The organism is Pedobacter hiemivivus, assembly GCF_005144565.1.
Taxonomy (GTDB): Bacteria; Bacteroidota; Bacteroidia; order Sphingobacteriales; family Sphingobacteriaceae; genus Pedobacter; species Pedobacter hiemivivus.
In genome coordinates, this window is the sequence record NZ_SWDX01000002.1 from 403,699 (window position 1) to 634,384 (window position 230,686).

Genomic DNA, 230,686 nt, shown 5'->3' on the forward strand with positions numbered 1-230,686 from the left:
GGTACATCAACCGATGCAAACGGTGCTTTTAGATTGAACCTGCCCAGTGGAGCTGAGACGCTAGTCATTAGTATGATGGGTTACAAAACTCAGGAAATACCAGCTGCTGGTAAAACAACTATTTCAGTCACACTTGCAGATGAAACTTCAGATTTGGATGAAGTGATTGTAGTTGGTTATGGTACAGTGAAAAAACGTGATCTTACCGGTGCTGTATCCTCCGTAAAAGCAGATGATATTGTCCTTACACCAACTGCTAATGCGATGAATGCCCTGCAAGGAAAAGTATCGGGTATGGATATCACGACACTTTCGGGTAAATCTGGATCGAGCCCAAAAATCAGACTCAGAGGTAACCGTTCAGCTTTTGGTAGCAATGACCCTTTGTACATCATTGATGGTATTCAAGGTAGTTATGCTGAGCTTAATCCGAATGACATTGAGTCGATTGATGTGTTGAAAGATGCTTCGTCTACTGCGATATATGGTTCCGCTGGAGCAAACGGGGTGGTAATGATCACCACTAAAAAAGGAAAAGCAGGAAGTAGCACCATCAGCTTTGATTCTTTCTTTGGATATAATGGGTTTCCTAAATATCCGCACGGGCTTACCGGAGACAATTATATCAAGTTGAAGCGTGAAGCTTATCGTGGAGCTAATGATGTTTATCCCGAGTTTATGAGTAACATTTTTACCATACCGGGTCAGCTTGCCGCATACGAAGCCGGTAAATGGGTAGACTGGGTAGATTTGGCCCTGAGAGATGGAACACAGCAGAATTATAGCGTGGCCGTTACCGGAGGAACAGAAAAAACAAAAGCTTACCTGTCTTTAAACTATAACAATGAACAAGGCTTGATCAAAAATGATCAGAATAAAAAGTATGCGGTACGTGCGAATATAGATCATACCTTATCTAAGATTTTTAAGGTAGGAACCAATTTGCAGTTAACCTATACTGACAATGATGCGGCTGCCCAGAATATTTTCGGAAACAGTCTTACCTTCGCTCCGCTGGGAGATGCCTTTGATGCTAATGGAAAGATCAACAATAAACCTGTGGAAGGCGTTACCAACCCATTGTCTGATCAGATCGAAAACCAATATGAAAACAATACCTTAAATACCTATTTTGCGGGTAATGCTTATCTGGAAGTTAAACCCATCAACGGTTTATCTTTCCGTTCAGTGATTGGAACTACTTTAGTGTCTTCCAGGAATGGGAAATACTTTGGAACTCAATCTATTGCTAATCCCGTGGCGGGTTATAAAATCCCTGCTGCAGTAATTGAGAACCAGAGAACGGTCAATTATCGTTGGGAAAATATCCTGACTTATGATTTTGACATCAAAGATAACCACCATTTTAGCGTTACTGGCGTAACCTCTCTTGCTAAAAACCGGACTGAAAGTAATTCTGCAGGTGCTTCTGGATTTGATATGGATTCCTATTCTTACCATAACCTCAGTGCCGGAACATCAGCAATTATCAATTCGGCCTATATGCAGGATCAATCCACGTCATTCGTAGGTAGAATGAACTATAACTATAAAGGTAAATACCTATTGTCATTGTCTAACCGTTGGGATGGTGTATCCAGATTATCTGTAGGGCACAAATGGGACTCGTTTCCTGCAGGTGCTGTTGCCTGGAGAATTAGCGATGAAGATTTCTTTAAAGAAGTTAAAAGTCTATCCAGTCTTAAACTTCGCATAGGATATGGTGTAACAGGAAACTCAGGAGGTGTACTTGCTTATGGGACACAGGCAGGAGGCTATAATGCACCACGGCCAGTTGGCTTTGGAGATGTTGCTGCCCCTACATTTATTCTGAACCAGTTGCTGGCAAACAGGGAACTGGGTTGGGAAAAATCTTACAATACCAATATAGGTTTGGATGCTGAATTTTTTAAAGGCATTGTAAATCTGACGGTGGATTGGTATAATACTGATACGAAAGACATGTTGTACCAGCGGGATCTTCCAGCTTCTCTTGGTGGGTCATGGGGGGCGCCATTTAAGATTTGGCAAAATATCGGTGAAATGAACAATAAGGGATTAGAGATCCTGGTCAGCACACGCAATATCGAACGCGACAATTTTTCATGGGGCAGTACATTTACTTTTGCAACCAATAAAGAAAAAATTACCTCACTTCCTGGAGGTAAAGACCTGATATCAAGTAAGTTTTTTTACGGTCAACCGCTAACGGCACACTACGACTATAAATACTTAGGCATCTGGCAAGAAAATGAAGCGGTAGAGGCGGCAAAGTATAATTCTGAACCTGGCGACATTAAGGTGGCTACTGATGGTACATTTAATGCTGATGGAAAGCATCCCTATAGTGCCACTGACAAGGTTGTATTAGGTTCTGAGGTTCCTGACTGGACAGCTGGTTTACAGAATAATTTTAGATATAAGAATTTTGATGCCAGCGTAATGCTTACTGCGCGTTGGGGGCAAATGATTGCGAGTAACCTGATTACACGCTACAATCCGATTAGTGCAACTACAGGAAATAGCCCTGATGATATTGATTATTGGACACCTGAAAATCCAGGTGCATATTTACCAAGACCTGGAATTCATTCCAGCACATCTGGTTATATAGGTTTTGATGCCTTAAAATATGTAAACGGATCTTTCTTTAAAATCAGAAACCTCACTCTGGGTTATACTTTGCCAAAAGGTATATCGAAGAAAGTAGCATTGCAAAAACTTCGTTTTTATGCTACAGCAAACAATCCATTCATCTTTACCAAAAGTGATTTGTTAAAGTATCAGGATCCGGAAACAAATGGTTCTGATAATTTTCCCTTAACTAAACAGTTTGTACTCGGACTAAACGTTACATTTTAATTTTTTACAGACATGAAGATCAAAAATATATACATTGCCATGCTAGGACTGGGACTATTTACCGGTTCTTGTTCACTGGAAGAGATAAATCCTTCGGGGGTAACGGTAGATAAAGTTGCGGCTAACAAAGCTGGATTCAATAAGCTGGTAGCCAGTTGTTATTTTGACTTGTCAAGATATTTCTATGGACGTAACTTACTACTGGTGACGGAAGGTGGAACGGATATCTGGACCGCTGATCTTAATACCAACAACAATCAAAATTACATGAAGTATGCTTCTGGTGGTGCAATGTCGATTGATATGGCAAAAGACTACTGGAATGGCGCGTACGATGCCATCAACTATTGCAATGTCGTTATCCTAAGGGCAAACGAGGTACAGGATTTTAGCAGTGAGCAGGAAAAGAATGCACTTGTTGCCGAAGCTCACTTTTTAAGAGCATTGTATTATTTCCACCTGGTGGAGCAATTTGGTGCAATTCCACTAAGTACTACAGAAACCGATGCACCTGTTTTAGAGTCATTCCGTACTTCACAGCTGGAAGTTTATGAAAAAGTCATTCTACCTGATCTACGTTTTGCCGTTGACAATCTGCCTACTACCGTAACAGTTGCTCAAGCAGGACGCCCGTCAAAAAAATCGGCTCTTGGTCTTCTAGCAAAAGCTTGCCTTCAGACTAAGGAATATGGAACGGATAAATACCTGGAAGAAGCAATTACTGCTGCTAAAAAGCTAATAGATGCACCAGCCACTTATAACACACGTCTGTACAATAACTTTGTTGACAATTTTAATGCAGCAAATAATAAAAATAACCTTGAAGCACTTTACCAGCTTCCTTATTCACAAAATTATGGTTCTACAAACCTTTATGATCATAATAACGACTTTAAGCGTTTTTATTGTACGCCAACGGCATTTGGGGCGATTGTATCAGGAGGATTTGAAACTGTGGTGGGTCGCTGGTCAGGTGGTAACTTTATGCCAACAAAATACCTGATGGATGTATTTAAGAATCCTGACGGAAGCCTGGATCCAAGATATGCGTTGTCGTTTCAAACCAGCTGGACCGCTAATACAAATTACAGCTGGAATGCAGATGCCATCAGGCAGTTTGATCGGGTAGGTGCTGCGGTACCTGCAGGCACTACAGTTGCAACTGCTGAGCTGTCGATTAAAATTATACGCCCTGAGGAAGCTGGTTACACTGCGGAACAGGCTACAAGATTAGCTCAGAAATATATCGTTGTTGATTACAAAGATTTATATGGTGACGACCAAAAAGTTAAAATGAAATATACAAGGGTAAACCAGGCTCCAGGAGAAGTAGAAAATCCTTTTATCCGTTTTTATCCTTCTTTAACAAAGTTTAACTCAGGCTCATTCATCAGTCCGAAAGCTAATAATTATACTAGTGATGCTTTTGCAACGGTAATGCGCCTAGGTGAAGTGTACCTGATTGCTGCAGAAGCTGAGTTTTACCTGCGTGGAGCAAACGGAACTGCAGCAGGATATGTAAATGCTTTAAGAACAAGGGTAGTGGGCCAACAGGTTAGTGCTGCTGATATATCTTTACAGTTTTTACTCGACGAACGTGCAAGGGAGCTTTGCGGTGAGTACGGTAGATGGTACGACTTGAAACGTGTCGGAAAGCTAAATAAAACTTATCTGATGGAAAAGAATCCGGATGTAGGACAATATTTTGTTGACGGAAGACATGGGGTAAGACCGATTCCGCAAGGGCAGATCGATGCAATCAGTAATCCTGCCGGATTCCAGAACCCGGGTTATTAGAAATAAATTCGATTTTAGATCGTACGCAAAAGGCTGTTATCGAAAGGTAACAGCTTTTTTTATCTACAGCCTACTCCTGATGTAGCTATGTTGTTAGTTTTTAAGAGAGTAGTTTACATATAGTGAAATGTTTTTTATTGATTTATTGGTATAAGTTTATATATTCGAAGCGTCTTAATTAACGAAATAAAATATATGAGAAAATTATTTACAGTTTTGCTATTGGCAGGAAGCTGTTTTACTGCATTTGCACAAGAAAAGGGCAGTTTTGAATTTGGATTTAACGTAGGTTATAATGCTGCGACTGTAACAAGCGGTTCTATGACGAATACTAGTTATAGGAGTGGATTTAACGTTGGTGCCGTTGGTGACTACTTTTTTTCGGATAGATGGAGTATTAAAGCAAAACTAACTTACGATCAAAAAGGTTGGGATAATGGTTATATCACTAATCTAGATAATGGACAGAGTTTTGCAACTAATTATCGCATGGATTATTTAACAATACCAGTTATGGCAAACTGGCATTTTGGTAAAAAAAGAAATTGGTATCTGAATTTCGGTCCTTATGCAGGAATTTTATTGAGTGCTAAAGAAACAGCATTTAATACAGATTTAAAAGAACTTTCAGCCAGTGCTGATCTAGGGTTAGTACTTGGAATAGGTGTTAAAATACCTATTGCAAAAAATGTGAAAATTATATTTGAAGCTGATGGACAAAGTGGGATTACTGATGTTTTTAAAGAAAACCAAGGCACAACCATCAGAAATTCCAGAAGTAGTCTTAACACTGGATTAGTATTCGACTTTTAAAATAGGGTTCGGGAAATTTTTATCGAGGGTGTATCATAAATCATGATCACCCTTTTTTCATTGGAGTTTTAATCTGTTTTAGCGCTCCGCTTGTAACATCTCCGCGACATAAAACGTTATTCTGACGCATATAAAATCAATCTGATAAGATTGTACAATAGCTAGAAAAAATGCTATAGTAAAAGCCATTTTATAGATCGCATTTTTGAATTAATATAGCATCTAACCAAATTTATAAACCGAACATGTCAGACTGATTTCGTATTTATAGTTGAATATATTTTTTATATATAAATTAATTGCGTACTTTTTGTTGTTCAATTATTCGAGACATTGATGAAAAAGAGATTTTTGCACTTCGTATTTTCTGCGGCACTTGTTGTTGCGGCACCCTCAGCTTTCGCACAATATCCTAACATACCGTCTGATATTAAAAAAGAATCAGAAGATATGATGAAAGAAGCTTACCGCCAATCAGACCTTGCGTGGCAAAAAGCACTTCCTATTATAGAAAAAGAAGCTAAAGAGGGGAAACCTTATGTTCCATGGGCAGGCCGCCCGGTAGATCTTCCACAATCAGAACTTTTGGCTTTTCCGGGGGCTGAAGGTGGTGGTGCTCATAGTTTTGGTGGTCGTGGTGGTCGTGTAATTGTCGTTTCCAATCTAAACGATAGCGGTCCCGGTTCTTTGCGCGATGCCTGCGAGCAGGGGGGAGCAAGGATTGTCGTATTTAATGTATCAGGAATTATCCGCATTAAAACACCTTTAATTATAAGAGCACCTTACATTACCATTTCAGGTCAGACTGCTCCTGGTGACGGAGTTTGTGTGGCTGGTGAGTCGGTTTGGTTAAACACTCATGATGTGATTGTTCGTTTTATGCGTTTCAGAAGGGGTGAAACCTTTGTGGGGCGTAGGGATGATGCTATTGGAGGAAACCCGGTAGGTAACATCATGATTGACCACGTATCGGCAAGCTGGGGACTAGATGAAAATATGTCTATGTACCGCCACATGTACAACGATAGCACAGGTAAAACCGACGTTAAGTTGGCGACTGTAAATATTACTATTCAGAACTCTATCTTCTCTGAAGCTTTAGATACCTGGAATCATGCCTTTGGTAGTACTCTGGGGGGCGAGAACTGTAACTTTATGCGTAACCTTTGGGCAGATAATGGTGCCCGTAACCCATCAATCGGATGGAATGGCATCTTTAATTTTGCTAATAATGTGATCTTTAACTGGAACAATCGTTCAACAGATGGTGGCGATTATACAGCTATGTATAATATTATCAACAATTATTATAAACCAGGTCCGGTAACTTCATTAAAGGATCCAATCAGTTATAGAATATTAAAACCTGAATCCGGCAGGAGCAAATTGCCTTATGTAGTATTTGGAAGAGCTTATGTAGAAGGAAACATCATTGAAGGCAATGAAAAAGTAACTAAAGACAACTGGGACGGTGGTGTGCAGTTAGAAGATAAGAAAGGTAACCTGATGACTTACGAGCAGGCTAAATCATATTTTGCTGCGATGCGGGTTAAAAAACCTTTCCCAATGGCAGAAATGACCATTTTACCAACAATGGACGCCCATAAATACGTACTAGCCAATGTTGGTGCTACTTTACCTAAACGTGATGCTGTGGATACACGTGTAATTGAGCAGGTGAGAACGGGTAAAATTACTTACGCTGCTAATGTTAAACTATCAGATAAGCCAGATTTTGAGCACCGCAGATTGCCAAAAGATTCTTATAAAATGGGAATCATTACTGATATCAGTCAAGTAGGTGGGTACCCAGAATATAAAGGAAAACCATATAAAGATTCGGATAATGATGGTATGCCAGATAGCTATGAGACAAAAAACGGATTAAATCCTAAAGATGCTTCAGATGCAGCTAAAATCACAAAAAGTGGTTACTCAAATATCGAAGTTTATTTAAATAGTGTTGTTCCAGTAAAAACCGTTAAGCCATAATAACATGAAAGTATTTTCTTTGATATTGGCGGTTGCCGCTGTTGGAATTGGAAATAATGTCTTTGCACAATATCCGGTAATTCCGCCGGCAATGGAAGCTAAAGCCGATTCTATTTTAGCGGTTATTGAGCACAATTCAGATCGTCAGTTCGAAAAAGTTAAATCTATTCTAGATCGTGACACAAAAAATGGTAAGCCGTTTATTCCATGGGCAGCTAAACCATCTGATCTTCCACAAGCAAAAATACCTGCATTTCCTGGAGCAGAAGGTGGTGGTGCATTATCATTCGGTGGTCGTGGTGGTAAAGTCTATGTAGTGACTACATTGGCGGATTCAGGTCCTGGCTCTCTGCGAGAAGCTTGTGAGCAAGGTGGTGCCCGCATCGTTGTATTCAATGTAGCAGGTATCATTAAACTGAAAACGCCCCTAATTATTCGCACGCCTTATATCACTATTGCAGGGCAAACAGCTCCCGGAGATGGTGTATGCGTGGCTGGAGAGTCTGTATGGATGAATACACATGATGTGGTGATCCGCTACATGCGTTTCCGTCGTGGAGCAACTGATGTGACTCGTAGAGATGATGCCATTGGTGGTAACCCTGTAGGAAATATCATTATGGATCATGTGTCAGCAAGCTGGGGATTAGACGAAAATATGTCTATCTACAGGCATGTATATGATCCAAAAGATGGTTCAAAACCCATCAAGCTACCCACAGTAAATGTAACCATACAAAACTCTATATTTTCCGAAGCACTAGATACATATAATCATGCTTTTGGGAGTACGATCGGTGGTTTAAACAGTACGTTTATGCGTAACCTTTGGGCATCCAATATTAGTCGTAATCCTTCAGTGGGGATGTACGGTGATTTTGGTTTTGTAAACAACGTCGTATTTAATTGGTGGAACCGCAGTGCGGATGGTGGAGACAATAATTCTTTTTATAATTTCATCAATAATTATTACAAGCCAGGGCCAATTACACCCTTAGACCAGCCTATTGCCTACCGGATTTTAAAACCTGAAAGTGGAAGAGATAAACGGTATGCCCATGTGTTTGGAAAGGCTTATATCAATGGGAATATTATTGAAGGCAATGAAAAGGTAACTAAGAATAACTGGGATGGTGGTGTACAGGTTGAAGGTGTAGCCAATAAACAAAGTTTATTAGACTCTATGCGTGTAGACAAACCTATGCCCATGGCTAAAGTAACTATATTGGATACTCGTAAGGCTTATGATTATACCCTTATGAATGTTGGTGCAAATTTGCCTGTTCGAGATGCGGTAGATAAAAGAATTATTGAGCAGGTGAAGACAGGTAAGATTTCTTATATAGATGGTGGCAAAACAGGATTGGGTAAATCGTATGTGAAACGTCGTTTACCTGAAGATTCTTATAAGAAAGGTATCATATCTGATATCAGTCAGGTGGGTGGATATCCAGAGTACAAAGGCACGCCTTACAAAGATTCTGACAATGATGGTATGCCTGATGCATGGGAAGTTAAAAATGGCTTAAACCCTAAAGATGCGTCTGATGCAACAAAGATCACTAAAAATGGTTATTCAAATATTGAAAATTACCTCAATAGTGTGGTACCTTTAAAAGAGGTGAAACCATAAAATCATTCCTTAATTCAACATCTTTAACCAAATATGATACTGACAAATCAACATTCTTTAAAAAAGCAATGCATGGAAAAAGTAAGGCCCGCTTTGCTTTATGCATTTTTGGTTTGTTTAAATGTAAGTCCTGTACTTGCACAAAAAGTAAAAGTAGTTGAGCTACCCAAGCCCATATTTAAAGGTAAAGATGGCAAACTGAACTATACACCTGATGAAAAAGGTAACCGTATCCCCGATTTTTCTTATGTAGGTTTCATGGCTGGTGAAAAGGCCATTCCTGATGCCTTGGTGAAGGTTGTTGTGCCTGTTAAGGAAGGCGATGCAACGCTAAGAATCCAGTCGGCCATAAACTACGTGGCTTCTTTGCCTGTAGGAAAAGATGGTTTGAGAGGAGCTGTTTTACTGCAAAAAGGGAAGTATGAGGTGGCGGGTACGCTGAAAATCGGGGCTTCCGGGGTGGTTTTGCGTGGTAGCGGTATGGAGACAGACGGAACGATTTTATATGCCACAGGACTGGATCGGCTAGGTGTGTTGCGTGTTTTAGGGAAGGATGACCGTGTGAAAGAAAAGCCAGTTATCATTACAGATAAGTATGTTCCTGTGAATGCCTTGAAAGTTATACTAGCTAATGCTTCAGCATTTAAAAAGGGCGATCAGGTGATCGTACGACGGGCATCGACAAAAACCTGGATTGATGTGCTGGGAACAGATCATTTTGGAGGAGGCATTACTTCACTGGGATGGAAACCTGGACAGCGAGATATCAATTGGGATAGGAAAGTAGTTGCCATAAATGGTAGTGAATTAACTTTAGATGCACCTTTAACGACTGCACTGGATGCAGATTATGGTGAAGCCACTGTATCAAAATATACATGGAATGGCAGAATTTCGAATTCCGGAGTAGAAAATTTAAGATTTGTATCTGCTTATGATGAGCATAATCCTAAAGATGAATACCATCGCTGGACAGGTATTTCATTAGAAAATGTTAAAGACGCATGGGTAAGACAAGTGGTATTTGAACATTTTGCAGGTTCGGTTGTAACTGTTCAGGAAACGGCAAACAGAATTACCGTAGAAGATTGTAAATCATTAGCTCCCGTCTCGGAGATTGGCGGTGAACGCAGGTATACTTTTTTAACTACCGGTGGCCAAACCTTGTTTCAAAGACTTTATTCAGAATATGGTTATCATGACTTTGCAACAGGTTTTTGTGCGCCAGGCCCTAATGCTTTTGTTCAATGCCAAGCCTATTTGCCATTTAGCTTTAGTGGGGCAATCGACAGTTGGGCATCAGGAGTATTGTTTGATGTGGTAAACATTGATGGACAAGCGCTGAGTTTTATGAACCGTGGACAAGATGGACAGGGGGCTGGATGGGCTGCAGCAAATAGTGTTTTTTGGCAGTGTACAGCGGCAAGAGTAGATTGCTATCAACCACCAACAGCACAAAACTGGGCTTTTGGTACCTGGGCACAGTTTGCCGGGGATGGGTATTGGGATATGTCGAACGAACAGATTCAGCCACGTAGTTTATATTATGCGCAATTAAAAGACAGAATAGGAGTAGAAGCAGATTCGCGCGCATTTATTATGCCTGTGGAAACCGAGGCTTCTAGTAGTCCACCTGTAGATGTTGCTATGAAATTAACGAAGTTATCTGTTAAGCCTGCAATGATGCTTATAGAATATATAGATCAGGCATCCCAAAGACAAAAGATAAATACAGCTGTTGGTTCAGCTAAAAGTATAGATAAGATTGGGATAGAAAAACCAGTACAATCTCGATTGGCAGCGGCAATGTTGTTAAGTAATGGCTGGTTGGTACGTGGCAATGCGGTAGTAACCGGAGATAGGCAGGATGTACAATGGTGGAATGGAAGCGCAAGACCATATGGCTTGAAAAGCACTAAGCCGCACATTACCCGTTTTGTTCCCGGACGTTCGGGGAAAGGTTTAACGGACGACCTTGATCAAGCCACCGATTCTATGAAAAATGGAACAGTAAAGATTTTAGATCACAATTATGGGTTGTGGTATGATCGCCGTCGTGACGATCATGAACGCATCAGGAGGATGGACGGAGAGGTGTGGACACCTTTTTATGAATTGCCATTTGCCAGAAGTGGGCAAGATAAAGCCTGGGATGGTTTAAGTAAATACGACTTGACGAAATATAACTTATGGTATTGGGACAGGCTTAAACAGTTTGCTGATCTAGCCGATCAAAAAAGTTTGGTACTGATTCACCAGAACTATTTTCAGCACAACATTATAGAAGCTGGAGCGCATTATGCGGATTATCCATGGCGTACCGCCAATAACATCAATAGTACTGGTTTTCCAGAACCGGTTCCTTATGCGGGAGATAAGCGCATATTTATGGCCGAACAGTATTACGACATTACCAATCCAACTCGTAGAGAATTACACCGTGCCTATATCCGCAAGTGTTTGGATAATTTTAGGGACAACACTGGGGTAATCCAATTGATAGGAGCAGAATTTACTGGCCCTTTGCATTTTGTGCAGTTTTGGATTGATACTATAAAGGAATGGGAAAAAGAAACAGGTAAACATCCAGTAATTGGTTTAAGCACGACTAAGGATGTACAAGATGCGATCCTTGCTGATAAAGACAGAGCAGCTGTGGTTGATCTGATCGACATTCGTTATTGGCATTATCAGGCCGACGGAACAGCATATGCGCCGCAAGGTGGACAGAATCTGGCTCCACGTCAACATGCACGATTACTAAAACCTAAAAAGACATCATTTGAACAGGTATACCATGCAGTTTCAGAATACCGTTTACAATATCCTGAAAAAGCAGTTATCTATTCGGGAGATAGTTATGATGCTTTTGGTTGGGCTATTTTTATGGCTGGTGGATCGCTGTCAGATATTCCTGGTTTTAACAGTACCTTGCTTTCGGCAGCTGCAGGAATGAAGTCTGCTGCAATGACAGGGGCGCCTGCCGGACAGTATGCTTTGGCAAACCCTGGTAAAGCATATATATACTATAACAATTCAGCAGCTTCATTAAAGATCGATCTAAGCGCTGCTGCCGGTAATTATACTGTAAAACGTATCGATCCACGTAGCGGTGCTATGGTTAATGAGGAAAAGATCAAAGGTGGATCTGTCATCGAATTAAAGAAGCTTTCATCAGGAGACGAAGTAGTTTTCATCAACAAAATTTAAAAATATTATTACAATGAATAAAAGGGGACTCTTATTTGCCATGATCTCGTTAGCGCTGTTTGGTTGCGCTTCTAACAAGAAACCTGTGGACTCTAAAGGTTTACAGGTTTCAGAGAATGGCAGGTTTTTAACAGAAGATGGCAAACCATTCTTTTGGTTAGGTGATACAGGATGGCTTTTGTTTAATAAAACCACACGTGAACAGGCTGATCAATATCTGGAAGACCGCAAACAAAAGGGATTTAATGTGGTGCAAGTGATGGTATTACATAGTGTGCCATCCGTAAACATTTATGGTGATTCCTCATTGGTAAATGGTGACATCTCTAAGCCAAAGATTACCGAAGGCAGTTCTTTTGCAGATTCTACACAGTATGATTTCTGGGATCATATTGATTATGTGGTTGATAAAGCTAAAGAAAAAGGTATTTATATGGCGATGGTACCGGTTTGGGGTACCAATGTGAAGAACAAGAAAGTATCTCTTGAGCAGGCAAAGATATATGCAGAATTTTTAGCCAAAAGGTATAAAGATAAAAGCAACATCATTTGGTTAAATGGTGGCGACATCAAAGGCTCCGAAGGCGCTAAAGTTTGGGAAATGATTGGAAGCACGCTTCAGGCTAATGACCCAAATCACTTGGTTACCTTTCATCCAAGAGGCCGAACTGGCTCCTCAGAGTGGTTTCATGATGCCAAATGGTTAGATTTTAATATGGCACAATCGGGTCATCGTCGCTACGATCAGGATACCTCAGCTAAAGAGAAATGGCATTATGGCGAAGACAACTGGAAGTATATTGAAAAAGATTATAACCTAAAAGTGGTTAAGCCGACAATTGATGCTGAGCCTTCATATGAGGGGATACCACAAGGTTTACATGATGTAAAACAGCCAAGATGGAAGGATGCTGATGTAAGAAGATATGGTTATTGGTCGGTTTTTGCAGGTGCATTTGGTTATACTTATGGTGATAACTCTGTAATGCAATTTTATAATCCAGCAAGTAAAGAGGCGGCAGCCTATGGTGCAACAAAACCATGGCAGGAAGCTTTAAATGATCCAGGAGCAGGACAAATGCTGTATTTGAAAAATCTGATGTTATCTCGAAATGCTTATCTAGGTAGAGTGCCAGATCAATCCTTAATTGTAGGTGCAGTGGGTGGTGATGGCGAAAAATACAATAGATTAATGGCTACCAGGGGCGAGGATTACATTTTCGTATACACCTATACTGGTAGAAATATTCCATTGAAAATGGGTGTGCTCCCTGGTGATCAGGTTAAAGCCTCATGGTTTAGCCCACGTGATGGGAAAACGACCCCTATTGGGGATGTTGAAAATAAAGGAACACATCAATTCGATCCACCGGGAGAAGAAAAGAACGGTAACGATTGGGTATTGATTGTAGATAAAATATAATGATGAATGGCATGAAACGTACCTATCGTTTGTTTTTGTTATTTGGTTTGGTGGTAACATTTAGCTCTTGTGCTAAAAAGGGCTATTTGTTTACCTCTTTTCATGAGCCTGCAAATGAAGGATTGCGTATGTTATACAGCTATGATGGTTATAAGTGGGTGGACCTGAATAAGATTTATCTGAAACCTGAGATTGGAAAGCAAAAGATTATGCGAGATCCTTCGATGGTGCAAGGGCCTGATGGTGTTTTTCATTTGGTATGGACTTGTGGTTGGAAAGGCGAGAGGGGCTTTGGTTATGCCAGCTCTAAAGATTTAATTCATTGGTCTGAGCAACAATTTATTCCTGTATTGCAAAATGAGCCGACAACAGTAAATGTTTGGGCACCCGAATTGTTTTATGATGAGGTTAAGAAAGAGTTTATTATAATTTGGGCATCGACTATCCCTTATCGTTTTGCAAAAGGGGTAGAAGAGGAAGAGAACAACCACAGGATGTATACAATTACCACTAAGGATTTTAAAACGTTTAGTGAGGCAAAGTTATTCCTTGATCCGGGATTTAGTGTAATTGATGCGGTTATTGTAAAGAAAGCCACTGAAGATTATGTGTTGGTATTGAAAGACAATACCAGGCCAAACAGGAATTTAAAGGTCGCCTTTAGTAAAGATGACATAGGGCCATATACAGGAGTTTCGGAAGCATTTAGTGGTAAGCTTACTGAAGGCCCAACTGTGGTTAAGCTGGGGAAAGACTGGTTGATTTACTATGATGCCTATGGCGAGAAAAGGTATGCGGCCATAAAAACCAGTGATTTTAAAAGTTTTAAGGATGTTTCTGCCGAAACGATAATTCCGGAGGGGCATAAGCATGGGACAATAGTGCCCGTAAGTAGGAAAGTAATTAAGCGCCTTCGTCATCCTGAATTTATTTCAGGATCTCGAAAGAGAAAGGTGGAATAGCGAGTGCGAGGTCCTGAAATAAATTCAGGATGACGGCTCAAATAAATTGAAATAATAACAATGAAGATATATAACAAAATTTGGTTAGCCTCAGTACTTTTTATATCAGTACAAGCGGCACAAGCACAAGATACCTTGCGGTATACCGGTACAACAATCGTTAATGCCGATTACCACCATGGTCAGCTTGTGCCTGCCGTAGGGGTACATAATATCCAGACATTTCGTGCAAATAGGGAACATCCTGAGCTTGCAGATGGACTAAACTGGACTTATAACCATGCACCAATGTTGGCTTACTGGAACAATACATTTTATCTGGAATACCTAAGTGATCCAGTCGGAGAGCACATTCCACCAAGCAGAACTTTGTTGCAAACTTCTAAAGATGGCTACAATTGGTCTAAGCCCGACATTATTTTTCCACCCTACAAAATTCCTGATGGATGGAAAAAAGAAGGTGTTCCTGGGATGGCAAAAGATTTATATGCCACGATGCACCAGCGTGTGGGTTTTTATGTTTCGAAAGCAGATCGCTTGTATGCTTTAGCTTATTATGGCATTGCTATGGATAAAACAGATGATCCTAACGATGGAAAAGGAATAGGCAGGGTAATCAGGGAGATTAAAAAAGATGGAACTTATGGTCCAATTTATTTGTTGAGACCGAATTCTACCTGGGATATGAAGCATACGCTTTATCCGATGTATACCAGTAGTAAAGATAAAAGCTTAGTAATTGCCTGTAAAGAAATTTTGGCCAGTCCGCTGATGATGCAGCAAATGGTAGAGGAAGCAGATAGAAATGATCCTTTAATACCGCTAAACAGACCTGTAAAGGCTTTTAGTTATTATCACATGGCTAATGGCAAAGTAGTAGGCTTATGGAAACACGCCTTAACTTCTGTAAGTAATGATCATGGTAAAACATGGCAGTATACTCCTTTAAGGGCACCTGGGGTGGTAAATAGCAATGCTAAAATATGGGGGCAACGGACATCAGATGGTCGTTATGCCATTGTGTACAACCCTTCAGAATTCCGCTGGCCATTAGCGGTTTCAACCAGTGATGATGGTTTGAATTATAAAGATCTTTTGCTCGTAAATGGTGAAATATCGCAAATGCGTTATGGTGGCAATTATAAATCTTATGGGCCACAGTATATCCGTGGAATTCCGGAGACCGATGGTAAACCAACAGATGGAAAGATGTGGCTTACCTATAGCATGAATAAGGAGGACATCTGGGTAGCAAAAGTTCCAGTGCCGGTAACGGCTAAAGTGTCTGGCCCTGTAAATGAAGCATTCAATTCTCTTCCTGATGGACAAGAACTGAAACTATGGAATACTTTTAGTCCACTTTGGGCCTCTGTGAAAATTGAAAAAGCACCTGATGGCACAAAGGCACTTACCTTAAGAGATAAAGATCCTTATGATTATGCGAAAGCAGATCGGGTAATTCCTGCAGCAAGAAGAGTAAACGTAGAATTTTCGGTAACGCCAGTACAAAACAATACGGGATCATTGCAGATAGAGTTTCAGGATGCAAAAGGTACTGCGGCGGCTAGATTGATATTTGGCGCCGATGGCGAGTTTACAGCCAAAGTGGGCTACCGCAATTCTGGAATCATGAAGTACGAAGCTGGAAAAACATATAACGTTCGTGTAGAATTGGATATGAACAAGCGGATGTACAACATTTTTGTAAACGGTGAAAGCAAAGGAACACGTTTAATGTTTGTTCCGGTAGCTTCATTTGAACGGGTAGTGTTCAGAACAGGTGATGTACGTCGTTATCCCGATGTAGATACCCCTACAGATCAAGATTATGATCTGAAAGATCCTGGTACTCCGGTAAAAGAAGCCATTTACTATATCAAATCATTAAAAACAGCAGCATTTTAATATAAAGGATGATGGGCTTAAAAAGATATTTTCTGTTGATTGCGTTACTGGGAATGATGGTTGAGGCCAATGCGAAGATACTTTTGCCGCAAATTCTTTCCAATAATATGGTTTTGCAGCGCGATAAGCCTTTAAATGTCTGGGGTTTTGGCACAGCAGGTGAAGCTGTAACCGTAAGCTTTGCTGGTCAGGTTAAGCAGACACAAACCGATGCAAATGGTAAATGGAAGGTGGTTTTAGCACCTTTACAAACTTCTGCGGTTCCAGCTAGTATGACCATTAAAGGTACAAACACGATCATTCTTGATAATATCTTAGTTGGAGAAGTTTGGCTTTGTTCGGGACAATCGAACATGGAGTATGGCATGCGCAAGCTAAGCAAATTGAAAAAGCCTCTGAAAGAAAAGCTGGGTTACCCAGTTGATGAACTCGAAAGGGCCAATAACTCCCAAATCCGTATCTTTTTAGTCAATAGAAAGGAGCTAAGCAAACCAGATTCTATCCATAAAAGCTGGAGTATCGCTCAGGATTCTGCTTTAAAGAATTTCTCAGCAGCAGGCTATTTCTTTGCCAAAGAGCTGTACGATAAACTACATATACCGATAGGGATCATCTCTTCGGCGGTAAGTGGTAGTCCGATTGAACCCTGGATACCTAAAGAAAGTTTGGAAACAGGGTATTTTGAAGGACAGAAGGTAGGGAATGATCCCGGTAAGTTTTATACGCCAATGATTGAACCATTAACGCTTTTCGCTTTGCGAGGGTTTTTGTGGTATCAAGGCGAAACCAATTGCTTTTTAAAGGAGAAGATCAGCTATAGTTATAAAATGAAAGCCCTAATCAATAGTTGGAGAACGGCTTGGAGCAATGCTTCCGGTGTATCTGGCAAAGGAGCCGAACTGCCATTTTATTATGTACAAATTGCGCCATTTAATTATTCAACAACCAAGGGTAAGGTGGTATTAGATGCTGAAACGGAACCTGAATTCTGGGAGGCACAGGCACAATTGCTAAGGTTGCCTAATACAGGAATTGTGGTTACTACCGATTTAAATGATTATCCCGAGGATTTGCACCCTACTTATAAATGGGAGATAGGTCGCAGGTTAGCCCTTTGGGCCCTGGCCAATAACTATGGTAAAAAGATAAATTATTCAGGCCCCATTTATCAGTCGGTAACCCTTAAAGGGAAAACTGCTGAATTGGAATTTGATCACATTGGCAAAGGACTGCTAAGTGCAGATGGCAAAGCATTAGATTGTTTTACCATAGCTGCTGCCGATGGGAAGTTTATACCTGCCGACGCCCAGATCAAGGGCAATAAAATTATAGTATCCGCAAAAGGCTTGAAGAAACCAATTGCAGTACGTTTTGGATGGAATGAGGCCATGCGACCTAACCTGTATAATAAGGACGGTTTACCCGCTTTGCCATTCAGGACAGATAACCCATTAACAAAACAATTTAAACCTATATAAATCAGATCCTCTATTCATGAAGCTTACGCCGATCCTTTCTTTTATTTTGCTGATGCTATTCAGCTCTGTCCGCGCCCAGCAGACGGAGCAACTCTATTTGTCTGGAACCGGGAATGACCATACTGTAAAATGGGATTTTTTCTGTACTGGAGGAATGAACTCAGGAAAATGGTCAACTATATCGGTGCCCTCAAATTGGGAGCTGCAGGGTTTCGGTAAATACGATTATGGTTTCTCGAAAGACAGCGTAAGAGGTAAGGAACAAGGTTTATATAAGTATAATTTTAAAGTCCCTGCCGGTTGGAAGGGCAAAAATATCAACATCGTATTTGAAGGATCGATGACCGATACTGAAGTAAAGATCAATGGTAAATCGGCCGGAGCAGTTCATCAGGGAGCCTTTTATGCATTTCGTTATGATATAACTGGGCTTTTAAAATACGGAGCAGATAACTTGCTCGAAGCAAAAGTGTCAAAACACTCGGCCAATAAATCCGTGAATGAAGCGGAGCGAAAGGCTGATTTCTGGTTGTTTGGTGGAATCTTCAGACCCGTATATCTGGAAGCCTTGCCTTTACCACATATAGAAAATGTAGCTATAGATGCGAAAGCAGATGGACAATTTAAAGCAGAGGTTCAGGTAGCTGGGAACGCAGATGAGGTAGCCGTACAGTTGTATACTGCCGATGGTGAAAAGTATGGTTTGCCGTTTGAAGGAAGCTTGAAAAAAGGATCAGCAGTGATTAATGGAGTATTCAATTCCCCTAAATTATGGTCTTCCGAGTTTCCTAATTTATATAAAGCAACCTTTACTTTATATAAAAAGAATAAAGCTATTCATACCTTATCTAAAAAGATCGGTTTCAGGACTGTGGAGGTCAAAGAACGAGACGGGATATATGTGAATGGTGTTAAAATGAAATTTAAAGGGGTAAATCGTCATTCTTTCCGCCCTGAATCCGGCAGGACTTTAAGCAAAAAGAACAGTATTGAGGATGTTGAATTGATGAAGGAGATGAATATGAATGCGGTACGCATGTCGCATTACCCACCCGATGGTCATTTTCTGGATGTATGTGATTCTCTAGGTTTATATGTAATGGATGAGCTTGCCGGTTGGCATGGACATTATGATACCCCAACAGGTACAAAGCTGGTCAAAGAGATGATGAGACACGACCTAAATCATGCCTCTATTGTAATTTGGGCAAATGGAAATGAAGGTGGTCACAATCGCGAGCTTGATCCCTTGTTTGCACAGGAGGATATTCAAAAACGTCCTGTTGTTCATCCATGGGAAGATTTTAATGGTTTTGATACACAGCATTATCGTGAGTACAATTATGGCATAGGTAACTACAGACATGGCCATAGTATTGTGATGCCTACTGAATTTTTACACGGTATGTATGATGGTGGGCATGGTGCCGGATTAGAAGATTACTGGAATGATATGCTTCTTAATCCATTATCAGCAGGTGGTTTCCTTTGGGATTTTGCTGATCAGGGGGTAGTTCGTACCGATAAAAACAACACGATAGATACTGATGGAAATCGTGGTGCAGATGGTATTGTGGGGCCTTACCACGAAAAAGAAGGTAGCTTTTTTGCCATTAAAGAGATTTGGAGCCCAGTATTTTTTGAGCACCGTGAAATGACAGCTGGATTTGATGGGGTATTTAATATAGAGAACCGTTATCATTTTGCTAACCTCAATACCTGCCAGTTTGATTGGAAATTATTGAACCTTAAAACTAAGGAAGAGCTAAAAGGAAAATCCACGGCACCGGCTGTTAAACCACTTGAAAAGGGTCGATTAACAGTAGGACTTCCTGTAAACTGGACTTCTTTCGATGTCTTGTATATTACAACTACAGATATGCATGGAAAAGAGCTGTACACTTGGAGTTTCCCGATTACCCTTCCGAAAAAAGAAGCTTCAATGTTGGTTAAAAAAGAAGGGACATCTGTTGTAACGATTGCAGAAAGAGATTCGTTATTTACGACTACTGCCAATGGTGTTTCCTTAAGTTTTAGCAAGAAAACAGGTGTTCTTCGTGAAGTGAGAAATAAAAAAGGCATTATTCCTTTTACGAACGGACCTACAATCCAGGAAGGGGCAACTAATTTCAGAAACATCAGCCACCGCATGGAAGGGCAGAACCTGATCATTGAATCCTCATTCGATAGAAAAGAAGCTTATAATATTTTGCAATGGACAGTTTATCCTTCAGGTATGTTAAAGCTGAATGTAAAATACTTCCCTGCAGAATACCTGACGAACTTCATTGGATTGAACTTCTCTTTCCCGGAAGACCAGATTAAAGGGGTAGAATATATGGGAAGGGGGCCATCCCGTGTTTGGAAGAACCGTTTAAAAGGAAATCAGTTTGGTATTTGGAAAAAGGATTATAACAATACAGAAACTGGTGAAGCTTGGGTATATCCGGAGTTTAAAGGTTATCATTCCAACGTGTATTGGTGTAAATTCATTACGAAGGATCAGCCATTTACAGTGATTACCGAGAATGAGGATATCTTTTTAAGATTGTTTAGTGCGGCTTGGAAAACAGATCAATGGCATAATTATGAACCGTTGCTCCCTTCGGGCGATATTTCGTTCATGCATGGGATTCCGGGAATAGGTACAAAAACGCAAAGAGCAGATAGAAGTGGTCCGATGGCCATGAAGAATATTTTTTACGATTATGAGAAGGACCCTGCCAGGGCGCTGAACATGACGCTATATTTTGATTTTTCAACCAATAATTAATTGCTTAAATTCAATAGAAAAAGCCTGAACCAAATGATACTTAAACGATATACGATACTTGCAGCTATTTTAATGCTAAGCTTTACTGGGGCGTTTGCCCAGGTATCGTTGCAAAACTTGCGCTGTGAGCTGCTACAAGATCCTTTAGGTATTGACGTGGTTCAACCGAGATTAAGCTGGGAAATTACCTCAGTGCAACGCGATGTTAAGCAAACAGCTTATCACATTCTGGTGGCTTCGTCGCTAGATAAGCTTACAGAGAAAGATGCAGACATATGGAATTCAGGTAAGGTAAATTCATCTGAATCGATTTACAACCAATACACAGGGGCGACATTAAAGAGTAAAAACAAATATTATTGGAAGGTTAAAGTTTCCACAAATAAAGGCGATGCCAATTGGAGTACTGTGGCTTCATGGTCAATGGGATTACTACAGTATAAAGACTGGGAAGGCCGATGGATAGGGTTTGATCGCTACTTTCCATGGGATAATCAAACTGAGGGGCGTTTATCTGCTCGTTATTTCAGAAAAGAGTTTTCAACGAATAAAACTGTGGCATCCGCTACCGCGTACATTATGGGTATGGGCTTATATGAGCTGTATATTGACGGTAAAAAAATCGGTAATCAGGTTTTGGCTCCTGCGCCTACGGATTATACAAAGAACATAAAGTACAATGCCTTAGATATTACAGCGCAACTTAAGCAGGGTAAACATGCTATTGGCGTTATCCTCGGAAACGGTCGTTTCTTTGCCATGCGTCAGGCCAAAGCCTACAAGGTGAAAACATTTGGCTTCCCTAAATTATTGGTACAAGTGGTCATTAAATATACAGATGGCTCCACTGCATCAATTAAAACTGATGATACCTGGAAAGGTACTGCTGATGGGCCAATTCTTGCCAATAATGAATACGATGGCGAGGTATATGATGCCCGTAAGGAGTTTAAAGGCTGGAGCGAGCCCGGATTTGACGAAAGTAAATGGCTTAAAAGCGAGTATGTGCAGGAACCTGGTGGGACCTATGAAGCGCAGCTGAATGAAGGGATGAAGGTGATGAAAAATATTGCAGCTGTATCCATTACCAAGCGCCCGAACGGTAAATACATCATAGACTTTGGGCAAAACTTTGCTGGTTGGGTGAAATTTAATGTTAAAGGAACTAAAAGTGCTGTTGTTTCTTTGCGTTTTGCTGAGTCGTTGGAACCAAATGGTGAGCTATTCAGAACAAACTTACGCGATGCAAAAGCGACCGATACGTATACGCTTAAAGGAGAGGGGACAGAGACCTGGTCGCCAAGATTTACTTATCAGGGCTTCCGTTATGTAGAATTGAGCGGCTATCCTGGAATTCCTCAAAAAAGTGATTTTATCGGATGTCTGGTTTCTGATGACATGAGGACGGGAGGGACTTTTGAATCCTCAAATAGCCTGCTCAACCAGATTTTTAAAAACTCATGGTGGGGCATTGCATCTAACTATAAAGGGATGCCCGTTGATTGTCCACAGCGCAATGAGCGCCAGCCTTGGTTAGGCGATAGGACTGTTGGTGCCTATGGAGAAAGCTTTTTATTCGACAATACCGCTTTATATAAAAAATGGTTGGACGATATTCGTTATGCTCAAAAAGAAGATGGTGCAATACCTGATGTTGCCCCGGCATTTTGGAGGTATTATAGTGATAATGTGACCTGGCCTGCAACCTTGCTTTTTGTGTCTGATATGTTGTATAAGCAAACAGGTGATATTACTGTGCTTCAGAAAAACTATCCGGCAGTGAAAAAATGGATGGGATATATGAAGGACAGGTATATGAACACTGAGGGGATCATGACGAAAGATAGTTATGGCGACTGGTGTGCGCCACCTGTAACTGCTGAAGATGGAAAAGGTGTAAATGCCGATCAGAAACATCCTAGTGCGTTAATTGCTACCGCTTATTATTATCAGCTGGCTACAATGATGGCCGACTACAGTACGATTACGGGCAACGGAGGTGATAGCGCCGGTTATGTTGCATTGGCTTCTGAATTGAAAAAGGCCTTTAACGGTAAATTTTATAATGCACAAGGGTATTATGGCGAAAATAAGCTAACAGATAATCTGTTGCCTGTTTATTTTGGAATGGTTGAAGAGCGGCATAAGGAGAAAGTAGTAAAGCAGATCTGTTACATTATTGAAGAAAAGAATAAAGGACACTTGAGCACCGGAGTACAGGGAACAAATTTTCTGATGCGTACGTTGACTGCAATTGGAAGAAGTGACCTTGCTTACCGGATAGCTTCGCAGAAAACTTATCCTTCCTGGGGATATATGATCGAAAATGGTGCTACAGCGATCTGGGAGTTGTGGAATGGAAATACTGCCGCTCCAAAAATGAACTCTCAGAACCATGTGATGATGCTTGGTGATTTATTGATCTGGTATTATGAGAACTTGGCCGGTATTAAAGCTGGGGCACCGGGATTTAAGGAGATTGTAATGAAACCAGAGCTGATCGAAGGGCTGGATAAAGTAAACGGGGAGTATAATTCTGTTTATGGCTTAATTAAAAGTAGCTGGACTAAATCTGCAACTGATTTTAAATGGAATATAAGTATTCCTGTTAATACAACTGCAAGGATCAATATTCCAGCAAAATCTGTTGGACAAGTAAAAGAAGGTAAAGATAAAGCAACCGATGTTAAAGGATTGAAATTTATTAAAATGGATGACAATAGAGCTGTATTTGAATTGGGCTCAGGTGATTATTCATTTGTATCTGAACTATAAATTATAGAAATGATGAACAAAACCACTAAGTTTTTGATGATCTGCGGGATGATGGCAGGTATTTCTTTTTCTTCATTGAATAGGGCGCATGCTCAGAATGATATTGTTATTCCAGGTGATGTGTTGGCGAAGGCAACAGAGTATGCCACTGCATTGAAACTGGAAGACGCTGCCAAAAGCAAGCGAATAGAAACTGTAGTGGCTATTCATATGACCAAAGTAAAAGACTGGCACAATGATCATCTGGCAACAACAGTGCCTTCGGGTATCAATCCGGTAACCGGGAACAAGCTGAGTGATCTGGATAAACAAATTATAGCAGATTCGGCAATGCCTGTATCTGTACATCAGGAATTGATGGAAGGACTGCGTAACGACTTAAGCCCGGAGCAGGTAGAAACAATATTGGATAAGTATACGATAGGCAAAGTAGCTTTTACAATGGCCGGTTATAAAGCCATTGTGCCCGATTTGACTGCCGCAGAAGAAGCTAAAATTTTGGGATTTTTGAAAGAAGCAAGGGAGATGGCGGTAGATTATAAGAGCATGAAACAGATCTCTGCCATTTTTGAGATCTATAAAACAAAGGCGGAGCAATTTCTTAACAACAACGGCCGTAGTTGGAGGGCCTTATATAGTGATTATACAAAAAAGATTAAGGCTGAAAAGGCCGCTAAGAAACAATAATATTCAATCATTAAGCAATACAAAAATGTTAAAAAGAAGAGCAGGGGTAATAGTTTTACTGATTTGTCTGGCAAGTTTGGGCGTAAATGCACAATCGCAAAAATGGCGGTCAGGTATTATCACAGATGATTTTTTATATGAAAGGGCAGCGTTCCCGTCATGCCATTCGGCAACCATTGCCGAAACTCCAACAGGTTTGGTGGCAGCTTATTTTGGCGGGACTAAGGAGCGTCACCCAGATGTAGAAATTTATATTAGCCGTAAAGTAAACGGGACATGGATAGCGCCTGTTTCAGTAGCCAATGGCATACAAAATGATAAATTAAGATTACCAACATGGAACCCTGTATTGTACCAGGTGCCTGGCGGCGATCTATTACTTTTTTATAAAATAGGCCCTAAACCATCTGAATGGTGGGGAATGATGCGTACCTCTAAAGATGGCGGGATTACCTGGTCTGACGCTAAAAAGTTACCTGATGGATACATAGGCCCCGTTAAAAACAAACCTGTTTTGCTAAGCAATGGCAATTTGTTCAATCCTTCGAGTAAAGAAGGAGATGGCTGGAAAGTACATTTTGAGGTAACGAAAGACAATGGTCAAAGCTGGCGTACAGTTGGTCCAATAGCCGGGAACGGATTGGATGCCATACAACCAAGCATCTTAGATCACGGAAAAGGTAAGTTGCAGATTTTAGCTAGAAGTAAAAACAGGGCGCTGGTAGAATCATGGTCGACCGATAACGGGGAAACCTGGTCGCCCTTGGCTAAAACCAGTTTGCCAAATAATAATTCCGGGACTGATGCGGTCACTATGAAAGATGGTCGTCATGTATTGGTTTATAATCATGTATTGCCTCCTGGTGATTTGGCTAAAGGGCCAAGAACACCATTAAATGTGGCTATTTCTAAGGATGGCAAAGAATGGTATGCAGCCTTGATTTTGGAAGATTCTCCGATCAGTCAGTACTCTTATCCGGCCGTGATTCAGACCGCCGATGGTATGTTGCATTTCATTTATACCTGGAGAAGAGAGAAGATCAAACACGTCGTAGTCGATCCGTCCAAGCTGAAACTTAAAAAGATTGTAAATGGCGTTTGGCCAAAACTAAAAGGATATACCGCACCTGTGATTACAGAAGTTAAAAACGAGGAGTAAGCTGATGAAACGAATAGCCCTATTTCTAACCCTTGGATTTTCGCTGATTATAAGCGGCGCTATTGGACAAACGCAAAATTCAGACCTGTTATACCGGCAGTCGCTTAAAACGGTGCTGGCGGAGATAGAAAGTCGTTTTAAAGTGAAGATAAAATACAATGATGATCAAGTAAAGGATCGTTGGGTGAATTATGCACTTTGGCGTTTCAGACCAGAACTAGACGAAACATTGTCTAATGTGTTGGCCCCATTGGATTTAAAGGTAAATAAGGAGAAAGAAGGCGTTTATAAGTTAAAGGAATACGAATATTACCGCTGGAATGTACAAGATGGGCAGGATAAGCTGGACCAATTGGCTAAGCTATATCATGATAAAGCCAGTTGGGAAAAACGTAAGGCTTTAATCAAACCAGGTTTATATGAAGCGCAGGGCTTGTCGCCTTTGCCGGCCAAACCTTCATCAGAACCCATCATTACTCCTAAGAGAGTAATGGATGGGTATACTGTAGAAAACATTGCTATCGAAATATTACCCGGACTGTACGTGAATGGTTCATTGTACAAGCCTTTAAAAATTAAAGGAAAGATCCCGGTAATGCTAAGTCCAGATGGACATTGGGCGCAGCAACGTTATCGGGCCGACTGTCAGATTCGCTGTGCAATGATGGCGCGTATGGGCGTAATGGCTGTGAGTTACGATCTGTTTGCCTGGGGCGAATCTTTGCTTCAGTTTAAGTCGGAAGACCATAGGCGAAGTCTGGCGCATACCATACAAACACTTGGTGGTATCAGGATACTGGATTACGTTTTATCCCTGAAAGAAACCGATAAGGGTAGGGTGGGGATAAGTGGTGGATCGGGTGGTGGAAGTCATACTGTTTTAATGGCTGCTATGGACGATCGTATTAAACTAAGTGTTCCGGTAGTTTCTTTATCGTCTTCATTTTATGGTGGTTGTCCATGTGAAAGTGGAATGCCGATTCATCTGTGTGCAGGTGGTACGAACAACGTAGAGATCGCTGCAATGACCGCGCCTAACCCACAGTTAGTAGTGTCGGATGGGAAGGATTGGACGGTTACTGTACCAGATCATGATATGCCTTTTCTTAAAAAAATATACGGTTACTATGGTCGGCCTGATCTTGTAGAGAATGTTCACCTGCCTGATGAAGGTCATGATTTTGGGCCTTCAAAACGGAAGGCTGTTTATGATTTTGTCATTAAAAATTTTAAGCTTGATGCAGCCTTGGTAAGGGATAAAACTGGTCAATATGATGAAAGCAAATGCACGATTGAAAAAGAACCGGCGATGTATGTGTTTGGTGATAAAGGCGAGCGTTTACCTGCAAATGCTATAAAAGGATTTGAACAATTAGAACAGGTGTTTAAAGCCAGTACTTCAAAATAAAACTATGGAAAATCGTCGTCAGTTTATCGGGAAGTTGACTCTGCTTACGGGTGGGTTAATGCTCAGTAATCAGTTTACATGGGCTTTAAGGTTGAAAGAGCAGCGGTATAAAGTTGCGGTTGTCGATCTTATGATCTTGAAGCGGCAAAAGCTAGGCGCTTTTCAGTTGACTATGGATATCGGTGCTGATGGTGTGGAACTGGACATGGGTGGATTGGGCAACAGGGATACTTTTGACAATAAACTGGCTGATCCGCTAACCCGAAAGGAGTTTATGGATACGGCTAAAGCACTGAATTTGGAGATCTGTTCGCTAGCTATGACAGGTTTTTATGCGCAATCGCTGGCTACAAGGCCCACTTACCAGCAAATGGTTGGTGATTGTATTGCGACCATGAAAGCGATGAATGTGAAGGTGGCCTTTTTGCCGTTGGGCATACAGGGTGATTTGGTAAAGAATCCTGAGTTGAGACCTGCTTTAGTGGAACGCTTAAAGGTGGTTGGAAGCATGGCAATGAAGGCAGGAGTGGTGATTGGTATTGAAACGGCTTTAGATGCTACTGCTGAGTTACAATTCTTAAAAGACATAGGTTCGAGTGCCGTAAAAAGCTATTTCAACTTTTCTAATGCCATAAAAAACGGTCGCGATTTGAATAAGGAGTTGCGGATTTTGGGTAAAAAGAATATCATTCAGATTCATTGCACCAACGACGATGGCGTATGGTTACAGAACGATCCTAAGATTGATATGAAAGCCGTACGCAAAACATTAGATGATATGGGTTGGAAAGGCTGGTTGGTTGTTGAGCGCTCCAGAGACCAAAAAGATCCAAGAAATGTGAAGTGGAATTTTACTGCAAATACAGCTTATGTGAAGTCTGTATTTCAATCAGATATATAACCCGTAATGATAAACTTTAAACCTTCTTGGTTGGTCTTGCTTGTGGGTTTGCTATTGGGTAATCTCAGTAGTAAAGCCGCCGATATCTACGTTTCCCTGAAAGGGTCCGACAGGAATGAAGGCACGAAAATAGCCCCCGTAGCGAGCTTATTAAACGCCTTGCGTAAGGCTCGTGAATTGAGACGTTTAAAAGACCCTTCGATAAAAAACGGGATCAATATTTTTATAGAAAAAGGAGTTTACTATTTAACCGAAAGCGTGATTCTGCGGCCTGAAGATTCAGGGACTGCGGAGAGTCCAACAGTCATCACTTCACTGGATGAGGATCAAGCTGTTTTAAGTGGCGGTTTACTAGTCTCTGGATGGAAAAAGGTAGTTAATAACGTATCTGGGTTGCCAAATGCAGCTAAAGGTAAAATTTGGGTATCGGATGTATCTAGTCTGGGAAATAGTGTTTTAGAATTTAGACAGCTGTGGATTGATGGAAAAAAGGCTGTCAGAGCCAGAGATTGGAATGGCGAGCAAATGGGCAGGATTTTAAGCTGGGATTTTCCCGCAAAAACCTGCAAGATTCCTTTTTTACCGGGTAAAGATGCTGCTGGATTAGCACAGATAAAAGGTATAGAAATGGTGATCCAGCAATGGTGGGCCATTGCCAATTTGAGGGTGAAATCGATTCAGGTAAATGGAGCGGAAGCGGAGTTGAGCTTTATGGAACCTGAGCGTCGTGTGCAATCTGAACACCCTTGGCCTGCCCCATGGATATCTACTAAGACAGGCAACTCTCCATACTATTTAACCAACGCTATTCAGTTTCTGGATGAGCCAGGAGAATGGTATGAAGATTTAAAAAATGGCAAGGTTTATTACTGGCCTAGAGCTGGTGAAAACATGAACACCGCTAAGGTTGTTGTACCAAATTTGGAGACTTTAGTGCGGATAGAGGGCACGATTGATAATCCGGTAGCGTATGTGTCGTTCAAAGGTGTTTCCTTTCAACACGCGGGCTGGTTAAGGCCTTCTCGCTTTGGTCATGTGCCGCATCAAGCCGGGATGTACATGCTGGATGCTTATAAATTGAAAATTCCGGGTACTCCCGACAAAAAAGGATTGGAGAATCAGGCTTGGGTAGGTCGCCCAGCAGCAGCCGTTGAAGTCAGTTATGCGCAGCACACCGGTTTTGAAGGTTGTAGGTTTGAACATCATGCTTCAACCGGACTGGATTATAAGCGGGGAACCCATGATAACAAAATTAAAGGTAATCTTTTTAAAGATATAGGTGGTAGTGCTATATTGGTGGGTGTTTTTTCTGATGAAGCCACTGAGGTGCATTTGCCATATAACCCAACAGATCAGCGCGAAATATGTACGAATGAAAGTATTACCAATAACCTGATTACCGATGCAACCAATGAAGATTGGGGCTGTGTGGGCATTGGTGCTGGTTATGTAAGGGGGATCAATATCGCACATAACGAGATTAGTGATGTAGCTTATTCAGGCATCAGTATGGGCTGGGGCTGGACTAAGTCCAGTAATGCTATGCGTGACAATACCATTCATGCCAACAAGATTCATCACTACGGGAAGTATCTGTATGATGTTGCTGGCATTTATACTTTGTCGGCCCAACCAGGTTCTGTGATCACGAATAACTATATCGATAGCATTTATAAAGCGCCTTATCCGCATGATCCTGAACATTGGTTTTACCTGTATACCGATGAAGGTTCTTCCTATTTTACAGTGAAGAATAACTGGACCCCTGCAGAGAAATATTTGCAGAATGCCAATGGCCCCGACAATGTCTGGCTGGGTAATGGCCCTAAGGTGAATGATAGTGTTAAAGTTAAAGCTGGGCTTGAATTTGATTATCGTTATTTGTTGAATAGTAGATCAGTAAATAATAATAATCAATCCTTGAATAGTATCGAGTCAGGAAATGGAAACGAGATAGTGATAGAGGTTGTCCCACCCTCATCTGCAGAATTGAGTAAGCCATTGATGGTAGAGATATGTAGAGAAAAGGGCATCTCTGCTTCTGCGATTTATCAATGGAATAATCGCTTATTGGTGTATGCGACAACGAATGAAGCCGAGGCTTTGATGCGACAATTTCAGCAACGGATTAAAGGGGCAGAGGTTAGATTGTACAAGGATGTGTTTTATAAGTTTGACAGGAAAAAGCATTGTGGACAGGAGCCGGTTAAGGAATGGGATAACATCATTTTGAGCACTAATCTGGTAAAGGATGAGGCGATGCAAAAGGAGTATCTGAACTATCATGCTACACAATTTGAAAAATGGCCAGAAGTAGCCAAAGGTTTTTGTAATGCTGATTTTCAGCAGTTGCGAATCTTTAAAAACGGAAGGCAGTTGATGTTGGTGATCAGTATTCCGAAAGGCGCAAGCTTAGATGAGTTAAACCCGAAAACTACGCTGAACAACCCAAGGGTTGATCAATGGAATGCTTTAATGAAGAAGTATCAGGAAGGTATATCAGGCACTAGGCCGGACGAGGTTTGGGTGTTTTTTGCGCAGAATAAATAGTTTAAAGCGATTCGTTTTAAAGCGCTTCGTCATCCTGAATTTATTTCAGGATATCGAAAGAGAAATTGGCTTTGCTAGTGCGAGGTCCTGAAATAAATTCAGGATGACGTGGAGTATAAAGATTGGGAGTTAAAACAAAAGGAATAAAAGAAATTAAGGAATATGTTAAAATTAGGAATATTAGGCTTAGGAGAGGGAAGAAGCACGATGTCTGCTGCCCTTGCAAGTGATAAATACGAGTTGGTGAAAATCTGTGATGCAAATGAGGAGGTGTGTAAACAACGGGCTAAGGAGTTCGACTTCCCTCACTATACCACCAGCTATCAGGAAATGCTAGATGATGCGGCTATTGATGTCATTGCTATATACACCCCAGATCATTTGCACGCAGATCACGTAAAACAAGCGCTGTTGCACGATAAGCATGTCGTTTGCACCAAACCCTTCATTGATGATTTGGGACGCGCTAAGGAGCTCTTAGCCGTTTCAAAGCAAAGTGGTAAGAAAGTGTTTGTTGGTCAGAGTTCTCGTTTCTTCGAGCCTTACAAGCGACAAAGGACAGACTATACTGCGGGTATCATTGGCGACCTGATCACTATAGAGTGCCATTACAATGCGGATCACCGCTGGTTCCTGGAAAAGAAATGGGCCTTGGAAGCTTCTTTTAAGTGGCTTTACGGTGGCTTAAGTCATCCTGTTGACTTCATTAGATGGTATCTGCCTGAAATTGAAGAGGTAATGGGATATGGGATGATCAGCGCCAATGGTAAAAAAGCTGGCTTAAAAAATGAGGATACCATGCATTTTATCTTCAAATCAACTGACGGCAGGATCGCCCGTGTAAGTGGTTCTTATACTGGTCCGATACAGCCGGCATATCGCGAAAGCGAGATGAGTTGTGTGTTAAGGGGGACAGAAGGCGCTAGTCAGGCCGATTACCACGAACTCCGCTATGCGGTAACCACCAATACCGGAGAAGAGCAATTGATTACCTGGGGAGATGCAAAATTGAAGCATTTCTTCCGTTTCGAAGGACAAAGTCACCATGCCGGAGAATACCAGAATTACCTGGAGTACTTTGCCGACAGCATAGAAAACAATACGGTTGCCTATCCGGATTTAAAAGAAGGAATAGGTACGATTGCTTTGTTACAGGCTATGGATAGGTCTTTGCAAACCGGTATTCCTGTAAAAATCAATGATATTCTGAATGAATACCAGTTGCTAAGAGCTGATCTCGGACTGTAAATAAAACATAAACCAATCAAACCAAAATAAACTTAATGGGAAATATCGTAGAACGCTTAACTAGCTTGGATTACATCATTGTAGTCGCTTATCTGGTTATTCTAATCCTTATCGGCTATAGGGCCAGCTTCTCCAAGAAGAATGAAGATGAAACCCTATTTCTAGCCAATAAATCGCTAGGCTGGTCTAGTATTGGGTTTAACATGTGGGGAACCAATGTTGGTCCTTCTATGTTGTTGGCTTTTGCCAGTATAGGCTATAGCACAGGTATTGTGGCGGTTAATTTCGATTGGTACGCCTTTGTATTCCTATTTTTACTCGCCATTGTTTTTGCGCCTAAATACTTGGCAGCAAAAGTAAGCACCATGCCTGAGTTTATGGGTAAAAGGTATGGCGACTCTACACAGAATATTTTAGCCTGGTATGCACTAATCAAGATATTAATTTCCTGGTTATCGCTAGGCTTGTTTGCCGGGGGCTTTTTAGTACGACAAATTCTGGGCATTCCAATGTGGCAATCCGTAACTGTATTGGTTGCTTTTGCCGGTTTGTTTACTTTTTTTGGTGGTTTAAAAGCTATTGCTAAGGTAAACGTCTTTCAAATGATCCTGCTCATTTTTGTATCCCTTGCGCTTACGATATTGGGTTTGCACAAAGTAGGTGGTATTGAGGCTTTGTATAGTAAAACACCATCGCATTACTGGAATTTGATTCAACCAGCTAGTGATCCTAAATATCCGTGGTATGCCATTTTGTTGGGGTATCCGGTAGCTGCAGTCGCTTTCTTTTGTACAGATCAGGCTATGGTGCAATCTGTGTTGGGGGCTAAGAATCTGGAACAAGGTCAACTGGGCGTTAGCTTTATTGGCTGGTTAAAAATCTTGTCACTGCCTTTGTTTATCATCACTGGCGTGCTGTGTTTTGTGTTGTTTCCAGACTTGAAAGATCCTAACGAAGCCTATATGACGATGGTTACTAATTTATTCCCCCCGGGGATGAATGGATTGGTGATTGTGGTGCTGATTGCGGTGTTGGTAGGAACTATTGGTTCTTCTCTAAACTCTTTGAGTACCGTGTTTACCATGGATGTGTATGTGAAAAATATCAACCCACAAGCTACCAATAAGCAGATCATTAGGATGGGTAGGATATCTGTCATTGCCGGGTGTATACTTGCAGTAATTGTTGTGCTGGCGATAGATAACATAAAGGGATTGAATTTGTTCGATGTTTTTCAGTCGGTGTTGGGCTTTATTGCTCCGCCTTTATCAGTGGTTTTCTTGCTGACCGTTTTCTGGAAAAGGACCACTCGAAAAGCTGTAAATTTTACGCTATCCGTAGGTTCTGTTTTAAGCTTAGGTACCGGGGTGACCTACCTATGGATTCTTCCACCAGATAAATATCCTTTCTGGCCGCATTACCTGATTCTTTCCTTTTTGATTTTTTTGGGTTTACTGATCATCGCTATAGTGATTTCTTTGGCTGATCGGAATCCAACGGTTTACGAGATCAACGAACTAGACAAAAGTGCAATCGAAAAACCAACGAAGCGGGTCTGGGTATCCTGGATTGCGCTGGCAATTGTAATGGTTGCTTTATATATTCTTTTTTAACGGACATTAATTTTAATAGACGCATATGAAATTTTTAAAAACTGGTCTACAAAAGTTTGGAGCGCTTGTGCTCTTGTTAACAGTGCTGTGTGCAGACGCTAGCCAAGCGCAGAGTGCCAAAAAAGCTTCCTGGATCTGGTACCCCGGTGATCTGGATATTTGGGTATCCAATAAAATGCAGAACCGCAGAACAGAAAGGGGAGCTTTTCTTCCACCATTCTGGAAAATGGACAGTCATTATGTACTGGTTGAGTTTCATAAGGAATTTAATCTGGCCAATGCTGAGGAAGTAAAACTTTATGTGGAAGGACAGTACAATGTGAAGATTGATGGACAAGCTTTTTCTGGTTATCCGAAAAAGATTACCATTCCTGCAGGCAAGCATAAGTTGAGCTTAAAAGTGTATGGGCAGGATAAGGTTCCAGCGATATTGGTTCAAGGTAAAACAGTGGTTTCAGATGAAAGCTGGTTAACTACCTTTGAAGATAAGGAATGGATTGATGAGAGTGGAAAGGCCTCTGATAAGTCGGGAACGACCTTTGTTTCGGTAGGCTCCTGGAATTTAACCGATCCGCTATCGCCCCCCTCAAAGTTCAAGTTAGCTACTAAGCAAATGGAGGCTGTAAAAACCGATAAGGTGGATAAAGGCTTTGTGGCTGATTTTGGCAAAGAAACCTTTGGCTTTCTTAAGCTTCATGGCTTAAAGGGAAAGGGGAAGCTGCATATTTATTACGGTGAATCAAGAGAAGAGGCTTTATCTGCTGATAAATGTGAAACCCTTGATTTATTAGAAATCGACTTAAAGGGTAAAACGGATTCGGTGATTGAGCTGTCTAAAGCCTTTCGCTATGTGAACTGTCAGCCTGAAGGTGATGTTACCCTTGATCAGGTAAGCATGCTGTATGAGTATGCACCAGTAACAGAAAAGGGGAATTTTCGCTGTTCCGATGAACAAGTCAACAAGATTTATGAGGTATCCAAATACACGTTTCATTTAAACACCCGTGAGTTTTTCATCGACGGAATTAAGCGCGATAGATGGGTATGGTCGGGTGATGCTTACCAAAGCTACCTGATGAATTACTACTCCTTCAATGAATCGCCAATTGTGAAAAGGACTTTGTTGGCGCAAAGGGGGAAAGATCCGGTAACGGCTCACATCAATACCATTATGGATTACTCCTTTTATTGGTTTCTGGGGATTTATGATTACTACCAGTATTCTGGAGATCAGAAGTTTGTACAGGATATTTATCCAAGGATGAAAAGTTTGATGGATTATGTGTTAAACCGTAGGAATAAAGATGGTTTGTTGGAATGGATGCCGGGAGACTGGATTTTTATTGACTGGGCGGATAAGCTAAGTAAAGACGGGGAAGTGAGTTTTGAGCAATTGTTGTTTTGTCGGAGTTTGGAAACCATGGCACTTTGTGCGGATATGGCAAAGGATACTGAAGCGGCTGCCAACTACAAAAAGCTTGCTGCAGATTTAAAGGCAAAGATATTTAAACTGTATTGGGACGAGAGCAAACATGCGCTAGTACACAGCAGAGTTGGTGGTAAGCCTACTGACAATGTAACGCGTTACGCTAATATGTTCGGTATTTTCTTCGATTACTTTACACCTGCTCAAAAGCTAGATGTGAAACAACATGTGTTGATGAATGATCAAATCAAGAAGATTACTACACCATACATGCGTTTTTATGAGTTGGAAGCACTTTGTGCGATGGGCGAGCAGTCGTATGTGCTGAAACAAATGAAAGATTACTGGGGCGGTATGTTGGATTTGGGCGCCACTTCTTTTTGGGAAGAGTACAATCCAGATAAGAAAGGTACGGAGCATTTAGCGATGTATGGGCGCCCGTTTGGTAAAAGCCTTTGTCATGCCTGGGGTGCAAGTCCGATTTATCTATTGGGTAAGTATTATTTAGGTGTTAAGCCGCTTTCGGCTGGATATGAAACTTATGTTGTGGAACCTGCTTTGGGCGGGTTGGACTGGATGGAGGGTAAGGTACCGACACCTTCAGGAGAGATTTCGTTGTATTGCAGCAAAAAAGAGATTAAAGTGAAGTCTGACGGGGGATCGGGTGTGTTGAGGTTCAAAAGTGTTTCTAAACCGGTTGTGAAAGGTGGAGAGGCTGTTGAAGTAGGGAAAAGGACTTATGAACTTAAGCTGAAAAAGGGTGTAGCTTACGTTGTTTCTTATAAGAAGTAATCACAAAAAAGTCACCGTCTCACAAAGAGCGTCTGAGGCCTCCTTGGTAGACGGTGACTTTTTTAATTGATCATTTTTCCATTGGTTACTGGACTACAGTAAAAGGACTGGTTCGTCGTTGCCAAGTTCCTTTTGCTTTGTCTTCTACTAAAAATGATATACTACCATAAGTGGCACCTAAAGGGAAATCTTGAGGAATGGTGAGGGTGATTTCTGTATCTGTAATCTGCATAGGAACACTACGTGTTATTCTGCTGGTAATGGCAACTGTAGCATATCTGCCTGTTTGTGCATAATATTTTAAGGTACCCGGTGTGGCACTGTGTTTAAAAACGATAGATTGCCCGCGTTTAACTGTGAGTACATCGGCAGGAAGCGTAACGGTTCCGAGTGCCAGTAGAGGTCTATCTATGTAGTATGGACCTTTGGTCAGGTTGCGTTTTCCAGTGATCACTTTAATGTGATAATGACTGGTATCCTGGCTAAGCACCAGGGGTATGTTTACGTTTACTGCGTTGTTAGAAATAGAATTAATGGTCAGTAGTGTTTCTTTTTTATTCTTATCCACCAGATATACAGAGGTCTGTGTTGCGTCAGGAATGAGATAATCACCAAAGAGACTCATTGACCTGTTTAAATTTATCACCAGCTCATTGACCTCAAAATAAGGAAGAGGTTGGTTATTAGCAATCTTTAAAGTGTAAGTATTGATGGAGCCATTCTGCGCTTTTACTTCATAGCTGAAACCTTCTTTGAAGGGGATTTTTGAGCCACTTTTCGGAGTAATTATCGCACGGTCGGAAACTGCAATCTGTGGCTGTATGGAATCCGGCTGATCCTGAAACGGAGGCCAGTAAATGATGATGTTTTTCTCTTGTATAGCGGCATTTAGTTCTGTGCCAGAAACATCTTTGATACTGAATTTTTCGATTTCATTGTACGGGAAATCAGGATACTTCTTTTTACAGGAATAAGTTAGCATCAGCAGGAGTGCTGCCAGCGCATAGTTAAAGACTAAAAGCTTGTGTTTAAAAATCTCTTTTTGCATTTTATATTATTTCAGATCAGTGCATCATCTCATTGCGGGATATGCAATTATAATAGAGGCAACATAACCCACGCTGTTGCCTCTGTTTATTTTATTGGCCGTTGGTTTTACAGCTTGCGGTAACGGATTACTGTATTTGCTTTATTTTGCAAGTTCACACCAGAACCCCAGCTAATCGCATCGGTAAAGGCTACCAATTGAATAGCATAAGTATTTACTCCATCGTTAATAAATACGTAAAAGTTTGGAATTGGTGTTGGTCCGTTTGGTGCAACATAGTTATACCATCCGTTTGGTGTACCACCACCTGTATTCATGCCAACTATACTTGCGGTTGTTGCTGCGGAATAATCAGACAAAGTAAGATCACAAATTGCTTTACCTGGTGCAAGTAAGTATTTTAATGTACCTGGAGTCGATATGAAAGAATTAGAGCTACTGGTAAACCATGCATTTACATCGGTAAAAGTTGAGAGTGAATCCTGATCGGGCGTGTTCAGGTCAACATAAACCGTATCAAATCCAACACGTGTCCTGGAATAACCTCCTCTGCCTAATACTTTGTAAGAAGAAGTATCACAGGTACTTGATAAGGCAGAGATATTGCTGCTTCTTTTCCCGTTAGCGGTTAAGAGCTCTTCAGTTCCTGCTTGTTCTTTTTTACAAGATACTGCGATCAGACCAACTGCGGCTATGATTGCGACAGTTTTAAACATTGTTTTAATTTTAAGCGTCATAAATTTAATTTTAAATGTTAAAATATAATATAGGAATGTGGATTCGAGGTTAATTGGTTACTGTAATTGAGGCTGTTTTATTTAGGGTAGCCCAGTTGTTGAATAAAATTTTCATAGGAATATAAAGGTGTTCGCCTAATGGGAAGTCATTAGGGATAATTAGTGTGATAGCGGTATTGTTATAGCTTTTTATAGGTAAATCATAAGTAATACCAGCGATAGTAACATTGACCGATTTTAATCCGATAATTACAGTTTCCGGCGCGGCTGAATAAACAATTTCATCACCTCTTTTCACCTCTTTCGATCCGATGAGCACATCCGGTTGTTTATATATAATGTGTATTTGTGGAAGTTCTTTCACATGCCCCAGAAAGCTAATCCGCCCTTTATAGTAGCCTGTATCAATGTCAGTAGGGATTTCTAGTGCGTTCAAATAATATTCGTAAAGACCACTACCAGTTACCAATATACCTCCGTTTAGAAGGGTTTCTTTACTTGTTTTTACTGATATGAGGTGTACTTTTGCTAAACCAGTGCCAGTTGCCATAAAGTTTCCAGTTACACTCAGTGTTGTTCTTGGGTAAAATACACCGGTATTGCTCCATCTTACCGTTAAATCAGGTGTGTTTTGCTGGACAATTTTAAGCTTGTATACCTGTGTACTACCGTCTTTCGCTTTTACGGTATAACTTGTACCAGTTTCATTTAGATCGATAGGTAAAACTTCTTCCGTAAGCCTGGCGCCTTCAGATACTTTAATTTCCGGATCGATCACAGCTAATCCATAATAGTATGGAATATACACTGTAATGGATTTATCAATCTGATCAATAGATCCGAAGATCACCGTATCTGGTAGATTGACAATTTTGAACTCTGTAATCTTGTTTTGAGGAAGAGGAGCAAGCTCCATGGTCTTTGTACAGGAGTAAGTAAGTAACAGTATTAATAAGCTGGAAGCGTAAGAAATGTGTAGTAGTAACCGTGACATTTTAGTTTGGTAAGCGTAAATCATATGTTTTTATTTTTAATCAATCTAAATAAGATTACAAATATGTACATATTAAACTATAGGATGCTAACGCTAAAGGGATTATGTTTTTACTATTTCGGGATTTAATTTTGGATTCGGGATCGGTAAACAATCGCATAAAGTTTGGTGCCTGATTATTAACTGCTAGTTGTCGATTGATTAACTACTAATTAATGGATATTGGACGGCTTAGCCCGTTCAGTGTCCGTTCAATGTCCGTTCAACGGCCGTTCAAATGCTGTTCAATAGACTTTAACTTTAAGGAAACTTTTCTGGCCAAATTGGAAGCCGAGAGTTGCGATTTCCAATTTAGTTGTCCATGAACATTGAACATATGTACCGGGATAAATAACTTAGCATTCTGCCAATATACTTGAACCGATATCGACTAAGAATATTGAATTTAGTCGAATGAAGTTTTCTACGATGCTATTGGTTGGTTTTTTAATGGTTGGGTACAGCCATGCAAAAGACATTTATATTTCTCCAAAAGGGAGTGATAAAAATAAAGGAACGATGGATAGCCCCTTCGCAACCTTGTACAGAGCGCAAATGGAAGCAAGAAAATATAAAGCCGAGCAGGTGAATATACTATTGCGAAAAGGAGCTTATGATTTAAGCCGACCTATAGTTTTTACAGTCGAAGATAGTCGTGCTCAAGGCAAGGGACTTAACATTCAGGCATATCAGCAGGAGACAGTCTTTGTTAAAGGTTCGGCTAAATTAAACTTGAGCTGGGAGGAGAAGGATGGTGTTTATTCCGCTAAAGTCCCCCAATCAGGACTGATCTTTGATCAGCTTTATGTAAATGGTGTATTGATGCAGATGGCAAGGTATCCTAATTATCAACAAGGAAAGGTGCCTTTTAATGGCACTGCATCGGATGTATTAAATGCAGCGCATATTCAGAAATGGAAAGCCCCTGAAGGAGCTTTCTTACATGCCATGCAGACGGCCATGTGGGGAGGTTTTGCCTATCAGATTAAGGGAAAGAACGGAACGAAGTTGGAAATGGAGGGTGGATGGCAAAATAATCGTCCCACTACTATGCACAAAGATTACCGTTTTATTGAAAATATAGCGGAAGAGCTGGATACCTTAAATGAATGGTATTTTGATAAGCAGCAACAAGAACTTTATTTAAAGACCAATGTGAATTTGTCAACTGCCCTGATTGAGACGCCTCAAATGGAAAGTTTATTGGAAATAAAAGGTTCGGCTGCCAGGCCAGTGAAAAACATCACAATAAAGGGGATCACTTTTACTCATGCCCTGCGTACTTTTATGAAAAACAAAGAACCTTTATTGCGAAGTGACTGGACCATATACCGTAAGGGGGCCATTACCATTGAAGGCGGCGAGTACATCAACATAGAAAAATGCGTATTCACTGAGTTGGGTGGTAATGTGATGGTGTATAGTAATTATAACAAGCAGCATATGTTTTCTGGTAACCATATCTATAATTCGGGAAGTAGTGCCGTGGTGTTTGTTGGCGATCCTAAGGCTGTTCGTTCTCCTTCTTTTCAATATAGTCAATTTGTGGACTTAAAGAATATGGATACGAAATTAGGTCCTATTGGAAACAATTTCCCTTCTGAATGTACGGTGTACGATAATCTGATCCATAACATTGGCCAGGTAGAAAAACAAACAGCTGGTGTACATATCTCTATGGCACAAAATATTAAAGTAAGTCACAATACCATTTATGATGTGCCAAGAGCTGGTATTAATATAAACGAAGGTACTTGGGGTGGCCATAACATCGAGTATAACGACGTTTTTAATACAGTACTGGAAACTGGAGACCATGGTGCATTTAATTCTTGGGGCCGTGATAGGTTCTGGCATCCTAAACGGGCTGTCATGGATAGTATTGCGGCTAATCGGCGAGAATTGATATTTCTTGATGCAATGAGACCTACTTTGATTTTTAACAATAGATTCAGGTGTGATCATGGATGGGATATCGATTTGGATGATGGTTCTTCTAATTACATCATCAAAAATAATGTGTGTCTAAATGGGGGCTTAAAGCTAAGAGAAGGATTTAAAAGAGTAGTGGAAAATAATATAATGATCAACAATTCATTTCATCCACATGTGTGGTTTAGGGACAGTCAAGATGTATTTAAACATAATATTGTTGCTGCGATGTATTTCCCAATTCAAATTAAAGATTGGGGAAAACAAGTAGATGATAATCTTTTTCCAGATGAGGCTTCGCTAAAAAAAGCACAGGAATTGAAGATCGATCCCAACTCATTGGCTGGTGATCCACAATTTATGAATGCAGAAAAAGGAGATTATCGGGTAAGGGCAGGTTCAAAAGCCTTTGTTGTCGGATTTAAGAATTTTGAGATGAACTTTGGGGTAGTATCAGCAGGTCTGATCAAAAAGGCTAAAAAAGTAGCTATTCCTTTAATTGTGCCGAAGGTATGGAAAGAAGATGCTGTATATGATTTTGCAGGTGTTAAAGTGAAAAATCTGACTACACTTGCTGAAAGATCAGCGACTGGAATGCCTACTGAGACGGGGGTATTGGTGCTTAATGTAAATAATGCAAGTTTAATGAACAATACAATTAAGCCTAATGATGTGATTCTGCAAATGGGCAATCATCCTGTTCTTACAGTTAAAGATCTGATGGAAGCAAGGCAGTCTTCTCAAAGTAAGACCACTGTTGTACTTAAGGTGTTCAGGAACCAGAAGGAGCAGGAGGTTACGGTAAAATTGAAATAGCTAAGTTCATTTTTTGTCTTCTGGAACTTTGTTTTCGGCGATGCTTTCAATTTCTTTATTTAGAAAAAAGGATAATCCTGTTCTGATGACAACGGTTCCTGCCAATATGCCTAAATCATCGAATGATGGATTAAGGATGGTGTCGATGATATCCGATGCGATCAGGAACTCCAGACCTAGTAATAAATAATAACCCACTTCTATTTTGATTTGAACGGTTTTTGCTAATGAAAAGGAATTCTTGAAACGGCTTAACTCGTTGCTGATAAATTTAAGGAGACCAAGTGCGGCACCGTAGCAGATGATCGCGATGCTGGCATAGCTGATGATCTCGGATAAGGATTGGAGCACGTAATTCATTTGCAGATGGGATTTATATAAAAATAACAAATTATTTTATATCTCCCCTGTATTCCAATTTATTAGATTTAAATCTTATAATTGTAGTGTTATAACATGGTTTAACGGCGCTCTATACTTTTGTTTATTATTAATGACACAGAAAAAAGGTATGATAATTACCGCCGGCCAGTTCGAAATCTTTGTTCGTGATAACTATCGTTTTTTATGTTTGGTCGCATTCAGACATCTGGGGGATATGGATATCGCCAAGGATATGGTACAAGATTTTTTTGTTGATTTTTGGAACAGAAGAGATAAGCTAAATATCCAAACATCTTTAGATGCCTATGCTACCCGCGCGCTCAAGTATCTCTGTATTGCCTATAAGAACAAACACAAGTCGACAATTAGTCTGGACGAGCATCCTGTAGAAATAGAAGCGCTTGATGTGGAGGACGAACTGAACTATGCACTCAAAAATGAAACGATGCACGATCGTCTTGCCATTGCTATAGACAAATTACCGGTAGAGCGAAAGAAGATTTTTATTTTAAGCAATAAGGACGGGTTAACCTATCAGCAAATAGCCGATCAGCTTGGAATTTCCATTAATACTGTAAAAACACAAATCAAAAAAGCTTACGCTTTTATTCGTGAAGATATGAATGACCTTACCATTCTAGTTATTTTGCTGTCTTCTATAAAAAACTTTTAATTTTTTTTCATTTCCGATCACCCTTTTTTATTTTTTTATCACATACCTATAGATATGGACAATTACGATCAGTATAATTCTTCTGAATGGCAGGTGTTTATTGCTGAATTACAGCAAAAAGAAACTGCTTTGCTTCGTAAAAAAGCGGAATTGACGTTGCATGTTGACGAGGAAGTACAATTAGAAGAAATTCAGAGCGTACTATTGGATGCTAACTTAAAGGCAGCTTTTCCTTTGATTGATATCGAGGATGGTTGGCAGGGAATAAACAGCAAAATGAATGTTCAGGTAAAATCTGTTCGCTTAAACCCAATGCGCCGTTATCTTGCTTATGCAGCTTCAGTATTACTGGTTGTTGGCTTAGGTTGGTTTGCTTTAAGCCAAAATGACAAATTGGACAAGAGTCGGCCAACTGCGATTATAAATGATGTAGATAAACATAAAGCTACGTTGATCTTGGAAAATGGAACTGCTATTGCCTTAGACAATAAAACTAAGCAAAAGATAGCAGGTGGAACAGCTGTATTATCAGATTCTGCTAGAGCAATCAGCTATCAATCGGCCAATGCAGTAGCCAATGTTTACCACACCTTGGTAGTGCCTCGGGGTGGAGAATATAAACTGGTGATGAGCGATGGAACAGAAGTTTGGCTGAACTCGGAAACCAGGTTACGCTACCCAGCAGTATTAAACGAAACAGGTGATAGGATGGTTTACCTGGAAAGTGGGGAGGCGTATTTTAAAGTAACTAAAAATAAGCATGCACCGTTCTTAGTAAACCTGAATGGAATGCAGGTTGAAGTGTTGGGGACATCGTTCAACATCAATACCTTCAATCAAAAAATTAGTACCACGCTTGTTGAGGGAAGCATAAAGGTGAACCGTAAAGGAAAAGCAGCACTTTTCCAGGTACCGGGCGAGCAATCTAATTTTGATCCGATAACAAAGGATATCAGCAAATCAGAAGTTGATGTATACCCTTATACATCCTGGAAGGATGGCTGGTTGGTGTTTAACGACAATTCTCTTGATGAAGTGTTGGAACAGGTCGGTCGCTGGTACGACTATAACGTTTCTTTTGAATCGCCAGAGCTTAAGGTACTTAGGTTTGGAGGTAAATTGCGCAAATCGAAAAGGATTACCGATGTGCTTAATGTTATAGAACGTTCTAATGAACTTAAATACAGGATTTCAGGTCAAACAATTTATATATATAATAAAAAATAATCCACCACAAATCAACTAACAACTAAACCGTATTCAATGAGAGAAAAATTTACTAAACCGATTATCGGAGGGGGCGCTCTTTGCCTAAAAAAACTCTTTTTTCTGTTCGCATTTTTACTGATGACCAGTCAAGTCAGCTTTGCACAGAACAGGAACATTACGTTAAACATGAAAAATGCCAAGCGTACTACAATACTTAATGAGATTAAAAAACAGGTGGATATGGAGTTCTTTTACAATGTTAAAGAACTCGATAAGTATGGCCCAATCTCCATAAATGTTAAAAATGAATCCATAACTGAAGTGATTAAACTTTTGATTAAGGACACCAATCTTAAGTATACCATTGATAACAATGTCGTAAACATCCTGCTGGTAGGTGAGACCACCAAGGCAGGCGAATATTTGGGGCTTATGCTGAATGTTTCAGGAAAGATTACTGATGAAGATGGTAGGCCACTACCTGGTGCTAGTATTAAGGATTCAAAGAGTGGGAATGCGACTAGCAGCAATAGTAATGGAGAATATAGCATCAACGTAAGAAGGGGATCTACGCTGACTTTCAGTTATGTGGGTGCCGAAGCGTTTAAAACTTCTATTAATGCTATTGGGGTTACAGAAGTTAAACAAAATGTACAGCTAAATACTTCAGGAAGTGTTTTGAATGAAGTAACCATATCGACAGGTTATCAGGATATTACCAAACGTAATCTGGTAGGTTCTATTGCTACGGTAAAGGCTGAGGATATTAAGGCTGCGGGTATCAGAAGTATTGACCAGCTTTTGCAGGGACAACTTGCCGGTGTTTTGGTAGCCAATCAGACTGGTATAATTGGTTCCTCGCCAAAAGTTAGGGTTAGGGGAACCTCTACTTTGCTAGGTAATCAGGAGCCTGTTTGGGTCGTGGATGGCATTATCCAGCAAGATCGTTTGCCTTTTGATTATTCGTTGATCAATACCACTAGTAGTAGTGGTATTAGAGACCTAATTGGTAGCTCGGTTTCTTTTTTAAATATTGAAGATATTCAGGATATTTCTGTTTTGAAAGATGCGTCGGCAACAGCCATTTATGGAACTAAAGCTGCCAATGGGGTAATTGTGATTACTACTAAAAAAGGCAAAGCTGGGCCTGCCAGATTTAATTATGTAACTAATTTATCTATTTCAGCAGCGCCATCTTACGATGATTTCAACCTGATGAACTCTAAGGAGCGTATTGATGTTTCTAAAGAGATTTATGCCAGGGGGCTTACCTTTCAATATGTACCGGATAACCTCTCGTATGAAGGATATTTAAGCAAACTACTTAATAAAACCATTACCCAGGAACAGTTTAATACCGAAGTGGGGAAACTGGAAACCATGAACACAGACTGGTTTGGTTTACTATACCAAAACCCGTTTAGCCAGAATCACTCTTTAAGCGTATCTGGAGGAACTGATAAGATCAGGTATTATGCCTCTATGGGCTATGCCAGCAATCGTGGAAACACCATTGGTAATGGTCAGGATACTTATAACGGAAACCTGAGCATTAATGTCGACGTATCTAAAAAGCTAAAACTGGGTTTTAGGTTAGGTGGTAACATGGGTAATACAACTGGCTTTTACCAGATAAACCCGTTTAATTATGCTTTTAATACCAGTCGTGCTATTCCGGCTTTTAATGAGGATGGTAGCTATTATGCCTATAAAAAGAGCAGTGATTTTGACAGTTTTAACATTCTTCGTGAAAGAGATTATACAGGAAATAAAAATAAGTCGACTAATTTTTCTGCCACAACAAATCTGGAGTATCGGTTCTTAAGTGATTTTACCTTTCAATCGCTTCTTGGTATAAATTATACCCAAACGAATGGGGAAAGCTATGCGGCTGCACAATCTTATTATATCGCACAGAATTTCCGTTACAATGCTTATAACTCTGCTGTTCCCGGTACACCAGCTTATCTGGCATCTTATTTACCTCAGGGTGGTGTGCTGAACACTACAGGGATAAACAACCAATCCTATACGTTTAGGAACTCAATTACATACAATAAGAATTTCAGGAAGGATAGGGATAATCTGACCATCCTTGCAGGATCTGAGCTGAGAAGTTCGAAGTATGATGGTATGAGCCAAACCAATTTCGGTTACATGCCAGAGCGTGGGCGTACTTTTGCGGAGACTCCAGCAACTTATCTTCCTGTTGGTGTGGGCGCAACACTTCTGCAAAGTCCTTTACTCTATAGAGATATACCTGTCATAACGGATCAGAAATCTAACTTCGTGTCTTACTTTGGTACAGCTACCTACAACTGGGACAATAGATATGTGGTTAATGCCACCATCAGAACTGATGCTTCCAATAGGTTCGGCCAGTCTACAAATAACCGTTTCCTGCCTATTTGGTCGGCGGGTATAAAGTGGAATGTAATGGAGGAGGCGTTTTTTAGTGACAAGCTGAAATGGCTGAGCCAGTTCTCTATCAGGGGAACTTATGGCTTTCAGGGGAATGTGGCTGAAAACTTCGGACCTGAATTGATACTACAGTATCCTACGAGATCTATTAGTACTGTAACAGGAGAGGGGCTTCTCAATATAAAGAGTCTGGGCTATCCTGACCTGCGTTGGGAGAAAACAGTAACGGTAAACTTTGGGCTTGACTTTGCTCTATTCAGTAATCGTATTTCGGGAAGTGTAGACTATTATAATAAAAAGACCACTGATGCCCTGACAGAAGTTGTGATCCCAGTTGAATATGGTGTTGCGACCATGCCGGTCAATGCAGGGAATATCAACAATCATGGTTATGAACTTTACCTGAATTTTGTACCCGTAAGTTCTAAAGATCTTACCTGGGGGATAAATTTCAATACAGCAAGGAATTTTAACCAAGTTACCAAATCAGGAAATAACCAACTGGAGGGCTGGAATGCCCTGGCTAATGGAACAAGCTACCTAGAGGGGTATGCAGCCAGCAGTTTCTTCGCTTTTAATTATAAGGGGCTGGATCCTGTTACAGGTTATCCAACCTTTAACATCCCGGCATTAACTGACGAGAGTAAAAAGAATGTGTCGTTGTTAATGGATTATGCCGGACAGCTGGATCCCAAGTTTACAGGTGGGTTTGGTACGAACATCCGCTATAAGAATTTTACGCTGAACTCGAGCTTCACAGTTAGCCTGGGTGCCAAAAAGTTTTTGGCACCATTGTACAACAACAGTGACCGCTCTGCCCCATACCCGACGCAAAACCTATCTTCTGCATTAAATGATCGCTGGAGGAAGCCTGGTGATGAAACATTTACCAATATCCCTTCATTGCCAACAGCAAATATTCCTTCTACATACATCGGTAACACAAGTTATCCAATATATAATCTGTATGATTATTCAACTGCAAGGGTCGTTAACGCCGATTACCTGCGTTGCCGAAACATTGGCTTGTCTTATGCCATTCCACCAAAAATGTTGGCTAAGGCACATATCCAACAGCTTAGTTTACAGGCTTCGGTGACCAATCTTTTTTACATCGCTTCAGGCAAACTTGATGGGATAGATCCTGAGGTATCAGGGAACAACCTGCCAATTCCCAGGACGTATTCGTTAACCTTAAACGTTGGCTTTTAATTAGACAGCTATGAAAAAATATATAACCTTAGGTTTGCTCTCATTTACTTTAATATTGGGCTCTTGTAAAAAGTTTCTGGAAGAAAGTAATCAGAATTTATTGCGGCCAACTACGGCATCCGACCTGGCACAAACCTTGTTGGGTGAAGGATTTCCATTGACAGACCGATTCCATACCTATATGGATGTGATCACAGATGATGTGGAAGCTAACTTTCTGAATGATCCGTTTCAGATTGCCGCATTATCCAGATGGGCTCCTGCATTTTTGTGGAAGAATACCATGTTTGAAGATATGCCTGTTTCAGGTATACCCGGAACCGATAGTTACACTACCTATTATTCAAGAATAAAAGGATGCAATGTGGTGCTGGATTATCTGGGTAAGGTTTCGGGATCGGAAGCTGAAAAGGCTAAAATAAAAGGCGAAGCTTTATTTCTTCGGGGCTTCTATTACTTTAACCTGGTCAATTTATATGGAAAAGCATACGGAGCAAATGGAAGCAATCCGGATAGTGATTTAGGGGTGCCTTTGGTACTGAGTTCGGATGTGACCAGGGATTTGATTAAAAGAGCAACTGTTACCCAGGTTTATGCTCAGGTAGAAAAAGATCTGCTAGAGGCTAATACCTTGTTAAGTTCTACATCAGGATCTAATATTTATCATCCGGGTGTCGCTGCGACCTGCCTGTTGCTTTCCAGAGTTTATTTGTATTCAAGGCAATGGGACAAGAGTATAGATTATGCTACTAAAGCTTTGGCTATTAAATCTACCCTGAAGAATCTGAATGAGGTAACTGCTAATCCCGCATCAGGATTTGATGAGGCAAGCCCTCCTTACCAGATGGCTAATGCCTTGGTCAGTCCGGAGGTGTACTGGGGATATGGATTTGACAAGGATTATGCTGATGCAGCTTTAGGTGCTGGAGTTTCGGGGATTATATTTGAAAAAGCGGCTTTTACCGTATCTGCATCGCTTTCGGATGCTTATGAAGTAGATGACAGACGAAATGTGCTGTACTTTAATTACGGTGGACAGTACAATCCGAATACAGGAGTTTTGATTTGGTCCAAATTTTATGGTTTTAAATATGGATCATTAACCTCCATTATACAGAATAGTAAGGCGTTTCGAGTTTCAGAAGCTTATTTGAATAGGGCCGAAGCGAATATACAGAAAGCGTTGGCTGGTAATGGGCAGGGAATCAACGGGGCGCTTGCTGATCTCAATTTATTACGTTCAAAACGTATAACCACATCTAAATTCCAGAACATTAACATTACAGATCCTACTGCGTTATTTGAGTTTTACAAGGCCGAACGCCGCAGGGAATTGTGCTTTGAAGACCAAAGGTGGTTTGATTTGAGAAGATGGAATTTATCGGTTAGCCATTCTATACAGCTATCAGCAACCGCTACGGATTCAAAAACCATTTTACCGGGCGATCCTGAGTTTACTTTGCCGATTCCGCAAACAGCCTTACGCGCTAATCCTGAACTTGTACAAAACCCTTAATCTTTTAGATGATGAAATACATAGCTTTAATTATAGTTTTCCTGGGATTTGTTTTACCGGGATGCAAAAAAAAGGAAGTGCTTGAGCCGAGTGTATCCAAAATTGAATATAAACTTCCGCAGGGGACAAATGCTTTTGATACAGAGCTGGTTAACATCTACCAGAACTACGGCAGTTATTTTCTTTATAAATTTAATCCTGCTGTAGATTTTGCCTGGGTGCCGGCTGCCGTAGGTACAGATAATTTATTTAGCACTAAATTTTCCTGTGAGCAGGCTGATGAGGCTGCTGTAGCAAAAGTTTTGCCTTTTGTACAGAAGAACTGGTTGAGCCTTTATCCGGATACATTTTTGAAACGGACGCTACCTTTTAAAGTACTTTTTGCTAAAAATCTGAAAAGACTGGTAAATCCAAATAGCGCTGATAATACTTTAAGCAATACGGGAATTAGTTCGGGAACGTTTCCTAATACCATTTTGGGCTATTATCACATTACGATAAGCAACTTTGCACCATCATTTGATGGGATGACGGTAACACAGAAAACATTTTTTAAGGGCGACATGCACATTGAGTATTGGAATTATATGTTTGCTACTGGGAAAGTCGCCATGGCAACTAATTTTGCCTCGGTTAGTAATTATACCCTGACCGTTTCCGCGTCGACGATGTATGCAAATGGTTTTTTAGATACCAGGGCCAAATCGCAGAATAATCCACAGATGTACGATATCAGGACTTATGTTAAGGCGATAACTAACAATTCAAAAGCTACACTTGACAATACTATACTTAAGCCTACTAACGATACCAAAGGTTTGGTAAAACAGAAGTATAACCTGGTGATCAACTATTACAAAACCGTTCACAATGTTGATCTGCAGGCCATAGGCGACGCAGTGCTGGTACCATAATTAAACACAAAACGCAAATGAAATCATTAATAATAGCAGCATCATTTACACTTCTTTTTTCGGGAATGGTCTTTGGTCATGGTTTAAGGCCTGGTATTCCGGTTCCTGAGCAAAAGGAAAGCCTGGCAGTTGATACCCTGAAAAGAAGAATTTTAAAAGCCTGGAACAGTGAACTTTTTTGGAAAGGTGACATCAGTCTGGAAAACTTTGAAAAGGAAGTACTCAATTGCAGGGAAAAGGCTGCGGTATTGATCAAAGAACAGCCTTCAAAGGCTAATGAAAATAAAGTGTTTGCTGATTTTGCAGAATTGTCTGCACGCAGGAATTTTTTGAGGAACCAAAAAGGCAGATCGGTTGTGCCGAAAAGTTTTTACGACTTGCTGGATATATTGAGTATCGATGATCCATTATTTCAAAACAAGGAAACAAGTGAGTTCTCTAATTTTTTCAATGCTTATGTGGCTATGCTGCATTATCGTTTAGGAAAACCTGAACCTACAATGTATGACCAGTCAAAATACGCTTTAAACCATTTGAAAAATGAGGAATTGAAAACAGATTTTGTTGGAAGGAACATTTTTTCGAGTAACAATTACCACATGATGGGTACTGAAATGGTAGAGCTGATCAGAGATGTAAATAAGTTGTCTAAGGATGAAACCTTTAAGAAAAAGGTGAATGAGCAATTGGCTTTATACTCGCCGATAATGGCAGGTAAACCGGCACCTGATTTTGAATTGCCAGACCAGCATGGAAAAATGGTGAAGTTATCCCATTTCAAGGGTAAAGCGGTGATCATTGATATGTGGGCTACCTGGTGCAGCGTTTGTATCAAAGAGATGCCTTATTTCGATGCTTTTAAAAAGGAAATGAAAGACCGTAAGGATGTGGTATTCATGACTATCGGCTGGGAACAACCTGATGCCATACCAAAATGGCGAAAGTTTGTAGAAGAAAAGAACCTTGAGGGGATTCAGTTAATTTCGGAGCGTAAAAAGAATGAAACAGATAACAGGGATAACCTAGAGCAGAAGCTTATGCTCAATGTAATGCCTCGTTATATTTTTATTGACAAGCAAGGCAAGTTTGTAGATTCCTATGGTCCATACCCAAGCAAACCTGGCTTTAAAGAAATGCTGTTGAAAACCATCGCTAAAAATTAAAAACCATTATAAAAGAATTAAGATCAAAATGAAATTTTCAAAACTATATATCGCTTTATTATTTGCTGCTGGTTATGTTGCAAATGTAGAAGCACAGGTCGTAGTGCCAACCCCGGGAATAGCGAACAATCCTACCCAAAAGGCAAAAAAGCCAGCTGCCCCTCAAAATTGGGAACACCTTTCAATCGGTAAAGATGGAGTGTATGGTATAGAGTCAGATAAAGCCTACAAGGAATTCCCTAAAAGCAAAACAAAGAAAAAGCTTATTGTAGCCATTATAGATTCTGGTGTAGATACTGCACATGCCGATCTGAAAAATATCCTTTGGATAAACGGAAAGGAAATTAAAGGAAACGGTAAAGATGACGACAATAACGGTTATATAGATGATATTCATGGTTGGAACTTCCTGGGGAGCGCAGATGGAAAAAACAACGTGGTTAAAACAAATTTGGAAGCAGACAGGGAATACCTGCGTTTAAGAGATCAGTACTTAAACGTTTCTTTTGACGACTATCGAAAAAATCCTAAGTATGCCTACTTCCGTTCAGTAGTGAGCAAATCGGTATTGGGTAGCAAGGAGTTTGCTGTTGTTATCGTGAAACGACTGGCGGAAGAGAATAAAAAGCTGATACAAGAAATTCAAGAGAAAAACCCGGGAAAAGTGCTGCATATGATAGATTATGCCGGTTATCAGCCAACAGATAGTATGTTCATATATGCGCAATCGGCCGTAATGATGGGGGTAATGTATAAGAAGGTGCCTGATACTACTTTATTGGCTCCTTTTATCCAGAAATTTTCTAATGATATGATTGCTTCGAATCAAAAAGAGTACCTGAGTGCTAAAGAATCGGTAACCGATAACAGGGTTTTAATGAACGATGATTTTAGAGCAAATGCTTCCAGGTATTATGGTAACAATATACTCTCATTACCACATATTGAACATGGTACACATGTAGCCGGTATAGTTGCTGCAGAGCGGAACAATGGTATTGGCCTGGATGGGATTGCTGATAATGTTTTGATTATGGCCATACGTGCTGTTCCGGATGGCGACGAGTACGATAAAGATATCGCCAACGGCATTCGTTATGCGGTTGACAATGGTGCCAAAATTATCAGCATGAGCTTTGGTAAACCTTTTTCGCCCCAGAAACAATGGGTAGATGATGCATTCAAATATGCTGAACAAAAAGGGGTGCTGATTGTAAAAGCTGCTGGTAATGATTCAAAAAACCTTGATGTAGACAAGACTTTCCCAGACGCAGTATTTTTAGATGGTAAAAAGGCTGGCAATGTGATCACTGTAGGAGCATCAACCCCTGATGCAAAAACCGCTTCATTTAGCAATTATGGAAAAACTACCGTGGATCTGTTCGCGCCCGGAACGGAAATCTATTCTACTATACCAGGTAGTGAATATAAGAACATGCAGGGAACCAGTATGGCATGTCCTGTTGTGAGCGGGGTTGCAGCATTGGTTTGGTCTCGCTTTCCAAACCTAACTTACCTTCAACTGAAGGAGATTTTGCTTAAATCAGTTACCAAAGTATCAGGTACTACTTTATTACCTGGCGCACAAAACCCAACTGAAGTACCTTTTTCTACCCTTTCGGTTACTGGCGGAATTGTAAATGCCTATGAAGCCTTAAAACTGGCTAAAACCTATAAATAATTTATGAAGAACAAAATTTACCTGGCGGCATTTCTTGTGCTGCTGGGTTTTTCATGCGCTTATGCACAGGGTGCGACAGTTAAGCCAGATACTATCCCTTTTCAATATCAGAACAATATGATCATTGTTAAAGTAGAAGTTAATGGTAAGCCCCGAAATTTTTTCTTTGATACAGGAGCTCCCACCTTGATCTCTAAAGAATTACAGCAGGAACTGAATGTTGAGCTTGGGGCAGGCAGAATAGTTACAGATGCCAGTAGTAAAAACATTGAAATGAGTGGGGCAGTGCTACAGTCTTTAAAAATGGGCGGTTTAAAGCTGAATGATGTACCTGTTACTGTCTTTGATATGCGGAGCAGCATCCCACAATTGGCTTGCATGGACATAGAAGGCTTTTTAGGAGTGGATGTGTTTAAGCAAAAGGTTTTACAAATAGATCTCCAAAATAAAAGGTTGATTGTCTCGACCAGTTCAGCTGAACTAAAACCGAATGAGCTATTCGTAAGTAAAATGACTTTACTCAAAGTGCAGAACTCGCCATTAGTAGAAGTGAGGTTTGGGAAAGTTTTTGTTGAAAATGCATTGTTTGATACTGGTATGACGGGAGACTTATACAGTATTGCGAATCAAACCTATAAATATGTAAATCAGTCTAGCTCTTTAAATGAGTACATTGTGGCCAGGGGTTATGGCGGAGTTTCGAAAGTTGCTTCGGGTACCGAGACTGAAAGCGAAAAAATCAAACTGAAGTTTGATGAACTCAGCATTGGAAAGGCAATAATTAAAAATCCTGTCACCAATACAGGAAATCATCCTTATTCCTTATTGGGCGTACAACTTTTGAAATATGGTAAAGTGACCATGGATTTTATCCATGAAAGATTTTATTTTGAACCTCTTGTTCAAAATACAGTGGCTTTAGTTGAAAAAATAACGGGTTTCGACCTTAAAATAGAAGGTAATGCCTTTTTTATAGGTATTGTCTGGAAAAACTCTCCTGCGGAAAAAGCGGGGCTCAAAACAGGCTATAAAATTATTGAATATGGCAGCAAAAACGTCGAAAATTTAAGTCAGGAAGATATGTGTAAGGTTTTGCTGGGCGATGCTAAGGATGAGCCTGTCAAGGAGAAGAAGGCATTAAAGCTAAAATTTATAGATGATAAGGGCGAGGTAAGGTCTCTTATTTTACCAATGGTTGATATTACCAGTTTAAAGTTGTAATGTCTTATTTGCATCAAAGTTGCAATTAGTGTTTGTATTGTCTTTGTAAATACGCAACTTCGTTGCAAAACAATATTGCAATGGAAAAGAATCAAAATTATGATGTAGTTATCATCGGTGGAAGTTATGCCGGGCTGTCGGCAGCTTTAGCGCTCGGGAGAGCAATAAGAAATGTACTGGTTATTGATAATGGAAATCCTTGTAACCGTCAGACACCGCATTCCCATAACTTTCTTACCCAGGATGGTAACACTCCGGCAAGTATAACCGCATTAGGGAAGGCCGAAATTATGCGGTATCCGACAATAGAATTTTTAACGGATCTGGTGACTGCCGTAAAAGGCGAGAACAATAACTTTGATGTTATTACGAACTCCGGTAAAGCTATAAAAGCACGCAAGTTGCTATTCAGCACAGGTGTAAAAGATCTGATGCCAGATATTCCTGGTTTTGCGGATTGCTGGGGGATATCTGTGATTCACTGTCCTTATTGCCATGGTTATGAGTTTAAAGATCAGGCTACAGGTATTCTAGCCAATGGAGATACGGCCTATGAAATGGCATTAATGATTAATAATTGGACAAAGAAATTAACTGTTTTTACCAATGGGAAAGCAGAATTAACTGAAGCGCAGCAGCAACAGTTAACCAGTTTGAAAATAGATGTGATTGAAAAAAACTTGGAGGAGATTGAGCATCAAGCTGGTTCAATGAATCGAATCATGTTCACTGATGGCAGCAACCAGATCCTAAACGCACTATATGCTAGGCCACCATTTGAACAACATTGTCTCGTCCCAAAAGAAATTGGCTGCGAAATCAATAAAATGGGTTACATACAAATAGACGATCTTCAGAAAACAACTGTTGCCGGCGTATTTGCTGCAGGCGATAACACCAGCAAATTTCGAGCAGTTTCGGCTGCAGTCGCAGCGGGTGGCAAGGCAGGAGCTTTTATTAATCACGAATTGATTGCCCATGGGTAATCAATTCGATTTCTTCGATTGAAAGTTCAATTTATTTTGTTTTTCATAATTTGATGCACAAGATTTGTGCGTATGGATACTGTGATATTTTTTCGGATATTGCTGCGGGAAATATAGTTAGCAAAGAATGCTTTTGACGGAAACCTTTGATGAACAATACTGGATAATCGCTTTTCGAAAGGGTAATGATCATGCGCTATCGCATTTCTTTGAATTGCATTATAGATCACTTTGTTATTTTGCCGGAAGGTTATTGCAGGATGATATGGAGGCCGAAGAGGTAGTTTCTGATTGTTTTTACAAGTTATGGGAGCGCCATCAAGATTTTGAAACTGCCCAAAATATCAAAGCATTTTTGTACATCAGCTGCCGCAATGCTTGTTTGAACCATCTTAAAAAGACGAAACGTAAAACGGCTATACAGCAGGAGTATATTAAGCACCTAGAAGAAGGTGAAGAAACCATCTTCTATGAGGTGATTGAAACGGAAATCTTGACCATACTGAGTCAGGAGATTGAAGGATTACCAGATAAATGTCGTGAGGTTTTTAAATTGATCTATCTGGAGAACCGTAAAACAGATGAAATAGCTGCAATGCTAGGCCTCTCGGTACAAACCGTAAGAAATCATAAAACAAGAGCTATAGAACTCCTTAAAACATCATTTTTGAAGAAAGGCGTGTCCGCCGCAATGACATTAGCATTCCTGTTATTTATAGATCGATAAAAAAAACAAAATTCTTTTGGTTGTTTTTTTAATATTGTTGTTTCTATAACAAAATAGGAATATAGATGATCCCTCAGCAAAAATTTGAAGTAGCATATGAAATCTCCATCCTTGTTGCGGGATATCTTAGAGGAGATTTAACCAAGGAGCAAGAAACTAAACTAAAGGAATGGCAACAGGCTTCAAATGACCATTTAAACTGGTTTAATGATTTTTGCCAGCAGGAAAAGATAGATCAGCAGTTAAAAATGTACCATGCCACAAATAAAGCCTCGGTATGGAATAAAACTCAGGATAAAATATTGGCTGCTGCCAAGGTTCGGACTAAGGGAAGAATGGGTTTATGGCAGAGAATAGCCGTAGCAGCTTCAATATTGCTTTGCTTAAGTATTGGTCTTCATTTTTATCTAACTAAGTATACCAGTTTCTTTTTGGAACAACAGGCATCCCGAAGTGGAATTACTGCAGGTGGAAATAAAGCATTTTTGACCTTAAGCGACGGAAAAAAGATCGTGCTGAGTGAGACTAAAAATGGAGTAACTATAGATGCAACCAAATTAGCCTACAGTGATGGTACTGAAATCCAGGCCATTTCTGCATCAGGAGATACTTCGCACTACGCTAAAGTAAGTACCCCACGAGGAGGAACTTATGAGGTTGTATTGCCTGATGGGACTAGAGTTTGGCTAAATGCCGCTTCGGGACTGAGCTTCCCTACTAAATTTATCGGGACATCGCGCAAGGTGGAGTTGAGTGGCGAGGCTTACTTTGAGGTAGCAAAGGATAAAATGCACCCATTTATTGTGGAGAGTAAGGGACAGCAGGTAGAAGTATTAGGTACACACTTTAACATAAATGCCTATCAGGAAGAAGTAAATGTGAAAACTACTTTGCTGGAGGGTGCTGTAAAAATAACAACAAGTGGTGGAGCAAAATTACTGAAACCTGGGCAGCAGTCTGATTTGATCAACGGAGAAATAAGCATAAGGGAAGTAAATGTTGAAAATACTGTCGCTTGGAAAAATGGAGAATTTTCATTTAAGAACGAAGAGTTGGGAAGCATTATGAGAAAAATTGCAAGATGGTATAATGTTGAGGTTGTCTTTAATAATAAAGAACTCAGCAAAAAGACACTCAGTGGCAATATTTCCAGATTTGAGCAAGTTTCTAAAGTACTTCGGATTTTGGAACTGACAGGAGATATAAAATTTAAAATTCAAGGAAAAACTGTAACTGTATACTAGCGCAATAGAACCTAAACCAATATAACAAAAACATGAAGAACCTTCAAATAGACCATTAGCCAAATCTAGAAAAGTTTTACGGAGAAAAAAGGACCCCGATCTTGCCATCGAAGCCCTTAAAATATCTGATAAGACCTAAAATCGTTGTAGAACACAAAATTTATCAACTTAACCAGACAAACAAATGTATAAAATTTATACTATAATATTGTGTTGGCCGGAACGCCATATGCCTAAAATTATGCGAACTATTGATTCGGTTTTTGACCAAATCGATGAGGACAGTAAAAATAAATGGATCATGCGAATTAACCTTATTACTGTTTTAATGATTGCAACTTTTTTACAAGTTAGTGCTGCGGGTTTTGCACAGCAGCTTACTTTAGCTAAAAAGAATGTTTCATTAGAGCAGGTATTCCAGGAAATTAAAAAACAAACGGGGTACAATGTCATTTACTTTGATAGCCAGTTGAATGATCAAAAAAAACTGGATGTTAACTTCAAGAGAACGGCGCTTAAAGATGTGCTGGAATATTGTCTTAAAAATCAATCCCTGGTTTTTGCAATTGATGAAAAAACGATAGTGATCAAAAAAGAAGACAAATCACTTTTTGATAGAGTGATTGATAAATTCAAATCTTTTGATGTGTACGGAACTGTCTTTGATGATGAAGGGAATGTCCTGCCTGGCGCAACGGTGCGCATAAAAGGTTCTTCCAAATCTATAGTTACACCTTCGGATGGTGTATTTGCCTTTTCGGAGGTAGATGAAAGCACTGTTTTAGTTTTTTCTTACGTTGGGTATAGGACTCAGGAAATTGCGGTAAAGGGGAAAAGGATGCCTTTAAAAGTAGTGCTTGTTTCGACAAAGAGTGATCTGGAAGAGGTGAATGTGACCTTTAGTACAGGTTATCAAAGTATTCCAAAAGATAGGGCAACAGGGGCTTATACTGTTATTTCTGGAGAGGAGATCGGGAAAAAGGTTGCACCAAATATGTTGGAGCGTCTGGAAGGAGCTGGTTCCGGTTTATTGGTTAATGTGGGCACGCCAGATCGTAGCCTTACTCAAGGCCGTGATAATTTTACGATACGGGGTACATCTACCATCAATTCTGAAAAGAAACCACTAATTGTTTTGGATGGTTTTCCTACAGAATTGGATCTGGTAAATATAAATCCTGATAATGTCGAAAACATCACGATCTTAAAGGATGCAGCTGCGGCGAGTATTTGGGGGGTAAGAGCCGCAAATGGTGTTATTGTTATTGAATCGAAAAAGGGGACTTATTCCAATAAACCACAGGTGAGTTTTTCTAGTGTTTTTTCGCTAACAGGCAGACCTCGATTAGATTACAGGAAAGTACTCAATTCTGCTCAATATTTAGATCTTGAAAAGGAGTTGGTAGACAAAGGGATTCTTCCTGGTCAAAAATTAGCGTTCTCTATTTATCCACTACCAGTAACCACCGGGGCAAACCTATACATGCAATTTAAGCGAGGAACTATTACTCAGCAACAGTATAATGATGAGGTGGGGCGGCTTAGCAAAATTGATGTGAACGATCAGTATCAGCAATATCTTTTGCAGTCTCCATTTTCTCAGCAATATAATGTAAGCGTTAGTGGCGGATCGTCCATCACACGTAATTATCTCTCTGCTTCCTATACCGATGAACAGACCAATAATAAAGGTGATTATGGCAGCAGGATGGTTGTTAACTTTAGTAATGAGACCAAAATAACGCCAAAGCTTACTTTTTCTGCCGAAACCTTTGTTACACTAATGAAACAGGAAAATAACGGTATTGGATTGAGTGCCAATCAACCAGGAACAAATGCATTGTTGCCTTATGATCAGATTGTTGATGCAAATGGGAATGCAACCAATTTCTCTTATAAAGCAAAGGCACAAACACTGGATTCCTTGGAGAAACGTTATTATTTACCCTGGAAATATAATTATATAGATGAGCTAGCTAATGCTGATAATACCTTTAGATCTTTAGCTTATAGGCTAACTGCGGGGTTAAATTATAAAATTATGCCTTGGATGAGTGCGGATTTGAAGTATATGACCGAGCGGGAATTTGATAAGACAAGGAATTATTACAGTCCCGACACTTATATGGCAAGAAATACCATTAACACCTATACGGTTGCAACTACGCATGTAAGAGGAGTTCCGATTGGTGGGATTCTTGACCTTAATGATGTAGAACAAAATAATTACAACATCAGGGGGCAATTGAATTTTAATCCTGATCTGGGAGCGGCAGGCCGTCTTGATGCCATCATAGGAGCCGAGTTTAGAGAAACCTTGCGCTCCGGCTATGGAAATCGTGCTTATGGTTATGATAACCGCTTGCTTAGCTCAATTCCTGTGAATTATACACAGGTTTATAAAACTGTTGATGGTGATGCGAAAGTTCCATACGGCCTTAACGTTATTAATCGAAAAGATAGATATGCTTCGATCTTTGGGAACTTTACCTATACCTATAAATCTAAATATTCGTTGTCTGGAAGTTTCCGTAAAGACGATTCTAATTTATTTGGTGCTTCAAAGGAGTTTCGTACAGTTCCTTTATGGTCGATTGGTGGAATGTGGCGGGCAAAAGATGAGGGTTTTATGGCTCCGGTAGAATGGCTTTCTAAATTGAATTTAAGGGCCACTGCGGGATACAATGGGAATCTAAATAAGGACACTTCCCCTTACCTGGTGATGCAGCAATCGGGCAATAACCTGATTAACAATGATCCTTATGGAAGTATTTATAACCCTGCAAACCCTCAACTACGATGGGAAAGGGTTCAAACCTATAATATTGGAACAGAATTTTCCTTATTTAATTCCAGAATTAGCGGAAGTGTGGATGCTTACTGGCGCAAAAGTCTGGATTTGCTTGGAAATGTAGACATCAATCCTACGTATGGTTTTACCTCACTATTGGCTAATAGGCTGGAAATGAAAAGCCGTGGAGTAGATGTTGAGCTGAGTGCCAGGGCAATCAATAATACAGGATTCAGTTGGACTCCATCTGTAAATGTTTCATTCAATACGAATAAGGTAACGAAGGCTTATTTTCAACAAGAAACCACTAGTTACTACACCAACACGAATAGCCCTAAACAGGGCCAAGAGCTAGGGAGTTTGTATACCTATAAGTATGCTGGACTTAATGAAAAGGGGAATGCAATGATTTACAATGGTAAGGGTGAAAAGGTTCTTGCCGATCTGGTGACTTTTGATGAGAAGGATCTAGGTGCTTTGCAATTTCAAGGAAATGTTACACCTCATTATTTTGGTGGAATATCAAACACATTTACTTATAAAGATTTTGAACTGTTTACGTTATTTACTTTTAAAGCAGGGCACAAATTTATGCGCCCAACTGCAAATGAGGTTTTTAAACTACCTTATACTAGGCTTGCGCAGGCTGATCTGGCAAATAGATGGAGGGTGCCTGGAGATGAGTCGAAGACGAATATCCCCGCTATAGATCCTCAACATACTGGAACTTTCCGCTACATTGATAGCGACTGTTTCGTGGAAGATGCCAGCTATATCAGGTGGCGTGATGTTACTTTAACCTACCATATTCCAGTAAAGAAAATGAAGTGGAATGCCTTTCAAATGTTAAGCATTAGTGCAACTGGTAGAAATCTGGCACTTTGGACAGCTAACAAAGAACGAATAGACCCTGATTATCTTGATAATTTGAGTTTGACAACTTTACCACCGTCTAAATCCATTGTCTTTAGTGTAAAAGCGACTTTTTAAACTTTAATCCTGAAACTATGTACACTCAAAAATATTACTATATATTATTAATTGTCTTCTCAATTTCTGCCAGTTCGTGTAGGAAGTATGTGGAGCTTGAACCTCAAGGCAAAATTATACCCAGTACGGTAAATGATTATCAGTTGTTGTTAAACAACAGTGGGGTATTCAATTTGTCTTATGGAAGTGTGGATTATCCAACAGATGATATCGCTTTATTAAATGATGATTTCATCAATAGTTTTGATGTGCGATCTTTACAGATTTATAAATGGGCTGACTTGTTTTATCAGGCCAATGAAGGTGATCCGGAATGGAACTTGTTTTACAAGCAAGTATACAATGCCAATGTGGCCATTCAGGGATTGCCGGAAGCAAAATCTGGCGATGCAAATTTAAAAACACAGCTAATTGCAGAAGCTAAAGTGCATCGCGCATATGCTTATTTGTGTCTGGTTAATCTATATGCAAAGGAATATCATGCAAGTAGTGCAGCAACCGATCTGGGCGTGCCTTTACTTACTGAGCCTGGTTATACACAGAGTCTGAAACGCGCTACTGTCAAAGCTGTTTATGATTTGATCTTAAGTGACCTAAATGCTGGAGTGGAAACACTTCCATCATTGTCTACAAGTAAAACTGCACCATCAAAATCTGCAGCATATGCATTATTGGCTCGTACTTATCTGTATATGGGTGAGTATCAGAAAGCTTTAGATAATGCCAATTTATCACTCGGTATACAGTCGGCTCTTTTTAATCTTAATCCTTATGTGAATATGGGAGCTGGGTCTGGTTATCCAGACGGTTTCTTTCTTCCAACTAGTCAGGATAATCCGGAAGTGATATGGATGAAAGCAAGTAGTGATGGTGGGGGTAATTTTCCGCTGAGTGATGAATTGATAACCTTGCTGGGCACAAAAGACCTGAGGACTCATTTCTTTACCTATTATGTTGGGCCAGATGGAGATCCTATTGGGATTTTTAACTATCCGGGTACCTATCACACCTACTTCGCTCCATTTGAAACGGTTCCTGGGAGTACTCAAATTGGCCCAACTGTGCCTGAAATGATGCTGATTAAGGCCGAATGTCTAGCAAGGACGCAGAAAGGGCAGGCAGGGTTAACTGTGGTGAATGAACTACGCAAATTCAGATTTAAGCCAGCCGAGTATACCAGTTTAACTGCAGCTAATGATGATGCAGCTTTGCTATTAATTTTACAGGAAAGAAGAAGAGAGCTTTTTTGCAAAGGGTTTCGTCTTTTCGATCTGAAAAGATTTAATACTGATCCAAAGTTGGCAAAGACAATCACACATCCGCTTAAAACACAACAGCTGACATTGGTACCAGGGAGTAACCGTTATGTATACCCGATTCCAACTAAAGTGATCAATGCTAATCAGGAAATAGATCAGAATCCAAGGTAATCCGGGCATTAAATAATTAGAGAAACATGAAAAAGTATATCACAATGTTGTTCCTGTTGACAGGAACAACACTTTCAGTTTGTGCACAAGGAATTGAGTTTAACCATGGGAATTGGACTGAAATTAAAGCACAAGCTAAAAAAGAAAATAAAATGGTTTTTTTAGACTTCTATACCGTTTGGTGTGCCCCCTGCAAAAAGATGGCTATGGAGGTTTTTCCATTACCCGAAGCGGGGGAGTTCTTTAACAAGCATTTTATCAATGTAAAGGTTGATGCAGAGAAAGGCGAGGGCGTAGATCTTGCGAAAACATATCGTCCGTCTGGTTATCCAACGTTGGTTTTTACGGATGCGGAAGGAAAGCAGCTTTATCGTACTGGCGGGGCCGAAAATGTATCGGAACTGATTAAGTATGCGAAAATTGCACTTAATCCACAGGGAAATTATGAGCGTTTAAAGGAAAAGTATGTTAAAAATGAATTGAGTAAGGAGGAGCTGTACAATTACATGATCATCGTTAAAGCAAAAGGAAAGGACGCTGAAGTAAACGGAGTTTTTGATAGATATTTCGGATTGTTTAACCAGACCAGCAAGCAGGCTTTTGAAATGATAGAAGAATATGTGAGCTCGAGCGATTCCAAATCCTTTAAATACCTACAAGCACATCGGAATGATTTTTATCGTGCAGCAGGAAAAAAACAGGTCGATGATTTTATGAAAAAAGTACTGATCAGGGAATTGGGTGCACAGTTTTTTTATTACAACAAAAATGAGCCTTTAGCTCGCTATCTCGCAGCCAAGGAAGTACTAAAATTGAAGGTCAGTCTGACTGAAAAGGAGGAGCTACAGCTCGATAAATCCTATTATCAGCAGGTAAAGGATGAAGATAACTTTATTAAGACAGCTGCTGTTTTGGTGAAAAAGTATATCTATAAAAATGATGAAGAGATCAGCATGATCCTCGGTGGAGCCTATATGGTGAAAAAAGAAGAGAATTTGCTATTGCTTAAAAAATGGGCAGAAATGGCTGTGGCTATTAAAGATAATTCCTTAAACTATTTGTCGCTGGCCATGATTTGCGACAGCTTAAATGATAAAACCAATGCATTGAAATACATTGATCTCTGTATCGCTGTTTCTAAGCGGGATGACGATGGGAAAGCTGAGATGATCGGACAGTTTAAACAGCGGATCATACAACACAATTAATTCAAAAATATTCAAACCATAAATTATGAAAAAGCACTTATTTATTGCTCTAACTATAGTATTGACCGGAGTTGCGTCAATATCAGCCTTTGCACAAGGAATGACTTTTAACCATGGTACTTGGGCTGAGGTCAAAGCACTGGCAAAAGCACAAAACAAGCTGATATTTGTTGATTTTTATACGGTATGGTGTGCACCCTGTAAACAAATGACGATGAATGTATTTCCTCAAAAGGAAGCTGGAGATTTTTACAACAAGAACTTTATAGCTTATAAAGTTGATGCAGAGAAAGGTGAGGGGCCTGCGTTGGCCAAAGAATACAAAGTATCCGGTTATCCGACTTTGGCATACATCAATTACAACGGAGAAGTAATTCACAGATTAACAAGTTCTACTGATGTTAGGGAACTGATTGAGCACGGTAAACTGGCGCTGACACCTCGCAATGATTATGAGCAGTTGAAAGGAAAGTTTGCTAAAAATGAGCTTAACAAAGAAGAATTGTATCATTACTTTGTTATTGTTAAAACTAAGGGCGATGACAAAGAAACCAATATGGTTTTCGATCGTTACTTTGATGCAGTTGCAAATGTTAGTGCCGAAACATTCAGTTTAATAACGGACAATGTAAGTTCAACAGATAGTAAACATTTTAAATATCTAGAAGCCCATACCAAAGAATTTGCCGCCCAGGTTGGAAAAGAAAAAGTGGAGAACTTTATCAGGAAGGAGTATCTACAGGAATTTCAAGCAAAGGTTTGGTATAAGTCTTTTCCAACATTTGCAGCATACCAGGATGCAAAAGCGATATTACAAAAACAGATCAATTTAACGGAGAAAGAAGCATTGGCTTTTGATACCGATTATTACTTGCGTGCAGAGGATGAAGAAAACTATATGGTTAATGCAAATAAGTTGGTTGAAAAGTTTTATTATAATGACGATCTGCAGATCAGTAATGTTCTTGGTGGAGGATCCAGGTTGGTTAAAAAGGAAAAGAATCTGCTGATTACAAAGGCCTGGGCGGAACGGGCATTGGCCATAAAAGATAATTTTATCAATAATGCAACATTGGCGATGATTTATAAAATCCTAAAAAATAAACTTATGGCCATAAAATATATTGATATATCTATTGAACAGTGCAAGAAAGAAAAAAATGGTTATGAGGATAGAGCGGGTATGCTTAAAAAAGAAATAGAAGACGCTACCTATTAATCGCCCCCCTGTTCCATACTACGGCAGTAAGTAGTAAAATTGGTTACTCCGAAAAGACCTTCTGAGCTTTGCTCCCTTTTTCAGGGAGCCTAAGATCAGGGAGTCTTAGGGGAGTATACCTATTTTACCTTTTACAGTGTTAATACCCCAATCCGCTCTTCAATCTTCTTCGCGCATTTAATCGCCTCAGCCAAAATATCTTCATTGTCCATATCCTTATTCACATTTAAAGCGGTAAGACTGGAAACGGTCAAACAAGCAATAATTCCGGTGCTTCCTCGACCAATAGGAACCGATACATCTACTACCCCTGCGGCCAGATCACTGGTTCTGATGTAAGCCCCCTTGTTTTGGATCCCTTGCAAAGAGTTTAAGAACTTTTTTTTATCCTTATCAGCATAGGTCTGGTATATCTCATTACCACTTAAGATAATTTCCTGCTCAGTTTCCGGCATGTAAGCGAGTAATACTTTTCCGGAAGCAGTTAAAGGCAAAGGGAAAAGGTTTCCTTCTTCAATAGACAGTGCTATTGGCCCTGGACTTTTAGCATGAATGATGACCATCACCTGGTTCATATATAATATACTAAGGTGACAGGATTGCATCACCGCATTGGCTAGTTCTTCTAGTGGATATTGTGCAGCCTTACGCAATTCATCAACAGGTGAGTGGCGATGCGAAAGATAAAATAGCTTTAAAGAAAGTCTGTATTTTCCAGAAACCTCGTCCCTCAAAATATAACCTCTACTTTCCAAACTCATCAACATTCTGTAAATTTCATTTGGGCTTTTGTCTATACCAGTAGCAATCTCGGTCTGAGAAAGCGGTATAGATTGTGCAGAGAGATATTCAAGAATATCTAAACCTTTATCTAATGCTGGTGCCTGATATTTAATTTCCTTTTCCTTCATAGAAACAAGCGTGTAACTTTTTAATTGACAAACATACTAAATGCTTTTTAATCATTCTTCTATAGTGGGATGAGTAAAAAGATACCTAAATATATACTTTCATATTTGAAATAAATATTTATATTTGAATTAACAACCATTTGTAAACCCAATACCTTGTTAATCTTTAAACTAAAGAACTAATTTAGTTATAGCAGGTGTTAATCTTATCAACTGAATGAGCAAGCTACTATATTTCCTTGGTTTATTTCTTTTCACATTGCCTGTATTTTCGCAAGGTTTAACTGCGAATGATTTGCGGTGTGAGTATAGAGTGAATCCAATGGGGGTTGAAGCAGCTTCGCCTTCATTGAGCTGGAAAATAGGAGCTTCTGAAAGGAATGTTCAACAGTCAGCCTATCATATAATTGTAGCCGATGATGCTACTTTGTTAACTAAAAATATCGGAAACATATGGGACTCTAAAAAAGTCGGTTCAGGTAAATCTTTGCAAGTAAGTTATAAGGGGAAGCCTTTAGCTTCCGGGAAAACCTACTATTGGAAAGTAAAGGTTTGGGACAATAAAGGCAATGCTTCAAGCTGGACTAATACAGCAAAATGGCAAATGGGACTTTTATCTGTCGCTGAGTGGAAGAATGCCTCTTGGATTGCTTACGAGAAACTGGCAGATTCTAATGTAACCGTGCTGCCGAAGGACAATAAAAAGGATACCTATTTTGGAAGTAATGTATTGCCGCTTTTAAGAAAGGATTTTGTCGTTAAAAAGCCGATAGCGAAAGCCAGCTTGTTTATCAGTGGTCTGGGGCATTTCGATATGAGTTTGAACGGTAAAAAGCAGGGCGATCACTTTTTGGATGCCGGTTGGGTAAAATATGATAAGGAAGCTTTATATGTAACTTTTGATGTGACTAGCGACTTGCGTAAAGGAGCAAACACAATTGGTGTGATGCTGGGCAATGGTTTTTATTACGTACCACCTGTAAAAGGAAGGTTCAGGAAATCAAAACCAGCATTTGGCTATCCAAAAATGATATGCAGGTTGTTGCTTGAATATAAAGATGGTACTACAGAAAACATCATCAGCGATAAAAGCTGGAAAACAGCTTCGGGACCAATTACTTTTTCAAGTATATACGGCGGAGAGGATTATGATGCACGCTTAGAACAGCAAGGCTGGGATTCTTCATCTTTTAAAGATAGAGACTGGAAAAACGTGTTAATTGTAGATGGACCGCCCGCGATTAGATCGCAACAGGCAGAGCCACTTAAAATATTTGAAAACTTTACTGCACAAAAAATTACTAAAATCTCAGCAGGAGAATGGATCTACGATCTGGGACAAAATGCTGCTGGTATCATAAGTTTAAAAGTAAAGGGGAATAAGGGCGATACCATCAGAGTTTATCCTGCTGAATTACTTAAAGATGGAAGGGCTAACCAGAAGCCTACCGGAAGTCCGTTTTATTTCGAGTACGTATTAAAAGGTATTGGGGAAGAAATCTGGCAGCCACGTTTTACCTATTATGGTTTCAGGTATTTGGAAGTAAGAGGAGCTACGCCCACAGGAAATAAAAAAGAAAATAACTTGCCAGAAATATTGGAATTAAAAGGCTTGCATACCCGTAATGCAGCAGGCCGGGTGGGCGAGTTTGCCTCTTCAAATCAACTGTTCAATCAAACAGATAAACTGATCGATTGGGCTATAAAAAGCAATATGGCTAGCGTATTTACAGACTGCCCACATCGCGAGAAGCTGGGTTGGTTGGAAGAATCACATTTGATGGCTTCATCGGTTATGTATAATTATGATGTGACGACGTTGGCTACTAAAGTCGTAAATGACGTGATTACCTCACAATTGGGTAATGGCCTGATTCCAGAAATTGCGCCTGAATATATCCAGTTCACCTGGGGTGGTGAGATGTTCCGAGATTCTCCGGAGTGGGGCAGTACAGGAATTATCCTTCCTTGGTATTTGTACGAATGGTATGGTAATACTGAAGTGATGAAAAATGCTTATCCAACCATGCAACGTTACTTGGCTTACTTACAAACTAAAGCAGAAAATAACATTTTAAAACAAGGCCTGGGGGATTGGTATGATATCGGTCCTAAACGTCCTGGCGTTTCACAGCAAACTCCAATGGGCGTAACCGGAACAGCTATTTACTATTATGATTTATGCTTGATGCAAAAAATGGCGACGCTAATGGGCAAACCTACAGATGCAGCAAAGTATGCTGCTTTGGCGACTGCGGTTAAACAAGCTTTCAATACTACCTTCTTTAATAAGGAAACCAAGCAATATGCTACCGGCAGTCAAACTGCTAATGCTATGGCGATCTATATGCAATTGGTTGAGCCGCACTATAAGGATGCCGTTTTGGCTAACCTGATCAAAGATATCCGAGATAGGAACAATGCTTTAACCGCTGGTGATATTGGCTATCGCTATGTTTTGAGGGTTTTAGAACAGGAAAATCGTTCGGATGTGATCTTTGACATGAACAGCAGGAGCGATGTGCCGGGCTATGGTTATCAGTTGGCACATGGTGCAACAGCGCTAACAGAGTCTTGGGCAGCATTGCCCGAGGTTTCCAATAACCACTTTATGCTTGGACATATTATGGAGTGGTTTTATAGTGGGGTAGCGGGGATAAGGCAGGAAGCCGGATCGGTAGCCTTTAATCATATCCGTATTTATCCGGAACCTGTGGGAGATCTGACCTCAGCAAAAGGCAGTTATTTGTCGCCTTATGGACTGATTGCTACAGATTGGAAGAAATCTCCGAATGTATTTGAGCTTTCTGTTGTGGTTCCTGCAAACTCAAAAGCAACGGTATATCTTCCTGCAAAGGCAAATCAATTGATCAGCGAAAGTGGTATTGCGGTAAAAAAAGATAATACAGTGGTTAAGTTGGCTGGTTTTGAAAAGGACAGAGCTATTATTCATATCGGTTCCGGCATTTACAAATTTAAAGTACAATAGATTTTAATCATGAAGCTTATACAGTTATCTATCCTTACTTTTTTTATTTCATCAACAGCTTTAGCGCAGTCGGGAAAACATTCGATCTCTGCGGCTAAAATGCAGCAGATTTATGAGGAGGTTAAAACACCTTATAAATATGGATTGGTGATGGTGCCGGAGGATGAGCAGCATAAGATGGATTGTCCTACTATTTTTCGTGAAGGAAAGTTTTGGTACATGACCTACCTGATTTACAGCGGTCGTGGTTATGAGACCTGGTTGTCTAAAAGCAGCGATCTTTTGCACTGGGAAAATATGGGCCGTTTAATGTCTTTTGGTGATGCCGGTAAATGGGATGATAATCAGAAAGCAGGCTACAATGCTTTAACAAGCACCAAATGGGGTGGCGACTACAAGCTCGGCAAGTTTAATGGCAAATACTGGATGTCATATTTTGGAGGCAAAGAGAAAGGTTACGAAGTAGAACCATTGAGTATTGGAATGGCATATACCGATAAAAGTCCGGCTGTAGTTCAGGAATGGCAGCGCTTAGAAAACCCTGTTTTAAGTGCTACTGATGCAGAAGTAAGGTGGTGGGAAAACCGTCATAAGCTTTTTAAAAGTACGGTAATTGAAGATAAAAAGAGGTTGACCGGACATCCATTTGTGATGTATTACAACGCTGTTGGTGATTCATTGGAAAACAATAAAAAAACGAGGTGGTACGAGCGGATTGGAATGGCGGTGTCCGAAGATATGTTGCATTGGAAGAGGTTTGGTAAAGACCCTGTAGTGCATCAGCCTGTCGGGATTACCGGTGATGGCGTAATTCAGAAGATTAAAAATACTTGGGTGATGTTTTATTTCGGTGCGTTTTGGCAAGATAGAAAAGGAGCCTTTAATCGCTTTGCAGCTTCAGATGATTTGGTAAACTGGACGGATTGGACGGGAGATAATTTGATCCAATCCTCGGAACCTTATGATGCGTTGTATGCTCATAAATCATTCGTTTTAAAACATAAAGGGGTGGTTTATCATTTCTATTGTGCTGTAAATAAAAAAGATCAGCGTGGTATCGCTGTGGCAACTTCTAAAGATTTAGGAAAAAGTAAGCTTGACTTTGTTTCGGGTAATAATAAATAAAGAATATTAAAGTATGATGTTAAGAAAGAACCTGGTATTGCTTTTATTGATGCTGATTGTTGGTGTTAGAGCCAATAGCCAGTCTCGTATACACCAAAGTTTTAATCAGGACTGGAAGTTTTTTTTAGGTGATGTTACTGCGGCTAAATCGTCGGATTTTAGCGATTTAAGTTGGAGGAAGCTAAGCTTACCTCACGATTGGAGCATTGAAGGGAAGTTTGATCTAAAGAACCCAGCAAAGCCAGAAGGTGGAGGTTTGCCTACCGGAGTTGCCTGGTATAGAAAAACGTTTACATTACCTGCTAATTTGCAACAGAAAAACATATTCATCGAGTTTGATGGCGTATATAAGAATAGTGAGATATGGATAAATGGTCATTTATTGGGTAAACGTCCTTATGGCTATTCTTCATTTAACTACGAACTAACTAAGTATTTAAAGCCAGGTGAAAATGTGATTGCTGTACGGGTAGATAATTCTGCTCAGCCAGATTCCCGCTGGTATTCAGGATCGGGTATTTATCGTAACGTTTGGTTAACCGCAACAGAGAATATAGCTATTGATCATTGGGGGACATTTGTAAGCACATCTGCTGTAAGTAAAACTACTGCAAAGCTGAATTTTAAAACAGAGATCAGGAATAAAGCCGGATTAAAAGGGGAGATCGATGTGCAATCGCAGGTTTACGATGCAAAGGGCAAATTGGTAGCTGCGGTTAGAACTGACCATATCACATTGAACGATACATTGGTAACAGTAGCGCAATCTAGTACTGTCGATCAACCGGAACTGTGGTCTGTAAATAATCCTCATCTCTATAAAGTAGTAACGAAGGTTTTTTCGGGTAAGAGATTGGTAGACAACTATGAAACACCGCTTGGGATCCGCTATTTTAACTTTGATGCGGCAAAAGGCTTTACGCTTAATGGCGAATACCTAAAAATATTGGGTGTTTGTATGCACCATGATTTGGGAGCTTTAGGTGCCGCTGTTAATGTTAGGGCAATGGAACGCCAGCTGGAGATCATGAAAGATATGGGGGCGAACGCCATCCGTACTGCACATAATCCGCCTGCGCCTGAATTGCTTGATCTATGCGATAAAATGGGTTTCCTTGTAATGGATGAGGCTTTTGATATGTGGGCCAAAAAGAAGAACAAACAAGATTATCACCTGAGCTGGAACGAATGGCATGTGAGGGATTTGCAGGATATGGTAAAACGCGATAGAAACCATCCCTCGATTATTGTATGGAGCATTGGAAACGAAATCCGTGAGCAGTTTGACAGTACTGGTGTTGCTATGACTAAAGAATTGGTGAAGTTGGTTAAGGATTTAGATACGACTCGTTTGCTTACCTCTGCATTGACAGAAACTGATGCTAAAAAGAATTTTATATACCAGTCGGGTGCATTAGATATCTATGGATTAAATTACAACCATAAGTTGTATAAGGATTTTCCTAAAAATTACCCCGGACAAAAGTTTATTGCTACAGAAACTACCTCTTCATTAGATACCCGAGGTTTTTATGAAATGCCATCTGATAGTATTCGTCGCTGGCCAAAAGATGGCAAAACGAAGTTTACAGAAGGTAATGCTGAGTTTGCCGCTTCGTCCTATGATAATGTTTCTGCTTACTGGGGTTCTACACACGAAGAAACCTGGAGAGAAGCTAAAAAATATGATCATGTTTCTGGCTTATTTGTATGGACAGGATTTGATTATTTAGGTGAGCCATTGCCTTACCCATGGCCTGCGAGAAGCTCTTATTTCGGTATCGTGGATCTGGCCGGATTCCCTAAGGATGCTTATTATATGTACCAAAGTGAGTGGACAAACAAGCCGGTATTACACCTCTTTCCACACTGGAATTGGACAGTAGGTAAAATGGTTGATGTTTGGGCTTATTACAACAATGCAGATGAGGTAGAGCTATTCTTGAATGGGAAATCATTAGGGAAAAGAACCAAACAAGGGGAGGACTTGCATGTGGTATGGTCGGTAAAATACGAACCAGGTACCTTAAAGGCTATTTCTAAAAAGAATGGGCAGGTGGTATTGGTTAAGGAGATTAACACTGCCGGTAAGCCGGCCAAAATAGAATTGCTTGCAGATAGAACTCAAATTGGAGCAGATGGAAAGGATCTTTCCTTTGTAACGGTAAGGATTTTGGATGCTCAGGGGAATTTAGTGCCCGATGCAGATAATCTGGTTCAGTTTAAACTGGAAGGTGAAGCTACAATTGCAGGTGTGGATAATGGTTTTCAGGCAAGTCTGGAACCTTTTAAAGCAGATTACCGCAAGGCGTATCGCGGCTTATGTCTGGCTATTGTACAGGCAAAAAACAAAGCAGGTAAATTAAAATTAACAGCAACATCTGCAGGACTAAAGTCCGCATTAGTATCGATTAGTGTAAAAGGAATAAAGTAAAAAGAGGTCATGAGTGACAAGATTAATTTAAAAGGAATAACGTGGAATCACAGTCGGGGCTTTGTACCCATGGTGGCTACGGCACAGCGGTTTTCGGAATTAAACCCATCAGTAGAAATTACCTGGGAAAAGAGAAGTTTGCAACAATTTGCTGATTTTTCAATACAAGAGTTGGCACAGCGTTTTGATCTGTTGGTAATCGATCACCCATGGGCAGGTTTTGCAGCTAAAACTGAATCTATCTTGCCGTTGGATACCTATCTGACGAAAGCTTACTTAGATGATCAGCGTGTAAATACAGTTGGACATTCGTTTGAGAGCTATTCGTATGACGGTCACCAATGGGCTTTGCCTATAGATGCGGCTACACCAGTGGCTTCGAGCAGACCTGATCTGTTGGAGAAACATGGCTTTGAATTGCCTGAGTCTTTTGCCGATTTGCTGAAATTGGCCGATAAAGGTCTAGTCGCTTTTGCGGGGATCCCTATTGATGTGTTGATGAATTTTTATACTTTCTGCTGTTCTCTGGGTGAAGACCCTTGTCAGCTAGAAGATTTGATTGTCTCCCGTTATATCGGTGTAAAAGCATTGCAAATGTACCGTGAACTGGCTTCAAAAATTCATCCGGATAACTTTAAAAGAAACCCGATACAAGTATATGAAGCGATGACCTTGGGCGATGACCTAGCTTACTGTCCATTTGCTTATGGTTACTCTAACTATTCAAGAAATGGTTATGCGCGTAAGCCGCTGCATTTTCATGATATGATTAGCTTGGATGGAGAGACTAATTTACGCAGCACACTAGGCGGTACAGGGTTAGCGGTATCATCTGGTTCGAAAAATATAGAAATGGCAGTGAAATATGCAGCTTATGTAGCTTCGCCAGCCTGTCAGCAAAGCGTTTTCTTTGAGAACGGTGGTCAACCCGGACATTTGAGTGCCTGGACAGCTCCTGATGTGAATGCCAAATCAAACAATTTCTTTGCGAATACATTACCTGCTTTGCAGCGTGCGTTTCTTCGTCCACGGTATCACGGACACATGTTTTTTCAGGATCATGCGGGAGATATCGTAAGAGATTACCTCATGAATGGAGGATCGGAATTACTGGTGTTGGAGCAGATGAATAAATTGTATGTGGAATCAAGAAGCTTAATATTATCATGAGAAGGCCACTTGAAGGAATACTAGTCTTAGAGTTTTGCCAGTTTTTAGCAGGACCTTCCGCTGGATTAAAACTGGCCGATTTAGGGGCTCGTGTGATTAAGATTGAGCGCCCGGTAAAAGGGGATGCTTGTAGACAACTGGCTATCAAAAACCTATTTGTTGATGAGGATAGCTTGCTTTTTCATACCATCAATAGAAATAAAGAATCATACGCGGCAGATTTGAAGAATCCTGAAGATCTGGATGTCATCAGGAAACTGATTGCCAGAGCTGATGTGATGACGCATAATTTCAGGCCCGGGGTAATGGAGAAAATCGGATTGGATTATCAGTCAGTACAAGCCCTTAACCCTAAAATTATATATGCTGCGGTAACAGGATATGGCAATGAGGGCCCTTGGGCAAATAAACCAGGACAGGATCTACTCGTGCAATCCGTTTCGGGATTAACCCATTTATCGGGTAGTAGTGAAGAAGGACCTGTGCCTTTCGGCTTATCGGTAACGGACATTATGTGCGGTAACCACCTTACGCAGGGGATTATTGCTGCTTTAATTAAGCGAGCCAAAACAAATAAAAGTGTGCTGGTAGAAGTGAGTTTGCTGGAATCGGCATTGGATGTGCAGTTTGAAGTACTGACGACCTACTTGAGCGATGGTGGTCAATTACCAAAAAGAAGTAAGGTGAAAGGAAGCGGACATGCTTATCTAAGTGCACCTTATGGAACTTATGAGACCAGTGATGGTTACATCGCATTAGCGATGGGCGATTTAGGTAAAATTAGTGAGCTGATTGGTTGTGATATTTCAGCTGTTTATATGAACGCTGGTGATTCTTTTGAAAATAGAGATGCATTGTTAGCGTTGCTAGGACAGACTTTTAAAACCAATACCAACCAACATTGGTTGAGTATATTGGAACCTCAGGATATCTGGTGTGCAAGTGTACTAAACTATAAAGAAGCGACAGAGTTGGAAGTGTTTAAAAAGATGGAAATCAGACAACTGCTAGATCTTGGGAATGGCAGAACACTGGATACCACAAGAGCACCGATGCAGATTGATGGGCGTAAATTATTTGCCAGTAAAGCGGCGCCTAAAATTGGTGCCGATAACGAAAAGATTAACAAAGAATTTGATTTGAAATAGTATATGAAACCCCTTGAAGAATATTTAGTAGTTGATTTTAGCCAGTTTCTGTCGGGCCCTTCTGCAAGTCTGCGATTGGCCGATATGGGTGCAAGGGTAATTAAAATAGAGCGGTTAGGTGTTGGCGATATTTGTCGTACTTTATATACGTCTAATGTGATCATGAACGGAGAATCTTCCGTATTTCATGCCATCAACCGCAATAAAGAAAGTTTTGAAGTAAACTTAAAGGACGAACAAGATTGCCAAATGGTACGTGAACTGTTGGCAAAGGCTGATGTGATGATCCATAACTTTCGTCCGGGTGTGATGGAAAGATTGGGCTTTGATTACGGATCTGTACAAGAAATTAACCCCGAAATTATTTATGCAGAACTTTCTGGCTATGGGGCAGAAGTTGACGGTAAAGGGAAACCTGGGCAAGACTTGTTGTTGCAATCTGTTACCGGCTTAACCTGGTTAAGTGGTAATGCAGATAGTGGGCCTGTCGCAATGGGCTTATCTATTGTAGATATGCTCGCCGGTTCGCACTTGGCACAGGGTATTTTAGCCTGTTTGTTCCGCAAAATAACGAGTAAAGTAGGGGCCTTGGTACAGGTGAGTATGATCGAGTCGGCTTATGATTTTCAGTTTGAAACCATTACCACTTTTATGAATGAAGGAGAGATCCTTCCAGAACGGACAGCGAAGAACAATGCAAATGCCTATTTGGGTGCTCCGTACGGTATTTATAAAACTGAGGGTGGATACATCGCACTGGCGATGGGCTCGATACCGGTTTTAGCTGATTTATTGGGTTGTGACGAATTAAAGAAATATACAGATCCAGCAGAAGCTTTTGATAAACGTGATGAGATTAAACCTATTCTCGCAGATCACTTGCTAACTGGGACTACGGAAAAATGGTTGGCGATTTTAGAGCCTGCAGACATATGGTGTGCAGATGTACTGAACTGGAAGCAACTGATAGATCATGAGGGTTTTAAAGCCTTAAATATGATTCAGGAGGTGAAAATGAACGATGGTTATCAGTATCAAACTACAAGATGTCCGATTAGGATTGATGGAGAATTGCTAACTTCCGCCAAAGGTTCACCTAAATTGGGACAGGATAATGAACAGATCATCCGCCAGTTTATTAATGTAAAATCAAGTATCCATGAGTAAAAATGAAGTATTCAGAATAGCCGTACGCAAGTTTGGCCCCTTTGAATCTGCCATGCAAAAAGTATGGGATCAATATTGTCTTAATTCCGGTTGTGAATTGAAGGCTGAACTGGTACCCCTGGATTTGCATGAACTTCATGAAACTACACTAGTGCAAAATGGCCTTAAAAATGGAGATTGGGATGTTGCACACATCAATACGGATTGGCTTTATGAAGGATATACCAGTGGTGCTTTTGAGGATTTGAAACCTTTTATAGCCGCAAAATCTCCTTCAGCATTTCCACAAGGATGGAGCAATTCCTTATTGGCTTCACAGCAATTTGAAGAGGCTATTGTTGGATTGCCATTTCATGATGGGCCAGAATGTCTGATCTATAGAAAGGACCTGTTTGATGATCCAGATGCACAAAAAAACTATTTAGAACAATATGGGAGGGCGTTAGTCGTGCCCCAAACATGGGCTGATTTCCAACAGGTAGCCCAGTTCTTTAACCGTCCGGAGCAAAACTTATATGGAAGCGTATTTGCCTGTTATCCTGACGGACACAATACTGTATTTGATTTTTGTCTGCAATTGTGGAGCCGAGGCGGAACGCTTGTGGACGAGCAAGACAGGGTTAACGTAAATACTCCGCAAGCTATCGAAGGACTTGAATTTTACCGAGAAATCATTAAAGATAAAAACGCAGTACATCCTGGCTCAGTAAGTTTTGACTCTGTGCAAGCAGGTGCGGCATTTGCAAGGGGTGAGGTGGCGATGATGATCAACTGGTTTGGCTTTGCCTCTGTTTGTGAGGTAGATTCGGCCTCTGCGGTAAAAGGGAAGGTAGAAGTTGGCTTGTTACCAGTTTCTTCGGGTAGCAAATCAGCATCTTTAAATGTTTACTGGTTGTATACTGTAGGGGCTGGTAGTAAGCATAAACAAACAGCTTACGATTTTATCCGGTTTGCTGTAAATGAAGAAAATGATAAACTGCTAACCCTTGAGGGCGGGATTGGTTGTCGGATTTCGACCTGGAAAGACGAAGAAGTAAACCAGATTGTTCCTTATTACCATAAACTGGAACAATTGCACGAATCTGCTAAAACACTACCGCAGAAGCACAATTGGGCAGACATCGCATCTTTAATTGATGAAATGGTACTGAGCACTGTAAATTCAGAACTACCTGTTGCTGAAATTGTAAAAAAGGCTCAGGATAAAATTAATTTAATAGACAAGTAGACCTATATGGACATCATATATCAACCTCAGCTACCTGAAACCAACCAACCCATTATTATTATTGGTGCTGGTGGTATTGTGGCTGATGCCCATCTTCCTGCTTATAGGAAGGCAGGTTTTACAGTTCATGGAATTGTAAACCGGACGAGAGCAAAAGCGGAGAAATTGGCTGAGGATTTTCAAATTCCTCATGTTTATGATTCGGTGGCAGAAGCAGTAGCAAATGCACCTGAAAATACGGTGTACGACCTGACCATTATGCCTGAACAGTATCTGGAGGTTTTAGCACAATTACCAGATGGAGTGGCAGTGCTGATCCAGAAGCCGATGGGCGACAATTTTGATCAGGCTAAAGAGATACTGGAGTTATGTAGGAAGAAAAAATTGATAGCAGCCATTAACTTCCAGCTTCGTTTTGCACCTTTTGTAAGTGCAGCGAGATATATGATAGAGCAGGGCATGATTGGCGAGCTTTATGATATGGAAGTTCGTGTGACCATTAAAACACCTTGGGAGATTTTTCCGCATGTGATGGTCCATCCTCGCCTGGAAATTCTTTACCATAGTATCCATTATGTTGACATGCTCCGTTCTTTTTTAGGGGATCCGGAAACAGTAATGGCGAAGACTTTAAAGCATCCTGCTAAAGCACTTTCATCTTCACGTTCTACCATTTTAATGGATTACGGAGATACCATGCACGCAGTGATTAATACCAATCATGACCATGATTTTGGTCCCCATAATCAGGAGTGTTTCATCAAATGGGAGGGGACAAAGGGTGCGATTAAGGCAAACGTAGGTTTACTCATGGATTATCCGCACGGCATTCCTGATGTGTTTGAATATTGCCTGATTGAAGCGGGTAAAGCCCCAGAATGGAAGCAGGTAGAACTGGAAGGTTCCTGGTTTCCAGAGGCATTTATAGGGACGATGGCAAGTTTAATGCGATATAAGGAAGGCTCATCTGATATTCTCCATACCAGTGTGGAAGATGTGATCAATACGATGGCAGTAGTAGAAAGTGCTTACCTATCCAGCGACAAAGGTGGGGTAAAGGTAAGCGAGCAGTTGAAAAATTAATAAAAGAGCAATGTATTTTAAATCAATATTTTTTGAAGATTACCAGTTAGGAGAGAAAAGGGTAACATTGGGACGTACCATTACAGAAACAGATTTTGTAGTTCATGCAGGCCATACAGGAGACTTTTTTCCGCACCATATGGACGAAGAATGGTGTAAAACTCAACCTTTTAAACATAGAATTGCCCATGGAACAATGATATTTAGCATCGGCATTGGGTTAACGGCATCGGAGATTAACCCTGAAGCTTTTTCTAAAGGTTACGACCGCCTTCGCTTTGTAAAACCGGTATTTATTGGAGATACCATTCATTCAGAGATTACTATCTCGGAGAAAGCCGAAGCTAAAAAACCGGAATACGGAACAATAACAGAGCATGTAGAAATTAAAAACCAGCATGGAGAAGTGGTACTAGTCTGTGATCACCTACTGCTCGTGAAAAAGAAATAACCCTATCAAGAACCAACCTAAAATTAACATATGAACCACATTACAGAAGCGGAAGCAATTGTCTTAATAGATCCGGCAGCGGGTAACAAAGGAGATACAGCCACAGGTAAAAAGTATCTAGTGCCATTTATTCTTGTTGTAAGCTTATTCTTCTTGTGGGGAATGGCACATAACCTCGATTCGATACTCATCCCGCATTTAAAAAAAGCCTGTAATCTCAACAATAGAGAATCCACCTTAATTGATACGTCAGTTTTCCTGGCTTACTTCTTAATGGCCATTCCGGCAGGCATGATCCTTAAAAAATGGGGGTATAAATCCACTATGATTACAGGTTTATTAGCCTTTGCTTTTGGTGCATTTCTATTTGTTCCGGCAGCAAACAACCTATCATACCTCACTTTTCTAACTGCACTTTTTATTATTGGCTGTGGCTTAACCCTACTGGAAACGTCAGCGAACCCTTATGCCGCTATATTGGGAAGTCCAGATAAGGCGGCCTGGAGGCTTAATCTTGCTGCTACATTCAATGGTTTGGCGGCACCATTAGCTACCATTGTTGGGCGATTTATCCTTTCAGGAAAATCCCATACACAAGATGAACTGGCAGCAATGACAGATACTGTTAGAAACAATTACTTCCTGACGGAAGCTGCAACTGTAAAGACTCCATACATTATCTTAGGAACTGTTTTGGTTTCTGTAGCCTTACTATTTTATTTTATGAAGCTGCCTGAAGTGAAAACCATAAGTAAAGATGGTATTTCAAAAGGTAGTTTCTTAGGCGCCTTAAAACACAAGCATTTAAGATGGGCAGTGATTGCTCAGTTTTTTTATGTAGGCGCTCAAGTATGTGTAACAAGTTTTTTTATTCGGGCTGCACAACAAGCAGGTGGATTTGACGAATATACTGCACTCTATTATTTAGGCCTTTATGGTACATTATTTCTAGTTGGACGTTTTGTTGGAACGTTATTACTTCGCTATATCTCATCAAACAAACTATTGGCAATTTATGCCGTAATCTCAGCTCTACTTAGCATTGTTGCCATTTTTGGAGACGGAGCATATGTAGTATATGCATTGGGTGGTCTTGGTTTCTTTATGTCTATTATGTTCCCGACTATATTCGCCCTAGGGATTGATGGTATTGGTGACGATACCAAACCTGGTTCTTCCTGGCTGATCATGTCGATAGTGGGGGGCGCAATCCTTCCTTATGCTATGGGGACGCTGATTGATTTTAACGGAGATAATATTCAGATCGGTTACAGTATTCCATTGGTTTGCTATCTGATCATCTTATATTTTGGATTAAAGGGGTACAAAATTGCCCATAAATAGAAATTAAGATATGAGTTTTAAAAGAAAAGGGATCTTGTTTGTTTTTATAATCTGGTGTATCCTGGCAGTAATGCCTGTTTATGCCCAGCAAAAAGAAACAACTAAACCCTGGGTGTTCTGGTACTGGATGCAGGCAGGTGTTTCTAAACCTGGTATTACCGCAGATTTGGAGGCTATGAAAGCCGCTGGAATAGGTGGTGCATACCTGATGCCAATTAAAGGTGCAGCTAATCCACCAATATTTACGCCTCCAGCAGAACAACTGAGTCCGCAATGGTGGACCATGGTAAAGTTTGCTATGGATGAAGCTAAACGCCTAGATCTAAAGCTGGGGATGCATGTGAGTGACGGTTTTGCCCTGGCAGGTGGACCATGGATTACACCTGAGTTATCTATGCAGAAAGTTGTGTCTACTCAATTGAATATCAAGGGAGCAACTTCTGGTCAGATTAAGTTAGCACAGCCCGAAACTATTGCGGGTTATTATAAAGACATTGCGGTGTATGCTTATCGTTCACCAGAAGGCGCAGGTATATCTACACAAACTATTGTTCCAATTGTTACGACAAGTAATGGTATTGATGCGAGTGGATTGGTAGTGCCTGGTAATAAAAAGAGCTTTGGCAGTAATGAACCTTGTTGGATTCAGTATGCCTTTGCGCAACCCTTTACCACACGTACTATTACAGTTCGAACTAGTGGGAATAACTATCAGGCAGAGCGACTGGAAGTTCAGGTGAGTGATGATGGAAAGGTGTTTAGGTCTGTAGGGCGATTAGAGCCGCCACGTCATGGCTGGCAAGATACAGATGCCGACGTAACGCATACCCTAGTTCCGGTTACGGCAAAGTATTATCGCTTTGTATATGATAAAAAAGGATCTGAGCCGGGGGCAGAAGACCTTGATGCAGCGAAATGGAAACCATCTTTAAAACTGGTTAATTTGGAACTTTCTGCCGAACCAAGAATCAATCAATACGAGGGAAAGGCTGCTGAGGTATGGAGAATCAGTAAACGTAGTACTGCAGCTCAGCTCCCAGATCGGCTTTGTGTGCCTTTAAATAAGATCATAGATCTGACCAGTAAATTAAATGCGGATGGTAGTTTAAACTGGAAAGCGCCTAAAGGAAATTGGACGATACTGAGAATCGGGCATACCTCTACTGGGCATAAAAATGCCACAGGTGGCGGAGGAATAGGTTTGGAGAGTGATAAGTTTAACCCAGTAGCGGTGAAATTACAGTTTGACAGCTGGTATGGAGAAGCTTTAAAGCATGGTGGTCCTGAGATTGCCTCGAAAGTTTTGAGCGTATTTCATGTAGATAGCTGGGAATGCGGCAGCCAAAACTGGTCGCCTTTATTTGCCGCAGAATTTAAGAAACGGAGAGGGTACGATATGATGCCTTATCTACCCGTAATGGCTGGCATTCCAGTGCAAAATGCAGCTGTTTCTGAAGGTTTTCTTTACGATTTACGTAGAACAATTGCTGAACTGGTAGTAGATCAGTTCTATAAAACACTGGCTGCGCTGGCTAAGGAAAAGAAAGTAGCCTTTACAGCAGAGAGTGTTGCACCAACCATGGTTAGCGATGGCCTAATGCATTATAAAACTGTGGATGTGCCAATGGGTGAGTTCTGGTTAAATAGCCCGACTCATGATAAGCCCAATGACATGATGGATGCGATTTCTGGTGCTCATATTTATGGTAAAAATATTATTCAGGCAGAAGCATTTACTACGGTACGTATGGACTGGAGTGAGCATCCCGGTAATATGAAAACTTTACAAGACAGGAATTATGCGCTGGGCATCAATAAGATGGTTTACCACGTGTTTACCCATAATCCATGGATGGATCGGAAACCGGGGATGACACTGGATGGTGTGGGTTTATACTTTCAACGTGATCAGACTTGGTGGAAGCCAGGCAAAGCATGGGTAGATTATGCAGAACGTGCTCAGACATTATTACAACAGGGAAATCCGGTAATAGATATCGCAGTTTTTACTGGCGATGAGATTCCTCGTAGATCAGTATTACCTGATCGATTGGTGTCCGTTTTACCAGGTGTTTTTGGAAAAGACGTAGTAGATAATGAGCAAAAACGGTTGATGAATGTTGGTGAGCCTTTGAGGATAAAACCGATGGGAGTAAGCCATTCCGCAAATATGGCTGATCCTGAAAACTGGGTTAACCCTTTACGGGGATATGCTTACGATTCTTTTAATCCTGATGTGCTAAGTACCGCAGTAGTTAAAAATAATAAAGTAGTTTTTGCATCTGGGGCAAGTTATGCCATATTGGTTATCCCTGGTAAAACGGCTATGAATCCAAACTACCAGTACATGAATTTTGAAACTGTAAAGCAATTGCTGGTTTTGGTAAAAGCAGGTGCAACGGTTCTGTTGAATGAAAAGCCACTTTATCAGTCGGGCTTAAGACAGGTTGCAGAAATTGAATTTAAAAAGGTAGTTGATGAATTATGGAAGCCAGGAAAAAATGGCGATGGTCAGGTGATTATCGGCCCTTATCAGGGAGAGACATTTAAACAATTAGGACTTGATCGTGATTTGCATATTGTAGAGGCAGGACAAAATGTTTATGCAAAATACATAGCATATGCCCACAGAAATACTGTTGATAAAGATATTTATTTTATTGCAAATCAGTTGGATAAAGAACGTTTGCTAGATCTTTCATTTCGTATTGCTGATCTGAAAACTGCACCCGAGTTTTATGATGCGGTTTCGGGTGAAACCTGGAAAGTGAAGAACTGGTCTGTTGTGGATGGAAGATTGGAATTACAGGTTAAACTGGAGCCTAATGCATCGGTATTTGTAATTTTTGATCGCAATGCTAACCCGGCTCATTCTGTTGAAGGGACAAACAATTGGTCGGAATTTACGACCACTCAGGTATTGGATAAGGATTGGCAAGTGACCTTTGATCCTCAATATGGTGGCCCTTCGAAACCCGTGCTTTTTAAGGATTTAACCGATTGGAGTTTGAATCAAGATTCCTTAATCCGTTATTATTCGGGTACAGCAACCTATAACAAAAACATAAATATCAAGTCAAAGAAAACTGATCAAGTATGGCTTGATTTAGGCGCAGTTGCTAATATTGCTGATGTGAAAGTCAACAATATTTCTTGTGGGATAGTTTGGACGCCGCCATATCGTGTGGAGATCAGTAAAGCGCTTCGTAACGGCAACAACCAGATCAGTATCGAACTGAGTAATACCTGGGCAAACCGTTTAATTGGCGATCAACGCTTGCCTGAAAATAAACGGATTACAAAAACTACGGCGCCTTACCGCCTGGAAGGTAAACCTTTGCTAAAAGCTGGATTACTGGGGCCGGTAACGATCCAGACTATTAAGTAGATACTATTAACCGAATCATAAAAACCAAAATATAAACCATGAAAAGGATATTTATCATCTCTGCGTTGCTTTTTTCGGTACAGATGAGTTATGCACAGGACAAAAGCCTGGTTAACACAAAACAAAGTAGTCACGCTAAACTGCACAGTCCGAATATGAAGGATGTGAATTGGACAAAAGGTTTCTGGGCTGACCGATTTAAGGTAGCCAGGGAAACTATGGTGCCAAATATGTGGGACATCTATAACGATGAGCACATCAGTCATGCTTTTAAGAATTTTGAAATTGCTGCCGGACTGGATACCGGGTCACATAAAGGTCCTTCTTTTCATGATGGTGATTACTATAAAACACTAGAAGCCATGGCTAGTATGTATGCTTCAACTCATGATAAGAAATTGGAAGCTAAGATGGATAAGGCCATTGCCGTAATTGCAAAATCACAGCGGGAAGATGGCTATATCTACACAAAGGCAATGATTGAACAGCGTAAAACGGGCTCAAACAATCAGTTTCAGGATAGGTTGAGTTTTGAAGCTTACAATATTGGCCATTTAATGACTGCTGCTTGCGTGCATTATCGAGCCACGGGGAAAACCAATTTATTGGAAGTCGCTAAAAAAGCAACAGAATATCTGTACAATTTTTACCAAAAGGCATCCCCAGCATTGGCCAGAAATGCCATCTGTCCCTCTCATTACATGGGGGTAATTGAAATGTACCGAACTACTAAAGAACCACGATATCTGGAATTGGCTAAACACCTGATTGCCATTAAAGGTAAAATTGAAGATGGTACAGATGACAATCAAGATCGGATACCTTTTTTACAACAAACTAAAGCAATGGGACATGCGGTAAGAGCAAATTATCTCTACGCCGGTGTAGCTGATTTATATGCGGAAACTGGTAACGATTCCCTGATGCATACCTTGAATTTGATGTGGGATGATGTAAACCAGCACAAGATGTACATCACAGGAGGCTGTGGCTCTTTATATGATGGTACTTCTCCAGATGGGACATCCTACAACCCCGCCGAGGTTCAAAAGATCCACCAGGCTTTCGGTAGGGATTATCAGTTGCCAAACTTCACGGCTCATAATGAAACTTGTGCCAATATTGGTAATGTATTATGGAACTGGAGAATGCTGCAAATCAGTGGTGATGCAAAATATGCTGATGTAATGGAGCTGGCTTTACACAATAGTGTACTTTCAGGTATTAGTCTGGACGGTAAGAAATTTTTATACACCAATCCTTTAAGCTACTCTGATGATCTGCCTTTTAAACAACGTTGGTCAAAAGAGCGAGTGCCTTACATTGGTTTGTCAAATTGTTGCCCGCCAAATGTAGTCCGTACCATTGCAGAGGTTAGTGATTATGCCTATAGTATTTCTGATAAAGGTTTGTGGTTCAATCTTTATGGTGGTAATACCATTCAGACCAGCTTAAGTGATGGATCGAAAGTTAGCCTTGTTCAGGAAACTAATTACCCATGGGATGGCAACATCAAGATTAGTGTTAAAGCAACTGGTAATAAGCCTTATTCCATGTTTTTCCGTATTCCGGGCTGGACATCTAATGCGACTTTAAAGGTAAATGGACAAACTGAAAACCTGGTATTAACACCAGGGACTTATGCGGAATTGAACCGTAGATGGAAAGCCGGTGATCAGGTAGAACTGGTATTGCCTATGGAAGCGCAATTGGTAGAGTCAAATCCGCTTGTGGAAGAAACAAGGAACCAGGTAGCAGTTAAAAGGGGACCTGTAGTTTATTGCCTGGAATCTCAGGATTTGCCTGGTAAAAGAATCTTTAATGTCTTTATACCAGCTAAAATTGATTTAAAGGCCAGCCCTATTCAAATTGATGGAGCAAACATGATGAGTCTGGAAGGTAATGCGCAGCTTATTGAGAATAAAGACTGGAAAAATGTGTTATATCGTCCACTCAATGAATCAAATACCACTACGCCGATTAGGTTGGTGCCTTACTTCGCCTGGGGCAACCGTGGGCGTTCGGAAATGTCAGTTTGGTTACCCGTAAGTAGATAAGAACAAGAGAAATGGAAAGAGTAACTGCAAAATATTATATAGAAACACCACTTGATCTTGAAAAATCAGCTCAGGTATTGGCCGGAGAGCAGTCGTCGGGAACTTTTATTGCCGTTCCTGGTGAGACCGAGGAATTGAAACAACGTTTCGCCGCTAGAGTAGAAAATATCACTCTTATGGATGTGGCAGATAGCCCTGCTATTCCGGGTGTGCTTTCCTCGGGAGGAAAATACCAGCGAGCCATGATAGAGGTATCCTGGTCCGTAGAGAATTTTGGTTATAACCTGCCTGTTTTGGTATCAACTTTACAGGGGAATCTTTACGAACTAACCCAGTTTACCGGTCTAAAACTTATGGATCTAGAACTGCCGGCCTCTTATGCCAATGCTTATAAAGGACCAAAGTTTGGCATTGAGGGGTGTAGGAAGCTGACAGGAGTTTATGGTAGACCATTGATTGGTACGATCATTAAGCCGAGTATCGGTATGACACCCGAACAAACAGCTGAGCTGGTTAACACATTGGCAAAGGCTGGTATTGACTTTGTGAAGGATGATGAATTATTAGGCTCTTCTGCCAATTCTCCATTCGATATGCGTGTGGATGCGGTAATGGATGTGATCAATAGACATGCGGATCAAACTGGTAAAAAGGTGATGTATGCCTTTAATATCAGTGATGATATCGACCGGATGCAGCGCAATTATGAAAAGGTACTCCAATCTGGAGGAACTTCTGTAATGATTAGCCTGAATAGTGTGGGGCTGTCTGGCGTAAAGAAAATAGGAGATATGGGAGAACTAGCGATACATGGTCACCGCAATGGCTGGGGCATGCTCAATCGTCATCCTTTACTGGGGATCGAATTTCCGGCTTACCAGAAATTATGGAGATTGGCAGGTGTAGATCAGATTCATGTCAATGGGATTCAGAATAAGTTCTGGGAATCAGATGATTCAGTAGTTAAATCTATTGAAGCTTGTCTGACGCCCTTGTTAGGTGGCTATTCGGTATTGCCGGTGGTGTCTTCCGGACAATGGGGAGGCCAGGCACCTGAAACTTATCGACGCACTAAAACTGTCGATTTGCTGTATATGGCTGGCGGCGGTATTATGGCTCATCCTGATGGACCAGCTGGTGGAGTCGTTGCCTTGCAACAAGCCTGGCAGGCAGCAGTTGATGGTTTGTCTGTAGCCGAAGCTGCGTCAAAATACCTGGAGTTTGGTCATTCCGTATCTGTATTTGGTAAAAAATAACCGTAAGGGAAACATGGAAAATAACCGCTTACTTATTGCTTTTTACGGGGATGATTTTACCGGATCAACGGATGCACTGGAATTTTTAAGTAGAGCTGGTATCAAAACAGTCTTGTTTATTGAAGCCCCCTCCACAGCGCAACTATCGCGTTACCCAGGATTGCAAGCTATTGGTGTAGCAGGTAAGAGTCGTACACTTTCGCCAGTTGAAATGGAAGTAGTGCTAAGGCCTGCTTTTACCGCATTGCAGAAACTCAACCCGCGTCACGTGCACTATAAAGTTTGCTCAACCTTCGATTCATCGCCAGCTATTGGTAGCATTGGTAAGGCAATTGATATTGGTGCATCTGTATTTAAAACGGCGGTTGTTCCATTGCTGGCAGCAGCACCACATCTGGGACGGTATGGCTTATTTGGCAACCTTTTCGCCCGCATGGGCATAGGAACTGAAGGGGAAATTTATCGTCTGGATAGGCATCCCTCTATGCGAAATCATCCAACAACGCCGGCCGATGAAAGCGATATTCGTTTACATCTTGGCAAACAAACAGATAAAAATATAGGGTTGTTTAACATTCTTGAGCTCCATAAATACCAGGAACAGGCTTTCAATCCGGATTTTTCGACATATGAAATCGTATTATTTGATGCGCTCATAGAAGAAGATCTTAAAAGTGTCGGACAGCTGATAGACGGACAAGCGGGCGATGAACAAATTGTTTTCTCTGCAGGATCGTCAGCTATAGAAATGGCTCTGGGAAATCACTGGCAGGAGAGGGGGGTATTACAGGAACAGAAAGAATGGAAACTTATTAAAGCCGATGGGCCTATATTGGTTGTCTCAGGAAGTTGTTCTTCGGTAACTTCCGAACAGATCCGTTACGCCTTGAATCATGGTTTTACAGAATTGCCGATTGATACAGTAACGTTAGCAAGCCAGGCGACTGAGGCTGATCTTTTTATGGAAACAGGCTTTATCAAGGCTGCAGCTGAAAAGTATGCGCAGAAAGCTATCGGATTAATCAATGAAGGGAAAAAACCTTTGGTTCATACTAGTCTGGGTAATGATGATCCCCGTGTGGGCGATACTGATAAAATATTTAAAGAGAAAGGCTTTGGTAAGACTGCCACAGCACAATTGTATGGTCAGCTGCTTGGTCAGATTGCAAGGTTAACGGCAGAAAAAACTGAGCTTAAAAGAATCATTATTGCCGGTGGGGATACTTCAAGTTATGCGGCCAGGGCAATGGGGATAGAAGCCGTTGAGATGATTGCCCCACTCTCGCCCGGAGCGCCTTTGTGCCTTGCTTATGCCCCCGGATCTGCTGTTGACCACTTACAGCTAGTCTTTAAAGGGGGACAGGTCGGAAAAGAAGATTTTTTAACATTAACCTAATATAACCTAAAATATGAAAACTAAAACACTCGGACTTGTTCATACCTCAGCTACGTTGGTTCCTGTTTTTCAGAAACTTTGCAGTGATTATCTACCTGGCGTAAATGTATTTAATATAGTAGATGATAGTCTGATTAAAGATGTCATTAGTCGCAATGAACTGACAAAATTAACTTCCAGAAGGGTAGTAGATCATGTCGCCTCAGCAGAAGCTGCCGGGGCAGATTTTATTCTGGTTACTTGCTCTTCTATAGGTGCAGCCATCGAAGCCGCTGCTGGTTTAACTAGTGTTCCAGTTTTAAGAGTAGATCAACCTATGGCCGATCTTGCCGTGAAAACAGGTAAAAGAATTGGAGTGATCGCAACATTGCCTACTACACTTGGCCCAACAAGTGACCTTGTTAAACGCCGTGCAGCAATTGCAGGTAAAGAAATAGAGTTAACGTCTATATTATGTGAAGGCGCATTTGAAGCTTTAATGGGCGGACAGCCTGAAAAGCATGATGAAATGGTGGCTAAAGCATTGATCGAACTTTCTGCAAAAGTTGATGTAATTGTACTTGCACAAGCTTCTATGTCGCGCGTGGTTGATGGATTGCCTGATGCGGAAAAACGTATTCCAATACTTGCAAGTCCGGCTCTTGCCATTCAACACATTGCAGGTTTATTTAAATAGGACATCATGTATAATTTTCGCAGATTATGCCTGCTGTTTGCGCTGATTGCATTCGTAGTGCTGTTGGTTGGTCTTTTTAGATCAGATCCTGCACTATGGCAACCCGCTGCAGTCGTGATGGCAGTAACAGTCGCTATAGGAATTGGCGCGCTGGAAACCTTAAAAAATTACCAGTATACCGCCTGGATCATTACTGCTGTAGTTGCAGGAATGATTTATCCTGCTGCTTTTCTGAAATGGGGCGAGTTTGACCTCCGTAACAAATGGCTCATCCTCGTGGTGGTACAAATGGTGATGTTTGGTATGGGAATACACATGAGCCTTCGCGATTTTACTGGCTTGGGTAGCACAGGAAAAGGGGTGGTAATTGGCTTGTTGTGTCATTTTACCATTATGCCATTAATGGGGTATATGTTGACACGTGTGTTTCATTTTGAAACTGAAATTGCAGCGGGAATCATCTTAATCGGTTCCTGTTCTAGTGGCTTAGCCTCTAATGTGATGGTTTATATTGCTCGTGCAAATCTCGTATTATCGGTTGCTGTTACCGCAATGGCCACGCTGATCGCGCCATTTCTGACGCCGTTGCTGATGAAATTACTGGCGGGTACGCTGATTGAGATTAAATTCTTCAATATGATGATGGAGATCATTAAGATTGTGATCGTTCCTATCGGTGCGGCACTGGTTCATGATTATTTGAAACGGGCAACGCCAAAAGGTTGGAAGCGGATTAAACTGATTGCTGCGGTATGTGTGCTTTGGTTGCTGACTTTACCTTTGGGAATGTGGAGCGGGCTTGAACGTGTCTTTTCTACTGAGTGTATGGAATCTGTTGAGATCCTGAGCTTTTTTGCAGGCGCATTTCTTGTAGGATTGATTTATCACTTATTTACATTGAAATTTAATAATCTGGATCAGCTGATGCCTTATATTTCTATGTTCGGTATCGTTTATTTTACAACAGTTACAACTGCAGCCGGTAGAGATAACCTGTTAAAAGTCGGTTTTATTTTGTTTCTTGCATCTGTGATCCATAATGGAGCTGGTTACCTTTTTGGTTATTTGTTAAGCCGGATATTTGGTCTGGATAAGAGATCATCAAGGACCGTCGCCTTCGAAGTAGGTTTGCAGAATGGAGGTATGGCTTCAGGTTTAGCAGGTTCCATGGGTAAATTGGGAACCGTTGGACTTGCGGCAGCCGTATTTAGTCCATGGATGAACATTTCCGGGTCAATCCTAGCTAATTACTGGAGAAGACAGGCGCTAAAAGAAGAAGAACTAGAAAAATCAATTCAAAAAATATATGAAGAAGCTTAAAACCATTATTTCAAGATCAGGAACAACGGTTTTGTTCCTTGCCTTTTTTGTAGGTTCATCTTTTGCAGCCATAAAACCGGCCTCTATTTTTACGGACCACATGGTACTTCAGCAGAAAGCTGATGTTGCGATATGGGGTTGGGCTAATGCAGGTAGTGGTGTTACTTTAATTCCATCATGGGATAAAAAGAAATATACAATAAAAGCGGATGCCAACGGCAAATGGAAGCTGAAAATAGCGACTCCAAAAGCAGGTGGCCCTTATGAAATAAGTATAAGTGATGGTATTGCGCTTACCTTAAAAGATATTTTGATTGGTGAGGTTTGGTTTTGCGGCGGACAATCGAATATGGAGATGCCGATGAAAGGGTTTAAAAGTCAGCCTATTTTAGGATCAAATGAAGCCATTTTAAAATCTTCCAATTCTCAGATTCGATTGTATACTGTGCCAAGATCATCTATAACGGAAAGGCAAGACAATAGTAAACCGTCCGACTGGAAGCTTGCTGGACCAGAAGCTGTGTCTAACTTTAGTGCTACCGCTTATTATTTTGGTAAATTATTGAGTGAAATGCTTAACGTTCCAGTTGGACTGATTAACGATAGTTATGGCGGTTCAACAATAGAAGCATGGATGTCACCCGAATTGTTAAAGTCTTTTCCTGAAGTTAAAATTCCATCAAAAGGAGATGCGATTAAAGAGGTAAGTCGCACACCAACTACGCTATACAATGGAATGTTGTATCCTGCTATTGGTTACGGTATCCGTGGGGCGATTTGGTACCAGGGAGAATCTAATCAGACCCGACCGGATAGATATGGAGATTTATTTCCTGCAATGGTTAAGGAATGGCGAAATGTATGGGGAATGGGCGAGTTTCCATTTTACTATGCACAAATTGCACCTTTTAAATATGTAAAAGACCCGGCAACTCAGATGGGTAAGGAATTTAACTCAGCATTTATCAGAGATGTACAACGGAAATCCATTTCCAAAATATCCAATTCGGGGATGGCAGTGCTAATGGACATTGGTGAAGAACGTAATATTCATCCGGCAGATAAAGAAAAGGGAGGAGTACGATTAGCTTACCTGGCATTGGGCAATACTTATGGCGTTAAAGGTTTTAGTTATGCCAGTCCTGATTATGAATCTATGACTGTTATAGATGGTTCGGCAATCCTAAAATTTCAGAATGCATCAAATGGACTTACCTCATTTGGAAAGCCTTTGTCGGAGTTTGAAATTGCTGGGGAGGATAAGGTGTTTTATCCGGCAAAGGCAGTGCTTTCGGGAAGCAGCGTAACGGTTTCATCTGACGCTGTTAAAGCTCCGGTAGCGGTGCGTTATGCTTTTAAAGATTTTGTAATTGGCGATTTGTATGGAAATGAAGGTTTACCAGTTTCCTCATTTAGAACGGATGACTGGGAAAAGTAAACTTCTTTTTATTTGGATAATATTATCCAGCTGTTTATGGACTGCGCAAGCACAAAATAAGCAAGTTGAGGCTAATCTGGTATGGAACAGTCAGAGTGAAAACGCTGCTGGTTCTATGCCTTGCGGCGGCGGTGATATTGGGATGAATATCTGGGTGGAAAAAGGAGAACTACTTTTTTACATCTCCAGAAGCGGAACCTTCGACGAAAACAATACTTTGTTAAAAATGGGACGAGTAAGATTGAAGTTAAGCCCAAATCCTTTCGACGCAGGCAGTACTTTTAAGCAAGAGTTGGTTTTAAAAGAAGGCTATGTAAAAGTGACTGGTACAAAAGCAGGATTGCAGACGGAAGTGAAAATTTGGGTTGATGTTTTTAAACCCATCGTTCATCTTGAATTGAAAAGTAACCAGAAGACTTTTGCTGAGGCGGCTTTTGAAAGCTGGAGAAATGAAGATCGCTTAACCAAAGGAAAAGAAAACAACCAAAACTCCTATAAATGGGCACCGCAGGGCGAGGTAAAAACCTTTAAAGACAGCATAGCATTTAAGAATAATGGATTGCTGTTTTTCCATCAGAACAAAGACTTTTCTGTTTTTGATGTTACGGTAACGCAGCAAGGAATGGACAGCGTTAAAGATAAGTTGTTTAATCCGCTAAAGCACCTGGTATTTGGAGGCTCAATGCAAGGAGATGGCTTGATCCCGGGAGGAACATATACCGGGAGCTATTCAGGCACCCCATTTAAAGGTTGGAAACTTAAAAATACCAAGGCCTCAAATACCATAAATATTGCAATTACTTTACATACTGCTCAAACCCCATATATCAACACTTGGGAAAGCGAACTAAGAAAAATAGCAGCTACTGCAATTAAAACTAAACCTGCTTTTGAAAGCAGTAAAAACTGGTGGAAGAACTATTGGGAACGTAGCTTTATTGAAATGAGTAGCCAACAGCAGCCCTTAGTTGCACAAGCAGGAAAGAACTATCAGTTATTTCGTTATATGTTGGGCTGTAATGCTTTTGGAGCTTATCCCACTAAATTTAACGGTGGTCTGTTCACCTACGACCCAAGATTGGTAGATTCAACGTTAAAATATACACCTGATTTTAGAAACTGGGGTGGAGGAACACATACCGCACAAAACCAACGATTGGTATACTGGCCAATGCTGAAAAGTGGGGATGCCGAAATGATGAAGCCGCAATTTGATTTCTATACTAATCTATTGCGCAATGCAGAGCTGCGAAGCGAATTTTATTGGGGTCATAAAGGGGCTGGTTTTACGGAGCAATTAGAGAACTTTGGCTTGCCAAATCCAGCTGAGTATGGCTGGAAGAGACCTGCAGGGTATGATAAAGGTATGGAATACAATGCCTGGCTGGAATACGAATGGGATACTGTACTTGAGTTTTGTATGATGATGCTGGAGACGGAAAGCTATGCGGGAAAAGATGTAAAACCATACCTTCCATTTATAGAAAGTTGTCTTAATTTTTTTGATACCCATTACAGCTATTTGGCTAGACAAAGGGGTAGCAAAGCACTGGATGGCAATGGCCATTTGGTTTTGTACCCCGGATCTGCAGCAGAGACCTATAAGATGGCTTACAATGCCACATCAACCATTGCCGCATTGAAAACCGTATTGGGGCGTTTACTGGAGCTCAAAGGTGGCTCTGAAGCACAAAGGGAAACATGGGCCGCAATGTTAAAACGTATTCCACCAATTAGCTTTAGGGAGTTTGATGGACATCCGACGATTGCTCCGGCGAAAGTATGGGAACGAGTAAATAATACGGAAAGTCCTCAATTATACCCTGTTTATCCATGGGGGATTTATGGAGTTGGCAAACCCGGATTGGATACCGCTATCAACACTTTTAAATACGATACCGATGTGCTGAAATTTAAGAGCCATGTGGGTTGGAAGCAGGATAATATTTTTGCAGCAAGGCTAGGGCTCGTAAAAGAAGCCGCGGAATTCACCCTGTTAAAATTAAAAGATTCGGGCAGAAGGTTTCCTGCATTTTGGGGACCTGGATTTGATTGGGTGCCCGACCATAACTGGGGCGGATCAGGAATGATTGGTTTACAGGAAATGCTATTGCAAACCCATAAGGAAAAGATTTTCTTATTCCCGGCATGGCCTAAAGAATGGGATGTCCATTTTAAATTGCATGCCCCTCATCAAACCACAGTAGAGGCCGTATGGAAGAATGGAAAGGTAGAATTGTTAAAAGTAATCCCCGAATCGAGAAGGAAAGATATCGTGATTTTAGTAAAATAAGGTTTTGGCAACGATTGCGTATTTATTTTGCAGACTTTACTAAAATCACTGTTTAAAACTATGTAGACTTGTATTGAAACCATTTATAACACACATGTATGAAAATGAGACCTCTTATATTTAGCTTAATAGCCTTTGTCATGTTGGCACCACAGGCTAATGCACAAAATGCCAATACAAAGGCTAAGCCTTTATCTGATCAGATGGCAGCTACGGTAATGGAAGTATGGAAGGAAAGATCCAAAAAATGGTCGTATGATGATGGAGTTGTTCAAGATGGAATGAACGAGATCTGGAGAAGAACCGGTAATGCGGTATACTTCAAATACGTTCAAGATAAAATGGATCAGTTTATTTCTGCAGAAGGAGTTATAGATACTTATAGCCAGGATCATTTTAACATTGATAACGTAAAAAACGGTACGGTTTTACTCGATCTTTATAAAGTAACCGGACAACAGAAATATTTTAAGGCAGCAACTACACTATGGGAGCAATTGCAAAAACACCCGAGAACAAAAGAAGGCGGTTTCTGGCACAAAAAAATATATCCTAACCAGATGTGGCTGGATGGCTTGTACATGGGACAGCCTTTTTATGCGGAGTATGCAGCATTAATTAATAATAAAGCGGCCTTTGATGACATTGCGAACCAATTCATCTTTATGGAGAAAAATGCCAGGGATACAAAGACTGGATTGTTGTACCATGGCTGGGATGAATCAAAAGTAGAGCGTTGGGCTGATCCAAAAACAGGTTTATCGCCACATATTTGGGCCAGAGCAATGGGCTGGTATGCGATGGCACTGGTAGATGCATTGGATAATTTCCCTAAGGATCATCCGCAAAGAAAGGAATTGATTAATATTTTGAACCGATTGGCCGTTGCTATCAAAAGTGTACAAAACAATAAAACGGGTGTATGGTACGATATTTTAGACCGTCCAAATGATAAAGGTAATTACTTTGAGTCCTCAGCTTCCGCTATGTTTGTGTATGCTATTGCTAAAGGTGTAAGAATGCAATACTTACCACAATCGTACTTTGCAGTCGCTGATAAAGGTTACAAAGGGATGCAACAGGAATTTGTTGAACAACGTGCGGAGAACATGGTGAACCTTAAAGGTACAGTTACTGTATCTGGTTTGGGTGGTAAACCTTATCGTGATGGTAGTTATGCTTATTATTTAAGCGAAAAAGTAATCACCAATGATCCAAAAGGTGTTGGCGCTTTTTTAAAGGCGATCAACGAAATGGAGATTGCAGCTATGCCTAAATCAGGTTTAGGGAAAACAGTCATGTTGGATTCGTATTTTAATCATGAAACGAAGAAAGATCAAAGCGGTAATGTGGTTTCATGGCATTACAAATGGGAAGAAATGTCCAACGGAGGTTTTTCTATGTGGGGAGAGCAATTTAACAATGCAGGTTTTAAAACTTCAGCCTTGTACAATGCGCCTACAGCTACAAATCTTAAAAAGGCTTCAGTATACATCATCGTAGATCCCGATACGGAAAAAGAAACCGCTAAGCCGAATTTTATTGCTGCCAATGACATTAAGAATATTACGGACTGGGTTAAAGCAGGTGGTATCTTGATATTGATGGGGAACGATACCGGAAATGTAGAATTTGATCATTTTAACCAGCTGGCTAAGAACTTCGGTGTTCAATTCAACAAAGACAGCAAGGGCAGAGTAGTTGGCAATAAGTTCGAAATGGGCAAGGCAATTGTTCCTGTTGGCAATGAGCTTTTTAAAACTTCGCAACAATTGTACATAAAGGAGTATAGTACGTTAAAACTAGTGGCGCCGGCTAAACCCGTGCTTAAAGATAAGGATGGAAATAATATGATGGCTGTGGCCAAACTAGGTAAAGGTGCTGTATTTGTTATTGGCGATCCATGGTTGTACAATGAGTATGTAGATGGAAGAAAATTGCCTGCTGAATACGATAATTTTAAAGCTGGACAAGATTTAGTGAACTGGGTTGGTAAACAGCTCATGAAGAAATAATTTTAGAGATATAAATGAAGACACTCGTTTGCAGTACACCAGGTACATTTGAATACACTACAAGTGAAAAACCTGTATTAACAGCCGGCAACGCAATTATAAAAATTAAACGCATCGGTATCTGCGGTACGGATTTACATGCTTTTGAAGGTACACAACCTTTTTTTAATTACCCAAGAATCTTGGGTCACGAACTTTCTGGTGAATTACAAGAGTTTGATGGGGCTGAGGGCTTTGAAAAAGGAGAAACCGTTACATTTATTCCTTATTTTAACTGTGGCGTATGTATTGCCTGTAGATCAGGCAAGCCAAACTGCTGTACGGATATTAAAGTTTGCGGGGTGCATGTAGATGGTGGAATGGCTGAATACCTTTCGGTTCCTTCACATACGCTGATCCATGGTGAAGGCTTAAGTTTTGATGAACTGGCATTGGTAGAGCCACTGGCTATTGGAGCCCATGGTGTGCGTAGAGCTGCTATTGAAAAGGATGAATTTGTGTTGGTAATAGGAGCGGGACCGATAGGTTTAGGAACTATGGAGTTTTCCAGAATTGCCGGAGCTAAAGTGATTGCGCTGGATATTAACGATGCACGTTTACAGTTTTGCAAGGATAAGTTGAATATACCTTATGTAGTGAATGCCCTTGCTTCTGATGTTTTAGAGCAATTGCAGGCAATTACAGACGGTGATATGCCAACAGTAGTCATAGATGCTACAGGAAGTTTAAAAGCGATTAATAATGCCTTTCAGTATATGGCACACGGTGCGCGTTTTGTATTGATTGGCTTGCAGAAAGAAAACATTTCCTTTAGTCACCCTGAGTTTCATAAACGCGAAGCCACTTTGATGAGCAGTCGAAATGCAACAAGAACCGATTTTGAGCATGTAATTGCTTCCATGAAAGCGGGTTTGGTAAAGCCAACCACTTACATCACACATAAAGTTCAGTTTGCTGAAGTAAAAGACGAGTTTCAAAGTTGGCTTGATCCTGCAAATGGGGTGATCAAGGCGATGGTAGAAGTATAATCATTATAGGCTCCAATTTAGCGGATTGAACTAATTGGAGCCTATAAAATTTAGTCTCTGTTCCAAAATGCAGGTGGCTCTATGCCTAAGCTGCGTAAATAAACAGTACCCTGTGCACGATGATGAATCTCGTTGTCGATGAAATATAAAATGGTGGAATAAACAGGCCCTTCATATTGACCAAAAGCTAAAACCACTTCCTGAAACCGGGCTTCAGAAATCTCTGGCCAAAATGCAATGATCACTTCGGTGGATTGATCCCATAATTTAAGTAAGCCTTCCTTAGTGCGGTCTTCCTTGTTTAAAGAATGTTGATCAAAGCCACTTGCGTTTTCCCAATTGTCGGTTGCAATGCCTCTTATACCAGGACCTGCGATGTCTATAATTTCCTTCATCATCTCAGCAAATGGACGCATACCGCCAATGCTGTAATCAAATAATTTATCTTCAGGAAAGGCTTCAATTACACGTCTGGTAAGGCGACGGTGGCCTAGCCATTCATTTAAAAAATTTTCTGTAGAAACGAATGGCATAGTTTCGGTGGTGGTTGTCGTTGTCATAATCTTATTTTTTTATGGGTGTATGTATTTTCTAATACAAAGAAAACACAGCCCACTGACAACCCTATGGCAGCGCGTTTTTTAAATTTTAATTGTTACCGGTTCATCTTTTCCGTTATGACAAGTTACACAAGAAATATTCATTAATTTTCCTTCTTTGTCTTTTTCGTGGAAATATTTCTTGTTGATCTTGTTAGTCATTCGCATCATATCCCTTGCAATTTCCTTTTTAGGATTTTCATCACTTGCAAAGTCAAGCTTTTTAGGGTTGTCTTTGCGTGGAGAGTGGCAGTAATTACATTTTACACCTAATGCAAGTTTAAAGCCATCCATAACTTTATCAAGGTCATCATGACTGATGTTCTTTGGAAGTACTTTAAGGTTTGTCGCTTTAGGTTCTTGTTTAGGTTCTTGTTGCGGCATAAAAGCACTTAGCATCACAACTGTACCTAATATTAGAGAAAAAGTAATCGTCTTTTTATAGCGCATAAATAATGATTTAATGTATGAACCAATATAGATAGATTAGATTACTATGACAAAACTATTGTTTATTGGGAATTAATCTTAATAATCTACTGTCCATTAGCATGGAATGGGGGCATTTCTAAAGTATAGGCCAGTTCTCTTTTAGCTTCATTAATCACAAACTGGCTACGCACAGTCCCTACATCTGGCAGGTTGGCTAATCTATTTACTACAAACTCCTTGTAAGCCTGCATGTTGCTAACCACGATTTTTAAGATAAAATCGAAATCTCCTGTCATGTGATAGCATTCCATTACTTCGGTAAATTTAACTACTTCCTGCTCAAAGTTTTTTAAGGACTGGGTACTATGGTCTTTCAGTTGAATCGAGGTGAAGGAGGTCAACATTTCACCCAGTTTTTCTCGGTTAATGATGGTGAGTGTACCAATAATATAGCCGATCTCTTTGAGTCGCTCCACTCGATTGAAAATGGTATTTCCGGCTTTATGTAGCTTTAAACCAAGTTGTTTGTTGGTCAACGAGGCATCTTTTTGAATGAGGCGTAAAAGTTGTAGATCAGTCTGATCCAAAGTTGTAGTAGTCATATAACCATAGTTTTTTACGCTTGTTTTTTGCAAATTAAATCTATTCTGTTCAGATTGTCAAGTAGTTAGCTTTAATTCTGTCAGATAGATACTTTGTTACACTTTAAAGAATTTAATTCTGTTTGAAAGGTGTTTAATGGAAGATTTTTCCAAATTAGCTACTGTGTATGGATTTATCAATCATGCTGATCAAATTTGTGTACATTCTATACCGCGACTACTTTGCTAGTAGTCAACTAATTTCTGAAAAATGAGTTTAAATTTTTTAAGTATCAATCGCCTGGATGAGTATAAGCGCGACGCAAAGTTGCAAAGTACCATTAGTTTCCGCTTAATGTGGTTAGATGAAGGCGAAAGTATGGTTTTTGTACCATCTGGTGTTTCTTTTGATCTGGATATTTATCCTTCAACAGGATGGATTTTTTCGTTCAATGAGCTTTTTTATAGGGACTTTTTGGATCGGTACCCTCAGGATTACAACTGTGCTTTGATGGCGAAAAGGTCGTCTGATTATGTGTTTATTCCATTAGCTGTGAAGTTACGAATGGAAATGTCTGAATTGGCAGATTTGTTGGTAAGGGCACTAAAGGAAGGGCAATCAGAATTGTTCTTGCAGGCCTATGCAGATTTGATTCTGCTAAATGCCAATCAGGCATATGTGGGGATACATAGTAAATAAAGCAGGTATTTATATAACAAAGGGGTATTTGTTTTTACAAATACCCCTTTGTTATTTCCATTCGAGATCGCGAATTATTCTTAATAATTGCTTTCGTTTGCCATTGAAATAAAATTGCTTTTTTGTTATCCTTATGAATAATAGGATATTATTTTTTAGTAATTTTACAAAAGGGGAAATCTTCATGGCCATTTATAGTTCATATACTGATTTGGAACTTATTGCTTTGTTAAAAAAAGGTGAGAAGGTTGCGCTTGCCGAGATTTACAGAAGGTATCAGGGCGTTTTGTATAGCCATGCCTACCGTCGCTTGCCGGACAGAGAGGAAGTAAGAGATATCATACAGGAATTGTTTGTTTACCTCTGGACTAGCAGGGAGCAACTTCATATGACCAGTCTTTCTTCCTATCTTTATGCTGCAGTTCGAAATCGCGTATTAAACCAGTATAGAAATAAAAAGGTAAGGGATAATTTTGCTGCTTCATTACAGGAATTTATAGATCAGGGCGAAAATGTGATTGAAGATCAGCTGAGGGAAAAGGAGCTTGCCTTACTTGTTGAAAAGGAAATTGCCGCCTTACCCGATCAAATGCGCCTTGTTTTTGAAATGAGCCGTAAGCTGGAGATGAGCCATAATGAAATTGCCGAGGCACTTAATTTATCGCCGCATACCGTTCGTAATCAGGTGCATAATGCCTTGAAAATTTTACGTGTTAAACTAGGCGCCAACATCCTGTTTATATTATTTTAACTTTTTTTAAATACTGTCTAGTCTATAGCCTGCTTAGCCGTGTCTTATCATTATAGCGTGAAATTTCGCTTAACGTGAACATGGAATTTAAGCAAGCTGAAAAAATAATTGAAGTATACAATAACGGAACTGCAAGTGCTGAGGAAAGGGATTTGGTGGAAAGTTGGTATTTGAAACATAAAACGGGGAATACATTAAGTGCTGTAGAGATACAGGAGGAGCATGATTTGGGTTTCCAAGCATTGAATGCTTATTTAAATGAACCCCGTAAAATCAGTTTATGGCCTCGTATCGCAAGTGTGGCCGCTATTTTATTGGTGATGGGATCAGGATTTTATTTTTATAGAATTCAGAACAGAGGTATAAAGGATAAAATTTCTTTGGCGCAGGATATCCCACCTGGTAGAAACACTGCGATACTAACATTGGCAGGTGGTAAAACCATCAATTTAAGTGATGCAAAGAATGGAGTAGTTATAGCGGCCGGAAAAGTGGCTTATAGTGACGGTACCCGTGTTGCTGTACCTGAAGCAGTCGAATCCTATGTGCCTCTGGAAATGACCGCTAGTACACCACGCGGTGGCATTTATAATGTGACTTTACCGGATGGGACTACTGTTATGCTCAATGCGGAAAGTAGTTTGAAATTCCCTTCCGTTTTCAAAGGGAAAAATCGGAAAGTGGAATTACGTGGAGAAGCCTACTTTGAAGTCGCTAAAGATAAGTCGCATCCTTTTGTCGTACAATCAGAGGGACAGACTGTTGAAGTATTGGGTACACATTTCAATATCAATAGTTATGTTTCTAACCGTTACATAAAAACAACCCTACTGGAAGGGAGTGTAAAGGTAACTGGAAAGGATAATGAACTGGTACTGCTGCCAGGAGAGCAGTCTAAATTAACCGCCGGACAGTTGAATGTACAGATAGTTGACATTGAAGAAGCTGTTTCCTGGAAGAATGGGTATTTCCGGTTCAACGATGAAAATATTGTTGATGTGATGCAGAAAATTGCGCGCTGGTATGATATAGAAGTGGTTTATAAAGATAAACCAACGTTAGAAGGATTTACAGGAACTATTTCACGAAAATCAAATATCAGTGATGTACTGGATATGCTGGAAAGGACAAAAATCGTTCACTTTGAGATCGAAGGAAGGAGGGTTATGGTAATGAATTAAACTTTTACTACCTGAACCCTTAAAAAAGGTTACCCTGGCTTCAGAACCAGGATAACCCAATAAGCGGTTTACATCAATAATCTAAACTATCAACTAAGCGACATGCCAGTCCATCTTCGAAAATGTAGGCCTGTCGTTTCTAAACCATGCTAAGCAAATGTACAATTTTTACACAAAAAGGTTGATACAGCTTTTGGGCTGTATTTCCAAAATCCAGTTGATGATGTGCCGGGCCATGGGGCCAGTAAGTGAAACGGGAAAAAGAAAATGGATTATGCGAGTTAACCTAACCACTTTACTCTTAATCACAGTTATCCTGCAGGTAAGTGCGGGAAGCTATGCGCAAAAAATCACGCTATCTGAAAATAATGCGCCCATTAAATATGTTCTTGATAAAATCAGAACTCAAAGCGGGTACGACTTTCTGTTTACTACTACCAATTTAAAAAATGCAAAACCTGTTACTATACAGGTGAAGAACGCAGATCTGAAAGTGGTATTGGAACAGGTTTTTGAAGGACAGCCCTTTGATTATTCCGTAGCTAAAAACTCTGTTGTAGTGTCCAAAAAAGAATCTTCCTTTCTGGATAAACTCAAGAATGTTTTTTCTGCTATTGATGTTCGCGGTCGTGTTGTGGATGAAAACGGGAAGCCCATGGCGGGAGTGAGCATCAAATTAAAAAACAACTCCGGAAGACCCGTTGTTAGTAATGAACAAGGTTTTTTTACCACTACAGTTCCAGATAATTCTGTGCTTGTTTTTTCTTACGTTGGCTATGTAACACTAGAGTTGCCTGTTCGCCCTAGTATGCTTATTGTTATGCAATTCGGCCAGAACAAGCTGGAGGAAACCGTTGTGGTAGGTTATGGAACAACCAAAAGAAAGGATTTAACAGGTTCTGTTGCATCAGTAAATATCTCTGAAGTAAGGGATGTACCTTTTGCCACCTTTGATCAGGCACTGAGCGGTAAGGCTGCCGGGGTACAAGTGGTGCAGGCTGATGGCTCCCCTGGTGGTGTGGCTAAGATCAGGATCAGGGGCGGGACCTCCCTGATGGGGGGGAATGACCCATTATACATTATCGACGGAGTGCAGATACAAGTTCAGAATCGTTACCAGCAAGGTGCGTCTGATATTGTGAGCCCGGTGGAAAGAGGTGGGAATGACGACCCGAATTTTTCGGTGGCAGGTTCTTTTGCCCGCGGATTGAATAGTTTGGGTGGACTGAATATCAATGATATTGAAACAATAGACATCCTTAAAGATGCTTCCGCTACAGCTATATATGGTTCAAGAGCGGCAAATGGGGTAGTGATCATTACCACCAAGAAAGGTAAAATGAACCAGAAGCCAGTCTTTGAAGCAAATTATTACACAGGAGTAAGCCTGGCGGAGAACGAAAAGGTATTGAACAGAGACCAATATATCATGATTGTCAAAGAGGCTGCTAAAAACCTGAATGATGCACGTGCAGCCAAAATTCCGGTGCTTGCACCAAATGCGCTGGCTACACAGATACTTACTGATCCAGGTTATTTTGGAACAGCAAATACGGACTGGCTTGACCTGGTGACCCGTACTGGGATCACTCAAAATGCAGACCTTTCTGTGAGGGGTGGTGGTGCTGGTTCGCGTTATTATACCTCACTTAGCTACAACAGTTCAGAAGGAACGGTACTAGGAACAGATTTCAAGCGTATTGCAGGAAAGGTAAGTCTGGATAATGACATCACCAGCAAACTACGTTTCAATACCAATCTGGATTATGGCTTCAGTACCAATAACATCACCAACGGACTATATACACAGGCTATATTTGCACCTCCTACTGTAGATCCATACAATGCAGACGGCAGTATTAAAATTATTGATCCTGCATCACTCGGTGCCTATGCGTATGAAGGATTTCAAAACCCGCTTTTACTTACAAAAGGAATTAATAAGTCTAACAACTTTTTCCTAATTGGTAGTCTGACAGGTGAATATGATATCATAAAAGACCTCACCTTTAGAAGCTCAGTTTCCGTAAATTACAATAATTACCGTCAGAACAACTATATTCCGAGTACTGTGGCAATAGCCACACCAAATGGAACAGGAAGCTCGGGTAATGGTACCGCTACACAGGCACAGGCTGAACAGGTAAATACCTTCATCCAGAATACAATAACCTGGAATAAAGAATTCAATGAAAATCACCGTTTGAATGTCGTTGCCGGTACAGATTGGCAGATTACCAAAGGAAATGCTTTTTCTGCAAGCGGACAGGGCTTTCCCGATGATGAATATTTAAATAACCTGTCTTCAGCGGCTGTAACTTTACCTTCAACGGGTACATCAGATCAGAATTCATTATTGAGTTTTTACATGAGAGCGAATTATAGCCTGATGGATAAATATGTGTTTACATTTACGGGGAGATCGGATGCTTCTTCAAAATTTCCCATAGCTAACCGTGTAGGTTATTTCCCTTCGGGAGGTGTGGCCTGGAGGATTTCGCAGGAGAATTTTTTAAAGAATGTGAAATGGATAAGTGAGATCAAACTTAGAGCGAGTGCCGGGTATACAGGTACTCAGAACATCGGTAATAATCTGTTCTATACACTTTATTCACCTGTGTCATATGCCGGATTAAACGGGCTTTCTCCCTCGCAGCTTGGTAATGAACGGCTTAAGTGGGAGTCTACCTTGCAAAAAGATGGAGGTATAGATTTTTCTTTTTTTAATTCCCGTCTTCGCGGAGGTGTAGGTTATTATGAAAAAAACACCAGTGGCGTTTTGTTCCCCACCACAGTAGCGGGAAGTTCCGGTTTTAATCAGGTGACTTCAAATATTGCCAACATTCGTAACCGCGGACTGGAAATTGAATTAAGTGGAGATATTATCAGAGGAAAAAATTTCCAATGGTCGGGTAGTATTAATGTGTCCGGCAACCGTTCCAAAGTACTTGCAATTTCTAACCAAGTTGACGATCCAAACAATCCGGGCATCTATCAATTTGGAAATACAGTGCTGAAAGTGGGAGAACCGGTAGGTCTGCTGTACGGAAGGGTGTTCGATAAAATCCTTAAAACACAGGCCGAAGTGGATGCTTATAAAGTAGGAAATGTACTTGCCGGCAGTTATCCATACCTCGGCATCGGTGATCCTAGTTATATATTGGACCCTGATGCTTTTGGTCCTGGACTCCGTTATTTTGCGGACGATATCATTGGAAAGGCAGAACCTAAATTTTACGGGGGTTATACCAACAGGATGAGCTATAAAGATTTCAGTTTGACCACACTGGCAACTTTCTCTTATGGTGGCGACATTTATTACCTGGCAGATGTACAGAACCAGGATATGGCAAAAAGGACAAACAAAGGTGTTAGAATTCTTGACCGCTGGACTCCGGAAAATACTGATGCTACAAGGCCACGCCTGATTCAGGGCCAGGGCTCTTACGCTTACGCTGCCAGTAACAATGTATATGACGCTTCGTTCATCAAGCTAAAATCGGTAACCATTGCCTATCAGTTTCCAAAAAGCCTGACGAGCAAATGGAAACTGAATGGAATATCTGCATACGTTTCCGCAACTAACCTGTTCACCATCACGAACTATCCGGGTGTAGATCCTGAGACAAGTAATGATCCGTACAGTCTGATTGGCGGATATAGTGATTCAGGAGGTTATCCATACGTTAGACAGTTCAGCCTGGGAATCCGGGTAGGTTTATAGTATAGGGGAATAGAATTTAATTATAACAAAGGACATGAAAACATTATATAAATTTCTGACAGTTGGTATCATGCTCATTGGGGCCTACGGCTGTAAAAAAGAACTTAGTGCACCACCTAAAAATGCCAAAGTTGAAGGAAATACCATTTTAGACCAGGCCACATCACAGATTGCTTTGAATGGTGCTTATTACAATTTTGCTAATGCAACGAATATCAAAACCGGCTGGCAGCAACACCAGATTCTTCCAGCACAATTTGCAGGCTATTTAGGCTACGGTTTTGGTGCGAGCGCTTCTGAGGAAAATATGACTGAAGGTGCGGCTGGTAGTTATTGGGATGAATCTTACAAAGCACTGAATAGTACTAATGGTGTGATCAAAGGAGTTAATGAGCTTGCAGATAATAAGTTCACAGGCAACAGAAAAAAAGAAATAATTGCAGAAGCGAAATTCATTCGTGCTTATTCACACTTCAAACTGTTGAGTTACTATGGAGAATGGTACAAGATTGGCAGTGCGCAGGGAGTTTTATTGAGGGATGAGCTCTCAACATTGACTAATATCACTAAAAAGCGCAGCACCGTTAAGGAAAGCTATGATTTCATCATTGCTGATTTAAATGAAGTGATCGCTAATGGTCCGGTAAGCAATCCAAACCATTATGCAACCAAATGGGCGGCAATGTTGTTGAAAATGCGTGTATTGATGAGCCGGGCAGGAACCGGAAATTATACTGAGGTAATAGCTCTTGCAGATAACATCATGCAGAACAGCCCTTATGTATTGGAAGCCAGTCAGCAAAACCTGTTTCATACCATTGGTTTGTCAAGTAAGGAAGTGATTTTAGGAATTAAGCCCCAGGCGCTTCAGTCTAGCGATCCGTATTCCAAAACCAGGCAATACTATCCCGGTGCTTCATCTCTTTATGTGGCCAAATCGGCTTTAAAAGATCTTTATGCCAATGATCCTAGGGGAAGCTGGGTGATTGGTACGGCAAGTGCTTATTCACAATATTCGCCAAATACCTTCTATTTCAATAAATATAATGCACAAGGTTCTACTCCTTCGGCATTGACTGAAACAGATTATGCCATGCGGCTGACGGAAGTTTACTTACTGAAAGCGGAAGCTATAATAAGATCGGGAGGAAGCCTGGGCACAGCAAAAACACTGATCCATCAGATACAGGAAAAGGCGGGAATCACTGCAGTTTCCAATAATTTCCATTATTTAGCTGTCGAGGCTGCAAATACTCCTGATGCACTATTATTGGAGCTATATAAAGAAACCTCAAAAAGTATGGTGGGAGAGGATGGCAGCGAATGGATGGCATTATTGCGTTTCCCGTTAGTCACTGTGATGCAGTTAAAACCCACAATTACCAGCCAGATTCAGTATATCATTCCTGTTCCAAAGAGCGAATTTATTTACAATCCGCAATTTGGAGATCAAAATACCGGATACAGCGCAAACTAATATACCATTGCATAGTGCGGTGCCCCGATAGGGTGCCGCACTGATTTGACCAGGATATATACGATTGAAAACAAATTTATACAGATGAAAAATTATTTATTGACATTGTTATTGCTTGCCGGTATTCATCAGGTAATGGCGCAGGATGGCTCATTTACGTTGCAGGGCAAAATTAAAGGACAAAGTACTGGAATTTTAAAATTGTCATACCCTACTGCAGATGGAGGATATGTCCAGGACAGCACCGCGATTCAGAATGGGAAATTTGAATTCAAAGGTAAAGTGGCCGATCCGGTTATGGCTTATATTATGGGAGCTGTAAAAAGCCAAGGTTTCGACGATCCCAATATGGCTACCTTTTTTATCGAGCCCGGAAAACTGAGCATGTCGTTAACTGCTGGTGATTTCAAAAACCTAAAATTAACTGGTTCTAAAACCCATGATGAATTGGTTGTACTGAACCTTCGTAAAAAATCACAGCTAGAGCAAATGCGTGTTTTGTCGGCTGCCTATGACAAAGCCAACATGGCATATATAGCTGCAAGGAAAGCCGGAAAGCCTGAAGGTGAACTGGAAGTGCTGAAGGAAGCTGCGAATGTAGAAAAGGATAAGATGGATCCTTTAAGGGAGGAAATGGATAAAATCGACATGGAATATATCAGGACTCATCCTGATTCAGATTATTCAGCCTATGCCTTAAGTTGGAAGGTATCTTCGCTACCACTTGCTGAATCAAAGCTGCTTTATGCAAAACTATCAGACCGTATAAAGCAAAGCAGCTATGGAAAAAAAATTGCAGATGAGGTCAAGAGCCTGGAAGGTGGATCGCCCGGAAGTTCGGCCTCGGTATTTAGTTCAACGGACATCAACGGACAGCCATTAAGTCTGGCAGATTTTAAAGGTGAAAAATATGTATTGCTCGATTTCTGGGCCAGCTGGTGTGTACCTTGTCGTAAAGGAAACCCACATTTGTTGTCGTTGTACAGTAAATATAAAGACAAAGGTTTGGAAATTATTGGTGTATCTGATGACGACAGTAACAATGAAGCCTGGAAAAAGGCCGTTGCACAGGACAAGATCGGTGTGTGGAAACACGTTCTGAGAGGATTGAAAAGAACTGCCACGGGATATGATAAAACGAACGACATTACTGAACCTTATGCCATTCATTCGCTACCAACCAAAATCCTCGTAGATAAAAATGGAATGATCATCGGCCGCTATGGTGGAGGTGGCGAAAATGACGAAGCTATGGATAAGAAACTGGCTGAAATTTTTAACTAGTAAATCAATAAAAAACTATGAAATCACTTAAAATTTTAACTGCTGCCGCGATGTTCTGCATGGCTGGTACAGCTTTAGGTCAGCAGGTCCGGGTCAATGGAAACATTAAAGGACTGGGCGATGCTGAACTGAATTTTCATTATTACGATGGTAATGAACCTAAAACTAGTAATGTGAAAGTAACAGGTGATAAATTTACCTGGACTGCCCCTATGCCCAACCCACAAAAAATCACCATCATGTTCCCCAAAAGAGCGGTATGGGTCTTTGTTGAGCCTGGAAATATCGAAATGAACGGGAGTGCCGATTCGCTCGACAAGATTAGATTAAGCGGCTCAAAAATACAAACGGAGGCAGACACTTATGACAAGTTGCTGGAGCCATTTTCATCTCAGGAAATGCCCTTATACCAGAAATATGGTAAGGTTAGTAAAGAAGAGCAGTTGCAACTGGAGCAAAAGCTTGCCGATATCAGGAAACAAAAACGTGTTGTAGCCAATAACTATATTGCATCACATCCTGAAAGTCCGTTTAGCTTAAGTTTAGTTACAGACCGTGCAGGAATGGGTGAATACAAAGATATACAGGCTATATATGATCAGCTGGGTAAAAACATAAAAGCAACCCCGGAAGGAAAACGTTTGAATGAACGTCTTGTGATACTAAAACGGAGCGCAATTGGAACCCCGATGTTAAATTTTACACAAAATGATACAGAAGGAAAACCAGTTAACTTTGCAGCATTTAAAGGGAAGTACGTACTGATCGATTTCTGGGCAAGCTGGTGTGGGCCATGTCGGGCAGAGAACCCGAATGTATTGAAAGCGTACAATAAATACAAAGATCAGAACTTCACCGTTGTCGGCGTTTCTCTTGATGACAAGGGCGATAATTGGAAAAAAGCAATAAAAGATGACGGAATGCCATGGACACAGCTTTCAGATCTGAAAGGTTGGAAAAATGAAGTGTCTACTTATTACGGAATTATGGGCATCCCAAGTACATTACTGGTTGATCCGCAGGGAAAAATTATTGCAAAAGATTTAAGAGGTGAAATCCTGAACAAGAAACTCGAAGAAATATTTAATAACTAACCTAATGAACATAAGATATTTAACTCTTGTTGCGCTGTTGTTTGCACAAACAGTTAGTGGGATTGCGCAAACTAAATCGGCTGGCTATAAGCTAACAGGCACTGTAAAAGGAATTGCCGATGGTGAGGTGGAACTTACAAGCTATGATTTCCGGACCAGGACAAACAAAAAACTCAATACCGCAAAAGTTAAGAACGGTAAGTTCACAATGACCGGAAAATTGAATACTCCGGAACTTATGGGGCTTTCTTTTACCCCTGGCAACTGGGGAACGCGGGTTTTTCTGGAAAATGTCCCTGTTAACATTAGCATTGATACCGCAGGCTCAACGCATTATGATTATACCAAATATGGGGATAAAAAAGGTGCCACGCTCCAGCAGGTTAAAGTAGGCGGATCTGTAAGTCATGCTGATTACGAAGATTACGAAAACAAGACGAAGGGCAGCAAAAAAAGAGATGAGGTATTTTCACGGCAATTGGATTACATCCGACCCTTTATTGCTAAAAAACCTTCATCTGTTGCAGGCGTCTATATGCTCAGCACGCATTATATGTTTAATTCGGATATGCCACTTAACGATCTGGAACAATTGATGGCGAAATTTACTGGTGAGGCAAAAAAAACGCTCTATTTCAATAATCTTCAAAAAGAAATTGCTGAAAGAAGGGCTGTATTGCCCGGTAATTTTGCGGAAGATTTTACTTTGCTGCAAAGGGACAGTACAAAATTCACGCTTTCATCCACCAGAGGTAAATATGTGATGATCGATTTCTGGGCGAGCTGGTGCAAACCCTGCAGGGAGGCCATCCCGCATTGGAAAGAGGTATACGCAAAATATAAAGGTAAAGGTTTTGAGATTGTGAGTGTAACGAACGACAGCAGATGGAATGACTGGGTCAAAGCTATGGATGTAGAAAAAATGCCATGGATACAGACCATTGATGAATTTCCAGTAAAAAACATGCCGGCAAGGGTAGTAAGTAAGTATAAACATGGTACGATACCGCTTTATGTATTGCTGGATAAAGAAGGTAAGATATTAGTGAAATCTGGCAATGAAGAAGATATTGATCATAAATTGGCTGAGCTATTGGGCAATTAAAATTAATGTATTCTCTTGTAAATGGGTAATTACTATGTAATTAGAACGGGGATTTGTGATAAACAAATCCCCGTTCTAATTGATGTATAATCTGCTTACCAGAACTTCACATACAGCGCTGCAATGATCAACAGCGTAACCACTATTAATGCCATCGTAGATGGAGCAACTTTGAACATCGCTTTATCCAGTTCGAAAGCTTTAGGATTAACTTTAGGTCCTGCCAAACTCATGACAATCATGATCGCCATGGTAAAGAAGAAGGAGAGTCCCATACAGATGTGGAAAGGAATCTCAAAGCCACCCTTGCCATTAGGATAGGCAGTATATAATAGCGTATCGTTTCCTAATAAACCCGGCGCCATCTCGTTAAAGAAAACAGACAAAAGGAAACCAGATAAAACACCTGCGATAGCTGCTGCACCTGTAGTTCTTTTCCAGAACATACCTAGGATGAACATCGCAAAAACACCCGGACTGATAAAGCCTGTATATTTTTGAATAAAGGTGAAACCACCTTCTCCGCCGATGCCTAAAAGGTCGTTCCAAGTAAACAACACCGCTAGGATCATTCCTACAAATACGGTTGTCCTACCTACAAAAACCAGGTTCTTTTGTTCTGTACCTTTCTTAAAGTACTTCGAATAGATGTCTAGTGTAAAGATTGTAGAGATACTATTTACTTTGCCAGCCAGTGAAGCTACAATCGCCGCGGTAAGTGCTGCTACAGATAAACCTTTAAGGCCCGTCGGTAAAAAGGTCAGTACCGCTGAGTAAGCACCATCTTTACCGCCAATCAGTTGTGGTAAATGTCCACCTTTATACAAAACATAGGCTGCGATACCGGGTAGCATTACAATTAAAGGCATCAGGAGCTTTAAAAAGCCCGCAAATAAAATACCTGTTCTGGCAGTTTGCAGGTCGGCGCCTAAAGCACGTTGTGTGATGTACTGGTTACAGCCCCAATAGTTCAGATTGATGATCCAGATACCGGCAACATAGGAGGCCAGCCCGGGGAAAGTAAGGTATTTGCTGATTTCATTTTGTGTAGATTCAGCTGTTGGCTTCGGAATGATCATCTTAAAATGCTCCGGAGCCTGCTCCATTAAAACATTAAAACCCGCGATGGCATTGGCACCTACACCAAATTTTTGTCCCACTACAGTTAAGGCAATATAGGTGGTCACCAGTCCGCCGAAAATTAAAACACCTACTTGAATTACGTCTGTATAGGCAACTACCTTCATTCCACCCAGCGAAATAATCAGGGCAAAAACGGCAAGTCCAATCATAATGACGTGCAGATAATCGCCACCGGTTAATCCGTTAATGGCAACAGCACCTAAATAAAGTATGGAGGTCAGGTTTACGAATACATATAAAAACAACCAGAATATGGCCATAATCAAAGCGACAGATTCATTATACCTGGTTTTGAGGAACTGTGGCATGGTGTAGATCTTATTTTTAAGATATACGGGGATGAACCATACAGCAACAATGATCAATGCGATCGCAGCGATCCATTCATAAGCGGCTACTGCAATACCAAGGAAAAATCCTTCACCACTCATGCCGATAAATTGTTCGGCAGAGATATTAGAAGCGATGAGTGAGGCCCCAATGGCCCACCAGGTTAAAGTACCTTCGGCTAGAAAGAAGGCCTTGGCGTCATGCTCGTCCTTTTTGCGCTGGCGGTAAATGTAATACCCATAGCCGGATACGACTAAAAAGTAGATGATGAAAACTACATAATCTGTAGTTACTAGACTATTGTTCATAGTAGGTCATTTGGTTATTTACTTATAAAAGACTTCGTTCCATTGTAGCTCATTTCTGAACTGATTGATTTTAGTATCAGCACCGATATTTACATATTCGATACCTGCAATATTGGCGAAATCCAAAAGATGCGCTGTCGTTAGGTTCTGACTGTACGCCGTATGGTGCGCACCACCTGCGTAAATCCAGGCTGCACATCCGGTTTTCATATCAGGAAGTGGTTTCCATAATACCTGTGCTACAGGTAGATTTGGAAGTTGATGTTCAGGCTCAACGGCTTTAACTTCATTAACCAGTAAACGGAAGCGGTTACCCATATCAATAATAGAGGCATTGAGTGCGTCGCCACCGGCTACGTTAAATATAAGCCTGGCGGGATCTGCCTTACCACCAATTCCAAGTGGATGTACTTCAAGGCGCGCTTTGCCATTGGCAAGTGAAGCATCTACTTCAAGCATGTGCGAACCCAACACCATTGAATTAGCAGGATCGAAATGATAAGTATAATCTTCCATGAAAGCGTTAGCACCTGGAAGTCCGGCACCCATTACTTTACAGGCTCTTACTAAGGCTGTGGTTTTCCAGTCACCCTCTCCAGCAAAGCCATAGCCTGCAGCCATCAAACGTTGTGCTGCGATGCCCGGTAACTGTACCATACCATGCAGATCTTCAAAAGTATCACTGAAGCCTTTGAATCCTCCATCTTCCAGGAATTTCTTTAAACCAAGCTCTATTTTTGCAGCTTCATACACTGAAGCATGTCTGTCTCCACCACGAAGAAGGTCTGCTGTCATCGTATAGGTAGCTTCATATTCTGTCAGCAATTCCTGAATAGCTGTTTCTGGGATACTGTTGATTATCGCAACCAGATCTCCTATACCATAGGTATTTACTTCAAAACCGAATTTAAGTTCAGCTTCAACTTTATCGCCGTCCGTAACTGCTACATAACGCATGTTATCTCCAAAACGAGCGAATTTGGCACCCTGCCAGTCATGCCATCCGGCAGCGGCACGTGTCCATGTGTCAATTTCTTGTACTACCTCTTCATCCTGCCAATGCCCAACAACTACCTTACGGTCTTTACGCATTCTGGTCACCATAAATCCAAATTCACGGTCTCCATGCGCACTTTGGTTCAGGTTCATGAAATCCATATCAATGGTATCCCATGGAATATCGCGGTTAAACTGTGTATGTAGGTGCAATAGTGGTTTCTGAAGGATATTTAATCCCCTGATCCACATCTTGGCCGGAGAAAAAGTATGCATCCAGGTAATTACACCGATACAATTGGCACTAATGTTGGCCTGCTGAAGTGTTTCGAAGATTTCGTCCGCTGTTTTTACAATTGGCTTATACACAATGCGGACATGGATAGCCTGCGCCGCATCTAATGATGCCGCCACCTGTTGTGCATGTGATGCTACTTGTTTTAAGGTTTCTTCACCATAAAGGTGCTGAGTTCCGGTGATGAACCATACCTCTAAATTTTTTAAATTGATCATATTAAATGTAATTATCTAATTATTCTGTTATTGTCCGTAATAAGAATCAGCACCATGTTTTCTTTCATAATGCTTTTTAATTAATGAATCTTTTAATTTGGGTACGTCTTTGCGTATTTGTTCAGTAAGAAAGGCCATTCTTGCCAGTTCTTCTACTACCGCACTATTGTATACCGCTTTTTCAGCTGTTTTTGCCCAGGTAAAAGGCGCATGGTTGCCAACGAGGATCATTTCTACCTCTTTGTAGCTTAGTCCAGCCGCTTTTAAATGGTTCATGATCTGGAATCCGGTTTCGTATTCATAGTTTCCAGTGATCATGTCATCCTGCATAGGAGGGGCGCAGGGAATGTCGACCGTTAGGTGATCCGCATGCGTGGTTCCATAAATCGGAATTGCCCTTTGCGATTGCGCCCATGCCGTTCCATAAGTAGAATGCGTGTGTACAATCCCGCCAATCTCTTCCCAATGCTTATACAATACTGCATGTGTTTTTGTATCAGATGAGGGGCGAAGTGTTCCTTCAACGGTATTCCCATCAAAGTCTACAATCACCATTTTCTCTGGCGAGAGTTCTTCATAAGGTACACCGCTCGGTTTTATGGCAAATACACCCGCAGCTCTATCTGCCGCGCTGGCATTACCAAAGGTGAAAAGTACCAGCCCTAGTTTAGGGAGTTGCATATTTGCCAGGTACGCTTTTTCTTTAATTTCCTGATAGTTGTTCATGGTGATTATTTTATAGTACTAGCTTCGATAAATCCGCCAAGCGTTTTATATTGTAAAAAGCGGGCTTCATAATAAGCGATGGTTTCTGCTTCTGGGGTATATTCTTTGTCGAAACCACTACCCATACCCAGCATCGCGGCTTCAACGTTCGGATAAATGCCTGCTACAACGGCCGCAAACATGGCTGCACCTAAAGCACAAGTATGTTCAAACTGATGGATACGGATCGGCATATTCAATACATTCGCCATAGTTTGCATTACGAAAGGTGATTTTTTAGCTACACCGCCAATACCGATGATACCTTTTACCGGAATACCTTCGGCTATAAAACGGTCGACAATATTTTTAGCGCCAAAGCAAGTCGCCTCTACCAATGCTCTAAATACGCGAGGGGCATCAGAAGCTAAATCAAGGTTGCTGAGCGCACCCTTCAATTCCTGATTGGCATCAGGGGTTCTTCTTCCATTTAACCAGTCAATCGCCAGTTCATCCTCCTCTGTTCTTGGCAGCAAAGCAGCTTGCTTACTCAGTTCCGGAATAAGCTGATCTAAAAGTTCTTTTTCCAATGCAGCAGCCGTATGGCTATCTAGCAGTGCCGAATTCCTTAATAAGTTTTTTATTGGCCAGGCCAGCACTTCTTTAAACCAGGCATATACATCGCCAAAGGCCGATTGTCCGGCTTCAAGACCAGGCATTCCCGGGATCACAGAACCATTCACTTGTCCACAAATCCCCTTGATGAGTTTACCCTCCATATCGGCTTGTGGCACCACTAAAATATCGCAGGTAGAAGTACCCATCACTTTGCTTAAATGATAAGGTTCAATTTGGCCACCAACAGCACCCATATGTGCATCAAAGGCGCCAACACCTACCACGACATCTGTATTTAAGCCTAAACGTTCGGCCCATTCTGTACTGAGGTTTCCGGCGGATACATCAGAAGTGAACGTATCTTTAAACAAACGGTCTGTAAAACCATCCAAGATTGGATCTAATGCCGTAAAGAATTCATTTGGGGGCAAACCGCCAAACTCTTCAGCCCAAAGGGCTTTGTGTCCGGCTGCACAACGACTTCTTTTCATTTCCGAAATGTCGTTTCCTCCAGTAAGTAGGAACGGTACCCAGTCGCAATGCTCTACCCAGGAATAACAAGCCTCCTTTACGGCTACATCAGCACGTAAAATGTGCAATAACTTAGCCCAGAACCATTCTGACGAATAGATGCCACCACAATATTTAAGATAGTTGATGTCATATTTTGCCGCATGGTTGTTGATTTGCATGGCTTCCTTTACAGAAGTATGGTCTTTCCATAGCACAAACATCGCATTAGGATTTTGCTCAAATTCAGGTAAAAGGGCAAGCGGTGTACCTGCTTGATTTACCGCCACTGGTGAAGAACCGGTGGTATCCACTGCAATTGCTTTTATAGCAGCAGCGATGCTATCGCCACCGGCTTTAAGGATACAGTCTTTTATGCTTTGTTCTAGACCTTCAATATAGTCTAAGGGATGTTGTCTGAACTGATTTTTTGCAGGATTGCAGAATAACCCTTTCTGCCAGCGGGGGTAATAGAAAACGGATGAAGCCAGTTCTGCTCCATTGTTTGCGTTGATAATTACTGAACGCACAGAATCCGATCCATAATCAACCCCTATAACGTATTGATCTTTGCTCATATTTAGTTAAATAAATGTCTAATTAACGTTTATTTAATTTAATAAAAGAATTTATTTTAAGAATCCTGCTTTATGAGCTAAAGGGTTCTTATACAGATATTAGTTTGTCCGGGTTTGGAATGAAGTTTAGGAATGCCTGGAAGTTTGCTTTATACTTTTTCTTATCCAACTTAAAATAAAACGCACCTTTTTTAGAACCAGATTTATCTTTTTCAGCAAGTTTGATCAGCAACTTAGTTGCCGTTAATTTTCGGATAAAGTTGCGGTTGTCTATTTGTGTATTGTATACATCTTCATACAAGTTTTGAAGTTGCGGAATGGTGAATTTTTTAGGTAAAAGTTCGAAAAGAATAGGGTGTAAGGCCGCTTTATATCTTATTTTCTTTTTTGCCGCTTCCACCATTTCACCATGGTCAAAGATCAATTCAGGTGCATCTTTCAAGAGGAACCATTCGGCATGATACTGATCGCTAATCTGTGTTTCGTATTTATGAATGTCGATTAATGCAAAATAAGTAACCGATAAGGTTCTTTCAATGGGATCCCTTAACGGGTCACCATATGCCTGGATTTGCTCCAGGTAAACACCCTCAAGTCCGGTAAGCTGAGTAAGTACCCGGTTGGCTGCACCATCCAGACTCTCCTCGGGCCTAACAAAACCTCCCATCAAACTCCATTTATCCTTTTCCGGTTCAAAGCCTCGTTTAATTAGGAGAATCTTTAAATGCTCTCCATCAAATCCAAAAACAATGCAATCAACGGCAATTAAAAAACGAGTCTGATCAGTATATTTTTTCATTAGTTCTTTGGGCTAAATATCTATAGTTGTAAATGTATCATATTTTGAATATTAATAGTTGTTTTGACATTTAATATTCTTTTTATACATTAGTAATAAGATCAAATATATAAAAACGCATTATGAACAAAAATTTCAAATCCATTTGTTTAATTTTTATTTCGGTATGGACATTAAGCGGTTGTAGCAATGGAAACAATCATCAATCTACCGGAAATGACGCTTTGGCTGTTTCGACTGCCCATATACCAGATGCAAACGGATTTAAGGCCAGCATAGCGGGGAAGAATGTTGAACTTTTTGTATTAAAAAATAAAAACGGAGTAGAAGCTGCAATTACCAATTATGGTGGACGAGTGGTATCCTTGTTGGTGCCGGATAAACATATGGCACTTCAAGATGTAGTATTAGGTTACGATAGCCTGAAAGCTTATCAGAAAAAAGGAGAACCATTCTTTGGGGCATTAATTGGTCGTTATGGAAATCGTATCGGGCAAGGAAAGTTTACATTAGAAGGCAAAACTTATCAATTGGAACTGAATGATGGCGTGAATACGCTTCATGGTGGATTTGACGGTTTTTTTGGTAAGGTTTGGGATGCTAAGAAAGTGAACGATCAAACTCTCGAATTGAGTTATTTCTCTAAAGATGGAGAAGCTGGGTATCCGGGAAATTTAACGGTTAAGGTAACCTATGAATTAACCGATGAGAATGCTTTGAAAATAAGCTACAACGCAACTACAGATAAGCATACTGTATTGAACCTAACCAACCATGCCTATTTTAATTTGAATGGGGCAGGAGATTCAACAATTACAGATCATTTGCTGTCAATTGATGCAGATACTTATACTCCAGTTGATTCTACTTTAATTCCTACAGGAAAATTGGAACAAGTTGCAGGAACACCATTTGATTTTAACAAACCAACCTTAATTGGTGCAAGGATCAATGATCAAAACGAGCAGTTGAAATTTGGAAAGGGCTACGATCATAATTTTGTATTGAGAAAAGGTAATGGGCTTCAGAAGGTGGCTACAGTTGTCAGTTCTAAAACTGGTATTGTGATGGATATTTTAACGGAAGAACCAGGATTACAGTTTTATAGTGGTAATTTCTTAATTGGGGCTGACCATGATGGTAAAGGTCAGGTGAGTTATCCGCACCGTTCAGCTTTTTGTTTGGAAACCCAACATTTCCCTGATTCACCGAATCAATCTACGTTTCCTACAACGGAATTAAAACCAGGACAAGCGTATAAAACGGTAACCGTTTATAAGTTTAGCGTTCAGAAATAACGAATAGACATTATTCATACAGGCTCTTTTTGTTTAGCTGCCGTAACAAATATGAAAGTAAAATCATATTTTTACGCTAAACCAAATGAGCCTGTCCAATGTCACCATCATTTTTTTGGATTAAACTGTCCCTGTTATTCATGCTATTGTGTGGATATAGGTCAGCCATTGCCCAAAAAGACAAGATTACTTTTAAACACCTTACTGTTGAAGATGGGCTTTCTCAAAGCAGTGTGCTTTCTATTGCGCAAGACAGCATGGGCTTCATGTGGTTTGGAACAAAGGATGGCTTAAATAAGTATAATACCAGAAATTTTGAGGTCTATAAACGCGAAAGAGGAAACAGTTCCTCATTAAGTAGTGGGCAGAATATTAATGCTTTATTGACCGATACCAAAGGTAATTTATGGGTAGCTACACAAAAAGGATTGAGTAGGTATTTGCCTGAAACCAACTCTTTTCAACGCTACCAATATGATCCCAAACGGAAAAATAGCCTTAGCAATAATATTGTAAGAAGTATTTTTGAAGACAATAAGGGGCATATTTGGGTAGGAACGGATAGCGGATTAAATAAGTTAATTGGTGGTAACAGTTTTGTTCGATTTATGCCTGGTAAAGGGAGCAGCCCTGGCTTAGCAAATCAGCTGGTTAAATCTGTTCATCAGGATCATAAAGGTGTGATGTGGATCGGAACTATCCAGGGGCTAACAAGATTAGAATTCAAAAATGGGAAATATAACTATCAATCTTATTTCCATAAGCCCGGAGATCCGGAAAGTCTTATTGATGATGACATCAGTGTGGTTTTTGAAGATCCACAGCATAACCTGTGGGTAGGAACACATAATGATGGCCTGGACTTAATGGATCGCGAGAAGGGAACTTTTAGGCATTTCGTGACTAAAAAAGGAGATCCCAATAGCATTAGTAGCAATGTAATTCGTAAGATTAAAACAGATCAGAATGGTCGATTGTGGATTTCTACCCTTCATGGTATAAACATATTAGATCTGAATACTTTTAAATTCAAAGTGTTAAACCATAATCCCGAAGATCCTACAAGTTTAAATCACAATTCTATCTATGATATGGTGAAGGATGCGACTGAATCGATGTGGGTGGGTACCTATTTCGGCGGCGTAAACTTTTATCATCCCAATGCAACACCATTTAGAGAATACAAGACCAGCTTAGGCAAAAATGGGATCAGTAGTAATGTCGTAAGTTCTATTGTTGAAGATAAATACCACAACTTATGGATCGGAACTGAGGCCGAAGGACTCAATTATTTCGATCGTAAAACAGGTAAGTTTACCAGCTTTAAGCACGATTCAGAAAATATCAATTCACTTAGCTCAAATTTGGTTAAAGCAGTTTCAATTGATCAAAATGGGGAGGTTTGGATAGGTACCTATGAGGGAGGGCTTGATGTTTATTTGCCTGAGACAAAAACCTTTAGGCATTATAAGCCAAATTATACTGACCCTAAAGCTTTAAATTCTAATCGGATTGTCTGTTTGTTACACGATAGTAAAAACAGACTCTGGATAGGCACACGGGCACAAGGTATTTTTATATATAACGAAAAGGAAAATAACTTCGCGCCCTATAGCAGTCCCGGAAATCATCATGATTTAAAGTTTCTTAGGTATTTATTTGAAGATTCTAAGAAAAACATCTGGATCGCCACTAATTCAGGAACCTATATTCTTGATCCCGTAACCAACAAAATAAAAACGTTTAAGATTGATGACAACAGCACAAAATTTGATGACATCAACCTTATTCAGGAAGATTCACGTGGGATAATTTGGCTGGGAAGTTATGATGCAGGACTAATTCGTTATCAGCCAGCAACTCATAAAATTCGTTTTTACACCATGAAAAATGGATTGCCGAGCAATGTTATTCTGGGGATTTTAGAAGATGAGGTTGGAAATCTGTGGATCAGTACTGACAACGGATTGGCTAAATTTGATCGAAAATCTTTCAAAACCTATACTGTCGAAGATGGATTGCCGGGTAACGTATTTAATTACAATTCGTTTTATAAAGATACCCAAGGGCAGCTTTATTTTGGGGGATACAATGGCCTAGTGAGTTTCTATCCTAACCAAATCAAAGAAAATAAAAAAATCCCAAAAGTTATTTTTACCCGATTGAGGCTTTTTAACAAGACAGTTGCTATAGGTGATGAAAGTAACTTGTTGAGTCGCAACATTAGCTTGACCAAAGAACTTACTTTTTCACATGCTCAGAATATTTTTAGTGTAGAGTTTGCTGTCCTTAATTACATCAAATCGGAGAAAAACAAATATGCTTATAAACTTGAGGGGCTTGATAAAGAGTGGAACTATGTAACTACTCCAACGGCTACATTTTACAATCTTCCATCTGGTACGTATAAATTATTGATCAAGGGATCAAATAATGATGGGGTTTGGAGCGATCAGCCAGAAGAAATGATCATCCATATTGCTCCCCCGTTTTGGAAAACCTGGTGGGCTTATCTGATTTATATAATTTTATTTTCTGCGATCTTATTTCTTGTATTTAGGTTTCTATGGATCAGGGCTTTATTGAGGAAGGAACATGAAGTTTACCAAATGAAAATGGACTTCTTTACCAATGTTTCTCATGAGATCAGAACGCCTTTGACGCTGATTATAGGCCCTTTAGAGAATTTAATTAATGATACAAAAGAATATCCTGGGATAAATCGTCGATTGCTTACCGTAAGAAAGAATGCCGGAAGGTTAACCCGTTTAGTTAACGAGTTGATGGATTTCAGAAAGCAGGAGGCAGGTAAATTGACTTTAAATGTGTCTCCAGAAGATATAGTGGAATTTGCAAAAGAGATCTTTTTATCATTCCAGTACCTGGCGATAAAACATCATATTGATTATCAGTTTATCAGCAACGACGATCATATAGAGGTGTATTTTGATTCGGAACAACTGGAAAAGGTGTTTTTTAATTTATTATCAAATGCATTTAAGTTTACCCCCGAATATGGTATCATAAATCTATCGGTAAATCGGACAGAAAATGGATTTGTAGAAATAACTGTATGTGACAATGGTAAGGGGATTCCTGAAGAAAGTAGAGCTAAATTGTTTACCAATTTTTACCAGGTAAAAGATCCGCTTTCAAGAAACAATGGAACAGGGATTGGACTGGCCTTATCAAAAAAAATAGCCCGATTACATCATGGTGATCTAATTCTTTTGCCAAGTCCTGCGCTTAGTGAAGCAAATGTTCAAACTTGTTTTAGCTTAAAACTACGAACTGGCTGCAGTCATTTTAAAAAGAGCGAACTTAGTCCACAGTTTGTAAACGTGGAGAGTCCTGTGTTGTACCAGTTGCCACAAGAGTTTGAGGAGATGCCGGATCTGGAGTTGACGAAAGAGCTGCCTGCTGAAGATAGGATTACAATATTGATTGTGGAAGATAACCGTGAAATACGCGATTTTATTAAGCAGTCGTTAAAACACGCCTATCACATCATTGAAGCCGAGGATGGCCAACAGGGCACGCAGATCGCATTTGAAAAAATACCCGACATTATCGTTAGTGATGTGATGATGCCTGTTATGGATGGATTGGAGTTGTGTCGTGTACTTAAAACAGATCCACGAACCAGCCATATTCCTATCATTCTGTTAACTGCACGCTCAGGAAATATACACGAGGTGAGCGGACTAAAAACGGGTGCAGAGGCTTATATCACCAAGCCTTTCAGTATTGATGTGTTACTGCTTAACATTAACAACCTGCTCACACTGCAAAATAATATGCGCAGAAAGTTTAGTCAGCAAATTACCTTGCAGCCTTCCAATGTACTCATTGAATCTACAGACGAAGAGTTCTTAAATAAAATCATGACCATCATCGAGCATAATTTTAGTATTGATGAGTTTAATGTAAATGTGCTGGCTGCTGATGTAGGAATGAGCACGCCAATTCTGTATAAAAAGATTAAAGCGCTGACGGGCTTAACTGTTAATAATTTCATTAAATCAGTGCGCTTAAAAAGGGCAGCCCAGTTGTTGCAACAACAAACTTATACTGTATATGAAGTGGCTTATATGGTAGGTTTTAGCGATAGTAAATATTTCAGTAAGGAATTCGCTAAGCAATTTGGACGCACGCCAAGTGATTATGCCGAAGAGGTCTAGGTATAACCAAATCCATCTGATCGTATGAGGTTGTAATCATAGATATTTTGCCTAGGTGTTGGCAGGGCACCAGTTGGGATAACCGTCCTATCTGATGTCAAAAAAGTTTAATAGAATGCCAATTATTTCGCAGATGGGAGGCCTTGTAATCTCCTATATTTGATGGAGATGCTAACCAGATATTACATCCCAATATACATATTTATCGCCGTGTTCTTTTGGCTCCAGAGCACTAGTGCCCAAATAAAGGGGACAATTTGGGATACAAAAGAAATTTATAAGGTGCCCAACTATGAAACCATAAGTACGGATTCGGCAATTGGAATAGTGTATCAGGGTTTGACTTATAAAGGTCAGTCAAAAAACGTATTTGCTTATTACGCCAGTCCCGGAACATTAAGTGGCGACCGATCAAAAGATAAAAATTTACCGGCAGTAGTATTGGTTCATGGTGGTGGTGGGACAGCATTTAAAGCCTGGGCAATTTTATGGGCTAAAAAAGGATATGCAGCCATAGCTATGGATTTGCGAGGTAACGACGCTAAGAAACAACATCTAGCTGGTGGCTTTGATGAGCCGGGTTCGTTAACTCCATACTTTACCATTACCCCCAATTTGAATGAGCAATGGATGTATCAGGCGGTAGGAGATGTGATATTGGCACATAACCTAATCAGGAGTTTTGCAGCGGTAGATAGTAATAGAACGGCCCTTACAGGCATTAGTTGGGGTGGGATCATTAGCTGTTCATTGGCTGGTATTGATAATCGCTTTAAAGCCGTTGTGCCTGTATATGGCTGCGGTTATCTATTTCACAACAGTGCAATGCTTAAAGAATTGGACAAATTGAGCGCATCAGATAAGGCTACATGGGTTAAGCAATACGACCCTTCTCAATATGTAGGAAAAGCGAAGATGCCTGTGTTGTTTATAAATGGAACAAACGATGGACATTTTTATTTGGATAGTTATGCCAAGACCTACAACATGGTGAAAGATAAAAACCTTTCTATAAAAATTGGCCTTAAACATAACCATAGTTATGGCTGGGGGAATGACGAAATTTATCATTTTATCAATAGTTATCTAAATGGTACTGCCTCTTTGCCAAAGTTAGGTGCCATTGAAATGAAAAAGGGTTCAATAACCTCAAAAATTAAAACCGTTGTTCCTATTGATCAAGCTTATCTTAATTATACAATGGATACGACATCGGTATTAAAAGATAGAAAATGGGAACGCAAGGTGGTAACAATAAAAGATCATAAGGTGTGGTTATCGGGACTTCCTGATGGAATTACGATTTGGTATTTTTCGGTAATTGATAAAAGAGGATTACAGGTTTCTGGTGAATTGCAGTGGATGGTTGTCAATTAAAATGCTTAATTTTAGTTACAACTTGAGCTATGCCATACAACCAGTTAAGCGACGAAGAATTGGCCGATCTTTTAAAAGAGGGAGATCGGGATGCTTATACTGTGATTTTTGATCGTTTTTATGGTTTGTTGTTCATCCATGCCTGCAAGTTATTGCGTAATGAGGATGAGGCGAAAGATGTAGTTCAGGAACTGTTTGAAGTGCTGTGGACACGTCGGGAAGGCCTTTCATTTGAACATAGCTTGTCAGCTTATCTGTATGCATCAATAAGAAACCGTATCATCAACCGAATTTCACATCATGAAGTTGAACATAAGTACATCAATTCCTTACGCGGATTTATAGATCGTGATACTTATTTTGCAGATTATAGGGTAAGGGAGCATGAAATGAAGAAGATGATTGAGGAAGAAATCTCTGCCTTGCCCTCAAAAATGAGAGAGATTTTTGAATTGAGTAGGAGGGATTACCTTTCCCATAAAGAGATTGCTGAAAAATTGCAGATATCTGAGCACACCGTACGTACCCACGTTAAAAAAGCTTTACGAATACTCAAACCAAAACTAGGGATCATCGCGTATTTATTTCTGTATTCTAACAGCCTTTAAGTACTATTAAAAGCTTTTTTTATTTTTATTTTCAAAAGGAGTACCCTATACCCCCTACGTTTCCTGTTATAATAGCATAAAGTTAAAATACCAAATATACTGTATGCGTAGAGACCCAAAAAGATTGTTGGAGAAGTACAAAGCCGGCAACTGTTCAGATCAAGAAAAGGCAATTGTAGAAAGCTGGTACCTGGAATTAAAATCCGAGGAGGGGACGCCAACGCATACCATTATAGAAAATACTAAGGATAAAGTTTGGGCAGCCTTGTCTGCTGCTGAAGACACTACGACAAAAAGGCCAAACATAAAAACAATTTATCTGCGTAAAGCTGCAGCCTGGGCTGCTGTTATTTTTATAATTGGGGCGGTCGGATTGTTTTTTCTAAACAAATCAAAGGTGCAGCAAGTCGCTAATCATACCGTAAAAAAGAACGATGTACTTCCTGGTGGTAATAAAGCATTTTTGACCTTGGCTGATGGTAGGAAAATATCATTAACAGATGCCGCGAATGGGGAACTTGCCAAACAAGAGGGACTAGTGATCAAGAAAACTGCTGATGGGCAATTGGTATATACCGTAGCTGGTTCTGATAAAGAAGGGGGAAATGGAGCCCCACTATTTAATACCATTGAGACTCCTAACGGCGGGAAATATCAGATTAATTTGCCTGACGGCACTAAAGTATGGCTAAATGCAGCCTCATCTTTGCGGTATCCAACAAAGTTTACAGGCAGTACAAGGACTGTGGAGTTGAAAGGTGAAGGGTATTTTGAAGTAGCGAAAGTAACGGTCAAAAGCAGTTCTGCTGGTATTAAGGCAGGTTCTAGGGTGCCTTTTATTGTTAAAACGGCCTACCAGGAAGTGGAAGTATTGGGAACACATTTTAACATCAATGGTTATAAAGATGAAGCCGATATTAAAACAACCTTATTAGAAGGTTCTGTGCGTGTCTCTTTAAAAGGAGATTGGAATAATCCATCCAAAATTAACGATTCAAAATTGTTAAGTCCTGGTGAGCAAAGCCAGTTAAATGAAAAAAACATTAATGTAAAAGCTGTGGATATCGAAAGTGTGATGGCCTGGAAAGCAGGTGATTTTATTTTTGATGGTGATGATTTGAAAAGTATCATGCGAAAAATAGCTAGATGGTATGATGTAGAGGTGATTTACAAAGGAGAATTCGAGAATTTGAAGTTCGGTGGATTAATGTCTCGCTCTAAAAATATTTCCTCGGTATTGGGGATTATGGAGTCGACCGGAAGGATTCATTTTGCTATTGAAGGCAATCGGATTACTGTGTTACACAGTGAAAAGTAAATGAGTAAATAATATACTAACCAAATATAATTAAAAACGTAACGCCTATGAAAAGAGAAAAAGACCCAGAATAAGCATCTTATTTGAGGTACTAAAGCCAAAGATTTCCGCCTGTTGCGAATTCTAATAAAAACCGGAAGTGACTGGAATCACTCCCGGTAAAAATGGCTGGGATACCCTCCAACAGTTAATTTTTCGTTTAACCCAACTAACCAAATGTATGAACTTTTACAAACAATCTGTATGTAAGCCACGGGGCTTTGTGCATAAATTTCTGGTAATCATGAAATTTACTACAATTCTACTGGTCACCGCCTTTTTGCAACTTGCTCAGGCCAGTAACGCGCAGCGCATCACAATTTCCAAAAAGAATGCTACGCTGCAACAGTTATTTAAAGAAATCCGTAAACAAAGTGGTTACGATTTCTTTTACAATCAAGAAGACATTAAAAAAGCTAAAAGAATTGATATTTCAGTTCAGAATCAAACGCTGGAAGATGTTTTAAGGCTTTGTTTTGAAGACCAACCTTTTACTTTTATGTTTAAGGACCGAACGGTGGTTGTCAAAGAAAGTAAGCCAAATGAAGTATTATGGAGTAATTTTATTCAAAAAGTAGAGCTGAAAGGAAAGGTGACCGATGAAAAAGGAGGTCCTATGCCCGGCGTAAGTATAAAACTTAAAGGTAGTAATGTTGCTACCATGACCGATTGGAATGGTAGTTATGCTTTAACCTTGCCGGATGGAAATGGCACCCTTGTTTTTAGTTTCGTAGGCTATGCCTCACAAGAGATTAAGGTAGATAATAGGACCTGGATTAGTGTGGTGTTGAAAGAAGAGGATAGTGCCCTTTCTGAAATTGTGGTGGTAGGTTATGGTACACAGAAGAAAAAGGATTTAACAGGTGCAGTGTCTTCTATTTCGGCTAAAAGTGTAGAGAATCTACCAATTGCCCGTGCAGATCAGATGATTCAGGGTAGAGCAAGTGGGGTACAGGTTACGCAAACCCAATCACAACCTGGTGGAGTATCGAGTTTAAGGATTCGTGGTACAAATTCTATCAATACAAGCAATGAACCACTATTTGTGGTGGATGGATTTCCTGGAGCAGGTAATTTAAACACCATTAATCCCAACGACATACAGTCCATCGATATCTTAAAAGATGCCTCATCAATTGCTATTTATGGGAGCAGAGGCGCGAATGGAGTTGTGATCATAACGACTAAAAAAGGAACAGCCGGTCAGTCTGCCGTTAATTTCGAAGCGTATTACGGATTGCAAAAAGTAAGAAAGCCTTATAAAATGATGAATGCCACCGAGTTTGGTACTTATCTGAACGATGCACAAAAATTAACGAATATAGAAACCCCGACCTTGGCAAAGGCCTTACCTTATACTGATGCACAGATTGCTGCATTGGGTGAGGGAACTGATTGGCAAAATGAGCTTTTTCAAACAGCTCCAATTAGTAATTACCAGCTAAATTTTATAGGTGGAACTCCAGAAACCAAATACAACCTGAGCATGAACTATTTCGACCAACAGGGAATTATTATCAATTCCGGTTATAAGAGAGCCTCTATTAGATTTAACCTCGATAAAAAGGTTGGTGAAAAGTTGAATTTTGGCTTTAGTTCTCAGCTGACTGGCAGTATTGACAATAGAGCACTTGTTAACACCGGTGGTGGCTCAGCAGGAGGCGTTTTGTTGGATGCTTTAAGAATTAATCCTGCTGTTCCTGTGATGACGAATGGCGATTATACCTATCAAAATGGACCAACGGGGTATACCTTTGCCTTGGGAAATCCAATTGCTTATGCGAACAAAACAACGAACCAATATAAAGACTTGCGCGGTTTGATTAATTTTTATGGAGAATATGAAATTATCAAAGGGCTAAAATTTAAAACCACAGCTGGAACAGATTTCGATTTTCTAACAAGAAATCTCTATATCCCTTCCGATATATTTTTGGGTAGCAACACATTGGGGTCGGCAAGAAAAGAGTATGCAAACGCTGTAAGTTGGGTAAATGAAAATACGCTAACTTATGATAAACAGCTAAATGAAAACAATGCTATTAACATTATAGGTGGCTTTAGTATGCAACAATTTGATACTAACGATTTTTTCTCTGCCAGTACAAACTTTTTCACCAATGTACTTGGATATGATAATATTGGGCTAGGCGCTAATGTGTTAACTCCAGGCTCTACCCACAATAAAAATACGTTGGCTTCTTTCTTTGGTCGTGCAAATTACCGTTTAATGGATAAATACCTGTTTACGTTTACTATGCGGGCAGATGGTTCTTCTAAATTCGGCAAAAATAACAAATGGGGATATTTTCCTTCCGGAGCAATTGCATGGCGGATTATTGAAGAAGATTTTATGAAATCGCTTCCTTTTATCAGCGATTTAAAGCTACGCGGTAGTTTGGGCGTATCCGGTAATCAGGAAATTGACCCATATCAATCCATCGGACGCTATCCAACAAATAGTGCAACTTTAGGCGGCAGTACTCGTGTGGTTGGCGTATCGCCAGCCAATATTGCTAACCCGAATCTTTCATGGGAATCAACTTCGTCGTTCGACATTGGTTTAGATCTGGCCTTCTTTAAAAATAGAATTACTATGACGGCCGATTATTACAGCAAGCATACTAAAGATTTGTTGTTGAATGTTGCTGTGCCACGTACTACTGGTTATGCAAGTATCTTATTGAATGCGGGAGGTGTCGATAATAAAGGCTTTGAGTTCGCTATTAACAGTGAAAATATCAACGGAAAATCTTTCCAATGGACAACCAACTTAAATTTCTCATTGAACCGCAATAAGGTTACTGATCTTGCTGGTGAGAAAGAACGTTTTGTGGGGGATGCCAGTAGCAGTCTTTTCCCATCAGGAACCGGCGGGACCAATGTTTTAAGAGTAGGTGAGTCTATTGGTTCATTTTATGGTTATCGTTTTGTTGGCATCTGGCAAACAAAAGAGGAGATTGCTGCCAGTGGTATTAGTGGTGTATTGCCTGGTGACCCAAGGTATGCTGATTTGAACAATGACAAGGTAATTGATGCGAAGGATCGTGAAATTGTGGGACATGCACAACCTAAGTTTATTTATGGAGTGACCAATAATTTCACTTATGGTCGTTTAAACCTAAATCTATTTATACAGGGGGTGCAAGGAGATGATGTGTTGAATTTAAATAAATATGAGTTGGAATCAGGCGATTTTACGACCAATAAACTGGCCACTGTAAACGACAGATGGACTGGGCCAAACACCAGTAACACTATTCCAAAGGCCAACAGTACCTTACGTAGAAGAACTGGTATTACAAGTGATGTAGTAGAAAATGGAAGTTTTCTACGCTTGAAAACGGTATCCTTATCTTATAACCTACCGCTTGGCAAAGGATTGGGTAAAACCATTAAATCAGCTAGTATTTATGTGACTGGGACTAATCTTTTAACTTTTACAAAGTATAGTGGTTATGACCCTGAGGTGAACTCATTTGTAAATACAAATGTTTTGAGTTTAAATACAGATTATAACGCTTACCCGACAACCAAAATGTACACTGCTGGGGTAAGAGTTGGGTTTTAATTGATTTATTTATTAAGAACAAGACAATGAAGAAGATATATATAATATTAGCTATGCTGATGGTAGTCAGTACTTCATCCTGTAAAAAGTTTTTGGAGGAAGATCCTTATGATTTTATCTCAGAAGAGAAATTTTATAAAACTGAAGGTGATGCACTCGCTGCTTTGAATGGGGTAATAAACATTATGCAATTGCAACAGTATTACGGTCGTACTGTTTGGATTGTGAATGATTTAACCGGCGATCAAATGAAAGTTGGTGCGCCACAAACCAACCGACCTGAATTGTATAGCCAGACCTATACCTCAACCAATGGCGAGATCAGCAACTGGTGGAACAATTCTTACGTGTTGATTAATCGAGCAAATGATGTGATCAAAAATGTTGAAGGTGGACCAATTCCTGCTGTCTCCAGAGACAATATTGTTGGTAATGCAAAATTTTTGCGGGCACTGGCTTACTTTGATTTAATAAGAAGTTTTGGTGATATACCTTTGATTACGAAACCTACAGTGGGAACAGACGATTTCAAGCCTGTACGTACGCCGATTAAAACGGTATATGCTCAGGTTATTGAAGATTTAATATTTGCCGAAACCAATTGTACAAAGGAGGATAAGATTCCGGCAGCGAGTAAAGGCAGAGTTTCGAGTGGTGCTGCCAGCGCTTTATTGGCCAAGGTTTATTTAACCAGAGCATCAAGTACAGCGGCAGAACCTACTGATTATCAAAATGCCCTTACGCAATGTAATAAGGTAATTGCAGTAAGTCCAGCAGTATACACCTTGTTGCCTTTTGCGGATGTGTTTGATCCGAATAAGAAAGCTGCAAATAAAGAAGAGATTTTTGCTGTTCAGTTTGGTTTGCCACCTAATACAGGCAATATTACCCCTCGTATGCACTTACCAAAAGCTGTTGCGCCTTTTGATGGAAATGAAGCTTTTTATGTGGAGAATTCTTTTGCACTATCTTATGCGGTAACAGACACAAGGAGAGCCGCAACCATTGGAGCAGTACCAGCAAGCAGTAATTTCTATTACCTTAAATTTACTGATCCATCTAGACAAGGAAATAGTGCCAGAAATAACTGGGTTATTTTACGCTATGCTGATGTTTTGTTGATGCAGTCTGAAGCGATGAACCAGATTAACACCGGCGATCCTAATAAATTTAATGGTATCAATGCAGTTAGGGGTAGAGCGGGGCTGTTACCTTTAAGTTTTGTAACTACACCGGGTAAGGATGATTTTATCACCGCACTGGTAAATGAAAGAGGTTGGGAGTTTGCAGCTGAGGGGCAAAGACGATATGATTTGCTTAGACTTGGCAGAATGAAGGACCAGCAATTAAAAGTGCATAATATTCTGCTAGCTGATAAGTATCTGTTGATGCCGATTCCTGAAACGGAAAGAACGGCAAATGGTAACCTGACTCAGAATCCAGATTTTTAATAAATCAAAAATAATTAGAAATGGCAACGGTTATAATAACTGTTGCCATTTTTAGTTTTGCAATTTGCCAAGAAAATTGAATAAAATGCTAGTCTGATATGTACTAATTGTATTACATTTGTTATACACTAACCAAATGCAATATTATCTGAGCCTGTTTATGTCAGTTTTTGACATATCATCCGTCGGTAATAGATAGTTTTTACTGTTATATGTCAGGATATCACTTACATACAGATGAAGAATTGTTTGTTCTGATTAAGGAAGGGAATCATAGGGCCTACACGCAAGTCTTTGATCGTTTCTATTCACTATTATACCTGCATGCCTTAAAAATTCTTTTAGATGAGGATGAGGCAAAGGATTTAGTTCAGGAATTGTTCGAAATGATATGGCTGAAACGTGATTCATTAACAGTGAATGGAAGTGTATCTGCTTACCTATATGCATCCACGCGGAATATGGTGTTAAATCAGATTGCACACAAAAAAGTAAAAACCAAATACTTAGACTCTCTTGGCGAATTTATTGGACAGGAGGATTATCTCACTGATTTTTATGTTAGGGAAAAAGAATTAAAACGCATCATCGAAAAGGAGATCTCGGCTTTACCTCAAAAAATGAGTGAGATTTTTAAGTTAAGCCGTACAGAATATCTGTCCCACAAAGAAATCGCTTCACGATTACATTTGTCAGAATTGACAGTTAAAACACAGGTGAAAAGGGCTTTAAGGATACTGAAGCCTAAGCTGGGGTTTATCATTGGACTGATGCTATTATTTATTTTATAATTTTTTTCTTCGCACATACCCCCAAGCCTTATAGCTTCTTGTCTTATGACTGAAAAAAGCTAAAGGGTATAGTTATGATGGACGATCCGCAGAAATTATTAGATAAATACAACGCAGGTTTATGTACGGAGGAAGAAAAGGCCGCTGTTGAAAGTTGGTATCTGAAGTTGAGTTCGACTGACGTTGAAGGCTTGGATATTGCATCCGCTGCACGTACAAAGGCAATGGTTTGGTCATCTTTAATAGCAAACGAACCAGTGCTGAAAATACGGCGCCAATGGTATCTGGCCTCAGCAGCAGCTGTATTTGTAATTGGTTTTGCGGGCTACTTTTATTTAAGTCCTGCTACAACAGCACAGCAATTGGCTGTTCATCAACCAAAGAACAATAAGATCGTTCCCGGAAGTAACAAAGCTTTTTTAACCTTGGCCGATGGGCGTAAAATTTCATTGACTGATGCCAATAGTGGTGAAATTGTTAAACAGGAAGGATTGTCTATCAATAAAACTGCTGATGGGAAAATCGTTTATACTGTTGTTGATCAAGGAAAAAATGGGGGGCTAGAGAAAATAGCTTTCAATACAATTGAAACTCCCAAAGGCGGACAATATCAGATTAATTTACCCGATGGTACCAAGGTGTGGCTAAACGCGGCCTCATCCCTTCGATATCCCACAAAATTTGCTGCAAATATTAGAAAAGTAGAACTTACCGGAGAAGGGTACTTTGAAGTAGCAAAGGTGCATATTCCTTTTGTGGTTAAGACCGCAGGACAGGAGGTAGAGGTGCTGGGTACCCATTTCAACATCAATAGCTACAAAGATGAAGACGATATCAAAACGACTTTGTTGGAAGGATCGGTACGTGTAATTCCATTTGGTACTCATAAAAACAACTCTTCTAAGTTATTGAAACCGGGCGAACAAAGTCAGTTAAATGAAAGTGATATCAAGGTTAAGGCAGTAGACACAGAATCTATTGTTGCCTGGAAAAATGGTGATTTTGTATTCAAGGGAGATGATTTCAGGACCATAATGAATAAGGTAGCAAGATGGTATGATGTAGAGGTGATTTACAAAGGGGATTTCGATAATTTGAAATTCGGGGGCTATATATCCCGTTCCAAAGACATTTCTGCAGTATTAAACATTATGGAATCAACAGGTAAAGTTCGTTTTACTGTAGCAGGAAAGAAGATTACAGTTTTTAAGTAGCATAAAAATAAACAAGCAAATAATACAACCAAAAAATTAAACAACATGAAAAAGCAATACACTAAACAACAAGTACCTTAATTATGGTGTAAAGGCCTGAAAAACCGAGAGTGCTTCGAACCACTCCCGGTAAAAATGGCTGGGATACCCGCAAACAGTTAATTTTTTTCGTTTAACCCCAACTAACCAAATGTATGAACTTTTATAAACAATCTGTAGGTAAGCCACCGGGCTTAGTACATAAATTTCTGTTGATAATGAAATTTACCACAATTTTGTTGGTCACAGCCTTTTTGCAATTTGCACAGGCAAGTAAGGCACAACGCATTACTTTTTCACAAAAGAATGTGACGCTGGAAGAGGTCTTTAAGGAAATCCGTAAGCAAAGCGGTTATGATTTCTTTTATGATATTGAAGATCTTAAAAAAGCAAAAAGAGTTGATCTTTCTGTAAAAAATGAGACGCTAGATGAGGTGTTGAAGCGTTGCTTCGAAAACCAGCCTTTTACTTATCTGTTAAGTAATAAAACGGTTATCATTAAGGAAAACCGACAACCAGCCATTCGTACGAATAGTTCAATTCAGAAAGTAGAACTGAAAGGAAAAGTGACCGACGAAAAGGGCGGAGGATTACCGGGCGTAAGTATAAAACTGAAAGGTAGTAATGTCGGGACCATGACGGATGCGAATGGTAATTATGCATTAACATTACCTGATGGATCTGGAACACTTGTTTTTAGCTTCGTAGGCTTTGCCACACAAGAGATTGCTATAGGTAATAGAACAAACATCAATGTGGTCTTAAAAGAAGAGAATAGTGCCCTCTCTGAGATTGTGGTAGTGGGTTACGGTACACAAAAGAAAGTGAACTTAACTGGAGCTGTAAGTAATGTTTCCGGTACTGAGTTAACCAGCAGACAAGCGCCGAATACCACGTCGTTATTGCAGGGTAGAATGCCTGGTGTTCAGGTGGTACAAAACTCTGGTCAGCCCGGAGCCGAAAGTGCAACGATCCAGATACGCGGTATGGGGACTTTTAGTAAGGCTTCCAATGACCCATTGGTTTTGATTGATGGAATTGAGGGTAACTTAAATAATGTAAACCCTAATCAGATAGAAAGCATTTCTGTATTAAAGGATGCAGCTTCGGCAGCAATTTATGGCTCAAGAGCAGCCAACGGTGTTATCCTGGTAACCACTAAAATGGGTAAAGCTGGAAGACTAAATATCGATTACAGTTATAATTATGGCAGTCAGCGGGCCACTTCTGTTTACGATAGGATCACCAATTCTGTTCAGTTTATGGAGTTGTTGAATAAGGCTATCGATCATACGGGTACAAGTGCTAACCAGAGATACTCAGCTGCACAGATTGAAGAATATCGTCAAGGAGCGATTACTAATCCGGCTCAATATCCAAGTTACGATTGGATGGACGCAATATTTCGCACAGCGCCAATGCAACAGCATTACCTGAGTGTAAATGGGGGTAAAGAAGGTACAACCTATAATTTTGGCGCCGGGTACCTAAATCAGGATGGAATACTGATTGCTACAGGATATAAAAGGTATGATGCTCAGTTTAACTTTAAAACGGATCTGAACAAGAAGGTAACTTTTGGTACTAACATTTCCTTCTCAAAAGGCAAGCGGAATGAAACTGCCTTGAATGGTAATTTTGATGGTAATTCTACTGAAGATCAGATTCTGAGTGCGCTTGCTGCTCACCCTACTTTTACGCCTAAATTGCCAGATGGAAGTGGAAGGTATGCTGCTAAAGCCTATATTTTTGAAGGTGGAAATAAAAACCCTGTTGCTACAGCCGAAAATGGTGGTAGATATGTGAACAATCATTATGCTTTGGCTTCTGCCTATTTAAACGTAGATATTCTTCCTGGATTGAAAGGAGAAATCAAAGGTGCGGTTAAATACAATGAAAGAGAAACCAAGGTACATGTAGTTGGTATTCCTGGATATATGTTTTTACCTGACAATACTGGGGCGTATGCGTTCAATACGCAATGGAACGGTACCGTTGGTGAAAATAACTTAACTGTACGTGATGATAAAGATGTACAGTATACCATTTTTGGAACATTAAACTACACTAAAAAAATTGCGGAAAATCATAATTTCAGTGCATTACTGGGTGCTAGCCAGGAAACCTTTAGATACGATCGTTTACAGGGATTTAAAAGAAATGCACCGTCAGATGATCTGTTAGACCCGAGCATTTATGAACCAGGTGGTCAGACTGTCGACGGCTTTAGTTATGAATGGGCATTGCAGTCACTTTTTGGCAGGGTAAACTATGATTATAAAGAGAAGTATCTATTGGAAGCGAATTTCCGTTATGATGGTTCTTCTCGTTTTCCAACCGGAAATAAATGGGGCTTTTTCCCTTCTGCTTCGGCTGGGTGGAGAATCTCTCAGGAAGATTTCTTAAAAGATGTGAGTTGGGTGAGTAACCTTAAGGCCAGAGTATCATGGGGACAGGTCGGTAACCAGAACGTGAACAGAACGCTTTTAGGTGAGTCAATGCCATATCCTTATCAGTCTGTATTAAATCCTTACTTATATTTCATCGGCGGAAGTTTGCAACAAGGTGTAACGCAGACAGATTTAATCAGAAGGGATGTGAAATGGGAAACTACTACAGTGACCAATTTAGGTCTGGATTTTAACCTTTTTGGCTCTCGCTTATTTGGCTCTGTAGATTGGTATACTAAAAGAACAACCGATATCTTAAGAGAGCTTCAGGTTCCTGATTTTATTGGATTAGTTGGACCAACAGTAAATAGCGGTGAAATGAAAAACACCGGTTTGGAGTTTCTCTTGGGCTATGAAGGTAAAATAAATGATTTCCGCTATAAGGTACAGGGGAACTTCGAAACCTATAAAAATAAAGTAGTAAAATTTGGTGCCCGAGAGATTAATAGTGCCAATGGAACCATTACACAAGAAGGATTGCCTTATCAGTCTTACCTCATGTATATTTTTGATGGTATATATCAAAATCAAAGCGAAATTGATAATGGACCAACGCCAATAGTGAAACCTAAACCGGGCGACATGAAGTATAGAGATGTGAGCGGGCCAAATGGTGTACCAGATGGAAAAATAACAACTGATGACCGTATGGTTGTAGGTGGTGCTTTTCCTAAATTTAACTATGGACTTACCGTTAATGCAGAGTACAAGAATTTTGACTTAAGTTTCTTTCTTCAAGGTGTTCAAGGAAGAAAAATTTATGTGAGAGAATGGGGGATTGCACCATTTAGACAAGCTGGTCCACCTCCAACATTCTGGAAAGATGCATGGGATGGAGAAGGTACTTCCAACACGATACCACATATCTTTAATGAAGTGTATGCGCCTAATACGCAGGTGTCTGACTGGTGGTTACAAGATGCTTCCTACATTAGGTTAAAGAACCTGCAGTTGGGGTATAATTTTCCTGCTAAGTGGATCAATAAAGCTAAAATGCAAGGTTTGCGTTTATATGTTTCAGGTGATAACCTGTTTACAATCACTGACTTTTTTGATGGAAGTGATCCTGAGCGTGCAGCTGCAAGTGGCAGGGCTGCGATATATCCACAGGCTAAAATTTATTCGTTTGGACTTAAAGTTACTTTTTAATCCTAGATAAGATGAAAACATATATAAAAATAGGGCTTCTTCTGATGTCAGCAGTTTTTGTGACTTCATGTAAAAAGACACTTGATAAAGATCCGCTTTCAAATCCCAAAGAAGAGAATTTTTGGAGAACAGAAGCCGAGGCGGGCAAGGCTTTAGTAGCTTGCTACGCAAAACTAAAAGAACCAATTTTCTCGAATGGAAAAACTCAGAGTGGTAACTCTTTGTATTGGGAAGCGCTTTCTGATAATGCATCAAATACCTCTAATTATGAATCTTTTGATGTGGTGATGAGAGGTGATCATAATCAGGCAACAACAGGTATTGTGAGTAAAACCTTTACGTTCGGTTTTCAGGGCATTGCGTCTTGTAATTATTTCCTGGCCAATGTAGATAGGGTTCCTAATCTGTTGGAGGTTACGAAGAAAAGGATGATAGGTGAAGCTTTATTCTTAAGAGCCTTTTACTATAATGAGTTGACTCAGTTGTATGGGGATCTTCCTATAATTCTGCAACCTGCAGAGCTTGATGGTGATTATTTGAATACCCCCAGGTCACCAAAGGCTGCAGTGGTTACTCAAATTCTTAAGGATCTGGATCTGGCTATTTCTTATTTAGAACAGAAAGCTTATACAGATGGACGTGCGGTTAAAGGAACGGCTATTGCATTAAAAACAAAAGTATTGTTAAATAATGAACGATATGGAGAGGCTGCTGATGCCGCATGGACTTTGATAGGGGATGCTGCAAATCCGTTTCAACTTTCTGATAATTATGCTGGTATTTTCTTTGGCAATCAGCTCAATAATAAGGAAATCATGTTTTCTGTCCAGTTTAGGGCTCCGGATGATTTTCACTCTTTAGATCAGGTGATAGGGGGTAGGATGTCTATATTTCCAACTGTAGAATTAAGAAATGCCTATGAAGCAAATGATCCAAGAAGAAAAATGACCATTTTCGAAGCTGGAGATCCATGGGCTTATAATCCAGGAGGTTTTAAACAGGCTGGAAGTACTGCAGAAGGCCAAATTCCTTATACAGGTATGGCCATTAAAAAGTGGGTAAATACATCGATTAATAATGCTTCTGGAGCGACCTTAAGTGATCAGCATATGGTTAAAATCAGATATGCCGATTTACTATTGATGTATGCTGAAGCTATGTTTGAAAGTGGTCAGGGGACAGATCTTCGTGCCTTAAAAGCGCTAAATGATGTCAGAGCAAGACCGGGTGTAAATATGCCTGCAAAATTGGTACTTACAAGGGATGTTGTTAGAAATGAACGCAGGATAGAGTTGGCTTTTGAAGGTTTGCGCTACAATGATTTAATCAGATGGAAAGTAGCAGATCAGGTTATTCCTTTAGTCCCTTATGACGCAAAAGGAACAAAGAGAAAGTTCAAATCTTATCTCTTCCCAATTCCTCTTGGACAAATGGATATCATGAGAGGTGTGTGGACGCAAAACACTGGGTTTTAAATTGTGAAGGAACATAATCAAAATATATGACCAGATCTCTGTTAATGCTAATGGTACTTATGCTGGGGTTCTTCAGCAGAGTTTATGCTCAGGAAATATATGCCGGGCGATATAGGGCTGTTTTTACAAAGGCACCAGAGTTGGTGCCAACCAAGAAAACGCCTGATGGACCATTAGCTGGAAATGGAGATATTGGTCTTACCCTTGGTGGTAGCCCAGATCAATTGTCTTTCTATCTGGGTAAAAATGACTTCTGGCGGGCATATCCGGTTTACCCTGGTGGTGGGATTGCCTTGCCTGGTTGGTTAGAAGTGAATATTAGCGCCCTAAAGGGCGCTAATTATTATGCCGAGCAAGTGCAGGACAAGGCCTTCATAAAGGGAGAGTTTACGAAGAATCAACTTAAAGTGTCATTGAAAGCCTGGGTAGCAGCCACGCGCAATACTGTAGTGGCCGAGTTTACAGCGAACAATGCCTGTAATTTGAAACTTGGACTGAAATCTACGGAAGGCAACACATCTGTTAATACCGCGGGAGTAGATGGGGACGTGATTTGGGTAACCCGATCATTTGAAAATACTCCTTTACTGGAATGGCCGTCTAATGTAGCCATGGCCTTAAAAGTATTAGGTGCAAACCTCGAAAAGGATGGAAGTGTAGATTTGAAACCAAACGAAAAGGTTACGCTTACCATTACGATGTACACCAATCAAGATCGTAAAGATTGGAAAGCGGCCACTATAAAAGAGGCTCATAGTCTTACAGAAAATAAGGTTACTGAAATAAAAGAGGAGCACGAGGCATGGTGGAAAGACTTCTGGAGTCAATCTAAAGTTGAGATTGGAGATCCATTTATAGAAAAGTATTATTACGCATCACAGTATTTATTTGGTGCTACATCTAGAGGAGATAAGTTTGCTCCTGGAATTTGGGGGCCTTTTGTGACTCGTGATTCTGCAGCATGGGGTGGTGACTATCACCTCAATTACAATTATCAGGCTCCTTATTGGGCAGCTTACTCATCCAATCACATTGATGAAACGGCTAATTTTGATCAGCCCTTGCTGGATTATATGGACAAGGGAAAGCAACATGCAAAAGCCTTGTTGCATCAGAAAGGAATCTATTATCCTGTTGGCATAGGGCCAAAAGGATTGGTAACCACACGATGGCCACTAACTCCTGAAGAGATGGAAAAGCGTTATGCAACAAGGGAAAATACCATAGATGGTGGTTACAAATTTTTGGGACAGAAGATCAATGCGGTATTTAGTGTAGGGAATATGCTAATGCGTTTTTACAGTACTTATGATAAAGCTTATACCCAAAAGATCTATCCCTATATGCTTGAATGTGCAAACTTCTGGGAAGACTACCTAAAATTTGAGAACGGACGATACGTGATTTACATGGACCATTATGGAGAGGTGATGCCGAACTTGAAAAACAATGGTAAATGGCGCGATCAGCTCGGTGATTTTAATTCTACACTTTCAGTGGGGCTCGTGAAAATGCTTTTTAAGGGAATGATAGATGTCAGTAGTTTTTTAAATGTAGATGCTTCAAGAATTCCTAAATGGAAGCATATTGTTCAGCATATGAGTGATTTTACGGTTGGCGAAGTTGATGGTAAATTGAGCTTGAAGGGGGTAGAGAAAAGTCCTTCGGCATTGCATAGCCGTATTGCGGGATTGGCCAGGGTTTCGATTCATGGCTTAATCCTTCCGGGGGGTGTCTGTGGTCCAAAAACGGATTCTGCTTTTAACCAAATTTTATTGAGTGATGTAAGCAGATGGAAAGAAAGAATGAAGGGGCCAGGAGAATGGGGCAATACGCTAGGCAATGGAATTGAAACTTGTTTTCCGGCGGCAGTACGCGTAGGCTATGATTCAGATGAGATTCTTAAACAATTAAAGGACAGGATTAATATACAATCGTTGCCCAACCTATGGATTACTGCTGAAGGTGGTGGAATAGAGACATTGTCAGCTGTTCCGCTAACTATAAATGAGATGATGATGCAGAGCTATGAGCAGACTATCAGAATTTTTCCCAATTGGAATAGGTCCAAAGATGCGAGTTTTGAGCAATTAAGAGCTTATGGCGCATTTTTAGTAAGCAGTCGCTTAGAAAAAAGTGAAATTGAGTATGTGGAATTGTTAAGCGAGGCGGGACGTGTATGTACGATTGACAATCCATGGCCAGTGAAAAAGGTGCAGTTGCTGAGAAATGGACAAAAAGCTGAGGTGCTTTCTGGTAAGACCTTTGTTTTTGATACAAAAGTTGGTGAATCCATACATATGACTGCTAAATAGCACAACAATTAAAGAAAAATAAAATGAATCTTATTCGTAAAAGTATCCTTGTATTTGCCTTAGCTGGTAGCACTATAACCACAATTCATGCACAAACGATGGATGAGATGTGGGATAGCAGCATTTCTGGCAAAGAGAATCCTAATTTAAAATGGTTTAAAGAAGCTAAGTTCGGTATGTTCATTCATTGGGGACTGTATGCCAAACTTGCTGGTGAGTGGAAGGATAAGCGCTATTATGGAAGTGGGGAATGGATTATGAATCAGGCTAGGATACCCGTTGCAGAATATAAGCAGGTGGCTCAAACTTTCAACCCGGTTAAATTTAATGCGGATGAATGGGCACAGTTGGCAAAAGAAGCGGGGATTAAATACATGGTAATTACGGCGAAGCATCATGAAGGTTTTTCCATGTATGATTCCAAAGTGAGTGATTTTGATATTGTCGATGCTACGCCTTATAAAAAGGATCCGATGAAAGCGCTTTCTGAAGCGACACGCAAAAGAGGAATTCAGTTTGGGTTTTATTATTCTCAGTTTCAAGATTGGTACGAACCAAATGGAGGTAGAAATACATGGGATTTTGAGGAGTCTAAAAAAGACTATCAAAAGTACTATAGAGAAAAAGCAGTTCCGCAGTTGAAGGAGTTGTTGACCAATTACGGCCCTTTGGGTATTGTATGGTTTGATACTCCTGGTGGGATGACTAAAGCGCAAACGCAAAGCTTTGTAAATGAATTACGGGTTTTACAGCCTAAAAGTTTGTTTAGCAGCCGTGTAGGGCAGGGGCTGGGTGATTATCGTGATTTTGGAGACTCTGAGGTACCGGCAACACCAATTAAAGGAGCTTGGGAGTCTATCTATACACACAACGACTCATGGGGTTACATCAAGCATGATATGAACTTCAAAACACCTACTGAAATTATCCGATTACTGGCCAACGTGGCCTCTAAAGGTGGAAACCTGATGTTGAATGTGGGACCTGATGGTGAAGGTAATATTCCTGAATATTCAGTTAAGTTTTTACGGGAAACCGGTAAATGGTTAGACAAAAATGGAGAGAGCATTTACAGCAGTACTTACGGACTGATTCCTGCGCAACCATGGGGTGTAAGCACTTCAAAACCGGGTAAGCAGTATTTACATGTATGGCAAAGACCTGAAAATGGTAAGTTACTGGTTCCGGGTGTTAAAGGTAAGGTTGCTAAAGTATATGCTTTAGCAGACCATAAAAACCTGGTATGGAAAAAATCTGGTGATGATATTTTGATTGACTTACCTGCATTTGATGCTGAAGCTGCAAATACTGTTTTTGTAATGGAGTACTCTGGTAAAATTGCTGATTATGATTTAAAGGTACCTGTTACTGTTTCTAATCAATTTAAAGAGAATATTGTAGAGGCTACGTTTGCAAAATTAAAAGGCAACGCTCAAATAAAGAGTTTAACCTACAGTCACTATTATGGCGACTGGAAGCATACAATTTGTGTTACCGATATGAACGACAAAGCCGATGAAGCTGATTTTAGCATTCGTGTAACGGAGCCTGGAGTATATAAAATTACTTTGGAATATTCTTGCTCCCCAGAAAGTTCAAAACAGGAAGGAAGTATGAAAGTCAACAATCAAGCGTTTCTTTTCCGGACTTTGCGTACCTCAGAGTTTGACAAAAAAGCGCCATTGCCTTTTATTAAACATACAGTTGCAACAACTACCTTTAGTAAGGCTGGGGTTTACACAATAACGTTGAGTCCTTTACAAAATGGAGTGGAACTGTTTAAATTAAAGTCAGTTAATTTTGCTCCTATAAGATAAATACTGATCCACCATACTGGTAAAGCCTCTTAAGCTATGGTTTAAGAGGCTTTTTTGTTGCTCAAAGTTGTGTGCTTTTTTATAAACATTGTACAACTTAATAAATTATTTAAAAAGATTTGGAAAGTATTGTTTTAAATTATTAAGTTTGTTTAAGCAACCTAACCAAATACACTATGATAGAGAAGGCACCTTCATTAAGATCGGATATCATAAAGCATCTTTACTATAAGAATTCACTTTCACTTGCTCAATTAAGTAAACTGAGTACCAAAAGTTTGCCTCTGGTTACCAAGGTTGTAAATGAGTTGATAGCAGATGGCTATATTAAAGATCAGGGACTAGCGCAATCTACCGGTGGTAGGAGGGCTTCTTTATTTCTTCTTAACCCGTTAATGCAAAAGTATATTGTCTCTGTCGCAATGGATCAGTTCACTACGAGGATGGCGATATATGATCTATCTCGTACAATTGTTTTTCCAACTAAAACGCTTGAACTTATTATTCCCGGTGAAGCTAAGGCAGTCGATAAATTAGTGGCCTTTATTGAGGAAAATATTAAAGCTTCAGGTATTGATATTGAAAAAATTCTAGGAGTAGGCATTGGTATCCCTGGTTTTATTGATGTTGAAGAGGGGATAAATAATTCTCATTTAAGAGCTAAAGATGGTGAGCCTCTTGGGAAATACATGTTGGGCAAATTGCGGCTTCCAATATTTATGGATAATGACTCCAGTTTAATTGCCCTTGCCGAGCTAAATTTTGGTGCGGCCGTAGGGAAACAAGATGTGATGGTAGCTAACATAGGCTGGGGAACAGGATTGGGGATGATTGTAAATGGAAAGCTATATAGAGGAAGCAGCGGTTATGCTGGTGAGTTCAGTCACATTCCACTTTCTAAAACTAACAATTTATGCTCTTGTGGTAAACGTGGTTGTCTGGAAGTAGAGACTTCGCTGTTAGTAATGACAGAAAGAGCTAAAGAAGAAATAAAGAACGGGGCTGCAACAAGTATGACTCAGTTGTTTAAAGAAAATGGCCGGAATGTAGGTGAGATTTTCCTTGAAGCTGCAAGCAATCATGATCCACTTGCAGTATCTATCCTGTCTGATGCAGCTTTTCTTATTGGAAAAGGATTGGCTACGCTAATCCATATTATGAATCCTGAACGTATTGTGTTGAGCGGTCGCGGTGCTATAGCTGGCAAAATATTGTTACCATCAGTACAACAAGCTGTAAACGAATTCTGTATCCCAAGGATTGCAGAACAAACAACTATTGTCGTTTCAGAATTAGCCGCAGATGCGGAATTGCTTGCTGCTGCAAGCTTGGTTATTGAGAACACCCAATTTGATGAATAAAAAATATTATTAATTATTAACTAACCTAAATTACTAACCAAAACTTAATCAACATGAAAAAGATCTACTCCCGGTGTTTAAGTGTTTTATTGTTAAGCCTATTAACAGTAGCCGCTTATGCGCAAAAAAACATTTCGGGAACCGTAAAGGACGCAACAGGCACTCCAATACCTGCGGTAAGTGTCCTGGTAAAAGGTACTAAAATTGGTGTAAGTACAGATGCTGTAGGAAGATATTCCATTGCAGCAACACAAGGCGATGTACTTGTTTTTCGCTATCTTGGATACACGGCCCAGGAAGTTACAGTGGGTTCTTCGGCTTCGATAAACATTGTACTTCAGGAAGAGGACAATAGTTTGAACGAAGTGGTGGTTACTGCCCTCGGTATAAAACGAGAGAAAAAAGCTTTAGGCTATGCTTTACAGGAAGTAAAAGGGGAAACGTTGGTGGAAGCAAGAGAGCCGAACCTGGTTAATACCCTATCGGGTAAAGTCGCCGGTTTACAAGTAACACGGTCAGGTAACGGACCCGCGGGATCCTCAAGGATCAATTTAAGGGGGAGTAACTCTTTAACGGGAGATAACCAGCCTTTAATTGTAGTAGATGGGGTGCCAGTCAGTAATTTTACTGGTGCTGTTAATTCTGAAGGAAAACAAAACAACGACTTTTATAATCCAGCAACAGATATGGGAAACGGACTTTCTGATATCAATCCGGAAGACATAGAAAGTGTTACCGTTTTAAAAGGTCCAACGGCATCTGCTTTGTATGGATCAAGAGCTGGAAATGGAGTAATCCTCATAACCACTAAATCTGGTAAGGCGCAAAAAGGGTTAGGTATAACGGTTTCTTCAACCCTTGGTGTGGAAAGCATATTTGCGCAAGCTAAACTGCAAAATGATTACGGGCAGGGTACTGAGAATGTATTTGATAAGATTTCAACATCAAGTTGGGGACCAAAAATTGAAGGTCAGAAAATTACAGACTGGACTGGAAAAGAAGTTTCAATGGCTGCATATGATAATATTGCAAACTATGTTCAGAAGGGAATCAGTTCTAATCAGAGTGTTACTTTTCAGCAACAGTTCAATAATACTTCAGTATATACTTCTTTTAATCGTTTAGATGATAAAAGTCTTATTCCAGGTGCAAAATTACAACGTACTAGTTTACTGGCCAGAGCGGTAAGTAAGTTTGGAAAAGACGAGAGGTGGACAACAGATACAAAAATTCAATACACCAACAATGCAGCCTATAACAGGCCAAATAGCGGTTCAAATGATGGCAATACATTTAGAACATTGTACCTGCTGCCGAGATCTTTAGATATAAGAGGTTTTAATCCTTCTGTGGGGCCTGATGACAAGATGATCTGGTATAATACCAGTAATACCATTAATCCTTATTGGGGTAAAGACTACAATCTTAACCAGGATATCAGGGATAGATTTTTAATGAACGGTTCATTAAAATACAAATTCAACAGCTGGTTAAACGCTGAGGTTAAGGCAGGTGCCGATAAATATAGCACAACAACAGAATCAAAGCGATATGCCGGAAGCCCGGATAATGTTACTGGTTCTTATGCATTGGGTAAAACAACATTTACGGAAACAAATTTAAGCGCATTGGTTTCTGGTCAAAAGGATAACCTGTTTGGTCGTTTAGGTGGTGGTTTTTCTGTTGGTGGTAACTTAATGTCACAGGAAAATAGCGGACTTACCAATACTGTCGGTAAGTTGTATGTGCCCAATTACTTCTCTGTTAAGAATGGAGTAGATCCAACAGATCTAAAACAATTGTTCAATGAGAAAAAAATTAACTCTTTGTATGGTACGCTTCAGTTAAACTGGGATGGATATTTATTTTTAGATGCTACACTTAGAAATGACTGGACATCGGCATTGAGCAAAGCGAACAGATCTTATTCTTATCCTTCAATAAGTCTTTCTTATGTGCTGTCTGAAATGATTTCCAAAAATGGAGAATTGCCAGGTTGGTTAAGCTACGCCAAATTAAGGGCTTCGGCTGCTTCAGTAGGAAATGATTTAAAAGCTTACGAATTATACAATACTTACACCATTGATAAAGATGCTAATGGCAATATTACAGCATCCAGAGGAGATGTTTTGTATGATCCAAATGTGAAAAATGAGCTGATCAAATCTTATGAAGCGGGATTTGAAGCCAGATTCTTCAAAAGCAGAGTAGGTATCGATCTTGCTGTTTATAAGTCAAATGCAACCCAGCAATTGATCGAGCTTCCTATGGATCCTCTAAGTGGCTATAAGTTTAAGAAAATCAATAGTGGAGATATCCAAAATACAGGGATAGAGATTATGTTGGACGGAAAGATATTTGAGAATCCTGATGGTTTTAACTGGAATGCAACGGTGAATTATTCGCACAATAATAATACGGTGAAATCTATTTATCAAAATACACCTCAATATTCATTAGGTGGATTTGATAATATTACTGTTTTTGCTGTTGAAAACGCTAAGTACGGTGAAATATACGGAACTGCTTTTAAAAGGGTTAAAGATGCTGGTAGTCCATTTAATGGACAGTTGCTATTAACGGAAGAAGGATTGCCGCAAGCTGACGAACAGAGTGCAAGATTGGGTAATCAGCAAGCGACATCGCTGGTAGGTATAACTAATAGCTTTGCCTATAAAGGTTTCAACTTGTCATTCCTGGTTGATGGTCGTTTTGGTGGAAAAGTATTTTCTGCTTCAAATGCAATCCTACAACGCAACGGAACTGGTGCCGTTACAGTTGTAAATGGTTCAAGAGATGTTATTGCTGACGGAGTTATTTTGAATACTGCGACAAATACCTATGAGAAAAATACGAAAACCGTATCTTCACAACACTATTGGGCCGCTGTCGCGGGCCCGGGTAACCTTGGAATTACAGAAGCAAATCTTTATGATGCCACTAACATCCGACTTAGAAATATCAACCTGAGCTATAACCTGTCTTCTAAATTTTTAAGTAAGACACCAATCCAACGAGCAAAAATTGGCGTATCATGTAATAACGTATGGTTAATTACAAGTCACATGAATGGTGTAGATCCTGAAAGTGTGTTTGCAACAGGTAATAATGCAACAGGATTCGAAAATGCAAGTGCACCAACTACGCGTACTGTGTCATTTAATTTAACCTTAGGCTTTTAATCTTAATATTCATATTACGATGAAAAATATATTAAAAAAATCATGTATGCTAATAGCGGCAACAGTTGTGCTGGCATCATGTAAGAAATTTGAAGAAATGAATGTGAGCCCTACTGCAGCCAGCGGAGAGCAAGTTCAACCAGAGTATTTTATCAACAGCTCTATTGTTGGCGCCCAAATGGATCCGGGGGTGGCCGAAAGATCTTTTGTCTTGTATTGGAAACCAGCAGGCCGCCAGGCAGCTGATGTCGATGGAGGGAAAATTTCTTTTGGAGATTACAGTGATGAATGGAGTAGTGTGTATTACGGAGAGATTTCTAAATGGCTAAACGCTGCCAATACCGCTATCCAGATTGGACAAGAGAGAATTGATGGGGGTAAGGTCGAACCGCATACCAATAACATGATACAGGTAGCCAGGATCTGGAGAGCTTATCTGTTAAGTGAAATGTCTGATAACTTTGGACCAATCCCTGTTACAGGCTTTCAGGGGACAAATCCAGAATTTACAGATGTAAAAACGGTATATTATTATATTTTAAGCGAATTGAAAGATGCGGGCGCTAAATTGGAACTTTCAGTAACAAGAAGTGATGCTTTGAAAAAGCTAGATCCTGCTTATGAATATGATTTCGCCAAATGGAGAAAATATGCAAATTCTATGCGCTTAAGATATGCCATGAGGTTGTCGGAAGTTGATGCATCAAAAGCAAAAACTGAATTTGAAGCTGCTGCAGCTACAAATGACTTTATAACCTTGCAGGAAGAAGCCTTTGCTGTACAGGAAAAAGATGGATGGAGTCCGCTTACAGGCGTAATGACAAGAAGTTGGGATACACAGCCAATGTCAGCCACATTAAATAACGTTTTTGTAGGTTTAGGTGGTGTAAAAAGTGCTGATCAACTAGGTGCGGCATTTCAAAGCTTTATTAAACCAGCTGATTGGTTAGGACAAAAATTTCCGGATCAATTTAGTACAAAAACAAATGATCCGCAGGCAGGATACTGGTTTAACGGATTACCATATACCATTGATCCGCGTGCTTATGTATTGTTCAGTATTCCGGGCGATTTGACCAATACCAATTATCCAAAGCAGAACGGTAATTATGACACTGTTACTCAAAGGCTCTTGAAAAATGCTGCAGGAGCAACTGTTAAAACAATTGATGCTAAAAACACCTGGAACGCTAAAACAGATGGTGCATGGGGAGAGAAAGATCCGATGAACGAATTGATTAACTACGGAGGTACTATGCCACGTATCAATAACCAGTTCAGAAACAGTTCACAAAAACGTCTTTTCTTTGGACCATGGGAAACCTATTTTCTACTGGCAGAAGGTGCTGTACGTGGATGGGCATCTCCTGTAACTGCACAGAATGCTTATGAAACGGGTATTTCCAAAAGTTTTGAATATTGGAAAGTATCGTTGGGCTCCTACCTGACCTCTCAAGACTACAACAGGGTTGGGACTTCGGTAAGCTGGACACATACAACTGAGCCATCGCCACGTGTGATGAAATATGAAGATGGAATGACTGGAGCGCCGGGTACACTAACTTTAGCTTATCCTAAAAATGATCTTTATAAAAGTGGTACAGTTAAAAATGACCATTTAACTAAAATCATTACCCAGAAATTCATTGCACAAACCCCATGGCAACCATTGGAAGCCTGGAATGACCACAGAAGATTAGGATTGCCTTTCTTTGAAAATCCTGTAGTAGAGGTAAGCATTTCAACTTTGCCTGCCTTAAATAGCTCAAACTATATGACTGGAAACATTAAATTCCTTCCTCAGCGTTTGAGATATCCTTCGGGTTTAAGAAATAATAGCCCTGCCGGTTACGGACAAGCTGTTAGTGCTTTAAATGGCCCTGATGAAGTGCTTACACCGCTTTGGTGGGCACAGAAGTAATTCAAACGAATTGAAATTAAAGCGGGGTGTTCTCGAACACCCCGCTTTATAATTTTGGAGCCTGGCTTATGATGAAGAAGATATTTTCCTTTACGTTGATCTGTGGGTTTGTTGCAAATTACTGTGCAACGGCGCAAACAAATCTGACCAAATACGTAGATCCGCTTATTGGTTCTGCAGCGCATGGGCACGTATTTGTAGGTGCGAACGTTCCTTTTGGGGCCGTCCAGCTAGGACCAGCGAATGTTTTTGGCGGATGGGATTGGTGCAGTGGTTATAACTATGTAAGCAACACCATTACAGGTTTCACCCATACCCATTTAAGTGGAACAGGGATAGGTGACTTGAATGATATTCTGATTATGCCGGCTACCGGTCCGGCTCAGGCTGATTATGTAGCTACTTTTTCACATGAGAATGAGGTTAGTCGTGCCGGATATTATAGCGTGCAACTAGATAAGTATCAGATAAAGGCCGAGTTAACAGCCTCGGAAAGGGTAGGCTTTCATCAATACACTTTTAGAACGCAGGATAATCCGCATATCATGCTCGATTTAAGTACGGGGTTGGGCTGGGATACACCTACAAAGACCTATGTAAAACAAATCGATGCAACTACACTGGTTGGCTACCGTTTTTCTAAAGGTTGGGCAAATGATCAACGCTTGTATTTCGCAGTTAAATTATCCCAACCACTTTCTGGTATAAAGCTAACGGATAGCCTTACTATATTAAGTGGTACTGAAGGGGAAGGCAAGCGAATTAAAGCTGTGATAAATTTTAACACCATAAATAATGGAGTTTTAAAACTGAAAGTAGGTCTGTCGCCTGTAAGTTATGAAAACGCATTACTAAACTTAAATACAGAGATTCCTTATTGGGATTTTGATAAAGTAAGGGCGGCTGCGGATCGTAAATGGAATAAAGAACTGAGTAAAATAGAGATCAAGGCAGATGCTTCAACGCTTAAAAAGTTTTATACGGCAATGTACCATGCGATGTTCGCGCCATCTTTATTTAATGATGTAAACGGCGACTATAGAGGTACAGACAAAAAAGTATATCCTAAAGCTAATTTCACCAATTATACTACTTTCTCCTTATGGGATACTTATAGGGCTTTTCATCCTTTGTACACCATTTTACACCCGGAAAAGGTATCAGATATTGTTAATTCGTTTCTTGCCATTTATAAGCAGCAGGGAAAACTTCCTGTATGGCATTTAATGGGGAATGAAACAAATACAATGATCGGTTATCATGCCGTTCCAATTATTGCTGATGCTTATTTAAAAGGCTTTAAGGGTTTTGATACGAATCTTGCTTATGAGGCTGCAAAACATAGCGCAATGCAAAAGGTTGATGGTATAGATTACGCCCAAAAGCTAGCATATATCCCAGCAGATAAAGTAATTGAGGCTGTAGCTAAAGGTCTAGAGTATGCAATAGATGACTGGTGTATCGCCCAGATGGCAAAACGCATGGGTAAAACTGATGATTACGTTTATTTTAGTAAAAGAGCAGGTTTGTATGCCTTGTATTTTGATAAGCAGACAGGATTTATGCGCGGTAAGCTAGAGGATGGCAGTTGGCGTACTCCTTTTGATCCTGTTGCTTCTAAGCATAGAGAGGATGACTACACCGAAGGAAATGCATGGCAATATACCTGGCTGGTACCTCAGGACCCTAAAGGTCTAGTCAAGTTGTTTGGTGGAGAAAGAGGCTTTACTAGTAAATTGGATTCATTGTTTAGTATTAGCTCTGAAATGGCTGAAGGTAGCTCACCAGATATTACCGGTTTAATTGGGCAGTATGCGCATGGCAATGAACCTAACCATCACATTCCTTATCTGTATGCTTTTGCGGGCCAACCATGGAAAACAGCAAATATCGTTCGTAAAATAACAGACTCTTTGTATACTGTAAAACCTGATGGTTTATGTGGTAACGAAGATTTAGGGCAAATGTCGTCGTGGTATATTTATTCTGCGCTTGGTTTTTATCCTGTTAACCCTGCAAACGGTGTTTATATTTTTGGATCTCCTGCAATCAATGACGCAGTGATCAGTTTAGCTGACAATAAAAAGTTTCACATTAAGGTAGTTGGAAACAGTAATCGTAATAAATACATCGCTAAGGTGGTTTTAAATGGTAAAAACTATACCAGATCTTATTTGTTGCATCAAACCATTATTAATGGGGGGGAGCTGGTACTGTATATGAGTGACAAGCCATCTAGCATCTGGGGTGTTGCGCCAAAAAATCGACCAATTAGATAATATAAATGCTATTCGCATAAAGTCAGTTAATTTGGCTCCAATAGGATAAACATAGACCAATAGGTGCCAAAATTCGATAGCCTAATGGCAAATTGATTTAATAATTTGCCATTAGGCTATGTTATCTTTATTCATAACCAAGTATAACCACGGTTTCAGTTAAATGGAAACGGTCGTATGAATAAAGAACACCATAAGGATTTTACAGCCACACAGTGGTTGATAAAGTTGATTAATAATGATCATTTCGCTTTTCAGGTACTTTACGATCTGTACAGTACACAGCTTTATAGCAATCTTTTAAGGATCGTCAAGGATACAGATATTGCTCAGGATTTATTGCAGCTTGCTTTTGTGAAAATTTGGGAGAAGCGTCATTTAATAGATCCTGAGAAGGACTTTTTGGCTTATCTTATTCAAATTACCAGAAACTTGGCTTATGATCATTTTAGAAAAGTAGCCCTTGATAGGAAGTTGGAAACCCATATTTTGTCCCTCACTAACGAAGCGTACAGCCATATAGAAGAGGAACTGATCTATAAGGAAAGTAACCAACTTTTTTTGAGTGCAGTAGCCAAACTCTCTCCTCAACGAAAACAGGTATTCACTTTATGTAAAATGGAAGGCAAAAGTTATCATGAAGTAAGTAATATGCTTAACATTTCTACCTCAACCATTAGTGATCATTTATTGAAATCCAATAAGTTTATCCGAGCTCAGATGTCAATTCCTGAGGTTTTGGTTTCTATTTTTCTTATGTTTTTGTGCTGAATTATTGTTGTTTTTTGGTTATAAAGAAGCTATTTGTTCAATATTTCTCTCTCGCATCCTCCATCGCAAATAGTTGTCCCGTTGTGTTTCGCTCTGGTTCTATTATAAGGCAACTTAATTCACAGTGTATTAACGGATGTTAACCGGACACTACTCGGCTCCACCCGGGTAGTGTCCGAGTAATGTCCGAGTAACGTCCGGGTAATGTCCGGGTATATAGCGATTTCAAACGGTTTGCGTAGAGTTAACTATAAAGAAACTTTTGGGGCGGAAAAGGACAAATAAAAAAAATGTAATTCCGAGCAGGGACTTTGTCCAGGAGGACCGTATTATCTCTAAAGGCCATATTTGAAAGTCTGATGCGCCCATTGTGGAACTATTATAAGCTAATGAAAAAAGAAGAAGAGATCATCAGGTTATTTAAGCGATATCTGGCAAATGAATGTTCTGAAGAGGAAACGAAATCATTTCTAGAATTGTTTCATTCAAAAGAACATGAATCGTTTTTTAAAGAATTGATTGATGCTGAATTATCGAAGAACGCTGATGCTGAATTTAAGAATATGCCTAATATTAAAGCGGAGTTAAGTCAGGTTCGTGAAAAGGTAATTCAGGAAACTACACCTTCTTTTCATAGAGAACCTATTCAGCTAAAATTATGGAGCAGAAGGATAGCTGTAGCTGCCATGCTAATATTGTGTAGCAGTGCAGGGCTTTATTTTTACCTAGGGAATCAAACATCGAACAATGGCCAACTTGTTGGAGATATTGGTCCGGGCAGTAACAAAGCGCTATTGACTTTAGCCGATGGATCACAAATTGTTTTAGATGAAGCTTTGAAGGGTAATTTAACTAACCAGAATGGTGTTCGGATTACCAAGGCTGATGATGGACAGTTGGTCTACACCATAAATGAAACTGCTCAGGCCCAAAATTTAAATGATGGGTCAGGGAAAATGTTAACCAATACAATTTCTACCCCGAGGGGAGGGCAGTACCAGGTAAATTTACCGGATGGTACCCGTGTGTGGCTCAATGCCGAATCAGTAATTAAGTTTCCCATTAGCTTTGTTGATTTGAAAGAGCGGAGAGTTGAGTTGCAGGGGGAGGCTTATTTTGAAGTAGAAAAGGATGCGGCTAAGCCATTTTTTGTGAGCACTGATAAACAAGAGGTTCGGGTATTGGGAACCCATTTTAACATCAGTTCGTATAAGAATGAGTTAGATACGAAAACAACTTTGCTGGAAGGGTCTGTTAAAGTAAGGCTATTAAACACAAAACGAGTAAGTCAGAAAGTATTAAAGCCTGGAGATCAGTCCCAAATCAGGGCTACATCTGCTCAGATCAATGTTGTAACTGTTGATCCTCAATCCGAAATAGCATGGAAAAATGGTCGTTTCTTTTTCGAAAATGAACCCATCGAAGATATTATGAAGCAAATTAAACGCTGGTATGATGTAGATGTTGAGTATGAGGATAACATGGCCGGTAAAACCATTTGGGGATCTGTTACTCGCTATGGAAACGTATCTAAGGTGTTATCTGTATTAGAGTCAACAGGAGGAGTTCACTTTAAAATTGAAGGAAGGAGGATCATTGTGCGAAAATAGTTTTACTCACAAATGAGAAAATACCGTGACTCCGATTGCCCTCGTAGCCACGGTTAGCATCAGGTTCATCCCTTGAAAAATGTACTTAATCAATCAACAATAAACCCAATAACCAAATGTATGAATTTTTACGATCTATTTAGGTCTAAACGCTTTGTTTACAGACCTAATCAAACATTGCGTATTATGAAGTTGATCATCATCATCATGACTACTTTATTAATGGACGTTACTGCCTCAGGCTTTGCTCAGAAGATTACTTTCTCACAAAAGGGGGCATCCATTAAAACTATATTTAAGGAAATTACGAGACAGACTGGATACCAGGTTGTCTGTGATGGAGATTTAATTAACAATGCACCAGCAACTGATGTTAATTTTAGAGAAGCCTCTTTGCAGGAAGTCTTTGATCAGTTTTTTTTTAAAAAATCGATTAAATGGATTCTCGAGGATAAAACGTTAATCATCAGCAAGGATAAGCTAGTCGTTGAAACCGGCTCAATGCCAAGGCACAAAATCGAGGTTAACCGGTTGGTTAAAGAAATAAGGGGGACTGTTCGAGATACCGTAGGTCCGTTACCTGGAGCTTCTGTTTCCGTTAAAAGTAAAAAGCAGATTGGAACCACCACGGATCTAAATGGTAAATATATGCTGGATGTTATAGATGAAAGCGCTGTTTTAGTTTTCAGTATGGTGGGCTATGTGACAGAGGAAGTTCCTGTAAGAGGTAAAACAATGATCAATGTAACTTTAAAGGCAAAGAATAATGATCTTGATGAAACAGTGATTGTTGCCTTTGGTAAACAGAAAAAGGAATCGGTAATTGGATCTATTACTACCATCAATCCAGGTGAATTAAAAATACCTTCGAGTAACCTTACAACGGCCCTTGCTGGGCGTTTAGCTGGCGTTATTGCTTACCAGAGAAGCGGGGAGCCGGGAAGAGATGATGCAGAGTTCTTCATCAGGGGAGCAACAACCTTTGGCTATAAGAAGTCACCATTGATCCTTATTGACAACATGGAATATACCACTACCGATCTGGCACGTTTGCAACCAGATGATATCGAAACTTTTTCCATTTTAAAGGACGCATCGGCAAGTGCTTTATATGGTGCAAGGGGTGCGAATGGTGTTATTTTGATTACGACAAAACAAGGTAAGGAAGGGAAGCCGAGAATTAATGTCAGATTTGAAAATACCATTTCTCAGCCCACTCGCGATATTGAGTTGGCCAATCCAATTGATTACATGATGCTTCATAGTGAAGCTGCATTAACACGTAATCCAACGGCTTCAACAATTTATACCCAGAGCCAGATAGACAATACGATAGCCGGCACTAATCCAGTTGCATTTCCAATGGTTGACTGGCAGCAAGAGTTGCTGAAGAAGCGTACGATTAACCAAAGGCTAAATATGAGTTTAAGCGGTGGGGGTCAGGTAGCAACCTATTTTGTATCTGGGACCTATAATCAGGATAATGGGTTGCTTAAAGTTGATCCACGCAATAATTTTAATAATAATATTGACCTCAAATATTTCAATCTCAGGTCAAATGTGATTGTAAATGTATCCAAAACAACCAAAATGACTGTTCGTTTGAATGGTGGTTTTGATGAATATCAAGGGCCGATTGCCAATGGAGAGGATACTTATAAAGCCATCATGCGCACCCCTCAAACGCAATTCTTGCCTTACTATCCTAATGAAGGAATTTATAAGAACGTGAACCATATTATGTTTGGAAATATTCAGGCGGGAGGAGCAAATAATCCTTATGCTGATTTAGTGAAAGGATATAAAGAATACTCAAGATCGCTTATGGTTGCGCAATTGGAGTTTACTCAGGACTTGGCTTTTTTAACTCCCGGACTTTCCATTAATGGTATGATGAATACGAACAGACGTTCTTATTTTGATGTCGTTCGTCAGTATAAGCCATTCTGGTACGCAGTAAGCTCTTATGATAAGGTTGAAAATTCGTATAGATTAAGTCCATTGAATCCGGAAGGTGGCACAAATTTCCTGGATTTTATACGTGGAGGTAATCAGTCGGTTGCTTCTAATTTTCATACACAGGTTGCGGCCAACTGGAACAAAAGCTTTAAAGCAAAACACAATGTGAGTTTAATGTCGGTCGTAGTTATGCGATCCGAGGGACAAGGAAATGCCAAAACTTTACAAGAATCCTTGCCTTCCAGAAACCTGGGTGTTTCAGGAAGAGCAACGTACAACTATGATGACCGTTACTTTGCAGAATTTAACTATGCGTATAATGGTTCTGAACGTTTCTCTACCTCAGAGCGGTTTGGTTTCTTCCCAACCATTGGAGGGGCCTGGGCAATTTCTAATGAAAAGTTCTTTAAACCGTTATTGCCGGTAGTTAATAAATTAAGAATCCGCGGTAATATAGGCTTAGTTGGAAATGATGAAATTGGTAGTGATGCAGAACGGTTCTTTTACTTGTCTGAAGTAGAAATGAACTCGGGTGCAACTGCTGCTAGTTTTGGTACAAACTCGGGAACCAGCAGGCCAGGAATATCTGTGCTCAGATATGAAAATCCGTTTGTAACCTGGGAAACTTCAAGGAATTCTACTTTTGGGTTAGAGGTGGGTCTATGGAATAAACTGGATATTATTGCGGAATATTTTATAGATCATCGTTATAATATTTTGATGACCAGAGCTTCAATTCCGGCAACAATGGGCTTGCAGGCTGCAATCAAAGCAAATGTTGGAGAAGTTAGATCGAGGTCTTCAGAAATTCAGCTTACCTATAATGATCGTATCGGAAAAGACTTTACCATACAGCTGAGAGGTAATTTTACTTTTTCAAGGAATAGGTTTGAAGCCTATGAAGAACCGGACTATGCACAAGAATGGCTCTATAAGAAAGGACAATCTACGAGTCAACAATGGGGCTATATTGCCGAGCGTCTATTTGTAGATGAGGAGGAGGTACGAAGCTCCCCAAGTCAAAACTTTGGCGGCTTTAAGGTAATGGGTGGTGATATTAAATTTAGGGATGTCAACAATGATGGTCAGGTTAATTCACTGGACATGGTGCCAATCGGCCATCCGACTACTCCAGAAATTATTTATGGATTTGGTCCGGCGATGTCATTTAAAAATTTCGATCTGAATTTCTTTTTTCAAGGTTCAGCAAGGTCTTCATTTTGGATTGATGCTGCTGCAACGGCTCCTTTCGTGGGTAACAACCAATTGCTTAAAGTATATGCTGAAGATCATTGGTCTGAGCAGAATAGAAACTTATATGCGCTTTGGCCACGTTTATCTCCAATTGCAAATGCAAACAGTAACGCCCCTAATACATGGTTTATGCGTAACGGCGCTTTTTTACGTCTAAAACAAGTTGAAGCTGGGTACACGCTGCCAAAAAAAATAATGCAAAGATTGAGGGTGAGTAATCTTCGTTTGTATGGCTCGGCAACGAATTTGTTTACCCTGAGCAAATTTAAAATGTGGGATGTGGAGATGGCAGGCAATGGGCTTGGTTATCCGGTTCAGCGTGTAATTAATTTTGGTATTCAGCTAGGTCTTTAAAAACATTAAACATGAAAAAAATTAAAATCATATTAATTGTGATCTTGATGGGCACATTTGGCTCATGTAAGAAGTATTTAGATGTTATTCCTGATGATGTTCCGACCATAGATCATGCATTTAGCTTGAGAACTTCTGCGGAGAAATTTCTTTATACCTGTTATTCATATATGCCTGAGACAGGGAGTTACGCCACAAATCCGGCTTTTCATACTGTAGATGAAGTGTGGAATCCCGATCCCCAGATTGATATTAATGCCAACATGTTCAATATCGCGAAGGGACTTCAGAATAATACGAATCCTTTTGCAGATTACTGGACCGGTGGCGGTAGTGGGAAAAAGTTATGGCAAGGTATCCGTGACTGTAATATCTTTCTGGAAAATATAGATAAAACACCTGAACTTGAAGATTGGGAAAAAGAAAGATGGAAGGCCGAAGTACTATTTTTAAAAGCTTACTATCATTTTTTCCTGTTGAGAATGTATGGTCCTATTCCCATAGTCAGGAAAAACCTACCATTAGGGGCAACACCGGATGAAGTTAAGGTTTATAGAGAGCCGGTGGATGAGGTGGTGAAATATATTGTGGAATTATTGGATGAATCAGCGGCTATAGTTGATATGCCCGATGTATTGGTAGGAACAGAATTAACCGAATTGGGAAGAATAACCAGGTCTATCGTATTGTCTTTCAAAGCTCGTGTATTGGTTACAGCGGCGAGCCCATTATTTAATGGAAATCCTGAATATGCGGGATTTAGAGATAAAAGGGGTGTTTTGCTATTTGATCCAAACTATTCAACACAAAAATGGAGCGATGCCGTTGATGCTTGTAAAACCGGAATTGATTTTCTACATGCAAAAAACTTTAAGCTTTATCATTTCGTTGCACCAACTTCTTATGTCATCAATGATACCATACAAAGGGAGCTGGATCTTCGTTGTGCGATAAGCGATAAAGAAAGGAATACAGAAATGATTTGGGTAAATACATCCAGTACAGCAACTGATATTCAACGTATGGCTATGCCATTGCTGGCGCCGGGTACCAGTGGTTCGGGACCTAAGGGACTACTTGCTCCTCCAATTAGTTTTGTCAGTAAGTTTTACACCAAAAATGGTGTTCCGATTAATGAAGATAAAACCTGGGACTTTAATGGCAAATACAATTTAAGAGAGGCTGGATTTGATCATCTGTTTTACATTGGAAAGGGTGAGCGAACCATAAAGTTTCATTTTGACAGGGAGCCTAGGTTTTATGCATTTATTGGTTTCGATAGGGGAGTCTGGTATGGGAACTGGATCAATAACTATAATAAAGAGTCTCTATTTTATGTAAAAGGAAGAAAATCTGAAACAGCTGCGAGACAGGGAATAAGTAATTATTCGATTACGGGATATACTGTTAAAAAACTGGTTAAGATTGAAACACAGGCGGCGGCAGATGGAAATGTTACGGGAAATAACCAAGCTGCCTATCCTTGGCCAGAAATGAGACTTTCTGATTTATACCTGATGTATTCTGAAGCATTGAATGAGCTTAATGGTTACAGCCCGGAGGCCACACATTGGATTAATCTGGTTAGAGAGCGGGCAGGACTTGGAACTATAGAGGATTCCTGGAGGCTATATTCTACTAACCCTTCTAAATACACTACAAAAGATGGATTAAGAGAGATTATTCAACAAGAAAGAACCATAGAACTTGCTTTCGAGGGCCAAAGGTTTTGGGACTTGAGGCGTTGGAAAAAAGCACATGTGGAGTTAAATCAGGTTATCAGAGGTTGGGACATCACTCAACAAGAGCCGGAAGCGTACTACAGGGAGGTGGTATTATGGAATCAGAGATTTGGGGTAAAGGATTATTTAATGCCCATTAAGCTCACTGAGCTGCAGACAAATAATCACTTAACTCAAAATCTTGGATGGTAAGCACTTAATTTAAAACAAAATGAAAAAAGTTAAAATATTTATATACGCGCTAATTAGTCTCTCCATATTTTCATGTAAGGAAGATCTCAGAGCGCCTTTATATGATGGACAAAATCCACCTCCACCAATAAGCAGTGCAAGTGTTGAAGCGATACCAGGAGGGGTTAAAATAACTTACAGACTACCAGACGATCCCGGGTTGTTGTATGTAAAGGCAACTTATGATTTGAAAGGGGTAAAAATGGAGGCTAAATCCTCCTATTACAATAATTTTATTATTGTAGAGGGGTTTGGAGATACGAAGGAAAAAGAAGTAAGTCTTTATGCAGTCAGTCGCTCCGAAAAACTTTCTACACCAGTAACGCTTAAAGTTACTCCTTTACCTGCGCCAGTTTATGATGTATACAATAGCCTGCAAGTAAATGAAAGTTTTGGCGGATTTACCATTGCGTTTGAAAATCCGGCAGCCCTGGGCGGTGGTGTTAACAGTAACATTACTATGGGCGTTGTGAGATGGGACGATATTTTGAAAGAGTGGGTACGCTTTGATAGCTTTTATAGTGGATTAGCCAAGGGAATATTTTCGGTAAGGCGTCAACCTCCGGTATTGACACAATTTGGGGTGTTTTTAAAGGACAGATGGGGAAATTATACGGATACGCTTAAGAAGACATTAACCCCATGGCCTGAGGTCGAGTTAGATCGTACGAAATTTAAGGATGCGAGGAAAAACCCAGTGCCGCAACGTGCTCCTTTTCCAGAACTTACAGGGATCGTAAAAGATGCAGAACATGAAGGAAGTTATCCCTGGGATAAGATGTTTGATGGAGATATCACTACTTTTTTCCATACAAAGCAGCGCTATGACATGCCGATCTGGATGCCGGTTGATCTTGGGGTGACAGCTAAATTAAGCCGATATGTATTATGGCAAAGGACAGGCAGCGGCTGGCCGTTTACGCATGGTAATCCTCATGAATGGGAGATCTGGGGGACAAATAATGTTGCAGATCCAAATAGTTGGATTAAACTGGATCATCAGGTGATGGTAAAACCATCAGGTTCGCCAATTGGGGTACTCACTAATGACGACAAGGCCGTGGCTGAATTGGGAATGGAATATAACATTGATCCGGCTTTGCCTGCCGTTAGGTATGTTGCTTTTAAACTTATTGACAATTGGGCTTCAATAGGGGGAGCAACGGGATTTATGCATGTTGCTGAGCTTAAATTTTACGGTCAGTTAAAATAGTTTTTTTAGATAAATAAGATTTTGATTATGAAACGATATATTAAACAATATCTCTTTCTTTTACTAGCTGGAGCAATGATAACTTCTTGCAGTAAGATGGACGAATCTTACAGCGGATTCTTAAAGGATGGAGAAAGACTTTACACAGGAAGACCGGATAGTTTACTAGTTTCGCCGGGAAATGGGAGGTTGAAAGTAAGCTGGAAATTGCCAGCCGATCCTAAAATAACTACCATTAAACTACTTTGGAATAGGAGGGCTGATTCTCTGGTTCTTCCGGTGGAAAGAACCACCGGCGATAAAATGGAACAGATTGTATCTGGCCTGCCTCAAGGTATTTATACATTTGAAATTTTTGCGTATGATAAAAACGGCAATACTTCAATCAGATCCGAAGCAATAGGCGAGGTATTTGGTTCTAATTATCAAAGTATCATTACAAACAGGCCGGTTGAAAAGGCGATTCATAGGGTTGTTGAAGATCCCATAAGCCATGTCATTCTGTCTGAAGATCCCTATTTGGATTGGTTTGGTGCCAGTGGACAGGTTTCTGAGGTAACAGTTGAATATATTGATAAGTCGAATTCGAAGCGGGTAAGGAAAATCAGGCAGGTTCCTAATCCCATTAATCCGGAAAGAAGTAAGATTTGGGCTGATACAACTAAGCTTCCCGGTTACAAGGCTAATTCCATCATCCGGTGGAGAACTTCTTATTTGCCAACGCCCTTGGCTATAGATACTTTTTTTACAGCATGGAATGAAATAATAGCAGAGCGAATAACCATTGATCCTAATTATAAAGATCCGATAGTATTTCCTAATGATTATCAGATTATTGCCAAACATAGTAACAAACCGCTTGCTATAAAAACGGCAAATAATAGTAATAGTACCGAGGTGGTGCAGAAAGCGTTACCGGCTACTGATTTGTCTGCAGTATGGATTGTTAAACAAATTCCGGGAGAAAACAGTACGACCAACAATACCATAACCAATAAATGGAATGGGGCTAAGGATATGGCAGTAAGTGGGGGATCTATTGATGATAATGCTAAGATTATCCAATATACAAAAGCTGCCGGAGGTACTAATGATACCTGGATCATTAAGTCAGCTAATGCAAACAATACGTATTATTACATCCTCAATTTGAAGAGCAATAAGGCCATTACTATAACGGGTTCGGGTACTGGTGATAATGTAAATGCAGTGCAGGCTACCTATACTGGTGCCGATAATCAATTGTTTAAGTTTGTATTAGTCGGTCCATAGTTTTAATAAGTTCTCAATCAATTAGGGGATATAAAATTTTTTATATCCCCTTTTTTATCTAAAAGGCGTAAAAATGGTTTTTTTTAAGATTTTCACCCCCTTCTTTTAAGATTTTACCCCCTTTTCTATTTCGTTCAGTAGTAGTTTAGCCTTACCAAATATAATGTTAGTAAGACATTAGAAGTCTTTAACCTGTAAAGCTAAATGAGCCATGAACGAAATTTATGTTACCTTTTTACTGCTTACACTTTTATTAAGTGCGTTTCGCAGTTTATTTTCAAACAAACATTCCGAACTATCTCTGTCGCTGATCGTGAGTCATCAGGTGAAAGGGAATTTATTGTTCAATTAATTTTAATCTAACCAAATTTTTAATCTAACCAAATATATTGATCATGAAAGCACAACTACTTAAAGTATCAATGGAGCCTGCACAATCATTTAGTGTAAGACAAGATCTGGAGCCTTCTATTAATAACAAATGGCACTATCATCAAGAGATTGAATTGATTTATTTCAATAAAGGAGACGGTACCCAATTTATAGGAGATAGTATTAAAAGGTTTAAATCAGGAGATATTGTATTGTTAGGGGCTAACTTACCACACTATTGGAGATTTGATGATGCTTATTTTACTACAGATGTAGAACCTGCGCCTGCTGATGTAAGAGTTGCTCATTTTAGTGAGCAATTATTTGGTGATTGTTTTATCAACCTGCCTGAGAATAAGCAATTGAAAGATATCTTAGAGAAGGCCAAAAGAGGCGTTAAGGTTACCGGTAAAAATAAAGAGCAGGTAGCAGAGTTAATTACAAGAATGCTAAAGGCGGAAGGAACGGAAAGGATTATCATTTTGATGCAAGCCCTGGTAGAAATTGCAAAATCAAGTCAACTGGAAGTACTTTCATCTGTTGGATTCCATTATGATCTGGAGATGATTGAAAAAGACAGGATCAACGACATTTATGATTATACCTACGCTAATTTCAAAAATAAAATATACTTGGAAGAGATTGCAGAAGTAGCCCGGATTAGTCCGAACTCTTTCTGCCGTTATTTTAAATCCCGGACCCGTAAAACCTATTCGCAATTCTTAATAGAAGTAAAAGTTGGGCAGGCCTGTAAGTTACTTATAGAGCACAGCCTTAATCTTAAACAGGTGTGTTATAACAGTGGTTTTAACAACTTTGCGAGTTTTCATAAATGTTTTAAAAAGATTACAGGAAAAAGTCCGCTTTGCTATCAAAAGGAATTTGTTAGCGCTTGCGCTTAGACCTTATTAATTCTTTTTATGTTGATCCGCAATGCGGGTTTAAGTATCTTTTTTTGCCAAAATTGCTGATGAATAAGCTAAAAGGGTGAATCAATATACTGATGCTATTGAGCAATTTAGCAATACTTAAAAAGAGCGCCAAACAACCATATTTTAAAGTTACATAGATTAAGAAGTGAAGAGAGTCAAGCTGGTATTTTTTATAGGATTGCTTATTTGCAGTCAGTATATTTCTGCGCAAAATAAACAAAGGTTAGTGCACAATTGGGAGTATTTGAAAGGTGATTTGGGAGGTGTTTGGGAATCGATCAGGCCAGTTAAAGAAGGTAATCCTGAGAGTGTTCCATTGTGGCAAAACGTAAGTTTACCACATTGTTTTAATGCATTAAATTCAGTTGACCCGGATGAGAATTATTACCAGGGGCCAGGTTGGTATCGCACACAATTGGCGGTAAGTAATCCATATAACGATGGAAGAACGTTACTCCATTTTGAAGGAGCAGGCCAGAAAACACAGGTATATATATATGATAAAAAAGTAGGGGAGCATGTAGGTGGTTACGATGAGTGGACTGTAGATATTACGGATGCCGTTAATGCATTTAAAAAAACTGATGTTTTTCAAAAACAGTTTAAAGGGAAAGTACCCTTAGAGATCAGATGCGATAATAGTCGTGATCTGGAAATGATTCCTTCTGATTTATCTGATTTTAACGTTTATGGAGGTCTATATCGGTATTTGAATTTAGTTTATGTTCCAAAGGTATCCGTCGATAAAATCTTCGCTGCTGCGTCGGTTGATGTTAAGGGCACATTAGGAAAACTTAATATTTCAGGAAGGCTTCTTAATCCAGATGGAGTGGATACCATTTCTGTCAAAATAGAAGTAAAAGACCCGGAAGGCAAAATTGTAGCCAGCTGGGGAAATCAGATGAAAGCATTTCATGGTGATAAAGCCCTTTGGGAAACTAGCTTGAAATCGCCAAAACTGTGGTCGCCACAAGCTCCAAATCTTTATACTGTTCAAACCAGCATCACTGTCAAAGGAGATACACACGTACATCAGGAGAAAATTGGCTTCAGGAATTTTGAATTTGTTAAAAAAGGCCCTTTTATGCTGAACGGCAAACGTTTACTTTTAAGAGGAACACATCGTCATGAAGATCATGCAGGTGTAGCAGCAGCAATGACAGAAGGAATGATCCGTGAGGAAATGCTGCTGATGAAAGATATGGGCGTCAATTTCATTCGCCTTGGCCATTATCAGCAATCGCGCATTGTATTGAATTTATGTGATAGTCTTGGTATTATGGTTTGGGAGGAGATTCCTTGGTGCCGTGGTGGTCTTGGTGGTGATGTTTATAAAGATCAGGCGCGCAGAATGCTAACCAATATGATTGAACAGCATTATAATCATGCTGCAGTGATTATTTGGGGGCTTGGAAATGAAAATGACTGGCCAGGAGACTTTAATGAGTTCGATGAGCAAAAGATCAGAACCTTTATGAAGGAGTTAAATGATCTTTCGCATAAATTGGATGCTTCGAGAAAAACAGCGATCAGAAGATGTGATTTCTGTAAAGATATTGTAGATGTTTATTCACCATCCATTTGGGCTGGTTGGTATAGAGGTATTTATACGGAATACAAGGAAGCTTCTAAAAAGGAATTTGATAGCGTAGATCACTTCCTGCATGTAGAATGGGGTGGTGATAGTCATGCTGGCAGACATTCTGAGACCCCGGATAAAGCCTTGAGTGAGGTGGAAACAGGGGTAGGAACTGATGAACGTGATGGAGATGCATCCCTATTTGGTGGAAGTGCAAGGGTTTCTAAAGATGGTGACTGGAGTGAAAGTTACATTGTTAACTTAATTGATTGGCATTTGAAAGAGCAGGAAAATATGCCTTGGTTAACTGGAGCAGCTTATTGGCCTTTTAAAGATTTCTCTACTCCTGTACGTCCTGATAACCCTGTTCCATACATGAACCAAAAGGGCGTAATTGAACGGGATTTTACTAAAAAGGAAGCTTATTATGTGTTCCAGTCGTACTGGACACAATCACCTATGGTTCATATCTACGGACATTCATGGCCGGTTAGATGGGGAGCTGCGGGCGAAAAGAAAATGGTAAAGGTTTATTCTAACTGTACAGAAGCCGAGCTTTTTCTGAATGGAAAAAGCATGGGTAAAAAGAAGCGTAACAGTCAGAATTTCCCGGCAGCAGGATTAAGGTGGATGGTCCAATATAATGAAGGACCAAACCAAATCAAGGTAATTGCGAAAACAAAGGAAGGCAAAGAGATTACGGATGAAATTACTCAGGAATATCAAACTGCAAAATGGAGCAAGCCTGCTAAATTGGTGTTAGAAAAGATATCCGAAAAAGATAACATTGCTGTTATACAAGCGAAATTATTTGATGGAAACAATATCTTGTGTTTGGATGCCCGTGATTATGTGACATTTGGATTAACCGGAGAGGGAACGCTTATTGATGATCAAGGTACTTCAGATGGCTCCCGTAAGGTGCAGCTTTACAACGGAAGGGCAGTGATCAGCGTAAATCTCAATAAAGGTAAAAGCGTGGCCAGCGTAAAAGCGGAGGGTTTACCAGTTAGCTTCCTTACGCTTTAATTAATTTGTAATTATCATGATCAGAAAACTATTTGTACTCTTATCCCTCAGCTATAGCGCTCTTGCTTTTGGCCAGGTGAAAAAAATCGACGGTACACTAAAACTGTGGTATAACAGACCCGCCGAAAACTGGAATGAAGCTTTGCCAATAGGCAACGGGAGATTAGGAGCCATGGTTTTTGGTGATCCTGCTAAAGAGCAACTACAGTTAAATGAAGAAACTATTTGGTCTGGTGGGCCAAACAGTAACATTACTTCAGAATCGGGAGCCGCTATTCCAGAGTTGAGGAAATTACTATTTGAAGGTAAATTTGAGGAGGCTCAGGCCATTGCTGATGTTAAGATATTCCCTAAAAAGAATAGTGGAATGATCTATCAGCCAGCTGGCAACCTCTTTCTTAAGTTTGATGGCCATGAAAAGGCGACTAACTATTACCGTGATTTGAATATTGAAAAAGCCGTAGCCACGGTTACTTATGAAGTGGATGGCGTAAAGTATAAAAGGGAAATATTTTCTTCATTTTCAGATCAGGTGATGATGGTCCGGTTAACGGCCAATAAGCCTGGTAAGATATCTTTCAGTGCAACAATGGATTCTCCGCAAAATGGAGTGCTGAAAATTGAGAATGGTAAACTCGTGTTTTCTGGCCTCACATCAGATCATGAAGGAGAGAAAGGTCAAATAAAATTTGATTCTCAAGTAAAAGCGGTAGCCGAAGGTGGGAAAGTTGCTTTGCAAAACAATACCTGGACCGTTAAGAATGCCAATTCTGCAACGGTTTATGTTTCAATAGCGACTAATTTCAAGAATTACCATGACATCAGTGGAAATGCAGGTGCTAAAGCAGCTTCATTTTTAGATAAGGCTGTTCAAAAGAATTATGCAACGGCATTGGCAGCACATATTAAATTTTATCAGCAATATTTTAATCGTGTTAAGTTTAACATAGGTGTAAATGAGGCTGTAAATAAACCAACAGACCAGCGTATCGCTGAATTTGCCACAGGCAATGACCCACATTTAACCGCGCTTTATTTCCAGTTTGGTCGATACTTACTCATTTCGAGTTCACAACCCGGAAATCAGCCACCAACTTTGCAAGGTATTTGGAATGATAAAATGTTGGCCTCTTGGGACAGTAAGTATACCATCAATATCAATACGGAGATGAACTATTGGCCAGCAGAGGTCACAAATCTGTCGGAATTGCATGACCCTTTGTTTAAGATGTTAAAAGACCTTTCTGTTACCGGTAAGGAGACTGCTAAAGTCATGTATGGTGCAAAAGGCTGGGTTACCCATCATAATACGGATCTGTGGCGTATTACAGGCCCTGTAGACCGTCCATATGCTGGTTTGTGGCCAATGGGTGGGAACTGGTTAAGTCAGCATTTGTGGGATCATTATATGTTTACTGGTGATCAAAAGTTTTTGAAAGAATATTATCCTGTATTGAAGGGCGCTTGTGAGTTTTACCTGGATGTATTGCAAGAAGAGCCTACACATAAATGGTTGGTGGTATCTCCTTCAAATTCTCCTGAAAATACTTATGTTCCGGGCAAGCGAGTTTCTATTGCAGCTGGTACGACAATGGATAATCAGCTTTTATTTGACCTGTTTACCAAAACCAGTAAAGCTGCAGAGATTTTAAACTTTGATCCTGATTTCCGTAAGGTACTGAAAACTACAATAGCCAGATTAGCGCCTATGCAAATAGGAAAAAATAGTCAACTACAGGAATGGATGCACGATTCAGATCGTCCAGATGATAAACATCGTCACGTTTCACACCTATATGGATTATATCCTGGTAATCAGATTTCTCCTTCAAGAACACCAGAACTATTTGATGCTGCCAGAACGTCTTTAACCTATCGTGGAGATCCGGCAACGGGTTGGTCTATGGGGTGGAAGGTTAACTTCTGGGCCCGTTTCCTTGATGGAAACCATGCTTATAAATTGATCACTGATCAGTTGAAATTGGTAGGCGGTCGAATTGAAGGAGTGAGTACAACTGGTGGCGGAACTTATCCAAATCTATTTGATGCACATCCGCCATTTCAAATTGATGGTAATTTTGGCTGTACAGCTGGTATTGCCGAAATGTTATTGCAGTCACATGATGGAGTGGTACACTTGTTACCTGCATTGCCTGATAACTGGCCAACGGGTCAAATTACAGGTTTGGTGGCTCGTGGTGGATATGTGGTAGATATTACCTGGGACAATAATCAAATTACGCAGCTTAAAATAAAGTCTAAACTTGGTGGCAATTGCAGATTGCGTATCAACGACAATATGAAGTTTAATGCTGGTAAAATTCCTACAGCTAAGGGGATAAATGCTAATCCTTTTTATGAAACGCCACAGGTTAAAGCACCTTTAATTTCTGCACTGGCGAAATTGAATCCAGTGGGAGTTGCAGCGTCAAAAGACTATGATCTTAAAACAGAAGCGGGCAAGGAATACATTTTTAAATTGAATTGATATGATCAGATATAGTCTTCTTTTTCTTGGGGTATTTGTTGGTGCATCAGCTGCATTGGCTCAGAAGAAGCAAGAATCTTTAAGGCTGTGGTATAATCAGCCCGCTAAGATATGGGAAGAGGCTTTGCCATTAGGTAATGGAAAAACCGGAGCCATGGTATTCGGGCGTGTAAACAAAGAGCGTTTTCAATTAAATGACAATACGCTTTGGTCTGGAGCTCCTGATGCAGGGAACAATCCTAAAGCTCAGGCAAACTTACCGTTGGTTAGGGCGGCAGTTTTTGCCGGGGATTATGGTAAAGCAGCGGAAATCTGGAAAAAGAACATGCAAGGGCCTTATTCTGCCCGCTATTTAACAATGGCAGATCTCTTTTTGGACTTTAACCTTAAAGATTCGATACCTACAGCTTACCATCGCGAGTTGGATATCAATAATGCAATTAATACAGTTACCTATACGATTAAGGGAATCACCTATAAACGTGAAACTTTAATCAGTTATCCGGATAAGGTAATGGCGATTCGTTTAACGGCTAATAAAATGCATGCCATAAGCTTTACAACTAGCATCACTAGTAAGTTAAAGTATGGTGTAAGTTCAATAGATTCTAATTATCTCATCCTAAAAGGTAAGGCTCCTAAACATGTAGCACATCGGGCATCTGAGGCGAAGCAGATTGTGTATGACGATAAAGAAGGTATGACCTTTGAAGTACATGTTAAGGTTAAAGCACAAGGTGGATCGGCAAAAGCGATAGGGAATAAAATTGCAGTAACTAATGCGAATGCAGTTACCATTTATCTCACAAGTGGAACTAGTTTTAATGGTTTCGACAAATCTCCGGGCTTAGCAGGTAAGAATCCTGCGCTTGAGGCCAAACCACCACTTGTAAAAGCCTATCCTAAGACGTTTATAGCGCTTAAAGCTACTCATGTAGCCGATTACAAACAACTTTTCGATCGTGTTTCATTTAACTTGGCTGATGATGCTGGATTGGCTAATTTGCCAACAAATGTAAGGCTGTCCAGACAAGGTGCAACTGGCAACGACCAAGGTTTACAGGTACTTTACTATCAGTTTGGTCGGTATTTAATGATTGCCAGCTCCAGACCAGGTTCCCAGGCTACCAATTTGCAGGGGCTGTGGAATGATCATGTTCAACCACCATGGGGAAGTAATTATACCGTAAATGCCAATACTCAAATGAATTATTGGTTGGCAGAGAATACTAATCTTTCAGAATTGCATCAGCCTTTGTTTGATATGATCGGTCGTCTGGCTGTTAACGGTGCAACAACCGCCAAAGAGAATTATGGCATTCAACAAGGTTGGGTAGTTCATCACAATACAGATATCTGGTCTAAAACATCACCTTCGGGTGGTTACGATTGGGATCCTAAAGGTGCACCACGATGGTCGGCATGGCCGATGGGTGGTGCCTGGTTGAGCACACATTTGTACGAGCATTACCTGTTTACTGGTGATCAAAAATTCCTCAAAGAAAAAGGCTATCCATTGATGAAGGGGGCAGCAGAGTTTATGTTGAGCTGGCTGGTAAAAGATAAAGATGGGTATTTGGTAACGAATCCTTCTACTTCTCCGGAAAATGTCTTTAAAATAGATGGTAAAGAATATGAAGTGAGTAAGGCTACAACCATGGACATGGGGATTATCAGGGAGTTGTTTAACGATTGTATCGAGTCGTCGAAAGCGCTTGGTATTGACGCTGATTTTTCGGAGCGCCTGGTGCAAGCTCGTGCGAAACTGTATCCATTTAATATTGGTAAATACGGACAGTTGCAGGAGTGGTTTAACGATGTGGATGATCCTAAAGATACGCATAGGCATTTATCTCATTTGTTTGCGCTGTATCCTGGAAATCAGATTACTACACAAAGTACACCTGAGCTTGCTGCTGCTGCAAAGCAATCGTTGATTCACCGCGGTGATGTGAGCACTGGTTGGTCGATGGCCTGGAAAATAAATTGGTGGGCCAGGTTAAAGGATGGAAATCATGCTTTAAAGATTTTAAAAGCTGGACTTACCTTAATCGATCCTGCTAAAACAGTAGAACCAAAAGCGAATCCAAATGCTCCTGCGACGCAGCTAACGAATATTCAAATGAGTGGCGGTGGTACTTATCCTAATTTATTTGACGCCCATCCACCTTTTCAAATTGATGGAAACTTTGGGGCTACAGCTGGAATAACAGAAATGTTGCTGCAAAGTAATGAGGGCGAAGTCAGTCTGCTGCCTGCATTGCCAGATGAATGGAAAGCGGGTAGTATCAAGGGCATAAAGGCCAGAGGCAATTTTACGGTTGCTATCGATTGGAAAAATGGCAAATTATCAACGGCGCAGATCTATTCTGGATCGGGTGGCAACTGTAGGCTAAGTACAACTGTGCCGGTAAAAGTCATTGGTATTGTTTCAACAGCGGCGACTGGTTCAAATAGGAATAGTTTAAATGAAATGTCTGAGAAACCGGAATACCATAAAAATGAACAAGCTAAACTTCAGGATCTTGGTCTGAAAAATAACTATATCATAGATTTCAAAACTGAAAAAGGAAAAACCTATAAAGTAATTACCCAATAAACCATTATTTGCTATGAACCGAATATTTAAATATTCAATTTGCTTAATCCTCCTGATTAGTACCTCTAGGTTAACTGCTCAGGATATCAAATGGGAGCAAGTTGCTCCCGGAGTCTGGAAAGGAAGTATAGGCAAGCCGGAAAGCTATAACTTGCTGACTGCTGCTGGAGCTAAACCTGCCCTGGATGGATTAAAAGACATGGGCGATGTTTCGTTTCCCCTTGTACAAGAAGAAATAACTGCAAAGCTTACTGATGGTAAAACTTATCTGCGCTTTCCGCTGGATAAGAAAGAGCAGCTTTACGGCTTTGGCTTAAACTTTCAAACCGTGTATCAGCGTGGTAAGATTTTGAAACTGCATGTAGATCATTTTGGTGGTAAGGATAACGGACGTACACACGCCCCAACTCCATTTTATGTGTCCTCAAATGGCTATGGCGTATTTATCAATTCGGCACGATACCTGGATATTTATGCAGGGTCAGCTGTAAAACGTGATGGAAAAAATGTGCCTGAAGCCAAAGATCGCAATACGGACAAAACCTGGTCTTCGCGTCCGTATTCGGATGGAGTAGAAGTTTTGGTACCAGCCGAAGGCGTTGAATTTTACGTATTTGCCGGTCCTAAACCACTTGATGCTGTTCGTCGGTACAACTTGTTAAATGGTGGTGGCGTATTGCCTCCACGTTGGGGATTGGGCTTTACCCAAAGGGTAAAAACATTATATACTTCTGCTGATGTAGAAGCTGAAGTAAAAGCTTTTGAGGACAAAGGTTTTCCGCTTGACTTTATTGGTTTAGAACCTGGATGGCAAAGTAAAGCTTACCCTTGTACTTTTGAATGGGATAAGACACGCTTTCCTAACCCCTCAGTTTTCGTAAAAAGTCTATTGAATAAAGGAGTTCGGGTGAATCTGTGGACAAACCCATATGTTTCTCCGCAAGCCTCAATTTATAATAGCATTAAACCATTTACAGCAGATCATACCGTATGGTTGGGGGCTATTCCTGATTTGACCATGCCTCAGGCACGTGATATTATGTTCTCTCAATTGAAAAAGAGCCAGGTAGATATTGGCGTTAGTGGCTATAAATTTGACGAGGTAGATGGTTATGATCATTATTTATGGCCTGATGTAACGACTTTTCCTTCGGGTAAAAGTGCGGAGCAAATGCGCCAAACTTATGGCTTATTGATTCAGCGCTACAGTGCTGATATGTACCATGAGCGCAATCAGCGTACTTATGGATTGGTTAGGGGATCAAATGGGGGCGGTGCTGCTTTACCCTATGTAATTTATAACGATTATTATAACCACGAAGATTTTATTACCGCCTTGATCAACAGTGGTTTTTCGGGTGTGCTGTGGACTCCAGAAGCCAGAGCTTCTAAAACTGAAGAAGAATGGTTACGTCGTATGCAATCTGTCGTGTTTTCGCCAATGGCTATGATCAATGCCTGGTCTACAGGTACTAAACCTTGGTCGTATCCTAACGTAGAACAACAAGTAAAAGAAGTTGCATTGCTACGTATGCAGATGATGCCTTACTGGTATAGTGAGTTTGCAAAATACCATTTCAAAGGTATACCGCCATTTAGAGCAATGAATCTTGAGGATGGTTACGAGGCTGATGTTAAAAAGGAAGTGAAAACTACCAATCTGGAAGAAAACCCATATGTAGAAGCCGTAAGTAAAGAGGTTAAAGACCAATATATGGCTGGCGAATACTTATTGGTAGCGCCTATGTTTACCGGAAAACAAACCCGTACAGTGATTTTACCTAAAGGTAAATGGTTTGATTTTTATACCGGAGAATATGCTGGTGATGGTCAAGTGATTACCATCACTCCGGGCCTGGATAAAATTCCTGTTTATGTAAAAGACGGTGGTATTGTGCCGATGGGGCCTGCATTGATGCACGCACCTAAATCTACAGATAAAATTGATCTGGAGATCAGGTACTATGGCAGTAAACCGGGTAAGTATATGCTTTATGATGATGATGGCGAGACTTTTAACTATGAAAAAGGTGCGTATAGCTTTAGGGAAATTAATATAGTTAAAGATGCTTCAGGTAAACTTAAGGCCTCTATTTCCAATGCCCAAAAAGGAAAACCAAATACCATAAACAAAGTTAGCTTTAGGGCTATGACCAAATAAATGAACGTTATGAAACAATTGGTATTAACAGCATTTGTATTGATAAACATGATCAGTTATTCATCCTTCGCAGCAGCGAAGGATGGTCAGACAGACCCAAAAGGTGTAGAGCAGAAAGTTGTGAAAACGTTAAAGGCTTCTATTCTGAAAAATGCGGACTGGGCAATGAAGCAACGGCCTGTTACGGTAACTGCCGAAAGCTCGTCGAGAAGCGCAGGTGGTAAGCATGATTTTTATTCGGAAGGTGATTATTGGTGGCCAGATACACAAAATCCGCAAGGTCCATATATTCAAAAGGATGGGATGACCAATCCAGAGAACTTTGTCGCACACCGTTTGGCAATGATCCGTTTTAGCAAGATCATTGGTGCATTGGCTTCTGCTTATAAACTTACTGGGGATCAGAAATATGTAAAGCAAGCTATGTTGCATTTACAAGCCTGGTTTGTAAATGAAGATACAATGATGAACCCTAACCTATTGTATGCGCAAGCTATAAAAGGACGATTCACAGGCCGTGGTATCGGAATTATTGATACCATTCAGCTAATGGAAGTAGCGCAGGGAATTATTGTAATGCAAAAAGCGATGGAATCAGGCGTATTAGCTGAGACCCGAAAATGGTTTGCGCAGTATTTAACCTGGCTAATGAGCCATCAGTATGGAAAAGATGAAATGAATGCTCAAAATAACCATGGAACTTGTTTTACCATGCAGGTAGCATCTTTTGCAAAATTGTGCAATGATGATAAGTTACTGGATTTTTGTCGTGATCGGTATAAAAATGTCTTGCTGCCCAATCAAATGGCTGTAGATGGAAGCTACCCAAGAGAACTTGCACGTACAAAACCTTATGGTTACTCCATCTTTAACCTGGATGCGATGACCACGCTTTGCCAGATTCTTTCTACCAAAACAGATAACCTGTGGGACTTTAAAACGGCTGATGGAAAATCCATTAAAAAAGGGATTGAATACTTATATCCTTTTGTAGCTGACAAAAGTAAATGGCCTTTAAAGCCAGATGTAATGTACTGGGATAACTGGCCTGTAGCACAACCATTTTTGGTTTTTGGTGCCAATGCGTATGATCAAACGAACTGGTTAAACACCTGGACTAAGCTTGATCATAATCCTAAAGTAGAAGAAGTAATTAGAAATTTACCCGTAAGAAATCCTTTAATATGGCTCAATTAAATAGCAAATCAGCGTTTTTATTGTCCGCTTTGTTATGTGTAAATCTTTATTCCTACAGTCAGGTGGCTGGTGATGAGGATGCAAGTATGTTGAACAAGGCACAACAACGTGACCAAAAAGCAATGGATGAGGCCAGAAATGGCTGGTGGAAAAACTCCATGAAAACTCATGACGAACGCATACAATGGTGGCGAGATGCCCGCTTCGGTATGTTTATACACTGGGGATTATATTCATTGCCTGCAGGTGAATGGAAAGGCAAGGAGGTAAAAGGATATTCGGAGCATTTGATGCGTAAAGAAAAGATTACAAGAACGGCATATCTTGATCTGGCCCATGTGTTTAACCCTGTTAAGTTTAACGCAGAGGAATGGATTTTAACAGCAAAGAATGCCGGAATGCGTTACTTTATCATTACTGCAAAGCACCATGATGGTTTTGCGATGTATGATTCAAAAGTCTCTGACTTTAATGTGGTTAAGCAAACTCCTTTTAAGCGCGACCCAATGGCCGAGCTAGCGACTGCGGCTAAGAAACATGGGATGAAGTTCGGCTTTTATTATTCACATGCTTTTGATTGGGAGCATCCCGATGCACCTGGTAATGACTGGGAGTACCAGAACCCAGGTGGAGATAAATTAATTGGTGGTGCCAATTGGTTTGACAACCATCCGGAGTGGTTACCTAAGGCGGTAAAGTATGTCGACGAAAAAGCTATTCCACAGATAAAAGAGTTGATCAATAAGTATCATCCTGATATTATATGGTTCGATACGCCTCATAAATTGCCTTTGTCTGAAAATATTAAGATCCTTAAAGCGATTAGGGACACTGATCCGAATATCGTGGTGAATGGTCGTTTGGCAAGAAGTTCGAGTGGTAATTTTGGTGATTATGTAAATACGGGCGATAGGCCGGCAGAACTACTTACGGTTGCAGGTGATTCGGAAGCAATTCCTACTACCAACGAATCTTATGGTTATTCTAAACACGATAAAAGTCATAAATCAGCTCGATTTTTTATTCAGCTTTTAGCTAATTCTGCTTCAAGAGGAGGAAACCTATTGATGAATATCGGGCCAAAAGGCGATGGTACTTTTGATCAGAAAGACAAGCAGATTTTGGATAGTATTGGTGGATGGTTAAAGCAAAATGGTGCAGCAATATATGGTACTCAGAAAGGTGTGTTGCCAATCCCTGCCTGGGGCGTAAGTACGCAAAAGGGACAAAATATTTACCTGCATGTATTTAACTGGCCTAAAGATGGTAATCTAGTTGTGGGTGGTTTAAAAAGCGATGTTAAAACAGCTTATTTACTAACGGATAAAAGCAAAAAAGCATTGGCTGTTAAACGTTTGGGTACTTCGGATTTAAATGTAAGCCTGCCTGTAAATACAACTGCTAGTCCTGATGTGGTGATCGTATTAGAAGTAAATGGTAAGATAGACGGTGATGTGGCTAGAGTGATATCTCCGAGTGTTTCTACGAACCGATTCCTTGTGTTTGATGCGGAACAGCATGGAAAGAAAATGGGCTATGGCGATGGAAAAACCGACCGCTACTTTGTTAATGGCTGGAAATCGAAAGACAGTTACCTAACATGGGATTTAAAGGCATTAAAGCCAGCTAAATACAAAGTTGTTGTAAAATACATTGCAGATGAGGGCGGTTCTTCTTATGAGGTTAACGTTGGCGATTTTTCTAAACAAGAGGAAGTTGTAGCCTCGCAAAAAGGTGCGGTAGTGAGCAAAGAAATAGGTGTTGCAGAACTTGGCACTGGTCCAGTACAGCTTAGCGTTAAGCCAATAGCGATTAAAGGTGCTGAATTGATGAAGCTGCTTGAAGTTCAGTTGGTGCCGGTAAATTAATATATGAATAATAACATAGAGAAAATATGAAATCATTATCTATAACTGTATGTGCATTGATGTTGGCGAGTTCCTCATCCTTTGCGCAGTCTAGTGTTACACGTACTAGAACCACTACTGGTACAGTGAGTTCTCAGTCGGCAAATTCGCGTAATACTCCTGATTTTGCACCCACTGTGCGCAAATCAGCGCCTGCAGAAATTGAAGTAGACGTTAAAAAAGCTTTTAAACAAGCTGATAAGCAAACGCTTGTGCTATTGAAGGAAATTGAGAAAACGAAAACTGCCGGAGCAAAGGCCGACCAGTTTTCGCCAAGAACATTGGAAAAAGGAGAATTGAAATTGGTTGCCTCACGTGACTGGACCAGTGGTTTTTTTCCGGGAGAACTTTGGTTCTTATATCAATATACAGGGAAACAAGAATGGCTTGATCAGGCAAAAGCATTTACAACTTTGATGGAGCCGGAGCAATTTAATGGTAAAACGCATGATATGGGTTTCAAAGTTTATTGCAGTGTGGGTACTGGTTACCGCATCACTAAAGATAAACACTATGCTGATGTCATTATCCAATCTGCAAAAACATTAGCTACCCGTTTCAATCCTAAAACAGGCGTAATCCGCTCATGGGACCACAGCACAGATAAATGGATAAATCCGGTAATTATTGACAATATGATGAACCTGGAGCTGCTTTTTGAGGCTACAGCGCTTACTGATGATTCTTCTTTTTATAAAATTGCGGTGAGTCATGCAAATACGACCATGAAAAATCATTTCCGTCCGGATTACAGTTCTTACCATGTGATTGATTATGATCCGAATACAGGTGCTGTCTTGAAAAAGAATACGCATCAGGGCTATAGTCACGAATCAGCCTGGTCTAGAGGACAAGCTTGGGCATTATATGGATATACGATGTGCTATCGTTTTACCAAGAATCCAGTTTATTTAAAACAGGCTGAAAATATTGCGGCTTTTATCCTTAACCATAAAAATATGCCGGCAGACCTGGTTCCTTACTGGGATTTTGATGCACCTAATATTCCTAATGAACCACGCGATGCTTCGGCGGCGGCGGTTATTGCTTCAGGATTGTATGAATTGAGTGATTACAGTAAAAACAAAAACCTTTATCTGAAAAAGGCTGATGTTATGTTGAACAGTCTGAGTACTAAATACATTTCACCGGTAGGAGAAAATAAGGGCTTTATCTTGGTAAGTAGTACGGGTTCAAAACCGTCAGACAGCGAAGTGGATGTACCTTTATCTTATGCTGATTATTATTACCTTGAGGCTTTGCTAAGGTATAAATCATTAAAAAGATAGTCATTATAGCATAAGAAAGAGCCAATTTTACTGAATATTGATAGTTTGATATTCTCTAAATTGGGAGTTAATAAAACCAAATTATAGAACCAATCATGTATAAACGAAAAGTACTTTTAATAGTAGCGGCTTTTTTAATATTAGGTCAGTCTGCATATAGCCAAAAAGCATTAACAAAGGATGAACGAATGGCTTGGTGGCGCGATGCCAAATTCGGTATGTTTATCCATTGGGGTGTATACGCGCAGTTTGCGGGTGTTTATAAAGGACATGAGCAGCTAAGAGGGGGGGCAGAATGGATTATGAATCGTTCTAAAATTCCTGTTGCGGAATATCAGGAAATGGCCAAAAGCTTTAATCCTGTAAAGTATGATGCGGATGCATGGGTGAAAATGGCAAAAGACGCAGGAATGAAATACATTATCATTACTGCAAAACACCATGATGGATTTGCTTTGTTTAACTCTAAAGCAAGTAAATGGGATATTAGTGACGCGACTCCTTACGGTAAAGATTTATTAACTCCATTGGCGGTAGCTTGTAAAAAGTATGGCATTAAGTTGGGCTTTTATTATTCTCAGGCTCAGGATTGGAACAATCCTGGAGGATCTGTTGCAAGAAAAGAAATGCGGGAAGGTTGGTTGAATCCTGATTCTGCTAAAATTGATGCCTATACATTAGCTAATAAAGGCCATTGGGACCCTGCTCAGATGACTAAAACTTTTGATCAATATATTGATGAAGTGGCGGTACCACAGGTTAAGGAACTGATGACGAATTATGGTGATGTTGCTGTGCTTTGGTGGGATACACCAACCAACATGACTGATGAGGCGGCTTTAAAATTACAGGCAGCACTAAAATCACAACCGCAAATTATTACTAATGATCGCTTAAAGCGTCCGAACTTTCCTGGTGACACGAAAACTCCAGAGCAAAAAATACCTAGTCAGGCTGAATTGGATGGAATGGATTGGGAAACCTGTATGACCATGAATGGTACCTGGGGCTTTAGAACTTCAGATCATAAATGGAAGTCTACGGAGACCTTAATCCGCAATTTGGCAGATATTGCTTCAAAAGGTGGTAACTATTTATTAAATATCGGCCCTAAACCTGATGGTACATTTCCGCAGGAAAGTATAGATCGTTTAAAAGCCATAGGTGGTTGGATGAAGATCAATAGCGAAGCTATATATGGGACTAAATCGAGTCCATTGGCACCTTTAAGTTGGGGGCGTTGTACAAGAAAAGAAACATCAAAAGGGACCACACTTTATTTCTCTGTGTTTAACTGGCCTGCCAACGGGCAATTGGTTATTCCAGGGGTAAATAACAAAGTTTTGTCGGCAACATTGTTAGCTACAAAAGATAAGTTACAAACGGAAATCAAAGGTGATGGGCTGACCATCAATGTACCTGTGACTGCTCCTGATGAAATTGCCAGTGTAATTAAGGTTGAGTTTGAAAGGGCAGTAGCTCATCAGGTAGAAACAAAACCTAAGAAAGAAATGAAAACCGGAGCATTAGATTAATAAGATTTTGAAAAGAATAACCCTTGTTTTAAACGTATTGCTCTTAACTGTCGCTGCTCAGGCACAAAAAACAGCCCCTTTATGGGAGGACTTTGTCAAAGCTAAAAAATCGGGGGGTACAGCAGTACTGCCTGATTTTTCATATGCGGGCTATGGTTTTTCCGAAATTCCTTTACCATCGGTAAGTGATAAAAAGTATTTTAAGGTAGATAATTATGGTGCAAAAGCCGATGATGATCAGTTTGATGATGTAGCGATTCAAAAGGCTATTGATGCAGCTGAAGCGAATCCAGGTGGTGGTGTAGTATTCTTCTCAGCAGGTAAGTATTTAATAGCAGCAGATGAGGATGCGACCAAGCAAATCAGGATAGCTAAAAGTAACATCGTTTTAAAGGGTAGTGGAAGTGGAAAGGGTGGAACAGAAATTTATCAGGCCAATATGAGAATCAATGGCCGGCAGTTTTTGTTTAAACCCGAAGATAGTAAAGTTGAAAAGCTAGCAACTATTGTTAAGGATGCCGGACGTGAAACTTTTTCGGTTGTTGTAAAAGATGCTTCAAAACTTAAAGTAGGTCAGGATGTAGCTGTTCGTCACAAAAGTGAGGAATTTACAAAGCTTTATTTTGCTCCTTTAGAATTAAAACCGCAATGGTCGAGGTTATTTGGTGATAAAGGCGGAATGTTGATTTATGAAATCCATACCATCACTAAAATTCAGGGTGATAAGGTGAGTTTTAAAAACCCTATTCACATCGATATTAAAATGGTTAAGTCTGCCAACTGGACTATAGAATCTTATAATTCTATTGACCATTGTGGTGTGGAGGACATTTTGTTTACCAGTAACTGGAAAAATTATCCGGAAGAGTTTATCCACCATAAAAATGAAATTCATGACTATGCTTATGAAGCTGTAGGTATGGAGTATATAAAAAATAGCTGGGTTCGCAATTGTGAGTTTCATGATTGGAATGAGGGGGTTTTCATACGCTCAGGTTACCAGATTACTGTAGAGAACACGCATTTTAGAGGGAAAAAGGGGCATGCCTCCGTGCACGCCCGTACTGGTTATGGTGTATTGGTGAAACATTGTACTTTTAATGGTGCTCAGCATCATGGTGCAGGTACTGGATATAGTGCAGTAGGGACTGTAGTTACTCAATGTTCATTAGGTACTGATCAAAACTTTGATATTCATTCGGGCCAGCCTTATGCTACGCTTTATGATGATATTGATGGAGGTGTTTTTTATAATTTAGGAGGCCCGGAACCAGGACATCCACACCATGGTAAGCAATTGGTATTGTGGAATTTTCATCATAAATCTGATAAGGATCAGCATTATAATTTTTGGGATATGAGCAGGCGGAGGAATTATACAATTGCTGCACCAATTATTGTAGGTTTTACTTCTAATAAGCCGGTTACGTTTGAGAATGCAGGATCAGTAGAAATGCAGGAGGAAACGGTGTTGCCGAAATCGCTGTTTGAAGCGCAACTATCTTTACGATTGAAAAAATAACTGTTCTCTTCAAGAGCTGCATTGCTTCGCTGAAAAAGCGAAGAACGCTAGGCTCTTTCTGAGAAAGTAATTTTTTTCTAAACTGGGTGGCTAAAATGGATGCTTATATTAGAGGGTAATAAATCAAATAAAAATGAAGTATATCATTAGGTTGAGCCTTATTTGGGGGCTATTCTTGATTGTAGGAGATTCTTTTGCGCAATCAAAAATACGTATCGCTTGTATTGGGAATAGCATCACTTATGGATCTGGGCTAGCCAATAGGGCTCAGGAGTCTTATCCTGCGCAGTTACAGACTTTGTTAGGTTCATCAAGCTATGAAGTACTTAATTTTGGCGTAAGTGGGGCTACGATGCTTAAGAAGGGCAATAAGCCGTACTGGAATACGCCGGAATATCAGAAAGCACTATTGAGTAATCCCAATTTGGTATTTATCAAGTTAGGTACCAATGATAGTAAAGTGGTAAATAGGCCGATGATGGGCGATTTTGAGCAGGATTATCGTGATATGATTCGGAGTTTTATAGAATTGCCAAGTCATCCGAGGGTAGTTTTGTTGTTACCCGTAAAGGCCTTTTCTGACGAGAAATTTGGTATTTCTGGAACTTACCTCAAAGCAAGTATGATTCCTATGATTCAAAAGTTGGCTTATGATGAAAAATTAGCGGTACTTGATTTATATAGCTTGTTTGCAGACAAGGAAGAGCTATTGGCGGATAAAATTCATCCCAATGTGGTTGGTGCAGGGTTTATCGCTAGGCGATTGTATGACTTTATTAAGCTGCAAGCTAAGCCTGTTCCTGGTGGTAATGGTTTAATTGATGAGGCAGAAAAAAGTAATTTTTATGGATACAACTGTTTCTCATTCGATTTTAAAGGCCATAAAGCTAAAATCGTAGTACCCAAAGCTGTGGCCAAAGGTATGCCATGGATATGGCGGGCTAGATTTTGGGGGCACGAGCCGCAAACTGATATTGCGCTGTTAGAGCGAGGGTTTTATGTGGTGTATTGTGATGTGGCTGAGCTATTTGGTAATGCAGAGGCTATTGGGGTATGGAATGATTTTTATGCGCAGTTGCGGAAAATGGGCTTTGCTAAAAAAGCGGTGCTGGAAGGAATGAGTCGCGGTGGGGTGTATGCTTATAATTGGGCCGCTGCCAACCCTACAAAAGTAGCCTGTGTATATGTTGATAACCCCGTGCTGGATTTAAAGAGCTGGCCGGGTGGTAAAGGTATAGGGCCAGGAAGTAAAAAAGAATGGGGTATTTTTTTGAAGGACTATGGTTACACTACTGAAGAACAGGCGGCAGGATTTGCCGGGAGTCCGATAGATAAAATTAAAGAGATTGTTAAAGGTAAATACCCTATGCTTCATGTTTGCGGCGATATGGACGAGCTGGTTCCTATGTCTGAAAATACCTTGCCATTTGCAGAGAAAATAAAGCAAGCCGGTGGTGACATCAGGATCATTCATAAACCCGAAGGGAAGCACCACCCGCATAGCTTACCCAATCCGCAGGCTATAGTCGACTTTATTTTAAAAGCCAGATAAAATTTTAGTGAATTTTGGTGATATTTGACTTTAAATGTCCACATACTATTAAAACATAGTAATCATGGCCACAAAATTAAAGGAAGATACACCATGTAATGATCGCCAAGCCTGGCTTACTACATTATACAAGAATACTTTCCCACTGGTAGCAAAGCACATCAGTAGGATGGGTGGTTCACTGGATGAAGCTCAAGACATTTTTCAGGATGCGTTGATCATTTATTATGAGAAAACAGTCCACGCTGAGCTGAGTTTGGAATATAGCGATAAAGCTTACCTGTTTGGCATCGCCCGCCACCTATGGAACAAACGATACAAAGAAAGTGGAAGGCAGGTATCCATTGACGAACTCGATGCTGATTTTGATGAACAGGCTGGCTTATTCAATCCTGATGATCAGGAGATATCTACGTCCCGATTGTTCCAGCTTTTACAAACTTCAGGTCAGAAATGCATGCAGCTGCTTAGTGCATTTTATTATGAAAAACTGAAAATGGAAAGCATTGCTGAGCGGTTTGGCTTTTCAGGTCCACGCTCCGCTACAGTTCAGAAATACAAATGCCTCGAAAAAGTTAAAGAAACAGTAAAAGAAAAATCAATAAGCTATGAAGACATCCTTGAATGAGCTGCAGTTAATTGAAGATTTTCTTTTGGGAAATACGAATGCAAAAGATAAAGTCTTGATGCAGGCCCGTCAGATACTGCAACCTGATCTTAAGGAAAGCATGTACTGGCAGCAAAAAACATATCGCTTGATTGAAACTTACGGTAGGGAGCAGCTTCGCAAAGAAATCAGGCAGGTACATCAAATGCTATTTACAGCGCCGGAGCATTTCCCTTTTAGGGAGAGGATTCAACAGTTCTTCAGTAAGTAAACCATCTTAATTTAATCACAAGTTTAATGTCCAGATCATGGGCAAGGGCAATGCTATGCCTGTTTTAATCTAATAATTAGAATATGAAAAATAAGGAATTTCGCAATTATGCTGTAAAGCATCACCGCATCAATAGTTTGTATGTAGACAATTACATTTCCAGGAGTTCGGCTATGGTTGGGCCTATTGCTATGACCCCTTACATCACAGAAGAGCGGCAATTAAACGTTGCTCAGATGGATGTATTCTCCCGTTTAATGATGGATCGCATCATTTTTATGGGTGAAGCTATAGACGATAGAAATGCAAATGTAATACAAGCTCAATTGCTCTTTCTGCAGTCAACAGACGCCGAGAAAGATATCCAGCTGTATGTCAATTCACCTGGGGGATCGGTGTATGCTGGCTTGGGCATTTACGATACTATGCAGTTTATCGGACCTGATGTGGCTACAATTTGTACAGGAATAGCACTTTCGATGGGCGCTGTATTGCTTTGTGCAGGTGCGGCTGGAAAACGTTCTGCCTTGCAACATTCCCGCGTGATGATTCATCAAACTTCAAGTGGAGCCCAGGGGACAGCCACGGATATGGATATATCGATTAAGCAGGTGTTGCAGGTACAAAAAGAGCTTTACCAGGTTATCGCCCGACACAGTGGACAACCTTATGAAAAGATCAATGAAGCCGCCAGCCGAGACTATTGGATGTCATCAGCTGAGGCTAAGAAATTTGGAATGATTGACGAGGTTTTGTCTAAATAAGCTTACCTGGCCTTCAGCTGAGCCTCATATAAGGAGGTAGGCTGAAGATCAGTTTTATTTAAACCTTCCCATTCTCCATCAGGTTTTCCTTCCAGACGACCTTTTAACTTTTGTCCCTGAATACCAACGGCATAGTTTTTACCCGACACCCATGGGTTTTGTATAGCAGCACCTTTAACCTTACAATTCCATACTACCTGCGTAACACCAGCCCAGCCATGACCACTTCCCCAGTTACCACGATCTTGCACGTTAATCTCCCCATCAGTATCAATATTGTCGTATAAAGTGCCGCTAGACCAGCGGTGGTGTGGACCAATATCAGCATGCGTATTTCGTGATTTGCAATGGTAAAAAACATTGGGTCCACATGTTTTGGCACCCGTAACATAATCGTGTCTGCCTTCTGTAGTTTCCAGATTCATAAATAGGTTTTGCTGGCCACTATTGTTAAATGAATATCTTTTACCACCGGTAATTACAGATTTTGCATCCAGGCATTTGGAGTCCTTTACCGTTATATTTTTAGCATCACCGCCTAAACTTACGCAAGAATAACCAAAGAAACGGGAGGTTACCCCACTTACCCAGGCATTCTCTATTCGATCAAAATCAACGGCAATCCAACCATGATCTTCATCGGTGTCATTAGCGTATTCAGATTCAAAATAGATGTTTTCAATCCCAACCTCTTTTATACGACCTTTAAATTCGTATTTAAAAATTAATCCACCACCATATTGCGCTTCCATAGCCATTACAATAGGGTTGTCTATCGTAATTTTATCACCATCAACAGCTACAATTTCTCTTTCATAACTCAGGTTATACGATTCCGGTGTCCATTGTTTAGTGCCATTTCTCTCCACGATTTTATCCATCTGAAGGTCCTGGATCCATTTTTCTGTTCCAGGTCTATATACGATGATTCTGTCGCCGGCTTTAAAACTTTTCGACGAAGTCACTTCAAAAGTCTTTGCACCTGTTGGTACATAGCCATCCGTGATTTTTACTCTGCTACCGACTTCAGAAATTTTTCCTTTTCCATTAATCTTGATTAGTGAACGTAGGCCTTTACCGGCGGCAATTAATCTTGTGCCCTGAGCGGTATTTCCTTCACCTCTTAAAACAATGCCATCAGTATTTATGTTGAGGGTTCCGGCGATTGCATAATCACCTTTTTTTAATAGGATTGCACCTCTAAGACCGTCAGCTCCAATCGGCATAGCCGATACTTCATCAATAGCTTGTTGAATGGTGCTGCCTGCATCACCTTTTACAGGAGAAACTGTTTTTACAACCCCAACCTGCGGGATTTTTTTTAAACCATGATAGTAGCCTACACGACTAAAATCGGGAATGATGTTACCTTTCTCATCGGGGATATAGGTAATGCTACCATCTTTGTTTACGGTTAAAAATTTAGAGGTCCATATTTTGTCCTTTACGAAGGAAAGTGTTAATCCTGCAACAAATAAGATGCAGATAGCTAAAGTAGATTTGGTTCTCATTGGAATTTATAATTGCTTATGCAATTGCGTCATAAAAACCGATTTTTTAATATGTGTTATTGGCCGATTTATAAATTCAATTGGCAATGCATTTACAGCTTCATTTGCTGAATACGCACTGCATTTAAAATAGCCAATAAGGCTACGCCAACATCGGCAATTACAGCTTCCCATAAGGTAGCCACACCACCTGCACCCAAAATCAAAACGATGATTTTGATGCCCATAGCTAAACCAATATTTTGCCAAACAATGTTTCTGGTTAGCTTTCCAACTCTTATAGCGGTTACAATTTTAGAAGGCTGATCGTTTTGAATGACAATGTCGGCTGTTTCTATTGTAACGTCACTTCCCAGACCGCCCATGGCAATTCCTGCGTCTGCAAGGGCTACAACTGGGGCATCATTTACACCATCACCTACAAAGGCCAGGTGCTTACCTTCATTTTTAAGGGCTTCTACCTTTTTAACTTTATGCTCGGGTAACAGATCTCCAAAAGCATTATCTATGCCCAATAGTTTAGCCACTTTGTCGACTACACTTTGTTTGTCCCCGCTAAGCATTACCGTTTGGATGTTTAAACGGTGCAAATCAGTAATGGCCTGCTTCGCATCCTCTTTAATCTCATCGGCAATAGTGATGTAACCTACATATTTGCCATCAACGGCAACCACTACAATAGTGTCTGCTTCACTGTCGATACTGTGGTCGTAATCAACACCAAACTTTGTAAGCAGCTTGGTATTTCCTGCAAGAATAGCTTTGTCGTTTATGGTTCCTTTAAGACCATGGCCTGCAACTTCTTCTATGTGTCCGATTTTGATGTCATGAGAAACCTTTCCTGCATACTTAACCACAGCAAGCGCAATAGGGTGGGTAGATTTACTCTCAATAGCTGCGGTTAGCGAGATCAACTCTTTTTCATTGAAATTATTGGTCACCACTTTTTGAACCTCAAATACACCCTTAGTTAGCGTACCGGTTTTATCCATCACTATGGTATTTACTTTGGTCATTACATCCAAAAAGTTTGATCCTTTAAACAAGATTCCATTTTTTGATGCTAAACCAATTCCACCAAAATACCCCAGCGGGATGGAGACTACAAGTGCACATGGGCAACTGATGACCAAAAATACCAAGCCTCGGTATAACCAATCTTTAAAAACATAATCTGTAACAAAGAGCATGGGGAGCAGGACTACTAAAACAGCCAGTGCAAATACTATAGGGGTGTATATTTTAGCAAACCGCGAGATAAAAAGCTGTGTTTGTGACTTTCGAGCAGTAGCATCCTGAACCATTTCTAGTATTTTGCTTAGTTTGCTGTCTTTAAAAGCGGCCTTAATCTTAACGGTACTCAATTGTTCTAGATTGATCATTCCGGCCAGCACAACTTCACCTTTAATTTTGTTGTCGGGCTTACTTTCTCCGGTTAATGCTGCGGTATTGAAGGTAGCCCTGTCTGATAGCAGTATTCCATCTAATGCTACTTTTTCGCCAGGTTTTACCTGTATGGTCTCATCAATAGCTACTTCGGTAGGATCAACAGTAATTACTTTTCCATCTCTGATCACGTCAACCGCATTGGGTCTAATATCGAGTAGGGCTTTAATGCTTCTTTTGGCATTGCTCACAGCACTATCCTGAAACCATTCGCCTATTGAATAGAAAACCATTACGGCTACACCTTCACTATAAGAGCCGATGGCAAAAGCACCAATTGTGGCTACACTCATCAACACGAATTCATTAAAGAAATCAAATCTTATGGCTTTTCTAAAGGCAAGATTCAATACATTATATCCAGCAAGGAAATATGCAGGGATAAAGATGAGCAGTTGTATGAGGTTGTTAAAGGTGATGTGGAAACCATATTCAAGTACCATCATTACCACGACAATCGCAAGTGCGGTCAGGAGTGGCCAGTGACTGGTCCAACTTTGAGGGGCTTCAGCACCATGGTTATGCCCATCGTCGTCACTATGCTCAACATGAGCTTGTTGGTCGTTATTGTGATGATGTTTATGATTGAGTTCTTCTGCCGCACAGCAGTCAGAATTTATGTCGGATGCTTTCATTACCTTAAATTATAAATCAAAGGTAAGGTAAGACATTATGCAATGCTATTGCAAACTTTACAAACGCCTTTAATAATAAGGTTCATTTCCTGTTGTTGAAAGCCTTCAGGTAAGGCCATTTCTGGAATGCTGGTGTTGGGTAGGCAAAAGGTTTCCCTGCAGTTGTTGCAATAAAAATGAACATGAAGATCGTGATGGTTTTCAGCATCACAATCTTCATCGCATAAAGCATACTTGGTCGCACCACTACCATCCTCTATACTATGCACCAATCCCTTTTCTTCGAAAGTTTTTAGCGTTCTGTATAGGGTGATGCGGTCGGATGGAGCCATGCCTTTTTCAAGATCATTTAAACTGATAGCTGCAGATTGTTTAGTTAAAAACTCTAATACCAGTAACCGCATGGCGGTAGGGTTAATTTGCTTGGCTTTAAGTCTGCTTTCCGCTTCCTTTATCATATGCTTTATGCTAATATTCAATTAATGGCTATGCTCTGCTGGCCCTGATGATTTTGACTGCAAATAAAAGGCCCCTTTTGTGACTATTTTAACATCGGTAGGTAATTTTTCTATAGGAGTGATCTGAATATAACCTTGTTCTGAAACTCCGGTAGTTACTTCCACTTTTTTGAAATGCACTGAATTTTGATCTTTTGCATCTTCTTCCTTATGTTTTTCTTCTGCTTCTCCTTTATGGGTATGACCATGTTCTTCTTCATGTGCAGCTTTGGCGCTTTCATCAACCACAAAGATGAACTCTTTACCTTCAGATCGTACCACCGCATCGATCGGTACAGCACTGGTTGTTTCAGTACCGACACCGATAAGACCGGTTACATACATTCCTGGGATAAGGTTGGCACCCGGTTTTTTGATAACCGCATGAACAACTACTCCTTTACTATCATTCTCGAATGATTTATTGATGCCGTAGATTTGCCCCTCAATTTGCTCATTCTTTTGATTGGTTAACCGGAAATCAACTTTCTGGCCCACTTTAATCTTGGATAAATCCTTTTCAAATACAATTAGATCAGCATGGATTTTAGAGTTGTCTACAATATCCATGATCGACACCCCCGGTTGTGCATAGGATCCAGTCTCTGCTGAGATTTTTCCTATTGTACCGTTGATAGGAGCGGTAACCGGCACTTGCGAGGTGATGTTTCCAGATGCAATACGGCTAATGGAAATACCGTATTGCTGAAGCTGACGTTCCAAAGCTTTTAGTTTGGCGCGTTCGGCATTGTAATTGGCTTCGGCCTGTTGATGCGCTTTTCCTGTACCCGCATCAGCAGCTTTAAGCTGTTGCTGACGGTTGTATTCGGCTTCTATAAAACTAAAGCCACTTTTAGCGGTCAGATAATCCTGTTGAAGTCTGATCAAGTCTTGGTTTTCAATAGTCACCAATACTTGTCCTTTACTTACGCGCTGTCCTTCAATTACATTGATCTTTCTGATGATACCACCAGTAAGAACGTTGATTTGGGCGGCATTTTGTGGTGGTACGGCTAATTGTCCGCTTGCTTTTACTACCGCCGTAAGGTTCTTTTGTTCGATATTGCCAATTACAATACCTACAGCATTCATTTGTTCCTGACTCAGCTCAAGGGCTTCACTGTGTTCTTCGTGACCTTCAGCGCCGTGATCGTGTGCTGCTTCAGTTGTTGTTTCGTTTTTCTTTGTTGTATCACCGCAAGAACTGATTGCGGTCATAATAAATGCTGAACAGATGAGTACAGCTATGTTTCTTTTGATATATGGTGTTGCGTTCATTTGATTAGTTCCCTTTTAAAAATTGTAATTGAATAACTGATTGGTTCAACTGGTTAACATTTTGAAGATAATTGAGTTTACTTTGTACAGCTAAGGCCATATTTTGGATAAACTCAATGTAACCAATCTCTCCCAGATCGTAAGATACCTGTGCAATGCGTAGCTGCTCATCGGCTTGCTTTAAGCCGCCAGAAGTAAAGTAATCTGCTATACTTGTATGCTGGGCATAATTTTGAAGCTCTTGCTGGTATTGCATGGCCAGCTGGTTTTGTATGCGCTGGTAATCCGTTTCTGCAATTTGCACTGCAATCTTCTCATTGTTTACCCTGGCACGGCCAGCACCATTGAATATGGGCACAGCAATACCTAATTGAATACCTGCGATACGGGTTCCTGGGGTGTAGCTACGATCAATATTTGCAGGATTGAAAGATTTAATTAGAAATTGTTGTGCATAACTAAGCGTAAGATCAGGCATAGCACGAGAACGTTCCAAATCAATTTTGGCCTTAGCTACTGCTATTTGTTGTTGGTACACATCAATCAGCGGACTATTGTCCGTTCCATTTGTTCCCGTTTCAGTTAAAGCAAGTACCGGAAGCACTTTTTCAGCAGGACTGATGGTTGTTTTTAAATTTAGCAATTGCTGAAGGTTTAACTGTTGAATAGCCAGGTCAGTCTCTGCTGCCTTTTTTAAGGCTTGCACTTCCTGATATTTGTTCCTTGCAGTAATGAGTTCCAGGTTAGATGTTTCACCTACTTTGTATCTGAGCTCTGATTTTTTAATGAAATTGCGGTAGATGCTGTCCTGCAATTCCAGTACTTTTAAAGTGTTGATGCCGTAAATCAGGTTATAGTAAGCTAATCGGGTGTCACGGGTAATTTCCGATTTGGTGTAATTACCTATTTTCTCCATTAAGCCAGTTTGCCCAGTCAATACTTTTTTCTGGTTTTTATAAAAGCCAGGCCAGGCAAAGCTTTGAGAAACAGAGATGGAGTTGTCGTTGCTACCACCACCCGTCGGATCTTGTGAAACGCTGAATGCGGTTTTTCCAGGATCAAAAGTAGTTTTCTGCATGGCCCTCGACTGGTCGACTGCCAATCCGGATGATTTTAATTGCAGGTTGTTTTTTAGCGCAAGTGCAACAGCTGTATCTGCAGAGATAGGTAATTGCTGTGCCTTAGCTGAACCTGTAAATCCTAATCCTGCAAAAATTAAAAGGATCATTGCCAATGGTTTTGTAAGCATAGTTAGTTTCTTTTTACGATCTGTAACCAATATGTATAGACAAGGGAGTACAAATAGGGTAAGTAGCGTTGCGGAGAGCAAACCACCGATTACTACCGTTGCCAATGGTTTTTGCACCTCAGCACCTGCACCACCCGATAAGGCCATTGGTAAAAAGCCCAATGAAGCCACAGCCGCGGTCATAATTACCGGTCTAAGCCTTACCGCTGTCCCCTGCATTACACGTTTGTAGACGTCAGTAACACCTTCTTCTTTCAACTGGTTGAAATAGGAGATGAGTACAATTCCATTCAATACAGCAACACCAAACAGGGCTATAAAACCAACTCCGGCCGAGATACTGAAAGGCATACCTCTAAGCAATAAGGCAAACACGCCGCCAATAGCTGATAATGGAACCGCTGTAAAGATCAATATGGTCTGTGTAAAAGATCTGAAAGTAAAGTAAAGCAAGGCCAGGATTAAAAGCATAGCTACTGGAACTGCTATTGAAAGCCTGTCTTTTGCCTCTTTCAAGTTTTGGAACTGACCACCATAGGTGATGTAGTATCCCGATGGAAGTTTCAACTTCGATTCCAGTATCTGCTGAATTTCTGCAACAGTTCGTTCTACATCTCTTCCTTTGACATTAAAACCTACGTAAATACGTCTTTTACCATCCTCACGGGAGATTTGAGCGGGTGCTTCTTTAAGCTCGACCTTTGCCACCTGGTTTAAAGGGACCTTATTGCCCGATGGAAGGGGAATATATAGGTTTTCTATATTGGAAATGTTTTCACGAAGGTCGCGCTGCAAACGTACCACCATGTCAAAGCGTTTCTCACCTTCAAATACTACTCCTGCCACATTTCCGGCAAAAGCGGTTTTTAAAATACTATTGATGTCGCCAATTGTTAATCCATATTGTGCAATTTTATCCCTATCGTAAGTCACCAACACTTGTGGTAGTCCAGTTACTTGTTCCACGAAAGGCTCACTTACACCGGCTACTGGCGCTATTAGTTTGGAAACTTTATTAGCTTCCTCTACCAGTACATCCAGATCTTCACCATAAATTTTAATGGCTACATCTTGTCTAACACCAGTCATGAGCTCGTTGAAACGCATTTGCATAGGCTGGGTAAGCTCTACACTTACACCCGGTAAAATGGATAATGCTTCTTCCATTTTCTCCGACATTTCTTCCTTGGTTTTAGCAGAAGTCCATTCTTCCTTAGGCAGCATAGCCACCATCATATCACCCCGTTCAATCGGCATTGGATCAGTTGGTATCTCTGCACTTCCAATCCTTGTTACGACTTGTTTCACCTCTGGGAACTTATCTTTCAATATTTTCTCAGCCTTGCTAAATGTTTCTACCACCTGCGTAAGCGAGGTTCCTTGTGCCATAGCAATTTCAACGGCCAAATCACCCTCTTCAAGCTGAGGCAGAAATTCGCCCCCCATATTGCTAAATACCCATAAGGTAAATCCAAAGCAGACAATAGCAATGGCTACAACTAGTTTTTTAAAGCCAAGGGCCCGTTCAAGCAGAGGTTTGTACACGCGCTTGAAAAAATCCATGATCTTGTCGGATATATTTCTTTTATGCTCCGTGTTTTTGCTTAAAAATAATGCGCTTACCATCGGTACATAAGTGAGCGATAGAATAAAGGCACCCACAATGGCAAAAACTACGGTTTCGGCCATAGGCTTAAACATTTTGCCTTCGATACCTACTAGTGATAATAGTGGCAGGTATACAATAAGGATGATGATTTCGCCAAATGTTGCACTGGCTCTGATTTTCGAAGAAGCTGTAAAAACTTCCTTGTCCATTTGTTGCTGGGTTAACCTTGGTGTACTTTTAAAAAGATTACTTTCTGTGAGTCTGAATATGATCGCTTCTACAATAATTACCGCGCCATCTACAATTAGACCAAAGTCTATGGCCCCCAGACTCATCAGGTTGCCTGAAACTCCAAAAAGACGCATCATAGAAAAGGCAAACAGCATGGATAAAGGAATCACCGAAGCTACAATTAGTCCGGCTCTCCAGTTTCCTAGTAGGAGTAAGAGTACGAAAATTACAATCAGGGCCCCTTCAATCAGGTTTTTTTGAACTGTACTGATCGAGCGACCAACCAGTTCGGTACGGTCTATATAAGGTTCTATAACCACGCCTTCAGGTAAAGTCTTTTGGATCTGTGTAATCCTTTCTTTTACATTTGATATTACCTGATTAAAGTTTTCACCTTTCAACATCAGGGTAATTCCGGCTACCACTTCACCAGTACCATTTCTGGTTACAGCACCATATCTTATGGCTGTGCCATATTGTACGGTTCCAATATCTCTGATCAGGACTGGTACACCACCAACATTCTTCACTACTATCTTTTCAATATCGTCCAGAGACTTAACCTGACCGATGCCGCGGATGGTATAGGCATTACTTTGTTGCTCTATATACGAACCACCAGTGTTTTCATTGTTATTTTTAAGCGCATCGTAAATCTGAGAAATGGTTACATTATTGGCATTCAGCTTTTCATTGTCCAATGCAATTTCGTACTGTTTTACATAACCACCCCAGCCACTTACTTCGGCAACGCCCTTGGTTCCGGCAAGCTGGGTTCTTACTACCCAATCCTGGAGGGTTCTTAAATCCGTAGCTGTATATTTATTTTCGTAGCCTTTTTTAGTATGCAATACGTACTGATAAATTTCGCCAAGGCCGGTGGTGATAGGGGCCAGTGTTGGCTCGACCATACCATCAGGGATGATGCTTTCAGCTTCTTTTAGTTGTGCGGCAACCTGTTGCCTTGCCCAGTAAATGTCAGTGTCATCTTCGAAAACAATGGTGATCACAGATATTCCGGAACGCGATATAGAGCGTTTTTCGATCACATTGGGAATGTTAGCCATAGACAGCTCAATAGGTGCTGTAATGAATTGCTCCACTTCTTGTGCGCCAAGACTAGGGGCTTGCGAGATAATTTGCACTTGATTGTTTGTGATGTCGGGGACCGCATCAATAGGTAATCTTGTTAAGGAATAAATCCCCCATATGACTAATGCCAGGGTCATTATGCCAATTGCTAGTTTATTCTTTATAGAGAATAAAATAATCTTATTAAACATATAATGATGTTATTTTACAGCAGATCAATGGCAAGGTTTTGCCATGAAATTGCGTGGGTTAATAATTAAAAAGAAAAAATCTGAGATTAATTATACCCATTGAGGGGGCTGCCAAATTTCGCCAGGAAATAAGATCACAGCAACGGCCAGATAATTAGGGAAACTGTTATTTTGTTCTGTTACGACAAGTGCTGGAGCTTTACTCACTGATGCCGAAGCTACAAAGGCATGATAAGTACTGGCATGAAAAAATGGTGAACAGGCATGTGGGTTTTCATGTTTCTCGCTATGGCTGTCTGAAGCGGAATAACATGCATCTTCATGCCCTGATGGAAGATCTGCTTCACTACCACAGCATGGCCATGCGGACAGGGCCATTACGTATATGGTGAATATGATAGCTAGATACTTCATATTACAAACTTAAGTCTTTTTTTTTAAAAACAAATTAATCCTTATCACTCGGCTGTTTTATTTTAATTTAAAGTTAATTAATGTCTTTTAAGGTGTGTTTTAGCCTTGGAAGGTTTCATTGTGTAATAGGAATATTGCAAGGCTTGGGGAAGGGGGGTAGCCAAGAAGGGATTGAAGGGGAGTAAAAGCATGATTTTCGAGCGGTATTTGGCTCATATATCTGGCTTAAAATAAACTATCAATTAATCACATAAAAAGGCCGCTTTTTAAAAAATAAAAGGCACTTTTGCAAAACTGTAAAGCAAACGAATAAAGATGTAAAAGAACTGCGTATATATGGAAGAGGAAGTAGTTGAAGAGATAGTTAGACTGTTAGAACAGGATGATGACACACAATTAAAAGTTTACCTGGATGATCTTAACATTTCGGATGTTGAGCATTTGATAGATGAGCTTCCCCAACATGCAGTAAAATTTATTGATACGCTGTCTATAAAAAGGGCAGTTAATGTTTTCAGAATCCTTGATTTTCCTACACAGGAAAAAATCATTAAAAAACTTCCGGGAAATAAACTGGCTGAGCTAATCAACTTGTTGCCTCCAGATGACCGTACCGCTTTGTTTAGCGAACTGAAAGGGGATGCTGTAAAAAAACTCATTATCCTGTTACCAGCAAAAGATAGAATTGAGGCACTTTCACTATTAGGGTACGAAGAGGATAGTGTGGGTAGGTTGATGACTCCCGATTATGTAGCCGTTAAAAAAGACTGGACGGTTAGCCGGGTATTGTCGCACATTAGACGCTATGGTAAAAACTCTGAAACCATTGATGTGGTTTATGTAATTGATAAAGACGGCGTATTGTTGGATGACATCCGAATCAGGGAAGTCTTACTGGCAGATCCTGAGGCTAAAATTGGTGAACTAACAGATCATCGCTTGATTTCATTAAAAGTTAACGATCCGCAAGAGGAAGCCATTAATGTGTTTAGGATGAATAACCGGGTAGCTTTACCAGTGGTTGATGATAACAATGTTTTGCTTGGTATTGTAACAGTTGATGATATTCTTTGGATTGCTAATGAAGAGTATACCGAGGATATGCACAAAATTGGGGGTACCCAAGCGTTGGACGAACCTTATCTGGATATGCCAATTTTTGGTTTATTTAGAAGAAGGATTGGCTGGTTGGTAGTCCTGTTTCTAGGTGAAATGCTTACCGCTACTGCAATGGCCCATTTTGAAGCCGATATTGCCAAAGCAGTTATTCTGGCCATGTTTGTACCGCTAATTATATCGAGTGGTGGAAATAGTGGATCTCAAGCTTCGACCCTGATTATACAAGCGATGGCACTGGGCGAAATTACAATTGGCGATTGGTGGCGTGTAATGCGAAGAGAGATTATTTCCGGATTGATGCTGGGTATTGTACTGGGCACAATAGGTTTTTTAAGAATATTTGTATGGACCTTTTTTACCGATATGTACGGACCGCACTGGATGCTGATAGGGCTAACGGTAGGTGTAGCCCTGGTTGGTGTAGTGTTATGGGGTTCTCTGGCAGGATCTATGTTGCCCTTACTACTTAAAAAGCTAGGAGCCGACCCTGCAACGTCGTCAGCTCCTTTTGTTGCAACCCTGGTTGATGTAACCGGGTTAATCATTTATTTCTCTGTTGCAGTAATGTTTTTAACAGGAGTGCTGTTATAAAGATTATTGAGCGTTTGAAAGCACTATCGTGAAATCAAGTACCGAATTTGCAGGAATACCAGGTTGTGCATTATTGCCATAAGCGTATCCTGATGGGATAAAAAGCCTTATTTTTCCGCCTTTCTGAATATACGGAATTCCAATTTGCCAGCCTGCAATTAAACTACTTAATCTAAATTCTACTGGTGTACCCGCACTGCTATCAAAATTGCTTGATGATCCCAATACTTTACCCGAATAATCCACAGTAACCATTTTATTAACTGTAACTACCTCGCCCGATCCTTGAGTAATCACTTGATAAAATACTCCAGATTTATCCTTAAGGGCTGGAATATTGTTGTCAGTTACGTATTTTCTGATCGCAATAGTGTCTGCTGTTAACTGCGCGTTTGCATCAAAATCATCATCGACATTATTTTTGCAAGCTGTAAAGCCGATGGCGATTGCGCCAAGAAGTACTAAATATTTAATCTGTTTCATAAATATAGTTTTAACTTTTTGAGATGATCTATCTCTGGTTTGGAATAGAAAATAATACGTTCTCAGAGAAGACCTAGGAATTTTTGCCATTTTTCATGGCAAAAGGTTCCAGTCTTCGAAGAGTAATGTTTTATTTTCAATATTTTAAACGTTGAAACGGAAGTGCATAATGTCACCATCCTCTACAACATAAGTTTTTCCTTCAACACCTAATTTACCTGCATCTTTACAAGCATTCTCAGATCCTAAGGTTACAAAGTCATTGTATTTAATCACCTCAGCACGGATAAATCCTTTTTCGAAATCGGTATGGATTACGCCTGCAGCTTGTGGCGCTGTGAAACCTTTAGTAATGGTCCATGCTCTTACTTCCTGCACACCTGCAGTAAAATAAGTGTATAGATCTAATAAGCGGTATGCTGCAACAATAAGTTTGTTTACACCGGATTCTGTTAACCCAAGGTCAGCTAAAAATTCCTGACGCTCTTCGTAACTTTCTAATTCAGCAATTTCTGATTCTATTTTAGCAGAGATCACCAATACTTCGGCATTCTCATTTTTTACAGCTTCTTTAACACGGTCAACATAAGTATTCCCGTTGATCACTGAACCTTCATCTACATTACAAACGTACAATACTGGTTTTTGAGTTAACAAGCCCAGATCTTGAATAAATTCGAAGTCTTCTGCTGATACTGCTGCCGAACGAACTGATTGCCCGCTTTCAAGTTGTGTTTTAATAACGCTCAGGATATCGAAAGTTCTTTTGGCATCCTTATCGGTTTTAGCCATTTTCTCCACTTTCTGAATGCGTTTATCAACCGTATCCAGGTCTTTAAGTTGTAATTCAGTATCAATGATTTCTTTATCACGAATAGGGTCAACTGAACCATCAACATGGATCACATTTCCATCATCAAAGCAACGCAATACATGAATGATTGCATTTGTAGCCCTGATATTACCTAAAAACTGGTTGCCTAAGCCTTCACCTTTTGATGCACCTTTTACCAAACCAGCGATATCTACGATTTCGATAGTATTTGGAACGATACGGTTTGGCTTAACCAACTCGGCTAATTTTGTCAATCTCTCGTCTGGTACAGTAATTACGCCTATATTGGGCTCAATAGTACAAAAAGGGAAGTTCGCCGCTTGGGCTTTTGCGTTAGATAAACAGTTAAATAATGTAGATTTTCCAACATTTGGTAAACCAACGATACCACATTGTAATGCCATGAATGATTTTTTTCTTGATTTGGCGCAAAGGTATCAATTTTTTAAAAATATTTTTTATGTTTAGGGTACTTAAACCTTATTAAGTAATAATTAACGATTATGGAGAATTTTGAAGATACAGAGCCGATAGAAGAAGCAGCCGAAGAACAAGAGCAGCTGGTCGTAACAGAAGAGATAAGAAGCTATATTTATGAGACCGCCAAATGGACTAAGTTTCTTTCTATTATAGGTTTTGTATTTGCCGTTTTTATGGCACTTGCAGCGTTTAGTGCGACTGCAATTATGGAAAACGTTGTGGCTACGGCACCCGGCAACCCGATGGCCCAATTAGGTGCAACATTTCTAACGGTATACTTTTTATGCATTTCGCTAATGATGTTTTACCCAAGCTTTTTAATGTTTAAATTTTCTAATGCAGCCAATACAGGTGTGTTGTATGCCGATCAAGAGAATTTCACCATAGCAATGAAAAAGCTGAAATCGCTATTTAAGTTTTGGGGTGTTTTAACCATTGTTATACTAGCGATGTATGTATTAGCTTTATTGCTTACGCTTGTGGCTAAAACCGGCGGGGCATAGTATTTTCAATGGTATGTTTAAAGGTTTTAATTTCCTTTTTAAGTAGTCCCTCGAAATACGGATTTAGCAATTTTGCCATTCCTAGTCCAATACCGCCGGCAGGAGGGCGGTAAGAAAGTACGATTTTTAATAATGTACCCTGTTGGTCGGGTGTTTCTGCAAATTCGACTCGTCCAACATGCTGAATTAATGTGCCCGGAATGGATCGCCATCCGATTAAATGTCCGGGTTCATCTTTAACAATTTCTGCTTGCCAGTCTACGGCAAACAAATTGCCCATCACATTTGATTTCCATCTGGATAGATTTTCTTCAACCATTTCTACATTTAGCAAGTGCTTTATGCTTCCTGGTAGGTTATTTAAATTGCGCCAGTAGTTATAGACATCTTTAGCAGGACGTTCGATTTCAAATTCTCCTCTTATATTTATTGTATGTGGCTTGCTGGCATCTATGCCTAATCTTTCGTATAATAGGCAATGACCTGTAAACGCCCGGTAAGCAAGGTAGGATCCATATAAAAATGACGCCCCGAATGGCTTTTTTATGCCTCGGCTGATCAATAATCCACTTAAAAACATGGATACCATGCGTTCATTCATCCCAACGTTTTCATATTGGTGTTTTTCAATAGAAAATTTGCCCGAACGAAGCTTCAGATTAGTTTGATGTGTACTCATGGTATGGGTGTTATTTATTGCTTATAGCTGATCCAATTAGGTTTACAGTAGGTTGATCCAGATCTCCCCAGATCTGTTCCCAACTTCCATCTTCTTCTTTTCTGATCTGAGTTAAACTCTTACCTGAGTGTATACATTCGTAATATGCCACCCCATCGGTGGTTTCTTCTACTTTTACCTGAAGGGTAGTGGGCTTTCCGTTTAAATTAACCTCTATATCAAAGTCTTGCGATTGTAATTCTGTTGTTCCCATTGTAGTTTTATTTACGGATTAAATACTAACAGATACCTTAGATATTAACACTTTAGCTGAAAATATGTTTTATTTTTTTATTTTGCAGAACCAAATAAATCATTCCCATTATGTACAATGAAAATTATCCGGAAATTTACCAAGGGTATTTCAATTATAGAGAGCCCTATGTTGAAAATCTGGAAGATATTTACCAAAAACCCGTAGTAATTCCAATCTATCACATTGAAGAATTATTTAATGATCAGGTATTGAATGATGTACGTAGGTTTAATGAAATTTGTAATGATCCTGATGCTAAAGCAGAGTATGAGTTGTTGGGCACGCAGTTGAAAGAACGTGATTTACATATTTTTAAGTACTTTCATTTTATTGCAGCCCAAAGATATGTTTTGGATGAGCTAAAGACCAAGTACCGAGATTTTTACGAACTGGAACATACTTTAAAGCAGTTTGAAGCTATAGGGTATGATGTAAGTAAAGCTAGAGAAACTGATTTGGTTAAAAGAAAAAGACAGTTGCTGGATTTTCAGGCACGGTTGTGCTATAGGCAATTTGCTTAAATTGCATTAAATAAAAAGATATGAAAATGAACCGCTTAGTTGTTTTATTGTTTTTGCTGCCTTTTGCTAGCATGGCACAGGAAGACAAAGGTACCTTAACGAAAGTTGGAGAAAGTGTTCCGCAATTTTCCTTTGAAATAGAAAGAGGAAAAACAGTTAGCATCAACGATTATAAGGGCAAACTCATTCTCATTAATCTTTTTGCTACCTGGTGCCCACCTTGTAATGCCGAATTGCCATTGGTTCAAAAACAGATTTGGGATAAATATAGTGATCATACAGGCTTTGCGTTTTTTGTTTTTGGACGTGAAGAAGGTTGGGATAAATTGGAGCCCTTTAAAAAGGCCAAAGGATTTACTTTTCCTATACTTCCGGATGTTGATCGTAGTATTTTTAGCAAATTTGCAACACAGTCTATCCCTCGAAACATTATCGTAGACCAAGATGGTAAGATCATTTATCAGTCGATAGGTTTTTCAGAGAAAGAATTTGCTGAAATGGTTGCTTTGATAGATGCGAACCTAAAAAAACAGGTGGCCGTTAAGTAAGTTTTTAACCGATTTCTTTTCTTATAACAGGTGCAATCTTGGTCCCAAACAGTTCAATTGTTTTTAGAATTTGTTTATGCGATATGGCTCCGGTTACCAATTGAGCAAGGAATCTTGTATTATGGAACAGTTCATATTGATGCATGATTTTATCTATAGCCTGTTGTGGATCTCCTACAACTAAAGGACCATCACTGCGCAGATATTCATATTGCTGTCTAGTCATGGGCGACCAACCCCTGTCTTTTCCTACGCGGTTCATTAACATTTCATAAGAAGGATAAAACTCATCTGCTGCTTTTTGCGAATCTTCGGCAACGTAAAACTGAGAGCTGATGGCTAATTGAAGCTTGCTGGCATCATGTCCGGCATCAGTAGCGGATTTGCGGTAAAGTTCAACGAAAGGAACAAATTGCTCTGGCGGACTGCCTAGTATGGCAATGGCCATTGGCAGATTGAGTTTTCCTGCACGTTGCGCAGACGCCGGTGTACCACCAACACCGATCCAAATTGGAATAGCTTGTTGTGCTGGACGAGGATAAACTCCTCTGTTTACAATGGATGCCCGGTGTTTTCCTTTCCAAGTCACCATTTCTTCTTCATTGATCTGCATGAATAAGCCTAGCTTCTCTGCAAAAAGCTCATCGTAGTCATGTAGGTTATAACCAAATAAGGGATAGGACTCTATAAAAGAACCACGACCGGCAATAATTTCCGCGCGTCCGTTAGAAATGAGGTCGACAGTGGCAAAGTTTTGAAAGGTGCGAACCGGGTCGGCAGAGCTTAATACAGTTACAGAACTAGATAATTTAATATTTTTTGTAATTGCCGCCGTTGCGGCCATCATAATTTCTGGAGCTGATATGACAAAATCAGGGCGATGGTGTTCACCAAAAGCAAATACATCGAGTCCAACTTCATCCGCCAGTTTTACTTCCTCTAATAATTCCTGTACCCTTTTTTGAGCATTTATCGCCTTTCCTGCTGTACCGTCTGGTTGTAACTCTCCGAAAGTGCTAATTCCTAATTCCATATGATTACTTTGTTGCAAAAGTATAAAGAAGATTAGAACCAATTTGTTTGGAACTAAGGCATGTCGATTTTATTATTAATTTAGACGCCCTAACGATGATCTGAAAGGGACGATTATCCAAAACCAAGATGAACACAGAATTGATTACGCGTTTAAGACCAACACTAAAAAACTATGCATACAACATTTGTGGTTCAGCAGAGGATGCGGAGGATGTTGTACAAGATGTATTACTGAAGTTTTTGGATTTGGAGCAAAGCCATATTGAAGATGCTAAATCATATCTGATCAGAATGGTGATTAATTGTGCGATCAATCAAAAGAAGAAGTTAAAAAAACAGGTGTTGAATTACCCGGGGGAGTGGCTTCCTGAACCAATGGCTACTGAAAGTGCAGATGCCGGTATCAATCGTAAAGAGTTGCTGTCGTATTCGTTGATGGTACTTTTAGAGAAGTTAAATCCCAGACAAAGAGCTGTCTATATTTTAAAAGAAGCATTTGATTACGATCATGCTGAAATTGCCGCGGTATTGGATATTAAGCCGGATCTTTCCAGACAATTGTTAACCAGGGCAAAGAAAAGCATTGGAGATCCAAAGGAGCTGACTGGTGGTAATGTGCCTGAGTCTTTTTTAACTAATTATATTAATGTCCTTCACGCTGGTGATATGAACAGGTTAGAGGCTATGCTGAATGAAGATATTGTGTCTATTTCTGATGGAGGTGGTAAGGCTCGTGCCGCTATCAATCCTGTACATGGTAAAAAATCTGTGGCCGCATTGCTGCAAGGTCTTTATACTAAGTTTTATGAGGATGCAGTTGTACGTCATGGACTAGTTAATCAGCAGCCAGCATTGTTTTATTACCTGAATGGCGTACTTGCAAAATGTATGATTTTTACAATCAAGGATGGTCAGGTCATTAGTGCTTATATCATCAGAAATCCCGATAAATTAAAAAACTTAAATTAATTCTATACATCTGTCACATTGTATTACTATTTTTTGTCTTGTTGTTGATTTTAAAAATATGGTACAATGGAACGAATTAAAAATAATGAACTGCCACAAGGATTAATGGGAGCAATGCATCATGTAGAGGCTTATCTTGAGAAGTCAGGTTTGGACCATCGTTTGTTGGAGCTCATGAGGTTAAGAGTTTCACAAATCAACGGTTGCGCTTATTGTTTAGATATGCATTCTAAAGAAGCTTTACATGCAGGGGAAAGTTTTCAAAGGCTTATCTCTGTCTCTGCATGGAGGGAGGCACCTTACTATACGCCAAAAGAACGTGCCGTACTTGAATTTGCAGAGTTGCTAACTTATATGAAAGCTGATGTTGAGGCCGATGAAATTCATGAAGTACTTTTAAGACATTTTAGCAAACAGGAAATTGCCAATCTTACGCTAGCTATTGCGCAGATTAATTCATGGAATCGTATAGTGAAATCAACCGGGGCTGTTGCCGGGAATTATCAGGTTAAACAGTAATTCTTGCCAGATATAATAGCATTTACTGCGCTAAATAACTGCAGTAAATGCTATTTTTTGGAAAAAATATAAAAATGTTCAATGGCGTAACTTTCTTTGAACAAGTGTTTTACAATGCCGGTAAATTGAATTTAATTAAATCAATATGATTTTTGAGGTGTTTTAGTTCAAATAATACTACATTCCGTTTAGTAATATGCGAAAGGTAAAGGACTAAAATGAAAAGAAAAGCAAGCTACTATAACTTATTTGAGCAGTCCCCATTGCCTATGTGGGTTTATGACGTAAATACATACTACTTTCTGGATGTGAATATTGCCGCCACAGTACTGTACGGATTTTCGAAAGAGGAGTTTTTAACAATGACGATAGCTGGGATAGTTCCAGCGGAAGATTTAGAGATCGCTAAAAATATTGTGAGGGAAAATGCTAAAACAGGAGAATCCTATAAAAATACTTTCAGACATGTAAAAAAAAACGGCGAGTTAATTTATGTGGAAGTCGAAAGTAGTCAGATTGAACTTGATGATAAACAAGCCAGAGTTGTTTTGGTACATGATATTACCAGGCGTTTAGCTGATCAGAAAGAGGTCATGGAGAGCATGGAAAGGTATAATATTGTTTCTCAGGCAACAAGTGACGTAATTTGGGATTATACGATTAGGACAGGTCAGTTAAGCTGGAACAAGGGAATAGAAGAGATTCTCAAGTACAGGGGGATAGGTTCCATTACAAATATAGACTGGTGGAAAAATAATATTCATCCTGAAGATCGAGAAAGGGTCGTTATAAAGTTTGACAGACACTTAGAGGAAGGACTAAAAAGATGGGAAGCTCAGTATCGTTTTTTATGTGGGGACGGTAATTATAAGCATATTTTAGATAAAGGTTATATCGGTTTAGATGATAAGGGATGCGCTTACCGGATGATCGGTGCAATGCAGGATGTCACTAAGGTTGTAGAGGAGGAACATTGGTCTAAGCTATTGGAATCTGTGGTGATCAATACTACTGATGGGGTTGTGATTACTGATACTGCTGAATCAGGTGCTGTTATTATTTACGTTAATGACGCATTGCTGAGTATGTCTGGTTTTAGTCGGGAAGAATTAATTGGAAAAGCCCCTGATGTTTTTCATGGTTACAACCATGCTCAACAAGGTTTAAGAAAAATTGATATCGCTATAAAAAACGGACTTTCATGTAATGTTGAATTGATTAATTATACCAAAAATGGGAAACCTTACGATGTAAGCATTAATATCTGTCCTGTGACTGACAATACCGGAACCATCACACACTGGGTATCTATCCAAAGAGACATTACCGAAAACAGAAACTATGTAAAGGAGATTGAGGATCAAAATAAAAAGCTAGTCGATATTGCCTGGATGCATTCGCATAAAGTGAGAGGGCCGCTAACACAGATCATGGCGCTGGTTGAATTACTGAAGGACCATAGTTCTATTGAAGACCAGAGTCTTTTACATGAATATCTATCAAAGTCAGCATTAGAATTGGATCACGCGATCTCTGATATTACGAAAAACACAGAACATGGCGCTTTTACGATGAATGAAAAGCGGTTTTATGCATTTATGGATGAATTGCCAGGGCTATGCTGGATTGCTGATGATGATAATTTTTTAAGATATGCCAATAAGTGTTTTTTTGATACACTCCATTTGAGCCCGGAAATAATAGGAAAGCCGCTCGAAGAGATTTTCGGTGAGGAGATCGCTAAGAGTGCACAATTAAATAATAAAGATGTGCTCAAATCTGGGGAAAACAAGGAATTTCACCAAACCGTAAGAGATCGAAACGGGCATCCCCAGTATTATAAAACCTATAAATTTCCTTTCAAAGACGGAGAAGGAGGAATGGTTGGCGCGGTAGCATTTAATGTGACTAAACGGATTAAGCTTGAGGAGGAACTTTATCAAAGTGAAGCTCAGTTTAAGCAGGCTTTTGAACACTCGCTCGTTGGGATGGCGCTGATTAGTCCCCAAGGGAAATGGGAAAGAGTAAATAGAAGTTTATGTCAGATGCTTGGCTACACGGAGCATGAAATGAAGGCGCTTAGTATTCAGGATCTGACTCATCCTGATGATCTTAAGGGGAGTCAAACCATATTAGAAGATTTGGCTCTGGGTAAGATTGAAGAAGTGAAATACGAAAAGAGATATCTACATAAAGATGGTAGTGCCATTTGGGTAATCATCGCAGCTACGATGCTTTATGACAGCGCAGGAAAAGCACTCCATTACGTATCGCAGATTGAAGACATTACCAAAAGAAAAGAAATCGAAAACGATCTGGTGCTGAGCGAAAAGAAGTACCGTACGATTTTTGAAAATGTGCAGGATGTATTTTATCAAACGAATCAGGAAGGTATTGTTACTGAAATCAGTCCTTCCATTTCCCATCATTCAGGTTATCTCCGTACAGAGATCATTGGAAAACCTGTAGGGGATTTTTACTACTATCTACAGGATCGCGAACGGATTATAGAACAGCTGCGCATTAACGGTGCTGTCATTGATTTTGAAGTCAGGCTTAAAACCAAAGATGAGGAGCTCCGCTACGCTTCGGTTAACGCAAAACTGAATGTAGAAAATGGTGTGATTACAGGTACTGAAGGTAGCATGAGAGATGTGACCAGGAGGAAGTTTCAGGAAAATGCATTACAAGCTTTAAATACCGAGCTTACCGCTTCAAATGAGCAAAAGAATAAACTCTTCTCGATTATTGGGCACGATTTGCGAAATCCAATATCAGGAAGTTTGCAATTGCTGGATTTGACGCTCAATGATTTTGAATCGAGTTCGGCAGATGAAGTACATTTATATCTTTCGATGATGAAAACCGAGTTGTCTAATGCTAATATATTGCTCGAAGATTTGCTTACCTGGGCAAAATCTCAGTTCAATGCGGTTAGCTTTAATCCTGTGGAGATTGAAGACCTTGCAGGCCTTATCGATAAGTGTATTCAGACGGTTTCTCCCATGGCTATTAAGAAAAACATTAACATCGTCCCTTGTTTCAAGGGAGATATTTTGCTTCATGCGGATATTGGAATGTTGGAAACAATTATTAGGAACTTGCTTTCTAATGCAGTTAAATTTACAGGTGCCGGAGGAAGTATTGGACTTAAAGCAGTAGGGAATGATAATGGTGTCCTCTTTTCTATTAAGGACAACGGACTCGGAATTCCAACACATAAGATCAATGAGCTGTTCAACAAGAATTCAAGCTATACCACTTTCGGTACTTCGGGCGAAAAGGGAACGGGCTTGGGTTTAAGTCTTTGCAATGATTTTGTGTTAAAACATGGTGGAGCTTTATGGGTAGAAAGTGAAGAGGGAGTAGGAACTACATTCTATTTTACCATTCCTGAGCTGCTTAAAGAGTCTTGAGTGCTTCATCCTCTTTTCCTTTAAGTACGATTTCTACTACATTTTTTAGTGCAGGATTTCTGTTCGATTCCTTCCAGGCGACATATAACTCCGTTCGCTGTGGAATATTTTTCAGCTCAATAAACTTAACATTTAAACTGTACCCATATTGTAAGGATGTGGGTACAATTGCTACTCCGAGTCCTTCCTCAACCAGCTTAAATATAGTGAGTGCATTTACTGATTTATGGAAGACTTTGGGGCGAAATCCTGCGTCCTCGCAAATGCTGGTTATCAGTTCATGGTAAAATGGACTGTCTTCGCTTGAAAAGAAGATAAATTGTTCCTGACTAAAATCTCGTACACTGTTAAAATTTGCTTGGTTTATGGGATGGTCCATAGGTAATACCATAGCGAAGGTATCCTGATGGATAAGGTGTCGGGAAATTCCTTCTGGTAAACGGTGTAGGCGGACAAATGCGAGGTCCAGCTTATCCTTTTCGAGCATTTCTACTTGTAGCCTGTTGGGCATTTCATCCAGAATAGTTTGTATTCCGGGGTATTCTTTGTTTAACCTGAGCACCAATTCTGGGACTACCTTCTGCGCTGCTGAACCTAAAAAACCAATGCGTAATTCTGTTTCTTTTCCCTGACTAATGTTTTCGAGCTGGCGCCTGATCGTTTCCAGATGGTTAAAAATAAAGTCTACCTCTTCTTTTAAATACAATCCAGCAGCAGTAAGCTCCACCTTTTTTTTGCTGCGGTCGAACAAGCTTACATTAAATATTTCTTCCATCTGCATGATTTGCCGGCTGAGGCCTGGCTGTGAGATAAATAAGAGTTCTGCTGCCTTTCTGAATTTTAATTCCTGTGCAAGAATCTGGAAATATTTCAAGTGACGTAGTTCTATTTGATAACTCATGGTTATTGGTTGATGATGTAATTGGTATTTATAAGTATCAAAGATAGGGGTTATATTTGTGTAAACGATTTTTGATATGAGTGTTAATCAGATTTTTAATTACGGTTCAGACTTCCTTACAGTCAGTAAAGCATTGGCAATTAGTAAAGGAACAATGAAAGGGGTTTTGAACCCTGAAACCCGTCAGAAGATAAAAGAAAGTAGTGCTATAGTTGAAAAAATAGCACTTGCAGATAAGCCAGTTTATGGCATTAATACGGGTTTTGGTCCATTGTGCACGGAAATGATTTCTGCAGAAGATACAAAAAAACTGCAGGAAAATATTCTTAAGAGCCACGCTGTAGGTGTTGGGGAAGCCATTGATGAAGAAATAGCTAGATTGATGTTGGTGCTAAAATTACAAGCACTTGCCAAGGGATATTCCGGTATTCAGGAAGCTACATTGGATCGGATGATCTGGCATTTGGAAATAGGGGCTATACCATTAGTTCCAAAGCAAGGTTCTGTGGGCGCTTCAGGTGATTTGGCACCTTTATCGCACCTTTTCCTGCCTTTAATCGGATTAGGAAAAGTGCATTATAAAGGGGCAGTTATGGCTACTGCTGACCTTTTAAAAGAACACCATCTTAAGCCAATAGCTTTAGGTGCCAAAGAAGGTTTGGCGCTAATTAATGGTACTCAGTTTATTGCAGCCCACGCGGTAAAAGTGGTGGCACGTTTTCACAATGTGTTGGCTACTGCGGATATTACTGCTGCCATGATGCTGGAAGGCTTGATGGGATCTGTGAAACCTTTTGACGAAGGATTACATAAGTTAAGACCATATGCGGGGAATCAACATGTGGCTGCCAATATCAGGAACCTTTTGGCAGATTCGGAGATCGTGAGTTCACATTTGGATTGTGCAAAAGTTCAGGATCCATATTCCTTGCGTTGTATTCCGCAGGTGCATGGGGCATCTAGAAATGCCTGGTTACACCTTAAAGATACGTTAGAAATAGAAATCAATTCGGTTACAGATAACCCGATTATCTTTAGTGAAGATAATACCATCAGTGGTGGGAATTTCCACGGACAGCCTATTGCTATGCCTTTAGATTATGCTTGTTTAGCGGCTTCCGAGATTGGCAATATCTCAGACCGTAGGATCTATCTTTCTTTGGAAGGAAATACGGAAGGTGTACCTAAATTGTTGATGAAGGAAACTGGTTTGAATTCGGGTTTCATGATTTTACAGTATACATCTGCGGCTTTGGCTAGCGAAAATAAAGGACTATGCTTTCCAGCAAGTGCTGATAGTATTCCTACTTCATTAGGGCAGGAAGATCATGTGAGTATGGGCTCTATCAGTGGAAGAAAAGCCTTACAGGTGATTGAAAATGTAGAGAAAATTTTAGGTATAGAACTCTTCTGTGCTGCGCAAGCGATGGATTACCATGCTCCATTAAAGTCTGGAAAAATCGTAACAGCTGTACATGAGTTTGTACGTTCTAAAATCGAGCACCTGGAGGAGGATCAGATCATGTATGAAATGATGGAAAAAGCGATAGAGATGGTGCAGTCAGGAACTATACTGCAAATAGCGACGGACATTGCTGCGCTGGAAAAAGTGCACTTTGCAACTGCGTTTGATACCCAGTTTGAAAATTTTTAATATCGAAACCTTAATAACTGAATCATAAATACAATTCCAATGAATTTTAAGGAGCAAATCTTACAGGGAATACCAGATCAATTGCCTGAAAAAAAGCCATATCATACACAAATTAGTCATGCCCCGGTACGTAAGGACATTTTAAACAAGGAGGAAAAGAAGCTAGCGCTTCGTAATGCTTTACGTTACTTCTCTGAGACCTGGCATGAGGAATTGGCTGCCGAATTTTTGGAGGAACTAAAAAACTACGGACGTATTTATATGTACCGCTTTAGGCCGGATTACGAGATGTATGCTCGTCCGGTACAAGAGTATCCATTTCAGAGTTTACATGCTGCGTGCATCATGTTGATGATTCAAAATAACCTTGACCCGGCAATTGCTCAACATCCGCATGAATTGATTACTTATGGTGGGAATGGGGGTGTTTTTCAGAATTGGGCGCAATACCTGCTTACGATGCAATATCTAGGTAGAATGACAGATGAGCAAACCTTGAATATGTACAGTGGACATCCCCAAGGCTTATTTCCTTCTTCTTCTTCTGCTCCACGTGTTGTAGTAACAAATGGGATGATGATTCCTAATTATTCTTCTCCAGATGATTTAGAGAAGTACAGTGCACTAGGGGTAACACAATACGGACAAATGACGGCTGGTTCTTATATGTATATTGGTCCGCAAGGCATTGTACATGGTACTACAATTACGCTAATGAATGCTTTTAGGAAGAAATTGGGCGCAGCTCAAAGTCCGGCAGGCCGGATTTTTCTGACCGCTGGTTTGGGCGGGATGAGCGGTGCACAGCCTAAAGCTGGAACCATTAGTGGTTGTATCACTGTATGTGCTGAAATAAACCCAAAAGCTGCCCGTAAAAGGCATGAGCAGGGATGGGTAGATGAGTTACTGGAAGATTTGGACGGATTGGTTGCAAGGATTAAAACTGCGCAAGCTGTAAAAGAAACGGTATCTCTTGCCTACATTGGGAATGTAGTTGATGTATGGGAGCGTTTTGATGAGGCAGGTGTTTTTGTGGAGATTGGATCAGATCAAACTTCATTACATAACCCATGGTCTGGTGGCTATTATCCGGTAGGTCTTAGTTACGAGGAATCGAATGCAATGATGGCTGCTGAACCAGAGCGTTTTAAAGAACAGGTTAAGGCTTCTTTGGTCAGACATGCGGCTTCAGTAAATAGACATACTTCAAAAGGTACTTACTTTTTTGATTATGGAAATGCTTTTTTATTGGAATGTAGCAGGGCAGGAGCCGATGTAATGGCTGCCAATGGAATAGATTTTAAATATCCATCTTATGTCGAGGATATTTTAGGACCGATGTGTTTTGACTATGGTTTTGGTCCTTTTAGATGGGTTTGTACTTCCGGCAATCCAGGAGATTTAAAAATCACAGATCAGCTGGCTTGTGAAGTGATGCAGGAGATCAAAGAAGAGGCACCAGCAGAAATACAACAACAACTACAAGATAATATCATCTGGATAAAAGAAGCGGCAGCGAATAAGCTCGTTGTCGGTTCGCAGGCTAGGATTTTATATGCGGATGCTGAAGGACGTGCTAAAATCGCCCTGCGCTTTAATGAAGCGGTAAATTCAGGTCGTTTAACTGCCCCTGTAGTATTGGGTAGGGACCATCACGATGTGAGCGGAACAGATTCTCCTTTCAGGGAAACCAGCAATATTTATGATGGAAGTCGTTTTACCGCTGATATGGCTATTCATAATGTGATAGGTGATAGTTTTAGAGGGGCAACCTGGGTATCGATCCACAATGGAGGTGGTGTAGGCTGGGGAGAAGTGATTAATGGTGGCTTCGGAATGGTGCTTGATGGAACAGAGGCTGCAGCTGGAAAGCTAAAAAGTATGCTGTTTTTTGATGTAAATAATGGAATTGCCAGGAGAAGCTGGGCCAGAAATAAGGAAGCCCGCTTTGCTATAGCCAGAGAAATGGAAAGGACGCCAACATTGAATGTCACTATGCCACATTTGGTTGACGATAGTTTGTTGGATAGTCTGTTATAAAGTTAATTAGTGCCGGTCTCTGCTGTTTACAAAAAGTAGGATATAATAGAGTAAAGTTGCAATTGAGCTAATTGCAGCTACGACGTAGGTACGTGCAGCCCATTTGAGTGCATCTGCTGCCTTATCATGTTCGGCAGGGGTGGTGATGTTACTTTTTTCAAGCCAGCTTAAAGCGCGGTTGCTAGCATCGTATTCAACAGGCAGCGTAATGATGGTGAAAAGTGTAGTGATAGCAAATAGGGCTATCCCTACAAGTAAAATTGTAGGATTTGCGCTTCCTACTAAAAGTCCGAGCCCCGCGAGTATGATCCATTGGGAAAGTTGTGAGCTGATATTAACTATAGGGACAATTGCACTACGGAAAGTCAGCATGCTATAAGCAGTAGCATGTTGCACGGCATGGCCACACTCATGCGCAGCAACAGCTGCCGCTGATATACTCCTTCCCTCATACACATCGGGGCTCAGATTTACAGTTTTATCTTGTGGATTATAATGATCACTTAAATGGCCAGGTACAGAGGTGACGTGCACATCATAAATACCATTGTCTGCCAGCATTTTTTCTGCAATTTCTCTGCCGCTCATGCCATTTCTGAGTCCAATCTGGCTATACTCCTTAAATTTACTTTTGAGCTTGTTGCTTACAATCAGCCCAACTATAAACATAATGCCTGCAATCAGGTAGTAACCCATTAACCCCATATCTTCTTATCGTTTTCGTGATCGTTTTATCAATAACAATCGAATTCGAAATTGGTTCGGAATGTGGAAGGTTTTATGATACTATGTTAACAATATTGCATCCAGTCGTTTAAACATTTTGATCCAGCTTTGGTAAGCACCGGTTTGTTTTGCATCTGCTTCAGAAACGGTTTGATGAATAGAAAGCTTGGTCTGGTTTCCAATTGTTTTGAAAGTAACGGTTGTTAACGTTTCTTCAGGCCAATCATCTGGTTTTCCTGCTTCGGTGGCGCCAACATTATGACCGTTCTCATTGGTTAATATCATAGAGAAGACCAGCTTTTCGGGGAAAGTAACTTCTTTATAAAAGCCCTTTATCCAGCATTCACCATGTACAGGATCGTGAATACAAGAATGAAAGGTACCACCCTGTTTAACATCTATTGATTTGAATTCAATAGTACAGCCATCGGGGGCATACCAGTGTATTAATTTTTCAGGATCTGTCCAGGCTTCAAAAACAAGTTCTCTGGGGGCATTGAAGAGGTGGGTAATAAACAGCTCTTTTTCTTGTTGTTTGTTATTTTGCTCCATCTTGCTGGTTTTTGGTTTGTAATTCGTTCAAATAGGTATCCAATTTTTCAAATTTGCTAATCCATTGTTTTCTAGATTGCTCAATCCAACTGGTTACTTCATTAAGCTGACCAAGCTGGGCCTCGCAATAGCGTTCACGTCCCTTTTGGGTAATGACAACTAATCCACACTCGGTAAGGATTTGGATGTGTTTTGAAACTGCCTGTCGACTGATGTCGAAAGATTCAGCTATTGAATTTAGATTGAGTGACCCTTGGGCGATTCTTTGAATAATCTCCCGGCGGGTGGGATCGGCTATGGCCTGGAATACATCTCTTCTTGTTATCATTGCGCAACTATTTGATTGCAAATATAAGCGCAATCATTTAATTGCGCAAGTGTTTTGCTTTTTTATTGTAGGACCAATAAAATACAATGGGTTAGATACTAGCCCGTTGAACCTCTTTGCTATTACAGTTTAGAATATGTAGTGTATTTAAATCTTTACTTTTAAGGTGTTCATTAAATAGTCGCGTGTAATCTGGCCACTTTGCAGGGGTGTACGGTCCTTTACAGGAACGGCATCCAGCTCAACAATTGCGTACCCGTTGTAGTTTATATTTTTTAAGGTGGCGAGTACAGCAGGTAGATCAACACGACCCTGGCCAAGTTCTACAAAAATATAGCCTTTAGTATCAGTAGTGTTTTTTACATCCTTGATGTGTAGGCAATCTAATCGTTTTTTGTATTTCAATATTGCCGCTACAGGATCTCCTCCACCTTGTTGATAATGGGCTATATCCAGTAAAAGTTTAACATATTTCGGATCCGAATGCTGCAAAATTATATCTACTTCTTCTGGTGTTTGTCCGAGTTGTCCCATATGGTTATGGTAAGTTGTTTTTATTCCAATAGCGGCAGTTTGCTTCCCAATTTCAGTTAACAGTTTTGCATATTTTATGAGGTCTTCATTTGTTACTGTACCCGATTTTGGGCGTGAAGAATTGGTAACCTGTATGCTGTCGCCCCCCAGAAGTTTAACAAAGCGAGCACTTGCTATATGTTTGGCAATTTCGGCTTCATCATTACCGGTATTTATGTTTGCATTGCCACTCGAATACATGGCTAGTTTTAAATTTGCGTCTTTGAGCAACTTGATGAGTTCGTCCGGTTTCTGGCCAAATTCAGTAAAAGCATTGGCCCTTAGCTGGATTCCTTTAAAACCGAGTGAAGATATATCCTGAATGGATTGTTTAATATTATTGCCCCAGGTGATGGCAGCGTAGCCATATTGAATCGCAATAGGGGAGTGTGCTGCTGCAAACAAGTTGGAAGATGCCAATAAAGGTGCGGCAGATAGTAGGCTGATTTGGGTAAGAAAACTACGACGTGATTGTTTCATGTGTTCTTTTTTAGCGGGTTGAGGTGTTAATATACGTTGAATTTTTTTTAAGCAAAAAAAGAGGTGCCGTAAGCACCTCTCCTGAAATTGAATTTCTAACTAAAATTTATTTATTTTTCTTTACCGCTTTATTTGCTTTATATCGCATATCAGGTGTGCCATCTTTTTTAGTTGGGGCAGTGGTAGGTTTTACTACAGCTTTGGCTTTATTTTCTTTAAGACGCATATCTGGCGTACCATCTTTTTTCAAGCCCTCTACTTTTGTTTTAGTAGTTACATTTGCTGCTGGAGTAGCTTTAACTCCTTTTTTTACCGGCGTAGTAACTGTTTTAACTTCTTTTTTTACCACTTTTTTTGCTGTTGGAGTATGTACAGCAGCTGGTGTTTGAGCAAATGTGGTAGTTAAACCTAATGCCATAATTGCGATTAATCCTAATAACTTTTTCATGATTTCTGTTTTTATTTTTATTCGTTAATTGTACTGTAAAGTTTGAATATTCAAATGAAGATTACATGAAGATGAGTAAGATGCTTGTGTTAAAGTAAATATGCTTACCTTTGCGCAAATTTTATGAAGAAGATCACTGATTACAGAAAACTATTAGGTGTACAAAAGGATGCCGAATTAAAGGAATTGAAATCCATTTACAGGAATTTAATGAAAGACTGGCACCCTGATAAATTTCAGGACAGCGAAGAAGCTAAACTTGATGCCGAAGCTAAAAGTAAGGAAATCATTGAAGCTTATCATTTCCTGGTAAGTATAGCGCCAGAAACGCTTGCGCTTTCTATTGATGAATATACACAAACTACTGCTACTTGTGGTATTGCCGATTACAATTGGGCTGGTTTAGTACTTACTGTGCACTTTTTGGATGGTAGTGCTTATGAATATTTTGGTGTGCCTAAAGCCGTTTATGTGAAGTTGGTAAATGCTGATTCACCAGGAAGGTTTGCACGTCGCCATATTTTTGGTTCTTTTTCTTACAGAAATATTGCCAAATTACAAACGGCTTAATGCCGTATAAAAAATACTTTACTTATAGGTTAAGATAAATAATAGTTTGTAGCTTTGGTATAACATACGATAAAAGCTACGAACTATTGAAAATATCACTTAAAAATCTTGAAAAAGGGCTGCTGGCATTATCTTGCTGCAGCCTGTTTTTATTTTATTCCTGCGGTACAAGCAAAAAGGTTAAAACTTCGACTGCCGAAACTAAGTCTGTTATTGTTGATAGGCCCCAAGTTGCCAAGGAATTCAGGGCAGCATGGGTAGCCTCTGTTGCCAATATCAACTGGCCCTCTAAGTCCGGTTTAAGTACCGCTGAGCAACAGAAAGAAGCCATCTTTCTGCTTGATTTTTTAAAAAAGAATAATTTTAATGCGGTGATATTTCAGGTTAGGCCACAAGCTGATGCCTTTTATAAAAGCAATTTGGAGCCTTGGTCTGTTTTTCTAAGTGGTAAACAGGGGCAAGCACCTAATCCTTATTATGATCCGCTACAGTTTTGGATTGAAGCGGCGCATGATCGTGGATTAGAGCTTCATGTATGGCTTAATCCTTATCGTGCACACCATACTTCGGGTAAAGTGATTAGCGATCAATCTATCGTTAAGAAAAGACCTGATATGGTACTGAAGTTGAAAGATGGCCAGTACTGGATGGACCCATCAAATAAGGCCACTCAGGACCACGCTTCGGCGGTGGTAAAGGATATTGTAAAACGTTACGATATTGATGGGGTACATTTTGATGATTATTTCTATCCCTATGAGTCTTATAACGGTGGTGCTGATTTTCCGGATGAGGTAAGTTGGGCGGCTTACCTGAAAAGCGGGGGTAAGCTAGGTAGAGGTGATTGGCGCCGACAAAGCGTAAACCAGTTTATAGAGCGAGTTTATAAAGAGATTAAGGCTGAAAAGAAATATGTGAAGTTTGGTCTGAGTCCATTTGGTGTTTGGAAGCCAGGTTACCCAGCGTCAATTGAAGGTTTGGATCAATACAATAAGCTATATGCTGATGCGAAGCTTTGGTTAAACAAGGGTTGGATTGATTATTTTATGCCGCAGTTGTACTGGTCTATTAATAATGCTCCACAAAGTTTTCCGGTATTACTGGGCTGGTGGGCGTCTGAAAATACCATGAATAGACACTTGTGGCCTGGGATGAATGTCGGATTGGGTGGTGATGATAAGAACGTAGACGAGATTGTAAATCAGATCATGATCACACGTGGTATGTTGCCTAATAGTCCGGGTGCTGCACACTGGAGTATTGCTGGATTAACTAAGCATGAGAAACTGATTAAAGGTATTGCTGAAGGTCCTTATAAAAAGCATGCGCTTGTTCCGGCTAGTTCCTGGTTGGATGATAAAGCACCGGCTGCACCTGATGTTAGAACCGAATTAAAACAGGGGCAGTGGAAGCTTAGCTGGAATGGTGTCGAAGCTAAAGATGTATTTAGGTGGGTGGTGTACGCTCAATATGGCAATAACTGGAGTTATGTAATTCTGAACCGTAATGACCGCTATTTGATTAAATCAGCTTTAGAGGGTGGTGCTAAGTTAAATAAGGTTGCTGTAACTGCGGTTGATCGCACTGGAAACGAAAGCTTGTTTAGAGAGGTTGTATTGGCAAAATAGGAAATTGCTATGGTCGTAAAATCATATATTTATTTACATTTAAAATATTGTTAATCGTTTTGACCTATGATTGCCTTTGTACGTACTGACTCAACAAACCAAGATTTCATTGATCTGGTAAAATTATTAGACAAGGATCTGGCTGTGAGAGATGGTGAAGAACATTCATTTTATGCTCAGTTTAATAAAATTGATTTGATTGAAAATGTTGTTGTTGCTTACGAGAATGAGAAAGCTGTAGGTTGTGGCGCATTCAAATACTTTGATGACCTTACTGCCGAGATCAAGAGGATGTATGTACTGGAGACTGCAAGAGGAAAAAAGGTAGCTAGCAAAGTTTTAATTGAACTTGAAGCTTGGGCTAAAGAAATGGCTTTTAATAAAACTATTTTAGAAACCGGGATTCGCCAGCCCGAAGCTATTGGCTTATATGGAAAAATGGGCTATGCTATTATTCCTAATTACGGCCAATATGAGGGCGTGGAGAATAGTGTTTGTTTCGAGAAGGCATTGTAGTTTAGCTCTTATTCTAAGTGGTTTGCTTTAACTTATTTCGCTCTTTTTGTAGATTATAATCCATCTGTAGTCTTAACCAAAATTCAGCAGGTATTTCTAGTTCCATCTCTAGTCTCAATGCTATGTATGCTGTGATATTACGGTAAAATCTGATATTTATTTATGACCTGAAAAAGAGGAGTGCGATAAAAAACAAACGAACTAACATTTTTAGATTTACAGGTAAGAGTAAAAAGGCATACCAAACGGGAAGATAGCTATCATGAGTTGGAGTTGCTGGGCTTTCCCCTCAGCCTTTCTATGTTTGACCTTTTAAAAACTGATTACAGAGCAGATGTACGCACAGATAACTTAATCAGCTATGTTGGTCAAACTGTAAAAATGGCAGGCTTGTATGTTTGCGAAAAAACTGTACACGCAAAGAACAATAAAAAGATGTGGTTTGGTACTTTTCTGGATGCAGATGGGAATTTCTTTGATACCACACATTTTCCAAACTATACATCGATCTATCCTTTTAGAGGAAAAGGCTGCTATTTGATATTAGGTAAAGTGGTGGAGGACTTTGGTTTTCCAAGTATTGAAGTGATTCGTTTTGCCAAATTACCAATTAAGGAGAACCCTGTATTGGAGTAAAATAAGACATAAGTAAGGGATAGCTGGTAAATACTACTGATAATTAGGTGAGTTACCCTTTTAATAGTGTAGGTTTGATTAAAAAAAATGGAAGATTTAAGACACAATATAAATCCAAATGATTTAACGCAAATGCATAAGTTAACAGATCCTGAGCCTGCACTTAGAATAGGAGAGACTGTTGAATATGATGAGGATTATAATGGGGCAATACCTTCGTTAGATAGATTTAAAAAATATCTGGATCGTTTTTATGAATACAAACTGATCAAGGGTAAAGAAAATCCTGTTGATTTTCCTCTGTATCAAATAACTGCAATTAAGTAATTAAAGTGGGTATGCGGTTTCTGTTTTAATTTCAGACATCACAAAGAAACTTTGAACAGTGCCAATATTGCTCAGCTGTGCCAGTTTGCTTCTTAAAAAATTATGATAGGCATCCATGTCTGAGATCACAATCCTCAGGATGAAATCAAAGGCCCCGGTCATGTGATAACACTCCATGACTTCAGGGAATTTTACGACCTCTTTTTCAAAACTGCTTAATGCGCTATCGGTATGCTCCTTAAGCTGTACCTGAGAGTAAGCAATCAGGCTTTTACCAATTTTCTTCCCATCCACGATAGCAACCGAGCGTTTAATGTATCCTTCGGATTTCAATCTTCTCACCCTTTCGTGGATGGTTGCGGTGGATTTGTTCAGTTCCAACGCCAATTGCTTGTTACTCAATAGTGCATCCTGTTGTAAAAGTCTTAAAATTCCGATGTCTGTCTTGTCTAGGTTTGGAGGATTCATTACCAGTTGATTAGATGAAAGTGTGTATCGTACACTGAGATTTCGAAACTAATAAAAAAATGGCTATTTAAAATACGATTTCCGTAAAAAGTGTAATTTTTTTTAACTATTTCCGTAAAATAATCGGAAATGATGTATATCCATTGATCTAAAAATCATTTCTTCTGACCTTGCTTGCGATGAGACAATTAAAGATAGAGCAGTCCATTACCAACAGGGATTCGGACTCAATCGAAAAATACTTGTATGATATTGCAAGAATTGACCTGCTGAACGTCGAAGAAGAGATCGTGCTGGCACAGAAGATCAGGAATGGGGATCAACTGGCATTGGACCGGCTGGTAAAGTCTAATCTTCGTTTTGTAGTTTCGGTAGCTAAGAAATACCAGAACCAGGGCATTCGGCTTTCAGATCTGATTGCTGAAGGGAACTTAGGGTTGATTAAAGCGGCCCAACGTTTTGATGAAACCAAAGGTTTTAAGTTCATTTCTTTTGCGGTATGGTGGATTCGTCAGAGTATTATGTTGGCTATAGCAGAACAAAAAAGAATGGTTCGTTTGCCTGCAAACCAAATTGGTGGTATTATGAGGATCAATAAGGCCATGAGTGAATTGGAGCAGCGTTTGGAAAGAATACCAAGTTTGGAAGAGGTTTGTGAGTTTATCGAATTATCGGAAGAAAAGGTGGTTGACTATCTACACCATGCACCTATGACCACTTCTCTGGACGCAGTGATTGCCGAAGAGTCTGGTTATACACTGGCCGAAACCATTGAAGATACTAACACGGAGAAGACGGATACCATGGTGTTGCAAAGCTCTGTTTCGGTTGATATAAAGCGCCTAATGAAAAGATTACCCGAGCGTGAAAAGGAAATACTATCTATGTTTTATGGACTGGGTGGGAATACCGCTATCGGTTTGGACGAGATTGGCTGTAAAATGAAACTGGGTAAAGAACGCGTGAGGCAGATTAAAGATAAGGCCCTAAAAACGTTACGATCAGAAAAACCAAAAGCATACATGATGGAATATATCTAGTATATTTACTAGTATGGACAAGTCACTGTATCTGGATTATCTAAATCTGTTGCCAATTCCAGGAGAGGTATTTTTTTACCCTGATTTCTTTAATGAAGAAGAGAGTGATAAATATTTTGATTACTTGAATACAACTGTCGACTGGAAACAAGGATCTATTCAGGTATTTGGTGAAATGGTGTTGCAATCGCGTTTTACGGCGTTTTACGGTGATGAGGGTGTAAGTTACGGCTACTCAGGAATTACGATGAATGCATTGCCCTGGACAGATGTGCTACAGCGCATTAAACAGGATATAGCCCATAAATTTGATGTAAAATTTAACAGTTGTCAGCTTAGCTATTACCGCAACGGTGAAGATAGTTTGGGCTGGCATCGTGATCATGGAAGGGATCTAGGGAAGTATCCTTTTATTGCTTCTGTGAGCTTTGGTGCATCAAGAATATTTCAATTCAGGAATTATAAAGATAAAATTCCTATCATTTCAGTTGAGCTTACACACGGTAGTTTACTGGTTATGAAAGCTGAAACACAGCATTTATGGGAACATAGGCTTCCTAAAACAGTGATTCCGACCACCCCTCGCATCAATTTAACTTTTCGACTCATTAAATAATATTTGTTGTATTTTAGTCAGAAAGTAGATATGCTTTTGTAAATATATTTTGGTGTATTACTTTTGTTAACACTGTTAACTAAAATATATAGCACATGGGAATTGCGGAAAGAAAAATTAGACAGAAGGAGGAATTCAGGGCAAGTATACTGGAGGCCGCATGGCTTCAAGTATTAACAGATGGCTGGCAATCTCTATCGATCCGTAAAATTGCCGATGCTATTGAATACAGTATTCCAGTTATTTATAATCATTTTGAAAATAAGGAAGCTATATTGCTGGAGTTTACGAAAGAAGGTTTTCAAAAACTTGGCGAAGCACTTCAAGGGGTTAAAGATCAACATCAGGAGCCAGCTGTGCAACTTGAAGCCATGGCACATGCCTATTGGGATTTTGCATTTGATCATCGGGAGTATTATCAGTTGATGTTTGGTTTGGGCATTCCTGCTTGCGAGAAGGTAAATCAGATTGTGGAAATGAAAAACATGACTATCATTATGATCTCCACAATCCAGGAAACAATTGCGACAAGCTCAAATAAGGAGGCTGATTTTTTCCTTAAGTACCATGCTTATTTATCTATTCTTCATGGCCTGGTATCTATCCAAATGATGAGGAAAGATGGCAAGCCTACGGAGGAGAATCGTAGGATATTGCAAGACGCTATATCTGGATTTATCAAATCGTTGTTAGTTTAATCAATACTTCAAATTTTAATCATCCATATCATTAACAAATAAACTTATCTATGAAAAGATTATTTAACACCAATTTTAATAACGCAGCTCTGCATTTCATGCTACTTGTCTTACGTGTAGGTATTGCATCTTTTATGATTGTTCATGGCTACCAGAAACTAGGATGGCTTATGGCAGGTGGCGAAATTCAATTTGGTGATCCAATAGGAGTGGGTATGACAGCCTCGTTGTACTTAACTGTTTTTGCTGAATTTTTCTGTTCAATCTTTTTATTGTTGGGTTTAGGCACCAGATTAGCTACTATACCATTAATCATTACCATGATAGTTGCTGTGTTTATTGTACATGCTCCGGATGGCTTTGATAAGAAAGAAATAGGCTTGCTTTATCTGCTTGTGTATGTTTTCTTATTGGTTTCCGGTCCTGGAAAATACAGTATCGACCACATCATTAGCAAAAGTTTATACCGCCGTAAGCGCTAAACATTTATATTGTACATATCATTTTTAATCAAATACCGTTATAGCTGTTATGAAGAAAATATTGCTATTGTGTCTCGCGACTGTTGTTTTATCTAGTTGTAGTATAAATAAACAGGCGCAGCAAATTAAAGCACTTGAAAAGTGCAGGTACAAAATCACTTCTGCAGATCAGGTTACCCTTGGTGGGGCGGATGTGAAAAAGATGATCATCAATCAGGATATTAATTTGGCTAGTTTGCCTGGATTAGCACTCGGTTTACTTAGAAAAGATGTTCCGCTAAGAGCACGCTTAAATCTGGAAGTTCAAAATCCGACGGGAGATGATGCTGCGATCAATGAATTTGAATATAAAATTCTGATCAACAAACAGGAACTAGCTACAGGTTTTATAAACCAGGCATTAAATGTTGCTGCGGGACAGTCGACTACCGTACCTGTTGATATGGAAGTAAATGTTTATCCATTTATTTCGAATAGCAAGGTGATGGGGGAAATTAGCGATTTTCTTAAAAGCGGTAAGAATGGTGGACCTGAAAAGAAAGGCATCCTTACACTTAAGATCAGACCTAGCATTAAAGTTGGAAACACCCTGGTAAAATATCCTGGGTTTATTACGATAGATAAAGAAGTGAGTAGTAAGATTCTCTTATAAAATCTGTAGTACTATTTCAGTATTGTTACGGAGTAGTTTGCAATTAAAACTTCAGATTAATGATTTTTGATTAATTTCGAAAGATCGTGGTTGTACTTGCTGAAAACGATGTGCAACCACGATAATCATTTAAAATTTGAATATGAAGTTTCGCTTGTCACTGCTCTATTTTACTGTAATTATTCCTTTTTTTAGCCAGGCACAAAATATGCAGCAATTAAATGCTGCAGAGATAAAGCAAGGCCTGGAAGCGCTAAATGTTACCGGAAGTGTGCTGTATGTTGCTGCACATCCTGATGATGAAAATACCAGATTACTGACTTACCTGGCAAAAGAAAAGAAGGTAAGAACAGGCTATCTGTCATTAACCAGAGGTGATGGTGGACAAAACCTGATTGGTAATGAACAGGCCGAACTATTGGGTTTGATACGTACACAAGAACTGTTAGCTGCCCGTCGCATGGATGGTGCAGAACAATTCTTTACAAGAGCCAATGATTTTGGCTTTTCTAAAAATCCAGAAGAGAGTTTTAAAATCTGGGACAAAGCAAAGATTCTTGGAGATGTGGTTTGGGTGATCCGTAAGTTTCAACCCGATGTCATCATTACACGCTTCCCAGAAGATGCACGTGCAGGACATGGTCATCATTCTGGTTCCGCAATATTGGCGCGTGAGGCTTTCGCTGCCGCTGCCGATCCTAAGCAGTTTCCAGAGCAGTTGGCTTTTGTAAAGCCATGGCAAGCGAAAAGAATCGTATGGAATACATTTAACTTTGGAGGTAATAACACTACTGCCGAGGATCAAATGAAGATTGATGTTGGTTTGTACAATCCACTGTTAGGTAAAAGTTATGGAGAAATAGCTGCGGAAAGCAGATCTAATCATAGAAGTCAGGGCTTTGGCGCCGCAAAACAACGCGGAACAGCTACAGAGTATTTCACACCTGTGGCAGGCGAAAAAGCAAAGGGCGATATATTTGATGGTGTAGATTTTACATTGAACAGAACACCTGGAACTGCCGCTATTCAGCAACTGCTAACAGAGATCAATAGCGAATACAATGCTGCAGATCCTTCAAAATCCATAACGAAACTTCTAAAATTAAAACAACTGGTAAAAGGAAAGCCTTTTAAACAGGAGCAGCTTGATGATCTTATTCTTGCTTGTGCTGGTATTTGGCTAGAAAGTACAACTACAAATTCTTCATATGCCCTAAACCAGCCAATAAATGTAAAAGTGCAGGGAATTGCAAGAGTGAAACCGGGATTTCCAATAGCCATCAGCATGGAAGAAACATATAGTGGTGCTTCATTTGAGCTGTCACCAAATAAGTTTGTAACTCAGGATAAAGTACTTTCAACAACGAATGTAGGCATTACTCAGCCTTACTGGCTTGAAAAAAAACATCCAATAGGTTCTTTTGTAGTTGATTCCCTTTCCATGATTGGGATGCCTGAAAATAGACCAGCGCTAATCGCAGTATTTAAAATCAAAATAGGTGATCAAATTATAGAAAAGAAACGCCCTGTGGTTTACAAATATACTGATCAGGTACGTGGAGAGGTTTATCAGCCATTGGTTATTGCGCCACCAGTAACTGCTACACTTTCTGAGAAAGCCTTTATTTTTAATGGTAATGAAGCCAAAAACATTACAGTATTATTAAGGAGCTTTAAAGACAATGCTTCGGGAGTCTTAGCCCCACAAGTACCTTCAGGATGGAAAGTAAGTCCTCAGAAAATAGATTTTACACTGGCTAAAAAAGGAGATGAACAGTCGGCTATGTTTACGGTTACTCCTGCTGGAAATACTACAGGAGGTGATTTATTGTTAAATGTGGTGGTTGATGGTAAAACATATAACAAGGGGCTTCGTGTAATTAATTATGAGCATATCCCAATGCAAACACTTTTCCCTTTTGCAGAAGCAAGGTTAGATAAAGTGGATCTGAAATTTGGAGGAAAGCGCATTGGTTATATCGCAGGCGCTGGTGACCTTGTGCCTGAATCCTTAAAGCAAATTGGGTATGATGTGGTTAACCTGACCGAGAATCAAGTGATCAACAGTAATCTTTCAGGTTTTGATGCGATCGTTGACGGCGTGAGGTTGTATAATGTGAACGAGCAGATTAAAAATATGCAGCCTAAGCTGATGAAGTATGTAGAGAATGGCGGAACTTTGTTAATTCAATATAATGTAAACAGTCCATTAAAGATTGATAATATTGGTCCTTATCCTTTCAAGTTGTCACGTGATAGGGTTACGGAAGAAGATGCAAAAGTTACTATTCTTGCACCTGAAGATCCCGCTTTAAACTATCCTAATAAGATTACGGCTAAGGATTTTGATGGCTGGATACAAGAACGTGGCTTGTACTTCGTTACCGATGCGGATCAGAAATATACACCAATCCTGAGTATGAATGACAATGGCGAAAGTGCTAAAACAGGATCGTTAATTGTTGCTAATTACGGAAAGGGTAGGTATGTGTATACCGGTATTTCTTTCTTCAGGCAATTGCCTGCTGGAGTTCCTGGTGCATACCGCTTGTTCGTGAATTTGTTATCCAGCAAAAATAATTAGTTTTTCATATATGATAGAGCAGGAGCCAATAGGCGAAAAAGAACAGGATTTACCGCCTTTTGTTAAAAGCTGGAAGCAGTTTTATCGCCTACTGATCGGTTGGCTGGTTTTTCTAATCTTAATTTTTTACGCTTTTACTAAATACTTCGAATGAGTGTTATCGATTGGTCTGTCTTAATCATTACACTGGTTGTAATTGTAGCTTATGGCGTTTATAAAAGTCGTGGTGCGCAAAATATTCAAGGATATTTGTTGGGTAACCAGTCGCTGCCATGGTATCATGTTTGCTTATCTGTGATGGCTACACAAGCCAGTGCCATTACTTTTTTATCGGCACCGGGTCTTGCTTATTCATCTGGGATGAGCTTTGTGCAATTTTATCTAGGCTTACCGCTGGCAATGATTGTCTTGTGTATCACTTTTGTGCCTATATTTCATCGATTAAAAGTATATACTGCATACGAGTATCTGGAGCAACGCTTTGATTTGAAAACGAGGGCATTAACCGCATTTCTTTTCTTAATTCAGCGTGGGCTTTCGACGGGGATAACCATTTATGCACCATCTATCATTTTATCAACCATATTAAATATCAATACAACTTATACAACGCTATTTATTGGCAGTTTGGTTATATTTTATACCGTATATGGAGGTACTAAAGCAGTTTCATATACACAAATGCTGCAAATGAGTATTATCTTTTGCGGTTTGTTTGCCGCTGGAATAATGGTGGTACACCTGCTTCCGGGGGATATTGGCTTTAGCAGAGCGATCAGCATAGCCGGGAAAATGGGTAGAACCAACGCTATAGATTTTAAACTGGATTTGAACAATCAGTATACGGTGTGGACTGGTTTAATCGGTGGTTTCTTTTTGCAGTTGTCTTATTTTGGAACAGATCAGAGTCAGGTGGGGCGATATTTGTCGGGAGCCTCGGTTAGTCAGAGTAGATTAGGTTTATTGATGAATGGCTTGGTGAAAATACCGATGCAGTTCTTGATATTGCTAATTGGGGTGCTTGTTTTTGCTTTTTATCAATATAACAGACCGCCAATTTTCTTTAACAGTTTTGAGTTAAATAAACTGGAAAACAGTAAGTATGGTCCAGAATTGGATAAGATTAAGGTTAATTATAACCGTGCATTTGATGAAAAACAAATAGAGGTAAATAAGATGAATGCGGCACTCGATGCCGATAATAAAGCACTTATTGATCAACAAAGAACTGCCCTGCAGCTTGCCGATGAGAAGGAGAAGGGAATTAGACTACAGGTGACAGAGTTAATGTTGAAGAATGATGAACAAGCCAACACCAAGGATAACAATTATATCTTTTTAAGTTTTGTAACCCAGTATTTGCCAAAGGGATTAATAGGCTTGTTAATTGCCATTATTTTTCTAGCGTCTATGGGCTCCACGGCCAGTGCATTAAATTCTCTGGCTTCTACTACTGTTATTGATATTTATAAACGATTGATTAAAAAGGATGCTTCAGATCACGAATACTTACAGGCATCGCGTTTGGCAACTGTATTTTGGGGTGTAGTATGTATAGTAATGGCTTTATATGCGAGCAAGATTGGTAATTTGCTGGAAGCGGTAAACATCCTGGGTTCTTATATTTATGGAACAATTCTAGGTGTTTTCCTAGTTGCATTTTATGTAAAACGAGTAAATGGAAGGGCTGTGTTTTTTGCGGCACTACTAACTGAGGCCATAATTGTCGTATTGGGACGATCGGAACTTGTAGCTTACTTGTGGCTTAATGTGATTGGTTGTTTGTTGGTGGTGGTAATTGCCTTGATCATTCAGCAGATTATCAATGCTGGTAGAGCTAATGTGGAGCGTTTCGAAGGGCATTAACCTTTCAGCCAATCTGCCACATATTGTAGCACCTCTGCACTTTCCGGTTCATTATGCATCTCATGATAGAGGTTATCCCATTCTTTATAAGTGAGCAGGTTGGCTGGTGCGCGTTTGGCAAACAATCGAGAACCCTCTACAGCTGTAAATTCGTCTGCGCTACCATGCATTAACAGCGATCTTATTTTCAATTGATCTGCATGTTCCAGGCACCAGGCTCCATTCTGTATCATATCGTTGGCTAGCCGGAAGCTGATTTTATCATGACGCAAAGGATCATTCTCAAATTTTTCTACCGCTAATGGATCATGTGAAACTTTATTGATGTCTAGTCCCTGAGAGATACGGAAGTTTGGTGCTATTGTGGTGAACACCTTTAAGGCACCTTTAAGTAAAGGACCTGGGCGCGTACCAATAATGAGTGCAGGAGCAGAAATAACTGCGGCTAGTATTTCAGGTTGTCGCTTGAGTAAGAATCCTGTTAATACACCACCACCCATGCTATGGCCGTACATGATAACAGGTTTGCTGAATTGTGTTTTTACATGACGTAAAAAGGCTTTTAGGTAATCAAACATAAATTCGAAACCGCGGGAAGCACCTTTATGACCATCGGTTTTACCATGACCATAATGATCGATACCGATAACTGCATAGCCTTGTTGCACAAAAAAAGCAGCTACCTGATCATAACGTCCGATATGCTCGCCAATACCATGGACAATGATAATTACCTTGTCGAATTTTTTCGGTAGCCAATGGATACCATGAAATTGTGTTTGCTTAAAAGTCCAGTAAAATTCAGTCATAGGGTAAGCGTTTTATTGATTAGTCCATTGCTGGCAAGCCCATTGCAATCCATTCTTCTTTTGATGGTCCGTAAAGGCCTGGCACCGGTAAACCTAATATACGCATAATCACAGTCATTTGTCCACGATGATGCGTTTGGTGTAACAATAAGATTTGTAGAATTTTTCCTTTCATCCATTCATCACCATACATGGGTACTAGGTCTTCGAGTGAGGAGTCAGTCCATTTTAAACGTACCGCACGACAAAGTAGGCCTGAATTGGTCTTGTAGATTTCAGCTATTTCATTCATAGTCTCCGGAATAGCTTGATGCTCAAGTAAATCATCTGCAAGTAATCCGGCGCGTTTACCCATTTCCGTAATGGTTTGTGTTAAATGCCAAGCCAGCCTGTCTAATGCGCGCACATGCTCATGAACCTGTTCTGTTTTAGCCTCAACACTGATTAAACTAAAATTTTTTAAAGTAAACTCCTCTTCGTTTTTCCAGTCTTTCAGGAAGTCATCAATTTTCCGGTACATCTTAATGCGATTTTATTTGAATAGCTAATTTCCTAAAGATTAATCCTAACTGCAAATTTTTATATCAACAATGGTAATATTGAGATGGCTTGCCTATACGGTAATTCTTTCTATTTTTACAGATCACGATGTGATTATGCCAAACTCCATTAGAATTGTACTGATACTACTTTTTATAATTGCTCAACCCAGATTTGTATTTGCTCAAAATAAAAAAACTGTTAATGGAAATGTGACGGATGCAAAAACCGGTGAAACCTTAATCGGTGCAAGCATAAAGTTAATAGGTAGTATTACCGCCGGAGCGGTAACCAATGCTTATGGTTTCTATTCGATCAATACACAGGAGGGGATTTATGAGATTTCGGTCAGCTTTATTGGGTATAAAACTATAAAGCAAAATCTGAATGTAACTAAAGATACCAGGATTAATTTTGTACTGGAAGAAGATAACCAGTTAAACGAAGTAGTGATCGCTGCCAGCAAGAGAAACGAAAATGTAAGTAATCCGCAAATGGGCTTGCAAAAAATAGATATGAAGGACATCAACAATGTTCCGGTGTTATTAGGTGAACGTGATGTGCTTAAAACGCTGCAATTACTACCGGGAATAAAATCGGCTGGTGAGGGCAATAGCGGCTTTTATGTAAGGGGTGGGGCTACGGATCAGAACCTGATTCTTTTGGATGAAGCTCCTGTTTATAACGCGTCACACCTGCTCGGTTTCTTTTCTACATTTAATTCAGATGCGATAAAAGATGTGAGTGTGTATAAAGGTGGTATGCCGGCGCAATATGGGGGCAGACTGGCTTCGGTGTTGGACATTAAAATGAACGATGGCAATAGGAAAACGTATACTGTTGAGGGAGGTATTGGCTTGATCTCCTCAAGATTAAAGGCCGAAGGCCCCATTGTGAAAGATAAAGGTTCGTTTATGGTTAGCGCCCGAAGAACTTACCTTGATGCTTTTTTGAAGTTGTCACCCGATAGCTCGATTAACAGCAACACCCTTTATTTTTATGATTTTAATGCAAAAGCGAATTACCAGATAGACGATAAAAACACGCTATACCTAAGTGGTTATTTTGGGCGGGATAAGCTGGGTATAGCGGATACTTTTGGCTTTAACTGGGGCAATGCAACGGTTACATTGAGGTGGAACCATTTATACAGCAACAGGTTGTTCTCCAATACTTCTTTAATCTATAGTAATTACAATTATGTGATTCAGAATTTTATGGAAGAGAACGACTTCGAAGTAAACTCTTCTATTAAGGATTTTAATTTAAAGCAGGATTTTGAATATAGCTTAAGCAATAGTCATAATTTAAAGTTTGGGGTAAATGCGATTCACCATACTATAGCGCCCGGTAAACTTACCGCATCAGAAACTTCCAGTGTAAATCAAACGACTTATGAAGATCGTAAAGGCTTGGAATTGGCTACTTATATTTCGGATGAATGGACTGTCAATGATCGGATGAACATCGTTTATGGTTTGCGCTTAAGTAGTTTCTCGTTAATGGGGCCAGGCAATATCAAATCCTATAATGCAGAAGGAAACATCATCGATACCAAAGCTTATAAGGCGGGGGAGTTTGTGAAAAGTTATTTCAATCTGGAGCCAAGGGTATCTGCTAGTTATCAGTTAACCAATTCAAGTTCATTAAAAGGTGCTTACACCCGGAATATTCAAAATGTACACCTGATGTCGAACTCTACATCGACTTCACCTACAGATGTTTATATTATGAATAGCAACAACGTGAAGCCTGAAATAGCTGATCAGGTTGCTTTGGGATATTTCAGGAATTTTAACGACAATAGTTATGAGTTTTCTGCAGAAGTATATTACAAATGGATGCAAAATCAGATTGAATATCGTAGTGGTACCGATTTGCGGGGCAATGGGAATGTAGAGGCTGATTTGTTGTATGGCGATGGTAGGGCTTATGGACTGGAGCTATTTTTTAAGAAAAGATTTGGCCGCTTTAATGGTTGGGTAGGATACACCTGGTCGCGCACAGAGCGGCAGTTTGATGCGATTAACAATGGGAAATGGTTTTATGCGAAGCAAGATAGAACACACGATCTGTCGCTTGTTGGTATTTATAAAGCCAGCCAACGCTGGACCTTCTCGTCGGTTTTTGTTTACAACACAGGTAATGCAGTTACTTATCCAAGTGGTAAATACCAGATCAATGATCGAACCGTTTTTTATTATACAGAAAAGAATGGCTACAGGACACCTGCATACCATCGTTTAGATGTTGCTGCAACATTGGAAGGTAAACCTGGAAAGAGATTACAATCGAGTTGGTCATTTGGGATTTATAATTTATATAACCGACAGAATGCTTTTTCAATTGATTTTAAGGACAATCCGGATGACCCAACCAAAACTGAAGTGGTGAGAACCACTTTGTTTGGAATGATCCCTTCGGTGACCTGGAATTTTAAATTTTAGTAAGATGAGACCTATTTTATTTATAGCACTTTTTGCAGGAATGCTACTTAGCGGATGCGAGAAAGTGATTGAGCTTAAACTTGACAATTCGAATCCTGTACTGGTTATCGACGGTGGAATAAATGATCAGAACGAGAATCAGGTAGTCAAGATATCTAAGACTTATAGTTTTACCGAGCCAAATAAATTTAATGGGGTATCAGGGGCAAAGGTTGTAGTGACCAGACCAAACGGGTCAACCGTAACCTATACGGAAGTTTCGCCAGGTGTGTATCAATCTGTTAAAACTCGCGGTGTTCCAAGTAATAAGTATATACTGAATGTTACTGTCGATGGTAAAATATATACCGCAACCTCAACGATGCCAGCAAAGGTTGTACTGGACTCACTCACCTTTAAACAGTTTAATCTTTTTGGTAAATTAAGCACTTATATAGCTGTTAATTACAATGATCCTGTAGATGCTGTAAACCAATACCGCTATATTTTAAAAGCAAAAGGGAAGATAGAAGAAGATATGGTGAGTGATGATCGTTTTAATAATGGGAACAAAGTTGCTGACGCGATATTTTATAAGCTGGAGGATTTAAAACAGGGTGATAGTCTGGCGGTAGAGTTTCAATGTGTAGATCCTAATGTTTACCGCTATTTTTATAGTTTAAAGCAAAGTAGTGGCCAGGCTGGACCACCCGTGGCACCTTCAAATCCAATCTCAAATTTCAATAATGGTGCATTGGGGATTTTTAATGCCTATACAACGAGCAAGCGGACTGCAGTAATTAAGTAGGGGGATATTAATTTGTTTTACCAAGGAACAATGTTAACTTTATGGTATCTCTATTATGAATCTCATGGCTATACAAACAGATCAGGAACTGGTTTCCGTCGAAGAAGAAAGGGTTAAGGCCTTACACAGGTACGACATCCTTGATACTCCCCCAGACAATACTTTTGATAAATTAACTAAACTGGCTGCAAAGCTTATTAATGTTCCCGTAGCGGTGATTAGTCTGGTGGATACACACCGGGTTTGGTTTAAATCAAAGTACGGATTAGACGTACAGCAAATGGAACGTGAAGAGGGCTTATGTGCAAACGTAGTTTTAGCGGATGATTTTTATTTGATAGAAGATGCGGCTAATGATCCGCGCACATTGAGTCATAAACTAGTCGTAGGGCCCTTTGGATTGAGATTTTATGCTGCATTTCCACTTAAAACCAAGGACGGTTTTAACCTCGGATCTTTTTGTATAATAGATAAAATTCCAAGAACAATTTCTGCTGAAGAACAGGAAATTTTAAAAGATCTGAGAGACATTGTAATGGATCAGATAGAGCTGAAACTGGCTTCGAGGTTATCCTTGGCACAGCGCAATCAGATTTTAAATAGAACGGCTCACGATCTCAAAAATCCTTTAACTACTATCCCTGTTCGCGCGGATCTGATCAAACTTAAAAAAAATGATCACCTTGTGGTTGACGCGATGTGTGATCAAATCAAAATTGCCAGTTTAAATATGGTGAGTATCATTGACGAACTGCTGCAGTCGGGCAGCATGGAAGCCGGTGAGATTAGATTGCTGCTTATAAAATTAAATGTCTCTTACCTGGTGAGTAATGTGGTAGCCATGAATCAACCTTTGGCGGAAAGAAAGGGACAAGTCATCCATTTTACTCCTGAAATGGATATCTATATCAACGCAGATGAGGGTAAATTGAATGAGGTGATAGATAACCTGATCAATAATGCCATCAAATACGCACCCTTAAATACCAATATCTATGTACGGGTGAGTACCTTAAACGGTAAAGCTGTAATAGAGATTGAAGATGAGGGACCTGGTTTAACTGCTGATGATAAAATGCAATTGTTTCAGCGTTTTACTCGATTGAGTGCGCAACCAACTGCCGGAGAGCACTCAACAGGGCTAGGCCTTTCCATTGTGAAGGTTTTAGTTGAAGCTCATGGCGGTTGGATATTTGCCGAAAGTGAAGGCGAAAATAAAGGCGCTAAGTTTACGGTTCAATTGCCTGGCGTTAAATAATTAAAAACATTCTATTTCCCAACTTCTGCTCCAGGTTTTGCCAGGGGCCAGCGAGACTATTCCTTCTTTTTCTTCCAAATTTTGCTGATGATCAACACCGTCGGCAATGCCGCACCAAGGTTCCAGACAAACAAAGTCTGCATTTTTTGCTGCCCAGATGCCAAAGAATGGGAAGTCTTTAAATTTAAAATGGAGACCATGAGGATTCTTATCACAGGCAATAGAAATGCAATCACTTTTTAATGATTTAAAAACTAAGGCATCCTCATAGAAAAGCTCGTGCTGTAATGGTAATTTTCCGTCCTTTAGTTCAATCTCAACTGTTTCATTGGCAATGAGGTCTTCACTGATTTTATGGTAAGCCAATATCTGATCTTTATTAAATTTCAGAAAATAGTCGGTGTATTGTACATCGTCTTGAATTGGAACTTTAAATGCAGGGTGTGCTCCAATTGAAAACAACAACAAGTCATCCGCAGGATTGGTTACTTCGTAAGTGCAGGATAAGCCTAATTCAGTTAAGGTATATCGCAAATGGAGGACGAATCGGAAAGGGTATACTTTTAAGGTTTCGGCATTGTGTGTAAGTGTAAATACAACCTCAGTATTGCTTCGCATGATTGCCTCGAAATCATAATCTCTTGCAAAACCATGTCTGGATAGTTTGTATCCCTTATTCTCGAAATAATAGGTATTGTTTTTTAATGAACCTACGATAGGGAAAAGAATAGGACTAAACTTGCCCCAGTAGGTAGGATTTCCGTTCCATAGGTAATCTATGTTGTGTTTTTTGCTTTTTAAAGATTGTAGCTCTGCACCTTTATTGGCAAAGGAAGCTGTTAAATGCTCGTTTTCAAGGAAAATCATAGGAGTAAAAATATAAAAAACAAATTAGTGTAAAAAAAGTTTAATTAATACTATTAAAATAGTAGACTTTAATTACCTTGGCTTCCAATAAAAATATCCGGAATTTAAAAGGCTCATTTTTGATATTACGTTTCATAAAATGTAATTTAGAGTTACGAATAGGATCTGTGGTACATAAACACTGGCGGATATTTATAGTTTTAATAAATAGGGACAAGGGATTCCTTTTGAAGTGCATTAATGGTAACTAATCTTAACATGAGCGATCAGGATCTACTGTCTTTATTCAAAGGCGGAGATACAGCTGCTTTTAAGATGATTTACGAGCGTTACTGGCAATTGTTATACGTATCAGCTTGTAAAGTTCTGAAGGATGAAGAAGAAGCTAAGGATGTAGTTCAGGAAGTTTTTATCTCTCTTTTAAATAAAGGTGCCACACTGGAAATCAATGTTTCTTTTTCATCCTATTTGTATACCGCGGTAAGGTATAAGGTGTTCGATTACATCAGTCGTAAGAAGGTAAGGCAGGACCATCTCGATACTTTGGATAATTATGTGTCGGCAGGTAACCTTTGCACAGATCATGCTTTGCTGGAAAAGGAGATCAATGACGAAATGGAAAAGGAAATTCAAAACCTTCCTGAAAAAATGAGAATTGTGTTTGAGCTGAGTAGAAAGGCTGAACTTTCTCATA

Annotated in this window: 160 protein-coding genes (2 of these 160 running past the window's edge); 126 read left to right on the forward strand and 34 right to left on the reverse strand. The window is 40.0% G+C overall.

The features are described from left to right. From FBD94_RS05330 to FBD94_RS05425, 20 genes are all read left to right on the forward strand, one after another. Window positions 1-2,862, forward strand: partial view of a SusC/RagA family TonB-linked outer membrane protein gene (locus tag FBD94_RS05330; protein ID WP_136879393.1) — the 3' portion only. 225 nt of this gene lie to the left of the window's left edge; only the last 2,862 of its 3,087 coding nucleotides appear in the window; its start codon lies beyond the left edge, outside the window; it ends in the stop codon at window positions 2,860-2,862. 12 nt (window positions 2,863-2,874) lie between these two features. Then, entirely contained in the window at window positions 2,875-4,659 is a 1,785-nt protein-coding gene (locus FBD94_RS05335; RefSeq protein WP_136879394.1) for a RagB/SusD family nutrient uptake outer membrane protein, read from the forward strand. Between the two features lie 195 nt (window positions 4,660-4,854). Further along, window positions 4,855-5,472 carry a porin family protein gene (locus FBD94_RS05340; protein WP_136879395.1) on the forward strand — a complete coding sequence of 206 codons (618 nt, stop codon included), beginning with the start codon at window positions 4,855-4,857 and terminating at the stop codon, window positions 5,470-5,472. Window positions 5,473-5,808: 336 nt separating this feature from the next. After that, window positions 5,809-7,464: a pectate lyase family protein gene (locus FBD94_RS05345; protein WP_136879396.1), complete on the forward strand. Its 1,656-nt coding sequence runs from the start codon at window positions 5,809-5,811 to the stop codon at window positions 7,462-7,464. Window positions 7,465-7,468: 4 nt separating this feature from the next. Then, window positions 7,469-9,097, forward strand: coding sequence for a polysaccharide lyase (locus FBD94_RS05350; RefSeq protein WP_136879397.1), 1,629 nt, complete (start codon window positions 7,469-7,471; stop codon window positions 9,095-9,097). Between the two features lie 72 nt (window positions 9,098-9,169). Further along, the gene (locus FBD94_RS05355) at window positions 9,170-12,307 is read left to right on the forward strand and encodes a DUF6298 domain-containing protein (RefSeq protein WP_235884379.1); all 3,138 of its coding nucleotides are present in this window, start codon (window positions 9,170-9,172) and stop codon (window positions 12,305-12,307) included. Window positions 12,308-12,320: 13 nt separating this feature from the next. Next, window positions 12,321-13,730 carry a glycoside hydrolase family 140 protein gene (locus FBD94_RS05360; protein ID WP_136879398.1) on the forward strand — a complete coding sequence of 470 codons (1,410 nt, stop codon included), beginning with the start codon at window positions 12,321-12,323 and terminating at the stop codon, window positions 13,728-13,730. A gap of 11 nt (window positions 13,731-13,741) precedes the next feature. Continuing rightward, window positions 13,742-14,692 (forward strand): glycoside hydrolase family 43 protein, encoded by a 951-nt coding sequence (locus FBD94_RS05365; RefSeq protein ID WP_169472224.1) that lies wholly within the window; start codon window positions 13,742-13,744, stop codon window positions 14,690-14,692. A gap of 60 nt (window positions 14,693-14,752) precedes the next feature. Next, complete coding sequence (locus FBD94_RS05370) at window positions 14,753-16,597, forward strand: exo-alpha-sialidase (RefSeq protein ID WP_136879400.1); 1,845 nt, start codon at window positions 14,753-14,755, stop codon at window positions 16,595-16,597. Window positions 16,598-16,605: 8 nt separating this feature from the next. Beyond that, window positions 16,606-18,075, forward strand: a complete 1,470-nt coding sequence (locus tag FBD94_RS05375) for a sialate O-acetylesterase (RefSeq protein WP_235884380.1) — start codon at window positions 16,606-16,608, stop codon at window positions 18,073-18,075. A 16-nt stretch (window positions 18,076-18,091) separates the two neighbouring features. Beyond that, window positions 18,092-20,848 carry a glycoside hydrolase family 2 TIM barrel-domain containing protein gene (locus tag FBD94_RS05380; protein WP_136879401.1) on the forward strand — a complete coding sequence of 919 codons (2,757 nt, stop codon included), beginning with the start codon at window positions 18,092-18,094 and terminating at the stop codon, window positions 20,846-20,848. A gap of 33 nt (window positions 20,849-20,881) precedes the next feature. Continuing rightward, window positions 20,882-23,623, forward strand: coding sequence for an alpha-L-rhamnosidase (locus tag FBD94_RS05385; protein WP_136879402.1), 2,742 nt, complete (start codon window positions 20,882-20,884; stop codon window positions 23,621-23,623). 9 nt (window positions 23,624-23,632) lie between these two features. Then, on the forward strand, window positions 23,633-24,310 hold the full coding sequence (locus FBD94_RS05390) for a DUF3826 domain-containing protein (protein ID WP_235884381.1): 678 nt from the start codon (window positions 23,633-23,635) through the stop codon (window positions 24,308-24,310). A gap of 25 nt (window positions 24,311-24,335) precedes the next feature. Further along, the gene (locus FBD94_RS05395) at window positions 24,336-25,469 is read left to right on the forward strand and encodes a sialidase family protein (protein ID WP_136879403.1); all 1,134 of its coding nucleotides are present in this window, start codon (window positions 24,336-24,338) and stop codon (window positions 25,467-25,469) included. Window positions 25,470-25,473: 4 nt separating this feature from the next. Further along, window positions 25,474-26,877 (forward strand): acetylxylan esterase, encoded by a 1,404-nt coding sequence (locus FBD94_RS05400; RefSeq protein ID WP_136879404.1) that lies wholly within the window; start codon window positions 25,474-25,476, stop codon window positions 26,875-26,877. Between the two features lie 4 nt (window positions 26,878-26,881). Then, a complete protein-coding gene (locus FBD94_RS05405) occupies window positions 26,882-27,778 on the forward strand; it encodes a sugar phosphate isomerase/epimerase family protein (RefSeq protein ID WP_136879405.1) in 897 nt (298 codons plus the stop codon). A 6-nt stretch (window positions 27,779-27,784) separates the two neighbouring features. Then, the gene (locus FBD94_RS05410; RefSeq protein WP_136879406.1) at window positions 27,785-30,328 is read left to right on the forward strand and encodes an L-rhamnose mutarotase; all 2,544 of its coding nucleotides are present in this window, start codon (window positions 27,785-27,787) and stop codon (window positions 30,326-30,328) included. Window positions 30,329-30,490: 162 nt separating this feature from the next. After that, a complete protein-coding gene (locus FBD94_RS05415) occupies window positions 30,491-31,576 on the forward strand; it encodes a Gfo/Idh/MocA family protein (RefSeq protein ID WP_131606500.1) in 1,086 nt (361 codons plus the stop codon). A gap of 35 nt (window positions 31,577-31,611) precedes the next feature. Further along, a complete protein-coding gene (locus tag FBD94_RS05420) occupies window positions 31,612-33,189 on the forward strand; it encodes a sodium:solute symporter family transporter (RefSeq protein ID WP_136879407.1) in 1,578 nt (525 codons plus the stop codon). Between the two features lie 25 nt (window positions 33,190-33,214). After that, on the forward strand, window positions 33,215-35,407 hold the full coding sequence (locus FBD94_RS05425; RefSeq protein ID WP_136879408.1) for an alpha-L-rhamnosidase-related protein: 2,193 nt from the start codon (window positions 33,215-33,217) through the stop codon (window positions 35,405-35,407). Between the two features lie 85 nt (window positions 35,408-35,492). Here the strand turns inward: FBD94_RS05425 and FBD94_RS05430 are convergent, their stop codons facing one another. The 3 genes from FBD94_RS05430 to FBD94_RS05440 form a co-directional block, all read right to left on the reverse strand. Continuing rightward, window positions 35,493-36,455 (reverse strand): hypothetical protein, encoded by a 963-nt coding sequence (locus FBD94_RS05430; RefSeq protein ID WP_131606494.1) that lies wholly within the window; start codon window positions 36,453-36,455, stop codon window positions 35,493-35,495. A 107-nt stretch (window positions 36,456-36,562) separates the two neighbouring features. Continuing rightward, on the reverse strand, window positions 36,563-37,192 hold the full coding sequence (locus FBD94_RS05435; RefSeq protein WP_136879409.1) for a hypothetical protein: 630 nt from the start codon (window positions 37,190-37,192) through the stop codon (window positions 36,563-36,565). 49 nt (window positions 37,193-37,241) lie between these two features. Beyond that, window positions 37,242-38,186: a hypothetical protein gene (locus FBD94_RS05440; RefSeq protein ID WP_131606490.1), complete on the reverse strand. Its 945-nt coding sequence runs from the start codon at window positions 38,184-38,186 to the stop codon at window positions 37,242-37,244. A 453-nt stretch (window positions 38,187-38,639) separates the two neighbouring features. Between FBD94_RS05440 and FBD94_RS05445 the strand changes: the two genes are divergently transcribed. Next, window positions 38,640-40,973, forward strand: coding sequence for a PDZ domain-containing protein (locus tag FBD94_RS05445; protein WP_136879410.1), 2,334 nt, complete (start codon window positions 38,640-38,642; stop codon window positions 40,971-40,973). 6 nt (window positions 40,974-40,979) lie between these two features. On the opposite strand, the gene FBD94_RS05450 is transcribed toward FBD94_RS05445, so the two are convergent. Further along, on the reverse strand, window positions 40,980-41,333 hold the full coding sequence (locus FBD94_RS05450) for a DUF1622 domain-containing protein (protein ID WP_136879411.1): 354 nt from the start codon (window positions 41,331-41,333) through the stop codon (window positions 40,980-40,982). Between the two features lie 133 nt (window positions 41,334-41,466). Here FBD94_RS05450 and FBD94_RS05455 point away from each other — a divergent pair, with 133 nt between their 5' ends. From FBD94_RS05455 to FBD94_RS05525, 15 genes are all read left to right on the forward strand, one after another. Continuing rightward, window positions 41,467-42,030 (forward strand): sigma-70 family RNA polymerase sigma factor, encoded by a 564-nt coding sequence (locus tag FBD94_RS05455; protein ID WP_136879412.1) that lies wholly within the window; start codon window positions 41,467-41,469, stop codon window positions 42,028-42,030. Between the two features lie 54 nt (window positions 42,031-42,084). Next, window positions 42,085-43,257, forward strand: coding sequence for a FecR family protein (locus FBD94_RS05460; RefSeq protein ID WP_131606482.1), 1,173 nt, complete (start codon window positions 42,085-42,087; stop codon window positions 43,255-43,257). Window positions 43,258-43,293: 36 nt separating this feature from the next. Then, window positions 43,294-46,872 carry a SusC/RagA family TonB-linked outer membrane protein gene (locus tag FBD94_RS05465; RefSeq protein ID WP_136879413.1) on the forward strand — a complete coding sequence of 1,193 codons (3,579 nt, stop codon included), beginning with the start codon at window positions 43,294-43,296 and terminating at the stop codon, window positions 46,870-46,872. 10 nt (window positions 46,873-46,882) lie between these two features. After that, window positions 46,883-48,388 carry a RagB/SusD family nutrient uptake outer membrane protein gene (locus FBD94_RS05470; protein ID WP_136879414.1) on the forward strand — a complete coding sequence of 502 codons (1,506 nt, stop codon included), beginning with the start codon at window positions 46,883-46,885 and terminating at the stop codon, window positions 48,386-48,388. An 8-nt stretch (window positions 48,389-48,396) separates the two neighbouring features. After that, complete coding sequence (locus tag FBD94_RS05475; protein ID WP_136879415.1) at window positions 48,397-49,302, forward strand: hypothetical protein; 906 nt, start codon at window positions 48,397-48,399, stop codon at window positions 49,300-49,302. Window positions 49,303-49,319: 17 nt separating this feature from the next. After that, entirely contained in the window at window positions 49,320-50,465 is a 1,146-nt protein-coding gene (locus FBD94_RS05480) for a TlpA family protein disulfide reductase (RefSeq protein ID WP_136879416.1), read from the forward strand. Window positions 50,466-50,493: 28 nt separating this feature from the next. After that, window positions 50,494-52,146 (forward strand): S8 family serine peptidase, encoded by a 1,653-nt coding sequence (locus FBD94_RS05485; RefSeq protein WP_136879417.1) that lies wholly within the window; start codon window positions 50,494-50,496, stop codon window positions 52,144-52,146. 3 nt (window positions 52,147-52,149) lie between these two features. After that, the gene (locus FBD94_RS05490) at window positions 52,150-53,367 is read left to right on the forward strand and encodes an aspartyl protease family protein (RefSeq protein WP_136879418.1); all 1,218 of its coding nucleotides are present in this window, start codon (window positions 52,150-52,152) and stop codon (window positions 53,365-53,367) included. Between the two features lie 80 nt (window positions 53,368-53,447). After that, window positions 53,448-54,353 (forward strand): NAD(P)/FAD-dependent oxidoreductase, encoded by a 906-nt coding sequence (locus FBD94_RS05495; protein ID WP_136879419.1) that lies wholly within the window; start codon window positions 53,448-53,450, stop codon window positions 54,351-54,353. 127 nt (window positions 54,354-54,480) lie between these two features. Beyond that, window positions 54,481-55,080: an RNA polymerase sigma factor gene (locus FBD94_RS05500; RefSeq protein WP_131606466.1), complete on the forward strand. Its 600-nt coding sequence runs from the start codon at window positions 54,481-54,483 to the stop codon at window positions 55,078-55,080. A gap of 65 nt (window positions 55,081-55,145) precedes the next feature. Continuing rightward, window positions 55,146-56,324, forward strand: a complete 1,179-nt coding sequence (locus FBD94_RS05505; protein WP_136879420.1) for a FecR family protein — start codon at window positions 55,146-55,148, stop codon at window positions 56,322-56,324. 241 nt (window positions 56,325-56,565) lie between these two features. Next, window positions 56,566-60,105 carry a SusC/RagA family TonB-linked outer membrane protein gene (locus FBD94_RS05510; RefSeq protein WP_169472225.1) on the forward strand — a complete coding sequence of 1,180 codons (3,540 nt, stop codon included), beginning with the start codon at window positions 56,566-56,568 and terminating at the stop codon, window positions 60,103-60,105. A gap of 17 nt (window positions 60,106-60,122) precedes the next feature. Beyond that, on the forward strand, window positions 60,123-61,535 hold the full coding sequence (locus FBD94_RS05515; protein ID WP_136879422.1) for a RagB/SusD family nutrient uptake outer membrane protein: 1,413 nt from the start codon (window positions 60,123-60,125) through the stop codon (window positions 61,533-61,535). 26 nt (window positions 61,536-61,561) lie between these two features. Further along, entirely contained in the window at window positions 61,562-62,743 is a 1,182-nt protein-coding gene (locus FBD94_RS05520) for a thioredoxin family protein (RefSeq protein WP_136879423.1), read from the forward strand. Between the two features lie 25 nt (window positions 62,744-62,768). After that, a complete protein-coding gene (locus tag FBD94_RS05525; RefSeq protein ID WP_136879424.1) occupies window positions 62,769-63,962 on the forward strand; it encodes a thioredoxin domain-containing protein in 1,194 nt (397 codons plus the stop codon). 131 nt (window positions 63,963-64,093) lie between these two features. Here the strand turns inward: FBD94_RS05525 and FBD94_RS05530 are convergent, their stop codons facing one another. Further along, window positions 64,094-64,873 carry an IclR family transcriptional regulator gene (locus FBD94_RS05530; protein ID WP_131606454.1) on the reverse strand — a complete coding sequence of 260 codons (780 nt, stop codon included), beginning with the start codon at window positions 64,871-64,873 and terminating at the stop codon, window positions 64,094-64,096. A gap of 217 nt (window positions 64,874-65,090) precedes the next feature. On the opposite strand from FBD94_RS05530, the gene FBD94_RS05535 reads away from it, so the two are divergent. The 20 genes from FBD94_RS05535 (at window position 65,091) to FBD94_RS05630 (ending at window position 95,879) form a co-directional block, all read left to right on the forward strand. Beyond that, window positions 65,091-67,862, forward strand: coding sequence for a family 78 glycoside hydrolase catalytic domain (locus FBD94_RS05535; RefSeq protein ID WP_136879425.1), 2,772 nt, complete (start codon window positions 65,091-65,093; stop codon window positions 67,860-67,862). Window positions 67,863-67,871: 9 nt separating this feature from the next. Then, on the forward strand, window positions 67,872-68,987 hold the full coding sequence (locus tag FBD94_RS05540; protein ID WP_136879426.1) for a glycoside hydrolase family protein: 1,116 nt from the start codon (window positions 67,872-67,874) through the stop codon (window positions 68,985-68,987). Window positions 68,988-69,000: 13 nt separating this feature from the next. Next, window positions 69,001-71,421 carry a beta-galactosidase GalB gene (gene galB / locus FBD94_RS05545; RefSeq protein ID WP_136879427.1) on the forward strand — a complete coding sequence of 807 codons (2,421 nt, stop codon included), beginning with the start codon at window positions 69,001-69,003 and terminating at the stop codon, window positions 71,419-71,421. 9 nt (window positions 71,422-71,430) lie between these two features. Further along, complete coding sequence (locus FBD94_RS05550) at window positions 71,431-72,591, forward strand: ABC transporter substrate-binding protein (protein ID WP_131606446.1); 1,161 nt, start codon at window positions 71,431-71,433, stop codon at window positions 72,589-72,591. Continuing rightward, on the forward strand, window positions 72,588-73,739 hold the full coding sequence (locus FBD94_RS05555) for a CaiB/BaiF CoA transferase family protein (RefSeq protein WP_131606444.1): 1,152 nt from the start codon (window positions 72,588-72,590) through the stop codon (window positions 73,737-73,739). Before FBD94_RS05550 ends, FBD94_RS05555 begins: the two co-directional genes overlap by 4 nt. A 3-nt stretch (window positions 73,740-73,742) precedes the next feature. Next, on the forward strand, window positions 73,743-74,906 hold the full coding sequence (locus FBD94_RS05560) for a CaiB/BaiF CoA transferase family protein (protein ID WP_131606442.1): 1,164 nt from the start codon (window positions 73,743-73,745) through the stop codon (window positions 74,904-74,906). Beyond that, window positions 74,899-76,134 carry an extracellular solute-binding protein gene (locus FBD94_RS05565; protein ID WP_136879428.1) on the forward strand — a complete coding sequence of 412 codons (1,236 nt, stop codon included), beginning with the start codon at window positions 74,899-74,901 and terminating at the stop codon, window positions 76,132-76,134. Before FBD94_RS05560 ends, FBD94_RS05565 begins: the two co-directional genes overlap by 8 nt. A gap of 6 nt (window positions 76,135-76,140) precedes the next feature. Beyond that, window positions 76,141-77,217: a Gfo/Idh/MocA family protein gene (locus FBD94_RS05570; RefSeq protein ID WP_131606438.1), complete on the forward strand. Its 1,077-nt coding sequence runs from the start codon at window positions 76,141-76,143 to the stop codon at window positions 77,215-77,217. A 10-nt stretch (window positions 77,218-77,227) separates the two neighbouring features. Beyond that, window positions 77,228-77,668: a MaoC family dehydratase gene (locus tag FBD94_RS05575; RefSeq protein ID WP_131606436.1), complete on the forward strand. Its 441-nt coding sequence runs from the start codon at window positions 77,228-77,230 to the stop codon at window positions 77,666-77,668. 30 nt (window positions 77,669-77,698) lie between these two features. Beyond that, a complete protein-coding gene (gene fucP, locus FBD94_RS05580; RefSeq protein WP_131606434.1) occupies window positions 77,699-79,012 on the forward strand; it encodes an L-fucose:H+ symporter permease in 1,314 nt (437 codons plus the stop codon). Window positions 79,013-79,022: 10 nt separating this feature from the next. Then, window positions 79,023-82,400 (forward strand): glycosyl hydrolase, encoded by a 3,378-nt coding sequence (locus tag FBD94_RS05585; protein ID WP_136879429.1) that lies wholly within the window; start codon window positions 79,023-79,025, stop codon window positions 82,398-82,400. 38 nt (window positions 82,401-82,438) lie between these two features. Then, entirely contained in the window at window positions 82,439-84,457 is a 2,019-nt protein-coding gene (locus tag FBD94_RS05590) for an aceric acid hydrolase (protein ID WP_131606430.1), read from the forward strand. A gap of 11 nt (window positions 84,458-84,468) precedes the next feature. Then, window positions 84,469-85,713 (forward strand): ribulose-bisphosphate carboxylase large subunit family protein, encoded by a 1,245-nt coding sequence (locus FBD94_RS05595; RefSeq protein ID WP_131606428.1) that lies wholly within the window; start codon window positions 84,469-84,471, stop codon window positions 85,711-85,713. A 13-nt stretch (window positions 85,714-85,726) separates the two neighbouring features. Beyond that, complete coding sequence (locus tag FBD94_RS05600; protein ID WP_131606426.1) at window positions 85,727-87,109, forward strand: four-carbon acid sugar kinase family protein; 1,383 nt, start codon at window positions 85,727-85,729, stop codon at window positions 87,107-87,109. Between the two features lie 13 nt (window positions 87,110-87,122). Further along, complete coding sequence (locus FBD94_RS05605; RefSeq protein WP_131606424.1) at window positions 87,123-87,785, forward strand: aspartate/glutamate racemase family protein; 663 nt, start codon at window positions 87,123-87,125, stop codon at window positions 87,783-87,785. A gap of 6 nt (window positions 87,786-87,791) precedes the next feature. Then, window positions 87,792-89,105 carry a bile acid:sodium symporter family protein gene (locus tag FBD94_RS05610; protein WP_131606422.1) on the forward strand — a complete coding sequence of 438 codons (1,314 nt, stop codon included), beginning with the start codon at window positions 87,792-87,794 and terminating at the stop codon, window positions 89,103-89,105. Beyond that, window positions 89,092-90,543, forward strand: coding sequence for a sialate O-acetylesterase (locus tag FBD94_RS05615; protein ID WP_131606420.1), 1,452 nt, complete (start codon window positions 89,092-89,094; stop codon window positions 90,541-90,543). Before FBD94_RS05610 ends, FBD94_RS05615 begins: the two co-directional genes overlap by 14 nt. Then, complete coding sequence (locus tag FBD94_RS05620) at window positions 90,488-92,836, forward strand: DUF5703 domain-containing protein (protein WP_235884382.1); 2,349 nt, start codon at window positions 90,488-90,490, stop codon at window positions 92,834-92,836. The genes FBD94_RS05615 and FBD94_RS05620 overlap by 56 nt, the downstream gene beginning before the upstream one ends. 104 nt (window positions 92,837-92,940) lie before the next feature. Beyond that, window positions 92,941-94,851: a glycoside hydrolase family 88/105 protein gene (locus FBD94_RS05625; RefSeq protein ID WP_136879669.1), complete on the forward strand. Its 1,911-nt coding sequence runs from the start codon at window positions 92,941-92,943 to the stop codon at window positions 94,849-94,851. A 14-nt stretch (window positions 94,852-94,865) separates the two neighbouring features. Next, window positions 94,866-95,879, forward strand: coding sequence for a zinc-binding alcohol dehydrogenase family protein (locus FBD94_RS05630; protein WP_131606416.1), 1,014 nt, complete (start codon window positions 94,866-94,868; stop codon window positions 95,877-95,879). A gap of 50 nt (window positions 95,880-95,929) precedes the next feature. On the opposite strand, the gene FBD94_RS05635 is transcribed toward FBD94_RS05630, so the two are convergent. The 3 genes from FBD94_RS05635 to FBD94_RS05645 all read right to left on the reverse strand — a co-directional run bounded on the left by FBD94_RS05635 (window position 95,930) and on the right by FBD94_RS05645 (window position 97,512). Further along, window positions 95,930-96,439: a DinB family protein gene (locus FBD94_RS05635; RefSeq protein ID WP_131606414.1), complete on the reverse strand. Its 510-nt coding sequence runs from the start codon at window positions 96,437-96,439 to the stop codon at window positions 95,930-95,932. Between the two features lie 81 nt (window positions 96,440-96,520). Continuing rightward, on the reverse strand, window positions 96,521-96,928 hold the full coding sequence (locus FBD94_RS05640; protein WP_136879430.1) for a c-type cytochrome: 408 nt from the start codon (window positions 96,926-96,928) through the stop codon (window positions 96,521-96,523). An 86-nt stretch (window positions 96,929-97,014) separates the two neighbouring features. Next, the gene (locus FBD94_RS05645) at window positions 97,015-97,512 is read right to left on the reverse strand and encodes an Lrp/AsnC family transcriptional regulator (protein WP_131606412.1); all 498 of its coding nucleotides are present in this window, start codon (window positions 97,510-97,512) and stop codon (window positions 97,015-97,017) included. Window positions 97,513-97,762: 250 nt separating this feature from the next. Between FBD94_RS05645 and FBD94_RS05650 the strand changes: the two genes are divergently transcribed. From FBD94_RS05650 to FBD94_RS05685, 8 genes are all read left to right on the forward strand, one after another. Beyond that, window positions 97,763-98,191, forward strand: a complete 429-nt coding sequence (locus FBD94_RS05650) for a hypothetical protein (protein ID WP_131606410.1) — start codon at window positions 97,763-97,765, stop codon at window positions 98,189-98,191. 184 nt (window positions 98,192-98,375) lie between these two features. Next, entirely contained in the window at window positions 98,376-98,942 is a 567-nt protein-coding gene (locus FBD94_RS05655; protein ID WP_131606408.1) for an RNA polymerase sigma factor, read from the forward strand. A gap of 80 nt (window positions 98,943-99,022) precedes the next feature. After that, entirely contained in the window at window positions 99,023-100,123 is a 1,101-nt protein-coding gene (locus FBD94_RS05660) for a FecR family protein (RefSeq protein ID WP_131606406.1), read from the forward strand. Window positions 100,124-100,280: 157 nt separating this feature from the next. Further along, a complete protein-coding gene (locus tag FBD94_RS05665) occupies window positions 100,281-103,847 on the forward strand; it encodes a TonB-dependent receptor (RefSeq protein ID WP_136879431.1) in 3,567 nt (1,188 codons plus the stop codon). Between the two features lie 34 nt (window positions 103,848-103,881). Further along, window positions 103,882-105,324: a RagB/SusD family nutrient uptake outer membrane protein gene (locus FBD94_RS05670; RefSeq protein ID WP_131606402.1), complete on the forward strand. Its 1,443-nt coding sequence runs from the start codon at window positions 103,882-103,884 to the stop codon at window positions 105,322-105,324. 84 nt (window positions 105,325-105,408) lie between these two features. Then, window positions 105,409-106,608: a TlpA disulfide reductase family protein gene (locus tag FBD94_RS05675; RefSeq protein ID WP_136879432.1), complete on the forward strand. Its 1,200-nt coding sequence runs from the start codon at window positions 105,409-105,411 to the stop codon at window positions 106,606-106,608. Window positions 106,609-106,625: 17 nt separating this feature from the next. Beyond that, window positions 106,626-107,702 carry a TlpA disulfide reductase family protein gene (locus tag FBD94_RS05680; RefSeq protein ID WP_131606398.1) on the forward strand — a complete coding sequence of 359 codons (1,077 nt, stop codon included), beginning with the start codon at window positions 106,626-106,628 and terminating at the stop codon, window positions 107,700-107,702. A 4-nt stretch (window positions 107,703-107,706) separates the two neighbouring features. After that, window positions 107,707-108,807, forward strand: a complete 1,101-nt coding sequence (locus tag FBD94_RS05685; protein WP_136879433.1) for a TlpA disulfide reductase family protein — start codon at window positions 107,707-107,709, stop codon at window positions 108,805-108,807. Between the two features lie 95 nt (window positions 108,808-108,902). On the opposite strand, the gene FBD94_RS05690 is transcribed toward FBD94_RS05685, so the two are convergent. The 5 genes from FBD94_RS05690 to FBD94_RS05710 all read right to left on the reverse strand — a co-directional run bounded on the left by FBD94_RS05690 (window position 108,903) and on the right by FBD94_RS05710 (window position 115,307). Beyond that, window positions 108,903-110,588 (reverse strand): sodium/sugar symporter, encoded by a 1,686-nt coding sequence (locus FBD94_RS05690; RefSeq protein WP_131606394.1) that lies wholly within the window; start codon window positions 110,586-110,588, stop codon window positions 108,903-108,905. 18 nt (window positions 110,589-110,606) lie between these two features. Next, window positions 110,607-112,097, reverse strand: a complete 1,491-nt coding sequence (gene araA / locus FBD94_RS05695) for an L-arabinose isomerase (protein ID WP_136879434.1) — start codon at window positions 112,095-112,097, stop codon at window positions 110,607-110,609. Between the two features lie 27 nt (window positions 112,098-112,124). Further along, window positions 112,125-112,823: an L-ribulose-5-phosphate 4-epimerase gene (locus FBD94_RS05700; protein ID WP_131606390.1), complete on the reverse strand. Its 699-nt coding sequence runs from the start codon at window positions 112,821-112,823 to the stop codon at window positions 112,125-112,127. 5 nt (window positions 112,824-112,828) lie between these two features. Then, window positions 112,829-114,508 (reverse strand): ribulokinase, encoded by a 1,680-nt coding sequence (locus FBD94_RS05705; protein WP_136879435.1) that lies wholly within the window; start codon window positions 114,506-114,508, stop codon window positions 112,829-112,831. A gap of 88 nt (window positions 114,509-114,596) precedes the next feature. Further along, the gene (locus FBD94_RS05710) at window positions 114,597-115,307 is read right to left on the reverse strand and encodes an NUDIX hydrolase (RefSeq protein WP_131606386.1); all 711 of its coding nucleotides are present in this window, start codon (window positions 115,305-115,307) and stop codon (window positions 114,597-114,599) included. A gap of 122 nt (window positions 115,308-115,429) precedes the next feature. Here FBD94_RS05710 and FBD94_RS05715 point away from each other — a divergent pair, with 122 nt between their 5' ends. The 37 genes from FBD94_RS05715 (at window position 115,430) to FBD94_RS05895 (ending at window position 181,353) form a co-directional block, all read left to right on the forward strand. Continuing rightward, window positions 115,430-116,605 (forward strand): aldose epimerase family protein, encoded by a 1,176-nt coding sequence (locus tag FBD94_RS05715; RefSeq protein ID WP_136879436.1) that lies wholly within the window; start codon window positions 115,430-115,432, stop codon window positions 116,603-116,605. A 98-nt stretch (window positions 116,606-116,703) separates the two neighbouring features. Beyond that, the gene (locus FBD94_RS05720; RefSeq protein WP_131606382.1) at window positions 116,704-120,786 is read left to right on the forward strand and encodes a hybrid sensor histidine kinase/response regulator transcription factor; all 4,083 of its coding nucleotides are present in this window, start codon (window positions 116,704-116,706) and stop codon (window positions 120,784-120,786) included. 168 nt (window positions 120,787-120,954) lie between these two features. Then, entirely contained in the window at window positions 120,955-122,163 is a 1,209-nt protein-coding gene (locus tag FBD94_RS05725; RefSeq protein ID WP_169472226.1) for an alpha/beta hydrolase family protein, read from the forward strand. Window positions 122,164-122,192: 29 nt separating this feature from the next. After that, window positions 122,193-122,771 (forward strand): RNA polymerase sigma factor, encoded by a 579-nt coding sequence (locus FBD94_RS05730; protein WP_131606378.1) that lies wholly within the window; start codon window positions 122,193-122,195, stop codon window positions 122,769-122,771. A 103-nt stretch (window positions 122,772-122,874) separates the two neighbouring features. Continuing rightward, a complete protein-coding gene (locus tag FBD94_RS05735) occupies window positions 122,875-124,089 on the forward strand; it encodes a FecR family protein (RefSeq protein WP_136879438.1) in 1,215 nt (404 codons plus the stop codon). A gap of 283 nt (window positions 124,090-124,372) precedes the next feature. Next, window positions 124,373-127,699, forward strand: coding sequence for a TonB-dependent receptor (locus tag FBD94_RS05740; RefSeq protein WP_169472227.1), 3,327 nt, complete (start codon window positions 124,373-124,375; stop codon window positions 127,697-127,699). Between the two features lie 26 nt (window positions 127,700-127,725). Then, complete coding sequence (locus tag FBD94_RS05745; protein WP_136879440.1) at window positions 127,726-129,150, forward strand: RagB/SusD family nutrient uptake outer membrane protein; 1,425 nt, start codon at window positions 127,726-127,728, stop codon at window positions 129,148-129,150. Window positions 129,151-129,362: 212 nt separating this feature from the next. Then, entirely contained in the window at window positions 129,363-129,941 is a 579-nt protein-coding gene (locus tag FBD94_RS05750; RefSeq protein ID WP_131606370.1) for an RNA polymerase sigma factor, read from the forward strand. Window positions 129,942-130,015: 74 nt separating this feature from the next. Beyond that, a complete protein-coding gene (locus FBD94_RS05755) occupies window positions 130,016-131,155 on the forward strand; it encodes a FecR family protein (RefSeq protein ID WP_131606368.1) in 1,140 nt (379 codons plus the stop codon). A 257-nt stretch (window positions 131,156-131,412) separates the two neighbouring features. Further along, entirely contained in the window at window positions 131,413-134,793 is a 3,381-nt protein-coding gene (locus FBD94_RS05760) for a TonB-dependent receptor (RefSeq protein ID WP_131607195.1), read from the forward strand. 11 nt (window positions 134,794-134,804) lie between these two features. Further along, window positions 134,805-136,268 carry a RagB/SusD family nutrient uptake outer membrane protein gene (locus FBD94_RS05765; RefSeq protein WP_136879441.1) on the forward strand — a complete coding sequence of 488 codons (1,464 nt, stop codon included), beginning with the start codon at window positions 134,805-134,807 and terminating at the stop codon, window positions 136,266-136,268. A gap of 26 nt (window positions 136,269-136,294) precedes the next feature. Next, window positions 136,295-138,583: a glycosyl hydrolase family 95 catalytic domain-containing protein gene (locus FBD94_RS05770; RefSeq protein WP_136879442.1), complete on the forward strand. Its 2,289-nt coding sequence runs from the start codon at window positions 136,295-136,297 to the stop codon at window positions 138,581-138,583. 23 nt (window positions 138,584-138,606) lie between these two features. Beyond that, window positions 138,607-140,400 (forward strand): alpha-L-fucosidase, encoded by a 1,794-nt coding sequence (locus FBD94_RS05775; protein ID WP_136879443.1) that lies wholly within the window; start codon window positions 138,607-138,609, stop codon window positions 140,398-140,400. A gap of 176 nt (window positions 140,401-140,576) precedes the next feature. Continuing rightward, on the forward strand, window positions 140,577-141,761 hold the full coding sequence (locus FBD94_RS05780) for an ROK family protein (RefSeq protein ID WP_131606360.1): 1,185 nt from the start codon (window positions 140,577-140,579) through the stop codon (window positions 141,759-141,761). A gap of 53 nt (window positions 141,762-141,814) precedes the next feature. After that, entirely contained in the window at window positions 141,815-144,943 is a 3,129-nt protein-coding gene (locus tag FBD94_RS05785; protein ID WP_136879444.1) for a SusC/RagA family TonB-linked outer membrane protein, read from the forward strand. 19 nt (window positions 144,944-144,962) lie between these two features. Further along, entirely contained in the window at window positions 144,963-146,864 is a 1,902-nt protein-coding gene (locus FBD94_RS05790) for a SusD/RagB family nutrient-binding outer membrane lipoprotein (RefSeq protein WP_136879445.1), read from the forward strand. Window positions 146,865-146,932: 68 nt separating this feature from the next. Then, window positions 146,933-149,143 carry a GH92 family glycosyl hydrolase gene (locus FBD94_RS05795; RefSeq protein WP_205945841.1) on the forward strand — a complete coding sequence of 737 codons (2,211 nt, stop codon included), beginning with the start codon at window positions 146,933-146,935 and terminating at the stop codon, window positions 149,141-149,143. Window positions 149,144-149,320: 177 nt separating this feature from the next. Further along, window positions 149,321-149,914: an RNA polymerase sigma factor gene (locus FBD94_RS05800; protein ID WP_131606354.1), complete on the forward strand. Its 594-nt coding sequence runs from the start codon at window positions 149,321-149,323 to the stop codon at window positions 149,912-149,914. 389 nt (window positions 149,915-150,303) lie between these two features. Continuing rightward, window positions 150,304-151,524, forward strand: coding sequence for a FecR family protein (locus tag FBD94_RS05805; protein WP_169472228.1), 1,221 nt, complete (start codon window positions 150,304-150,306; stop codon window positions 151,522-151,524). A 120-nt stretch (window positions 151,525-151,644) separates the two neighbouring features. Further along, complete coding sequence (locus FBD94_RS05810) at window positions 151,645-155,091, forward strand: SusC/RagA family TonB-linked outer membrane protein (RefSeq protein WP_136879447.1); 3,447 nt, start codon at window positions 151,645-151,647, stop codon at window positions 155,089-155,091. A gap of 11 nt (window positions 155,092-155,102) precedes the next feature. Then, window positions 155,103-157,025, forward strand: a complete 1,923-nt coding sequence (locus tag FBD94_RS05815; protein ID WP_136879448.1) for a RagB/SusD family nutrient uptake outer membrane protein — start codon at window positions 155,103-155,105, stop codon at window positions 157,023-157,025. A 19-nt stretch (window positions 157,026-157,044) separates the two neighbouring features. Next, a complete protein-coding gene (locus FBD94_RS05820) occupies window positions 157,045-158,277 on the forward strand; it encodes a DUF4959 domain-containing protein (RefSeq protein WP_131606346.1) in 1,233 nt (410 codons plus the stop codon). A 27-nt stretch (window positions 158,278-158,304) separates the two neighbouring features. Beyond that, complete coding sequence (locus tag FBD94_RS05825) at window positions 158,305-159,549, forward strand: DUF4998 domain-containing protein (protein WP_131606344.1); 1,245 nt, start codon at window positions 158,305-158,307, stop codon at window positions 159,547-159,549. 395 nt (window positions 159,550-159,944) lie between these two features. After that, a complete protein-coding gene (locus FBD94_RS05830) occupies window positions 159,945-160,823 on the forward strand; it encodes an AraC family transcriptional regulator (protein WP_131606342.1) in 879 nt (292 codons plus the stop codon). Between the two features lie 175 nt (window positions 160,824-160,998). After that, on the forward strand, window positions 160,999-163,461 hold the full coding sequence (locus FBD94_RS05835; RefSeq protein WP_136879449.1) for a glycoside hydrolase family 2 TIM barrel-domain containing protein: 2,463 nt from the start codon (window positions 160,999-161,001) through the stop codon (window positions 163,459-163,461). A gap of 16 nt (window positions 163,462-163,477) precedes the next feature. Continuing rightward, window positions 163,478-165,949 carry a glycoside hydrolase family 95 protein gene (locus FBD94_RS05840; protein ID WP_165503485.1) on the forward strand — a complete coding sequence of 824 codons (2,472 nt, stop codon included), beginning with the start codon at window positions 163,478-163,480 and terminating at the stop codon, window positions 165,947-165,949. Between the two features lies 1 nt (window position 165,950). Then, a complete protein-coding gene (locus FBD94_RS05845) occupies window positions 165,951-168,548 on the forward strand; it encodes a glycoside hydrolase family 95 protein (RefSeq protein ID WP_136879450.1) in 2,598 nt (865 codons plus the stop codon). Window positions 168,549-168,561: 13 nt separating this feature from the next. Then, a complete protein-coding gene (locus tag FBD94_RS05850) occupies window positions 168,562-170,709 on the forward strand; it encodes a glycoside hydrolase family 31 protein (protein ID WP_136879451.1) in 2,148 nt (715 codons plus the stop codon). Between the two features lie 9 nt (window positions 170,710-170,718). Continuing rightward, window positions 170,719-171,906: an alginate lyase family protein gene (locus FBD94_RS05855; RefSeq protein WP_169472229.1), complete on the forward strand. Its 1,188-nt coding sequence runs from the start codon at window positions 170,719-170,721 to the stop codon at window positions 171,904-171,906. Beyond that, a complete protein-coding gene (locus tag FBD94_RS05860) occupies window positions 171,894-173,774 on the forward strand; it encodes an alpha-L-fucosidase (protein WP_136879452.1) in 1,881 nt (626 codons plus the stop codon). Before FBD94_RS05855 ends, FBD94_RS05860 begins: the two co-directional genes overlap by 13 nt. A 26-nt stretch (window positions 173,775-173,800) precedes the next feature. Beyond that, complete coding sequence (locus FBD94_RS05865) at window positions 173,801-175,102, forward strand: glycoside hydrolase family 88 protein (RefSeq protein WP_394347780.1); 1,302 nt, start codon at window positions 173,801-173,803, stop codon at window positions 175,100-175,102. A gap of 95 nt (window positions 175,103-175,197) precedes the next feature. After that, window positions 175,198-176,637: an alpha-L-fucosidase gene (locus FBD94_RS05870; protein WP_136879453.1), complete on the forward strand. Its 1,440-nt coding sequence runs from the start codon at window positions 175,198-175,200 to the stop codon at window positions 176,635-176,637. Between the two features lie 7 nt (window positions 176,638-176,644). Continuing rightward, window positions 176,645-178,159, forward strand: a complete 1,515-nt coding sequence (locus tag FBD94_RS05875) for a DUF4955 domain-containing protein (protein ID WP_235884383.1) — start codon at window positions 176,645-176,647, stop codon at window positions 178,157-178,159. 133 nt (window positions 178,160-178,292) lie between these two features. Then, window positions 178,293-179,711, forward strand: a complete 1,419-nt coding sequence (locus FBD94_RS05880) for a GDSL-type esterase/lipase family protein (protein WP_136879454.1) — start codon at window positions 178,293-178,295, stop codon at window positions 179,709-179,711. Between the two features lie 64 nt (window positions 179,712-179,775). After that, window positions 179,776-180,339, forward strand: a complete 564-nt coding sequence (locus tag FBD94_RS05885; RefSeq protein WP_136879455.1) for an RNA polymerase sigma factor — start codon at window positions 179,776-179,778, stop codon at window positions 180,337-180,339. Further along, window positions 180,320-180,589 carry a hypothetical protein gene (locus tag FBD94_RS05890; protein WP_136879456.1) on the forward strand — a complete coding sequence of 90 codons (270 nt, stop codon included), beginning with the start codon at window positions 180,320-180,322 and terminating at the stop codon, window positions 180,587-180,589. Before FBD94_RS05885 ends, FBD94_RS05890 begins: the two co-directional genes overlap by 20 nt. An 83-nt stretch (window positions 180,590-180,672) precedes the next feature. After that, entirely contained in the window at window positions 180,673-181,353 is a 681-nt protein-coding gene (locus FBD94_RS05895; RefSeq protein ID WP_136879457.1) for an ATP-dependent Clp protease proteolytic subunit, read from the forward strand. Window positions 181,354-181,355: 2 nt separating this feature from the next. Here FBD94_RS05895 and FBD94_RS05900 read toward each other — a convergent pair whose 3' ends face one another. From FBD94_RS05900 to FBD94_RS05925, 6 genes are all read right to left on the reverse strand, one after another. Beyond that, entirely contained in the window at window positions 181,356-182,864 is a 1,509-nt protein-coding gene (locus FBD94_RS05900) for a hypothetical protein (RefSeq protein WP_136879458.1), read from the reverse strand. A gap of 92 nt (window positions 182,865-182,956) precedes the next feature. Continuing rightward, window positions 182,957-184,945 (reverse strand): heavy metal translocating P-type ATPase, encoded by a 1,989-nt coding sequence (locus FBD94_RS05905; RefSeq protein ID WP_136879459.1) that lies wholly within the window; start codon window positions 184,943-184,945, stop codon window positions 182,957-182,959. A 35-nt stretch (window positions 184,946-184,980) separates the two neighbouring features. Continuing rightward, window positions 184,981-185,403 (reverse strand): Fur family transcriptional regulator, encoded by a 423-nt coding sequence (locus FBD94_RS05910; protein WP_136879460.1) that lies wholly within the window; start codon window positions 185,401-185,403, stop codon window positions 184,981-184,983. 21 nt (window positions 185,404-185,424) lie between these two features. Beyond that, complete coding sequence (locus FBD94_RS05915; protein ID WP_136879461.1) at window positions 185,425-186,720, reverse strand: efflux RND transporter periplasmic adaptor subunit; 1,296 nt, start codon at window positions 186,718-186,720, stop codon at window positions 185,425-185,427. A gap of 4 nt (window positions 186,721-186,724) precedes the next feature. Beyond that, window positions 186,725-191,092, reverse strand: a complete 4,368-nt coding sequence (locus FBD94_RS05920; RefSeq protein ID WP_136879462.1) for a CusA/CzcA family heavy metal efflux RND transporter — start codon at window positions 191,090-191,092, stop codon at window positions 186,725-186,727. A gap of 90 nt (window positions 191,093-191,182) precedes the next feature. Then, a complete protein-coding gene (locus tag FBD94_RS05925; protein WP_136879463.1) occupies window positions 191,183-191,506 on the reverse strand; it encodes a hypothetical protein in 324 nt (107 codons plus the stop codon). A 336-nt stretch (window positions 191,507-191,842) separates the two neighbouring features. Here FBD94_RS05925 and mgtE point away from each other — a divergent pair, with 336 nt between their 5' ends. Then, window positions 191,843-193,216 carry a magnesium transporter gene (gene mgtE / locus FBD94_RS05930; protein ID WP_136879464.1) on the forward strand — a complete coding sequence of 458 codons (1,374 nt, stop codon included), beginning with the start codon at window positions 191,843-191,845 and terminating at the stop codon, window positions 193,214-193,216. Window positions 193,217-193,219: 3 nt separating this feature from the next. On the opposite strand, the gene FBD94_RS05935 is transcribed toward mgtE, so the two are convergent. Further along, window positions 193,220-193,699: an FKBP-type peptidyl-prolyl cis-trans isomerase gene (locus FBD94_RS05935; RefSeq protein ID WP_136879465.1), complete on the reverse strand. Its 480-nt coding sequence runs from the start codon at window positions 193,697-193,699 to the stop codon at window positions 193,220-193,222. Window positions 193,700-193,843: 144 nt separating this feature from the next. Then, window positions 193,844-194,938: a redox-regulated ATPase YchF gene (ychF, locus tag FBD94_RS05940; RefSeq protein WP_136879466.1), complete on the reverse strand. Its 1,095-nt coding sequence runs from the start codon at window positions 194,936-194,938 to the stop codon at window positions 193,844-193,846. 99 nt (window positions 194,939-195,037) lie between these two features. On the opposite strand from ychF, the gene FBD94_RS05945 reads away from it, so the two are divergent. After that, complete coding sequence (locus FBD94_RS05945) at window positions 195,038-195,517, forward strand: hypothetical protein (RefSeq protein ID WP_131606305.1); 480 nt, start codon at window positions 195,038-195,040, stop codon at window positions 195,515-195,517. On the opposite strand, the gene FBD94_RS05950 is transcribed toward FBD94_RS05945, so the two are convergent. After that, window positions 195,498-196,196 carry an SRPBCC family protein gene (locus tag FBD94_RS05950; RefSeq protein WP_131606303.1) on the reverse strand — a complete coding sequence of 233 codons (699 nt, stop codon included), beginning with the start codon at window positions 196,194-196,196 and terminating at the stop codon, window positions 195,498-195,500. The genes FBD94_RS05945 and FBD94_RS05950 overlap by 20 nt on opposite strands. A gap of 10 nt (window positions 196,197-196,206) precedes the next feature. Then, window positions 196,207-196,449: a hypothetical protein gene (locus FBD94_RS05955; protein WP_136879467.1), complete on the reverse strand. Its 243-nt coding sequence runs from the start codon at window positions 196,447-196,449 to the stop codon at window positions 196,207-196,209. A 110-nt stretch (window positions 196,450-196,559) separates the two neighbouring features. On the opposite strand from FBD94_RS05955, the gene FBD94_RS05960 reads away from it, so the two are divergent. Together FBD94_RS05960 and FBD94_RS05965 are read left to right on the forward strand one after the other, a co-directional pair. Next, on the forward strand, window positions 196,560-197,012 hold the full coding sequence (locus tag FBD94_RS05960) for a hypothetical protein (protein WP_131606299.1): 453 nt from the start codon (window positions 196,560-196,562) through the stop codon (window positions 197,010-197,012). A 20-nt stretch (window positions 197,013-197,032) separates the two neighbouring features. Then, on the forward strand, window positions 197,033-197,560 hold the full coding sequence (locus FBD94_RS05965; protein ID WP_225874586.1) for a TlpA family protein disulfide reductase: 528 nt from the start codon (window positions 197,033-197,035) through the stop codon (window positions 197,558-197,560). A 4-nt stretch (window positions 197,561-197,564) separates the two neighbouring features. On the opposite strand, the gene FBD94_RS05970 is transcribed toward FBD94_RS05965, so the two are convergent. Beyond that, complete coding sequence (locus FBD94_RS05970) at window positions 197,565-198,593, reverse strand: Atu2307/SP_0267 family LLM class monooxygenase (RefSeq protein ID WP_136879468.1); 1,029 nt, start codon at window positions 198,591-198,593, stop codon at window positions 197,565-197,567. 128 nt (window positions 198,594-198,721) lie between these two features. On the opposite strand from FBD94_RS05970, the gene FBD94_RS05975 reads away from it, so the two are divergent. The 3 genes from FBD94_RS05975 (at window position 198,722) to FBD94_RS05985 (ending at window position 203,499) form a co-directional block, all read left to right on the forward strand. Then, on the forward strand, window positions 198,722-199,564 hold the full coding sequence (locus FBD94_RS05975; RefSeq protein ID WP_136879469.1) for a sigma-70 family RNA polymerase sigma factor: 843 nt from the start codon (window positions 198,722-198,724) through the stop codon (window positions 199,562-199,564). Between the two features lie 66 nt (window positions 199,565-199,630). Beyond that, on the forward strand, window positions 199,631-200,083 hold the full coding sequence (locus tag FBD94_RS05980; protein WP_131606293.1) for a carboxymuconolactone decarboxylase family protein: 453 nt from the start codon (window positions 199,631-199,633) through the stop codon (window positions 200,081-200,083). 218 nt (window positions 200,084-200,301) lie between these two features. Continuing rightward, complete coding sequence (locus tag FBD94_RS05985) at window positions 200,302-203,499, forward strand: PAS domain S-box protein (protein WP_136879470.1); 3,198 nt, start codon at window positions 200,302-200,304, stop codon at window positions 203,497-203,499. Here the strand turns inward: FBD94_RS05985 and FBD94_RS05990 are convergent. Further along, window positions 203,486-204,400: a LysR substrate-binding domain-containing protein gene (locus FBD94_RS05990; protein ID WP_136879471.1), complete on the reverse strand. Its 915-nt coding sequence runs from the start codon at window positions 204,398-204,400 to the stop codon at window positions 203,486-203,488. The genes FBD94_RS05985 and FBD94_RS05990 overlap by 14 nt on opposite strands. Before the next feature lie 76 nt (window positions 204,401-204,476). On the opposite strand from FBD94_RS05990, the gene hutH reads away from it, so the two are divergent. Both hutH and FBD94_RS06000 read left to right on the forward strand, forming a co-directional pair. Beyond that, on the forward strand, window positions 204,477-206,054 hold the full coding sequence (hutH, locus tag FBD94_RS05995) for a histidine ammonia-lyase (protein ID WP_136879472.1): 1,578 nt from the start codon (window positions 204,477-204,479) through the stop codon (window positions 206,052-206,054). A gap of 39 nt (window positions 206,055-206,093) precedes the next feature. Then, window positions 206,094-208,094 (forward strand): urocanate hydratase, encoded by a 2,001-nt coding sequence (locus FBD94_RS06000; RefSeq protein WP_136879473.1) that lies wholly within the window; start codon window positions 206,094-206,096, stop codon window positions 208,092-208,094. A 6-nt stretch (window positions 208,095-208,100) separates the two neighbouring features. Here the strand turns inward: FBD94_RS06000 and FBD94_RS06005 are convergent, their stop codons facing one another. The 5 genes from FBD94_RS06005 to FBD94_RS06025 all read right to left on the reverse strand — a co-directional run bounded on the left by FBD94_RS06005 (window position 208,101) and on the right by FBD94_RS06025 (window position 211,201). Next, entirely contained in the window at window positions 208,101-208,799 is a 699-nt protein-coding gene (locus FBD94_RS06005) for a zinc metallopeptidase (protein WP_136879474.1), read from the reverse strand. An 81-nt stretch (window positions 208,800-208,880) separates the two neighbouring features. Continuing rightward, entirely contained in the window at window positions 208,881-209,372 is a 492-nt protein-coding gene (locus FBD94_RS06010) for an SRPBCC family protein (RefSeq protein WP_136879475.1), read from the reverse strand. Then, window positions 209,359-209,700, reverse strand: coding sequence for an ArsR/SmtB family transcription factor (locus tag FBD94_RS06015; RefSeq protein ID WP_136879476.1), 342 nt, complete (start codon window positions 209,698-209,700; stop codon window positions 209,359-209,361). The genes FBD94_RS06010 and FBD94_RS06015 overlap by 14 nt, the downstream gene beginning before the upstream one ends. A 147-nt stretch (window positions 209,701-209,847) precedes the next feature. Then, entirely contained in the window at window positions 209,848-210,753 is a 906-nt protein-coding gene (locus tag FBD94_RS06020) for a sugar phosphate isomerase/epimerase family protein (RefSeq protein WP_131606277.1), read from the reverse strand. Between the two features lie 106 nt (window positions 210,754-210,859). Next, window positions 210,860-211,201 carry a hypothetical protein gene (locus FBD94_RS06025; RefSeq protein WP_136879477.1) on the reverse strand — a complete coding sequence of 114 codons (342 nt, stop codon included), beginning with the start codon at window positions 211,199-211,201 and terminating at the stop codon, window positions 210,860-210,862. A 123-nt stretch (window positions 211,202-211,324) separates the two neighbouring features. Here FBD94_RS06025 and FBD94_RS06030 point away from each other — a divergent pair, with 123 nt between their 5' ends. The 5 genes from FBD94_RS06030 (at window position 211,325) to FBD94_RS06050 (ending at window position 214,878) form a co-directional block, all read left to right on the forward strand. Next, window positions 211,325-211,771, forward strand: coding sequence for a KTSC domain-containing protein (locus FBD94_RS06030; protein ID WP_136879478.1), 447 nt, complete (start codon window positions 211,325-211,327; stop codon window positions 211,769-211,771). An 86-nt stretch (window positions 211,772-211,857) separates the two neighbouring features. Then, window positions 211,858-213,399, forward strand: a complete 1,542-nt coding sequence (locus tag FBD94_RS06035) for a glycoside hydrolase family 10 protein (RefSeq protein ID WP_131606273.1) — start codon at window positions 211,858-211,860, stop codon at window positions 213,397-213,399. 66 nt (window positions 213,400-213,465) lie between these two features. Beyond that, window positions 213,466-213,915: a GNAT family N-acetyltransferase gene (locus tag FBD94_RS06040; protein ID WP_136879479.1), complete on the forward strand. Its 450-nt coding sequence runs from the start codon at window positions 213,466-213,468 to the stop codon at window positions 213,913-213,915. A gap of 300 nt (window positions 213,916-214,215) precedes the next feature. Then, window positions 214,216-214,551 carry a hypothetical protein gene (locus tag FBD94_RS06045; RefSeq protein ID WP_235884384.1) on the forward strand — a complete coding sequence of 112 codons (336 nt, stop codon included), beginning with the start codon at window positions 214,216-214,218 and terminating at the stop codon, window positions 214,549-214,551. 87 nt (window positions 214,552-214,638) lie between these two features. Next, complete coding sequence (locus tag FBD94_RS06050) at window positions 214,639-214,878, forward strand: hypothetical protein (RefSeq protein WP_131606267.1); 240 nt, start codon at window positions 214,639-214,641, stop codon at window positions 214,876-214,878. On the opposite strand, the gene FBD94_RS06055 is transcribed toward FBD94_RS06050, so the two are convergent. Continuing rightward, window positions 214,879-215,346 (reverse strand): Lrp/AsnC family transcriptional regulator, encoded by a 468-nt coding sequence (locus FBD94_RS06055; RefSeq protein WP_131606265.1) that lies wholly within the window; start codon window positions 215,344-215,346, stop codon window positions 214,879-214,881. A gap of 179 nt (window positions 215,347-215,525) precedes the next feature. Here FBD94_RS06055 and FBD94_RS06060 point away from each other — a divergent pair, with 179 nt between their 5' ends. The 7 genes from FBD94_RS06060 (at window position 215,526) to FBD94_RS06090 (ending at window position 223,284) form a co-directional block, all read left to right on the forward strand. Beyond that, window positions 215,526-216,386 (forward strand): sigma-70 family RNA polymerase sigma factor, encoded by an 861-nt coding sequence (locus tag FBD94_RS06060; protein ID WP_131606262.1) that lies wholly within the window; start codon window positions 215,526-215,528, stop codon window positions 216,384-216,386. Between the two features lie 13 nt (window positions 216,387-216,399). After that, on the forward strand, window positions 216,400-217,002 hold the full coding sequence (locus tag FBD94_RS06065; protein ID WP_136879480.1) for an alpha-ketoglutarate-dependent dioxygenase AlkB family protein: 603 nt from the start codon (window positions 216,400-216,402) through the stop codon (window positions 217,000-217,002). 95 nt (window positions 217,003-217,097) lie between these two features. Then, on the forward strand, window positions 217,098-217,700 hold the full coding sequence (locus FBD94_RS06070) for a TetR/AcrR family transcriptional regulator (protein ID WP_136879481.1): 603 nt from the start codon (window positions 217,098-217,100) through the stop codon (window positions 217,698-217,700). Window positions 217,701-217,750: 50 nt separating this feature from the next. Further along, window positions 217,751-218,182 (forward strand): DoxX family protein, encoded by a 432-nt coding sequence (locus FBD94_RS06075; protein ID WP_136879482.1) that lies wholly within the window; start codon window positions 217,751-217,753, stop codon window positions 218,180-218,182. Window positions 218,183-218,231: 49 nt separating this feature from the next. Further along, window positions 218,232-218,834 carry an NDR1/HIN1-like protein gene (locus tag FBD94_RS06080; RefSeq protein ID WP_131606254.1) on the forward strand — a complete coding sequence of 201 codons (603 nt, stop codon included), beginning with the start codon at window positions 218,232-218,234 and terminating at the stop codon, window positions 218,832-218,834. Between the two features lie 142 nt (window positions 218,835-218,976). Next, the gene (locus tag FBD94_RS06085; protein WP_136879483.1) at window positions 218,977-221,418 is read left to right on the forward strand and encodes a PIG-L family deacetylase; all 2,442 of its coding nucleotides are present in this window, start codon (window positions 218,977-218,979) and stop codon (window positions 221,416-221,418) included. Between the two features lie 150 nt (window positions 221,419-221,568). After that, window positions 221,569-223,284: a sodium:solute symporter gene (locus tag FBD94_RS06090; RefSeq protein ID WP_136879484.1), complete on the forward strand. Its 1,716-nt coding sequence runs from the start codon at window positions 221,569-221,571 to the stop codon at window positions 223,282-223,284. Here the strand turns inward: FBD94_RS06090 and FBD94_RS06095 are convergent. Both FBD94_RS06095 and FBD94_RS06100 read right to left on the reverse strand, forming a co-directional pair. Further along, window positions 223,281-224,093, reverse strand: a complete 813-nt coding sequence (locus FBD94_RS06095; RefSeq protein ID WP_131606248.1) for an alpha/beta hydrolase — start codon at window positions 224,091-224,093, stop codon at window positions 223,281-223,283. The genes FBD94_RS06090 and FBD94_RS06095 overlap by 4 nt on opposite strands. A gap of 19 nt (window positions 224,094-224,112) precedes the next feature. Beyond that, entirely contained in the window at window positions 224,113-224,613 is a 501-nt protein-coding gene (locus tag FBD94_RS06100) for a DinB family protein (protein WP_136879485.1), read from the reverse strand. Window positions 224,614-224,749: 136 nt separating this feature from the next. On the opposite strand from FBD94_RS06100, the gene FBD94_RS06105 reads away from it, so the two are divergent. From FBD94_RS06105 to FBD94_RS06115, 3 genes are all read left to right on the forward strand, one after another. Beyond that, window positions 224,750-227,080 carry a TonB-dependent receptor gene (locus tag FBD94_RS06105; RefSeq protein ID WP_136879674.1) on the forward strand — a complete coding sequence of 777 codons (2,331 nt, stop codon included), beginning with the start codon at window positions 224,750-224,752 and terminating at the stop codon, window positions 227,078-227,080. Window positions 227,081-227,084: 4 nt separating this feature from the next. Continuing rightward, window positions 227,085-227,867 (forward strand): DUF4249 domain-containing protein, encoded by a 783-nt coding sequence (locus FBD94_RS06110; protein WP_235884385.1) that lies wholly within the window; start codon window positions 227,085-227,087, stop codon window positions 227,865-227,867. A 64-nt stretch (window positions 227,868-227,931) separates the two neighbouring features. After that, entirely contained in the window at window positions 227,932-229,125 is a 1,194-nt protein-coding gene (locus tag FBD94_RS06115; protein ID WP_131606244.1) for a GAF domain-containing sensor histidine kinase, read from the forward strand. Here FBD94_RS06115 and FBD94_RS06120 read toward each other — a convergent pair whose 3' ends face one another. Continuing rightward, window positions 229,126-229,992 (reverse strand): aldose 1-epimerase family protein, encoded by an 867-nt coding sequence (locus FBD94_RS06120; protein ID WP_136879486.1) that lies wholly within the window; start codon window positions 229,990-229,992, stop codon window positions 229,126-229,128. It lies immediately after the preceding gene. 258 nt (window positions 229,993-230,250) lie between these two features. Here FBD94_RS06120 and FBD94_RS06125 point away from each other — a divergent pair, with 258 nt between their 5' ends. After that, window positions 230,251-230,686: the 5' portion of an RNA polymerase sigma factor gene (locus FBD94_RS06125; protein ID WP_235884386.1), read on the forward strand. It continues 113 nt past the right edge of the window; only the first 436 of its 549 coding nucleotides appear in the window; its start codon is at window positions 230,251-230,253; its stop codon lies beyond the right edge, outside the window.

Excerpts from the sequence above, each read along its gene's own strand:
- FBD94_RS05975 (WP_136879469.1), top strand. The coding sequence starts at position 198,722 with ATGAACACAGAATTGATTACGCGTTTAAGACCAACACTAAAAAACTAT.
- FBD94_RS05825 (WP_131606344.1), top strand. The coding sequence starts at position 158,305 with ATGAAACGATATATTAAACAATATCTCTTTCTTTTACTAGCTGGAGCA.
- FBD94_RS05480 (WP_136879416.1), top strand. The coding sequence starts at position 49,320 with ATGAAATCATTAATAATAGCAGCATCATTTACACTTCTTTTTTCGGGA.
- FBD94_RS05700 (WP_131606390.1), bottom strand. The coding sequence starts at position 112,823 with ATGAACAACTATCAGGAAATTAAAGAAAAAGCGTACCTGGCAAATATG.
- FBD94_RS05640 (WP_136879430.1), bottom strand. The coding sequence starts at position 96,928 with ATGCGCTATAAAAAGACGATTACTTTTTCTCTAATATTAGGTACAGTT.
- FBD94_RS05945 (WP_131606305.1), top strand. The coding sequence starts at position 195,038 with ATGGAGAATTTTGAAGATACAGAGCCGATAGAAGAAGCAGCCGAAGAA.
- FBD94_RS05570 (WP_131606438.1), top strand. The coding sequence starts at position 76,141 with ATGGACATCATATATCAACCTCAGCTACCTGAAACCAACCAACCCATT.
- FBD94_RS05605 (WP_131606424.1), top strand. The coding sequence starts at position 87,123 with ATGAAAACTAAAACACTCGGACTTGTTCATACCTCAGCTACGTTGGTT.
- FBD94_RS05810 (WP_136879447.1), top strand. The coding sequence starts at position 151,645 with ATGAATTTTTACGATCTATTTAGGTCTAAACGCTTTGTTTACAGACCT.
- ychF (WP_136879466.1), bottom strand. The coding sequence starts at position 194,938 with ATGGCATTACAATGTGGTATCGTTGGTTTACCAAATGTTGGAAAATCT.
- FBD94_RS05730 (WP_131606378.1), top strand. The coding sequence starts at position 122,193 with ATGCCATACAACCAGTTAAGCGACGAAGAATTGGCCGATCTTTTAAAA.
- FBD94_RS05380 (WP_136879401.1), top strand. The coding sequence starts at position 18,092 with ATGAAGCTTACGCCGATCCTTTCTTTTATTTTGCTGATGCTATTCAGC.
- FBD94_RS05515 (WP_136879422.1), top strand. The coding sequence starts at position 60,123 with ATGTACACTCAAAAATATTACTATATATTATTAATTGTCTTCTCAATT.
- FBD94_RS05555 (WP_131606444.1), top strand. The coding sequence starts at position 72,588 with ATGAGAAGGCCACTTGAAGGAATACTAGTCTTAGAGTTTTGCCAGTTT.
- FBD94_RS05535 (WP_136879425.1), top strand. The coding sequence starts at position 65,091 with ATGAGCAAGCTACTATATTTCCTTGGTTTATTTCTTTTCACATTGCCT.
- FBD94_RS06015 (WP_136879476.1), bottom strand. The coding sequence starts at position 209,700 with ATGATAACAAGAAGAGATGTATTCCAGGCCATAGCCGATCCCACCCGC.
- FBD94_RS06030 (WP_136879478.1), top strand. The coding sequence starts at position 211,325 with ATGAAGAAGATCACTGATTACAGAAAACTATTAGGTGTACAAAAGGAT.
- FBD94_RS05340 (WP_136879395.1), top strand. The coding sequence starts at position 4,855 with ATGAGAAAATTATTTACAGTTTTGCTATTGGCAGGAAGCTGTTTTACT.
- FBD94_RS06045 (WP_235884384.1), top strand. The coding sequence starts at position 214,216 with ATGTTTGACCTTTTAAAAACTGATTACAGAGCAGATGTACGCACAGAT.
- FBD94_RS05660 (WP_131606406.1), top strand. The coding sequence starts at position 99,023 with ATGGAATTTAAGCAAGCTGAAAAAATAATTGAAGTATACAATAACGGA.
- FBD94_RS06095 (WP_131606248.1), bottom strand. The coding sequence starts at position 224,093 with ATGACTGAATTTTACTGGACTTTTAAGCAAACACAATTTCATGGTATC.
- FBD94_RS05705 (WP_136879435.1), bottom strand. The coding sequence starts at position 114,508 with ATGAGCAAAGATCAATACGTTATAGGGGTTGATTATGGATCGGATTCT.
- FBD94_RS06055 (WP_131606265.1), bottom strand. The coding sequence starts at position 215,346 with ATGAATCCTCCAAACCTAGACAAGACAGACATCGGAATTTTAAGACTT.
- FBD94_RS05840 (WP_165503485.1), top strand. The coding sequence starts at position 163,478 with ATGATCAGAAAACTATTTGTACTCTTATCCCTCAGCTATAGCGCTCTT.
- FBD94_RS05735 (WP_136879438.1), top strand. The coding sequence starts at position 122,875 with ATGCGTAGAGACCCAAAAAGATTGTTGGAGAAGTACAAAGCCGGCAAC.
- FBD94_RS06070 (WP_136879481.1), top strand. The coding sequence starts at position 217,098 with ATGGGAATTGCGGAAAGAAAAATTAGACAGAAGGAGGAATTCAGGGCA.
- FBD94_RS05560 (WP_131606442.1), top strand. The coding sequence starts at position 73,743 with ATGAAACCCCTTGAAGAATATTTAGTAGTTGATTTTAGCCAGTTTCTG.
- FBD94_RS05520 (WP_136879423.1), top strand. The coding sequence starts at position 61,562 with ATGAAAAAGTATATCACAATGTTGTTCCTGTTGACAGGAACAACACTT.
- FBD94_RS05550 (WP_131606446.1), top strand. The coding sequence starts at position 71,431 with ATGAGTGACAAGATTAATTTAAAAGGAATAACGTGGAATCACAGTCGG.
- FBD94_RS05370 (WP_136879400.1), top strand. The coding sequence starts at position 14,753 with ATGAAGATATATAACAAAATTTGGTTAGCCTCAGTACTTTTTATATCA.
- FBD94_RS05425 (WP_136879408.1), top strand. The coding sequence starts at position 33,215 with ATGAAATTTTTAAAAACTGGTCTACAAAAGTTTGGAGCGCTTGTGCTC.
- FBD94_RS05385 (WP_136879402.1), top strand. The coding sequence starts at position 20,882 with ATGATACTTAAACGATATACGATACTTGCAGCTATTTTAATGCTAAGC.
- FBD94_RS05885 (WP_136879455.1), top strand. The coding sequence starts at position 179,776 with ATGGCCACAAAATTAAAGGAAGATACACCATGTAATGATCGCCAAGCC.
- FBD94_RS05680 (WP_131606398.1), top strand. The coding sequence starts at position 106,626 with ATGAAATCACTTAAAATTTTAACTGCTGCCGCGATGTTCTGCATGGCT.
- FBD94_RS05950 (WP_131606303.1), bottom strand. The coding sequence starts at position 196,196 with ATGAGTACACATCAAACTAATCTGAAGCTTCGTTCGGGCAAATTTTCT.
- FBD94_RS06000 (WP_136879473.1), top strand. The coding sequence starts at position 206,094 with ATGAATTTTAAGGAGCAAATCTTACAGGGAATACCAGATCAATTGCCT.
- FBD94_RS05630 (WP_131606416.1), top strand. The coding sequence starts at position 94,866 with ATGAAGACACTCGTTTGCAGTACACCAGGTACATTTGAATACACTACA.
- FBD94_RS05855 (WP_169472229.1), top strand. The coding sequence starts at position 170,719 with ATGAAACAATTGGTATTAACAGCATTTGTATTGATAAACATGATCAGT.
- FBD94_RS05335 (WP_136879394.1), top strand. The coding sequence starts at position 2,875 with ATGAAGATCAAAAATATATACATTGCCATGCTAGGACTGGGACTATTT.
- FBD94_RS05905 (WP_136879459.1), bottom strand. The coding sequence starts at position 184,945 with ATGAAAGCATCCGACATAAATTCTGACTGCTGTGCGGCAGAAGAACTC.
- FBD94_RS05400 (WP_136879404.1), top strand. The coding sequence starts at position 25,474 with ATGAAACGAATAGCCCTATTTCTAACCCTTGGATTTTCGCTGATTATA.
- FBD94_RS06020 (WP_131606277.1), bottom strand. The coding sequence starts at position 210,753 with ATGAAACAATCACGTCGTAGTTTTCTTACCCAAATCAGCCTACTATCT.
- araA (WP_136879434.1), bottom strand. The coding sequence starts at position 112,097 with ATGATCAATTTAAAAAATTTAGAGGTATGGTTCATCACCGGAACTCAG.
- FBD94_RS06025 (WP_136879477.1), bottom strand. The coding sequence starts at position 211,201 with ATGAAAAAGTTATTAGGATTAATCGCAATTATGGCATTAGGTTTAACT.
- FBD94_RS05755 (WP_131606368.1), top strand. The coding sequence starts at position 130,016 with ATGATGGACGATCCGCAGAAATTATTAGATAAATACAACGCAGGTTTA.
- FBD94_RS05760 (WP_131607195.1), top strand. The coding sequence starts at position 131,413 with ATGAAATTTACCACAATTTTGTTGGTCACAGCCTTTTTGCAATTTGCA.
- FBD94_RS05740 (WP_169472227.1), top strand. The coding sequence starts at position 124,373 with ATGAAATTTACTACAATTCTACTGGTCACCGCCTTTTTGCAACTTGCT.
- FBD94_RS05540 (WP_136879426.1), top strand. The coding sequence starts at position 67,872 with ATGAAGCTTATACAGTTATCTATCCTTACTTTTTTTATTTCATCAACA.
- FBD94_RS05915 (WP_136879461.1), bottom strand. The coding sequence starts at position 186,720 with ATGAACGCAACACCATATATCAAAAGAAACATAGCTGTACTCATCTGT.
- FBD94_RS05635 (WP_131606414.1), bottom strand. The coding sequence starts at position 96,439 with ATGACAACGACAACCACCACCGAAACTATGCCATTCGTTTCTACAGAA.
- FBD94_RS05690 (WP_131606394.1), bottom strand. The coding sequence starts at position 110,588 with ATGAACAATAGTCTAGTAACTACAGATTATGTAGTTTTCATCATCTAC.
- FBD94_RS06080 (WP_131606254.1), top strand. The coding sequence starts at position 218,232 with ATGAAGAAAATATTGCTATTGTGTCTCGCGACTGTTGTTTTATCTAGT.
- FBD94_RS05715 (WP_136879436.1), top strand. The coding sequence starts at position 115,430 with ATGAACAAAAATTTCAAATCCATTTGTTTAATTTTTATTTCGGTATGG.
- FBD94_RS05925 (WP_136879463.1), bottom strand. The coding sequence starts at position 191,506 with ATGAAGTATCTAGCTATCATATTCACCATATACGTAATGGCCCTGTCC.
- FBD94_RS05850 (WP_136879451.1), top strand. The coding sequence starts at position 168,562 with ATGAACCGAATATTTAAATATTCAATTTGCTTAATCCTCCTGATTAGT.
- FBD94_RS06060 (WP_131606262.1), top strand. The coding sequence starts at position 215,526 with ATGAGACAATTAAAGATAGAGCAGTCCATTACCAACAGGGATTCGGAC.
- FBD94_RS05615 (WP_131606420.1), top strand. The coding sequence starts at position 89,092 with ATGAAGAAGCTTAAAACCATTATTTCAAGATCAGGAACAACGGTTTTG.
- FBD94_RS05395 (WP_136879403.1), top strand. The coding sequence starts at position 24,336 with ATGTTAAAAAGAAGAGCAGGGGTAATAGTTTTACTGATTTGTCTGGCA.
- FBD94_RS05495 (WP_136879419.1), top strand. The coding sequence starts at position 53,448 with ATGGAAAAGAATCAAAATTATGATGTAGTTATCATCGGTGGAAGTTAT.
- FBD94_RS05390 (WP_235884381.1), top strand. The coding sequence starts at position 23,633 with ATGATGAACAAAACCACTAAGTTTTTGATGATCTGCGGGATGATGGCA.
- FBD94_RS06050 (WP_131606267.1), top strand. The coding sequence starts at position 214,639 with ATGGAAGATTTAAGACACAATATAAATCCAAATGATTTAACGCAAATG.
- FBD94_RS05645 (WP_131606412.1), bottom strand. The coding sequence starts at position 97,512 with ATGACTACTACAACTTTGGATCAGACTGATCTACAACTTTTACGCCTC.
- FBD94_RS05845 (WP_136879450.1), top strand. The coding sequence starts at position 165,951 with ATGATCAGATATAGTCTTCTTTTTCTTGGGGTATTTGTTGGTGCATCA.
- FBD94_RS05745 (WP_136879440.1), top strand. The coding sequence starts at position 127,726 with ATGAAGAAGATATATATAATATTAGCTATGCTGATGGTAGTCAGTACT.
- FBD94_RS05935 (WP_136879465.1), bottom strand. The coding sequence starts at position 193,699 with ATGAAACAGATTAAATATTTAGTACTTCTTGGCGCAATCGCCATCGGC.
- FBD94_RS05720 (WP_131606382.1), top strand. The coding sequence starts at position 116,704 with ATGTCACCATCATTTTTTTGGATTAAACTGTCCCTGTTATTCATGCTA.
- FBD94_RS06065 (WP_136879480.1), top strand. The coding sequence starts at position 216,400 with ATGGACAAGTCACTGTATCTGGATTATCTAAATCTGTTGCCAATTCCA.
- FBD94_RS06110 (WP_235884385.1), top strand. The coding sequence starts at position 227,085 with ATGAGACCTATTTTATTTATAGCACTTTTTGCAGGAATGCTACTTAGC.
- FBD94_RS05355 (WP_235884379.1), top strand. The coding sequence starts at position 9,170 with ATGGAAAAAGTAAGGCCCGCTTTGCTTTATGCATTTTTGGTTTGTTTA.
- FBD94_RS05410 (WP_136879406.1), top strand. The coding sequence starts at position 27,785 with ATGATAAACTTTAAACCTTCTTGGTTGGTCTTGCTTGTGGGTTTGCTA.
- FBD94_RS05895 (WP_136879457.1), top strand. The coding sequence starts at position 180,673 with ATGAAAAATAAGGAATTTCGCAATTATGCTGTAAAGCATCACCGCATC.
- FBD94_RS05475 (WP_136879415.1), top strand. The coding sequence starts at position 48,397 with ATGATGAAATACATAGCTTTAATTATAGTTTTCCTGGGATTTGTTTTA.
- FBD94_RS05795 (WP_205945841.1), top strand. The coding sequence starts at position 146,933 with ATGATGAAGAAGATATTTTCCTTTACGTTGATCTGTGGGTTTGTTGCA.
- FBD94_RS05595 (WP_131606428.1), top strand. The coding sequence starts at position 84,469 with ATGGAAAGAGTAACTGCAAAATATTATATAGAAACACCACTTGATCTT.
- FBD94_RS05725 (WP_169472226.1), top strand. The coding sequence starts at position 120,955 with ATGCTAACCAGATATTACATCCCAATATACATATTTATCGCCGTGTTC.
- FBD94_RS05460 (WP_131606482.1), top strand. The coding sequence starts at position 42,085 with ATGGACAATTACGATCAGTATAATTCTTCTGAATGGCAGGTGTTTATT.
- hutH (WP_136879472.1), top strand. The coding sequence starts at position 204,477 with ATGAGTGTTAATCAGATTTTTAATTACGGTTCAGACTTCCTTACAGTC.
- FBD94_RS06105 (WP_136879674.1), top strand. The coding sequence starts at position 224,750 with ATGCCAAACTCCATTAGAATTGTACTGATACTACTTTTTATAATTGCT.
- FBD94_RS05610 (WP_131606422.1), top strand. The coding sequence starts at position 87,792 with ATGTATAATTTTCGCAGATTATGCCTGCTGTTTGCGCTGATTGCATTC.
- FBD94_RS05765 (WP_136879441.1), top strand. The coding sequence starts at position 134,805 with ATGAAAACATATATAAAAATAGGGCTTCTTCTGATGTCAGCAGTTTTT.
- FBD94_RS05360 (WP_136879398.1), top strand. The coding sequence starts at position 12,321 with ATGAATAAAAGGGGACTCTTATTTGCCATGATCTCGTTAGCGCTGTTT.
- FBD94_RS05965 (WP_225874586.1), top strand. The coding sequence starts at position 197,033 with ATGAAAATGAACCGCTTAGTTGTTTTATTGTTTTTGCTGCCTTTTGCT.
- FBD94_RS06075 (WP_136879482.1), top strand. The coding sequence starts at position 217,751 with ATGAAAAGATTATTTAACACCAATTTTAATAACGCAGCTCTGCATTTC.
- FBD94_RS05780 (WP_131606360.1), top strand. The coding sequence starts at position 140,577 with ATGATAGAGAAGGCACCTTCATTAAGATCGGATATCATAAAGCATCTT.
- FBD94_RS05790 (WP_136879445.1), top strand. The coding sequence starts at position 144,963 with ATGAAAAATATATTAAAAAAATCATGTATGCTAATAGCGGCAACAGTT.
- FBD94_RS06115 (WP_131606244.1), top strand. The coding sequence starts at position 227,932 with ATGGCTATACAAACAGATCAGGAACTGGTTTCCGTCGAAGAAGAAAGG.
- FBD94_RS05820 (WP_131606346.1), top strand. The coding sequence starts at position 157,045 with ATGAAAAAAGTTAAAATATTTATATACGCGCTAATTAGTCTCTCCATA.
- fucP (WP_131606434.1), top strand. The coding sequence starts at position 77,699 with ATGAACCACATTACAGAAGCGGAAGCAATTGTCTTAATAGATCCGGCA.
- FBD94_RS06005 (WP_136879474.1), bottom strand. The coding sequence starts at position 208,799 with ATGGGGTTAATGGGTTACTACCTGATTGCAGGCATTATGTTTATAGTT.
- FBD94_RS05440 (WP_131606490.1), bottom strand. The coding sequence starts at position 38,186 with ATGTCACGGTTACTACTACACATTTCTTACGCTTCCAGCTTATTAATA.
- FBD94_RS05865 (WP_394347780.1), top strand. The coding sequence starts at position 173,801 with ATGAAATCATTATCTATAACTGTATGTGCATTGATGTTGGCGAGTTCC.
- FBD94_RS06100 (WP_136879485.1), bottom strand. The coding sequence starts at position 224,613 with ATGTACCGGAAAATTGATGACTTCCTGAAAGACTGGAAAAACGAAGAG.
- FBD94_RS05815 (WP_136879448.1), top strand. The coding sequence starts at position 155,103 with ATGAAAAAAATTAAAATCATATTAATTGTGATCTTGATGGGCACATTT.
- FBD94_RS05590 (WP_131606430.1), top strand. The coding sequence starts at position 82,439 with ATGAAAAGGATATTTATCATCTCTGCGTTGCTTTTTTCGGTACAGATG.
- FBD94_RS06085 (WP_136879483.1), top strand. The coding sequence starts at position 218,977 with ATGAAGTTTCGCTTGTCACTGCTCTATTTTACTGTAATTATTCCTTTT.
- FBD94_RS06120 (WP_136879486.1), bottom strand. The coding sequence starts at position 229,992 with ATGATTTTCCTTGAAAACGAGCATTTAACAGCTTCCTTTGCCAATAAA.
- FBD94_RS05525 (WP_136879424.1), top strand. The coding sequence starts at position 62,769 with ATGAAAAAGCACTTATTTATTGCTCTAACTATAGTATTGACCGGAGTT.
- FBD94_RS05650 (WP_131606410.1), top strand. The coding sequence starts at position 97,763 with ATGAGTTTAAATTTTTTAAGTATCAATCGCCTGGATGAGTATAAGCGC.
- FBD94_RS05675 (WP_136879432.1), top strand. The coding sequence starts at position 105,409 with ATGAAAAATTATTTATTGACATTGTTATTGCTTGCCGGTATTCATCAG.
- FBD94_RS05345 (WP_136879396.1), top strand. The coding sequence starts at position 5,809 with ATGAAAAAGAGATTTTTGCACTTCGTATTTTCTGCGGCACTTGTTGTT.
- FBD94_RS05775 (WP_136879443.1), top strand. The coding sequence starts at position 138,607 with ATGAATCTTATTCGTAAAAGTATCCTTGTATTTGCCTTAGCTGGTAGC.
- FBD94_RS05450 (WP_136879411.1), bottom strand. The coding sequence starts at position 41,333 with ATGAATTACGTGCTCCAATCCTTATCCGAGATCATCAGCTATGCCAGC.
- FBD94_RS05490 (WP_136879418.1), top strand. The coding sequence starts at position 52,150 with ATGAAGAACAAAATTTACCTGGCGGCATTTCTTGTGCTGCTGGGTTTT.
- FBD94_RS05465 (WP_136879413.1), top strand. The coding sequence starts at position 43,294 with ATGAGAGAAAAATTTACTAAACCGATTATCGGAGGGGGCGCTCTTTGC.
- FBD94_RS05405 (WP_136879405.1), top strand. The coding sequence starts at position 26,882 with ATGGAAAATCGTCGTCAGTTTATCGGGAAGTTGACTCTGCTTACGGGT.
- FBD94_RS05665 (WP_136879431.1), top strand. The coding sequence starts at position 100,281 with ATGTACAATTTTTACACAAAAAGGTTGATACAGCTTTTGGGCTGTATT.
- FBD94_RS05585 (WP_136879429.1), top strand. The coding sequence starts at position 79,023 with ATGAGTTTTAAAAGAAAAGGGATCTTGTTTGTTTTTATAATCTGGTGT.
- FBD94_RS05655 (WP_131606408.1), top strand. The coding sequence starts at position 98,376 with ATGGCCATTTATAGTTCATATACTGATTTGGAACTTATTGCTTTGTTA.
- FBD94_RS05685 (WP_136879433.1), top strand. The coding sequence starts at position 107,707 with ATGAACATAAGATATTTAACTCTTGTTGCGCTGTTGTTTGCACAAACA.
- FBD94_RS05770 (WP_136879442.1), top strand. The coding sequence starts at position 136,295 with ATGACCAGATCTCTGTTAATGCTAATGGTACTTATGCTGGGGTTCTTC.
- FBD94_RS05620 (WP_235884382.1), top strand. The coding sequence starts at position 90,488 with ATGGAAATGAAGGTTTACCAGTTTCCTCATTTAGAACGGATGACTGGG.
- FBD94_RS05625 (WP_136879669.1), top strand. The coding sequence starts at position 92,941 with ATGAGACCTCTTATATTTAGCTTAATAGCCTTTGTCATGTTGGCACCA.
- FBD94_RS05750 (WP_131606370.1), top strand. The coding sequence starts at position 129,363 with ATGTCAGGATATCACTTACATACAGATGAAGAATTGTTTGTTCTGATT.
- FBD94_RS05960 (WP_131606299.1), top strand. The coding sequence starts at position 196,560 with ATGTACAATGAAAATTATCCGGAAATTTACCAAGGGTATTTCAATTAT.
- FBD94_RS05445 (WP_136879410.1), top strand. The coding sequence starts at position 38,640 with ATGAAGTTTTCTACGATGCTATTGGTTGGTTTTTTAATGGTTGGGTAC.
- FBD94_RS05575 (WP_131606436.1), top strand. The coding sequence starts at position 77,228 with ATGTATTTTAAATCAATATTTTTTGAAGATTACCAGTTAGGAGAGAAA.
- FBD94_RS05870 (WP_136879453.1), top strand. The coding sequence starts at position 175,198 with ATGTATAAACGAAAAGTACTTTTAATAGTAGCGGCTTTTTTAATATTA.
- FBD94_RS05435 (WP_136879409.1), bottom strand. The coding sequence starts at position 37,192 with ATGACGCTTAAAATTAAAACAATGTTTAAAACTGTCGCAATCATAGCC.
- FBD94_RS05910 (WP_136879460.1), bottom strand. The coding sequence starts at position 185,403 with ATGATAAAGGAAGCGGAAAGCAGACTTAAAGCCAAGCAAATTAACCCT.
- FBD94_RS05785 (WP_136879444.1), top strand. The coding sequence starts at position 141,815 with ATGAAAAAGATCTACTCCCGGTGTTTAAGTGTTTTATTGTTAAGCCTA.
- FBD94_RS05350 (WP_136879397.1), top strand. The coding sequence starts at position 7,469 with ATGAAAGTATTTTCTTTGATATTGGCGGTTGCCGCTGTTGGAATTGGA.
- FBD94_RS05955 (WP_136879467.1), bottom strand. The coding sequence starts at position 196,449 with ATGGGAACAACAGAATTACAATCGCAAGACTTTGATATAGAGGTTAAT.
- FBD94_RS05565 (WP_136879428.1), top strand. The coding sequence starts at position 74,899 with ATGAGTAAAAATGAAGTATTCAGAATAGCCGTACGCAAGTTTGGCCCC.
- FBD94_RS05505 (WP_136879420.1), top strand. The coding sequence starts at position 55,146 with ATGATCCCTCAGCAAAAATTTGAAGTAGCATATGAAATCTCCATCCTT.
- FBD94_RS05805 (WP_169472228.1), top strand. The coding sequence starts at position 150,304 with ATGAAAAAAGAAGAAGAGATCATCAGGTTATTTAAGCGATATCTGGCA.
- FBD94_RS05415 (WP_131606500.1), top strand. The coding sequence starts at position 30,491 with ATGTTAAAATTAGGAATATTAGGCTTAGGAGAGGGAAGAAGCACGATG.
- FBD94_RS05860 (WP_136879452.1), top strand. The coding sequence starts at position 171,894 with ATGGCTCAATTAAATAGCAAATCAGCGTTTTTATTGTCCGCTTTGTTA.
- FBD94_RS05890 (WP_136879456.1), top strand. The coding sequence starts at position 180,320 with ATGAAGACATCCTTGAATGAGCTGCAGTTAATTGAAGATTTTCTTTTG.
- FBD94_RS05420 (WP_136879407.1), top strand. The coding sequence starts at position 31,612 with ATGGGAAATATCGTAGAACGCTTAACTAGCTTGGATTACATCATTGTA.
- FBD94_RS05365 (WP_169472224.1), top strand. The coding sequence starts at position 13,742 with ATGAAACGTACCTATCGTTTGTTTTTGTTATTTGGTTTGGTGGTAACA.
- FBD94_RS05500 (WP_131606466.1), top strand. The coding sequence starts at position 54,481 with ATGCTTTTGACGGAAACCTTTGATGAACAATACTGGATAATCGCTTTT.
- FBD94_RS05485 (WP_136879417.1), top strand. The coding sequence starts at position 50,494 with ATGAAATTTTCAAAACTATATATCGCTTTATTATTTGCTGCTGGTTAT.
- galB (WP_136879427.1), top strand. The coding sequence starts at position 69,001 with ATGATGTTAAGAAAGAACCTGGTATTGCTTTTATTGATGCTGATTGTT.
- FBD94_RS05430 (WP_131606494.1), bottom strand. The coding sequence starts at position 36,455 with ATGCAAAAAGAGATTTTTAAACACAAGCTTTTAGTCTTTAACTATGCG.
- FBD94_RS05510 (WP_169472225.1), top strand. The coding sequence starts at position 56,566 with ATGCGAACTATTGATTCGGTTTTTGACCAAATCGATGAGGACAGTAAA.
- FBD94_RS05375 (WP_235884380.1), top strand. The coding sequence starts at position 16,606 with ATGATGGGCTTAAAAAGATATTTTCTGTTGATTGCGTTACTGGGAATG.
- FBD94_RS05830 (WP_131606342.1), top strand. The coding sequence starts at position 159,945 with ATGAAAGCACAACTACTTAAAGTATCAATGGAGCCTGCACAATCATTT.
- FBD94_RS05670 (WP_131606402.1), top strand. The coding sequence starts at position 103,882 with ATGAAAACATTATATAAATTTCTGACAGTTGGTATCATGCTCATTGGG.
- FBD94_RS05710 (WP_131606386.1), bottom strand. The coding sequence starts at position 115,307 with ATGAAAAAATATACTGATCAGACTCGTTTTTTAATTGCCGTTGATTGC.
- FBD94_RS06090 (WP_136879484.1), top strand. The coding sequence starts at position 221,569 with ATGAGTGTTATCGATTGGTCTGTCTTAATCATTACACTGGTTGTAATT.
- FBD94_RS06040 (WP_136879479.1), top strand. The coding sequence starts at position 213,466 with ATGATTGCCTTTGTACGTACTGACTCAACAAACCAAGATTTCATTGAT.
- FBD94_RS05880 (WP_136879454.1), top strand. The coding sequence starts at position 178,293 with ATGAAGTATATCATTAGGTTGAGCCTTATTTGGGGGCTATTCTTGATT.
- FBD94_RS05900 (WP_136879458.1), bottom strand. The coding sequence starts at position 182,864 with ATGAGAACCAAATCTACTTTAGCTATCTGCATCTTATTTGTTGCAGGA.
- FBD94_RS05980 (WP_131606293.1), top strand. The coding sequence starts at position 199,631 with ATGGAACGAATTAAAAATAATGAACTGCCACAAGGATTAATGGGAGCA.
- FBD94_RS05970 (WP_136879468.1), bottom strand. The coding sequence starts at position 198,593 with ATGGAATTAGGAATTAGCACTTTCGGAGAGTTACAACCAGACGGTACA.
- FBD94_RS05600 (WP_131606426.1), top strand. The coding sequence starts at position 85,727 with ATGGAAAATAACCGCTTACTTATTGCTTTTTACGGGGATGATTTTACC.
- FBD94_RS05530 (WP_131606454.1), bottom strand. The coding sequence starts at position 64,873 with ATGAAGGAAAAGGAAATTAAATATCAGGCACCAGCATTAGATAAAGGT.
- FBD94_RS06010 (WP_136879475.1), bottom strand. The coding sequence starts at position 209,372 with ATGGAGCAAAATAACAAACAACAAGAAAAAGAGCTGTTTATTACCCAC.
- FBD94_RS05470 (WP_136879414.1), top strand. The coding sequence starts at position 46,883 with ATGAAAAAATATATAACCTTAGGTTTGCTCTCATTTACTTTAATATTG.
- FBD94_RS05920 (WP_136879462.1), bottom strand. The coding sequence starts at position 191,092 with ATGTTTAATAAGATTATTTTATTCTCTATAAAGAATAAACTAGCAATT.
- mgtE (WP_136879464.1), top strand. The coding sequence starts at position 191,843 with ATGGAAGAGGAAGTAGTTGAAGAGATAGTTAGACTGTTAGAACAGGAT.
- FBD94_RS05455 (WP_136879412.1), top strand. The coding sequence starts at position 41,467 with ATGACACAGAAAAAAGGTATGATAATTACCGCCGGCCAGTTCGAAATC.
- FBD94_RS05800 (WP_131606354.1), top strand. The coding sequence starts at position 149,321 with ATGAATAAAGAACACCATAAGGATTTTACAGCCACACAGTGGTTGATA.
- FBD94_RS05990 (WP_136879471.1), bottom strand. The coding sequence starts at position 204,400 with ATGAGTTATCAAATAGAACTACGTCACTTGAAATATTTCCAGATTCTT.
- FBD94_RS05985 (WP_136879470.1), top strand. The coding sequence starts at position 200,302 with ATGAAAAGAAAAGCAAGCTACTATAACTTATTTGAGCAGTCCCCATTG.